This window comes from Chitinimonas viridis (genome assembly GCF_030409555.1).
GTDB lineage: Bacteria > Pseudomonadota > Gammaproteobacteria > Burkholderiales > Chitinimonadaceae > Chitinimonas > Chitinimonas viridis.
On sequence record NZ_JAUFPU010000019.1, the window covers coordinates 1 to 230,686 of the forward strand.

Annotated in this window: 179 protein-coding genes and 1 other RNA gene (1 of these 180 cut by a window edge); 94 read left to right on the top strand and 86 right to left on the bottom strand. The window is 60.9% G+C overall.

Going from position 1 to position 230,686, the window contains the following annotated elements:
* From QWZ03_RS18755 to QWZ03_RS18780, 6 genes are all read right to left on the bottom strand, one after another.
* Positions 1-687 (bottom strand): type VI secretion system Vgr family protein (locus tag QWZ03_RS18755; protein ID WP_290334143.1); only part of this gene is annotated, 687 nt, incomplete at its 3' end.
* A gap of 722 nt (positions 688-1,409) precedes the next feature.
* On the bottom strand, positions 1,410-2,705 hold the full coding sequence (locus QWZ03_RS18760) for a protein kinase domain-containing protein (RefSeq protein WP_290334144.1): 1,296 nt from the start codon (positions 2,703-2,705) through the stop codon (positions 1,410-1,412).
* Between the two features lie 61 nt (positions 2,706-2,766).
* Entirely contained in the window at positions 2,767-3,471 is a 705-nt protein-coding gene (locus QWZ03_RS18765; protein ID WP_290334145.1) for an alpha/beta fold hydrolase, read from the bottom strand.
* A complete protein-coding gene (ubiA, locus tag QWZ03_RS18770) occupies positions 3,465-4,358 on the bottom strand; it encodes a 4-hydroxybenzoate octaprenyltransferase (protein ID WP_290334146.1) in 894 nt (297 codons plus the stop codon). The genes QWZ03_RS18765 and ubiA overlap by 7 nt, the downstream gene beginning before the upstream one ends.
* Positions 4,355-4,957 carry a chorismate--pyruvate lyase family protein gene (locus QWZ03_RS18775; protein ID WP_290334147.1) on the bottom strand — a complete coding sequence of 201 codons (603 nt, stop codon included), beginning with the start codon at positions 4,955-4,957 and terminating at the stop codon, positions 4,355-4,357. Before QWZ03_RS18775 ends, ubiA begins: the two co-directional genes overlap by 4 nt.
* 43 nt (positions 4,958-5,000) lie before the next feature.
* Positions 5,001-5,729, bottom strand: a complete 729-nt coding sequence (locus QWZ03_RS18780) for a substrate-binding periplasmic protein (RefSeq protein WP_290334149.1) — start codon at positions 5,727-5,729, stop codon at positions 5,001-5,003.
* A 68-nt stretch (positions 5,730-5,797) separates the two neighbouring features.
* Between QWZ03_RS18780 and QWZ03_RS18785 the strand changes: the two genes are divergently transcribed.
* The 4 genes from QWZ03_RS18785 to QWZ03_RS18800 all read left to right on the top strand — a co-directional run bounded on the left by QWZ03_RS18785 (position 5,798) and on the right by QWZ03_RS18800 (position 8,687).
* A complete protein-coding gene (locus tag QWZ03_RS18785; RefSeq protein ID WP_290334150.1) occupies positions 5,798-6,634 on the top strand; it encodes a helix-turn-helix transcriptional regulator in 837 nt (278 codons plus the stop codon).
* 72 nt (positions 6,635-6,706) lie between these two features.
* A complete protein-coding gene (locus QWZ03_RS18790; RefSeq protein WP_290334151.1) occupies positions 6,707-7,432 on the top strand; it encodes an AzlC family ABC transporter permease in 726 nt (241 codons plus the stop codon).
* Positions 7,429-7,755 (top strand): AzlD domain-containing protein, encoded by a 327-nt coding sequence (locus QWZ03_RS18795; protein ID WP_290334152.1) that lies wholly within the window; start codon positions 7,429-7,431, stop codon positions 7,753-7,755. The genes QWZ03_RS18790 and QWZ03_RS18795 overlap by 4 nt, the downstream gene beginning before the upstream one ends.
* A gap of 17 nt (positions 7,756-7,772) precedes the next feature.
* Positions 7,773-8,687, top strand: a complete 915-nt coding sequence (locus tag QWZ03_RS18800; RefSeq protein ID WP_290334153.1) for an endonuclease/exonuclease/phosphatase family protein — start codon at positions 7,773-7,775, stop codon at positions 8,685-8,687.
* Positions 8,688-8,700: 13 nt separating this feature from the next.
* On the opposite strand, the gene QWZ03_RS18805 is transcribed toward QWZ03_RS18800, so the two are convergent.
* From QWZ03_RS18805 to katG, 5 genes are all read right to left on the bottom strand, one after another.
* Positions 8,701-9,153: an acyl-CoA thioesterase gene (locus QWZ03_RS18805; RefSeq protein WP_290334154.1), complete on the bottom strand. Its 453-nt coding sequence runs from the start codon at positions 9,151-9,153 to the stop codon at positions 8,701-8,703.
* A 382-nt stretch (positions 9,154-9,535) separates the two neighbouring features.
* On the bottom strand, positions 9,536-9,877 hold the full coding sequence (locus QWZ03_RS18810; protein WP_290334155.1) for a DUF6488 family protein: 342 nt from the start codon (positions 9,875-9,877) through the stop codon (positions 9,536-9,538).
* 59 nt (positions 9,878-9,936) lie between these two features.
* The gene (locus QWZ03_RS18815) at positions 9,937-10,551 is read right to left on the bottom strand and encodes a hypothetical protein (RefSeq protein ID WP_290334156.1); all 615 of its coding nucleotides are present in this window, start codon (positions 10,549-10,551) and stop codon (positions 9,937-9,939) included.
* Positions 10,552-10,555: 4 nt separating this feature from the next.
* Positions 10,556-11,227 carry a HupE/UreJ family protein gene (locus QWZ03_RS18820; RefSeq protein WP_290334157.1) on the bottom strand — a complete coding sequence of 224 codons (672 nt, stop codon included), beginning with the start codon at positions 11,225-11,227 and terminating at the stop codon, positions 10,556-10,558.
* A 336-nt stretch (positions 11,228-11,563) separates the two neighbouring features.
* Positions 11,564-13,765, bottom strand: a complete 2,202-nt coding sequence (gene katG, locus QWZ03_RS18825; protein ID WP_290334158.1) for a catalase/peroxidase HPI — start codon at positions 13,763-13,765, stop codon at positions 11,564-11,566.
* 385 nt (positions 13,766-14,150) lie between these two features.
* On the opposite strand from katG, the gene QWZ03_RS18830 reads away from it, so the two are divergent.
* The 3 genes from QWZ03_RS18830 (at position 14,151) to QWZ03_RS18840 (ending at position 15,472) form a co-directional block, all read left to right on the top strand.
* Entirely contained in the window at positions 14,151-14,459 is a 309-nt protein-coding gene (locus QWZ03_RS18830) for a PadR family transcriptional regulator (RefSeq protein ID WP_290334160.1), read from the top strand.
* A complete protein-coding gene (locus tag QWZ03_RS18835) occupies positions 14,456-15,055 on the top strand; it encodes a DUF1700 domain-containing protein (RefSeq protein WP_284195813.1) in 600 nt (199 codons plus the stop codon). Before QWZ03_RS18830 ends, QWZ03_RS18835 begins: the two co-directional genes overlap by 4 nt.
* A 234-nt stretch (positions 15,056-15,289) precedes the next feature.
* Positions 15,290-15,472: a hypothetical protein gene (locus tag QWZ03_RS18840; protein WP_290334161.1), complete on the top strand. Its 183-nt coding sequence runs from the start codon at positions 15,290-15,292 to the stop codon at positions 15,470-15,472.
* Between the two features lie 281 nt (positions 15,473-15,753).
* Here QWZ03_RS18840 and QWZ03_RS18845 read toward each other — a convergent pair whose 3' ends face one another.
* From QWZ03_RS18845 to QWZ03_RS18920, 16 genes are all read right to left on the bottom strand, one after another.
* Positions 15,754-16,512: a substrate-binding periplasmic protein gene (locus QWZ03_RS18845; RefSeq protein WP_290334162.1), complete on the bottom strand. Its 759-nt coding sequence runs from the start codon at positions 16,510-16,512 to the stop codon at positions 15,754-15,756.
* 128 nt (positions 16,513-16,640) lie between these two features.
* A complete protein-coding gene (gene lysS, locus QWZ03_RS18850) occupies positions 16,641-18,146 on the bottom strand; it encodes a lysine--tRNA ligase (protein WP_284195817.1) in 1,506 nt (501 codons plus the stop codon).
* A gap of 55 nt (positions 18,147-18,201) precedes the next feature.
* Positions 18,202-19,306, bottom strand: a protein-coding gene (prfB, locus tag QWZ03_RS18855) for a peptide chain release factor 2 (protein WP_284195818.1) whose coding sequence is annotated in 2 segments (ribosomal slippage) — positions 18,202-19,224 and positions 19,226-19,306 — 1,104 coding nt in all. Because the reading frame shifts where the segments join, the coding sequence is not laid out codon by codon here.
* A 325-nt stretch (positions 19,307-19,631) separates the two neighbouring features.
* Positions 19,632-20,984, bottom strand: a complete 1,353-nt coding sequence (locus QWZ03_RS18860) for a right-handed parallel beta-helix repeat-containing protein (protein WP_290334163.1) — start codon at positions 20,982-20,984, stop codon at positions 19,632-19,634.
* Positions 20,985-21,091: 107 nt separating this feature from the next.
* Complete coding sequence (locus QWZ03_RS18865; RefSeq protein WP_290334164.1) at positions 21,092-22,210, bottom strand: HD-GYP domain-containing protein; 1,119 nt, start codon at positions 22,208-22,210, stop codon at positions 21,092-21,094.
* A gap of 83 nt (positions 22,211-22,293) precedes the next feature.
* Positions 22,294-25,212 (bottom strand): tetratricopeptide repeat-containing hybrid sensor histidine kinase/response regulator, encoded by a 2,919-nt coding sequence (locus tag QWZ03_RS18870; RefSeq protein ID WP_290334165.1) that lies wholly within the window; start codon positions 25,210-25,212, stop codon positions 22,294-22,296.
* Positions 25,209-29,579: a response regulator gene (locus QWZ03_RS18875; protein ID WP_290334166.1), complete on the bottom strand. Its 4,371-nt coding sequence runs from the start codon at positions 29,577-29,579 to the stop codon at positions 25,209-25,211. The genes QWZ03_RS18870 and QWZ03_RS18875 overlap by 4 nt, the downstream gene beginning before the upstream one ends.
* 3 nt (positions 29,580-29,582) lie before the next feature.
* Entirely contained in the window at positions 29,583-31,160 is a 1,578-nt protein-coding gene (locus QWZ03_RS18880; RefSeq protein ID WP_290334167.1) for a response regulator, read from the bottom strand.
* 110 nt (positions 31,161-31,270) lie between these two features.
* Positions 31,271-32,788, bottom strand: a complete 1,518-nt coding sequence (locus QWZ03_RS18885) for an ATP-binding protein (RefSeq protein WP_290334168.1) — start codon at positions 32,786-32,788, stop codon at positions 31,271-31,273.
* Positions 32,785-34,350 carry a response regulator gene (locus QWZ03_RS18890; RefSeq protein WP_290334169.1) on the bottom strand — a complete coding sequence of 522 codons (1,566 nt, stop codon included), beginning with the start codon at positions 34,348-34,350 and terminating at the stop codon, positions 32,785-32,787. Before QWZ03_RS18890 ends, QWZ03_RS18885 begins: the two co-directional genes overlap by 4 nt.
* Positions 34,351-34,472: 122 nt before the next feature.
* Positions 34,473-35,420, bottom strand: a complete 948-nt coding sequence (locus tag QWZ03_RS18895; protein WP_290334170.1) for a DegV family protein — start codon at positions 35,418-35,420, stop codon at positions 34,473-34,475.
* Positions 35,421-35,606: 186 nt separating this feature from the next.
* Positions 35,607-37,337 carry an ABC transporter transmembrane domain-containing protein gene (locus tag QWZ03_RS18900; RefSeq protein ID WP_290334171.1) on the bottom strand — a complete coding sequence of 577 codons (1,731 nt, stop codon included), beginning with the start codon at positions 37,335-37,337 and terminating at the stop codon, positions 35,607-35,609.
* Between the two features lie 95 nt (positions 37,338-37,432).
* Complete coding sequence (locus tag QWZ03_RS18905; RefSeq protein ID WP_290334172.1) at positions 37,433-39,325, bottom strand: MFS transporter; 1,893 nt, start codon at positions 39,323-39,325, stop codon at positions 37,433-37,435.
* A gap of 40 nt (positions 39,326-39,365) precedes the next feature.
* The gene (locus QWZ03_RS18910) at positions 39,366-40,166 is read right to left on the bottom strand and encodes a DUF2145 domain-containing protein (protein ID WP_290334173.1); all 801 of its coding nucleotides are present in this window, start codon (positions 40,164-40,166) and stop codon (positions 39,366-39,368) included.
* 132 nt (positions 40,167-40,298) lie between these two features.
* Complete coding sequence (locus QWZ03_RS18915) at positions 40,299-40,700, bottom strand: hypothetical protein (protein WP_290334174.1); 402 nt, start codon at positions 40,698-40,700, stop codon at positions 40,299-40,301.
* A 355-nt stretch (positions 40,701-41,055) separates the two neighbouring features.
* Positions 41,056-43,056, bottom strand: coding sequence for a methyl-accepting chemotaxis protein (locus tag QWZ03_RS18920; protein WP_290334175.1), 2,001 nt, complete (start codon positions 43,054-43,056; stop codon positions 41,056-41,058).
* A 245-nt stretch (positions 43,057-43,301) separates the two neighbouring features.
* Here QWZ03_RS18920 and QWZ03_RS18925 point away from each other — a divergent pair, with 245 nt between their 5' ends.
* From QWZ03_RS18925 to QWZ03_RS18935, 3 genes are all read left to right on the top strand, one after another.
* The gene (locus tag QWZ03_RS18925) at positions 43,302-44,498 is read left to right on the top strand and encodes a glycine C-acetyltransferase (protein ID WP_290334176.1); all 1,197 of its coding nucleotides are present in this window, start codon (positions 43,302-43,304) and stop codon (positions 44,496-44,498) included.
* 110 nt (positions 44,499-44,608) lie between these two features.
* The gene (tdh, locus tag QWZ03_RS18930) at positions 44,609-45,646 is read left to right on the top strand and encodes an L-threonine 3-dehydrogenase (RefSeq protein ID WP_290334177.1); all 1,038 of its coding nucleotides are present in this window, start codon (positions 44,609-44,611) and stop codon (positions 45,644-45,646) included.
* A gap of 451 nt (positions 45,647-46,097) precedes the next feature.
* On the top strand, positions 46,098-46,319 hold the full coding sequence (locus QWZ03_RS18935; protein WP_290334178.1) for a hypothetical protein: 222 nt from the start codon (positions 46,098-46,100) through the stop codon (positions 46,317-46,319).
* Between the two features lie 70 nt (positions 46,320-46,389).
* Here QWZ03_RS18935 and mog read toward each other — a convergent pair whose 3' ends face one another.
* The gene (gene mog, locus QWZ03_RS18940; RefSeq protein ID WP_290334179.1) at positions 46,390-46,959 is read right to left on the bottom strand and encodes a molybdopterin adenylyltransferase; all 570 of its coding nucleotides are present in this window, start codon (positions 46,957-46,959) and stop codon (positions 46,390-46,392) included.
* Positions 46,952-47,560: a ribosome biogenesis factor YjgA gene (yjgA, locus tag QWZ03_RS18945; protein WP_290334181.1), complete on the bottom strand. Its 609-nt coding sequence runs from the start codon at positions 47,558-47,560 to the stop codon at positions 46,952-46,954. The genes mog and yjgA overlap by 8 nt, the downstream gene beginning before the upstream one ends.
* Before the next feature lie 130 nt (positions 47,561-47,690).
* Here yjgA and pmbA point away from each other — a divergent pair, with 130 nt between their 5' ends.
* From pmbA to QWZ03_RS18965, 4 genes are all read left to right on the top strand, one after another.
* The gene (gene pmbA, locus QWZ03_RS18950) at positions 47,691-49,040 is read left to right on the top strand and encodes a metalloprotease PmbA (RefSeq protein WP_290334182.1); all 1,350 of its coding nucleotides are present in this window, start codon (positions 47,691-47,693) and stop codon (positions 49,038-49,040) included.
* A gap of 100 nt (positions 49,041-49,140) precedes the next feature.
* Positions 49,141-49,893 (top strand): substrate-binding periplasmic protein, encoded by a 753-nt coding sequence (locus tag QWZ03_RS18955; protein ID WP_290334183.1) that lies wholly within the window; start codon positions 49,141-49,143, stop codon positions 49,891-49,893.
* A 42-nt stretch (positions 49,894-49,935) separates the two neighbouring features.
* Positions 49,936-50,520 carry a PH domain-containing protein gene (locus QWZ03_RS18960; RefSeq protein WP_290334184.1) on the top strand — a complete coding sequence of 195 codons (585 nt, stop codon included), beginning with the start codon at positions 49,936-49,938 and terminating at the stop codon, positions 50,518-50,520.
* Positions 50,521-50,691: 171 nt separating this feature from the next.
* Positions 50,692-52,389 (top strand): methyl-accepting chemotaxis protein, encoded by a 1,698-nt coding sequence (locus tag QWZ03_RS18965; protein WP_290334185.1) that lies wholly within the window; start codon positions 50,692-50,694, stop codon positions 52,387-52,389.
* A 157-nt stretch (positions 52,390-52,546) separates the two neighbouring features.
* On the opposite strand, the gene QWZ03_RS18970 is transcribed toward QWZ03_RS18965, so the two are convergent.
* Genes QWZ03_RS18970 through QWZ03_RS18980 form a run of 3 tightly spaced genes read right to left on the bottom strand, consistent with a single transcriptional unit; the run spans position 52,547 to position 58,364 of the window.
* Positions 52,547-53,956 (bottom strand): efflux transporter outer membrane subunit, encoded by a 1,410-nt coding sequence (locus tag QWZ03_RS18970; RefSeq protein ID WP_290334186.1) that lies wholly within the window; start codon positions 53,954-53,956, stop codon positions 52,547-52,549.
* Positions 53,946-57,119: an efflux RND transporter permease subunit gene (locus tag QWZ03_RS18975; RefSeq protein WP_290334188.1), complete on the bottom strand. Its 3,174-nt coding sequence runs from the start codon at positions 57,117-57,119 to the stop codon at positions 53,946-53,948. Before QWZ03_RS18975 ends, QWZ03_RS18970 begins: the two co-directional genes overlap by 11 nt.
* A gap of 12 nt (positions 57,120-57,131) precedes the next feature.
* Entirely contained in the window at positions 57,132-58,364 is a 1,233-nt protein-coding gene (locus QWZ03_RS18980; protein WP_290334189.1) for an efflux RND transporter periplasmic adaptor subunit, read from the bottom strand.
* A 270-nt stretch (positions 58,365-58,634) separates the two neighbouring features.
* Here QWZ03_RS18980 and QWZ03_RS18985 point away from each other — a divergent pair, with 270 nt between their 5' ends.
* From QWZ03_RS18985 to QWZ03_RS19000, 4 genes are all read left to right on the top strand, one after another.
* Positions 58,635-59,273 (top strand): TetR family transcriptional regulator, encoded by a 639-nt coding sequence (locus QWZ03_RS18985; RefSeq protein ID WP_290334191.1) that lies wholly within the window; start codon positions 58,635-58,637, stop codon positions 59,271-59,273.
* A gap of 577 nt (positions 59,274-59,850) precedes the next feature.
* A complete protein-coding gene (locus QWZ03_RS18990; protein WP_290334193.1) occupies positions 59,851-60,303 on the top strand; it encodes an Hsp20 family protein in 453 nt (150 codons plus the stop codon).
* 227 nt (positions 60,304-60,530) lie between these two features.
* The gene (locus QWZ03_RS18995) at positions 60,531-62,114 is read left to right on the top strand and encodes a methyl-accepting chemotaxis protein (RefSeq protein WP_290334195.1); all 1,584 of its coding nucleotides are present in this window, start codon (positions 60,531-60,533) and stop codon (positions 62,112-62,114) included.
* Positions 62,115-62,141: 27 nt separating this feature from the next.
* Positions 62,142-62,426, top strand: coding sequence for a DUF1294 domain-containing protein (locus QWZ03_RS19000; protein WP_290334196.1), 285 nt, complete (start codon positions 62,142-62,144; stop codon positions 62,424-62,426).
* A gap of 90 nt (positions 62,427-62,516) precedes the next feature.
* Here the strand turns inward: QWZ03_RS19000 and QWZ03_RS19005 are convergent, their stop codons facing one another.
* On the bottom strand, positions 62,517-63,296 hold the full coding sequence (locus tag QWZ03_RS19005; protein ID WP_290334197.1) for a TOBE domain-containing protein: 780 nt from the start codon (positions 63,294-63,296) through the stop codon (positions 62,517-62,519).
* Positions 63,297-63,417: 121 nt separating this feature from the next.
* Here QWZ03_RS19005 and modA point away from each other — a divergent pair, with 121 nt between their 5' ends.
* Genes modA through modC form a run of 3 tightly spaced genes read left to right on the top strand, consistent with a single transcriptional unit; the run spans position 63,418 to position 65,930 of the window.
* Entirely contained in the window at positions 63,418-64,167 is a 750-nt protein-coding gene (gene modA, locus QWZ03_RS19010) for a molybdate ABC transporter substrate-binding protein (protein ID WP_290334198.1), read from the top strand.
* A gap of 24 nt (positions 64,168-64,191) precedes the next feature.
* Positions 64,192-64,860, top strand: a complete 669-nt coding sequence (modB, locus tag QWZ03_RS19015; RefSeq protein ID WP_290334199.1) for a molybdate ABC transporter permease subunit — start codon at positions 64,192-64,194, stop codon at positions 64,858-64,860.
* Positions 64,857-65,930: a molybdenum ABC transporter ATP-binding protein gene (gene modC, locus QWZ03_RS19020; protein ID WP_290334200.1), complete on the top strand. Its 1,074-nt coding sequence runs from the start codon at positions 64,857-64,859 to the stop codon at positions 65,928-65,930. The genes modB and modC overlap by 4 nt, the downstream gene beginning before the upstream one ends.
* Positions 65,931-65,971: 41 nt before the next feature.
* Here the strand turns inward: modC and QWZ03_RS19025 are convergent, their stop codons facing one another.
* The 4 genes from QWZ03_RS19025 to QWZ03_RS19040 all read right to left on the bottom strand — a co-directional run bounded on the left by QWZ03_RS19025 (position 65,972) and on the right by QWZ03_RS19040 (position 70,387).
* Positions 65,972-66,913 (bottom strand): D-2-hydroxyacid dehydrogenase, encoded by a 942-nt coding sequence (locus QWZ03_RS19025; protein ID WP_290334201.1) that lies wholly within the window; start codon positions 66,911-66,913, stop codon positions 65,972-65,974.
* A gap of 124 nt (positions 66,914-67,037) precedes the next feature.
* The gene (locus QWZ03_RS19030; RefSeq protein ID WP_290334202.1) at positions 67,038-67,814 is read right to left on the bottom strand and encodes a DUF2189 domain-containing protein; all 777 of its coding nucleotides are present in this window, start codon (positions 67,812-67,814) and stop codon (positions 67,038-67,040) included.
* A gap of 105 nt (positions 67,815-67,919) precedes the next feature.
* The gene (locus QWZ03_RS19035) at positions 67,920-68,249 is read right to left on the bottom strand and encodes an FKBP-type peptidyl-prolyl cis-trans isomerase (RefSeq protein ID WP_284195853.1); all 330 of its coding nucleotides are present in this window, start codon (positions 68,247-68,249) and stop codon (positions 67,920-67,922) included.
* A gap of 110 nt (positions 68,250-68,359) precedes the next feature.
* Positions 68,360-70,387, bottom strand: coding sequence for a PhoX family protein (locus QWZ03_RS19040; RefSeq protein ID WP_290334203.1), 2,028 nt, complete (start codon positions 70,385-70,387; stop codon positions 68,360-68,362).
* Positions 70,388-70,949: 562 nt separating this feature from the next.
* On the opposite strand from QWZ03_RS19040, the gene QWZ03_RS19045 reads away from it, so the two are divergent.
* Positions 70,950-72,569 (top strand): RCC1 domain-containing protein, encoded by a 1,620-nt coding sequence (locus QWZ03_RS19045; RefSeq protein ID WP_290334204.1) that lies wholly within the window; start codon positions 70,950-70,952, stop codon positions 72,567-72,569.
* Positions 72,570-72,583: 14 nt separating this feature from the next.
* Positions 72,584-74,038, top strand: a complete 1,455-nt coding sequence (locus tag QWZ03_RS19050) for a S8 family peptidase (RefSeq protein ID WP_290334205.1) — start codon at positions 72,584-72,586, stop codon at positions 74,036-74,038.
* A 77-nt stretch (positions 74,039-74,115) separates the two neighbouring features.
* Here the strand turns inward: QWZ03_RS19050 and QWZ03_RS19055 are convergent, their stop codons facing one another.
* The 3 genes from QWZ03_RS19055 to QWZ03_RS19065 all read right to left on the bottom strand — a co-directional run bounded on the left by QWZ03_RS19055 (position 74,116) and on the right by QWZ03_RS19065 (position 78,045).
* Positions 74,116-76,722 (bottom strand): M1 family metallopeptidase, encoded by a 2,607-nt coding sequence (locus QWZ03_RS19055; RefSeq protein ID WP_290334206.1) that lies wholly within the window; start codon positions 76,720-76,722, stop codon positions 74,116-74,118.
* Positions 76,723-76,888: 166 nt separating this feature from the next.
* Entirely contained in the window at positions 76,889-77,569 is a 681-nt protein-coding gene (locus QWZ03_RS19060) for a DUF4197 domain-containing protein (protein ID WP_290334207.1), read from the bottom strand.
* 14 nt (positions 77,570-77,583) lie between these two features.
* On the bottom strand, positions 77,584-78,045 hold the full coding sequence (locus QWZ03_RS19065; RefSeq protein WP_290334208.1) for a methylglyoxal synthase: 462 nt from the start codon (positions 78,043-78,045) through the stop codon (positions 77,584-77,586).
* A 184-nt stretch (positions 78,046-78,229) separates the two neighbouring features.
* On the opposite strand from QWZ03_RS19065, the gene corA reads away from it, so the two are divergent.
* Positions 78,230-79,201: a magnesium/cobalt transporter CorA gene (corA, locus tag QWZ03_RS19070; RefSeq protein ID WP_290334209.1), complete on the top strand. Its 972-nt coding sequence runs from the start codon at positions 78,230-78,232 to the stop codon at positions 79,199-79,201.
* Positions 79,202-79,583: 382 nt separating this feature from the next.
* On the opposite strand, the gene QWZ03_RS19075 is transcribed toward corA, so the two are convergent.
* The 4 genes from QWZ03_RS19075 to QWZ03_RS19090 are packed head-to-tail and all read right to left on the bottom strand — an operon-like array spanning position 79,584 to position 85,808.
* Positions 79,584-81,080 (bottom strand): ATP-binding response regulator, encoded by a 1,497-nt coding sequence (locus tag QWZ03_RS19075; RefSeq protein WP_290334210.1) that lies wholly within the window; start codon positions 81,078-81,080, stop codon positions 79,584-79,586.
* 2 nt (positions 81,081-81,082) lie between these two features.
* Positions 81,083-82,258, bottom strand: coding sequence for a response regulator (locus QWZ03_RS19080; protein WP_290334211.1), 1,176 nt, complete (start codon positions 82,256-82,258; stop codon positions 81,083-81,085).
* Complete coding sequence (locus tag QWZ03_RS19085; RefSeq protein ID WP_290334212.1) at positions 82,255-85,284, bottom strand: response regulator; 3,030 nt, start codon at positions 85,282-85,284, stop codon at positions 82,255-82,257. The genes QWZ03_RS19080 and QWZ03_RS19085 overlap by 4 nt, the downstream gene beginning before the upstream one ends.
* 14 nt (positions 85,285-85,298) lie before the next feature.
* Entirely contained in the window at positions 85,299-85,808 is a 510-nt protein-coding gene (locus tag QWZ03_RS19090; protein WP_290334213.1) for a putative pterin-binding protein, read from the bottom strand.
* A gap of 317 nt (positions 85,809-86,125) precedes the next feature.
* Between QWZ03_RS19090 and QWZ03_RS19095 the strand changes: the two genes are divergently transcribed.
* The 10 genes from QWZ03_RS19095 to msrA all read left to right on the top strand — a co-directional run bounded on the left by QWZ03_RS19095 (position 86,126) and on the right by msrA (position 98,416).
* Positions 86,126-86,965, top strand: a complete 840-nt coding sequence (locus QWZ03_RS19095; RefSeq protein ID WP_290334214.1) for a tryptophan 2,3-dioxygenase — start codon at positions 86,126-86,128, stop codon at positions 86,963-86,965.
* Between the two features lie 340 nt (positions 86,966-87,305).
* Positions 87,306-88,487, top strand: a complete 1,182-nt coding sequence (locus QWZ03_RS19100) for an HD-GYP domain-containing protein (protein WP_290334215.1) — start codon at positions 87,306-87,308, stop codon at positions 88,485-88,487.
* Positions 88,488-88,567: 80 nt separating this feature from the next.
* On the top strand, positions 88,568-89,683 hold the full coding sequence (locus QWZ03_RS19105; RefSeq protein WP_290334216.1) for a hypothetical protein: 1,116 nt from the start codon (positions 88,568-88,570) through the stop codon (positions 89,681-89,683).
* Positions 89,684-90,007: 324 nt separating this feature from the next.
* Positions 90,008-91,219: an aminotransferase class V-fold PLP-dependent enzyme gene (locus QWZ03_RS19110; RefSeq protein ID WP_290334217.1), complete on the top strand. Its 1,212-nt coding sequence runs from the start codon at positions 90,008-90,010 to the stop codon at positions 91,217-91,219.
* Between the two features lie 139 nt (positions 91,220-91,358).
* A complete protein-coding gene (locus tag QWZ03_RS19115; RefSeq protein ID WP_290334218.1) occupies positions 91,359-92,678 on the top strand; it encodes an MFS transporter in 1,320 nt (439 codons plus the stop codon).
* Positions 92,679-92,746: 68 nt separating this feature from the next.
* Positions 92,747-94,030 carry an MFS transporter gene (locus tag QWZ03_RS19120; RefSeq protein ID WP_290334219.1) on the top strand — a complete coding sequence of 428 codons (1,284 nt, stop codon included), beginning with the start codon at positions 92,747-92,749 and terminating at the stop codon, positions 94,028-94,030.
* A gap of 67 nt (positions 94,031-94,097) precedes the next feature.
* The gene (locus tag QWZ03_RS19125) at positions 94,098-94,949 is read left to right on the top strand and encodes a DMT family transporter (protein ID WP_290334220.1); all 852 of its coding nucleotides are present in this window, start codon (positions 94,098-94,100) and stop codon (positions 94,947-94,949) included.
* Between the two features lie 82 nt (positions 94,950-95,031).
* Positions 95,032-96,492, top strand: a complete 1,461-nt coding sequence (locus tag QWZ03_RS19130; protein ID WP_290334221.1) for a TldD/PmbA family protein — start codon at positions 95,032-95,034, stop codon at positions 96,490-96,492.
* Positions 96,492-97,811: a TldD/PmbA family protein gene (locus QWZ03_RS19135; protein WP_290334222.1), complete on the top strand. Its 1,320-nt coding sequence runs from the start codon at positions 96,492-96,494 to the stop codon at positions 97,809-97,811. Before QWZ03_RS19130 ends, QWZ03_RS19135 begins: the two co-directional genes overlap by 1 nt.
* Positions 97,812-97,882: 71 nt before the next feature.
* Entirely contained in the window at positions 97,883-98,416 is a 534-nt protein-coding gene (gene msrA, locus QWZ03_RS19140) for a peptide-methionine (S)-S-oxide reductase MsrA (protein ID WP_290334223.1), read from the top strand.
* A 143-nt stretch (positions 98,417-98,559) separates the two neighbouring features.
* On the opposite strand, the gene QWZ03_RS19145 is transcribed toward msrA, so the two are convergent.
* Together QWZ03_RS19145 and QWZ03_RS19150 are read right to left on the bottom strand one after the other, a co-directional pair.
* A complete protein-coding gene (locus QWZ03_RS19145; protein ID WP_284195873.1) occupies positions 98,560-99,051 on the bottom strand; it encodes a hypothetical protein in 492 nt (163 codons plus the stop codon).
* A gap of 211 nt (positions 99,052-99,262) precedes the next feature.
* Positions 99,263-102,157, bottom strand: a complete 2,895-nt coding sequence (locus QWZ03_RS19150) for a DUF2135 domain-containing protein (RefSeq protein ID WP_290334225.1) — start codon at positions 102,155-102,157, stop codon at positions 99,263-99,265.
* Positions 102,158-102,479: 322 nt separating this feature from the next.
* Between QWZ03_RS19150 and QWZ03_RS19155 the strand changes: the two genes are divergently transcribed.
* The 3 genes from QWZ03_RS19155 (at position 102,480) to QWZ03_RS19165 (ending at position 105,919) form a co-directional block, all read left to right on the top strand.
* Entirely contained in the window at positions 102,480-103,448 is a 969-nt protein-coding gene (locus tag QWZ03_RS19155; protein WP_290334227.1) for a flagellar filament capping protein FliD, read from the top strand.
* Between the two features lie 136 nt (positions 103,449-103,584).
* Positions 103,585-105,240, top strand: a complete 1,656-nt coding sequence (locus tag QWZ03_RS19160; RefSeq protein WP_290334228.1) for an AAA family ATPase — start codon at positions 103,585-103,587, stop codon at positions 105,238-105,240.
* Between the two features lies 1 nt (position 105,241).
* Entirely contained in the window at positions 105,242-105,919 is a 678-nt protein-coding gene (locus tag QWZ03_RS19165; protein WP_290334229.1) for a general secretion pathway protein GspB, read from the top strand.
* A gap of 198 nt (positions 105,920-106,117) precedes the next feature.
* Here the strand turns inward: QWZ03_RS19165 and QWZ03_RS19170 are convergent, their stop codons facing one another.
* The 5 genes from QWZ03_RS19170 to pap form a co-directional block, all read right to left on the bottom strand.
* Positions 106,118-107,443 (bottom strand): cytochrome-c peroxidase, encoded by a 1,326-nt coding sequence (locus QWZ03_RS19170; protein ID WP_290334230.1) that lies wholly within the window; start codon positions 107,441-107,443, stop codon positions 106,118-106,120.
* A 269-nt stretch (positions 107,444-107,712) separates the two neighbouring features.
* The gene (locus QWZ03_RS19175; RefSeq protein WP_290334231.1) at positions 107,713-108,381 is read right to left on the bottom strand and encodes a response regulator; all 669 of its coding nucleotides are present in this window, start codon (positions 108,379-108,381) and stop codon (positions 107,713-107,715) included.
* Positions 108,378-109,790, bottom strand: a complete 1,413-nt coding sequence (locus QWZ03_RS19180; protein WP_290334232.1) for an ATP-binding protein — start codon at positions 109,788-109,790, stop codon at positions 108,378-108,380. The genes QWZ03_RS19175 and QWZ03_RS19180 overlap by 4 nt, the downstream gene beginning before the upstream one ends.
* 125 nt (positions 109,791-109,915) lie before the next feature.
* On the bottom strand, positions 109,916-110,209 hold the full coding sequence (locus tag QWZ03_RS19185) for a hypothetical protein (RefSeq protein WP_290334233.1): 294 nt from the start codon (positions 110,207-110,209) through the stop codon (positions 109,916-109,918).
* Between the two features lie 97 nt (positions 110,210-110,306).
* The gene (gene pap, locus QWZ03_RS19190) at positions 110,307-111,788 is read right to left on the bottom strand and encodes a polyphosphate:AMP phosphotransferase (protein WP_290334234.1); all 1,482 of its coding nucleotides are present in this window, start codon (positions 111,786-111,788) and stop codon (positions 110,307-110,309) included.
* A gap of 276 nt (positions 111,789-112,064) precedes the next feature.
* Between pap and QWZ03_RS19195 the strand changes: the two genes are divergently transcribed.
* The 10 genes from QWZ03_RS19195 (at position 112,065) to QWZ03_RS19240 (ending at position 123,557) form a co-directional block, all read left to right on the top strand.
* A complete protein-coding gene (locus QWZ03_RS19195; protein ID WP_290334235.1) occupies positions 112,065-112,799 on the top strand; it encodes a substrate-binding periplasmic protein in 735 nt (244 codons plus the stop codon).
* Positions 112,800-113,204: 405 nt separating this feature from the next.
* Positions 113,205-114,521 (top strand): 30S ribosomal protein S12 methylthiotransferase RimO, encoded by a 1,317-nt coding sequence (rimO, locus tag QWZ03_RS19200; RefSeq protein WP_290334236.1) that lies wholly within the window; start codon positions 113,205-113,207, stop codon positions 114,519-114,521.
* 46 nt (positions 114,522-114,567) lie between these two features.
* Entirely contained in the window at positions 114,568-115,506 is a 939-nt protein-coding gene (locus tag QWZ03_RS19205) for a hydrogen peroxide-inducible genes activator (RefSeq protein ID WP_290334238.1), read from the top strand.
* Positions 115,507-115,637: 131 nt separating this feature from the next.
* The gene (locus tag QWZ03_RS19210; RefSeq protein WP_290334239.1) at positions 115,638-116,114 is read left to right on the top strand and encodes a rubrerythrin family protein; all 477 of its coding nucleotides are present in this window, start codon (positions 115,638-115,640) and stop codon (positions 116,112-116,114) included.
* Positions 116,115-116,155: 41 nt separating this feature from the next.
* On the top strand, positions 116,156-116,323 hold the full coding sequence (locus QWZ03_RS19215; RefSeq protein ID WP_284195887.1) for a rubredoxin: 168 nt from the start codon (positions 116,156-116,158) through the stop codon (positions 116,321-116,323).
* Between the two features lie 115 nt (positions 116,324-116,438).
* Positions 116,439-117,587: an FAD-dependent oxidoreductase gene (locus QWZ03_RS19220; protein ID WP_290334240.1), complete on the top strand. Its 1,149-nt coding sequence runs from the start codon at positions 116,439-116,441 to the stop codon at positions 117,585-117,587.
* A gap of 12 nt (positions 117,588-117,599) precedes the next feature.
* Positions 117,600-118,727: a GNAT family N-acetyltransferase gene (locus QWZ03_RS19225; RefSeq protein WP_290334241.1), complete on the top strand. Its 1,128-nt coding sequence runs from the start codon at positions 117,600-117,602 to the stop codon at positions 118,725-118,727.
* 56 nt (positions 118,728-118,783) lie between these two features.
* Complete coding sequence (locus QWZ03_RS19230; protein ID WP_290334242.1) at positions 118,784-119,701, top strand: alpha/beta fold hydrolase; 918 nt, start codon at positions 118,784-118,786, stop codon at positions 119,699-119,701.
* Positions 119,702-120,097: 396 nt separating this feature from the next.
* Positions 120,098-122,509, top strand: a complete 2,412-nt coding sequence (locus QWZ03_RS19235; RefSeq protein WP_290334243.1) for a DUF1631 domain-containing protein — start codon at positions 120,098-120,100, stop codon at positions 122,507-122,509.
* A gap of 163 nt (positions 122,510-122,672) precedes the next feature.
* Positions 122,673-123,557 carry an alpha/beta fold hydrolase gene (locus QWZ03_RS19240; RefSeq protein ID WP_290334244.1) on the top strand — a complete coding sequence of 295 codons (885 nt, stop codon included), beginning with the start codon at positions 122,673-122,675 and terminating at the stop codon, positions 123,555-123,557.
* On the opposite strand, the gene QWZ03_RS19245 is transcribed toward QWZ03_RS19240, so the two are convergent.
* From QWZ03_RS19245 to QWZ03_RS19260, 4 genes are all read right to left on the bottom strand, one after another.
* Positions 123,551-123,745, bottom strand: coding sequence for a hypothetical protein (locus QWZ03_RS19245; protein ID WP_290334245.1), 195 nt, complete (start codon positions 123,743-123,745; stop codon positions 123,551-123,553). The two genes, QWZ03_RS19240 and QWZ03_RS19245, sit on opposite strands and share 7 nt — an antisense overlap.
* Positions 123,746-124,163: 418 nt before the next feature.
* Entirely contained in the window at positions 124,164-125,018 is an 855-nt protein-coding gene (gene serB, locus QWZ03_RS19250) for a phosphoserine phosphatase SerB (RefSeq protein WP_290334246.1), read from the bottom strand.
* Between the two features lie 7 nt (positions 125,019-125,025).
* Entirely contained in the window at positions 125,026-125,739 is a 714-nt protein-coding gene (gene lolD, locus QWZ03_RS19255) for a lipoprotein-releasing ABC transporter ATP-binding protein LolD (protein ID WP_290334247.1), read from the bottom strand.
* Positions 125,732-126,973 carry a lipoprotein-releasing ABC transporter permease subunit gene (locus QWZ03_RS19260; protein WP_290334248.1) on the bottom strand — a complete coding sequence of 414 codons (1,242 nt, stop codon included), beginning with the start codon at positions 126,971-126,973 and terminating at the stop codon, positions 125,732-125,734. The genes lolD and QWZ03_RS19260 overlap by 8 nt, the downstream gene beginning before the upstream one ends.
* 822 nt (positions 126,974-127,795) lie before the next feature.
* On the opposite strand from QWZ03_RS19260, the gene QWZ03_RS19265 reads away from it, so the two are divergent.
* The 6 genes from QWZ03_RS19265 to QWZ03_RS19290 all read left to right on the top strand — a co-directional run bounded on the left by QWZ03_RS19265 (position 127,796) and on the right by QWZ03_RS19290 (position 134,162).
* Entirely contained in the window at positions 127,796-129,397 is a 1,602-nt protein-coding gene (locus QWZ03_RS19265; RefSeq protein ID WP_290334249.1) for a cyclic-di-GMP receptor FimW-related protein, read from the top strand.
* Complete coding sequence (locus tag QWZ03_RS19270) at positions 129,397-130,410, top strand: hypothetical protein (protein WP_290334250.1); 1,014 nt, start codon at positions 129,397-129,399, stop codon at positions 130,408-130,410. Before QWZ03_RS19265 ends, QWZ03_RS19270 begins: the two co-directional genes overlap by 1 nt.
* 43 nt (positions 130,411-130,453) lie before the next feature.
* Positions 130,454-132,148 carry a single-stranded-DNA-specific exonuclease RecJ gene (gene recJ / locus QWZ03_RS19275; RefSeq protein ID WP_290334251.1) on the top strand — a complete coding sequence of 565 codons (1,695 nt, stop codon included), beginning with the start codon at positions 130,454-130,456 and terminating at the stop codon, positions 132,146-132,148.
* 2 nt (positions 132,149-132,150) lie between these two features.
* On the top strand, positions 132,151-132,909 hold the full coding sequence (rlmB, locus tag QWZ03_RS19280; protein WP_290334252.1) for a 23S rRNA (guanosine(2251)-2'-O)-methyltransferase RlmB: 759 nt from the start codon (positions 132,151-132,153) through the stop codon (positions 132,907-132,909).
* A 194-nt stretch (positions 132,910-133,103) separates the two neighbouring features.
* Positions 133,104-133,484, top strand: coding sequence for a Rieske (2Fe-2S) protein (locus QWZ03_RS19285; protein ID WP_290334253.1), 381 nt, complete (start codon positions 133,104-133,106; stop codon positions 133,482-133,484).
* Positions 133,485-133,571: 87 nt separating this feature from the next.
* Positions 133,572-134,162, top strand: coding sequence for a hypothetical protein (locus tag QWZ03_RS19290; RefSeq protein ID WP_290334254.1), 591 nt, complete (start codon positions 133,572-133,574; stop codon positions 134,160-134,162).
* A 1,349-nt stretch (positions 134,163-135,511) separates the two neighbouring features.
* Here the strand turns inward: QWZ03_RS19290 and ssrA are convergent.
* From ssrA to mnmC, 8 genes are all read right to left on the bottom strand, one after another.
* Positions 135,512-135,872, bottom strand: a transfer-messenger RNA (tmRNA) gene (gene ssrA, locus QWZ03_RS19295).
* A gap of 55 nt (positions 135,873-135,927) precedes the next feature.
* Positions 135,928-137,355, bottom strand: coding sequence for a glycosyltransferase family protein (locus QWZ03_RS19300; protein ID WP_290334255.1), 1,428 nt, complete (start codon positions 137,353-137,355; stop codon positions 135,928-135,930).
* Entirely contained in the window at positions 137,352-138,068 is a 717-nt protein-coding gene (locus tag QWZ03_RS19305; protein ID WP_290334256.1) for a class I SAM-dependent methyltransferase, read from the bottom strand. The genes QWZ03_RS19300 and QWZ03_RS19305 overlap by 4 nt, the downstream gene beginning before the upstream one ends.
* Complete coding sequence (locus QWZ03_RS19310; protein ID WP_290334257.1) at positions 138,065-139,495, bottom strand: hypothetical protein; 1,431 nt, start codon at positions 139,493-139,495, stop codon at positions 138,065-138,067. The genes QWZ03_RS19305 and QWZ03_RS19310 overlap by 4 nt, the downstream gene beginning before the upstream one ends.
* Before the next feature lie 52 nt (positions 139,496-139,547).
* A complete protein-coding gene (locus tag QWZ03_RS19315) occupies positions 139,548-140,204 on the bottom strand; it encodes an HAD family hydrolase (protein WP_290334258.1) in 657 nt (218 codons plus the stop codon).
* The gene (ubiG, locus tag QWZ03_RS19320) at positions 140,201-140,947 is read right to left on the bottom strand and encodes a bifunctional 2-polyprenyl-6-hydroxyphenol methylase/3-demethylubiquinol 3-O-methyltransferase UbiG (protein ID WP_290334260.1); all 747 of its coding nucleotides are present in this window, start codon (positions 140,945-140,947) and stop codon (positions 140,201-140,203) included. The genes QWZ03_RS19315 and ubiG overlap by 4 nt, the downstream gene beginning before the upstream one ends.
* A 33-nt stretch (positions 140,948-140,980) precedes the next feature.
* Entirely contained in the window at positions 140,981-142,288 is a 1,308-nt protein-coding gene (locus QWZ03_RS19325) for a TRZ/ATZ family hydrolase (protein ID WP_290334261.1), read from the bottom strand.
* Positions 142,289-142,343: 55 nt separating this feature from the next.
* Positions 142,344-144,221: a bifunctional tRNA (5-methylaminomethyl-2-thiouridine)(34)-methyltransferase MnmC2/FAD-dependent 5-carboxymethylaminomethyl-2-thiouridine(34) oxidoreductase MnmC1 gene (mnmC, locus tag QWZ03_RS19330; RefSeq protein ID WP_290334262.1), complete on the bottom strand. Its 1,878-nt coding sequence runs from the start codon at positions 144,219-144,221 to the stop codon at positions 142,344-142,346.
* 286 nt (positions 144,222-144,507) lie between these two features.
* Here mnmC and QWZ03_RS19335 point away from each other — a divergent pair, with 286 nt between their 5' ends.
* The 6 genes from QWZ03_RS19335 to pyk all read left to right on the top strand — a co-directional run bounded on the left by QWZ03_RS19335 (position 144,508) and on the right by pyk (position 152,670).
* A complete protein-coding gene (locus QWZ03_RS19335) occupies positions 144,508-146,424 on the top strand; it encodes a B12-binding domain-containing radical SAM protein (RefSeq protein WP_290334263.1) in 1,917 nt (638 codons plus the stop codon).
* Between the two features lie 209 nt (positions 146,425-146,633).
* Positions 146,634-147,512, top strand: a complete 879-nt coding sequence (locus QWZ03_RS19340; protein ID WP_284195911.1) for an NAD kinase — start codon at positions 146,634-146,636, stop codon at positions 147,510-147,512.
* A 68-nt stretch (positions 147,513-147,580) separates the two neighbouring features.
* Positions 147,581-149,239, top strand: a complete 1,659-nt coding sequence (gene recN, locus QWZ03_RS19345; protein ID WP_290334264.1) for a DNA repair protein RecN — start codon at positions 147,581-147,583, stop codon at positions 149,237-149,239.
* Between the two features lie 206 nt (positions 149,240-149,445).
* Complete coding sequence (locus QWZ03_RS19350) at positions 149,446-150,444, top strand: ABC transporter substrate-binding protein (RefSeq protein ID WP_290334265.1); 999 nt, start codon at positions 149,446-149,448, stop codon at positions 150,442-150,444.
* Between the two features lie 70 nt (positions 150,445-150,514).
* Positions 150,515-151,003: a tRNA adenosine(34) deaminase TadA gene (gene tadA / locus QWZ03_RS19355; RefSeq protein WP_290334266.1), complete on the top strand. Its 489-nt coding sequence runs from the start codon at positions 150,515-150,517 to the stop codon at positions 151,001-151,003.
* 245 nt (positions 151,004-151,248) lie between these two features.
* On the top strand, positions 151,249-152,670 hold the full coding sequence (pyk, locus tag QWZ03_RS19360; RefSeq protein WP_290334267.1) for a pyruvate kinase: 1,422 nt from the start codon (positions 151,249-151,251) through the stop codon (positions 152,668-152,670).
* A gap of 18 nt (positions 152,671-152,688) precedes the next feature.
* Here pyk and QWZ03_RS19365 read toward each other — a convergent pair whose 3' ends face one another.
* The 12 genes from QWZ03_RS19365 to zwf all read right to left on the bottom strand — a co-directional run bounded on the left by QWZ03_RS19365 (position 152,689) and on the right by zwf (position 170,751).
* Entirely contained in the window at positions 152,689-153,732 is a 1,044-nt protein-coding gene (locus QWZ03_RS19365; RefSeq protein ID WP_290334268.1) for a GGDEF domain-containing protein, read from the bottom strand.
* Between the two features lie 146 nt (positions 153,733-153,878).
* Positions 153,879-155,858 carry a methyl-accepting chemotaxis protein gene (locus QWZ03_RS19370; RefSeq protein WP_290334269.1) on the bottom strand — a complete coding sequence of 660 codons (1,980 nt, stop codon included), beginning with the start codon at positions 155,856-155,858 and terminating at the stop codon, positions 153,879-153,881.
* Positions 155,859-155,989: 131 nt separating this feature from the next.
* Positions 155,990-157,021, bottom strand: coding sequence for a sensor domain-containing diguanylate cyclase (locus tag QWZ03_RS19375; protein ID WP_290334270.1), 1,032 nt, complete (start codon positions 157,019-157,021; stop codon positions 155,990-155,992).
* 159 nt (positions 157,022-157,180) lie between these two features.
* Positions 157,181-158,959 (bottom strand): dihydrolipoyl dehydrogenase, encoded by a 1,779-nt coding sequence (lpdA, locus tag QWZ03_RS19380; protein WP_290334272.1) that lies wholly within the window; start codon positions 158,957-158,959, stop codon positions 157,181-157,183.
* A gap of 190 nt (positions 158,960-159,149) precedes the next feature.
* The gene (gene aceF / locus QWZ03_RS19385) at positions 159,150-160,787 is read right to left on the bottom strand and encodes a dihydrolipoyllysine-residue acetyltransferase (RefSeq protein ID WP_290334273.1); all 1,638 of its coding nucleotides are present in this window, start codon (positions 160,785-160,787) and stop codon (positions 159,150-159,152) included.
* Between the two features lie 98 nt (positions 160,788-160,885).
* A complete protein-coding gene (aceE, locus tag QWZ03_RS19390; protein WP_290334446.1) occupies positions 160,886-163,540 on the bottom strand; it encodes a pyruvate dehydrogenase (acetyl-transferring), homodimeric type in 2,655 nt (884 codons plus the stop codon).
* A 389-nt stretch (positions 163,541-163,929) separates the two neighbouring features.
* Positions 163,930-164,808: an SHOCT domain-containing protein gene (locus QWZ03_RS19395; RefSeq protein WP_290334274.1), complete on the bottom strand. Its 879-nt coding sequence runs from the start codon at positions 164,806-164,808 to the stop codon at positions 163,930-163,932.
* A gap of 95 nt (positions 164,809-164,903) precedes the next feature.
* Positions 164,904-166,550, bottom strand: coding sequence for a glucose-6-phosphate isomerase (gene pgi / locus QWZ03_RS19400; protein ID WP_290334275.1), 1,647 nt, complete (start codon positions 166,548-166,550; stop codon positions 164,904-164,906).
* 49 nt (positions 166,551-166,599) lie between these two features.
* Positions 166,600-167,448 carry a transcriptional regulator HexR gene (gene hexR, locus QWZ03_RS19405; protein WP_284195923.1) on the bottom strand — a complete coding sequence of 283 codons (849 nt, stop codon included), beginning with the start codon at positions 167,446-167,448 and terminating at the stop codon, positions 166,600-166,602.
* A gap of 30 nt (positions 167,449-167,478) precedes the next feature.
* Positions 167,479-168,474 (bottom strand): glucokinase, encoded by a 996-nt coding sequence (locus tag QWZ03_RS19410; RefSeq protein WP_290334276.1) that lies wholly within the window; start codon positions 168,472-168,474, stop codon positions 167,479-167,481.
* A 6-nt stretch (positions 168,475-168,480) separates the two neighbouring features.
* On the bottom strand, positions 168,481-169,179 hold the full coding sequence (gene pgl, locus QWZ03_RS19415; protein ID WP_290334277.1) for a 6-phosphogluconolactonase: 699 nt from the start codon (positions 169,177-169,179) through the stop codon (positions 168,481-168,483).
* A gap of 114 nt (positions 169,180-169,293) precedes the next feature.
* On the bottom strand, positions 169,294-170,751 hold the full coding sequence (gene zwf / locus QWZ03_RS19420; protein ID WP_284195926.1) for a glucose-6-phosphate dehydrogenase: 1,458 nt from the start codon (positions 170,749-170,751) through the stop codon (positions 169,294-169,296).
* 384 nt (positions 170,752-171,135) lie between these two features.
* On the opposite strand from zwf, the gene edd reads away from it, so the two are divergent.
* The 13 genes from edd to malE (QWZ03_RS19485) all read left to right on the top strand — a co-directional run bounded on the left by edd (position 171,136) and on the right by malE (QWZ03_RS19485) (position 187,752).
* Positions 171,136-172,959, top strand: a complete 1,824-nt coding sequence (edd, locus tag QWZ03_RS19425) for a phosphogluconate dehydratase (protein ID WP_290334278.1) — start codon at positions 171,136-171,138, stop codon at positions 172,957-172,959.
* 3 nt (positions 172,960-172,962) lie between these two features.
* Positions 172,963-173,589, top strand: coding sequence for a bifunctional 4-hydroxy-2-oxoglutarate aldolase/2-dehydro-3-deoxy-phosphogluconate aldolase (gene eda, locus QWZ03_RS19430; protein WP_308447001.1), 627 nt, complete (start codon positions 172,963-172,965; stop codon positions 173,587-173,589).
* Between the two features lie 222 nt (positions 173,590-173,811).
* Entirely contained in the window at positions 173,812-175,110 is a 1,299-nt protein-coding gene (locus QWZ03_RS19435) for a maltoporin (protein WP_290334279.1), read from the top strand.
* 185 nt (positions 175,111-175,295) lie between these two features.
* The gene (locus QWZ03_RS19440) at positions 175,296-176,945 is read left to right on the top strand and encodes an alpha-glucosidase family protein (protein WP_290334280.1); all 1,650 of its coding nucleotides are present in this window, start codon (positions 175,296-175,298) and stop codon (positions 176,943-176,945) included.
* A gap of 53 nt (positions 176,946-176,998) precedes the next feature.
* Positions 176,999-178,096: an ABC transporter ATP-binding protein gene (locus tag QWZ03_RS19445; RefSeq protein ID WP_290334281.1), complete on the top strand. Its 1,098-nt coding sequence runs from the start codon at positions 176,999-177,001 to the stop codon at positions 178,094-178,096.
* 62 nt (positions 178,097-178,158) lie between these two features.
* Positions 178,159-179,337, top strand: coding sequence for a maltose/maltodextrin ABC transporter substrate-binding protein MalE (malE, locus tag QWZ03_RS19450; RefSeq protein WP_284195932.1), 1,179 nt, complete (start codon positions 178,159-178,161; stop codon positions 179,335-179,337).
* Between the two features lie 152 nt (positions 179,338-179,489).
* The gene (gene malF, locus QWZ03_RS19455) at positions 179,490-181,016 is read left to right on the top strand and encodes a maltose ABC transporter permease MalF (RefSeq protein ID WP_290334282.1); all 1,527 of its coding nucleotides are present in this window, start codon (positions 179,490-179,492) and stop codon (positions 181,014-181,016) included.
* A gap of 12 nt (positions 181,017-181,028) precedes the next feature.
* On the top strand, positions 181,029-181,919 hold the full coding sequence (malG, locus tag QWZ03_RS19460; RefSeq protein ID WP_284195934.1) for a maltose ABC transporter permease MalG: 891 nt from the start codon (positions 181,029-181,031) through the stop codon (positions 181,917-181,919).
* Between the two features lie 112 nt (positions 181,920-182,031).
* Positions 182,032-182,469: a pullulanase-associated domain-containing protein gene (locus QWZ03_RS19465; RefSeq protein ID WP_290334283.1), complete on the top strand. Its 438-nt coding sequence runs from the start codon at positions 182,032-182,034 to the stop codon at positions 182,467-182,469.
* 74 nt (positions 182,470-182,543) lie between these two features.
* Positions 182,544-184,229 carry an alpha-amylase family glycosyl hydrolase gene (locus QWZ03_RS19470; protein ID WP_290334284.1) on the top strand — a complete coding sequence of 562 codons (1,686 nt, stop codon included), beginning with the start codon at positions 182,544-182,546 and terminating at the stop codon, positions 184,227-184,229.
* A gap of 44 nt (positions 184,230-184,273) precedes the next feature.
* Positions 184,274-185,146 (top strand): aldo/keto reductase, encoded by an 873-nt coding sequence (locus QWZ03_RS19475; RefSeq protein WP_290334285.1) that lies wholly within the window; start codon positions 184,274-184,276, stop codon positions 185,144-185,146.
* Positions 185,147-185,367: 221 nt separating this feature from the next.
* Positions 185,368-186,381 (top strand): type I glyceraldehyde-3-phosphate dehydrogenase, encoded by a 1,014-nt coding sequence (gene gap, locus QWZ03_RS19480; protein ID WP_284195938.1) that lies wholly within the window; start codon positions 185,368-185,370, stop codon positions 186,379-186,381.
* Positions 186,382-186,498: 117 nt separating this feature from the next.
* Entirely contained in the window at positions 186,499-187,752 is a 1,254-nt protein-coding gene (gene malE, locus QWZ03_RS19485; RefSeq protein WP_290334286.1) for a maltose/maltodextrin ABC transporter substrate-binding protein MalE, read from the top strand.
* Between the two features lie 38 nt (positions 187,753-187,790).
* Here the strand turns inward: malE (QWZ03_RS19485) and QWZ03_RS19490 are convergent, their stop codons facing one another.
* Positions 187,791-188,975, bottom strand: a complete 1,185-nt coding sequence (locus QWZ03_RS19490; protein WP_290334287.1) for a GGDEF domain-containing protein — start codon at positions 188,973-188,975, stop codon at positions 187,791-187,793.
* A 214-nt stretch (positions 188,976-189,189) separates the two neighbouring features.
* On the opposite strand from QWZ03_RS19490, the gene QWZ03_RS19495 reads away from it, so the two are divergent.
* Positions 189,190-190,980: an O-linked N-acetylglucosamine transferase, SPINDLY family protein gene (locus QWZ03_RS19495; protein ID WP_290334288.1), complete on the top strand. Its 1,791-nt coding sequence runs from the start codon at positions 189,190-189,192 to the stop codon at positions 190,978-190,980.
* Between the two features lie 43 nt (positions 190,981-191,023).
* Here the strand turns inward: QWZ03_RS19495 and QWZ03_RS19500 are convergent, their stop codons facing one another.
* Positions 191,024-191,914, bottom strand: a complete 891-nt coding sequence (locus tag QWZ03_RS19500) for a tetratricopeptide repeat protein (RefSeq protein WP_290334289.1) — start codon at positions 191,912-191,914, stop codon at positions 191,024-191,026.
* Positions 191,915-192,126: 212 nt separating this feature from the next.
* On the opposite strand from QWZ03_RS19500, the gene QWZ03_RS19505 reads away from it, so the two are divergent.
* The 14 genes from QWZ03_RS19505 (at position 192,127) to QWZ03_RS19570 (ending at position 204,100) form a co-directional block, all read left to right on the top strand.
* A complete protein-coding gene (locus tag QWZ03_RS19505) occupies positions 192,127-192,414 on the top strand; it encodes a Flp family type IVb pilin (RefSeq protein ID WP_284195943.1) in 288 nt (95 codons plus the stop codon).
* A 35-nt stretch (positions 192,415-192,449) separates the two neighbouring features.
* Positions 192,450-194,126: a pilus assembly protein TadG-related protein gene (locus QWZ03_RS19510; protein ID WP_290334290.1), complete on the top strand. Its 1,677-nt coding sequence runs from the start codon at positions 192,450-192,452 to the stop codon at positions 194,124-194,126.
* Entirely contained in the window at positions 194,123-195,040 is a 918-nt protein-coding gene (locus QWZ03_RS19515) for a hypothetical protein (RefSeq protein WP_290334291.1), read from the top strand. Before QWZ03_RS19510 ends, QWZ03_RS19515 begins: the two co-directional genes overlap by 4 nt.
* The gene (locus QWZ03_RS19520) at positions 195,037-195,702 is read left to right on the top strand and encodes a hypothetical protein (protein ID WP_290334292.1); all 666 of its coding nucleotides are present in this window, start codon (positions 195,037-195,039) and stop codon (positions 195,700-195,702) included. The genes QWZ03_RS19515 and QWZ03_RS19520 overlap by 4 nt, the downstream gene beginning before the upstream one ends.
* Positions 195,703-195,712: 10 nt before the next feature.
* Positions 195,713-196,021, top strand: a complete 309-nt coding sequence (locus QWZ03_RS19525; protein WP_284195947.1) for a hypothetical protein — start codon at positions 195,713-195,715, stop codon at positions 196,019-196,021.
* Positions 196,022-196,167: 146 nt separating this feature from the next.
* Positions 196,168-197,250, top strand: coding sequence for a Flp pilus assembly protein CpaB (cpaB, locus tag QWZ03_RS19530; RefSeq protein ID WP_290334293.1), 1,083 nt, complete (start codon positions 196,168-196,170; stop codon positions 197,248-197,250).
* 22 nt (positions 197,251-197,272) lie between these two features.
* A complete protein-coding gene (locus QWZ03_RS19535; RefSeq protein ID WP_290334294.1) occupies positions 197,273-198,601 on the top strand; it encodes a type II and III secretion system protein family protein in 1,329 nt (442 codons plus the stop codon).
* Positions 198,602-198,610: 9 nt separating this feature from the next.
* Entirely contained in the window at positions 198,611-200,317 is a 1,707-nt protein-coding gene (locus QWZ03_RS19540; RefSeq protein WP_290334295.1) for a TadA family conjugal transfer-associated ATPase, read from the top strand.
* The gene (locus QWZ03_RS19545) at positions 200,314-201,156 is read left to right on the top strand and encodes a type II secretion system F family protein (protein WP_290334296.1); all 843 of its coding nucleotides are present in this window, start codon (positions 200,314-200,316) and stop codon (positions 201,154-201,156) included. The genes QWZ03_RS19540 and QWZ03_RS19545 overlap by 4 nt, the downstream gene beginning before the upstream one ends.
* Positions 201,153-202,037: a type II secretion system F family protein gene (locus QWZ03_RS19550; protein WP_284195952.1), complete on the top strand. Its 885-nt coding sequence runs from the start codon at positions 201,153-201,155 to the stop codon at positions 202,035-202,037. The genes QWZ03_RS19545 and QWZ03_RS19550 overlap by 4 nt, the downstream gene beginning before the upstream one ends.
* On the top strand, positions 202,034-202,381 hold the full coding sequence (locus QWZ03_RS19555; RefSeq protein WP_290334297.1) for a DUF192 domain-containing protein: 348 nt from the start codon (positions 202,034-202,036) through the stop codon (positions 202,379-202,381). The genes QWZ03_RS19550 and QWZ03_RS19555 overlap by 4 nt, the downstream gene beginning before the upstream one ends.
* Positions 202,378-202,851 carry a tetratricopeptide repeat protein gene (locus QWZ03_RS19560; RefSeq protein ID WP_290334298.1) on the top strand — a complete coding sequence of 158 codons (474 nt, stop codon included), beginning with the start codon at positions 202,378-202,380 and terminating at the stop codon, positions 202,849-202,851. Before QWZ03_RS19555 ends, QWZ03_RS19560 begins: the two co-directional genes overlap by 4 nt.
* A complete protein-coding gene (locus tag QWZ03_RS19565) occupies positions 202,848-203,567 on the top strand; it encodes a TadE/TadG family type IV pilus assembly protein (protein ID WP_284195955.1) in 720 nt (239 codons plus the stop codon). The genes QWZ03_RS19560 and QWZ03_RS19565 overlap by 4 nt, the downstream gene beginning before the upstream one ends.
* On the top strand, positions 203,564-204,100 hold the full coding sequence (locus tag QWZ03_RS19570; protein ID WP_284195956.1) for a DUF805 domain-containing protein: 537 nt from the start codon (positions 203,564-203,566) through the stop codon (positions 204,098-204,100). Before QWZ03_RS19565 ends, QWZ03_RS19570 begins: the two co-directional genes overlap by 4 nt.
* A gap of 429 nt (positions 204,101-204,529) precedes the next feature.
* On the opposite strand, the gene QWZ03_RS19575 is transcribed toward QWZ03_RS19570, so the two are convergent.
* From QWZ03_RS19575 to QWZ03_RS19585, 3 genes are all read right to left on the bottom strand, one after another.
* Positions 204,530-210,694, bottom strand: coding sequence for a two-partner secretion domain-containing protein (locus tag QWZ03_RS19575; RefSeq protein WP_290334299.1), 6,165 nt, complete (start codon positions 210,692-210,694; stop codon positions 204,530-204,532).
* Positions 210,695-210,696: 2 nt separating this feature from the next.
* The gene (locus QWZ03_RS19580; protein ID WP_290334301.1) at positions 210,697-212,388 is read right to left on the bottom strand and encodes a ShlB/FhaC/HecB family hemolysin secretion/activation protein; all 1,692 of its coding nucleotides are present in this window, start codon (positions 212,386-212,388) and stop codon (positions 210,697-210,699) included.
* 90 nt (positions 212,389-212,478) lie between these two features.
* Positions 212,479-214,305, bottom strand: coding sequence for a cache domain-containing protein (locus tag QWZ03_RS19585; RefSeq protein WP_290334302.1), 1,827 nt, complete (start codon positions 214,303-214,305; stop codon positions 212,479-212,481).
* A 166-nt stretch (positions 214,306-214,471) separates the two neighbouring features.
* On the opposite strand from QWZ03_RS19585, the gene QWZ03_RS19590 reads away from it, so the two are divergent.
* Entirely contained in the window at positions 214,472-214,924 is a 453-nt protein-coding gene (locus QWZ03_RS19590) for a Crp/Fnr family transcriptional regulator (RefSeq protein ID WP_284195960.1), read from the top strand.
* Positions 214,925-214,926: 2 nt separating this feature from the next.
* Positions 214,927-215,382: a Crp/Fnr family transcriptional regulator gene (locus QWZ03_RS19595; RefSeq protein WP_290334303.1), complete on the top strand. Its 456-nt coding sequence runs from the start codon at positions 214,927-214,929 to the stop codon at positions 215,380-215,382.
* A gap of 30 nt (positions 215,383-215,412) precedes the next feature.
* Here QWZ03_RS19595 and QWZ03_RS19600 read toward each other — a convergent pair whose 3' ends face one another.
* The 3 genes from QWZ03_RS19600 to QWZ03_RS19610 are packed head-to-tail and all read right to left on the bottom strand — an operon-like array spanning position 215,413 to position 219,175.
* Entirely contained in the window at positions 215,413-216,420 is a 1,008-nt protein-coding gene (locus QWZ03_RS19600; RefSeq protein WP_290334304.1) for an ABC transporter substrate-binding protein, read from the bottom strand.
* Positions 216,417-218,432 (bottom strand): MFS transporter, encoded by a 2,016-nt coding sequence (locus QWZ03_RS19605; RefSeq protein WP_290334305.1) that lies wholly within the window; start codon positions 218,430-218,432, stop codon positions 216,417-216,419. Before QWZ03_RS19605 ends, QWZ03_RS19600 begins: the two co-directional genes overlap by 4 nt.
* A complete protein-coding gene (locus QWZ03_RS19610) occupies positions 218,429-219,175 on the bottom strand; it encodes a hypothetical protein (protein ID WP_290334306.1) in 747 nt (248 codons plus the stop codon). The genes QWZ03_RS19605 and QWZ03_RS19610 overlap by 4 nt, the downstream gene beginning before the upstream one ends.
* Before the next feature lie 203 nt (positions 219,176-219,378).
* Here QWZ03_RS19610 and QWZ03_RS19615 point away from each other — a divergent pair, with 203 nt between their 5' ends.
* Positions 219,379-221,235, top strand: coding sequence for an ABCB family ABC transporter ATP-binding protein/permease (locus QWZ03_RS19615; protein WP_290334307.1), 1,857 nt, complete (start codon positions 219,379-219,381; stop codon positions 221,233-221,235).
* Here the strand turns inward: QWZ03_RS19615 and QWZ03_RS19620 are convergent.
* A complete protein-coding gene (locus QWZ03_RS19620) occupies positions 221,224-223,398 on the bottom strand; it encodes a type IV pilus assembly protein FimV (protein ID WP_290334308.1) in 2,175 nt (724 codons plus the stop codon). The two genes, QWZ03_RS19615 and QWZ03_RS19620, sit on opposite strands and share 12 nt — an antisense overlap.
* 248 nt (positions 223,399-223,646) lie before the next feature.
* Here QWZ03_RS19620 and QWZ03_RS19625 point away from each other — a divergent pair, with 248 nt between their 5' ends.
* Both QWZ03_RS19625 and QWZ03_RS19630 read left to right on the top strand, forming a co-directional pair.
* Positions 223,647-224,258, top strand: coding sequence for a TetR/AcrR family transcriptional regulator (locus QWZ03_RS19625; RefSeq protein WP_290334309.1), 612 nt, complete (start codon positions 223,647-223,649; stop codon positions 224,256-224,258).
* Between the two features lie 102 nt (positions 224,259-224,360).
* On the top strand, positions 224,361-225,185 hold the full coding sequence (locus QWZ03_RS19630) for an alpha/beta hydrolase (protein WP_290334310.1): 825 nt from the start codon (positions 224,361-224,363) through the stop codon (positions 225,183-225,185).
* 7 nt (positions 225,186-225,192) lie between these two features.
* Here the strand turns inward: QWZ03_RS19630 and QWZ03_RS19635 are convergent, their stop codons facing one another.
* Positions 225,193-225,987, bottom strand: a complete 795-nt coding sequence (locus tag QWZ03_RS19635; RefSeq protein ID WP_290334312.1) for a substrate-binding periplasmic protein — start codon at positions 225,985-225,987, stop codon at positions 225,193-225,195.
* Positions 225,988-226,089: 102 nt separating this feature from the next.
* Positions 226,090-226,698: an arylesterase gene (locus tag QWZ03_RS19640; protein ID WP_290334313.1), complete on the bottom strand. Its 609-nt coding sequence runs from the start codon at positions 226,696-226,698 to the stop codon at positions 226,090-226,092.
* A gap of 130 nt (positions 226,699-226,828) precedes the next feature.
* Here QWZ03_RS19640 and smc point away from each other — a divergent pair, with 130 nt between their 5' ends.
* Together smc and QWZ03_RS19650 are read left to right on the top strand one after the other, a co-directional pair.
* Positions 226,829-230,329, top strand: a complete 3,501-nt coding sequence (gene smc, locus QWZ03_RS19645; protein WP_290334315.1) for a chromosome segregation protein SMC — start codon at positions 226,829-226,831, stop codon at positions 230,327-230,329.
* Between the two features lie 110 nt (positions 230,330-230,439).
* Positions 230,440-230,686 carry the start of a substrate-binding periplasmic protein gene (locus QWZ03_RS19650; protein ID WP_290334316.1) on the top strand. The gene runs 473 nt beyond the window's last position, so only the first 247 of its 720 coding nucleotides appear in the window; it begins with the start codon at positions 230,440-230,442; its stop codon lies beyond the right edge, outside the window.

Here is a 230,686-nt window from a genome sequence, read left to right on the forward strand (position 1 = left end):
GAGGACATAGTCCACCGGCTGGACGGACTTGGTGTAGTTCCAGTGTTCGAGGTGTTCGCGGTCCGAGGTCATGCCGCCATCACCACCACCCTGTTCAAAGGGGACGTGGGCATAGCCGGGAGCGGGGGCATGGGCGGAGAGGGCGTCGGCCAGGATCAGGGTGTGCAGGCCGTCCTTGTGCTCGAACCAGAAGTAGATGCCTTCCTGTTCGCACAGGCGGGCGACATAGTTGTAGTCCGACTCACGGTACTGCACGCAGTATTCGCGGGGGACATAGGATTGGGTAAGGCGGAACTCGAACTTGGCCAGGGGGTGGTCGGCGAAGATGGCCTTGATGATGTCGGGGGTGTTCTGTTCCTGGAAGATGCGGCTGTCGGCGGTGCGGGTGAGGAACCAGAGCCAGGGACGGAGGATGGCTTCGTAGACGTAGTAGTCGCCTTCCTTGCCCTTGAGTGACATCTCGCAGACGTAGAGGTTGAGATGGCGTGTGGCCATCAGCATGAGGTCGGAGCTGATGGTGAGTGGCTGTCCGACGAGTTTGTCCAGGGGGAGGTCGGGGCGTTTGGAGAGCGCGGTGAGGCTGTACTGGCCGATCTGTCCGAGCGCTTCGTGGCCGTCCAGGCGGCGGAAGATGAGGGCTTCGGGGCCGAGCGGGGTGGTGAGGCGGACATTGCGATGATCGAACATGACTTATCCCGGTGCGTCTTGAGGGGTGATTGGCTGGTTAGCCGATGGCGCGGGTGTAGGCTAGACCCGGCCAGCAGGGCCGAGTTGGCGGTGCGCTAATGCATCGACATCCAGGTATCTCTATGTGGATGAAAAGACCCAACCTGCCATAGCGACAGGTGTCAGCATGATCAACCGTCTTCGTACTGGCCCAGCAAGGCATTCAGCGTATGGCAGTGGGCGAGGGGGCGATCAGCCAGCCAGAACCGGCCGATTTTGGCGGCGGACACCTGCGGTCCCAGGTCGCGCGGGCATTTGGCGCCCGCTAAGACGCGCCATCGGGCGCAGTGATGGTCGAACATGCATATCCTCCCTACCTATTGCCACTTGTTGCGGCTTATGAGCTGCTAACAAAACCCTTCTGGCGTTGCTGTGCGAGCTTGCCGTACCCATGTACTGTCCGCGCTCGCACGCCTAGCCAGAACCGCTACGCTGGGTTTTGTTAGCCGCTCTTATTGTCAGTACCACTAGCAATACCTTGCAGGGTCTGCTGCATGCAGTGCATGCCTAATGACATATGGGTAAAATTTTATCGTATCCCGCCTACCCGTGGGCGATAGTCTGATGTGAATTAGTTACTTGTGCTGGTGGTCTTGCTAGCCCCTATCCCGGTAAGGATGAAACCAGCCGTAGCGGGACAGGCGGCTTAACTGATGCCCTGCGTTAGCGCCGCTTCAATGCGGCTAGAGATCTGAATCATATTCGGCCAACTGCTGGTTGGTAGCGATCAGCCGTTTGACCAGCAGGGCGATGAAGGCCTTGTCAAAGCGTATCTGTAGCTCGTCCGACGCCTGCTTGAGTGATTCGCTGCGTATCTTGAGCACTACGATGTCGCTTTCGGCTGTGACGGTGGCGGTGCGTACCTTGTTCTCAGGTTGCAGATAGACCATCTCGCCTATGCTTACGCCGGCTTCCAGTGACGATAGCGACCAACCCTTGCGGCTGACTGATACCCGGCCCTGTACCAGCAGGTAAAAGGAGTCGCCAGGGGATCCTTCGCGCATCAGCACCGTGCCACGCGGCAAGCCGTGCCATTGGCCCATTCTCAGGGTTTCCCATAGCGCGACATCGGTGAAATCACGCAGAAAAGGCAAGGCGCGCAGGCGCTCGAAGCGTTCACCGTCTGCAGTCTGGCGGGGCTTCTTGGGCAGTGCCTGGCTGATGGCGACCAGGGCGCTGGCAAAGTCGCCCCAGTTGGCATAGCGGTCCTGCGGCTGCTTGGCCAGAGCCTTGTCGACGACGGCGGCCAGGTCAGCGGGTAGTTCTGGCCGGATGACCGTCAGCGACAACGGTGCTTCATTGCCGATCTTGAAGATGGTGGCATAGTCGCTATCGCCCTCAAATGGACGCCGGCCAGCCAGGAGTTCGAACAGCACCACGCCCAGCGAGAACATGTCGGACTGGTGGGTCAGCGAGGCTTCGCGTATCTGCTCCGGCGACATATAGGCGGGCGAGCCCACCAGGCCCGATAGCTGGGTGCGGTCTGCACTGGTCACCATGGCGGTGCCAAAGTCGGTCAGCTTGATTTCGCCTTCGCGGCTGCGCAGCAGGTTGGCTGGCTTGATATCACGATGCACCAGGCCCAGGCGCTGGGCGTATTCTAGCGCGTGGCAGCATTTGTAGGCGATATCGAGCACTTCGGCCAGGGGCAGCAGATTGTCGGGGGTGGTAAAGGCTTCCAGCGATTCGCCATCAACGTATTCCAGCACCAGATAGGGTGGGTCTGCTGCTTCGTCGGCATCGAGCAAGGCAACAATGTGCGGGTGGCGTAACTGGCCCGCCAGGGTGGCCTCGTTGTGCAGCAGGCGGCGGTAGCGTGTGGCCTGGCGCTCATCCGACAGCAGGTGGGTGTGGGTCTGCTTGATGGCAACCCGGCGGCTGCCAAAACTGTCGTAACCGAGGTAGACCGTGCCGGTGGCGCCTCGGCCCAGTTCACGTTCTATGCGGTACTTGCCTATGCTGGCGGGAATGGCGTTCATGGTTTCATTTTACAGCCACTCCAGCCAGGTTTTGCTTTTGTATGAGCCCCTGCAGTTCAACTCAATCAGCTTGTTGAGATGCCATACTGCGGGCAAATGTGCTGATCAGCCTGGCGGACTCGCTGGGTAGGGTTTGCAGGACAAAATGTGGCGCCGCTAGCGTGGCTAGCTGGCAGTGCGGCGCCTGCCGCTTGATGGCTGAGTAGGAGCCAGCCCGAACCAGCCTGTCATCTACTGCTTGCAGGTAGAGCATGGGTAGCTTGCATGCCCGCAGGGCAGGGCGAGCGTCCACTCGCAGCACGGCAGCTATCCTGCTTCGCAGGGTTGCACTGCTGATCTGCTGCGTGGCGGCCAGCACGGCATCGAGGCAGCTGGCCGTAGCATATCGGCCCAACACATAGCGACATGCCAGTATTTGAAGCCGACGGTTGTGGATGAGGGCAGGTACCAGCGTGCTGATGGCCGGTGGGAGGGGTATAGGGCTATGGGCGAAGGTGGCGCACAGTATCAGGCCCATCAAGCCGCTAGGCTGGCGGGCGGCAATCTGTATGGCGATGGGGCCGGAAAAGGATTCGCCCAGCAGCAGATAAGGCGTATCGGTGGGCAGCTGGGGGACTACCCAGGCTGCAAGCTCGCCGTAGTCCAAGGGCTGATCGGGATAGCGGATGACCTGCGTGGTGAGCTCGCCCCCCAGGGCGGCCAGCAGGGGGGCGAACAAGGTCCCCGTGCCGTCCATGCCGGAGAGAAGAACCAGTCGCTCTACCAAGGCTTCCAGGCTGCGGTAGCCGACCAATAGTCGAGCGCAATGCCGGCAAAGACAGCCATGCCTACCCAGTTGTTGTCCAGGAAGGCCTGGAAGCACTTGGCGCGGTCACGGCCGCGTATCTGGCGATATTGCAGGGCGATCAGCAATGCCGCCACCCCCAGGCCCAGGTACCAGAATGTGGTGCGCTGCAGCAGCCAGCCTATGCCGATCATGCTGAGCAGGAACAGTGCATGGCAGACCATGACGGCTTCGGCATCAAAGCGGCCGAAGGTGATGGCGCTGGTCTTGATGCCGATTTTCAGGTCGTCGGGCTTGTCGACCATGGCGTACTCGGTATCGTAAGCCACCACCCAGAACAGGTTGGCGGCGACCAGGCACCAGGCGATATAGGGCACGGTGCCATGCACGGCCGCAAAGGCCATCGGTATGCCAAAGCTGAATGCCAGCCCCAGGTAGGCCTGGGGGATGGGGAGAAAGCGCTTGGTGTAGGGGTAGCTGGCCGCGAGGATGACGGCGGGTATGGACATCCACAAGGTCAGGCGGTTGAGTGGCAATACCAGCAGAAAGGCGGCCAGGGCCAGTACCGCAGCCAGGATCAGGGCCTCTTTGGTCGATACCCGTCCGGCGGCTAGCGGACGTTCGCGGGTACGGTCTACGTGGCCATCGAAATCCTTGTCGGCGTAGTCGTTGATGACGCAGCCGGCAGAGCGCATCAGCAAGGTGCCCAGGGCGAAGATCCACAGTATCACCGGATTGGGCATGCCCTCGCTGGCCACCCACAGGCCCCACAAGGTGGGCCAGAGCAGCAGCAGGATGCCGATGGGCTTGTCCAGCCGCATCAACTTCTCGTATTGGTTCAGGCGTTGCTTGAAGTGGGTCCAGGTCATGGCGTAACGGCAGGTAGAAAGACTTCGGTGACAAGTATGCGCGCCTGGCCCAGTTCAAAGCGAGAGCGGCGTGCCCAGAGGCGTGCCGGCAGGGGGCCGACTTCGGCCTCGGCGCGGCGGTAGAGTGCATGGCGTTTGTCCAGCCCTCGGAAAGCCAGCGCACTGCGCCTGACTTTGGGGTTGGCGAACAGGGTCGCACCCAGGGGCTTGGTGCCCTGGCGGCGTAGGCGCTGATAGCCATGGAACAAGGCACTGCGGGGCATGACCGAGTGTGCGAACACCAGGGGGGTATTGCCACTCATGAGCAGCACTTCCCGCACGATGGCCAGTTGCGAGCGCTTGAGCCCCAGTGCACGCAGCTCGTCGCGATTGGGCCTGGCCCAATGCTGGCGCAGCAGCTTGACCTTGAAGCCGGGAAACCGGGCAATCAATCGGGCGGTAAGTGAGCCGGGGTGTGTCAGCCAGCGGCGCAGCGCGCGTGGCGCACGGCTGGCGGGATGCTCCCAGCGGTGACTGGCGATATGCGACATGACGGTAGCAAGGCGGCGAAAGCGGCGATTATGCCAGACACGGCTTGCCGGCGCGGTGTTGATGGACAACCAGAGGATGAAACAGCATGTCGCCCGGATGTGGCGGGGCTTGCTAGCGCCAGCGCGCCTCTATGCGTGCATACTCGCCTGTTTGATGCAGTTTCTCCAGGCCTTCGTCAAACAGCCTGATGTAGCGCTCAACCCCTGCCTTCTTCGGGGCAAAAGAGATATAGATGTCCGGCTCTATCAAGGTGCCTACCGATTTGTAGCGGCCTTTGAGCGACGGCTGGGTGCGGCCGATGTGGTTGGCTATCCGGTCATAGACCAAGGCGTAGTCCACCCGTCCGGCGACCAGTTTGCGCAGGGCGAACAGGTCGGAATTGCCGATATCGCGGTGCATGGCCGTATCGCTATCAAAGGGTGTGCCGTAGTCGTAGCCATTGGTAACGGCAATCAGGCGGCCACGCAGGTCTTGCAAGCGGATGACCTTGTCGGGGTGGTCTGCGCGGGCATAGATGTCGATGCGGCCCTTGAACAGCGGCTGTTTGTGCCAGCGGTAGCGCTTCTCCAGCAGGCTGTTGCGCAAAGTGTCGAAACAGCCATCCAGCAGGTTTTCCTCGGTCAGCTTCATGCACCGGGCATAGGGGAGCGCGACCAGTTCGACATCCACGCCCACCTGCTTGTAGGCAGCGCGCACCAGGTCGGCAGCGAACCCCACCGGTTTGCCCTGCAAGGCGCCGGAGTAGGGGTACCAGTCATCTTCCGCGCCTATGCGTACTGTTTCTGCTGCCAGGCAGGGGAGGAGGGTAATCAGCAGAGCAAGTGCAAAGAGTCGTACCATGACTGACATGATAGATCGCGCCACACTGTCTCTTGTGTGCCGCGCAGAATATTTACATGCTCTGTCTCATGGATGCTAACGACCCAACCGCCGAATACGTCCGCTTTCATCGCCCCGCCCAGTTTGATGGGCTGGAACTGCTGACTGCGCACTATTTTGATCACAGCTTTGCGCCACATGTGCATGAGGGCTATTGCATTGCCTTGATCGAACAAGGCGCCGAGCGCTTTCGCTGCCGGGGGACAGAACATTGTGCCGGCGTGGGTACGCTGGCCATCGTCAACCCGGACGAAGTACACACCGGGCGGCGGGCGGGCGAGGAGGGCTGGAGCTACAAGGTGTTCTATCCCGACCCCGACCTGATACGTCGCTTATGCATCGACATGGGAAACTGGCAGGGAGGAACGCCATTCTTCCCAGAGGCGGTGGTGGATGATGCCAGCTTGGTAATGCCCATGCGCCAGTTGCACCAGGCCCTAACGGGCCCGGCCAGCCAGTTGGAGCGGGAGGACCGCTGGCACGAAGCCATGGGTTTGCTGCTGCGGCGGCATGCCAGAGGGCTTGCGCAACCCTTGGGTGGATATGGCGAGCGCGTAGCGGTGAGCCGGGTACAGGCGCTGTTAAGGGAGCGGCATGCCGAGAATCCTGGCCTGCAGGAATTGGCCGATGCTGTGGGCTTGAGTCCATGGCATTTGAATCGCGTGTTCCGGCAACAAGTGGGCTTGCCACCCCACGCCTACCAGACACAGATCAGGCTGGCCCGGGCCAAGACCTTGCTGCGTGGTGGGCAGAGCCTCAGCGATATCTCGCAGGCGCTGGGTTATGCCGATCAGCCGCACTTTGGACGGCAGTTCAAACGGGCGTTTGGTGTGACGCCGGGCCAGTATCGGCAAGCGCAAAGCTGATGGGCATTACGCAAGAATGTTCAATACGGCGCTGGCAGGCACACGTATCGTGTTTGCCAGGAGGTTGTATCCATGACAACAACGTTTCACCCCACTCGCCATGGCGAGTTGCTGCAGGGCGCCCGTGATTCGCTGCCCATGCTGGCAGGCGCAGCGCCCTTCGGTATCATCTTCGGCACCTTGGCCGGCCCCAGCGGCTTATCGCTGCTGGGGGCCATGGGCATGTCGCTGTTCGTGTTTGCCGGCTCATCGCAGTTTATTGCCCTGACCTTGCTCTCGGGCGGGGCGGGGCTGGCGGTCATTGTATTCACCACCTTTGTGGTCAATCTGCGGCATGCGCTGTATTCCGCTACCCTGCTGCCCCATGTGGCGTCCTTGGGGCAGCGCTGGCGCATACCCCTGGCTTTCTGGCTGACGGATGAAACGTTCGCCGTGGTGCAGCATCGCTATGGCGCGGCGGATGCCTCCCCGCTCAAGCATTGGTATCACCTGGGCTCCAGCCTGGCCATGTATGGCAACTGGATAGTCTGGACCTTGGTAGGCGTGCTGCTGGGTAGATCGTTTGAGGGCCTGGACAAGCTGGGGCTGGAGTTTGCGATGGTGGCCACCTTTACCGGCATCGTGGTTTCGCTGCTCAAGACCCGGCCCATGGTGGCGGCGGCCATTGCGGCTGGTGCAGTGGCCCTGCTGGCCAGAGATATGCCCTACAAGCTGGGTCTGTTGCTGGCGGCATTGGCGGGTGTGGTCGTGGGCGTTCTGCTGGAAGGCCGCCAAGCCACCGAGGAGGAGCAGGCATGAGTCAATACGAACTGGCGGTGATACTGGGCATGACGGCGGTGACGTTCCTGATCCGCTACTCCTTCTTTGCCCTGGGCGACAAAGTGCAGTTCCCGCCATTGGTCAAGCGCGCCTTGCGCTACGTGCCGGTGGCTGTGCTGACGGCGATCGTGGTACCCATGGTGCTGTTGCCCGATGGACGGCACTGGCAGCTGGATTGGCGCAATGCCTGGTTGCTGGGCGCATTGGTGAGCGCCTTCATCGCCTGGCGGTTCAATCATTTACTGGCTGCCATGGGCGGCGGCATGGCGGTGTTCTTTCTGTGGCGATGGTTGCTGGCATAAGCCCGCTGCGGGCTGGTATGCGCCGTTTGGCGCTGATCGGGGGGATTGCAGCACTGCTGCCTTTGCTGGCCTATGGGCTGGGTAGCCTGGATTGGCGCTTGGAACTGTTCAGCCACTTTCTGCCGCATGCCAGCGTGCTGCTGGCGCTAGTGGCATGTGTGGTGGGCAAGGGCAGGGCCAGGCAAGGGTTTGCTCTGGCTGGCTGCCTGGGCTTTATGGCGACCATACAGCCGCTTCTGCCCTCCTCGGCCAAGCCGGCAGGGCAGGGCGGGGCCATCAGGCTGCTGAGCTACAACGTGTATCTGCATAATCCAGATATGGTGGATGTGCAGATGCAGATAGCGCGGCACGACCCCGATCTCATCTTGCTGATTGAACTCACCCCGGCGCAATGGCAGCAATTGCATGCCCTGCGCAAGCGCTATCCCCACGGTTGTGCCCATCCACAGGATGACCCGTTTGGCATGGCGGTATTGTCGCGCTTGCCCTTGCGCAGCTGCGTGGTGGAAGGCGAAGACCTGGGTTTGCCGGTGATCGTGGCCAGGCTGGAGCGGGGGCCCTATCTGGTGGGGCTGCATGCGCCACCGCCGCTGAGCCCCTTGTTGGCCAGCCAGCGCCAGGCCATGCTGGGCCATTGGTCGCGGCGCTTGGCCGATCAGCCCGATGCCTTGCTGATGGGCGACCTGAACCTGACGCCCTGGTCACCGATCTATCGCCAGTTGCTGAGCAACTCGGGGCTGCGTGATGCACGAGCAGGGCAGGGTATGCTGGCCAGCTGGCCGGCCAGCCTGGGGGTGTTGGGCCTGCCTCTGGATCAGGCCATGGTTGGCCGTGCCTGGGCGGTTGCCGACCTGCAAGTGGGGAGTGCTGGTATGTCTGATCACCGTCCCTTGATATTGACGGTGGCGCCGCGGGCGCAGGACGCGCCCTGACGCCCGATCGGACTCAGGTGGGCTGCTTGAGTGGAATCTCGGTGAAATCCTCGGTATGGGCCAGTTGGCTGAAGATAGTGTGCAGATCTGCAGGCGGCGGCATCAGCTTGCGCGCTTTCAGGTCCAGCCAGGCGCCGCTGACTTCGTGCCGGGCTGCCAGCTTGCCATCGGCCTTGTAGAGGTCGTGCCGTATGGCAAAGCGACTGCTGTCCTGGCTCAGCCCGGCGATGCGTACCTCTACGGTCAATCGCTCGCTCATCTTCACTTCCTTCAGGTACTCGGTCCATTCCTTGAATATGACCGGGCCGAAGGCATGCTGCTGAAACTGCTCAAAGCCGAAACCGTGCAGTTTCAGCCACTCGATACGGGCGTGGGTACAGAAGTCGGCATAGGCGCTGTGGCGCACATGCTGGTTGGCGTCGCAATCAGACCAGCGCACTTCAACAGTGTGGCGGAAGGTTTCCATGGGTGCATCTCTCGATAGGCTTGATGATGCGATGCTAGTTGGCCCTGATAATTCAAGCAACTGCTTGCTTGAATTATATTCATAGGCTTGGAGTCGCTAACAAAACCCAGCGCAGCGGTTCTGGCTAGGCGTGCAAACGATGGTGCGCGTGGGTATGGCAAGTTTGCACAACAACGCCAGAAGGGTTTTGTTAGCGGTTCTTAGTTGCCCGCCGCAGAGGCGGTTGGCTTGATAAGCGGCCCACGGTGGCGATGCATCAAACAAGCTAATTTGGCTGCGGCGCGACTTTTGTAGCTCACCAAACCCGCGCGGCAAAGCTGGCTGAGCGAGCCGGAGCACGGCTAGCCCACTCAGCGAGGCCACACGGTATTGTCAGCGATGCTTACAGGGTGCCGGTGTGGTTGGCACCCAGATAGTTACCCACATCATCAAGGAAGATATAGAGGGTGCGCTTGGCGGTATCGCTCTCTGCTGGGTTCTGGTAACTGACTACCCATACCGGGCCATTGGGGGTGTCGCGGCTGCTGATCTCCTTGGCCGAGGTCATCTTCCAAGAGAGTTGGAGCTTCTTGCTGTCGACCAGCATTTCGATCACCTTGTTGCCACGTGCCGTTGCACCATCCTTGCTGATGGGTTCCTCATCGCCGTGATTGCCATGTGCGTGGGCGGCCAGGGTGGACAGGGCGAACAGGGTGCCGATCAGGGTTTGTTTCCAGAGTTTCATTGTGGTCCTCGTATCAAGGAAGTGAGATGGCGCCTGCCATCTCCGTGGGTGGTGCCTTTTCAGGGGCGATAGAGCTTCTTGTAATAACCGCTGGTCTGCACGGTGATGGTGACGGGCTTATCGCCGCGATTGCGCCAATACCAGCCGTGGCTACCGTCAAAAGGTGCGACAAAGGCACCATGGCCCTCGGCTTTGTTACGGTCTTTCCAGTAGCTGCTGAACTCGTCGGGGCTGGCGTTGGGTTTTTCGCCATGCATGTCGAAATTGACCAGTCCTCCATTGGTTTTCCAGCTGAACACGAAACGCTCGCCCGCTTGCATGCCTGCCTTAATCTCCGCACCTTCATCTGGTTGTAGCGTTAGTGTCAGGGTATCGCTGCGGAAAGGCGTAGGCGACCGCCACGTGGCCGTCAACGGGGAGCTATCCAGGCTGAAGTTGGGGTCCAGCCCGGTTGCTGCCGGTGCCGTTGGGGGGGCGGGGTTGTTGGCCGGTTTGGCGCTCAGTGCAGTCAGACCTAAGCGCTTGCCCAGGCCGGTGGGGTCGATACCGTACTCAGCGGGTAGTACCACCGTTGTCAGCAAGACAACGGCAACGCTGAGTGCAAGGCCAGTGGCCTTCAGCAGCTGGGAGGTGGTGGGCAGGCGGGTCTGATCGGGGTGCTGGTGTTTGGTCATCGCATCAGTTTACGGCAGGCGTGAAATAGCCGGCCAGCTGGTAGCCGATCAATACAAAGCCCGCGACCATCAGGGCGCTATTGGCGATCAGCACGTGGCGGGGAAAGGATGCCATCTTCCGCCAGAAGCTCATGGCAATCAGGATGGCACTGAGTGCCAGTAGCTGGCCTATTTCTACACCGACATTGAAGGCCAGTATATTGGCGATCAACCCGTCCTGGGCCAGCGTGAATGCCTGTAGTTTGGTAGCAAGGCCGAAGCCGTGAAAGAAGCCGAATATCAGCACCGCAGCCTTGGTGTTGGGCTGGAAACCCAGGGTGCGCTGAAAGCCCCCCAGATTGTCGAAAGCTTTGTACACGACAGAGAGGCCAATGATGGCATCGACGATATAGGCATTGGCATGGGTGTTGCTGAGCACGCCGTAGAGCAGGGTAACGCTATGGCCAATAGCGAACAGCGTGACGTAGGCTGCGATGTCCTTCATCCGGTACAGGAAGAAGATCACCCCAACTAGGAACAATAGATGGTCGTAGCCGGTGACCATGTGCTTGGCGCCGAGGTAGATAAAGGGCAGCAGCTGCATGCCGCTGACGCCTTCAATAAAAGCCTTGTCGTCTTCGGCTACGCCATGGGCAAACACTTCGGCACCAAAACCGATGATCAGCAGGACAGCCATCAGCCCAGCCAGCCATCCACGCCCGAGGCTTGGCCGGGCTTGCCATGATGCTGCGAGCTGCATGCTTGCGGACTCCTGGAATCGCTATACAGGGAGGGTGACGATACGACAGGAACGGCGTGTCTGGATAGTCGTGCAGGCGCATCCTACCGGGGTGAGGTATTGCTTGCAATACAATGGCATAAACGTAGCTTTAAGGGGCCGCCAGGTACTTTGCCCAGGGGGCAGGTTGAGGGCTCTGGCGGTCATCTTACAAGCAGCATAACCAGGCCGGGTCGTAAGCCCGGGCCTGGTCAGGAGACGGCAGCTTGATTCCTTGTTACCTGGTCATGGTCATCAGGCAAGGTCGAAGCGATCCAGGTTCATCACCTTGGTCCAGACTGCCACAAAGTCGCGGACAAACATCTGCTGCGCGTCATCGCTGGCATAGACCTCGGCCAGTGCCCGGAGCTGTGAATTGGAACCGAAGACAAGATCGACGACCGTGGCGGTCCATTTGGCCTCTCCGGTGACGCGGTCACGCCCTTCCAGCACGCCGGCCGTATTGGCTGACTTTTGCCATTTCGTGCCCATGTCGAGCAGGTTCACGAAGAAGTCATTGGTCAAGGTCTCAGGCCGGTGGGTGAAGACACCATGCGGGGATTGAGCTGTGTTGGCATTCAAGACGCGTAGGCCACCGATCAGTACGGTCATCTCGGGCGCGGTCAGCGTCATCAGTTGGGCCTTATCCACCAGCAGTTCTGCCGCGGCGTCTTCAAGTCCTTTGCGGGCATAGTTGCGGAAGCCATCAGCGACTGGTTCCAGCACGGCAAACGATGCTACATCGGTCTGTTCCTGCAAGGCATCCATACGGCCAGGCGAGAACGGCACCTTTACTGCGTGTCCTGCCTTCCTGGCAGCAGCCTCGATGGCGGCACCACCTGCCAGCACAATCAGATCGGCCAACGAGATTTTCTTGCCGCCGGACTGCTCGCCGTTGAATGCCAGCCGGATAGCTTCGAGTCGCTGCAAGACATTCGCCAGTTCAGCAGGCTGGTTGACTGCCCAGTCTCTTTGCGGAGCAAGCCGCAGGCGGGCACCGTTTGCACCGCCGCGCTTGTCGCTGCCACGGAAGGTGGCTGCCGCAGACCAGGCAGTATTGACCAATTGCGCGATGGACAGACCAGAGTCGAGTATTCTGGTCTTCAGGGTGGCAATGTCGTGCTCGTCCACCAGCGGATGATCCACCACCGGGATAGGATCCTGCCATAGCTGGGGCTGACTGGGCACCAAGGAGCCGAGATAGCGCGACAGCGGCCCCATGTCACGGTGTGTCAGCTTGTACCAAGCCTTGGCGAAAGCATCGGCGAATTCCTGTGGATTCGCATGGAAGCGTCGCGAAATCTTTTCGTAGGCTGGGTCCATCCGCAGGGCGAGGTCGGCGGTGGACATCATCGGGGCGTGGCGCCTGGCAGGGTCATGGGCGTCGGGCACTGTGCCGGCAGCGGCGGCATCCTTGGGTGTCCACTGGTGTGCGCCGGCCGGGCTCTTGGTTAATTCCCATTCGTAGCCGAACAGGTTCTCGAAGTAGTTGTTGTCCCACTGGATAGGGTTCTTGGTCCAGGCACCTTCCAGGCCGCTGGTAATCGTGTGGACACCTTTGCCGCTGCCGAAGGTGTTGCTCCAGCCCAGGCCCTGTGCCTCAAGGTCGGCCCCTTCCGGCTCCGGCCCGACATACTGCCCAGGGTCGGCAGCGCCATGGCATTTGCCGAACGTGTGGCCGCCGGCTACCAAGGCGACGGTTTCTTCATCGTCCATGGCCATGCGGGCGAAGGTTTCCCTGATGTCTCGTGCGGAAGCAACCGGGTCTGGCGTGCCATTCGGCCCTTCCGGATTCACATAGATCAGGCCCATCTGCACGGCAGCGAGGGGATTCTCCAGCTGTCGTTCACCGCTGTAGCGCTCATCTGCCAGCCACTTGCCCTCCTGGCCCCAGTAGATATCTTCTTCCGGCTCCCATATGTCTTCGCGGCCGCCGGCAAAGCCAAAGGTCTTGAAGCCCATCGAATCGAGGGCGACGTTGCCGGCCAATATCATCAGGTCGGCCCAAGAGAGCTTGCGGCCATACTTTTGCTTGATCGGCCAGAGCAGCCGCCGTGCCTTGTCGAGGTTGCCGTTGTCGGGCCAGCTGTTGAGTGGGGCAAAACGTTGGGCGCCTGCGCCTGCACCGCCACGGCCATCGGCAATGCGGTAGGTGCCGGCGCTGTGCCAAGCCATGCGGATGAAGAAAGGCCCGTAGTGGCCGTAGTCGGCAGGCCACCATGCTTGCGAATCGGTCATCAGGGCATGCAGGTCACGGCATACGGCATCGAGGTCAAGGCTCTTGAAGGCTTCGGCGTAGTTGAATGCCTCGCCCATGGGGTCGGACTTGGCGGAGTGCTGGTGCAGTATCTTCAGGTTCAACTGATTGGGCCACCAGTCTGCATTCGATGGCGCGCCTCTCGCGACCGTGTGTTTGGCAGCACCGGAAGAGAAGGGGCATTTTGCTTCGTTGGACATGGAGGTCTCCTTTGATCGTGATGCATGCACTGGACTAGGTAAGCCAGTTTGTAACCTGGCTTTAAATAGATCAAATCTATTTTAATTATTATATTGATAGTATTTTTATTTGGCGGCTTGCCGATAGGGCTGCGCGTGGGGGCGGGCGGCGAGCATCACTCAGCATAGGCAATGACGCTTGCTACGCAATGTGCTGCTGATGTGGCGTTGACAGCGCAGGCAGCTCCGCAGCTGATGACGCTGTAGGTGCGTAAGGATGACAATCACTACCTTGCATAACATCTGTAGCGTCTTTAACAAGGTATCTTGCAATAAAAGGTACCTTGCGCTACATTGCAGCCATGTATGAACCAAGTGGCGCCTGTGGGTGCAAAGGGGTGGTTTGATGAAGACACAGCTGAAGAAAGGCGTGCTGGAAATGTGCGTGCTTGCCGTGCTGGAGCGGCATGACAGCTATGCCTACGAGATTGTCTCGACATTGGCCGACAGTGTGGAGATGAGTGAAGGCACCATTTATCCACTGATGCGGCGTTTGCAGAGCGATGGCCTGGTCAGCACCTATCTGGTGGAGTCTGATGCCGGGCCACCTCGCAAGTACTACCGCCTGGAGGTAAAGGGGGCAGAGGTGCTGGGCCAGATGAAGCAGGAGTGGGGCAGCTTTCTGGAAGAAGTGAACAGGATAGTGCAGGGATGATGACCATGAACCGCGAACAGTTTCTGAAAACACTGAAGCAAGAGTTGCGCGCCATGCCCGAACGCGAGCGCAACGAGATCCTGGCCGACTATGAGGAGTATTTCCGTGATGCCCTTGCCGCCGGCAGGACGGAGGAGGATGTCGCGCGTTCTTTGGGGGCACCACGGCAACTGGCGAGGGAGCTACGCGCCGAGGCCAGTATCAAGGGCTGGGAGGAGAAGCGTTCTTTGGGCAACTTTGCCCGGCTGTTCCTTTCTGTGGCCGGCCTGGGTCTCGTTAACCTGATGCTGCTGCTGCCCCTGCTGATCCTGGTAACGATACTGCTGTCGTTCTTTGTGGCCGCCTTCGCGTTGATTGCAGCCGGTGCCGGCTTGGTGCTGGCCAGTATTCCCGGTATGGGACTGGCGGGTTTCATTACCGTCGATGTCGCGGGGGTGGAGCTGGTAGAACCGCTGGCTGTTGCCCTGGCTGGGGTAGGGGTGTTCTGTTCGGGTCTGGTGTGGTTTCTGTTTGACGCCTGGGTAACCAAATGGGTGGCTGTGGGCTTGGTGAAATATGCTCGGCTCAACTTCCGCCTGCTACGCGGTGAAGCCTGACTATCTACGAGGAGCGGCGACCATGTTTGGACTATTTGGTTTGGCAAGATCGGCTAGCGCAAGCGGCTGCGGTACGGGTCATTCATCGCCTATCGCTGCGGCTGAGGCAGCGAAAGCGGCGGTTGATCGCATTTGCGTCGCCGTGGACGTTGGGCTGCGTCAGGATGCAGGCCATGCAAGACCCTCGATAAGTCGTGAACAGCCGCATCCACTTGAGCGCGAAGGAGTAGCCGCATGAAACCGTATGAAGGAAACCACCTTGATGACCTGCTTGAGTCCGCCCTGATACTGAGTGCGGGCTTATTCATGTGTCTGACCTTGGTGATGGACTTCGGTATGGGCGGCAAGGCTGGGCAGGCGGAAGCACAGCGCGCTGATCAGCTGGCGGCTGCCGGACAAAGATCGGGCAAGGCTTGAGGTGCGTGCCATGCCTGATGGAGAGTTGCGAAGCGCATTGCAATTAGGTGCTGCCACCCTGCTGGGTAGTAGCTTGGTGCTGGGCGTAACGGCCATGCTGGTGAACATGGTGCCACAGGCACAGGCTCACCATGGTGAGCCACATGGTGTACCCGTGTTGAGCAAGCCTGCGATGAGAGATGCTGCTGCAGGACGCTTCAGGCAGGCTGGCGGATCTTTGCTGGATGGGCCTGTGGCCAGGGCCGCAGCAACCTGATGCCCGCTTGATTAAGGGGGCCGGGTTACTGCATGTTATGTTGCTCACTCTGCCACTGATCGCGTATCGCCTTATAACGACCACTCTGCCGTAGCAGTGCCATGCCTTGATTGAACTGCTGCATGGCTGCAAAGGCATCCGGGTGGGCCTTGGAGAATACGGTGTAGACGCCTGACTCGGCGACCTGGCCGACGATCTTGAACTTGCCGAAGAACTCGTTGGGGCGGCGATTGATAAGGGCTTTGGTGTTCCATTCCATGGCGACCGTGTATTGCACCCGTCCCGCAATCAGCATGCGGAAATTGTTCTCGTCGCGGGGGGTGAAGATACGCTTGATTTTCTGGTTGGTATCAAACTCAGGACCGTATTCGTAGCCGTTGGTGACGGCGACCTCCTTGCCCTCTAGATCGTGGGGCCGCAGGCCGTGCTCTGTACTGTTGGCCCGGGCATATATCTGGTAATGCACCGTGAACATGGGTTGCTCATGCCATAGGTAGTCCTGCTCTATGCCGGGATGGCGCAAGGTATTGAAGCAACCTATCAATGCACCTGCCTTGGTGAGTGCCATGCAGCGCGCATAGGGCATGACCTTGTATTCCACCTTGACGCCTGCCGCCTTGAAGGCCTCTCGCACAAGATCGACCGTCAGGCCTTTGAGCTGTCCGTTGACGAGACCCGATTGCGGGTACCAGTCGTCTTCTGCGCCTATGGTGATGGTGCTGCCTGCCTTGGCAGGGAGGGAGAGGCAGATGAAGGTGAGTGATAGCCAGCAAAGTCTTTTCATGCCTGATCCCCATGGTGCTTTTATTTAATATAGCAACCCGACGCGGTGCCTGCCTGGGGTGAGCGGTAACGCGGCATGCGTGTCTGTAGAGCATGAAACAAGCCCGGTATGAACCGGGCTTGTTTGTATCAGTCTTCGCGCCGCATTTGCGGGAACAGAATCACATCGCGTATGGAGGGGGCATCGGTCAGCAGCATGACCAGCCTATCTATGCCCACACCAAGGCCACCCGTGGGTGGCAGGCCGTGTTCCAGTGCGCGGATATACTCGGCATCGTAGTGCATGGCCTCTTCGTCGCCGGCATCTTTCTGGCGAACCTGATCCAGGAAGCGCTCGGCCTGTTCTTCAGGGTCGTTCAGCTCGGAGAAGCCGTTGGCCAGTTCGCGGCCCACGGCGAACAGCTCGAAGCGCTCGGTGATACCGGGGCGGGTATCGGAGCCACGGGCCAGCGGGGAGATTTCCACCGGGTAGTCGATGATGTAGGTCGGGTCCCACAGCTTCTGTTCGGTGGTCTCTTCGAACAGGCTGAACTGCAGGCCAGCCACACCATTGGTGGCCACCAGCTTGCCACCCAGCTTTTCGATCTCGGCCTTGAGCCAGACGCGATCGTTCAACTGTGCCTCGTTGTACTGGGGGTTGTACTTGAGGATGGCTTGCACCACGGTCAGGCGCTCGAAAGGCTTGGCCAGGTCGACGATCTTGCCCTGGTAGGTTACGACGGTGTGGCCTATCACTTCACGGGCGGCATGACGGATCATGGCCTCGGTCAGGTCCATCACACGGCGATAGTCGGCATAGGCTTCGTAGCTCTCCAGCATGGTGAACTCGGGGTTGTGCCGGGTGCTCATGCCTTCATTACGGAAGTTGCGATTGATCTCAAACACCCGCTCCATGCCACCTACCACCAGGCGCTTCAGGTAAAGCTCGGGGGCGATACGCAGGTACAGCGGCATGTCCAGCGCATTGTGGTGGGTGACGAAAGGCTTGGCTGCTGCACCGCCGGGTATGGGGTGCATCATGGGGGTTTCGACTTCCAGATAGCCTTGATCGGCCATGAACTCGCGTATCTTCTGCACGATGCGCGAGCGCTTCATGAAGGTATCGCGGCTTTGCTCGTTGGTGATCAGATCCAGGTAGCGCTGGCGGTACTTGGTTTCCTGGTCCGTCATGCCGTGGAACTTCTCCGGCAGGGGGCGCAGGGCCTTGGTCAAGAGGCGTACCTCGGTCACCATCACGCTCAGCTCACCGGTCTTGGTCTTCATCAGGGTGCCTTGCGCGCCGATGATGTCACCCAGATCCCAGGTCTTGAACTGGGCCAGTACGGTTTCACCAACCTGATCCAGCGAAACATACAACTGGATACGGCCGCTACCGTCCTGAATGGTGGCGAAGGCGGCCTTGCCCATCACCCGCTTGAGCATCATGCGGCCTGCAACGGCGACTTCGATCTTGTCGGCGTCCAGGGCTTCCTTTTCGGCGCTGTCATGCTTGGCATGCAGATCGGCCGCCATATGCTTGCGGTCGAAATCGTTCGGGAAGGCGGGGCCATGCTGGCGGATCTCGGCCAGTTTGGCACGGCGCTCAGCCATAAGCTGGTTGTCGTCTTGCGTGATGGGGCTTTGTTCTTCGGCCATGGTCTGCTCTTAACTCTCTGATTTGCTTTGAATCCGGGAAGCGTAGCCTGGGGGCTTAAACACCCTGCTTGAGGCTGGCTTCGATAAAGATATCCAGGTCGCCGTCCATCACGCCCTTGACGTTGCCGACTTCGACGCTGGTACGCAGATCCTTGACGCGGCTCTGATCGAACACATAGGAGCGAATCTGGTGGCCCCAGCCTATGTCGGACTTGCCGGCTTCCAGTGACTGCTGGGCTTCCATGCGCTTGCGCAATTCGGCCTCATACAGCTTGGCGCGCAGCATCTGCATGGCTTCGTCCTTGTTGCGGTGCTGCGAGCGGTCGTTCTGGCACTGCACCACGATACCAGTGGGATTGTGCGTGATACGGACAGCAGAGTCGGTCTTGTTGATGTGCTGACCACCGGCGCCCGAAGCGCGATAGGTGTCGATACGCAAGTCGGCCGGATTGATCTCGATCTCGATAGTGTCGTCGACCTCGGGGTAGACGAAGACGGACGAGAAGGACGTATGGCGGCGGGCATTGGAATCGAAGGGCGAAACCCGCACCAGGCGATGCACGCCGGTTTCGGTACGCATGAAACCGTAGGCGTATTCGCCACTGAGCTTGAGGGTGCAGCTCTGTATGCCGGCCACTTCGCCTTCGGACTCTTCCATCACTTCGACGGTAAAGCCCTTGCGCTCGCCATAGCGCAGATACATGCGCATCAGCATGCCGGCCCAATCCTGTGCTTCGGTGCCACCGGCACCCGACTGGATATCGATGAAGCAGGCGTTGGGGTCCATCGGATTGCTGAACATGCGGCGGAATTCGAGATCAGCGATCTTCTTCTCGGCCGCATCCAGGTCGCTGGCGACGGCTTCTATCGTGTCCCAATCAGATTCTGGCTTGGCCATATCGAACAGATCGCGGCTGTCTGACGTGGTCTGGGCGATTTCGTCCAGCACCAGCACAACGGCCTCCAGCAGTTTTTTCTCCTTGCCTATCTCCTGTGCCCGCTTGGGGTCATTCCACAGTTCTGGGTCTTCGGAGAGACGGCTTACTTCTTCCAGCCGGTCTTTTTTGCCAGGGTAGTCAAAGATACCTCCGAAGCTCGTCGCCACGGGCGGCAAGGTCGGCAATGCTGTTCTCGATCTGATTGAGGCGTTCGGCTTCCATGGCGGGCTCGGCTGTATTGCTTGGGAAACCGACAATTATACCCGAGCTTGGTGGGGTGATGGGGGTAAGGGAGGCTGGCATGTGCCCGCCTGGCTAATCAAACCATACCTGCGTACTGTCGTGGCCGGTTCCGCTGCTTGTGTACGGTCGGCACTGGTTGTATCCGCTCCGCCCCGCCCTGCTCAATAGTGGGCCGGGCTGTGTGTGCGTAAAGCGGCTTGAATTCACTCATCTGGCGCGGTTTCAACCAGCTCTTTCGGTCGCTGTTGCGGGAGGGCGGAGTGGTCCGGCGCCTTGCCGGCGTGCTGGACCACCCGGTTTCACTTCAGGGCTGGCAGGGCAGGGGAGCGCCAGACTCGAAAAAGCTGTCTATGGCGCCCAGTTCCGACGGCGTGCGGCTGCGCTGGCAAAGGTCATACGCTGGCACCGAGCGTGCCGGGGCCTGGCCCAGCAGCGGGGAATCCGGCCTGGGCATGTAGTTGGCTGGCTGATTGCCCGCCGGGTTGTACAGGCGTGGGTCGGCATTGATGTCGCCTGCGTGGTTGCCACCGTGGCCACCTGTGCCGCCGAACCAGTTGTTGTAAGCGAAAGTGGCACCCAGCATGCCGCTGAAGTTGGTCAGCGGTGCTGCGGGGTTGCCTTGGCGGAAGACATTGTGGTGAATATGCAGGCCCTGGTGACCCCCTTCGCTGTCGAGATGGAACAGAGCCTGGCTGGTATGGCAGGCAAAGGTGTTGTGTACGATTTCGGAATCCACCATAGGCCTGCTCGGTTCCTCGCCATTCCAGGCCGAGAGGCAACGGCGCCGTTGCCCGGTGACCAGATTATTGACCAGGCGATTATTGCGGAACTGGATGGGGTCGGTGGCGGTTTCATTCGCCAGGGAAATACCCATGGCAGACATGCCATCGCGGTAGTGCGCAGGGTCGTTCAGGCTGTAGATATGGTTGCCTTCGATCAAGCTGTCGCTGAGGTTGTTGAGGTAGAGATCGACCGAAAAGTTGTCATGCAAGGTATTGCGTATCACTTGATGGAAACGGCCATAGGCACCGATGCCTTCGCCCCAGTTTTGATAGATGTTGTTACCTTGAATCAGATCACCTTCATCGGACATATTGAGCACCGAAGGCCAACCGCCACTGGCATCGACATGCTGGTTTTTGCGCACATTGTGGTACAGGGTATTGTTCAGCACCGTAAAGTGATGAGCGCCATTGAAGGGGTAGATCGCCCCCTTGTAGCAATCATGTATGGTATTGCCCTCAAAGCGTAGATAGCTGCCGCCATCGACACTGATGCAACTGCCTTTGGCCTTGCGCAGGGTGAGGTTGTGAAACTCCAGCCAGGCGCCCTGGATGTACAGCAGCTTGCCGTCGGGTGCGCCTGCGCTGCCATCGATTACCGGGGTCTCACCGGGATAGGCGCGTACCTTGATGGGTTGGCTGGCACTGCCGCTGTAGTAGAAGGCGGCATTCTGGGTAGGATAGTAGTCACCGCCCCGCACCCAGATGGTGTCTCCCATCCTGGCCTTGCTGGCAGCCTTGCGCAGCGTGGCATAGGGTCGCTCCTGCGAGCCGTCGATACTGCTGTCGTTGCCATTGGTGGCAACGTAGTAATCGCGGGCAGCAGCTTGGGTCAGCGCTAGCAACAGAACAGGGTAAAGCAGTGATTTGGACATATGCTTTCCTTTCCAGGTAGGGGGAAAGGTCAGCCTAGTCCTGTCAGCGGACACCGGCTATGTGAGGATTGACACCGTGCGGATGACGGGCTGGCGGGTTTGCTTGTTCAGCCTGTGGTGTCGGGAGTAGTTTCCTCATCGCGGAAGCGATCGGCGATGGTCAGGAATTCCGACTCTATGCTCAGGAAGGTGTCGAGTATGTCGGGGTCGAAATGGGTACCCCGGCCCTCTGTCATCAGGGCCACTGCTTTCTCGTGCGAAAAAGCGGGCTTGTAAACCCGCTTCGAGATCAAGGCATCATAGACATCGGCTACGGCCATCAGCCTGGCGGCAACTGGGATAGCGTCGCCCTTGAGGCCCTCGGGATAGCCGGAGCCATCCCATTTTTCTTGATGGTAATGGGCAATTTCCCGCGCAAAGGTCAGAAAGCTGTTGCTGCCCCCCAGGTGCTTTTCTACCTGCAATATGGCATCGCGGCCATAGACGGTATGCAGCTTCATGATCTCCCATTCTTCTGGGTCCAGCTTGCCGGGCTTGAGCAGGATGCGATCCGGTACCCCGACCTTGCCGATATCATGCAGCGGGGCGGACTTGTAAAGCAGCTCGATATTCTCGTCAGTCAGCACTTCCTTGAAGCGTGACAGCGGTTGAAGGGCGCGAGCCAGCGCTGCGACGTAGTTCTGAGTGCGGCGGATATGGTTGCCTGTCTCGTTGTCACGGGTTTCCGCCAGGCTGGCCATAGCCAGGATGGTGGCGTCCTGCATCTGCACCAGCTGGCGCGTGCGCTCCATCACCAAGTGTTCCAGATAATCGTTCTGGTCACGCAGAAACTGTTGGGCGCTCTTGAGCGAAAGATGGGTCTTGACCCGTGCCAGCACGATGGGCGGGCTGATCGGTTTGACGATGTAATCGACGGCGCCCATGCGCAGGCCCAGTTCCTCGTCCTCCACCTGGCTCTTGGCGGTGAGGAAAATGACCGGGATGTCAGCCGTAACCGGGTTCTGCTTGAGCCGCCGGGTGGTTTCGTATCCATCCATTTCCGGCATCATCACATCCATCAGGATCAGATCGGGCCGGGGGGCGGTGGCGGCGATCTCCAGCGCCTTGAAGCCATTGATGGCGACCTTGGTACGGTATTGGTCGCGCAGCAGGGCAGATAGCAGCTGGATATTGTCAGGCGTGTCGTCAACGATAAGCACGGTCTGCTTGTCTATGGGCTCGATCATTGCCTTGTTTCCTCCCGGCCTAGGCGGCGCTCTACCAGCTCAGGTGGCTGGCTCGGCGCCGGAGACCGTTGCGTTTGTATGCACTATTGCGCTTCCAGCAAGGCCAGTACGGTGTCGTAATCGTACTGGCGTATCTGTCTTTCGACTTTTTGCAGTATGGCATCTGGCAAAGCCTGTACCAGCACATCGCGATGCTGGTCGAAATAATCGAGGGCCTCACCATCCTGGGCGCGCAGCAAGGTGACCAGCCCTGCCAGCGTATCAGCGGTGGTGGCAATGGCAGGTGCCGTTGGGCAGTACTGCACCAGGCCATCGAGCAGCGCAGTCAGTGCCAGTTCCAGCGGTGCCAGCTGGCTGTCAGCCGGCGTGGGGCGACCTTCCTGCAGTTGTTCTTCCAGATCGCCCGCCAACGCTTGTATCTGCACGGCGCCGATCAGGCCGGCCACGCTTTTCAGTGTGTGGGCGAGTCGTCGGGCTGTAGCGCGGTCGTTGCGCAAGGCTGCGCGCATGCGTTCCATGACGCCGGCCTGCTCCTGCGAGAACCGATCCAGCAAGGCCAGGTACAGGGCCTTGTCGCCCAGCGTGCGGGCAAGGCCACTTTCGACGTTGAGTCCATCGAGCTGCGGCAGCTCACTGGTTGATTGAGGGACGGCCGCTTGCGCTGTGCGTGGGCGCAGGCTGGTCCAATGGGTGACCGTGTCGAACAGGCTCTGCGGGGTGATGGGTTTGGCCAGGTGGCCGTTCATGCCCGAATCAAGGCAGCGCTGTTTCTCTTCTTGCATGGCATGGGCTGTCATGGCCACGACAGGCAGGTCGGCAAAACGCGGCTCGGCCCGTATGGCACGGATGGTGGCATAGCCATCCATGATAGGCATCTGCACATCCAAGAGGACCAGATCGTAGAGAGGCCTATCTGTTTGCAGCAACAGGTCCAGTGCCTCGCGGCCGTTGCCAGCCACTTCTACCACTACGCCTGCAGCTTGCAATAGCTCAACGACAATCTGCTGGTTGATTTCGTTATCTTCGACCAGCAGTACCGATACACCATTGAACTTGGGTAGTACGGAGACCGCAGGGCTGGCGTAATCTGACGCCGGTGCGGGTGCTGACGACGGCTTGAGCCTGACCGTGAAGCGAAAACTGGAGCCCTTGCCAGGCGCGCTTTGCACGCCGATTTGCCCCCCCATCATCTCGACTAGCCGGCGGGCGATGCTAAGCCCCAGCCCGGTGCCGCCGAACCTGCGGGTGGTGGAGCCATCGGCCTGGGTAAAGGCCTGGAACAGGCGACCTGCCTGCTCAGAACTCATGCCTATACCGGTATCGGCAACCTCGAATGCCATTACCAGATCTTCGCCCACTGTACGCTCTAGCTTGGCAGACAGTCGGATACTGCCGTGCTCGGTGAATTTGACAGCATTGTTGGTCAGATTGATCAGTACCTGGCCCAGGCGCAGTGGATCGCCGTTGAGATGGCGGGGCAGGTCGGCCGGGATATCCAGCAGGTACTCCAGACCTTTATCCTCGGCACGGCCGCCGGTGACGGCGGCGACATTGGCCAGGACTTCGTCCAGATCGAAATCTACTGACTCGATATCGAGCTTGCCGGCTTCTATTTTGGAGAAGTCGAGTATGTCGTTGATGATGCCCAGAAGCGATACCCCGGCGGTATGGATTTTCTCGACGTAGTCGCGCTGCTTGGGCGAGAGGGGTGTCTTGAGCGCCAGATGCGCCATGCCGATGATGGCATTCATCGGTGTGCGTATTTCATGGCTCATATTGGCCAGGAACATAGATTTGGCGCGGGTGGCTTCCTCGGCATGCCTCAGGCCTGCCTCGGCTTCGCGCAGCTCGCTCTTGATGCTGAGCAGCTTGAGGCGCGTGCGCGTGGCCTGGTCCTGCGCACGCTCGTACAGGCTGTGATGGCGCTTGTAATCGCGCAGGGCGGCTTGCCAGTCGCCGCGTGCGGTATGGATATCCGATAGCTCCAGGCAGGCCCGCATGGGCATGAAGACATAGCCCAGGTCGCCTGTCTCGTCTATGGCCCGATTCAAGTCGATGATGGCCTCATCCTGCCTGCCACGCAGATGGTGTATATGGCCGCTGGCCCACCAGGTATAGGGTCGGAGATGTCTTTCCTCGTACAGCGTCATTTCGTCCAGGGCGCGCTGGCTCAATACCTCGGCCTGATCCAGCAAACCCCGTTCTGCCAGGGTGTAGGCCGCAACCGCATGGAAGAAACCCCGGTTGGACGGCGCAGAGTTGGCAATGTCCGGGTGGTCGTCAAGGAACTCCTCCAGCACGGCATAGGCCGCTTCGCTGTTGTCGCGCGAGAGCTTGCACAGTGCCAGGATCAGGCTGACGAAAGGCCGCAGCCAGCGCTCTTCCGTGTGCATGGCCAATTCCTGGGCCTGCTGCAGCATGGTTTCGCCGTCTTCGGCATTGCCGCAGACATAGAACAGCTCACCGATATTGCAGGTGATCTGCGCTTCACGCGCTTTCAAGCCCAGCGAACGGGCGGCTTCCAGTGCGCTATAGAAATGACGCAGCGCTTCATCGGTCAGGCCGTATTCCTGTGCCAGGATACCCAGGGTGTTCAGCAGCAGTACGCTGCTCATGCTGGGCGTGTTGGGCAGGAAGGGAACGACGTATTCCTGCGCGAAGCGATAGCCTTCCTCAATGCGGCCCTGTACCCGCGCAACGGCCAGCATGCCAAAAGCACTCAGCAGCTGCCCTTCGGGGTCGTTCAGGCTGGTAAACGTGTCATGCAGCTGGCGAAAAACGGCTTCGGTATGCTCGTTGCGATCATCAAAATAGTCGCTGAGCGATTGGATCAGGGCGCCATAGAGGGATTGCAACGGGGGTTGCTCCAGACTGCCGGCCGCTATCATCTGCTGGCCCAGCGCACGTGTCTGCTGGGGCTTGTCTCGCATCAGCCCCAGTGCGTGCTCGAAGTCCTGGCGCCAGTTGCCAGTAGTCCAGGAGAGATCGACTTGGTCGGTCATGAGGAGGACTCTGAAGGTTCGGGCTGGCTCAGGCTGACGCCGGCACGGCTGGCGAGCACACCCAATAGCGCCAGGGCGGCATCGTAATCATATTGACCGATGGCTTGTTCGACTGCGGCAAAGGAATGCCCGAGGCCACCACGTAAGCGCGCACCTTGTTCTTCGATCAGGCTCAGGGCCTCTCCATCGTTGTCCTGCAGCAAGCGGCTCAAACGAGCCAGCAAGGGTTGCAGTGGTATCTCGGGGATCTGCGGTGGCGGGGCTGCCTTGGGCAGGGCTTGCGATAGGTAGCGGCAGAACAGATCGAGATCGACTTCAAGCTTGGCGATGGCCAAGCGTATTTCCGCCACTGACTGCTGCTGGCGTATGGCCTGTTCCACGATGCCGGCCTGCTCTTGCAACCCTTGGGCGCCGATATTGGCGGCAACCCCACGCAGGGAGTGTGCCTCTCGCTCGGCCTCGGCATTGTCCTGCCCCAAAAGCTGGGCGATCTTGCCAGCGCTTGGGCCAAAGCGTTCGGCAAATTGGCCCAGCAACTTGACGTACAGTACCTGGTTGCCGGCCACACGGCGCAGGCCTTCGCGGGTATTGAGGCCTGGCATGACAGGCAGGCCGTCCTCGTCTGCCGTGACCAGGGGCTCGCTGGCCTGTTCGCCGCCCACCCAGCGGCGCACGCAGGCAAATAGGGCCTCGGGTTCTATCGGCTTGCTGATGTGGTCCTGCATGCCTTCGTCGAGGCAGCGCTCGCGCTCTTCGACCATGGCATGTGCCGTCATCGCTACGATGGGCATTTGCCGGAACTGGGCGTCGGCCCGTATGGCCAGCGTGGCCTCGTGGCCATCCATGATGGGCATCTGCAGATCCATGAACACCAGGGAGTAATACTGCGGCCCTACCGCATTCAGCTGATCAAGGGCTTCCTGGCCATTGTTGGCAATGTCGATGCGCAGGCCCATGCTCTCCAGCAGTTCGCGGGCGATCTGCTGATTCACCTCATTGTCTTCCACCAGCAGTATCCTGGCACCATCCAGCGGTCGGCTGCTGTGTACCAGCGGCAGTTCGCCAGCTTCACCGATATCGCTGCCTACCAGGGTCACCAGCGTGTCGACCAGGGTGGAACGGTTGACCGGTTTGAGTAGGAAACCATCCACGGCGGCGTTCTCGGCACGATGGCGTATCTCCTCGCGACCAAAGGCGGTGACCAACACGATGACGGGAACCTGCCGCAAGGCGGGGTCATTCTTGACCTGCCGGGTCAGCTCGATGCCATCGATGCCCTTCATTTGCCAGTCGGTCAGCACCACCCGGTAGGGATCATCGCCATCGGCCGCGCGTATGGCAGCCAGTGCGGCTGCACCGGAATCCACTGCGTCCACACGGAAAGGCATATCACCCAGTGCCCCGACCATGACGTCGCGGGCAACGGGATTGTCGTCCACCACCAGCACACGCATATTGTTGAAGGCGATAGGCAGTACCCGGCATACGGCGGCCTCATTGCGGGCGAGGCCCAGCCGGGCGCAGAATCGGAACTGCGAACCTTCGCCCAGCGTGCTCTCGACGCTGATTTCGCCGCCCATCATCTCCACCAGCCGGCGGGAGATGCTCAGCCCCAGGCCGGTACCGCCAAACTTGCGGGTGGTGGAGCCATCGGCCTGGGTGAAGGCCTTGAACAGCTGGGATGATTGTTCCGGGCTCATGCCTATGCCGGTATCACTGACTTCGAACGCCAGGTGCACGCCTTCGTCGTCCTGCTCCAGTACCTTGGCCGCCAACCGGACTTCGCCGCGCTCGGTGAACTTGACCGCGTTGTTGACCAGGTTGATCAATACCTGGCCCAGCCGCAGGGGGTCGCCATTGAGCCGGCGCGGTACATTGTTGGGCACGTCAAACAGGTATTCCAGGCCTTTGTCCTGCGCCCGCCCGCCAGTGACAGCAGCCACATTGGCCAATACCTCATCCAGGTCGAAATCCACCGACTCGATATCCAGTTTGCCGGCCTCGATCTTGGAAAAATCGAGGATGTCGTTGATGACACCCAGCAAGGAAACGCCAGCGGTGTGGATCTTCTCCACATAGTCGCGCTGCTTTGGTGAGAGCGGGGTCTTGAGCGCCAGGTGGGCCATGCCGATGACGGCATTCATGGGTGTACGTATTTCGTGGCTCATATTAGCCAGGAACATGGACTTGGCCTGGGTTGCCAGTTCGGCTTCCTCCTTGGCCATGCGTATGGCTTCACCCTGCTGGCGGGCTTCGGTGACATCCATCCAGAAACCGTTCCAGACCCAGGAACCATCGGGTTGGGCGCTGCATATGGTGCGTACCTGTACCCAATGCACCATGCCGTCCCGCAATACCCTGTGCTCAAAATCGGTGTTGTGTTTGCCTGCAATGGCCCGCCGGACGATGCCTTGTGCCTGGCTGCGATCCTCGGGCATGACATGGCGCCAGCGGGCGGCCGGGTCCGACTGCAGGTCGGTGTAGTCTATGCCCAGGATATCCTTGACCTTGGCGCTGGCGAAGGGGTAGTGGAGCCGACCATCGGGTTCCAGCCTGAGCTGGAAGATGGCGAGGGGCAGCGCATCAGAGAGGTCGATCAGGCGACGGCGGGAGTCCTGGGCCTGATCGCGCGCGGCGGCCAACTCGGCACGGGCTTCCTGGCTGTCGGTAATGTCCTGCCAGAAGCCATTCCAGATCATTTCGCCGCTGGCCACGATGCTGGGGCGTGCTTCACCCCAGACCCAACGCAACTGGCCATCGCTGCGGCGTATCCGGAAGGCCTGCTCCCATGGGCGGCTCTGTACGACGGCCTCACGGATGGCGGTATGTACGCTCTCCACATCGCGCTCGACGATCAGGCTGAAGGCCTCGTCGGCATCCGACATGATGGCCTCAGGCGAGCGGCCAAACTCCTGCCATTGTGCATTGGCAAAGGTCACCACCGGTTTGCCGTCGACAAAACGGAGCTGGAATACGGCCAGCGGCAGCTTGTCGGTCAGTTCGCGAGCCCGTACCTCGGCGGCCGTCAGCGCCTGTTCATTGCGCTTGCGCTCGCTGATATCGCGGACAAAGGCGGTGGCGTGCCATTCCCGGCCCTCCTGATAGCCGGTCAAGGCCAATTCTATGGGCACCAGATGGCCCTTGGCGTGGCAGCCCTCGACCTCGACAACATGGTCTATCAAGGGGCCCTGGCCGGTTTTATGGAAACGCTCCAGGCCGGCATCAGCCACTGCGCGCAGGGATTGCGGCGGCAGGAAGGTATGTACCTGGCGCCCCAAGGCTTCGTCGCGGGTCCAGCCAAAGATGCGTTCTGCAGCCGGGTTCCAGTAGATCACATGGCCGTTGCCATCAATGCTGATGATGGCTTCCGGCGCGGCTGCCAGCAGGATCTCGGTACGGGCTTGCTCTGCCCTGTGGGCCAGTGATGCGGCCAGCTCCCGCTGCTGCTGTATCACAACCGTGACCAGCAGCGTCAGCATGGAAAGCGACAGCAGGAACAGGAACAGCGAGGCCAGATGAGTAGGGGTGTCGATCAGCAGACCGGCTTGGCCGGTCAGCTGCAGCGAGATGGTGACCAGGCCCGTCACCAGAATGGCCGAATGCACGAAGAGCGGTGGGAACCGCAGGGCGGCCCAGACCAGCAGTGGCAGGGCCATGAAGCCGACTACCTGCACCGGCAGTGCGGCATAGCGGGTGTACCACCAGGCCAAGGCGGCACAGCCCAAGCCTGCCACGATATAGATGATCTGTTGCGAGGTGTGCTTGAGCGGTATGGGGCGATATCGTTCCGGCGCACTCAGCACCTGACGGCTACCAGCATCCAGCCGTAAACCCCAGGAGATCAGGGCGGGTAGGCAGATCCACAGGCCGAACAGGTCGCCCACTCCGAATTGAGCCCAGTGGCCAAACCAGCCATTGTCGGTACAGCGGGCAGTGGCGGCAAAGCCACAATAGCCCACAGTGGCCAGGCTGGCGCTGATGATGGCGTAGAGCAGGGCCATCGCCATCAGCCACAGATTATCCCTGACCTTGCCCAGCGACAGATCGAGACTGGTGCGGCGGGCGATAAAGGCAACGCTGCTGGCGGTGATGGCCATGCAGATGGGCTCTATCAAGCCGTACAGGTAGCGGCTGCTCTTGTAAAAATCGACGGAGACATAGTCGTAGTAGATATAGAGCGCGATACATAGCAGGTAACGCGGGCCATAGAGCAGCGCCACGGCGCAGGCTACCGCTGCCGGTGGCCAGACCGGGGTGAGGAAGGCACTGCCGGCAGACATGAACACCGCACCCAACTGAGCGGCCAGCGCGAAGATGACAACGATGGCAATGCTGCGGATGAGGTAAAGATACTTGGAATCGAGCATGCGCTAGTCTGCGGCTGGGAGATAGACGAAGACCTGGGTGCTGTCCTGGGTATCGTCGCAAATCAGGTCTATATGGCCGCCCTGAGCTTCGGTTAGCAGCTTGGCTGAATAGGTGCCCAGACCAGTACCACCGGACTTGCCATGGGTGACATACTTGTCGAAGAAGCGCGGCCGGATGCTGGTGGGTACGGCGCCCTGATTCATCACTTCAACCAGGCACTCGCCACCGACGCGGGTCAGAACAATGCGCACCACGCTATCGTCTGCAGCGGCTTCCACGGCATTTTTCAGCAGGTTGGCAAAGATGGAGCGGCATAGCGCCGCTTCGGCCACGGCATTTTGTTCCAGTGGCCTGTCCAGCACTATGTCTACTGGCTTCCAGGCAAACTGCACCTTGATCTCCTGTACCACGGTATCCAGCAGCTTGCCCAGTGCCAGCCGGGTGGTTTCGGCCTGGAACTGGCCCTGCTCTATCTTGTACAGGGTCAGTGACAGGGTCACCATGTCCAGCGCATGGCGTGCCGCGCCCTCCAGGAGTTCCAGCCGTTCGCGCTGGGCGTTGGGCCAGTCGCTGTCGAGCAGCAGCAGTTCGGCCGTATGGGCGATGGCGCTGATGGGGTTTTTCAGGTCGTGGTGGGTAATGCGCTCTATATCGTCGCGCAATCGGGCATTGTCGGACAGTACCTGGTTCTGCCTGGTCAGGTCGCGACGGGCCTGGCTCAAGCGCAGATGGGTGCGGATGCGTGCCTTGAGTATGGCGGGTTGCGCCGGCTTGACCACGTAATCAACCGCGCCCAGGTCCAGGCCATCGACCACATCGTCAGCTTGGTCGCGCGCTGTCAGAAAGATCACCGGTATATCACGGGTGGCCGGATTGGCCTTGAGCTGGCGGCACACTTCGTTGCCATCCATCTCGGGCATCATCACATCCAGCAGTATCAGGTCGGGCGGGTTGGGGCCATTGGCTATCTCCAGCGCCTTGCGACCGCTGATGGCCACCTTGATGGCGTATTCGCTCTTGAGTATGCCGGCGATGACTTCGATATTGGTGGCCACGTCATCCACTACCAGTACCGACGCCCGTGAAAGCCGCTCCTCACTGGGGGCATCCAGGCCCAGCACCGGTGTTTCTGCCGGCAAGGGCATAGGCATGGGCAGGGGTTTCAGCGTTGCTTTGGGCAACACCGTCTGCGCCGGTTCTACCGATTTACCCAGCAGCTTGACGATACGGGCGCGCAGGGTGGCGGCCGTGAATGGCTTGACCAGATAGTCGCTGACACCGGCCTCGATGGCCTTACCCAGAAACTCCCTGCCCGATTCGGCGGTGAGCAGGATGAACGGCACGTCGCGATAGTGGCCGTCGTTGCGGCACCAGCACAGTAGTTCGTAGCCCGTCATGCCGGGCATGTTCCAATCCGCAATGACCAGCTGTATGGGAACGGATTCCAGTATGTGCTTGGCCTCCAGTCCCTGGCTGGCTGCGTGCAGGTTGTGCAGTTCCATACCGTTGAGGACATGCTGTACCGCCAGTCGCATCTGGTGGTAATCGTCTGCGATCAGGATATTCGGTGTCTTGTCCATGGCGGCAGGCTGGGCGGAAAGGTGTGATTTCGACCGGGGCTAAGTGAAAGGGCAGTGTATCAGGCAACGCTGTTTGGGCTGATGCCGGCTTCCTTAACAATTTCCTAAAGCTAACCTAAACCAGGTGTATTGGCCCGAATGGCGGTGCGCAAGGCCTCCAGCGCTTGATCGTAGTCGAATTCAGCAAGGGCGTGTCCAACATCCTCGCATGGGCGGCTACCGAAGCTGGTGGCGATATCCGCAGCCAGGCTGGCGAACAGCCGGTTGGCCTCACGGTCACTGTCTTCCATCAACTGTAGCAGGCGATCCAGCTGATCCTGCCATTGCGCCAATGGCCTTGTGCCGGTGTGGGCTGCGGCCATTGATGCAGGTAGCTGTTTTACAGTTTGCGGCGCCGCGTGGCGCCTGGTGGGCAGCGCGCCATCGGCCTGGCCCAGCCAGCAATCAAAGATGAATCGGCTGCCCTGCGCGGGCTTGCTCTCCACCCGGATGTCACCACCCATCAGGGCAATCAATTCCCGGCTGATGGAAAGCCCCAGCCCGGTTCCACCATAGCGGCGGGTGGTAGAGCCATCTGCCTGGGTAAATGCCTTGAAGACCTTGCCTGCCTGTTCGTCCGTCATGCCTATGCCGGTGTCGCTTACCGTGCCCTGTATCTGGATGCGTCCAGGCTGCTGCGCCAATAAATCGAGCGTCAGTGCGACTTCTCCACGCTCGGTAAACTTGATGGCATTGCTGAGCAGATTGATGAGCACCTGGCCCAGGCGCAAAGGGTCGCCCAGCAAATAGTGGGGCAGGGTGTCGGCCACCTGCAGCCGGTAAGTCAATCCCTTGCTCTCGGCCAGGTATTGCGTCACCACGCGCAGATCTTCCAGGACTTCCTGCAATTCGAATGGCACTTGCTCAAGCCGGAGTTGGCCGGATTCGATCTTGGCGGAGTCCAGTATGTCGTTGATCAGGTTCAGCAAGGTATTGCCGGCCTTGTGGATCTTCGCGATATAGGTGCGCTGTGCTGCAGCCAGCTCTCCCTCCAATGCGAGGTAAGACATACCGATGATGGCGTTCAGCGGGGTGCGTATCTCATGGCTCATATTGGCCAGGAACATGGATTTGGCGGCGGTGGCCTGTTCTGCCTGGTTTCGGGCGTCGTGCAGGGCCCAGGTCTGGCGGCGCTGTGCGGTGATGTCCATCCAGTAACCACTCCACACCATACTGCCATCCGCTTGCCTGAATGGGTCGGCATAGGCGCGCACCCAGCGTGCGGCCCCAAACATGTCCAGGCTGTGCTCGTACTCCAGCCCTATGCCCTGTTTGGCGGCGTGCAAGGCCTTCATCTTGCAGTTCCGGGCCTCTTCCGGTGGAACATTGCGCCAGCGGTTTCGGTGATCCGCCAGTATCTCGCGCGCCTCCACGCCCAGTATATCGGCCACCTTGGGGCTGACATACAGATAGCGGCCTTCATCACCGATCAACTGGAACTGGAATACGGCCATGGGTAATACGGCGTGGATGCGCTCCTGTTGTTGCCGCAGCTGCCGTAGCTGTGACTGTTGGCGTTCACGCAGCCTGGCTATCCAGCCCATGGGCCGGCTGCAGGCCGGACTGAGGGCGTGGAGGAGCTTGCTCATGGGGTGCTGTTGCTGCCTGATGGTGCGGCGGGCAGGCTGAGTATCAGCGTGGTGCCGCCAGCATCGTCGCTTTCAAATAGCAGCTCACCGTTCTGTGCCCTGGCGTAAAGCCGGGCTGAGTAGGTGCCTATGCCCGTGCCACCTACCTTGCCAGCTGTGGCGTACTTGTCGAAGAAGCGCTGCCTGAGTTCAGGCGGGATGGCACCGTGGTTGTGCAGGCTGAGCGTCAGCCATTTGTCGTCCAGACCGAAACGCGCGGTGACGACCCCATTGTCGGGCGAGGCCTCGGCGGCATTACGCAGCAGATTGCCTAGCAGGCTGGCGGTCAGGCCACTGTCACCCAGCGCCCAATTGGCGTGGGCCGCATCAGCCAGGTTTTGTATCCGTATGCCTTTGGCCAGAAAGCTGGTCTCGGTTTCCCGCGCGGCACGTACCAGTAAGTCGGCCAGGTCAAATGGCTGTGCCTGCAGCACAAAGGTGCCTGTTTCGATACGGAACAGATCCAGGGTGCGGTTGACCTGCTCTATGGCTTGCCGGGTCGCGTCGGTCGCTAGCCGCGCCAGTTCCCGCTGCCTGGGGCCGAGGCCAGGGTCGTCTAGCAGGCATTCACTGGCCTGCAGCGCGGCAGTGAGCGGGTTTTTCAGATCATGCCTGCCTATGCGTTCCACCTCGTCACGCAAATGGGCGTGCTCTGCCAGGGTGCCGGATTGCTCGGTAAGTTGAACCAGATGCTGCGCCAGCCTAAGATGCGTGCGCACCCTGGCGCGCAGCACAGTGGGGTGCGCTGGCTTGACCACATAGTCGACTGCACCCAACTCCAGCCCCTCGGCCACATCGCTGGGTTGATCACGTGCTGTCATGAAGATGATGGGGATATGCCTGGTGGCTTCATCCTGCTTGAGGCGGCGACAGACTTCGTGGCCATCCATGCCGGGCATCATCACATCCAGCAGTATCAGGTCGGGCGCCTGCTTGGCCACGATGTCCAGGGCTTTCTGGCCGCTGATGGCAACCTTGATGCCGTAGTCTTGCTCCAGCAGGCCGGCGGTCACTTCGATATTGTCCTTGACGTCGTCAACGATCAGGATGGTTTTGCGCTTGCCATCTACATCCCGTGGCGGCAAACCGACCACCTCGGCGCGCTCGACCGGTGCCTGTGGTGCCCGCGCCTCGCCATCGATAAGTCGCTGGAAGCGCTGCCGAAATTGTTGGCTGGTGAAAGGCTTGACCAGATAGTCGCTGACACCTCGATGGAGGGCAGCCTTGATGCGATCACGGGTGGCGTCGGCGGTTAGCAACATGAAGGGTATACCGGCCGAAGATGGATTGGTGCGTACCCATTCCAGCAACTGCAGGCCATCCATGCCTGGCATGTTCCAGTCGCTGACTATGCAGGCAACAGAATGCTGCTGCAGTACAGAGATGGCTTCGCGACCATTGCTGGCCTGTTCCACTGCTTGATAGCCCATTTCCGTCAGGATGCCCTTGATGGATTGCCGCAAGGGGGCATGGTCGTCCACTATCAGGATAAGGTTGTTGTGCGGTGGTTCGTGAGGGGACATGGATCAATCTTGCAGGTAGGCACCATTTACATATAGCCCATATGCGGGCTGTCGCTGCAGGTGATATCCCATGAAAAAAGCCGCGAAATCTCGCGGCTTTCTGCCTTGTACCCGCAAAGGGGCTAGTCGAAGCGCACTTCCTTCTCTGAGGCAAATGCGAGCGACAAGCCGCCCACGCCGATATTGACGCAGGCCGTGCTGCTCATCTCGGACAGATAGACGTTGATGTTGCGGGGGCGGGCATCGGCCAGCAGGGCCACATAGCCCGGCATTTGCTCGACGACGGCAGGGTCGCCGCCGTAGCTGACATTGACGGTGGGGGCCAGCAGACCGCCATCGCGTATCAGCGTGCGGGCGGCCTCGAACAGCTTGTTACAGCCGGCCTCGAAGCCCCGTATCTTGCCGACGGGGTTGGTGTCGCCACGGTAGCCGCGCAATATGGGTTTGATATCCAGCGCCGAGCCCAGTGCATAGGTGAGGAAACCCACGCTCTTGTCGCCGCGACGGCGTGCCTGGCTATGCAATTGGCCCAGTTCGGACGGCACCAGAAAGGCCTGGGTGTGCTGGGTCAGTTTGTCCAGTTGGCGAATGATATCGAGGGTGGAGACATCGGCCGCGATCATGCGGGCGACTTCCGACACCACCAAGCCCTGGCCAGTGGCGACATTGGCACTATCAAACACCCTTAAAGAGAATGGCGCCTTGACGTTGGCTTGTTCGCGGATGGGCCGATAGTCGCTGAGTATGCGGAGCGAGGCATGGGTGGCATTCTCGAAGATCAGGCTACGGGTCTTCATCACCGTGATGCAGAAGACGTAGTCGAACTCCAGTACCAGACGGCTCAGGAACAGGTCGCGGATCTCATCGGGGCTGAAGGGGCGGGTAGCGAACTCCGCGTCACCATTTTCGGCTACCGATTTATAGAAATCCTGGGTTTCCTCTGGCAGGCGGTTGTCAACGAACTCGCCACCGGGGCCCTTGATGGAGACCGGCAGGATGACGATGTGGTGCTTGTCGAGAAAACTACGTGGTAGGTCGCAGGCAGAGTCTGTGGCGATACCAATGCGCATAGGGGAGTGTCTCCGGTAGTTATTGCATCGGGCCATCTCCGTGACCTCGCCGCTAGGCTAGCAGATCGAGCAACTGCTCGAAATATTCAATACCATCTTTTACTGATAAAGGTGGGTAAACGACACACTTATGCGATATTGTCAAGACAATGTCATTTCCTGAGGGCTGGGTTTCCCAGCCGGCGGCTATTGCTGAAACTGCAGGCTGGCCAGCCGCTGATACAGCGGGCTGCTTTGCAGCAAGTCGGCATGGCTGCCTATGGCGCTGATACGGCCGCCGTCCACAACCACGATGCGATCGGCGTGCAGCACGGTCGAGAGACGATGGGCAATGATCAAGGTAGTGCGTCCCTGCATCAGGGTTTCTAGCGCCTGCTGCACCATGCGCTCACTGTGGCTGTCGAGCGCGCTGGTGGCTTCGTCCAGCAGCAATAGGGGCCGATTGGCCAGGATGGCACGGGCAATGGCGATACGCTGGCGTTGCCCCCCCGACAGGCGCACACCGCGCTCACCCAGATTGGTGTGGTAGCCCTCTGGCAACTGCACGATGAATTCGCTGGCAAACGCCGCTTCACAGGCTTGCCGAACCTCGTCCTCACTGGCGTCGGGCCGGCCATAGCGCACATTGTCCAGCACGCTCATGGCAAAGATCACGGCCTCTTGCGATACCAGGGCGATGCGCTGGCGTAGTTCGTGGATCCTAGCATCGCGTAGGTCGACGCCATCTATCCGTATGGCGCCCTGGGCGGGGTCGTAAAAACGCAGCAATAGCTGGAATACCGTGCTCTTGCCCGCGCCGGATGGCCCCACCAGGGCCACTTTCTCGCCAGGCGCTACCTGCAGGCTGAAATCCTGTAGGGCAGGCTGTTGCGACCGGCTCGGGTAGTGGAAGGTGACCGAGCCGAACACCACTTCGCCGGAGGAGGGCTGCGGCAATGGTACAGGCTGGGCCGGTTCGGCGATGTCCGGGCGGGTGGCCAGCAGTTCTACCAGGCGTTCCAGCGCCCCGGCGGCGCGTTGAATGTCGCCGATGACTTCCGAGATGGTGGCTACTGCCCCTGCCACGATGACCGCATAGAAGACAAAGGCGGACAACTGGCCGGCGCTGATCTTGCCTGCCAGCACATCGTGCCCGCCTACCCACAAGATGGCGGCAACGGCGCCGAACACCAGCACCATCACCACCACAATCAGGCTGGCTCGCTGGCGTATGCGCTGCCGGCTGACACCGAAGGTGGCCTCCACCCGGTCGGCAAAGGCCTGCCTGTCGCTACCCTCGTGACCATAGGCCTGCACGGTACGTATCTCATGCACGGTTTCATCAATGACATTGCTGACTTCGGCCACCTTGTCTTGCGCGGCACGGGCCAGTTTACGCACCCGCCGGCCAAACAGCAGGATAGGGGCCACTACCAGTGGCACCCCCACCAGTACCAGCAAGGTCAGCTTGAGGCTAGTGATGGCCAGCATGACCAAGCCACCGACCAGCAGCAAGGCATTGCGCAAGGCCATCGAGGCCGATGAGCCGATAACGGTCTCGATCTGGGTGGTATCGTTGGTAAGGCGCGAGATCACCTCGCCGGTACGGCCCGTCTCGAAGAAAGACGGCGGCAAGGTCAACAGGTGATCGAATACCTTGCGGCGCAGGTCGGCCGTGACACGCTCACCCAGCCAGGAGACAAAGTAGAACCGGGCGTAGGTGGCGGCCGCCATGATGGCGATCAGGCCAAACAGGGCCAGCAATATCTGATCAAGTAGGGCAGGGTTGCTGGCGACGAAGCCCCGGTCTATGACGGCCCGCAGCCCTTGGCCTACCAGCAGCATGCACGCGGCAGCGAGCACCAGCGCCATGGCTGCATAGACGATGCGGGCTTTGTAGGGAGCCAGCAACTGGCGTATCAGGGTGGCAGGTTGCATTGATGATTCCGGTAATGAAACGGCCCGACTGCCTTGGCAGATCGGGCCTGGGATGGAAGGTTCAATCAGCCCGGCTTGGTGGCTGCGGGCTGTGTTTATTTGCTGTTGCCACGCAATGCCAGCACGCGTTGCTGCAGGTCTTCCACATTGACCTCGGCAGCTGGCACGGGCTGGCTTGCGGCCAGGGTGATGCGCGACCAGAAGCGGCGGGGCATCTTGACCATGGCGCTACCGTCCTTGCGGCTGAAGAAGCTACCCCACAGGCCGCGCAAGGCCATGGGCACCACCGGGGCGCCGCTGCGCTGGGCCAGCTCCTGCACCCCTGCCTTGAAGGTATTCAGTTCGCCATCAAAGGTGATCTTACCCTCGGGGAAGATGCAGACCACCTCGCCTTGGGAGAGGTATTCCTGCACCTTCATGAAGGCGCGTTCCTTCATGGCTGGGTCTTCCTTGGCTGGGGCTATGGGTACGGCGCCGGCAGTACGGAAAATGAAGTTGAGTACCGGCACCTTGAAGATGCGATGGTCCATGACAAAGCGTACCGGCCGCCGCACTGCGCCGCCTATGACCAGCGCATCCATGAAGCTCACATGGTTGCAGACCAGGATGGCGGCGCCTTCTTCCGGAATATTGTCCAGCCCCTCGTGCTTGACCCGGTACATGGTGTGGGTGGCTATCCATACCAGAAAGCGCATCAGAAACTCGGGTTGCAGGCCATAGACATATAGCGCGACCGGGATGTTCATGATGGCGACGATCAGCAGCAACTGCGGAATCGTCGCGCCGGCCTCCAGCACCAGTACGCTGACCACGGCCGACACCACCATAAAGCAGGAGTTGAGTATGTTGTTGGCGGCAATGATGCGGGACCGGTATTCCGGCTCGCTGCGCATCTGGATCAAGGCATACAGCGGCACAATGAAGAAGCCGCCAAACACCCCGAGCAAGGTGATATCGGCCAGCAGGCGCCAATGACTTGCATCCTGCAGGAAGGCCAGCCAGCCTACCTGTGCAGCAGGGCTCATAGGGGCGGCGAAGTAGAGGTCGATGCCGAATATGCACATACCTATGGAGCCAAAGGGCACCAGGCCGATTTCCACCTTGCGGCCCGACAAGGCTTCGCACAGGGCTGAACCAGCCCCCACGCCGATGGAAAACAGGGCGACCAGCAAGGTATAGACTTCGGCATTGCCGCCCAGCACATCCTTGGCATAGCTGGGTAGCTGGGTCAGGTAGACGGCACCGAAAAACCAGAACCAGGAAATCCCCATCAGCGAATGGAATACCGTGAGATTGCGGCGGCTCAATCGAATGATGTGCCAGGTCTCGGTGAAGATATTCCAGTTGATCTTCAGGTTCTTGGCTTGCGGCGGTGCCGGTGGCATGGCGCGGCTGCTGAGGTAGCCCAGTACGGCAACGGCAACGCAGGCCGATGCGATGGCGCCAGCCATCAAGGAGGCATTCTCCTTATTGCTCTCGATAATCAGCGTGCCACCGATCTGGCCCAGCAGGATGGCGATGAAGGTCCCCATCTCAATGAGGCCATTCCCACCCAACAATTCACGCTCGTCGAGGTACTGCGGCAGGATGGAATACTTGAGTGGGCCAAACAGGGCTGAATGCACGCCCATCATGAACAGGCACACCATCAGGGTGGCTGCGCTTTGCAGGATAAAGCCGGCAGCGGCTACCGCCATGATGGCGATTTCCATCAGTTTGACAAAGCGTGCCAGATGGGCCTTGTCGTAGCGTTCGGCCAACTGGCCGGCGGTGGCCGAGAACAGGAAGAAGGGCAGGATGAAGATGCCGGCTGCGGCATTGATGAGCGTGGCGGAGTTGATGCCGGCAAAGCCCAGGCCAAAGAAGGCGATCATCACCAGCATGGCGTTCTTGAACAGATTGTCGTTGAACGCGCCAAGGAACTGGGTAATGAACAAGGGCAGGAATCGCCGTGTCTTGAACAGATCAAACTGATTGTTGTTATGCATGGATGCTCCGGTCAAGGTAGGGCACGTGTCTCTTTCCTGATTATTCCAGCCGGATTACCTCACGGCTGATCAAACTCTGCTGGGCCTGCAGGAATTCCGCAATGGATTCCACAGTAACCACGGCAATCTTGCCTGCCAGGCGCTTGTTCGTCGGGTGGTCGTCAAAGGCCACGTTCTCGTTGAACAGGCGTCCACCCAGGCGGCTGAAGGTACGCAGCCGGATGACGCTGGGCTGATAGCCGCGCACTTTGAGCCATTCCTGTGCTGCCTGTCTATTGTTCAGGCGCCCGGTATCATCCAGCGCCCCCGCCAGTGTCTCCAGCAGCCACTGATTGGAGTTCTGGTAGCGGGTGGAAAAAGGGTAGGCCACCACATTGTAGCGGGCTTCATGCATGCGGCCAGGATGGCGCAAGCGCTCTGCCAGCCGGGCTTGCAGCGGTGCAGGCAGGGTCAGCAGCAGGGCCTCGTTCTCCACCACATCCAGAAAAACATTCCCCAGGCCCTCGTTATAGAGGCTGGAGCGGTCGCTATGGCACTCGTTGAGCTCATGCACCACCAGCCACCTACCCTGCGGGTGATCGCGCCAGGCCAGCGCGGCATGGGAGTAACGCAGACCGTACTTGCTCATGTCGCGCCCCACCCGCGCAACGATGGCGACCTGCTGCTGGCTGGTTTCCAGCCGGGTACGTACCTTGAGTGCCAGCGACAGCGCATGCTGCAGCTGGTCGGGCCGGGCAGGCAGCTCGTCGCAACCGCGCCCCGCCTGTGCAGGTAGGGCCATCAGGCAGGTGGCGGTGAACAGGGCAAACGAGGTTGTGCAAGCCTGTTTGGCGAGACGCATGCGGTGCTCCGTGGTTGGCAATACCGTTGAGGTGGATAGCCACCAACAAAACCTGCGCTGCACATTAGTTCTGGCGCCTGCAGCAGGCTCTCAGCGGTACGGCAGTGTCCGATGGGTTTTTACCGGTGATGCTTATTGCACCTTGGATTGATGCAGCAAAGACTTGCCAACCTCGTTGGGGATGAATGCCACGGCTTTGCCAGATGCCACCAGGGCATGGCCGCTGGCATGGCTGGTGACCTTGATCACCTGGCCTACGGCGACTGACGCGCCCCCCATGGCCTGGCCACTGAGTTTGACCACCACGCTGGCACCCTTGCCGGTCTGCCGCAACACCCAGATGACACCGTCACCTACCTTCTCGGCAGACTCCAGCACCAGCTCGGCACCCTCGGATACCACCACGGCGGAACCGCCGACGACGCTGGCTACGCCCAGGGCAGATAAGGCTGAGCCTTCGGAAATATCGGCGGCAGCATGAGCGGGCAGGGTAAGCAGATTGCCAGCAAGCAGCAGGCAAAGCAGAGAGCGCATGGTGGACTCCATCGTGTTTGATGTCGTCTGCATAAGAGCGGCTAACAAAACCCAGCGTAGCGGTTCTGGCTAGGCGTGCGAGCGCAGGCGCGCGCAGCAGACAGTACGTGTGTACGGCAAGCTCGCACAACAACGCCAGAAGGGTTTTGTTAGCGGCTCTAAGGACGACGCGAGCGCAGAGTAGCAGGCATGCCGCGCTTTGCCTATGCGGCGGGAATAGTTGGCAGGCGGTGTTCGGCTGGGTGGATGCCGACTAGAAGCCAGCCAGCTTGGCTGCGTGCAATGCACTCAAGCTGGCGTGCTATTGGGCAACATCGTGAACAGGCTCCCTGGCTGGGGGGGCCTCCACGCCGGGTCAGACGGTAAAGTGCCGGGCTGTCTCGGCCAACTGGCTCGATAGTTTGTGCAACTGCTTGGCCGCCGTTGCACCCTCGCCGGCGGAGTTGGCATTCGACTCACTCATATTGGCGATGGATTCAATATGCTGGGCCAGTTGCTGACTGGCACTGCGTTGTTCCAGCAGGTCTTCGGCTATGGCCTTGATGGCCAATACCATTTCTGCCGTGGTGTGATGGATGCGCTCGATAGCGCCGTTGGCGGCATCGGCATCATGCCGGCCGGCCTCTACCGTTTGCACAGTAACCTGCATGCGGCTTACGGCTTCTTCTGCCGCATGGCGTATCACGCCGGCAAAGTTGGCAATCTCGCTGCTGGCAGTGGCAGAGCGGCCTGCCAGTTTGCGTACTTCATCGGCCACCACGGCGAAGCCGCGTCCGGCCTCGCCTGCCCGGGCGGCCTCGATGGCGGCATTCAAGGCCAGCAGGTTGGTCTGGTCGGCGACATCACGTATGACGCTGACTACCTGGGTAATGGCGGCCGATTGCTGGCCTAGTGACTCGATGGTGCGGGCGGCCAGCCCGACATCCTGCGCAATGGTATTCATATTGCCTATGGACTGGCGTATCACGGTCCTGCCCCCGGTTGCCGCCTCATTGCTGCTGAGCCCTTGCTGGCAAGCCGTATCGGCGTTGCTGGCGCCATGTACGATCGAGGTACTGAGTTGCTCAATCGCTGCGGCGGCCGCAGCTACTGCATCACTCTGGGTGCTGCTGGCATGGGCGACTTGTTCCACGCTTTGTGCAAGCTGCTGGGCGGCCTGGGTCGATTGCTCCGCCAGGCGCAGCATCTCTACCACCAGATCACGCAGTTGGTCGCGCATCTGGGCAATGCTGGCCAGGAGACTGCTCTGGTCACCGGCTTGTAGCGGAATCGTGGTATCCAGGCGGCCTTCGGCAATGCGCTTGACGATGCCCTCTACCTGGAAGGGCTCGCCGCCAAGCTGGCTGGTAATGGAGCGATACAGCGCTACAAACAGCAGGGCTATAGCCAGCAGGGCCAGCACACTGGCACCGACATAGATGTTGCGCTGCGTGGCGATGCGATCCAGTCTGGCCACCAGCAGGCCATCCAGCGACTTGCTGCCAGCCAGTGTCAAGGCCAGTGCCTGGCCTGCACTGCTGTTGCCGCGCTGTTGCACGGCCGTGGTGTCGGCATCAAGCTGATTGCCCAGTACCGCGTCGACATGCTCACTGACCGACAGCATGGCGGCCTTGAGTTTCTCCGGCTGGTCTTGCAACTGAGCGGCGATGGCCTTGTTGTAGCCTATGCTCTTGTCCAGATTGCCGCGCATGCCTGCATGCGCATCAAACACCAAGGGCCGCAGCTCCACCAGCCGGGTACGGGATGCATCGTCCACTGCCTTGTCGTGCAGACTGCGCAGCAGCAGGGCCGTTTGCTCACCCAGCCTGGCCGCCAGTGTCGGCAATTTCACGCAGACGCTGTCCATCAGATAGTAGGAATCGATGTCGGGGTCCAAGGTCAGGTTGGAATTATCGCAGGCGGTCACCATCAGGTTGAGGGTGCGATCTATCGCGGCGCTATGGAGCACCACTCGTTCCGCCGGTGGCTTGGCATCGCCGCTGCGCGCTGCCAGCCAGGCACTTTTCATTTCGCCGTAGGCGCTGGTGGTCACCAGATCGCTGCCCATCTGCTGCTCGCTGGCGGCAATCTTGGCCAGGCCGGTCTCGATCCGGCTGGCGCTGTCCGTCAACTGGGCGGCAGCGTCGGGGCTGGCGGTCAGGTTACGGCGCTGTACCAGTGCCTCCAGCAAGGGTAGGGTGCTTTCCAGATAGGCAACGCCCAGTCGCTCCTTGGCCGAGAAATCGACATTGTCCTGATTGGTGCGGTACAGGCTGTAGCCCAGATAGACCAGGGCAAGTGCGGATACTGCGCCGATAAGGCCAAAGCGGGCCGGATAGCTCATGCGGCGCATGATGGTTGCGACGGAGTTGATCATGTTGCTCTCCTTGCAATCGGCACATCGCGGCGGCCACCTTCGATAGATATGGCCAGAGCGGGTGAAGACTGCGCTATCCCCCATGTAGAGGATATGGTACTGCGGATACCTATTTATATTATAAATCAATGCTGAAATTTTAAGCAGCCATTTGCCAGGAGGCAGGCGGTGGCGGGTCGGTGTAAAATCCTGTTTTCTGCCCACCCGGCTACTATGCGGCCCACTAGGCCCACCCGAGGAGACCCATGAATTCCGCCTTCCTGACCCATCTGGAAACCGAACTGGCTGCCATCAAGGATGCTGGCTTTTTCAAGCCCGAGCGCGTGATAGCCAGCCACCAGCGTGCCGACATACGGCTGCGTGATGGCAGCGAAGTGCTCAACTTCTGCGCCAACAACTACCTGGGGCTGGCGGACGATCCACGCCTGATTGCGGCGGCCAAGAAGGGGGTGGATGACTATGGCTATGGCGTGGCCTCGGTACGCTTTATCTGCGGCACTCAGTCGGTTCACAAGGATCTGGAAGGCGCTATCTCGCGCTTCCTGGGAACGGATGACACGATTCTTTACTCCAGCTGTTTCGACGCTAACGGCGGGGTGTTTGAAACCCTGTTGGGCGAGAGCGATGCAGTGATCTCGGACGAGTTGAACCACGCTTCGATCATCGACGGCGTGCGCCTGTGCAAGGCCCAGCGCTACCGCTACAAGAACAGCGACATGGCCGACCTGGAGGCGCAACTGCAGGCGGCCGATGCGGCAGGCGCGCGCTTCAAGCTGATCGTCACCGATGGCGTTTTTTCGATGGACGGTTATATCGCCGACCTGAAGTCGGTATGCAACCTGGCCGACAAATACCATGCCTTGGTGATGGTGGACGATTCCCACGCCGTCGGGTTTATTGGTGAAAATGGCCGAGGTACACCAGAACACTGTGGCGTGGCCGACCGGGTGGATATCTACACTGGCACGCTGGGCAAGGCCTTGGGTGGCGCATCCGGTGGTTATGTGGCGGCCAGGCAGCAGATTATCGACATGCTGCGCCAGCGTTCGCGCCCCTATCTGTTCTCCAATTCGCTGGCGCCGTCCATTACTGCCGCCAGTCTGGAGGTGTTCCGCATCCTGGAGACCGATGGCGCCCGCCTGCGTGCCAAGGTCAAGGCCAATGCCGAGCTGTTCCGCAGCAAGATGAGCGCCGCTGGCTTCACCCTGCTGCCGGGCGAGCACCCTATCGTCCCGGTGATGCTGGGCGATGCGAGGTTGGCGGGCGAGATGGCGGCCAAACTGCTGGAGCATGGCGTGTACGTGATCGGGTTCAGTTTCCCGGTAGTGCCCAAGGGTAAGGCGCGTATCCGTACCCAGATGAGTGCGGCCCACTCTGCCGAGCATATCGAGCGGGTGGTGGCAGCCTTCACGCTGGTAGGCAAGGAACTGGGCGTGATCTGACCGGCTCAACGGATAGTTTGGGTTTTCCTGGGAGGTCTTTCACGAGAAGGCCTTCTACACTGTCGAGTGACAACACGAGCGGCGGCAAGACTGCCGATGGGAAGCAAGCGATGAAAGCACTGGTTAAAGCCGAGGCCGCCCCTGGCCTTACCCTGCAGCGCGTCAAGAAGCCAGAAGTTGGCCATAACGACCTGCTGATCAAGATACGCAAGACGGCGATCTGCGGAACCGACATCCATATCTGGAAGTGGGACGAGTGGGCGCAGAAGACCATCCCGGTCGGCATGCATGTGGGCCATGAATACGTGGGCGAGGTTGTCGGCATGGGCTCGGAGGTCAAGGGCTACCAGATCGGAGATCGGGTATCGGGCGAAGGCCATATCACTTGCGGCTATTGCCGCAACTGCCGTGCAGGCCGGGTGCATCTGTGCCGCAACACCACGGGTGTGGGGGTGAACCGCGAAGGGGCGTTTGCCGAGTATCTGGTCATTCCAGCGTTCAATGCCTTCAAGATTCCGGACGACATCCCCGACGAGATCGCTTCGATACTGGATCCTTTCGGCAATGCCACCCATACCGCGCTGAGCTTTGACCTGGTTGGTGAGGATGTGCTGATTACCGGTGCCGGCCCTATTGGCATCATGGCTGCGGCCATCGCCCGCCATGTCGGCGCCCGCCATGTGGTGATCACAGACGTAAACGAATACCGGCTGGAGCTGGCACTCAAGATGGGGGCCAGCCGTGCGGTCAATGTGGCCAAGGAAAAACTGCCCGATGTCATGAAGGAACTGGGCATGACCGAGGGCTTTGATGTGGGCCTGGAAATGTCCGGCAACCCGCAAGCCTTCAGCGGCATGCTGGAATCCATGAACCACGGTGGCAAGATCGCCTTGCTGGGCATACCGCCGGGCACCATGGCCATCGACTGGAATCAGGTTATTTTCAAGGGCTTGATCATCAAGGGCATCTATGGCCGTGAAATGTTCGAGACGTGGTACAAAATGGCCGCCATGCTGCAATCAGGGCTGGATCTGAGCCCCATGATCACTCACCGCTTCCCGGTGGAGCAGTATGTAAAGGGGTTTGAAACCATGCTGTCGGGACAATCGGGCAAGGTGATACTGGACTGGGCTGAAGCCACTGCTTGATAATCTGACTTGAGTCGGAAAAAAGCGCAGCCTGTGCTGCGCTTTTTGCTTTTTGGCCGATTCAGCCTTGATTCACTCACTACCCATTATAAGAGCCTGTTCAAAGTCTTTTCGCCGTGCGCCGGCCCGCTGGGCTGAGCTGGAAAATGGCCAGGCACAAGGCGTGGTGCGCAGGCAATAACAAGTTATTGCCAAGCGCTACAACGCAGTGAATGGCCGTTTTCCAGCTCAGCCCTTCGGGTTCGCAGCCTTGCCGGCGAACGGCGGCGTTGCAAGCCGCTGACGGTACCCGTACCGCTGCGCGGCTTGCGCCTTGCCCTTCATCCGGCAAGGTTGCGAACGACGAGGCGAAAAGACTTTGAACAGGCTCTAAGTATTGTGGAGCATGCCATGCTTGCTGCTGAGCGGCGTTGGCCTGAAAAAGAAGATTCATGAACAGAGGAGAAAATACATGACCATCCTGCGCGTACTCGCCGTCGTCTTTATTCTGGCTGGTAGCCTGGGTCTGGCCCAGCGCAGCATCGACTACACCAAGGAAACCCACGCCGCCAAGCTGGGACCGATCGAGTTCTCGGTCAAGGAGAAGGAGAGCATTGTGATCCCGCCATGGCTCAGCGGCTCGGCAATTGCGTTGGGTGTGGTGCTGCTATTGGTGGGTGGCAAGAAGCGCTAAGCGCCACTGCGCCCGTTATTGGGTGGAGTTAAGCTTGCCCTGGGCGGGCTGGGGCCACCCGACTGCGCGGCTATTTCTTGGGGCGGAAGGCCTTGACCCGCTCTTCGTGCGTTTCGATAAAGGCTGCGCCGATCAGATCCAGGCAGTAAGGCACGGCGGCAAAGATGCCTGGTACCACGACCTTGCCTTCTGTATCGCGCAGGCCTTCCAACGTTTCCTTGATGGCCTTGGGCTGGCCGGGCAGGTTCAGTATCAGTGCCTGGCCGCGTATCACCCCGGTCTGGCGCGACAGGATGGCGGTCGGCACAAACTGCAGGCTGATCTGCCGCATCTGCTCGCCAAAACCCGGCATGATACGGTCGGCAACCGCCAGCGTGGCCTCTGGAGTGACATCGCGCGGCGCCGGGCCGGTGCCGCCTGTGGTCAATACCAGGCCGCAGGCCTCGGTATCCACCAGGGCGACCAGGGTGGATTCGATCAAGCCCTGTTCGTCCGGTATCAGTCGCTCTACCAGCTCTATGGGTGTGCTGATGGTGGCATGCAACCACTCACGCAGGCTGGGTAGCCCCTTGTCTTCGTAGACACCGCTGCTGGCGCGATCGCTGATGGAGACAAGGCCGATACGTAGTGGCTTACTCATCGTCTTCCTCGTCGTCCTCATCATCACTCGAAGCCAGCAGGGCAGGCTCGGGGTAGAGTTCCTTGAGGAACTGGAACAAAGAGCGGAAGTGCTTGGGCGGCTTTTGTGCCGCACGTTCTGCCCTGGCGTTGCGCACCATAGTCCGTAGCTGCTGGATGTCGATCTGCGGATGTTCCTCGATCAGCTTGGCAACAGCCTTGTCATCCGCGACCAGTTCGTCGCGCGTACGCTCCAGTTGATGCAACCAGGCATTCTGCTTGTCGTTGTCGCCCCGCAGGCTATCGAGCAGAGCCTGGATGGGTGCCGGATCGATATCGCGCATCAGACGGCCTATATACTGGCGCTGGCGCTTGATGGCGCCATTGGCTGTGATCTTCTGGGCATCCTTGATGGCTACCAGCAAGGCGTCTGGCAGATCCAGCTTCTTCAGTTGCAGCTTGGACAGGCCTATCAGCTCCACCCCCAGATCCTGCAGCGCCTCCACGTCGCGCTTCATCTGTGACTTGCTGACGTATTCGATTTCATCGTCAGCTTGAATATCTTGGGCTTGATCGGGTGCGGAACGGGACTTGCGGGACATGGTGGCCAGCTTGGTTATCATACGGGCTGATATGATACCGGACGTGAGCCACTAAGGCGCAGTTCCGATGCCGGACGGCGGGCATACGCCCATCCGTGCACGCTGCTGCGAGCTACAGTGCTAATCCGCCCATTCCAACAACGAGATACCTGTGACGACCTCTACCGAATCCGGTTTTTCCTATAGCCAGGCTGCCTTGCGCGAGCTGGTCGAGAATGTACTGGCAGATGCCAAGCGCCAGGGCGCGACCAGTTGCGATGTGGATGTATCAGAAGGCGTAGGCCAGAACGTCAGTGTCCGCCTGGGTGAGGTAGAGACCATAGAGTACAACCGCGACAAAGGTGTGGGTGTCACGGTCTACCTGGGCCAGCGCAAGGGCCACGCCAGCACCTCGGACTTTTCTCCCCAGGCGTTGAGCCAGACGGTAAGCGCGGCGCTGGCCATTGCCCGTTATACGGCGGAAGACGATTGTGCCGGCCTGGCTGACCCCGATATGCTGGCCACCCAGTTTCCCGATCTGGATCTATACCACCCCTGGGATTGTTCGGTAGAGGAGGCCATTGCGCTGGCACAGCGCTGTGAGGCTGCCGCCAGGGCAGTTGACAGCCGCATCAGCAATTCCGAGGGGGCGACGGTATCGAGCCATGTGGGGCAGTCGGTCTATGCCAACTCGCATGGCTTTATCGGCCCGGGTATCAGCTCGCGCCATTCGATTTCTGCTGCCGTCATCGCCCAGGAAGGCGACGCCATGCAGCGCGACTATTGGTATAGCGTCGCCCGTGCCGCCAGTGATCTGGAGGATGCCGTGGCAATCGGTCGGCAGGCTGGCGAACGGGCCATTGCACGTCTGGGGGCTCGCCGTATCAAGACCGGTGATTACCGTGTTTTGTACGACCCCAGCCTGGCTGGCGGCCTGATTGGCCACATGATATCGGCAGCATCGGGCGGCAGCTTGTACCGCAAGGCCAGCTTCCTGCTCGATAGCCTGGGCAAGCCGGTGTTTTCTTCCATCGTCAATATCACTGAAGACCCATTCCTGCCGCGCGGCATGGCGAGCTCGGCCTTTGATGCCGAGGGAGTAGCCTGCGTGCAGCGTGAGCTGGTCAGTGACGGTGTGCTCAATGGCTGGCTGCTGGGCAGCTACTCAGCCCGCAAGCTGGGCATGCGCAGTACCGGTAATGCCGGGGGCGCTCATAATCTGCTGGTCAGGCCCACTGCCGGTGATTTTGGCGACATGCTCAAGCAGCTGGGCACGGGCTTGTATGTGACCGAGTTGCTGGGACAGGGCGTAAACGGCATTACCGGTGACTATTCGCGCGGTGCAGCCGGTTTCTGGGTGGAGAACGGCCAGATAGTCCATCCGGTGGAGGAGGTCACCATCGCCGGCAATCTGAAGGACATCTTCATGGGTATCGTAGCCATAGGCTCGGATATCGAGATGCGTGGCAGCAAGCGGGTGGGATCGATACTGGTGGAGAAGATGATGGTGGCAGGTGCCTGAACTGCCGTCTATGCGTCGAGCTTGGCGCTGAGTCCCATGGCCTACCCGCTCGTGTAGCGGACTTGCTGCCCTGTAGTTGGTCGGCTAAAACGGGTAGGACATGATAAAAATATTCTCCAGGTGGAAGCCCGGCAGCGCCCTGTTGCTGCTGTTATCGGTTGGTGCCCAGGCGGGACCGCCACTGCCTTTGGTCACGGGTACGGATTACCCGCCATTTGCCGATACGGCCATGCCCGGCGGCGGTATCGCCGTGCGGGTGGTGCGCGCGGCATTCGAGCGGATGGGCGAGACACCCAGGATAGATGTACTGCCCTGGAAGCGCGGCTTTGTCATGGTGCTGGGTGGTCAGTACCTGGCTACTTTCCCCTATATCCATACGCCCGAGCGTGAGCTGGAATTCCACTACTCCGAGCCCATTTTCAAAGGTGGGAGCTATCTGTATACCTTGCCGGGCAAGCAGTTTGACCTGGGCAATCCCGACGCCCTCAAGGGACGTTCGCTCTGCGTGCCTCATGGCTGGGGGTCGCCAGCGCAAAGCAGTGTGACCGCTGCCGTCAACCGGGGCGAGTTCCGACTGGAGCGGCCGGCAGACCTGGCCGGGTGCATGCGTATGGTGGCTGCGGGGCGGGTGGATGGGTTTACCGCGCTGGAGGCATTGATGAGCAAGGTCAGCGAGGAGGTCGCATTGGCTGGGCGTTTCGAGCGGGCCGCCGAGCCGGTGCAGGTTGTTGAGCTGGCGCTGATCGCCCCGCGCAACAATCCGGGCTCCGCGGCCTTGCTGGCGCGCTTTAATCAAGGTCTGAAACTGCTCAAGGCTGACGGTAGTTACAAGCGCCTGCTGGAAGGCGGCTGATCGGCTATGCTCCTGCAGTTCTAACCTGGAGCATTCCAACTTATGTCCTCAACTCAAGCTGTCCCTGCCTCGGTCAATCCGGCTGAGGTGCCGGTGCGTGCCGTATTCAATACCTTGATCCGTCCCTATCTGGTTTGCTATGTGGGTTTTCTGCTGCTGATCACCGTGGTGGGCATCCCGTTGGCCGTTATTTGGTTCTGTGGCGTGGGCCAGTGGTGGGCGCGCCATTACTACGACAAGCTGGACTGCGAACTGGATAGCCGTACCTTGCGTTTCCGCAAGGGCATATTGTTCCAGGTGGAGAAGACCATACCGCTGGAAAACATCCAGGATGTGACCTTTATCGAAGGTCCGATACTGCGGCAGTTCAATCTGTCCTTGCTCCGCTTCGAGACTGCAGGGCAGAGCACGAACGCCAATGGTGAAATGCAGTTGATCGGTATCATCGGTGCGCATCAGTTCCGCACGCAGATACTGGCTACGCGCGATGCCTTGCGACGTAGCCGCGATCAGCCAAAAGCAACAACCACAGACGAGCAACTGATATTGCTGAGGCAGATTGCCGCCAACCTGGACCGGTTGGTACAGCATCTGGACCCCAAGCCAGAAGCAGAGACCCCTGGCTAGCCGGTTGCGCCTGGGCGTGATCTAAGAGCCACTGGGTTCGTCTGCCAGCCTCTATACAGATGCAGGGGAATCGGAAGTTGCCGATTGACGGGACTGTGAAGGTTCGGAATATGGTCTAAACATGGAATATATTATATTGCAATAGCAGCCCGACATACAAAGGGGGCCTCCATGTTTGCCTTCAGCAAAGGTAGTTTGGCCAGGCAATTGCTGATACCTGTGGTATTGGCGGGTATTGCCGTACTGTTGCTGGTCATGGCCATACTTAGCCATGTCCGCGAGCGCACGGTAGAGGCGGCCGGCATACGTACCGCCCAGGCGGTAGCCAGCCAGACGACAACGCTAAGGGCCTTCTATACCAAGGAGATTGCATCGCGCGCCAAGAAGGCAGGGATGCAGTTAAACTTTGATTTTGCCACCTCCGAGGGGACGTTACCTCTGCCGGCAACCCTGGTAAAAACCTTGGGGGAGAGCATAGAGAAGGACCATCCTGGCATGTCGATACGGCTGTACAGCCGTTTTCCCTTCCCGAATCGGGCACCCACCGAGAAGTACGATGCGTTTGAGCTGAAGTCGCTGGATGCGTTGGAAAAGGCCCCGGATGTACCGCAGGCCATCATAGAAAAGCGGGATGGCAAGACCTATGCGCGATATGCCGTCGCCGACAGGATGCAGGAGGGGTGTGTGGCTTGCCATAACGCCCGGCCCGACTCACCCAAGAAGGATTGGAAAGTGGGGGATGTACGCGGGGTGGTCCAAGTCACTGTGCCGGTAGATGAGCTGGCAGGAAAAATAGACCAGGGCATAGGTAGTGTCGGTCTGGCGGTGCTGGCGGGCTTCTTTGCCATCGGTAGCGTGGCGGCTTTGGTGGCACGGCGTATTTCGCTTACTGCCCAGGAGCTGGCCAGGCGTGCCGACCAGGTCGTGGTGACGGGAGATTTCACCGTCGCCATGCCGGTCAATGGCGATGGCGAGATTGCCATGGTGGCGCGCTCGTTCAATACCTTGCTGGAGCATTTTCGCCACGTGGTGGTCGATATGCATGGTGAAGCCAGTGAGGTGCTGCGCGAATCGATGCAACTGGCCAATGCAGCCACCGAAGCCAGGGCGGCTGCCATGCAGCAAAGCCAGCTGGCCGAAGCTGTCAGCGCGGCGGTGGAGCAGATGGGTACCAGCATAGGCCATGTCGCTGGTGAGGCGCGGGAAGCAGCAGGGCAATCGCGGACAACGTGCGAGCTGGCTACGGGCGGCGGTTCGGTTGCCAGCGAGGCGGCTGGCGAGATGGACAGGCTGGCCGAGGCCACCGGCACCATGGCGAAGGTGGTAGGGCAGCTGGGACAGCGCTCGGCCGAGATAGGCAAGATTGCCGGCACCATCCGCGAGATCGCCGACCAGACCAATCTGCTGGCCCTGAATGCAGCCATCGAGGCGGCAAGGGCAGGGGAGCAGGGCCGAGGCTTTGCTGTGGTGGCTGATGAGGTCCGCAAGCTGGCGGAGCGTACCACGCTGGCTACCCAGGAAATCACCGCAACTATAGCGGCCATAGAAAGCGAAACCCGCAATGCCACCGATACCATGGCGCACCATGGGGATTTGACGGGACGGTGTTCCGATTACACCCGGAGAGCCGCCAGTTCACTGGGCGAGATCAATTCTGCCGCGCTGACCGCAGGCAGGCATATCAGCGAAATTGCCACGGCTACTAACGAGCAGAGCACGGCCAGTCAGACCATAGCGCAGAACATGGAGCAGATGGCGCGCATGGCTGAGCTGAGCATGCGGTTGGTGGGGGTGGCAGCCGAGTCGGCGGAGAAGCTCAAGGCCTTGGCCAGTAGCCAGGAGGCGGCCATGGACCGGTTCAAGGTCTGAGAGCCTGTTCACGATTTTTCACCTCTGCGAAAAGATCGTGAACAGCACTCTGAGCGCTGCAAGGCTAGTCAGCGGCCAGAGTTGGCCGCCTGCTGTAGTGCCAAAAAAAGCCGCCCGAATCGCAAGATTGGGCGGCTTTTCGTACTGCGACGCGATATTACTGGGATTGGGCCAGTGTTTCGCTACTCCAACCACCGCCCAGGGCCTGGTAAACCGTGACCAGCGAGTTGACTCGGTTTTGCAGGGCCGTGACGCGATCGCGCTCGGCGGCCAAGCGGTCGCGTTCGGCATTGAGCTGATCGAGATAGCTGCTGACACCAGCTTTGTAGCGTTTGTCAGTCAATTCCTTGACCTTGTTCTGGCTATCGGCGCGTTGCTGTGTGGCGGCCAGGGCTTCGCGTGCCGAACGGTGGCCCACCAGTGCGGCACGGGCATCGCCATAGGCTGCGCGGGCTGCCTGGGCATAGGCTATCTCAGCGGTATTGCGGCTGGCCTTGGCAGCGGCTACCTGGGCGTCTATGCGGGCCATGCCTACCAATGGCTGCAGCAGGGCGCCGGCTGCATTCCAGGTGCGGGCCGGGCTATCGAACAGATTGCTCAGCTCCAGGCTTTCGCCGCCAAAGAAACCGCTTAGGCTAAGGCTGGGGAAGTAACGGCGACGTGCTTCACCCAGACTGGCCTCTGCTACAGCCAGCTGTGCCTCGGCACGGCGTACATCAGGCCGGCGAGTCAGTAGGTCAGCCGGCAAGCCAGCCGGAATCTCGGGTGCCTGGCTGAGTGCTTCCAGACCTGCACCGCGTGCTACCCGACCTTCCACCACCTCCTTAGGGCTACGGCCCAGCAATACCGCGAGCGAGGCTTCGGCTTGCTCCCTGGCTGCAATGGCCTGGGGTAGGGCCGCTGCGACTGCAGCGCGTTCCGACTCCGTCAGCTTCAGCTCGTAATCGCTGGCCGCGCCTGCGGTAACCCGCTTTTGCTGCAGTTTCATGGCTTCGTCACGCGTGGCCAGGGTCTGCGTCAGCAGGGCGACATCGGCATCAAGCGCCAGCAGGGCAAAGTAGCTCCTGGCCGTCTGAGCTGCCACGGCGGCACGCGTCGCTTCGCGGGCGTACTGGCTGGCCAGCACATTGGCAAGCGCTGCGTCCTTGGCTTTCCATACGCGTCCCCAAAGGTCGATCTCATACGATATCGAGACGCCGCCGTTGTACACCGTCGAGGTGCCGTTCTGCCCCGGTTGGGCGGTCTCATCGCTGGGGTTGCGGCGGGTGGCGTTGAGGCCCAGGTTGACGTCAGGCAGCAAGGCCACACGGGCTTGGCTCAGCATTGCCTTGGATTGATCCACCCCTTGCAGGGCAGTCAGTACATCGGCGTTGTGGGCCAGTGCCTCGGTAACCAGTGCGTTCAGCGTCGGGTCATTGAACTGCGTCCACCAGGCAGACAGCTCAGACGGGGCCGTTTCGGTCTGATGTTGCGGCAGCTCGAATACCGGAGGCGGGGTGGTGGCACAACCGGCCAGGCCGGCTGCCACCACCAGCGCGACCAGCGCAGGTTTCAGCTTACTTTTCATCGCGATGATCTCCTTCAACGATGCCATATTCGCTCTCGGACTTGGGCGGGATCAACTCGTCTGCTGTGGTTCGGATGCGCAGGTCGGTAATCAGCTTGTAGAACAGCGGCACAAAGAAGATGGCCAGGAAGGTGGCCGCTATCATGCCACCCACCACGCCTGTACCTACCGAGGTACGTGCGCCGGCGCCCGCGCCGCTGCTGATGGCCAGCGGCAGCACGCCCAGGATGAAGGCCATGGAGGTCATGATGATGGGGCGGAAGCGCAGCCGGGCGGCCTCAATGGCGGCAGCCGCCACAGGGTAGCCCTCGTGATGCTTCATCACCGCAAACTCCACGATCAGGATGGCGTTTTTGGCTGCCAGGCCTATCAGGGTAAACAGGCCGATCTGGAAGTACACGTCATTGGTGTAGCCGCGCAGCTTCACCGCCACCAGGGCGCCGAAGATGCCGAACGGCACGGCCAGCAACACGGACAAGGGCAGGGACCATTTCTCATACTGCGCTGCCAGGATGAGGAACACCATGATGACGGCCAAGCCCAGTGCCAGCAGGGCTGCACTGGAGACCTTCTTCTCCTGGTAGGCGGCGCCGGTCCATTCATAGCTCACATCGGCCGGCAACATCTTCTTGGCCAGGGTCTCGAACTCCGCAATGGCCTGACCAGACGAATACCCAGGGCCAGCATTCCCCATCAGCTTGACGGCCGGCAGGTTGTTGTAGCGATCCACGGTATCGGGGCCGGAGGTGTATTCCACCTTGGCAAAGGCCGATAGCGGCACCATTTCGCCACGCTGGTTCTTCACATACATGCGGCCTATGTCTTCGGGACGCTTGCGATACTGGTTGTCGGCACTCATCAGCACCTGCCATGCGCGACCATACTTGTTGAAGTCGTTCACGTAATAGGTACCCAAGGTGCCGGCCAGGGTATTGAAGGCATCATTGAGCGATACCCCCAGTGCCTTGGCACGGTCGCGATCCACATCCACATACAACTGCGGCGCATTTGGCTTCCACAGGGTTTGCAGGCCGCCGCCGCCAGCGAGCACCGTGCTCTGGTGGGATGCACCCATCAGCGGGCCCATGGCTTCGACCAGCTTCTTGCTGCCGCCTTCACCACGGTTCTGCAGATAGACTTCAAAGCCACCCGTATTGCCCAGGCCGAAGATGGCGGGCGGGTTGAAGGCCAGCACCAGCGCCTCCTTGATGCCACCGGTCTTCATGAACAGCTCGCCGACCAGCTCCTGGGTGCTGACGTTACGCTCGTCCCAGTGCTTCTGGCTGACAAAGATGGTTGCCGCGTTGTTCTTGAAGCCGCCGCCGATGAAGTCCATGCCGCTGAAGGCCATGACGTGTTCGTTGGCGGGGTTGGACTGGATCGCGGCGATGACTTCCTTCACCACCTTGTCGGTGCGCTCCAGCGAGGCGCCATCGGGCAGGAACACCGCACCGATGTAATAGCCCTGGTCTTCATCCGGCACCAAGGAGCCAGGGGTGAGCTTGAACATGCCCACGGTGATGGCCACCATGCCCAGGAACAGGAAGATACCCAGCAGCGAACGCTTCATGAAGAATGTCACACCACCGATGTAGTGACCGGTCATGCGATGGAACCAGTCGTTGAACCAGAGGAAGAAGCGTGCAGTTTGCTTGTGCTCGCGCTTGAGCATCAGCACGCACAGGGCAGGGGTCATGGTCAGCGCGACGATGCCTGATAGCACCACGGCAATGGAGATGGTGACGGCAAACTGGCGGTACAACTCACCGGTCAGGCCACCCAGGAAGGCAATCGGCACAAACACGGCGCATAGCACCAGCACGATGGCGATCACCGGCCCGGTCACTTCCTTCATGGCCAGGATGGCTGCTTCACGGGCAGGCAGATGCTGCTCATGCATGATGCGTTCGACGTTCTCCAGCACCACGATGGCATCATCCACCACAATACCGATGGCCAGTACCATGCCGAACAGCGTCAGCGTGTTGATGGAATACCCCAGCATATGCAGGCCGGCGAAGGTACCGATCAGGGATACCGGTACTGCCAGGGTCGGTATCAAGGTGGCGCGCCAGTTCTGCAGGAACAGGAATACCACTAGGAACACCAGCACCATGGCTTCTGCCAGCGTCTTCACTACTTCCTTGATCGACACTTCCACAAAGCGCGTGGTGTCGTAAGGAATGGCATAGGTCATGCCCTGAGGAAAGCTTTCGGCTGCCTTGGCAATGGCGGCCTTGACTTCATCACCTACTTGCAGGGCGTTGGAGCCAGGTTGCAGGAACACACCCATCAGCACGGCAGGTTTGCCGTTATAGGTACCGTTGAAGTCGTTATCCTTGGAACCCAGCTCGATGCGGGCAATATCCTTCAGGCGCAGCTGGCTACCGTCGCTATTGGAGCGAACGATGACATTCTCGAACTCGGCCTCGCTCGCCAGGCGACCCTTGGCGGTCACGGTGTAAACCATTTCCTGCCCACCACCGGTAGGCGACTGACCAATCTTGCCTGCTGCGAACTGGGCATTCTGTTCGGCCAGCGCGGCAGCGACTTCAGGTACGGTGACCTTGAGCTGGGTCATGCGGTCTGGCTTGAGCCAGATACGCATGGCGTAGTCCTTGGCGCCGAAGATCTGCACGCTGGTGGTACCTGGTATCTTCTTGATCGAATCCAGCACGTTTAGCGTGATGTAGTTCGACGTATAAAGATCGGTGTAGCGGCCATCAGGCGAGTAGAAAGCCAGCACCTGCAGGAAGGCGGACGAGCCCTTCTCGACGGATACGCCCTGGCGGCGGACTTCCTCCGGCAGGCGGGCATCGGCCTGCTTTACCCGGTTGTTGACGTTTACCGCAGCGGTATCAGGGTTGGTGCCGATTTCGAAGGTGACGGTGATCTCCACTGCACCATTCGAGGTGGAGGTGGACGACATATACATCATGCCCTCCACCCCGGTTACTGCGTTCTCGATGGGGGCGGCCACCGTTTCGGCGATGGTTTCTGCTGAAGCACCCGGATAGAAGGCGCGAATGGTGACCACCGGCGGGGCAATCTCGGGGTACTGCGCGATGGGCAGGGCGCGCATCGCCGCCAGACCCGCGAGCACCATGAAAATGGAGATCACGAAGGCGAAGATGGGCCTGTCGATAAAGAAGCGTGAAAACATGGGTCAGATCCCTTATTGCTTGGCAGCTGGCGCGTGTTGGGCTGCGGCTGCCTTGGCGGCTTCTTCGGCGGTTTGCGGCACGATGGGGGCGAAGGGGAAGAAGATGCGGGCCATGCCATCCACTATGATCTTGTCGCCGGCCTTCAGGCCTTGCTTGATCACCCAGCCATTCGGTTCCTTGCCATCCAGCCTTACCCAGTCGCCGACGACGACGGGAGCGGGCACGGCAGCGGGCTTGCCATCCTTGCCTGCGCCTACGGTGTAGACAAACTTGCCCTGCGGGCCATCCAGCACGGCGCGCTGGGGTACGGCAATGGCATTGGGGCGGGTGGCGCCGCTGAGCAGCACACGTACAAACTGGCCGGGGCTCAGTTCATTCTTGGGGTTGGCCAGTTCAGCACGGCTGGAATAGGCGCCGGTATTGTTGTCGGCCTTGTAATCGCTGAAATCCAGTTTGCCGGTTTGTTTCAGCCACTGGCCGCCGGCCGTCTTCAGCTTCACTACGTAGCCGCCCTCAGGCAGCTTCAGGCTACCGGCTTCCAGTTCGGCAGCCACCCGGCTGTGATCGGCTTCCGAGATGGCGAAGTTCACATGGATGGGATCGGTCTGGGCCATGGTGGCCAGTAGGCTGTCACCCTGGGCATTGGCCAAGGCACCTTCAACCTTCAGCGCACGACCGATGGCACCGGTAATGGGAGCACGCACATCGGTGTAGCCCAGATCGATATTGCTGGCCCGTGCCTGGGCTTGGGCCGCTTTCAGGCTAGCGCGGGCAATATCCAGGGCGGATGCCGCGTTGTCGTATTCCTGCTGGCTGACGGCCTTGGCCTCGATCAGCGGCTTGAGCCGGTTGTAATCGCGCTCAGCCTGCTTGAGTCGGGCTTCTGCTGTGGTCACATTGGCGTCTGCCGCAGCGGCGGCAGCGGCAAACGGGGCAGGGTCGATACGGAACAAGGGCTGGCCGGCCTTGACCTGGCTGCCTTCAGTGTACAGGCGCTTGTCAACGATACCGCTGACCCGGGCGCGGATCTCGACTTCACGCGAGCCAGCAGTCTGGCCGGGATACTCAAAATCAACCGGGACATCGCCTGCCACCAGGGTCTGGTAGGTGACCATGGGCGGCGGAAAGCCGCCTCCGCCTTGCTGGGGGGCCTGGCCGCAGGCAGCCAGCAGGCCGCTGAGTATCAGTACCGGCGCCAGGCGCTTGGCATGGGGTAAGGAGGGGATGGTGCGTGAGGCGTGCATGGGTAAGTCCTCGCGATACTAAGAAATAGAAAGTGCTGGGGCTGGCGGGCCCGGATGCAATGGCGGTAGATAGGCAGCATAGGTAGCACTGCCCGCTACCGCCAAGCGACAGTGTGTATTTCCCCCACGATACAGTTGGCACTGCACCGTGTGGCCCGCCTGCCGGATTTGACGTAGGAGCGGATTTTAGATACATACACGTATGTTTGTAAACACTGCTGACGCCAGGGTTATTAATTTCTTTGGCGGCACGGCAATATATAATTGGCTATGGCTAGACGAACCAAGGAACAGGCGGCGGAAACGCGCGAGCAGCTGCTGGATGCAGCTGAGCGGGTTTTCCATGCAAAAGGGGTGAGCCGCGCCACCCTCGACGATATCGCCCGCGATGCAGGACTGACTCGGGGGGCGGTGTATTGGCACTTCGATAACAAGACGGCCATCTTCACTGCCATGTGTGACAGGGTGTCGCTGCCCATGCAGGCCATGCTGGACGCACAGGTGGCTGATCCAGGCCCCGACCCGCTGGGACAGCTGACACGCGACGGTGCCCGCATACTCTGCCTGGTGGCCAATGACAGCCGCACCACGCGGGTATTCGAGATCATTCTGTTCAAGACAGAGTTGTGCGACGTGGTGGCTGAGGTCATGGCCGAAGAAGCTGAACGCGCTGCCCGGTGCCGACGCCAATTGAGCACGGTGCTGCAGGCCGCACAGCGCCTGGGGCAGATTCCTGCCCATGTGAATTGCGATCTGGCTGCCTTTGCCTTGAACAGCTACCTGATAGGCTGCATACGCGAGTGGCTGGAGCTGCGCGAGTTCAATCTTGCCGACCAGGCCGAATGGTTGATGCAAACCTTTTACGCCGGCTTGCAACACGCACCGCCACCGCCTGCCAAAGTCGAGTAAGCCTACGGCCATATGCGTTTCCCCCCGGTCTGTTTGGCTGCAGTCTGCACAGGGGCTACTGACAACGTGTTGTCAGTAGCTTGCAGGAACACCGGGTGGGCAAGGGCCTGCCTCACCACGTACTGAGGTAGAAATAGTGCGTGTTTTCCCCCAAACGGAGGATTCGCAAAAGATCACGCCAGGATATATTCCATCTTGTAGTGACATGTCAGTAGATGAAATCATCACGGCAGCGCTAAGGAACACCAAGAGGAGGAGGACCTCGCATCCGTTGCAGCAAGGCCTGGCCAATTTGGCGCCGATGGCGACGGTAGGTGGTGCATAGATGGGTATAGATTCTGATACGTGAAACCGGCCCGATACGCGGGCTGGATAGTTGAAAAAAGGCGGTGATCGGCGACGGTTATCGCCTTTTTATATGGCTGTAGCGGCAAGGTGCTGGTAGCTGCTCAGTGCTGCCAGGATTTTTGAAAAGATCACGCTTGAAATCCGAAAACACGTTCATATCTTCCTCTTGCGGGTGCTCAACGGAGGCCCGCCAACAACCGATATCGCTTGCTATCAGAGGATATGAACCATGCAAAACTTCGACTTCTCCCCCCTGTATCGTTCCGCCATAGGTTATGACCGCCTGGCCCACATGATGGATGAGGCGCTGCGCAATGATGCACAGCCCAGCTATCCACCCTACAACATCGAGTTGCTGGGCGACGACCAGTACCGTATCTCTATGGCGGTTGCCGGCTTTGACCGTAGCGAACTGGATATCGAGATAGAGCGCGACACGCTCAAGGTGGTCGGCCGCAAGCAACGCGCCGATGCCAAGCCCACCTTTCTGCACAGAGGCATTGCCACCCGCGACTTCGAGCACCGCTTCCGCCTGGCCGATCATGTAAAGGTCGTCAGCGCCGCTCTCGAGAATGGCCTGCTCAATATCGAGCTGGTGCGAGAGATCCCCGAGGTGCTGAAACCGCGAAAGATCGCCATTGATGGCGACAATGTGCATATGCTGGAGCGCAGGGTTGCATAAGACCTAGCACATTGATGGATAACACTATGGCCGGGATATCCCCGGCCATAGTCATTTTGGCCGGTTGTAGCGGTTGATGCGATTCTCATGTGGGCAGGGTTGCTGAGGGCGGTACCCACTAGAGTGTGTAGATAAGCCTTGTATATATCCCCACTGCCTGTAGGCTTATTAAGCTATGGCATGCTGGAGGAAGCACGCCGGGCTTAACCTCAACCGGAACTGGCTAAATGAGAAAAAACTTGCCTGTCACCGAGGTGGAGCATCATCTCGACCCTAAGCGCCCCGTGGTCACCAAGACCGATCTGAAGGGCATTATTCGTTATGCCAACCCGGCATTCATCGAGATCAGTGGTTTCCAGAAAGATGAACTGCTTGGGAGCTCACATAATCTCGTCCGTCATCCAGACATGCCACCTGAAGCCTTCGCCGACATGTGGCGTACTCTTCAGTCGGATTTGCCCTGGCGAGGACTCGTTAAGAACCGCTGCAAGAATGGTGATTACTATTGGGTAGAGGCCTATGCCACCCCACTCTATGAGCAGGGGCAGAAAGTGGGCTATATGTCGGTCCGCAACCGGCCTGATGCCGCCGAGGTCAGGCGCACCGATGCACTTTATCGCGCCATAAACCAGAAGCAGCAGGCTTTTCCTGCTACGCGTGCGGCACGGCGGATACCCATGGCGGCCCGCATGCTGGCACTGGCGCTTGTACCGGTACTGCTGATGGATGGCTTGCCTCTGTTGGGTAGCCCGTTCTGGCTGACCGCCTTTACCGGACTCGTTGTCGCGGGCGGTTTGGGTGTCTGGACATGGCTGGGCATGCAAGTGCCGTTGCAGCGGGCCGACTTGGCCTTGCGCAAACTGTCTGAGGGCGACTTTCGTTTTGAACTGGATACCGATGCCGCGCGTGAATATGCGCAGCTGCTGAACGGCCTCAAGTCCATGCAGATCAATTTGCGCGCCGTCATGTCCGATGTGGTCTCCGCGGCAGACAGCGTCAGCGACCAGTCCCGCTCGGTAAACCAGGAGGTGGCGGATGTGGTGCATCGGGGCAACCAGCAGTCTGATGGTATTGCCAGTGTGGCGGCGGCATTGGAGCAGTTGTCGGTCTCGGTGAATGAAATATCCGAGGCAACCACGCGTAGCTCACACCACGCGCAGACCACCATGACGCTGGTGGGGGAGGGGGTGGGTGCCATGCATTCTACCCTTTCGGTCAGTCATGAGCTGGTGGAGCGGGTACACGGTGCGCAGGACGTCATCGATCAATTGAGCCACGAGGTTCTGGCCATCAACAAAGTGACCCTGACTATCAAGGAAATCGCCGATCAGACCAATCTGTTGGCCCTCAATGCCGCCATCGAAGCGGCAAGGGCAGGTGAAACCGGGCGCGGTTTTGCGGTAGTGGCCGACGAGGTGCGCAAGTTGGCAGAGCGCACCACGCAAAGCACCACCGAAATCGCCACAACCATAGGCCGCATAGTAGGCCAGACCAATACTGCGCTATCGGCCATGCAACTTGCGACAGGCAAGGTGGAGGAGAGCACCCGCTATATTCATCAGAGCCATGCTGCGCTGGATGCGATCAAGATTTCCAGTGAAGAGGTGTCAGCGTCGGCCCAGGATATTGCCAATATGCTGAGCCAGCAAAGCCAGGCCTCGGGTGAGGTTGCCCGTAGCATGGAGCGCATGAGTGCCCTGACCGAAGAGAACAGCAATAGCATGGGGGCGGCTGGCGGTTCGGTGGAGCAGTTGTCGGAAACTGCCGGAGAGCTGCACCTGCTGGTCAAGCATTTCGAGCGTGGCTTGTAGCGGTACCTTGGTCGGTGCATTGCTATCATGGTGGGGATAACTCTGGCGTATCTATTCCTGCTTTCTGTACTGCTAAGCGCGGCCACCCTGGTGGCCTATGCCTGGGACAAGGCCATGGCGGTACGGGCTGGGCGTCGTATTCCGGAGCGCCAGCTGCACCTGTTGGCAGCGTTAGGCGGCTGGCCTGGTGCGCTACTGGCGCAGCGATGGCTACGCCATAAAAACCGTAAGGCCGGGTTTCAGCTTGTTTTCTGGTTGTCGGTCCTGCTCAACCTGTCTGGCTGGGCGGGCTATTACTGGCTAGCAAGCTGAACGCCCCTTTGTGCGCCGACCCATGGGACGCTTCCTGATGCCGAGGTTCAGGCGAGGTTTGGAGAAGCGCCCCATGAGCAACCGCTACGCTCAATAACCCACGCCCAGAATGATGTTGCCTGCGGCGATATGCGCTGTGACAGGTTGGTGCGTTGGCCAAGCCTTCACTTTGTCTACCTGGGCTACCAGGCTGAGACCATTGCTCAGCAAGACGGCGACTTCTGCCTGCCCTGACTCACGCAACAAGGGGCTGATATGGCCGTGCAGGGTATTGTCACTCGGAACCTCTGACCGATTGTGCCCGGCAGTCAGGCGTACCCAGGAGGCTTTGACCAGGGCCGCAACAGCGCTGCCGGGCTTTAGCTCCAGCAATTCGGTGCTCTCGCGGGTGATAGTGGCAAGTAGGGTGAGATCGCCTGGCAGGGTAAGCGTGATCTGATCATTGCTACGTCCCGGCGCAATATGGCTGACCGTGCCATAGAGCTGATTGCGGGCGCTGGTTTTAAGCATGAGCTTACGCAGCGTTTGCAGGCTGCTCGCGGCGTCGGGCAGGGCAGCCAGATCGCGCAGCAGGCTACGTTGCAATTGCTCCATGGCGCGATAGACGCTGATCAGATGTCGCCCGGCAGGAGTTAACTGGGCGCCGCCGCCCCCTTTGCCACCGATATTGGTACTGACTAACGGGGTTTCGCTCAATCCATTCAAATCATCCAGCGCATTCCAGGCGCCGCGATAGCTGAGCCCTGCCGCCTTGGCGGCCTGGCTGATGGAACCGCTCTCGGCGATGGCTTCCAATAGCAGTATGCGGTTGGCAGGTATGGGCGAGCCGCCTTCGGTGCCCAGTGCAGGGATCAGCGGCAGGGTAGCCATGGGGCTTGGGGTAGACTGTAGATGGGCATGACATCATTGTAGGGCACTTGGTCATTCAGTATCGCTATGTAGTAAGCTGCATAGCGATACTGAATGACAGCCCATCTTTGGAGTGGTGTGCATGAAGAACCTGACCCTGTTGGCGATGCCCTTGCTTATGACGCTCGCGCCAAACGTACATGCGGCCGAGGTGCAGTTGGCGGTGGCAGCGAATTTTGCCGTGCCCATGCAGAAGATAGTGGCGGCATTTGAGCAGTCGACCGGGCACAAGGTGCTGCTAAGCAGCGGGGCGACAGGCAAGTTCTATGCGCAGATCAGCCAGGGCGCGCCGTTCGAGGTCTTGCTGGCCGCTGACGATGAAACGCCGAGACGGCTGGTGCAGGATGGCAAGGCTGTTGCCGCAAGCCAATTCACCTATGCCCAGGGAAGATTGGCACTGTGGAGCGCCAAGCAGGGCGTGGTGGACAATGCGGGTGCGGTATTGAAAACGGCCAGCTTCAAACACCTGGCCATCGCTAATCCCAAGGTGGCTCCTTATGGTGTGGCGGCCACGGAGGCGATGATTGCGATGGGCGTCTACAGCAGCATGTTGCCCAAGCTGGTACAGGGCGAGAGCATTGCCCAGGCATATCAGTTTGTCTCGACCGGCAATGCCGAGTTGGGCTTTGTGGCCTTGTCGCAAGTCTATGAGCATGGCCGGATGCGTAGTGGTTCTGGCTGGGTTGTTCCGGCACAGCTGCATACGCCCATCAAGCAGGATGCGGTCTTGTTGGTTCGTGGCCGCGACAACCCGGCGGCCAGCGCCTTGCTCGGTTATCTGAAAACGGATGCAGCCAGAGCCGTGATGGCGAGCTACGGCTATGTCCACTAATGGCCATCGGGGCGGCCTTACATCATGACTGCCGATGACTGGGCCGCTATCTGGCTCACCGCCAAACTGGCGACCTTGACCACCGTGTTGCTGCTGGGTCTGGGCACACCACTGGCCTGGTGGCTGGCGCGTACCGATAGTCTCTGGTCGCGTTGTGTCGGGGCATTGGTGACCATGCCGCTGGTACTGCCGCCTACCGTGCTGGGCTTCTACCTGCTGTTGCTGATGGGCAGCCAGGGGCCGGTTGGGCAGTTCACTACCTGGCTGGGGCTGGGGCTGCTGCCTTTTACCTTCACAGGCTTGCTTATTGCCTCTGTTATCTACTCGCTGCCGTTTACCGTGCAACCCTTGCAGCAGGCTTTCCGAGCTATAGGTGCGAGGCCGTTGGAGGTGGCAGCCACCTTGCGCGCCTCGCCTTACGACACCTTTTTCAGCGTGGTGCTACCCCTGGCGCGGCCAGGATTGATTACAGCGGCCGTCATGAGTTTTGCCCACACCGTGGGAGAGTTTGGCGTGGTACTGATGATAGGGGGCAATATCCCCGGCCAGACTCGGGTGATCTCGGTGCTGCTCTATGACCGTGTCGAGGCGCTGGAATACACGCAGGCGCATTATCTGGCGGCAGGCATGCTGGTATTCAGCTTTGTGGTCTTGCTGGGGCTACATCTGCTAAACCGGGAGCGGCGGGTATGAGAGTACGGGCTAATTTGACATGCGGGCTGGGGGCTTTCCGGCTGGCTGCCGAACTGAGCCTGCCCGGCAGTGGGGTGACTGCCCTGTTTGGCGCATCGGGTTCGGGCAAGACCAGTCTGCTGCGTTGCCTGGCGGGTCTGGAGCCTACGGCGCGCGGCTATCTGGAGGTATCGGGCGAGGTCTGGCTCGACAGTGAGCGCGGGATTGCGCGATCTACCCACTTGCGTGGCGTGGGCTTGGTGTTTCAGGAGGCCAGTCTGTTTGCGCATCTGGACGTACGCCGCAACCTGGAATTTGGCTTGCAGCGTACCCCCGTGGCGCAGCGGCGACTGCACTGGGAGGGTGCGCTGGAACTGCTGGGCATAGCTCATCTGCTGGAACGCTTGCCGATGCGGCTCTCTGGTGGCGAGCGCCAACGGGTGGCTATCGCCCGCGCCTTGCTGGCGTCGCCACGGATGCTGCTGCTGGATGAGCCGCTGGCTGCGCTGGATCAGCCGCGTAAAGACGAGATATTGCCTTACCTGGATAGGCTGCATCGTGAGCTTGCCATCCCCATGGTCTATGTGACCCATGCCATGGAAGAAGTCAGCCGCCTGGCTGACCATCTGGTTTTGCTGGAAGCTGGCAGGGTGGTCGCTGCCGGCCCGTTGTCCAGCACCTTGGCCCGCCCGGATCTGCCTGCCAGTTTTGAGGACGAGATCGGGGTGATCGTGCAGGCCGTGGTGGCCCATGTGGACAGCCAGTACCAGTTGGCGCACCTGAGCTGCGCCGGTGGAGAGCTGCGCGTACCCCAGCAGGGCCTGAAGCCCGCCGATGGCTGCAGGGTGCGCATACGGGCCCGAGATGTCAGCCTGACGTTGCACGAAGAAACGGACACCAGCATCCTCAATCGCTTGCCGGGCGTAGTGGCGGCCATCCACCCATCATCCCATCCCGCGCAAGTGCTGGTCAGCCTGCTGGTGGGGGAGTTGCCGCTGGTGGCACGCATTACCCGCCTGTCTTGCGACAAGCTGCAGTTGCAGGTGGGCAGCAAGGTGTGGGCGCAGATCAAGTCAGCTGCGCTGCTTTAGAGCGGCTGGCCAGGGCTGCTTACGGCCCAGGCTCGCGGCATTTAAACCAGATTACGGGGTGTGCCGGCAGCCCAAAGCTCGATGTTCTCTATCAATTGCTCGGCCAGCCGGCTCATGGCCTCGAAACTGGCCCAGCCTATGTGGGGTGTCACTATCAGGTTGGGTAGCCCTGCATCCAACAGCGGGTTGCCATGGCGGGGAGGCTCTTCGTGCAGCACGTCTACGCCGGCCCCACCCAGGTGTCCGCGACGCAGTGCCTCCAGCAAAGCGACTTCGTCGACGATGCCGCCGCGTGCCGTGTTGATCAGTACTGCACCGGGCTTCATAGCGGCCAGGGCGGTGGCATCTATCAAGCCACGGGTGGTGTCGTTGAGTGGGCAGTGCAGGCTGATGATGTCAGCCACACGCAGGCCCTGCTCGAAGTCGATATGGCCTGGCCGTACCTCAGTAGCTCCCTTGCGCTCTGCAAATACGACATGCATGCCAAAGGCACGGGCCAGCTTGGCCGTGCCCTGGCCCAGGGAGCCGCTGCCAACGACCAGCAGGGTGCGCCCGTTCAGGTCGCGAACGGTGGCACCAAAGTGGCAGAAATAGGGGGACTGCGCCCAGGCTCCCTTGGCCAGATCTTGCTGATAGGCAGGCAGGTTGCGCATCAGCGCCAGCATCAGCATCAAGGCGTGCTCGGGTACGGTTGCGTCGGCATAGCCACGGATATTGCTTACCGCTATGCCACGCTGGCGGGCCACAGCCAGGTCGACATTATTGACGCCTGTCGCCGCCACGGCGATAAGCTTGAGCCGGGGCAAGGCAGCCAGGGTGGTGGCATCAAGCATCACCTTGTTGCTGATGACCACATCGGCATCCTGGCATCGGGTAATGATTTCTGCGTTAGCAGTGGCATCGAACGCTTGCCAGTGGTGTGGCAGCCTGGGAGTGCGCAGTGGGGCGGGTAGGCTGGCGCGATCAAGGAAGACGATATTCATGGCGGTGACTTGCGGTGGGCTGTCGAGATGGCAATGCTAACGCATCGCCATCCGGGCGGCCCATCTGTCGTTGAACAGGCTCTGACTGCCCGGAACGCCGGGGCGAAAAAACGTGAACAGGCGCTTACTCGATCAGGGCGCGATAGGCATGCCAGGTGGCATGGCCTACCAATGGCACCGCCAGCGCCACGCCTACACCCCACAAGGCAAAGCCTGCCAGCACGATCAGCACGATGATGGCACCCCAGGTCAGCATGCAGACCGGATTGGCCAGGCATACCCGTACGCTGGCAAACAGGGCATTGAAGGTATCCGCGTCGCGATCCAGCATGATGGGAATGGATACAACCGACAGGGCAAAGGTCAGCAGGGCAAACAGGGCACCCGAGCCCAGCCAGATGATCATGAAGGTCATATTGTCTGGCTGTAGCAGGAACTTGGGGGTCAGCATCACCGCGACGGACGGGATGTCGTCGGTAAAGAACAGGGCGAATACCACTACCGAGACGCGCATCCAGCCGGCCACCAGCAAGGCCAGGATGATGGCAAACAGGCTGATGCCCGAGGCATTGATGCGCAAGGCAGTCAACGTGGGCAGCAGCTTTACCTTGTCGACCGTCTCATGTCGGCGGCTGATCTCGTATAGGCCCAGGCAGATGAAGGGACCGGCCAGCAGAAAGGCCGTAACCAGGGTCATGGTGTGTTCCGGCGCGTAGCCAAACAGGCCGCGTATGGCCCAGCCCATGGCTACAAAGGCGCTGCCATAGAACAGCAGGCCGGTTGGTGTGGCGCGGATATCGCCTAGTGCCAACTTGAGCCATTTGAACGGCGTGTGCCAGGGCAGATCGCGCACACGGGTATGCAGCACCACGGGAGGTGCATCGTCGAGCAATTCCGCCATAAGGTGTCTCCTCGTTATTGTGGGCGGTGATTGATTCGAACTGGTCAAGGCGACACCAGGCCGCCTTGACGATGCGTAGTGAACTACGCTGCCGCGAGGCGGCGCTTATTCCAGGCCCAGCAGCTCCACCTCGAACACTAGTACGGCATTGGGGGGAATCACGCCACCTGCGCCCCGCGCACCATAGCCCATGGCCGGTGGAATAGTCAGCTTGCGCACGCCGCCTATCTTCATACCTTGCACGCCCTGGTCCCAGCCCTTGATGACATGGCCTGCACCCAGGGGGAAGGAAAAGGGAATGCCGCGATCCTTGCTGGAATCGAACTTGGTGCCATCGGTCAGCCAGCCTGTGTAATGCACGGTGACTTCCTGGCCTGCCTTGGCTTCGGCACCGTCGCCGGTCTTGATATCGTCAATGATCAGGGTATCGGTCATGGTATTGCCTTCTTTGTATACGAGAGTGAAAACGGCAGGATGATACGCCCAGCGGCAAAAAAATAGGGCCGACGTGTGCCGGCCCTACGGTAGTGTTGCGTGTTGCCCGACTAGCTGCCGATTTTCCCGCCATCGGCCTTGGTAATGATGACGGTGGCAGAACGGGGACGCCCGCCATTTGCATCCGGCCATTTGCTGAACACCAGCGGGTTCTGCAGGGTGTAGACATCTGCAGAGGTGCCCGTGGGGATGGTAGGACGATTGGGGTGGCTGCCCAGCTCGCCGGGGTGCTGCACATTGATGAACAGCGTCTTCATGTCAGGCGTGAAGGTGATGCCGGTGATTTCACAGCCCGAGGGACCGACCAGGAAGCGGCGGATTTCACGGGTCTTGGGGTCGGCAACCAGCATCTGGTTATTGCCCTGACCGGCGTAGTTGCCAGTATTGGCGGCGCTGCCGTCGGTTTGTATCCACAGCCGGCCATCATGGTCAAACGCCAGGCCATCGGGGCTGTTGAAGGTGTTGCCTGCATTGATGTTGCTGGAGCCGGCCGATTTCAGCGGTGTGGCCGAGGGGTTGCCGGCCAGTACGAAATGATCCCATTCGAACGTCAAGGCGGCGGCATCGCCCCCGGTTTCACGCCAGCGGATGATCTGGCCATAGACGTTGCTGGTGCGGGGGTTGGCGTCATCTGTGGTGCTACGGCCCGAATTGTTGGTCAGGGTCAGGTAAACCTCCTTGGTGGTGGGGTGTACCGAAACCCATTCCGGCCTGTCCATCGGGGTGGCGCCGGCCACGGTGCCTGCCTGGCGGGCATTGATCAGCACGCTGGCCTGGTCAGGCAGGGTGGAATCGGCCTTCAGGCTGGCATTGGCTTCCTTGTCCAGCAGCAGCCACTCGCCCGTACCCATGGAGTCACCCTTGGTGGTGCCATCGCTGAATCGAGCCACATACAGTTTGCCGCTCTCCAACAGGTTGCGGTTGGTCGGCGCGGTGGGGTTGGCAGCATCGTACTTGCCGTCCGAGACGAACTTGTAGACGAACTCGCCCGCCTGGTCATCGCCCATATAGACCACCACGCGGCCATCGGCGGCGATGGCATAGGCGGCGTTTTCGTGCTTGAAACGCCCCAGTGCAGTGCGCTTCTTGGGGGTGGAGGTCGGGTCGAAGGGGTCGATTTCAACGATCCAGCCAAAGCGGTTCGATTCGTTCGGCTCCTTGGACCAGTCGAAGCGGTTGTCGAAATCCTCCCAGCGATAGCCCGAGCGGCCAGAGGACAAGCCGTAGCGCTTCATCAGCGCGGTCTGGCTGGCACCACTCACTGTCGTGCCAAAGTAGCCGTTGAAGTTCTCTTCACAGGTGATATAGCTGCCCCATGGGGTATAGCCATTGCCGCAGTTGTTGAGGGTGCCGAAGGCATAGCTGCCGAACGGATCGGCGCTGGTCTTGAGCAGGGCGTGCCCTGCCGCAGGGCCGGTCATCAGCATGGGAGTGTTGCCGTGTATGCGGCGGTTGTAGGCTGAGCCGACCACCAGCTGCCATTTGCCGGCCGCATCCTTCTTGATATGGACCACCGAGACGCCATGGGCGTGCTGGGCCTTGCGTACCTTGTCCAGTGTCCAGGTGCCGAAAACATCGGTCTGGCCAGGTTCATAGGCGAAGAAGTACTCCGGGTTGATGTACTCGTGGTTCATCACCAGCAGGCCTTCGCTGCTGTTGGTGCCACCGATGGGGAAGTAATGCATGCCATCGTGGTTGTCGCCCATCTGCAAGGCTTGGTCTGCACCCGTGTTGGAACCATCCGGTTTCCAGGCGGGCGCACCCTTGACCAGGGGCGTACCCCAGGGAACGAAAGCTTCGGCCACATAGCCCTCGGGCACCACGATGGCATCACCGCTGCTAACGCTGACCTGCTTGAAATTCAGCATGGGGGCTTGTGGCGGCACGGGCGCCACGGGCTCGGTACCACCATCGCTGCTGCAGGCGGCCAGATTGCCGCCCAGGAAAGCCACGGCGCCCAGGCCGAGTCCGCTTTTCAGTATTCCACGACGCGAGACGACACGGTCGACCAGTTGGTTGAAGTGCTCTGCCCGGCTGGGGTTGATCGAAATGTTCTCGTTGTCGTCGAACTGACTCATGGTGCGCTCCAGGGGGAGGGGAGTGGGAAGGAGCGCGGATTATTAGGGGGCTGTATTACGTCGCGTTGAAGGATTTGTTGCGGTCATAAAACCCGGTATGAATAACAATCTGCGGGGTGATGGCGACAGCAGTGTTGTAAAAAAGGCGTGGTCGCGTGATTTGTCGCTTTTTTGCTGGCACTGCATGCGTGCAGGCTCGACTATCCCAAGCTTGCCGCGAGCTGCGCCGCAAGCAGAGCTGCTTAGAGCCTGTTCAATGTCTTTTCACATCGTCGTTCGCAGCCTTGCCGGATGAAAGGCAAGGCGCAAGACGCGCAGCGGTACGGGTACCGTAAGCGGCTTGCAACGCTGCCACTCGTCGGCAAGGTTGCGTACCCGCAGGGCTGATCTGGAAAACGGCCACTCACTACGTTGTGGTGCGCAGGCAATAACTTGTTATTGCCTGCGCACCACGCCTTGTGCCTGGCCATTTTCCAGATCAGCCCAGCGGGCCGGCACGATGCGAAAAGACATTGAACAGGCTCTTGGCAGCCAGCTGAATTAGATGCGAAGGAGTATTCCCTTGAAACACGCCCCCTCGGCTAACTGGGCCCTGTTGCCCCTCGTCGCTGCGCTTACTGCCTGTATGGGCAATAGCGACGCACCGCCTACCCCGGTACCGCCACCCACTGTCAAACTCGATGTGTTCGGCGCCCGTGGCGATGTGCTGATCGCCGTCCCTACCGTGGCTAACTGCAGTCCGACGGCAACCCAATATAGCTGGAAAGATGCCCAAGGCCGCACCCTGGGCCAGGCGGATCGCCTGACCGATACCGTGCCGGAAGAGCCGGTGACCATCACTGCCACCTGCGGTACTGCAAGCGATACACGCACCCTGGATCGCCGCCGGGTATTTGCCAGTGCAGCAGCCTTCGCCGTGCTCAAGGCAGACGGCACGGTTGAAGCCTGGGGCCACCCGATCTGGGGTGGCGATGCCAGCAATGTCGCCAGCAAGCTGATTGGCGTAAGGCAGATCGCGGGCAGCGAACGCGCATTTGCTGCCGTACTGGCAGACGACACGGTGGTGACCTGGGGCTCCAGCCTGGCCGGCGGGCGCTCCGACACGCCGACGGCGCCCTTGACCGGTGTGGCCGATGTCTTGCCCGGCGAGCTGGCCTTCCTGGCGCGCAAGAAGGATGGCACCGTGGCCAGCTGGGGTTCGGGCCGGATACTGTTCGATGGCGAAGGTGCAACCTTTTCGGTGCCTACGGTGTTGACCGAGGACGTGGCGGCGCAGCTGACCAATGTGAGCAGCTGGGCCAGCAATGACAGTGCTTTTGCCGCACTGAAGCAGGATGGCAGCGTGGTGGCATGGGGCGACCCGGATGTCATCTTTGATGCCGATCCGGCACAGCTGCATGACGTGGTTCAGTTGCAAGCCAACCGCACTGACTTTGCCGTGCTGCGCAAGGATGGTTCGGTGTTTACCTGGGGTGCAGGCTTTGGTGGCTATCCTGGCGAAGACACTGCCAAGTTGTTGCAAAGCGGGGTCAAGACCCTCTATAGCAGTGGTCTGGCTTTTGCTGCACTCAAGACCGACGGCAGTGTGGTGGCCTGGGGCGGCGATGGCTTCTCTGACTACGGCAACAATGCCAGCGCTGTGGCGGCCGAGTTGAGCAAGGTCAGCCGTGTCTACGGTAACCATGTGGCCTTTGCTGCCCATAAGGCCGACGGCAGCGTCGTGAGCTGGGGCGAGCCTTATCGCGGTATTGCCGGCTACACCGCCATCAAGAGCAAGCTGGTTCAGGTTCGCGATGTCGTGGCGACAGAAACCGCCTTTGCTGCCTTGCGCCGTGACGGCACGGTGGTGGCCTGGGGCGACCCGGAGAACGGGGGCGATGCCAGTGCGATAGCCAATAGCAATTTCGGTGTTCTGGCGGTGTATGCCAACCACCGGGCCTTTGCCGCCTTGCGCCTGGATGGCAGCGTCCTGACCTGGGGTGCCGCCGCCGATGGTGGCGATAGCAGCAGTGTGGCCAGCCAGCTCAAGGGTGTGCGCGCTATTTATCGCAGCGCCTTTGGCGGCTTCCTGGCACAGCGCCAGGATGGCAGCTTCGTGACCTGGGGTGGCAAGCATGCCGGCGGCGATAGCAGTGCCGTTGCTGCACGTCTTACCCGTATTCCGTATTTCAAGACGAACTGAGGAGTCAGCCGCACATGTTTCGTCAAAACAAACTTTCATCGCTGAGCCTGGCCGTGGTGCTGGGCGCCGCCTTGGCCGCGCCGGCCCACGCCGGTACCAAGCAACCCACGGCATCGGCGGAGCAGCCGCACTCGCAGCCTCGCCTGCAGGCTAGGTCTGCAGCCACGCGTGTCCAGCCAGCCAATGACATGGTCAGTTCGCTGATCGTGAAATTCAAGCGCAATGCCGCAGGCGCCAGCCTGAGCCGCGCCCAGGCCATGCAGCAAGGGGCCGAGCGTGCCCAGAGGCTGGCCCCTATCGCTGCCAAGAGTGGGCTGAGCATCAGCCACACCCGGCAGTTGAGTATCGGTGCCGATGTCTTCAAGCTGGGTCGTTCCATCAGTGTCGCAGCTGCTTTCCGCCTGGCGCGTGAAATGCAACGCAACAACCCGGACATCGCCTACGCCGAGCCGGACGTGATCAACCGCATCATGGCCGTGCCCACCGACCCCTACTACAGTATGCAGTGGGATATGTACGAGCCTGCTGGCGGCATGAATGTCGAGCGCGCCTGGAACATTACCCGTGGCGAAGGTGCCGTGGTGGCTGTGCTGGATACCGGGGTGAGAGCCCATCCGGACCTGGTGGCCAACCTGTTGCCGGGCTATGACTTCATCAGCAATGACGCGGCTGGTAATGATGGTGATGGCCGTGATGCGGACCCCACCGACCCAGGTGATGATTGTGGCCAGGGTAGCAGCTGGCACGGCACCCATGTGGCCGGCACAGTCGCTGCCGTGGCCGACAATGGCATAGGTGTGGCTGGCGTAGCGCCGGCAGCCAAAGTGGTACCGGTGCGCGTGCTGGGCAAGTGTGGTGGCAGCAGTGGCGACATCATTGACGCCATGGTATGGGCATCGGGCGGCACCGTGACCGGTGTTCCCGATAATGCCAACCCAGCCCGTGTGCTGAATCTGTCGCTCGGTAGCGCCATTCCCTGCCTGAACAGCTATCGCGAAGCCGTAGCGCATGTCAGCAAGCTGGGTGCCCTGGTGGTGGCGGCAGCCGGCAATGAATCGCAGAACGTGCGTAGTGCCCAGCCGGCCAGTTGCCCTGGTGTACTGGCGGTATCCGCTACTACCCGTGCCGGCGGCCGGGCGTACTACTCCAACTACGGTTCGCTGGTGTCGTTGGCAGGCCCCGGTGGTGAGACCTTCGAGGCAAGTGATGGCATCTTGTCGACCTTCAACGAGGGTCTGAGCGAGCCGGGTGCCGACAGCTATTACTTCTATCAAGGTACGTCCATGGCGGCACCGCATATTGCCGGCTTGGCAGCGCTGATGCTGTCGGTCAACCCCAGGCTGACCTCCGCCCAGTTGCGGGCCCTCATGCAGCAGACAGCAAGGCCATTCCCATCGGCCTGTGCCGGTTGCGGTGCGGGTATAGCTGATGCAGAGGCTGCAGTGAAAGCAGCGCAAGCGGCAAAGTAAGCGCGCTAATTGTGGTATGAAAAAAGCCGGGTCTCCAACCCGGCTTTTTTTTGTTTCCAACACCTGTCCTTGAGCGCCTATGAACTGAAGGTCGCGAGATAAGCAGCCAGGCTTTGTTGCTGGGTATCGCGATACACCGCGCACAGGCGTATGGCTTCCAGCGACTGTCTTAGGGTGTTGGGGCCACCGTTGTAGCGCGTGGCCAGCGGGCCGAAGAAGGTTTCCACCGCGCGGGCCTCGTCCTGCCCACAGAACTGGTTGAAATCCCGTGGCAGATTGCCTGGGCCGTCCTTGGACAAACGCTGTGTCAGCGGTTTGTACGCCTGCATGACAAAGCGCAGTGCACCTTTGCGCAGCTCGGGATTGTCATTCTGCGTACGCAGCATGCGTCTTGCCTCGCGGATGTCGTGCTGCTTGTTCAGCAGCAATCCCCGCGCTGCTTCAGCCAGGGAGGGCTCGCGCAGGTTGCCCAGCGCCGAGTAGATTTCCTCCCGTTCATTGCGATCGACAGCCTGCAGCACACGTGCTTGCAAGGCATCAAACAGAGGGCGGTCACCTTCCAGGGCGGCGGTCTTGAGGATGCTGCCACGCACCGATACATCGAGGGTGGCCTTGCCAGCAAGCCATTGCCGTGTGAGCAGCCCGGCCTCCTGGCGCAGCGGCGCATCCTGCCCATAGTCGGCCAATTGCGTTAGCAGGCTGGCGCGCAACAGGTTGTCGGCATCACTCTCGCCTGCCTTGACCAGCCAGCCCAGTTGCCGTGCACGCTCGCCAAAGGCTTGCTGCCATAACGCGGCGTAGGCACGTTGTTGATCCGGAGACACCAACGGTGCCGCACTCTTGAGCAGGGTAGCCGCAGCCTCGACAACTTCGCGGCGCGGGTGTTTGGCCGCATAGGCCGCCAATGACAAGGCATCGGCCAGGGGCAGGTCACCTGATTCCGTCAGCGCCTGGGCGTCATCAAGGTCGGCCAGCATTTCGTTGTCGCTGGGCTTGCCCTGGGTCATCAGCTTGTGCAGCAGACCAGGCGCGTAGGCAACCCGGTAGTAGCCGGTGCCGCCGGCATTGGCCTGTACCCAGCCTGGGCAGCGGGAGTCCGGCAGCCTGACGCTGTCCTGGCCCTGCTTGAGCAGTAAGCGGGTCTGGCCAGCTGGTGTGCGGATATTCAGCGGTATATGCCATAGCGCATCCTGCGTGCCCATAGAGCCCTTGGGCAGGAAGCGCTGCTGGCTGACCTTGAGCGTGGGCGCAGCGCTGCAGTCCAGGCTGACGCTGACCTTGGGAATGCCAGGCTGGGAGATAAAGCTACGGAACGCCGCAGCGACCTCGGGCTGATCGCCCGCCATGGCCTGGATAAAGTCGCTGCCCTTGGCGTTGCTCCAGGCATGACGCTTCATGTAACGACCGACACCGGCCTGGAATTGCGCATCGCCCAGCCAGGTCTCGAACATAGCCAATATGGTCTGGCCCTTGTCATAGGTAATGCTGTCGAATGCACCTCCCATATCCTGATTGGTGAGTATGGGCTGGTGTACCCGGCGGGCACTGGCCAGGCGGTCAGTTCGCATGGCCTTGGCGCGCGAGTATTGCAAGCTGCTGTCCCATTGCCACTGGGGCATGACTTCGGCGGTGATCTTGTCACCCATCCAGGAGGCGAACGCTTCGTTCAGCCACAGATCATCCCACCAGGCCATAGTGACGTAATTGCCAAACCACTGATGGGCCAGTTCGTGGGCGGCCACCGCCACATAGTCGCGCTGGAAGCTGGTGGTTTCCTCATAGGGCTTGGCTAGTAAGAGGCCGGATTGATAGGTAATCAGGCCGGCATTTTCCATGGCGCCAAATCCCTCGGTCAGCGGCAGTACCAGGCTGTCCAGCTTCTCGTAGGGGTAAGGCATGCCAAAATAGGCCTCCAGCTTGGCCACAATGCCGGGTGTAACCTTGGCCGCAAAGCGGGCGTCGGCGGCGCGACCGCGCGGGGTGATATAGCGCAGTGCCGTGTTGCCTACCTTGCCACCATCCAGCACGTCGAACGGGCCGACACCAAATGCCACCAGATAGCTGGGCATGGGTTTGCTGGTCTGAAAGTCCACCCGTTTCCAGCCGGGCTTGACCGGGCTCTCCTTGATGGCGGGTGTGTTGGCCACCGCCATCAGTTTGTCGGGTACGGTCAGCGACAGGGTCCAGGGCACTTTCCAGCCAGGTTCATCAAAGCTGGGGAAGGCCATGCGTGCGCCGGTGGATTCAAACTGAGTGAAGGCATACCAATCACCGGCCTCATGCTGGCGGAACAGGCCGTAGACGTCCTTGTCCTGGATATGCCCGTCGAATGCCAGCTTGAGCTGGCCTATGCCGGCTGGTACAGGCTGGCTGAAACGCAGGTCCATCAGGTCGTCGTCCAGCACGCGGGCGCTGGCGCGGTAGGTCTTGCCGCCCAGCTCCAGCAGGGCAGAGCGTACGGCAATGCCGGTTGCATTGAGCCGCAGTGTCTTGCTGGGATGCAGCACGTCCACCTCTATGGTGACGGTGCCGCTATGCCGGGGCTGTGCTGGATCCAGGGTGAGCGCGACATCGTAGGCCAGCGGGCGTACATTGTCGGGCAAACGCATGGGCAGGGGTTCCTGGCCTGCCAGTGCCTGGGTGGCAAGCAGGCTGAGTAGTACCAGGCGGGTGAGCCGCTTCATCTTATCGTCCTCTTGATGCCCGGCCAGGCCGGGTAAGGGGGCGACTATAGCAAAATGACATCAGCAAACCGCTTAAACCGCGACGAGCTGCCATAGGCGCGGATAAATGGCGGGCAATACCCAACAGGGGCAAGGACATCCCTTGGCGGGTAGTCTGCAGCGCTGGTTACAGAACACCAAAAACCTTGCGCAGCAATTTGCTGGCCTGGCCCATCGGATCGGCCCGGATGGCTTTTTCTTCCTTGGCTATCATCAGGAAGAGTCCGTCCAGCGTACGCTGGGTGACATAGTTGTCGAGGTTGGCGTCCTCACGCTTGATCAGGCCTAACTGGGCCGCCTGGCCGGCGTAGGCATTGTATTTTTCGGCCAGTTTCACCTTGGCGGTGGCCTTTTCCACGATAGGTTTGAAACGCGCACTGATCGCTTCGCTGGTCGTGCGCCGGAAGTAGTCGGTCGCCGCTGTGTCGCCTCCCGTCAGAATACCCTTGGCGTCCTGCCAGCTCATTTTCTTGATGCTGTCGACCAGCACCGGCTTGGCCTCCTGTACGGCTTTTTCGGCAGCGCGATTCATGCTGGTGACCAGCTCGTCAGCACGCTCGCCTTGGCCCAGGGTACGTAACAGTTTTTCTGCCTTGCGCAAGCCGTCCGGTAGGGGAATCTTCACTTCGCTGTTGCCCAGAAAACCATCCGCCTTGCCGAGCTGCCCTACCGCCACGGTGGCAGCCTGGGTCAGTGCTTCCTTGAGCCCGCTGGCGGCATCCTTGTTGTTGAGCTTATCCAGCCCCTCCGCCTGGGCGAACAGGCCAGCGGTGAGCAGCAGGGTAAGCAGGTAGCGGCGAGTGCGCATGGTTTTCTCCAGTCTCAATTGGGGATGGTACGGGCCTGGTGGGCACTGTAATCGGGGACACTGCGGCGATAAGCGGCCGAGATCAACGGCGAGCTGATGATGAAGTCTGCGGTGGCACGGTTGCAAGCCATGGGTATGTTCCAGACCACGGCCATGCGCAGCAAGGCCTTGACGTCAGGGTCATGGGGCTGGGGTTCGAGCGGATCCCAGAAGAAGATCAGGCAATCAATCTGGCGCGAGACAATGGCGGCACCAATCTGCTGGTCGCCGCCCAGTGGTCCGCTCTGGAAGCGGGCTACCGGCAGATCCAGCTCAGCCTCCAGCAAACCACCGGTCGTACCCGTGGCGTACAGGGTATGGCTTGCCAGTTCTGCCTTGTGGGTACGTGCCCAATCCAGCAGGTTGGCTTTCATATTGTCGTGCGCTACCAGGGCAATCTGCTTTTGTGCCGCCAGCGCGATTTCGATGTATTGCATAGGCCGGTCCTTGCTATGCCTGCCGAGGCAGGCTTTCATGATTGATAAGCAGCTGACAAAACCTGCTGCCGTTGCTGCACAAGCTTGCTGTATCCGCGTACAGCCCACGCTTGTGCGTCTGGCTGAAATCGCCACACTGGGATGGCTCAGAGCCTGTTCAAAGTGGGTAATAGCGGAGAACAATATGCTGATCAACTGCGCGGCCTACCAGGCTGGTCATAAGCTTGCTGATTTGCCGGTGGCCGCTATCAGCGAATACGTGGGTAAGCCTGATTGCTTTGTCTGGGTAGCACTGAAGGATGCCACAGCAGAAGAGCTGACTGAAATGCAGGTGGAGTTCGGCCTGCACGAACTGGCGGTGGAGGACGCCCGCAATGGTCATCAGCGGCCCAAGGTTGAGGAGTATGGCAACACGCTGTTCTGTGTGCTGCATGTGCTGGACATGGATGAAGCCGGCTTGTTGGAGAAGGGGGAGGTAGCCATCTTTGTCGGGCCTAACTTCGTCTTGTCCATCCGCAATCGTTCACGCATTGGTTTCCTCAATGTGCGCGAACGTACCGAACGGGAGCCACACCTGCTGCAGCATGGCGCAGGCTATGTACTGTATGCCCTGATCGATACCGTGGTAGATCGTTACTTTGGCATTATCCACCGCCTGCAGGGCGAGCTGGAAACCATAGAAGATCGTATGTTTGCCGAGGATAATCCGGCACGCGCCAATATCGAAGCGCTATACACGCTCAAACGCAAGCTGGTGACGGTGAACCACGCCGTAGTGCCTTTGCTTGACGCCATCGCCCATTTGTACGGCGGGCGGGTGCCTGGGGTATGCATGGGCATGCATGAATACTATCGCGATGTCTATGACCACCTGGAACGCATCGTCAAATCGGTCGAGTCGCTGCGCGATATGTCCAGTACGGCGGTGCAGGTCAACCTGGCCATGATCTCGCTGGATGAATCTGCCGTGAGCAAGAAGCTGGCGGGCTATGCCGCCCTGTTTGCGGTGCCCACCATGCTCGCCGGCATCTATGGCATGAACTTCGAGCATATGCCTGAGTTGAAGTGGAACCTGGGCTACCCGCTTACCCTGATGGCCATGCTGGTGGTGGACGTAGTGCTGTGGTGGCGATTCAAACGGGCAGGGTGGTTGTGAGAGCCTGTTCAAAGCCTTTTCGCCGCGCGCCGGCCCGCTGGGCTGATCTGGAAAATGGCCAGACACAAGGCGTGGTGCGCAGGCAATAACAAGTTATTGCCAAGCGCCACAACGCAGTGAATGGCCGTTTTCCAGATCAGCCCTTCGGGTTCGCAGCCTTGCCGGCGAGTGGCGGCGTTGCAAGCCGCTGACGGTACCCGTACCGCTGCGCGGCTTGGGCCTTGCCCTTCATCCGGCAAGGTTGCGAGCCCAGCGGGCCGCGACGCGGCGAAAAGACTTTGAACAGGCTCTGAGAACCCACCGTAGCAGGCTGCGCCGTCCTCTGGCGCCAGGGCATCCCTGGTGGCTGCTCAGCCCGTCACCGCCCAGCGATGACTGGCGTTCATGACTGGTTCTCAGTGGCCGGTAGCGATATGACCAGCAAAGTCGGGGGAGCGCTGGGCTCGCTTAGCAGGCGCGCATCACCACCCTGTGCCTGTGCCAGGGTGCGGATGGCATAGCCATTGCTGCCCAGGCTACCAGTGGGACGCTTGAAGAACTGGGCCTGCTCAGCTGGTGTGAGTGCATGAGGCATGCTCAGGGTGATTTCAACCGGACCGTGGTGGCCCAGGTTGATTTCGACCTCGCCGGCTGCTGGGGCTGCATCGCAGGCATATTTGAAGAGGCTGTAGAACAGCGAATGGCAGAGCGTGGCATCGGCCTTCACTTCCAGCGGTGCGCTACCAGTGGTCTCGGTGGCTACTGCCAGCAGCACCGGCTTGTCGGCATATCGCTGCCGGAATAGCGTGGCGAGATCACGCAGCAACTGCCCTATGGGGATGGCCTGTATGCTGGGTTGCATCTGGCCTGCTTCGATCTGCAGCAGCTCGCTGGAGAGATCGAGCAGCTCTATGGTCTGGCTGGTGGCCTGTTCGGCAGCGCTGGCCATGGCTTGCTGCTCGGGGTTCAGCGCAGTTGCGCTTGCCAGGCTACGCAGGCCTGGGAGTATGGCTTGCAGGGGCTGTTTCAGGTCCTGCTGCATCAGCCTGTCCATCTCGCTACGCAGATGGGCGAGCTCGCGCAGGCGGTCGAAATCAGTCTGCAACTGGCGTTGGTACTCAACATGGCGCATCAGGTTGCGCACCCGGAGCTTCATCAGTACCGGGTCTACAGGCTTGAAGACATAGTCCACAGCACCCATCGAGAGCCCCTTCTCGCGGGAGGCATCGTCGGTCAATCCGGTCACGAAAATGATGGGCATGTGTTCCGATGCTGGATGCTCGCGCAGCTTGGCGGCTACTTCAAAGCCGTCCATGCCGGGCATCATCACATCCAGCAGCATCAGGTCGGGCGGGGAGTCCGACTGGCAGATGGCGATTGCTTTTTCACCGTTATGGGCCAGTTTGACCTTGTACTGGTCGCGGAAGAGACTGGCCACCAGTTGCAGGTTCTCTGGGGCGTCGTCCACCACCAAGATGGTGCCCCGTTCGGGGTGTTCGTGCTCAAGCACCACGCCGACATCGCGCTGCAAGACCTTGAGTATGCGCTCCAGCAAGCGCTTGCCGGTAAAGGGCTTGATCACCAGATCACCGATGCCCAGCCGTATTGCCTGCTCGGCTGAGCGCCGGTCCAGCCCGCCCGACATCAAGACAAAAGGCAGGTCTGCCAGGGCCGGCTCGCCGCGCATGGCCTCCAGCAGCGCCAGGCCGGTCATGTCCGGCATATTGAGCTCGCTGACCACGATATGGACGCGCTCTGCATGCATCTGCTTCAGTGCCGTGGCGCCGCTGTCTGCCTGCAGCACCCTGCCAAAGCCACAACCTTGCAGTTGTGCCGTCAGCGCGGCACGCATGGGTGGATCATCTTCAGCAATCAGTATGCTCAAGCCACTCAGGTTCATGTTCAGCCTTTGATTTCGACATGGTCGGTGGGGTAGTCGCTGGCCAGCCGTTCAGTTTCTGCAATCAGCGCTTCCTCGCCATCGCTATAGCGTGCGGCAATCTGCCGAAAGGTCTCGTGTATGCTCAGAAAGGCGTCCACCACATCAGGATCAAAGTGACTGCCACGTCCCTCGCGAATGATGTCGCTGGCCTTGTCGTGAGAGAACGCGGGTTTGTAGACACGCTTGGAGATCAGGGCGTCATAGACATCGGCTACCGCCATCAAGCGGGCTGACATCGGTATGTCGTCACCCACCAGGCCTTCCGGATAGCCTGAACCATCCCATTTTTCCTGGTGGGCATAGGCAATCTCCTTGGCGTAGCGCAGGAAGGGAATGGTGCGCCCCAGCTCGGCTTCGGCCCGGGCAATGGCATCACGCCCCAGGGTAGTGTGGGTTTTCATGATTTCGAACTCGTCGGGATCAAGCCGCCCGGGTTTGAGCAGGATGCGGTCGGGTATGCCCACCTTGCCGATATCGTGCAATGGGGCGGATTTGAACAAGGACTCTATGGCTGACTCGGTCAGCTCGCTGGCAAAGCGAGGGTGAGGCTGCAGGTGCAGCGCCAAGGCCTTGACGTAGAACTGGGTGCGGCGGATATGGTTGCCGGTCTCGTTGTCGCGGGTTTCTGCCAGCGAAGCCATGGCCCGGATGGTGACATCCTGTATGGCGATGACTTCCTCGGTACGCTTGGCGACCTCGGCCTCGAGATAGGTGTTCTGGTCACGCAGGAAGTCACGCGCCACCTTGAGTTGCAAGTGGTTATGCACCCGCGCCAGGACAATGGCTGGGTTGATGGGCTTGGTGATGTAGTCCACTGCGCCCAGGTCCAGGCCAATCTTTTCGTCTTCGCTTGCGCTCATGGCGGTCAGGAAGATCACCGGGATATCGCGGGTAGCACCGTCGGCTTGCAGGCGGCGCAAGACTTCGTAGCCGTCCATCTCCGGCATCATGATATCGAGAAGTATCAGGTCCGGTCTGCCTTCACCCGCTGCAATCTGCAAGGCCCGTTCGCCATTAGGTGCCAATTTGACCTTGTAGGCGGCCCGTAGCAACCCGCTCATCAGCGAGAGGTTGTCTGGTGTGTCGTCCACCACCAGTACCGTATGTTTTTCCGTGAAATCCAAAGGGTTGCTCATGCTGCGGTTTCCTCGCTCAATGCGGCCGTCTGCGCCTTGGCGGCGCGCAGGGCCGCCAGGGCATCGACCAGGATGTAGCTGCTGATGGCGCGTTCTATCGTGTTGTAGTGTGGGCCTAGGGCCGCCTTGAGCAGGCTGGCGTGGTTTTCGAACAGTTCGATGGCATCGGAGTCATCGTCGGCCAGCAACTGGTCCAGCTGCGCAATCAAGCGTCGGGCCTCGATCCAGTCCACATCGGCGGCCTCCATCGTCTCGACCTGCTCCGGCATGGCTTGGGCGAGGGCGGCAATCAGTGCCAGGCAGTCGGCCTCAACTTTGGGCAGCATGGTTTCAATCTCGCCAGCCGCGACACCTTCCATCAAGGCCTGTTCAACCTCTCCGGCCAGAGCAGACAGGGCCGGAGCGCCTATAGTGGCGGCTGTCCCTTTTAGGGTATGCATGATCCGCCGGGCGTCATCGCGCTGATCGGTTGCCAGGTACTCGCGCGTTTGCGCTACCGCTAGCCCTTGCCCACTGATGAATTTGCGTAGCATGCCCTCGTAGGCTGGGCGCTTGTTCAGCACCCGTTTCATGCCCGCCACGACATCCAGCCCAGGAATACCCGCCAGGGGGTCGGGGCTGGCTGGCCCGGACACCGGCGTACTCGCGGCAGGCACCGGGGCGGGGATGGGCGCTACCAGCGGCGCGGCGCGCGCCGGTATCCATTGCAGCAACATGTCGAACAGCTCATCCGGGTCGATGGGCTTGGCGATATGGCCATTCATGCCGGCTTCCAGGCAGCGATCCCTGTCACTGCTCATGGCATTGGCTGTCATGGCCAGTATGGGCAGCTTGGCCAGTTCGGGGCGCTCGCGCAGCAAGCGGGTGGCAGTCAGGCCATCCATGACAGGCATCTGCATGTCCATCAGTACTATGTCGTAGCTGGCCTTCTCCAGCATGTCGAGCGATACCTGGCCATTCTCGGCGACCTCGACCACCAGGCCTGCACCCTCTAGCAGATCGCGGCCCACCTGCTGGTTCAGATCATTGTCATCGACCAGCAGCACCCGTGCCCCGCGTAGGGTGGATAGGTCGGTATGGCCTACATTGGTGCTGCTTCGCGGTGCCTCATCTATTGCCTCGCCTCCCAGGGCACGCATGGCGGCATCAAAGAGCAGCGAGGGGTTGACTGGTTTGACCAGTAGCAGGCGTATGCCAGCCCGTTCAGCTTCGTGGAAGACCTCTTCACGGCCATAGGCGGTCACCATGACGGGGTAGGGGGGCTGGGGTTGGAGTGCCAGGTGCTGATAGGTCTCCAAGCCGTTCATGCCCGGCATCTTCCAATCCAGAAAGGCAATTTCATACGGCTGGCCTGCTGTCTGCGCTGTCTGGCTCATGCTCAGTGCCTGTGCGCCCGATTCTGCCTCGCCTACTTCAAACGTCATGCTACGCAGCATCTCTGCAATGATGTGGCGTGCCTGCGGGTTGTCGTCCACTACCAGTACATGGCGGCCACGCAAGTCGGGGGCAGGCAGCAAGGTCCGCACCTTGGCAACACCTACGCCCAGCCGCGCAGTAAACCAGAAGGTGCTGCCGTGCCCCAGTTCGCTCTCCACGCCGACCTGGCCGCCCATCAGCTCCGCCAGCTTGAGCGAGATAGCCAGACCCAGACCGGTGCCGCCGTACTTGCGGGTGGTCGAGCTGTCTGCCTGCTGGAAGGACTGGAACAGACGGGATTGCTGCTCGGGGCTAAGCCCGATGCCGGTATCCTGCACCTCGAACCTGGCCAGCACCGTGCCGTCTTCCAGGGCCAATTTGCGCGCCCGCACCACAATTTCGCCGCTATCGGTGAACTTGACTGCATTGTTGGCGTAGTTGATCAGTATCTGCCCCAGCCGCAAGGGGTCACCCAGCAGGTCATTCGGTAGCGCCGGGTCGATATCGAAGATCAGTTCCAGCCCTTTGGCGGCGCATTTTTCGCCTATCAGGTTGGCTACGTTCTCCAGCACTTCGTGTAGTTCGAACTCAATGTTCTCGACATGCAGCTTGCCTGCCTCGATCTTGCTGAAATCGAGAATGTCATTGATCAGACCCAGCAGGTGCTGGCCTGAGCGCTGGATTTTCTCCACGTAGTCCCGCTGCTTGCTGGTCAGCTCACTCCCCAGCACTAGGTGACTCATGCCGATGACGGCGTTCATCGGGGTGCGGATCTCATGGCTCATATTGGCCAGGAAATCCGATTTCATCTGTGAGGCATCCTCGGCACGGGCACGGGCCGCTTCCAGCTCAACCTCATGCGCCTGTAGTGCTGCGTTCGCGAGTGCCAGTTCGCCAGTGCGCTGGGCTACCCTGACCTCCAGCACCTCTTCATTGCGCTTTAGGGTTTCGACCAGCTCTGCCTGGGCTGCCAGAGCAATGGCCTTGGCTTTTTCGCGCTTGCGGAACTGCCGGGCCATGGCGATGGCCAGCAGAAAGGTCAGCACGCACTGAAAAGCGGTCAGGGCTGTGGTTTGTATGGCCTGGTTGCGGACTTCGGTGTTGCGCTCATCTACCACCTGGGCCGATACGCGGGATGCGGTATAGGCCAGTTCCTGCACTGTCTCTCGCAGCGTACCCAACTTTTCACGCAGGGCCTGCATACCGGATGGGTCTATCGGCAGGTCGGCGCTCATGCCCAGGTAGCGATCGCCAACTTCTACAAATGCGGCCAGTTCGGACACGGCCTTGCTGTAGATGGGCTGGTCGGTCAGCAGTGTCCTGGCGGTGCCGGTTTCGATGGCGCCCAGGCGACTGACCAGGATGTCGTAACGCAGCTGCAGATCCTCCACCGGCATACCGGCAGGGTCGAACAGACGCTGGTGCAGCGCATGGTCAAAGCGCTGGTATTCCACATTGAGCTGAAGAAAGGCCCACAGTGCGTTGTCATCACCCCGCCGCATCACCTGGCCCATGTTCTGGAACTGGTGGTACTGGATGACGCCGATGGCGATATAGACCAGCATCAGGCTGGCCACGATAAGGCGTAGCAGGTATTTGCCGCGGAACATGCTGGCGATGGCGGCTATTGCACCTGCAGGGCGTTGAGCTGCCAGGCAGAGCGGTTGTAGTAAATCTCGGCGCGCAGCTCGGTCTTGGTATCGAAGGGGTAAACGATGAACAAGGGGCCTTTTTCACGCACTGGCATGGGCTTGTCGTTCATCAATCGCGCCACGATCACGTCATGCTGCTGGGCGTCTGCAAAGGGGATCTCGGTCTTGTAGTCGTTGAGGGCAACCGCCACGATCTTGCTGCCAGTGGCACCAGCTGCTGCCAGTACATCGCGCAGCAGGGGGCCGGTGAATTTGACCGGTTGTGGGTACCAGGGCGTCTTGGTGGTGAAGGTCTGTTGTGGCAGCTTGGCCAGCATGGCCATGTCAAACACCGCACGGGGTCCATCGTTGGGCTTGCCGACCTTGCCGCTGATGGTGAGCGCGGTGCGCCCAACCGGTTTGTCCAGCGCCAGGCTGGGTTGCGTGCTTACCAGCGCAGCGCCAAGCAGCAGACTGCGGATCAACATGGAACGGTAAATCATGAGTACCTCCCCAATGGCAGAATGGCTTGTGGCACCGCCAGCAACCCCCTGGGCTTGCGTAGAAGCAAGGCGTTGGGGTCGTCGTTGACGGCTATATATTTCTGTTGCCAAGCAGCACTATAGACAGCGCAATGCGCCTTTGCAGGCGGCTTGCGTCAGAACGCCCAGCAGGCCAGGCGGGATGGCGCCTGACTGGTTAGCGTCTGGCATTTTGTCGGGCTGGTATCCATGCCAGTTGTCGCCCATGTCGCAGCGCAGCTTGAGTGCAAGCCTGGTCCGGCGCATCATCGCGGCCTTTCAATCAGGGGCCTTACGCCATGCAAAACCAACGCGATCTGGAAGCCGGCATACAGACCGATTTCACCGACAGGCTCAGTTACGGCGGCTACCTGCGGCTGGACCAATTGCTGGCGGCACAGCAGCCACTCTCCAACCCGCCCCACCATGACGAAATGCTGTTCATCGTGCAGCATCAGGTGTCGGAGCTATGGCTCAAGCAACTGATACATGAACTGCGGGCGGCGGTAGGCCATGTAGCGCGCGACGAGCTGGAACCCTGCTTCAAGATATTGTCGCGGGCCAAGCTGATACAGCAGCAACTATTCAATATGTGGGCCGTGCTGGAAACCATGACACCCTCGGAATACGCTGAATTCCGTCCGGTGCTGGGCCAGTCGTCGGGGTTTCAGTCCTATCAGTACCGTACCCTGGAGTTCTTGCTGGGCAACAAGCATGCAGGCCAGGCCGAGGTGTTCAAGTACGATTCGGCGCTCTATGCCCAGATTCAGCACGACCTGCATGCGCCCAGCCTGTGGGATGCCTTCCTGCAGCATCTGGCCAGGCAAGGCTTTGCCGTCCCCGCCGACCGGCTGACGCGTGACTTCAGCCAGCCTTATGTGGCAAGCGAAGGGGTGGTGGCAGTGATGAAGACCATCTATCAGAAGCCACACGATCACTGGGCTGCCTATGAGATGGCAGAGAAGCTGGTGGATGTGGAGGAAGCCTTTCAGCTGTGGCGCTTCCGCCATATGAAAACGGTGGAGCGCATCATCGGCTTCAAGCAAGGCACCGGTGGATCAAGTGGCGTCGCTTTCCTCAAGCGGGCGCTGGAGCTGACCTTTTTCCCAGAATTGTTCCAGGTCCGTTCGGTGCTATGACCGACTTGTTGTAACTGCTGGCTGCGCGTTGAGCGGGGGCATGCTGCGGCCCTATGCTCGGCGCAGCCGCCGGGAACCTTGCTGCCATTGCCCTGGTCTGCAAGAAAAGAGACGTCTGGGTTATCTGTTGCGTTTGCAATACCGTTAATATTCACCGGGATAACCGTTCGTAAGAAAATTAGCATGTTATGACCATGTTCTATAGCGAACGAGCTAGCATCAAAAAGCGGCCTCATACCGGCGTGCGGTAAAGCACATAGCGCTACCCGTACAAACTATAAATCGGCCGCGGGTGAGGGTGGTGACGCGCTTGGCGCACTGCCCCTGCTGGAGAGAGGAAATGATCCAGCGCCGTATCCGACATGGCGATATCAGCGTAGGACAGCCGCTGCAATGGAATGTCTACAACGACAAAGGCATCCTGTTGCTTGCCGAAGGCGGGCATATACAGACTCAGGCGCAACTGGATCGGCTGCTTGAGCTCGGCATTTACATCGAATCTACCCAGACTTGGCATCAGCCACCGGAGTCCGCCATGCAGCAGGTGCTGCATGCGTACTACCTGCTGGCCGTGCTGCTGAGGCAACCCCAACCACCAGCCGATTTTGCCGCGCAGGTGCTCAATATCGCCCGCCAGATAGATAGCGCCTGGGAGCAGGGGGCCGGTGTCGTCATGGCAACCGTGGTGTTGCGCCATGGCGGTCGCTACGCGGTGCGACATGCTGTCAACACTGCCTGCGTGGCGGCCGGTGTATTGCGTGCCATGGGGCCGCAGGCACCGGAGCGCTTGCCGGTGCTGGCGGCGGCACTGACCATGAACATCGGCATGCTGGATTTGCAGGACATGCTGGCGAGGCAAACCGAGGCATTGACGCCATCGCAGCAGGTGCGGGTGAGTTGCCACCCCCTGGCCGGTGCGGAGCGCTTGCGCAACGCGGGTGTAGACGACGAAGTCTGGTTGCGCGCGGTGGCCGAGCATCACGAAGCCATAGATGGCAGCGGCTACCCACACCATCTGCAGGGCAAGCAGATATCGCCGGCTGCACAGATAGTCGGGTTGGCGGATCTTTTCTGTGCCCGGGTAAGCGAGCGCGGCTATCGCCGTGCCGATAGCACCAAGATTGTCTTGCGGGATGTCCTTATAGAGCGCGGGCGGCACTTTGACGTGACCCTAGCGGCCTACTTCATCAAGGCATTGGGGGTCTACCCCATCGGTACCCTAGTCAGGCTGGCCAATGGCGAGATAGGCGTGGTCAGCGGTCGTACCGAGCGGGTAGATGCACCCTGGGTGCATGCCTTGCTGGCCGTCGATGGCTCCGCACACTCGCCGCCACTGCGGCGAGATACCCATCAGCCCGGCTTGGCCATACAGGATGCCTTGAGCAGCATGGATGTGGATATCGCGATCGACATGGAAGCCATCTGGGGCGGTGAAGCCAGAGACTTCCGTCTGGCTTCGCAATCATTGGGCAGGCCGGAGGCGACCAGTAGCCCCATTGATTACTCGAACTACTCGATTTGAACGAGGCATCACCAAAAGAAAGCCGCAAAGGCCGTGTGCCTTGATCGTTAATCTGCGGCGACTAGAGCGGAGGATGGATCATGCGCAGGATACGCCCTGATGAGCTGGATGCGAGCTTGCCTTTGGGTTGTGACGTATTGGATCACACCGGGCACCGCATCCTGGCGATGGGGAGCGTGCCGCAAGCACAGCCTGCCTGGGCTCGCTGGCTAGCCGCCGGACTGTATGTGGACGAACTCCTGCTGTGGCAGCAGCCACCCAGAACTGCAAGACAACTGATATACCATGCGATTGCCACCTTGGCGCCGGTGCTGGCAAACCCTGCCGCCTGCCGTGATTTTTCGGCCGAGATACTAGCGGTTGTAGATATGGTACAAGAGGCCTGGCAGCGTGATCGCGATGTGACGACTGCTATGGTGATGTTGTGCCGTGATGGCCCGCATGCTGCCCGGCAGGCCATTTACACCGCTTGCGTGGTGCTACGAGTATGGCGTGGCATGGGTGGGCTGGAGGAAACTGAAGCGCCTTTGCTGGCGGCGGCCTTGAGCTTGCAACTCGACGTACAGGCGGCACCGCGCACGTTGTCATCTGTACTTGCCTTGCGTCAGCCTGATCTGGGTGATCTGCTGCCACGCCTGGGCGTGCATGATCAGCGCTGGCTGGAAAGCGCGCGCCAGGCCGATATTCTGCGTGAAGGAGGTGATCCGGCCCATCGTTTGCGTGAGCGTGGGGTATCGGACGCGGCGCAATTGATCGCACTGGCGGATCTGTTCTGTTTTCACGCCGATCATCCAGAGACGAGGCAGGGCGGCCAATCCAGGGCAGTGCTGCGGGATCTGCTGATCAGCCATGGCGAGTACTACGATGTGCAGATTGCCTCCTACTTCATTCGCGCCATGGGCTTGTATCCCTTGGGTACGGTCGTGCAACTGGCGAGTGGCGAGATAGGGGTGGTATGCGACCAGGGCGAGCAATTGGATACGCCCTGGATATGCAGCCTGTTCACGCCGGCAGGTACACCCTTGCCTGAACCGGCCTTGCGCGATACCAGTATCGCCGGCAATGCGATACAGCAATCGCTCAGTGCCGCAGCCTTGCCCGGTGATGTCAGCCTGGTAGGCATTTGGGGGGAAGAGGCGCGCGACTATGGCATGCCCCACGCACTCCCCGTGCATAGTCTGCATCATTCCGTATAGCATGGCGGCTATGAGCCTGTTCAATGTCTTTTCGCCGCGTCGCTGATCTGGAAAACGCCCATTTACTGCGTTGTGGCGCTTGGCAATAACTTGTTATTGCCTGCGCACCACGCCTTGTGTCTGGCCATTTTCCAGATCAGCCCAGCGGGGCGGCGCGCGGCGAAAAGACATTGAACAGGCTCTTACACGTAGCCGCCAGCGCTGTCTTGTATTCGTGCCATCCCTAAGGTGGGATGACGAACAGTTGATCTTGGCTGGCGGCTGTTGCGATGCCGGCATGGTGTATCCCTGCTTTGCCGGTATTGGTTCTATATCGGAGCCCGAATGACTGCCACTCACACCCACATTGCCCATGCTGTCGCCGCATTGGGCGATGGCCCATTGTCTGAACCGGCACTGACCGCGCATATCCACCCCTTGTTCAAGCAGGTGCTGGCTCGAGACAGCCACGAGATCTACCTGGCCAATCACTCACTGGGCAGGCCACTGGATGCTACTGCGGCGGACATGGCGGAAGGCAGTGCTACCTGGTTTGAACAGCTGGATGATGCCTGGGGGCCATGGTGGTCAGAGATGGAAGCCTGGCGGGCGGCGACGGCCAATTTGCTGGGGGTGGCGCGTGGCGATTGCATCGTGCCCAAGACCAGCGCGGGCCAGGGTTTGCGGGCTGTGCTCAATAGCTACGCCGGCACCCCGCGCGTACTCAGCACCGAGGCCGAATTCGATTCCATAGACCATATCCTGAAACAGTATGCCGCCCAGGGGCGTGCCGAACTGCACTGGGTGGCACCGGATGCGCAAGGCCTGATACAGGTGGATGAGCTGATCGCCAGGCTCGATGGCATGGATCTGGTGGTGGTGTCGCAGGTGTTCTTTGCCAGTGGGCAGGTCCTGCAGGATATTCCCCGCCTGATTGCTGCAGCCCATGCACGTGGCGTGCGGGTACTGCTTGATGTGTATCACGGCTATGGTGTGCTGCCGCTAGACCTGGCCTCGCTGGGCGTGGACTATGCGATCGCTGGCAGCTACAAGTATTTGCGTGGCGGGCCAGGCGTGTGCTGGCTGTATGTGTCGCCAACCATGCTGGATGCGGGCCACACCACACTGGATACTGGCTGGTTTGCCAAACGTGAGCCCTTTGCCTATCGGCGGCCCATGCCGCCAGAATTCGCTGCTGGTGGAGATGCCTGGCTGGAATCGACTTTCAATCCGCTAGGCTTTTATCAGGCCCGCGCAGGTCTGGCCTTGGTGACGGCAATGGGCGTGGCTAGGTTGAGGGCTTACTCCTTGCAGCAAAAGGGCTACCTGTCGGACCTGCTGAGCACCCATGGCATCCACCATTTTGGTGTGGGGGAGGAGGCTGGCGCCTTCATTACGATTCCTCATGCAGACCCGATGGCCTTGGCGAGCCAGCTCAAAACTGCCGGTATCAATGGCGATGCCCGCGCTGCTGGCTTGCGCCTGTGCCCGGATCTGCTGAATACCGAGGCGCAGATGCGACAGGCGGTGGAAGTGCTGGCGGCGATGGTGGGCTAACGCCAACCTGGGCTGCCGTGTGCCAGTTCATGCTGGGCAGGTAGCTGTCGAGGATGTGAAGGGAGGGCGATTCGGTGTACAGTCGCCGACCCACATTTCGCATTGCCTGCCAGGGCGATGCCGCCTGGATTAAACCCCTATGCTGGATGGATTGCGGCAGCGCCTGGATGCGGTAGGCCTGCCATTTCGAGCATTGCTGCTCAGCGATGCACTGATGCTACTGGCCATGATGGTGGCCCGCGTGGCGGTGCCCTGGTGGATAGTCCACGAGGGTGGCGCCGGCCATCTGGCTTTGTATGCGGTGGTGCAGGCGGTTGTCGCCTTTGTGTCCATGCCTTTGCTGTCGCCCTTGGGCGACCGCTACAGCAAGCGCCTGCTGATTACCCTGGGTTTGTTGATCTTCGCGGCCGAAGGCGCGGTCCTGGCTACCCTGGCTACGCTGGGCATCTACCATCTCTGGCTGGTTATTGCGCTGGAAGCACTGCCGGTGATCGCCATGTCGCTGATACTGCCGGCATCGCTCAGTATCGCGGCCGACTTGGTGCCGGCCGAACGCTTTGCCGACGCCTTGGCATTGCAGAAAAGTGCCCAGGCCTTTGGCCGTTTGATCGGGCCGGTGCTAGGGGGCACCGCGCTGGCGGTGTCTGGCACGGCTGCTGCATTGTGGCTGCACTGGGTGATGGTGCTGGCTGCTGCCATGCTGGCCTGGCGTATTCCCAGCATTGCCAGACACCCTGGCGAAGGGGGCGCCAAGCGCTGGTGGCGGGACTTGCGGGCTGGCCTGCGCGCTACCTGGAGCATACCCATAGAGCGTGGGCGTATTGCGATTTCCTTTCTGGTCATGGTCTGCTTTACGCCTGCAGTGGGCATGCTGGTGCCCCTCAAGGTCCAGTCACTGGGCTTGTCGGGAGCCTGGCTGGGGGCCTGTGAGGCGGCTTTGTCGCTAGGTATGCTGGCAGGGGCGCTGGGTATTGCTGCCCGGCTGGCCGATTACCTGGGGCGCTATCGCGCTGCCATAGGCGGCATCATGCTGGAGGGGCTGGCACTGGCTTTGGCCGGATTTACCAGCAACCCCTACCTGCTGGTGATCTGCTATGCCGTAACCGGTGTCGGCCTGGCCATGGTCATGCTGGTGGGCCAGACGCATCGCATGCTGGCCATACCCGAGGATTTCCGTGCCCGCATCGTGGCCGTCAGCATGATGGTCATGCAGATCGCCGGTACCCTGGGGCCCGGTCTGGCCGGCATTGCGCTGACATCCATACCGGTGCGCGAGGTCTATGTGGTGTTCGGCCTGGCTGAATTTGTCTTCGCCTTTGGTTATTTCCTGGTGCCGCGTTACCGCGAGTTCCTGGCGCTGGGCCATGAAGAGGTACGTGGCTGGTATGGGCGGCAGTTTCCCGGTGCTTTTCGGCGGGCCGAATCCGACGACGGATCACCCATGAGTGGCAAGCCCTAACACCCGAGTCTGCGCTTGTGCAAGCCCTGGGCCAGAGTGCGATGCTGGCGGGTATCAGGAGGTTGGGTATGCTGGCGGCAAACAGACAACGCATGGCGGCATTGGGGAAACCGTTCCGGCTACTGCTGGTGAGCGAGGTATTGACGGTGCTCTCCATGCTAGTGGGCCATATCGCCGTGATGTGGTGGGTGGCAGAGCAAGGCGGCGCCAAGGACCTAGCCATCTATGGGGTGATGATGTCGGTCACCATCTTTGTTGCCATGCCGCTGCTGTCGCCGTTGAGCGATCGTCATCCCAAGCGCACCCTGTTGGGAAGCGGATTGATCGTGCTGACGGTCGAGACCCTGCTGCTGTCGCTTCTGGCGCAGTTCTGGCCCTATCAGCTCTGGGTTCTGATACCGCTGGAGATGGTTGCCGTGGTGGCCATCGCGGTCATGCAGCCCGCTGCGATGACCATCACCGCCGAGCTGGTAGGCAGTGAGCAGCTCGCAGATGCCCTCAGTCTGCAGAAGAGCGCCCAATCCCTGGGTCGCATGCTGGGGCCGGCACTATCAGGCCTGGTGCTGGCTTGGTCTGGTGTACAGGCGGCATTGTGGCTGCATGTGGTGATGTTTGCCGTGGCTACCTGGGCGGCTTTCCGCATTCCAACCGGCAGCTACCAGGCAACAATACGGCAGCGCCATTGGGGGCGGGAGCTGCTTGCCGGCCTGCGGGCCAAGTGGGTGATACCGGTAGAACGCTATTGGACTGGGATGGCTTTCCTGACCATGCTGTTCTTTGGCCCGGCCATAGGCATATTGATTCCGCTGCGGGTGCAGTCGTTGTCGCTTTCGCCGGCCTGGTTGGGCGCCTGCGAGGCGGCGCTTTCTGCAGGCATGCTGCTGGGGGCCCTAGTGGCGGCACGTTGGGCTACCCAACGCTTTGGCCGCTATCGGGCCGCCGTGGGCGCGTTGATGGGGGAGGGCATGGCCCTGGGCCTGGTGGGTGTGCTGGATGTGCGCATAGCCTTGCCACTCTGCTTCTTTGCGACTGGCCTGTGCTTGTCGGTGGTGCAATTGGTGGGTCAGACCCACCGCCTGTTGGCCGTGCCCGAAGATTTTCGCGGGCGCTTCAGTTCCAGCAACCTGATGGTCATGCATCTGGCCGGCACCCTGGGCCCGGCTATGTCGGGTTTGCTGCTGCTGCAGCATGGGGTGGCGGAAATCTATCTGGTATTCGGTGCCGGCCTGCTGCTGCTGGCAGCCTGCTATCCCTTGCTGCCGGGCTATCGCGCCTTTCTGTCGCTGGATCATGATACGGCGCGCAACTGGTATGGCCGCCAATACCCACAGGCCTTCGAGGCCGGCAAATAGCCATGCGCGCTGCCTGGCCGAAGCCATTGCAGGATAGTGCAAGACCGCCAGCGCCAAGTCGGCAATCATGATGAGCATGCCTACCCTGTCTACCTCCACACTCTGCGCGCTTGCGGCCATCCTGCTCTGGGGTTCGCTTGCCTTGATCTCCGTTCGCCTCTCGAGCGTCCCGCCTTTTCTGCTGGTGGGAGTGGCGCTGTGCATAGGGGGCTTGTGCGGCCTGCCGCGCTGGCGCGACTGGCGCATACCCGGCAAGACCTTGTTGCTGGGCTGCTATGGCCTGTTCGGTTACCACTTCTGCCTGTTTCTGGCGCTACGCCATGCCCCAGCACTGGAGGCCAATCTCATCAACTATCTGTGGCCCTTGCTGATCGTACTGCTCTCGCCGCTGATATTGCCCAATATGCGGCTGACTGGTCGGCATGTGCTGGGTGGGCTGCTGGGTTTGTCGGGCTGTGTGCTGATCGTGCTTGGCAAAGGCGTGGTATCGCTTGGCAGCCAGCACCTACTTGGCTATGTGCTGGCTGCCATTGCAGCGGTCATGTGGGCAACCTACTCCTTGCTGACACAGCGCGTACCGCCATTTCCTACCGGGGCGGTGGGGGGCTTTTGCATGGCATCGGGCTTGCTGTCATTGCTGGCGCATGCGGCACTGGAGCCGGCTTACCGGATAGGGGCGACAGAATGGGCCTGGCTGGGTCTGCTGGGCCTGGGCCCCATGGGAGCGGCATTCTTTCTGTGGGATGCCGCACTGAAGCGGGGCGATGCCCGCGCAATCGGTACACTGGCCTATTTGACGCCACTCTTGTCCACCGGTCTGCTGGCGGCATTCGGCGGCGGCCAATTTGGCTGGCAGGCCGCTGTGGCCCTGTGTCTGATACTCGCCGGTGCCTGGCTGGGGAATCGCACTGCGGCATGACTTGGGCGCCCGGTGCCCGGTATGATCTGTCCATTGTTCAACCGTGGGCACCGCTGGTGTCCCGCCTACCGGAACCCTCCTTATGTTCGACACCATGGAACAGCGCTTCCGGGCGCTGAAAACGCGCGCTGATTTTTGCGCCCTGCGCTATGTGGAGGAAGACGGCGAAACGCTGGCCGTGCGCCAGGGCGTGGCTGAGCCACTGCGCCGCAGGCTGGATCGGGGCGCCATGATCACCGTGCTGCACAAGGGTGGTTACGGCTATGCCGCGACGGCCGATTGTTCCAGTGCCGGCTTGCAGGCTGCATTGGACAGGGCAACTGCCTGGGCGGAGGCCACGGCAGGCCATGCCGTGTACGACTACAGCCAGATACGCCTGCCCAAGCCCGAAGGGCGTTACCTGGGGCCGGGTGCCGAACAGGCACTGGACTGGAATCGCAAGGCTTTGCTGGATCTGCTGCTGGATGAATCTGCCGCTGCCAAGGCTGGCGATGAGCGTATTGTGGATTGGTCTGCCGAACTCTCCAGGCTGGCCGTACGGCAGCGCTATGTGACCATGGGGGGTGGTGCGGTGGAGCAGGCCTTCCAGATGCTGATACCTGGCCTCTCGGTCACTGCCTTTGCCGATGGTGAGTCGCAGACCCGTAGCCTGGGTGGTCAGTATGGCGGTATCTGCCGCCAGGGCGGCATGGAGATCGTGTCCGAGGCTGGCCTGCTGGGCGCTGGGCGCCGGGTGGCGGATGAGGCGCTGGAACTGCTGGCAGCACCTAACTGCCCCAGCGGCACCATGGATCTGCTGCTGATGCCCGAGCAGATGATGCTGCAGATACACGAGAGCATAGGCCATCCGCTGGAACTGGATCGCATACTGGGTGACGAGCGGAATTACGCCGGCACCAGCTTTGTGACCCTCGATATGTTCGGTCACTACCAGTACGGCTCCCCCTTGCTCAACGTCACCTACGACCCACGCCAGCGCAATGAGTTTGCCGCCTATGGCTGGGACGACGATGGTGCGGTGGCTGACAAGGTCTGGCTGATCGCCGATGGTGTGTTGCAGAAACCGCTGGGGGGCGAGATATCGCAAGCACGCGCCCGCGCTGCTGGTTTTGATATCGGCGGTGTGGCCAATAGCCGCGCCTGCAACTGGAACCGTCCGCCCATAGACCGCATGGCCAATCTCAATATCGAGCCGGGCGACAAGCGCATGGATGAACTGGTGGCGGGCATAGAGCGTGGCGTGCTGATGAACACCAATGTGAGCTGGTCCATCGACGACTCGCGCAACAAGTTCCAGTTCAGCTGCGAGTACGGCAGGCTGATAGAGAACGGTGAACTCAAGGGCGTGGTGAAGAACCCAGGCTATCGCGGGATATCGGCCACCTTCTGGCGATCGCTCAAGGCTGTCGGCAATGCCGCGACCCTTGATGTGATGGGCACGCCTAGTTGCGGCAAGGGCGAACCCAACCAGGCCGTGCGTGTGGGCCATGCCTCGCCCGCCTGTGTCTTTGCCGATGTGGATGTATTTGGAGGAGAAGCCTGATGCGGGCGCATTTTTCCCGGTTGGCAGAGCATCTGCGCAGCCAGTTGCAGGCCGGTGAGGCCTTTACCTTGTGGCTGTCGGCTGAACGTACCGATTTTGTTCGCTTCAACCACGGCAAGGTAAGGCAGGCCGGCCAGGTCGCGCAATCCTACCTCGATATCAAGCTGGTACAGGGCGAGAAGCACGTCAGCCAGAATCTGTCGCTGGCTGGCAATGACGATGATCTGCCCCTGATCGACCGCATTCTGATAGAACTACGCGCAGCCCTGCAGGATGTGGCAGACGACCCTTATATGCTGCTCAACGCGGTGCCACAGAGTAGTGAACGGCTGGATGCCACGGCACTGCCGCCTAGCGAAACCATGGTGGCGGATATACTGGCCGCTGCGGCGGGCGTGGATCTGGTCGGCATATTGGCCGCAGGCCCGGTGCAATATGGCTTTGCCAATAGCCAGGGCCAGCTCAATTGGCAGGAGACCGTCAGCTGGAACTTCGACTGGAGCCTGTACGCCCATGGCGACAAGGCGGTAAAGCGGGGCTCGGCCGGCAAGGTGTGGTCCAGTGAGCAGCTGCGGACTGAAATTGCCGAGGCGCGTGAGCAGCTGGCGCTGCTGAAGCGCCCGGTCAAGACTTTGGCCCCAGGCAGCTACCGCGCCTACTTTACCCCAGCCGCGTTGGCTGAGCTGATGTCCATGCTGAACTGGGGTGGGTATTCCGAGAAGCAGCTACGCGCCAAGCGCAGCCCCTTGCTCAAGCTGGCCGATGGCGAACTCAGCTTCTCGCCCATGCTGACGGTAACCGAAGATACCTTGCAGGGATTGGCGCCAGCATTCCAGGCCGAAGGCTTTATCAAGCCCGACAGCGTGCCGTTGATCAGCGCAGGCAAGTACGCCGGCAGCCTGGTCAGCCCGCGCACCGCCAAGGAATACGGTATCGCCGGCAACGGTGCAGGCGCGTGGGAGAGCAGTGAATCGCTGGACGTGGCGGCCGGCAGCCTGCCCCATCGGGACGTGCTGAAGGCGCTGGGGACGGGGCTGTATGTCTCCAACCTGTGGTACCTGAACTTCTCGGATCGCATGGCCGGCCGTGTCACAGGCATGACACGTTTTGCCACTTTCTGGGTGGAGAATGGCGAAATCGTGGCGCCGCTCAATGTCATGCGCTTTGATGATTCGATTTACCGCCTGCTGGGCAGCGAACTGGAAGCATTGACGTTAGAGCGTGAGCTGCTGGCCGACCCAGGCAGCTATGGTGCGCGTTCCAGCGCCAGTGCCCGTTTGCCTGGTGCCTTGGTACGGGCGGTAAATCTGGTGCTGTAAGGCTCTGGTACTGTAAGGCCGATCAACACAGTACGACCAACTTGCGTCAACCCATTGTCCGGGAGCACAGCATGACACAGCAAATCGCCACACTGGCCGGAGGGTGCTTCTGGTGCCTGGACGGGGTATACAGCCGCTTGCGCGGGGTGTTGCGCGTGGTGTCGGGCTATATGGGTGGGCATACCGACAATCCCAGCTACAAGCAGATCTGCAATGGCGGCACCGGCCACGCCGAAGTCGTGCAAGTGCATTACGATCCATCGCTTATTAGCTATGCCGACCTGCTTGAGGTCTTCTTTGTCATCCACGATCCGACAACCTTGAACCGGCAGGGCAATGACGTGGGAACGCAGTATCGGTCGGCGATTTTTTACCATGATGCCGAGCAGGAGCAGCAAGCCAGGGCGGCCATTGCAGCCTTGGCACGCGATGGCGATCTGGCCGGGCCTATCGTTACAGAGCTGGTTCCTGTCACCACCCTGTGGCCGGCCGAGGCCTACCATCAAGGGTATTTTGACGCCAACCCCTATCAGCCCTACTGCATGGCGGTGGTGGCACCTAAGGTGCGCAAGGCGATGGAAAAATTCAAACCACTTACGAAATGAGTAGGGTAAGGTGAATTTTCGGTGTGCCATGGCATCACTGTATTTCGACCACGACAGGGGCGCAGATTGGCGGGTGCTGGCTAGCCCGCAGGCCGTGAACTGCCGCTGTAGCTGAAACAAAGGGCGCTTCGGGCGCCCTTTGTTTATTGCTGGATGGGCGGTGGGGCGATCATTGGCCGGGTAGAGAGTGCAGAGTACATGCGGCCTAGGGCATAGGGGCGGGCCATGGCGTGGTTGCCGCTGAGTACTCGCAGCAGCAGGCCTTCCTTGGCATCTTGGGCGACGACCACGGGCTGGCTGATGGTGCGGGTGTCCTTGGCCCAGACGACCGGGCCGGTGGTAAGGAGTACGCCATCGATATACAGGCCGAAACAGCGGTTTATCATTTCCTTGTCGGCCTTGCTGGCCTTGAAGCGCTTGGGGTCGATGACCATTTGCAGCGTTTCGGTTGACCAGGTCAGTACATCAGATTCGCCCAGCACCAGCTTGGGTGGCTTCTGGCCCATTAGCAGCGGATCTTGCTGGCAATTGAGGGCTTCCTTGGGCAGTGGGCTGCCGAAGCGCAGTTGCAGGCGATCGGCCTGGGCCTGGCTAGCCAGGACGAGCAGCAAGCAGAGTGGGGCAAGGTGTTTCATGTGGATGGGCTTGTCTGTATTGGTTGTGTTGTCTTGGGCATTACGCTCGAACAGGCTGCTTCAGCAGCCTTGTGCGATCACAATGCGGTGTTGCATCTATCGGCTAGCACTTGGCGGCCACGTACTGGCTACGCTGACAGCGACCTTATGAGACCAAGTGCCGCTGAATCCGGCTAGTTGCGACTCTACCCGGATTCAGCTTGATTGTGGCCTATTTGCCGGGTTTTGCGGTGACTTCGAATTCGCCCACAAACACGGTTTCGCTTTCTCCCTTGAGCCTTAGGGTAATCATCTGCTCTTTGGCGGTAGCCTTGCCAAAGCCCGTGGTGAGCTTGAGCTGCAGGGTGGTTTCGCCGCTCACTACCTGTTGCCGCTGGCCATAGAAATTGGCTTCAATCTTGTACTTGCCCGGCTTCGCTTGCTTAAGCGAGAACTCCTCTGGCCCATAGCCGCCGGTAAAGTCGCGTGACATGCGCCCGCCCTGGTAGGTCAATCGGTGGGCGTAATAGCATTTCTCGCCATTGGGGTCGGTGACCCACAGATCCATATCGCTGTTGTCCGCATCCCAGGTCAGCACGGCACGGATGTCGAGAGGCAGGTTGCGTAGCAGCCGGCCATCTATCTGGCGGGTGTCGAGCTTGGTGGGCGCATGGGCCGCGATGGCGTTGAGTTCGGCCAGGGCGATCAGTTCCACCTCGGCAAAACGATCGTCCCAGGGACGGGTAATCACTTCATAGAGGGTATCGATGGCGTCCTGGTGGCGCTGCTGTGCGGCGTAGGCCAGCCCCAGGTCGCGGAAAGACTGCGGTTCCTCCTCGGCCATCTGGCGTACGCGCTCGAACACCGGTACGGCGAGCTCCGGCGAGCCGGCTTGCAGCAGGCGGTAGCCCAGTATGCGCAGCACTTGCCGGTTCTCCAGGTCCATTTCAGCGAGGTTGGAGAGTATGCGCAGCGCCAAGTCGCGCTGGCCTTTGTCCAGAAAGATATCGGCGGCATCCAGGTAGAAGGCGCTGCTATTGAGATAGCTGGGCTTTTCGTCCAGGTAGATCTGGTAACGCTGCTCGCTGGTGGCGGCGCGTAACCGGCGGGCATAGGGGGCATTGGCCTGCCAGGGTTTGAGCGCAATGCTGATATCGGCCGGCGGCGCGCCGTTGTCATCGGCTACAGCGCTCACGGCTTTGCTGCGAACTGCACTGGCGGGTGCGGGGGCGGGCATAGGGGCTGCGGCTGCCATGGGCGGCGCACCGGCCATCTCGGCGGCCATGCCGGCCGTGCCTATTTCTGCTTCTGCCTGGCGCTTTGCTGGCTTTGGCCGTGGTGGGTTGCCTTTGGGCCAGGTTTGTTCCCACCAACTGATTTTCTCCTGGAATTCCCGCACTACGTCTTCCAACTGCTTGGTGCGGGCTTGCACGCGCATGCGCACTAGGCCTGCCCGGATTTTCTCGAAGCGGGGCAGGTAGTCGGCCGGCGGCGTGATGTCGTAGCGGGCATAGTCGTCCACGTTATCCAGCACCAGCAAGGAGGTTTCGCCGGTGACCAGGCTGAAGCGCTTACCCAGGCGGGTGATTTCGCTCTGATTCAGTTGTGGCTCGGCACCCAATTGGGCAATGCGGTAACGCGCCCACAGGCTGGCAGCGTGGGGGTGCTCGGGGGCATCGGTACGCAGGGCGATGCGTTGCTCGCTTGCCTGGCCGTTGAGCAGGAGCTTGATGCGCAAGGTGTCATTGGCGCTGCGCAGGCGGCCGGCGATGCGCAGCAGGCCATCCTCGGCATAGGGCGAGGCGGCCACCAATTGCTCGGCGCTGTCGGCGGCCAGGCCGACGATGCGGGCTTCGTCATTCAGCAGTTTTTTTGCGGCCAGCGGCACGTCCTGCGCGCTGCCAAGCTGGATGGCACGGCCGCCATACAGGCTGGCCAGGGCGCCAAGGCGGGTGCTGTCGCCGCCGTTGCTGCTGTCTATGGCATAGAGCCGCTGGTGGCTGGCCAGCTTGGGAAAGCTGCCGCTGCCATAGTTGGCCAGACCGTCGGAGAACAGCAGGTATTCGGCGGTGCCGGGGTGGGGCTGCCAGCCGTCCAGGGCGGTTGCACCGTCATATTGGGTGGCCTGCAGCGCGCTGCGCAAGGCCTCCCAGTTACCGTTGACGATGCGGAAATGCTGCGCAGCTTCGGCCCGGTCACGCAGGCGCACCAGGCGCACCTCGCCATTGCCCATGGCGGAAAAGTAGCGGTCCAGCAGGGCAAGTTCAGCCGCATGCTGCCGGCGGGTGCCAGAGCTGGAGCTATCCCACAGTAGGCCTATCTGCCGGGGTAGTGTGCGCGGTGTGGCGGTATCGGCAACAGGCAGTTCGGCCACAAAGAAGTGTTCGCCATCGAAGGGCTGGCGGTAGACGGTAGGCGCTGCAGCTGTCGGCCATTGCAGCTGCAACTGACCACGCGGGGTAAAGTTGTCACGGCTGAGTACGGCGCTATAGCCCTGCGCACTGGGCTTGAACTGTAATTGGGTCAGCGCGCCTTGCAGCTTGGGAGCATGGCTGCTGGGCAGATCGACGGCAAGGCGGAAATCGGCTACCGCGTTGAAATGGTCCAGCGGCAGGCGGTAGCTGTATTGCTGACCGTCGCGGGGGATGGATTCGCTGACGCGTATCTGCACCCGCCGCTCGCCTTGGGCGGGGATGGGGTAGATGCGCAGGCGGAAGAAGTGCCCGGCGGTGGATTCCAGCAGGGCAGGATCGACCTGGCGGCGCTCTATGGACTCGAAGACCTCGCGCCCTTTGGCTTTTTCTACCGGTACGGCTGGCCTCATGGCGCCGTCTATGTCCAGTGCGAAGCCGGCAACTTGCTGGTGCGGTAGCAACGGGAACTGCAGATTGCCCTCCAACTGCCTGCCATTGGGGTTGTGAAAGGTCATGTCCAGGGTGGTCTCGGCTTGGCTGCCGGCCACGCGGACGCGGACGTCGAGTTGCTGTAGCTGTATGGGCACCTCATTACCACGGGTGCCGCTGATGATGGGCTGCGGTATGGGCAGATTGATCACCGGCGGCGAGGCGGCCAGCAGCAGGGGGGTGGCCAGACTGGCCAGGCAAGCGCGCCAGAGTGCGTGTGACATGTTGCTTCCTTAGGGTGAGCGGCATTGCTGGGTTAAACGGTGCTGCTGCGGTAAATGGGTTAACTGGTGGTGACGAAAAGTGGGGGGTATTTTCTTGCTTTGAAAGCAAGCCAGTATTGGGAGGTAGGCAGTGGCGCCAAACACGGGCGGCATACGGCTTGCTCAAGTTATGGCACAAATGGTCGATGGTAGACCTTGCAGCTATCTGAGGAAGGTAGACGCGCCACACTGTTGGGCTGGTGATGATTGGGTTAACTTACTGTTTTGGCTCGATTATTGCTTAGGTTTTTGCGGGGGCGTGCAAGTTGACGCAGGAGGCAATATGGCGATCAAAGGTATAGAAGCGGGCGGTTTCAACTACGCCCAGTTGAACAAGGCTGTGGCCGATAGCAAGACGGCGGATACGGCCCATGAGGATTTTGCGGTCAAGCTGGCCAGCTTCAAGGCACAGGCCATGGGGGCGCTGCTGGGGTCGGTTGGCGGCAATGGTGAGCAGGGTGGGGGGCTGGATGGCGTATTCGGCACCCAGAGTAGCAACAGCACAGGCCTGGATGCCATTCTGTCGCCCAGCCACCTTACGGCGAAATCACAGGTAGGTGGCCTGAACCCGGCTGGGTACAACATGGCCCTGTTTGACCCGCAGGCTGGCTACAACATGATGAGCCTGATCAACAACCGCGAAGTGAGCTACAAGGCACAGTATGAGGGGCTAAGCCGTCTGCAGCCTGCCGTAACACGGATGCAGCAGCTGGGCACCAGCCTGGGTGGAATGACAGCCGAGATGGCGCCAGCTGACGTCAAGGCCCAAGTGCAGGGCTTTGTGGCACAGTACAACAGCTGGATCAAGGACTTTGAGGTAGACATGCAGCCCGGTGGTGCCCTGGCCGACAGCAGTGCGGCCAAGGTGACGCGGCATGAGCTGGAGCAGAACCTGACCAGCCCTTTCAATGGCGCGGTTCACGGTGTGCAGGGCATGCGCGCGCTAGGGGTGACCATAGACCCGGTCACGCATATGGCTAGCCTGGATGCTGCCACGCTGGATGCTGTGCTGGCTGAAAAGCCGCTAGGCGTGGTGGCGACGGTGCGTGAGTTTGCTGGCAACTTTGCCAAATCGGCCGAACTGCTCAACCAAGCGGATAACTTTATCCCACGACAGTTGGACAACCTGGGTCGGGCCCTGGCCTATATCGGTGCCAACAAGAGTGCCTGGCAAGCCGAGTTTGGTATGGGCGATGCTGCTCAACCGCTGACCAAGCAGGTGGCCCAGGCCTTGGCGGCGTATAAGGCATAGTGCAGCGGGCCCGGCTGCCGTGGCTGTTTTGCCAGCTACGGCAGTTATTGCCGCCTGTTTGCCACGGGTGGGTCGGCCGTGCTTGCATAAGACAGCGGCGCGGCGCTGATTCGGCGATAATGCGGGCCTTCTGTTGATGGCCCTGTCCCGCATGTACCTGCGTCACTTTGCCCTGAACGAGGCGCCGTTTTCCATCGCGCCGGATCCCCGTTACCTGTATATGAGCCAGCGCCACCAGGAAGCCTTGGCGCATCTGCTCTATGGCTTGAGCGGCGATGGCGGCTTTGTGGTGCTTAGCGGCGAGGTGGGGGCGGGCAAGACCACGGTATGCCGCTGCCTGCTGGAGCAGATACCGGCCAGCTGTGATCTGGCCTATGTATTCAACCCCAAGCTCACTGCAGAAGAGCTGCTGGCTACGCTCTGCAGCGAGTTTGGCATTGTGCCGCCTGCGCCGGACCACAGCATCAAGGCCCTGGTCGATGCGCTCAACAGTTTTTTGCTGGCAGGTCACGCACAGGGTCGCCATGCGGTAGTGATCATCGACGAGGCGCAGAATCTCTCGGCCGAGGTGCTGGAACAGATGCGCCTGTTGACCAATCTGGAGACCAACGAGCGCAAGCTGTTGCAGATCATCCTGGTAGGACAGCCTGAGCTTGACGAAATGCTGGCGCGGCCCTCATTGCGCCAGTTGGCCCAACGTGTGGTGGCCCGGTACCACCTGGCGGCGCTAAGCCGGGCCGAGGTTGCCGCCTATGTACGGCATCGTTTGCAGGTGGCGGGCTGCAATCGACCGTTGTTTGCGGATTCCCTGATGGCCACGCTCTATCGCCTGAGCGGTGGCGTGCCACGGCTGGTCAACCTGCTGTGCGACCGCGCACTGCTGGGTGCTTACACCGAGGGTAAGCAGACGGTGAGTCGACGCATTCTGGTACGCGCTGCCAGCGAGGTATTGCCGCTGGCCCACAAGCGTGCCGGCCCGCGTTGGTGGCCTTGGGCGGGCGTGGCAACGCTAGGCCTGGCAGGCTTGGGACTGAAACTGTTGTTTACTGCGCAGCAAGCTGCCTTGCCCGCAGGGCCCGTGCCGGCACCTGTACCTGTGGCCGCACCTGCGGCAGCGCCGGTCAGCAAGAAGGCACCGTTGGTTGTTGCCACGCCACCCGTGGCAAAGCCCAGTCCCCCACCTGCCAGGGTACTGCCCGATTTGAGCTGGCCAGACGAGGCGGCGCGCCCGCAGGCGCTAGACACAGCCTTTGCCGGCCTCTACCAAGCCTGGGGGCTGGATTACGACCCGACCGAGCGCTGCCCCAAGGTGGCTGCATTGCGCTGCCGCAATGCGCGGGGCGGGCTGGAGGAGTTGCGCCAGTTTGATAGACCCGCTGTACTGTATCTGGTGGACGCGACCGAGCGGGAGGTGCCGGCCTTGCTGCAGAGCCTTGATGCACAATCGGTCGGTCTGCTGATAGCAGGACAGCCGCAGCGCATCAGTCCTGCCGAGCTGGCGCGGTATTGGTCTGGCCGATATACCTTGCTGTGGCGTGCGCCAGATGCGCCACCGGGAGCCGTACGGTTGGGCGATGGTGGCACGCTGGTAGCCTGGCTGGCCAGGCAACTGGATGCCCTGGAGCATCGCTCGGGCACACCCCCTGTGTTTGACGAAGCCCTGCGCGCACGAGTAAAGCAGTTTCAGCTGGCGCAAGGCCTGGCACCGGATGGCCAGGTAGGTGCGCAGACGCTGGTCAGGCTCAGCCTGGTGGGCGATGTGGCGGCGCCCAGCCTGAGTGGGAGGAACTGAGATGTCTTATATATTGGACGCACTGCAAAAAGCAGAGCGCGAGCGCAAGATGGGGGCGGTGCCAACGCTCCATACCACCCTGGCAGCACCCATGCCGGAGGTGCGTCCCACCCAATGGTTCTATCTGATTTTGGCGCTGATACTGGTGGCCTGCGGCGTCTTGATAGGCTGGCTGCAACCCTGGCGCAAGGCGGATGCCGCGGTACCCGCTTCTGCACCGGTAGTGCAACGCATCGAACCCGCCCAGCCGGTTGAGGCGGCTGCGCCGCTGCCCACTGCATCGGCGGCACCACCCGTAGCGGTCAATGTGCCACCAGCAGTGCCGGTAGACCCTGCGCCTACTCCCTCGCCGATAGCGCAACCAGTACCTGCTGCCGCTGTTACCACAAGGCCTGCGCCGCCTGTTGCTGCGCCAGCACCCACTGCGTCAGCCCCGCAGCCGCTTGGCGAACCACCGTTGCTGGATACCTTGCCAGCGGGGCTACGCCAGGGCATACCTGCCATGACGGTGCTGGTGCATTCGTATTCCAGCCAGCGTAAGGACAGGGTGGTGATGATCAACAACAAGCCCCTGCACGAAGGCGACTACCTGACACCAGAGGTCAGGCTGGAAGAGATCACCCCCGAGGGGATGATCTTCATCTACAAGGGGGTGAGGTTCAGGACGGGCGTGCGTTAGTGGGCGTGCGAGTGGAAATACGAAAAAGGGGCTTTTAGCCCCTTTTCTCACATCTTCTGCAGATCAGACGCTCGCTGACAGCATCTCAGCCTTCAGTGTCTTGACACATTTATCTGCTGTAACGCCAAGTTCCTTCTTCAAAGACTTGGCGTAGCGCGCCAGCTCTGAGCGCTGGTGGTGGTCAGATCGCGCCCCTGCCTAGTTCGCCGCAGCCACACACTGGGCCGGCTGCCGGTAGGCAGCAGGGTTTTGTGGGTCGTAGCCGTCAGTCAACGTACACAGGAAAGCTGTCATGTCACGAATCTCGGCTTCGTTCAACGCGGGCGGGCCGTTGCGGCGGAACGGAGGGCCTTGGGTGATATTGCCGGTCAGCGCGGTTGGCAAATCGTTGTAGCGGATATCTGCCGAGCCATCGGCCTTGGTGTACCAGCGTGCCGGCGTGAGTTCACGGCTGGTGTAGAAGCTGATGACTTGGTTGAGCGTGCTGAATATGCCGTTATGAAAGTAAGCCTGTTTCACCGCCACGTTGCGCAAGGTCGGCACCCTGAACATGCCGCAGAGCGCGCGATTGCCGGCAAGGTCGGTGCGGACGGGGCCGCATAGCCCCATATCGTAGTACAGGTGATTGGGCGCACCCAGATTGGCTCCGTTGGCGGTGATGAAACCGGGCAGGGCGGTATCGTCGCGGTTGTAAGGGATGGCCCAGTTGCGGGGTATGCCCAGGTTACGGTAGCTATGGTCGGTAAACAGGGCAGGCACGCCGCCTGTTGGGCGTGCTGTGTGGCAGCTGGCGCAGTTGCCGCGATTGGGGTCATTGAACAGGCGCTGGCCATTCGCTTCTCTTGGGCTGAAGCGGGCGCGGCCATTGGTGACGGCGTCGAACTTGCTGTTGAATAGCCTGAAACTGGGCTCCTCTTGCTCGTAGGCTGCGATGGCACGGCCCATGGCGGCTAGCGTTGCGTCCGGGTTATTGAGCGTGGCGGCACCAAATACCGTACGGAACTGCGTCAGGTAGGGACGTGTGCGCAGGCGCTGCAGTACCTCGGCCGCGCTGCGGTTGCCCATTTCAAAGGCGGTCAGGAAAGGGCCTTGGGCCTGTATCGCCAAGGTATTGGCGCGGCCGTCGTGCAGCAGCCCGCCGCGGGCTGGGCTGGGGCGGGGCTGGCCAGGGGGCGGTGGTGGGTTCAGGGTGAAAGTGGGCACGAAACGGGTATAGCTTGCCGTAGGCGTATTGCGCAGCCCCTGCAGATCAAGCGCGGCACCACCCAATTGCACAGCCAGATTGTTAGGGGCCGAGAAGCTGTTGCCCGGATGATGGCAACTGGCGCAGGACTGTCGCCCTGATGCAGAGAGGTTGGGGTCGAAGAACAGGCTGCGGCCTATGCTGGCCGTGGCGGAGAGACCCGTGGCCGGTATGGGGAGGGGCTGGGGTGGTTCTGCTGCTGCAGCAAGGCCAGCCAGCAATATGCTGGCGATCTGGCCCAGCAAACGGCCTGGCTGTGGATAGGACTTGGCTGTTGTCATGATGGTCTCCCCGCAGTCGGCGGTATGGGTGGTGGCACAGTTGATACTGTGCGGGGAGACTGTGGAGCAATCGTGGAGACGCGAAGCGGCAATGCAGTGAATGGCCGTTTTCCAGATCAACCTTGCGGGTTTGCTGCCACCCCAAAAGACGGTGGTGTGGCAAGCCACTCATGGCGCCTGTATTGCTGGGCTGCTTGTGCCTTGCCTGGCATCCGGCAAGACATTGCACGGGCGCTTGGCGATGCTAGGCTGGGTTTTGTTAGCAGCGCTTATTCGTAGCGGTAACCTACACCGTAGACGGAGTGTATGACTTCGCGCTCGCCCAGAACGGCGGCAATCTTCTTGCGCAGGTTCTTGATATGGCTATCCACGGCGCGATCAAACACTTCTGCGCCTTCGCTGTGGGCCAGCTCCAGCAATTGGGTGCGTGAATAGATGCGCCCCGGCGCCGCCAACAGCACGCCCAATAGCCGGTACTCCTGCGGTGTGAGGCTCAGCAACTGGCCCTGGCAGCGTATGCGCTGGCTGGCGATATCGTTGTCGAACAATGGCGGCAGTACCGGCGCTGTGGGCTGGCTGCGCCGCATCAGGGCTTGTACCCGGGCGACCAGTTCGCGGGGGCTGAAAGGTTTGCACAGGTAATCATCAGCACCAACTTCAAACCCCAGCAAGCGGTCGATCTCTTCCACCCGGGCGGTCACCATGATGATGGGTAAGGCGCTCGTTAACCGTATCTGCTGGCATAGGCTGATACCGTCGATGCCTGGCAGCATCAGATCCAGTACCAACAGGGCAGGCGCTTGCCGGGCGATATGGGCGAGTACCTGGTCGCCCCGTTCCAGATGATCAACTGTGTATCCGGCCTGGGCCAGATAGGCCACCATGACTTCGGCGATGCGGGGTTCGTCTTCTACCAGCAGGATGCGTGGTGGATTCATTGTGTAGTGGCTCCTGGCGCGCGGGGCAGTTGTATCTGGATGCGCAGGCCACCCAAGGGGGAGTGCTGTGCATTGATCTGGCCACCATGGCCTTCGACGATGGTGAGGCAGATGGCAAGGCCAAGGCCGGAGCCACCGTATTGGCGGCTACGCGAGGCATCGACCCGATAGAAGCGCTCGAACAAGCGTGGCAGCGCGGCATCGGGCACGCCTGGCGCGCTATCGTCCAGGATAATCTCCACCGAGGCACCCTGGGCGCTGGCGCTCAGACGTATTTCGCCGCCAGTGTCGGTGTAGCGCAGGGTGTTGCTGAGCAGATTCCCGAACAGTTGCTGGATCTTGGCCGGATCGGCCTGCACGGCCAGTTCGGCAGGGACATGCAGGCTGAGCCTGAGGCCTGCCTGCCGTAGCGGATGGGCCAGCCTGTCGGCAAGCTCCTCAAACAGGCTGGCGAGTACGATGGGCTCGGGCTTGTATTCATAGAGGCCCACATCGGCGCGTGCCAGTTGATAGAGGTCGGCCACCAGGCCGTCAAGCTCGCCCACGGCGCCTTGCAAGCGCGTCAGCCCACGTTGGTCCATGGGCATCACGCCATCATTCATGGCTTCGATATGGGCGCGCAGGATGGTGAGCGGCGTACGCAGCTCGTGCGAGGTATCGGCCATCCATTGGCGGCGCGATTGCTCGAACTGCTGTAACTGCTCGGCCATGCGGTTGAAGTCGCGGGCGAGCTGGCCCAACTCGTCAGCACGTTCCAGCGCTACCCGGGTTTGTAGCTGGCCCGCTGCCAGCTGCTTGGCAGACTGGGCCAGCGCTGCAATCGGGGCTCGGAAGTGCCGGGCCAGCCACGCGGCGGCCAGGGCAGATAGGATAAAGGCAGCCAACACGCTCCACAGCATGTTACGGGTCTGGCTGGCCAGGAACTGCCGGGTGAGGATATCGCCGCCGCCAGCAGGTGCCAGGGCCATATAGCCTATGGGCTGCTCACCGCCTTCCAGTTTGATAGGTCGGCGGGGGCGTCCCTGGGCCTCGGGCGGCCCCATCAGCAACTGCCCCTGAGCGTCGAACAGGGCCAGGCGCGGCCCGAGGCCGAGCCGATCTTCCCGGCGAGGTGGCAGGCGGCCCGGGCCTGCGTCGGCACCTCGCGGTGGTGGAGGGCGATTGAAATCGGGGCCGGGCAGCAGGTCTTGCTGGCTATGGATGAAGCGCCAGTCGCCATGGCGCTGATAGCGCTCGGTCAGCACCTGCTCCACCACGTCGAGCCGGGTTAGTTCCAGCTTGGCGACGTAGTCGTCAAACCCTTTACCCAGGCTGAGTCGAAACAGGCCGGCCAATACCAGTACTACCATCAGTACGGTCAAGGAGATGGCAATAAACAGGGTAAGGCCGATGGAGCGCATACGTGGCATGGCGGGCAGCTAAGCAGGAATCTGCAGCAGTGTAGCGAAAGGGGCGGCTGCGTGCTTTTGGCTTATACGGTCACCCCTAGCGGGCTGTCTACAGCAACCCCATGGCTGAGGCACCTGTATCCCCATCACTTGGCAGCGCCGGGTCCACCTGGCCTCTGCCGGGGTGGATGATCCGGTATGGCAGCCAACCGTGCAGCGATTATCTTGCAGGTGCCGCTGACGGTATCGCCATGTGGGGTGGTGAAGCTGACCTTGACTCCTTCCTGCTTGCCGTCGCAAGCGGCGAAGGCTTCAGTGGGCGGTACCCGGCGCTGACCTGGTGCTTGCCCCGGTGCAGCAGGGTTGGCGGCGGCCAGGCTGGTCAGGGATAGGGCAAGGGCGATCATGGGGGCAATACGCTTGAGCAATGGCTTGTGCATGGCAGACTCCTGGATGGCAGGCCGGGGTGGTGGCCGATGTCTGCAGATTGCCCCACAACTGTGGAGCAATTGCGGAGGTGCCCGTCACTGCAAATGATCAATCGAGTTTCGCCGCCATGGCTTCGCACAAGGTCCTGAGTATCTTGATGCGGGCGTGATACTTGTTATTGGCTTCCACCAGTGTCCAGGGTGCTTCGCTGGTGCTGGTGCGCTCCACCATATCGTGTACCGCTTCTCGGTAGGCGTCCCATTTCTCGCGGTTGCGCCAGTCATCCGGCGTGATCTTGAAGCGCTTGAAACCAGTCTGTTCTCGCGCCTCAAAGCGTTTGAGCTGTTCATCGGCATCGATGGCCAGCCAGAACTTGACCACCACGACCCCGGCATCGCTCAACTGTCGCTCAAAGTCATTGATCTCGCCGTAGGCCCGCATCCAGTCTGCATCGCTGGCATAGCCTTCCACCCGTTCAACCAGTACGCGGCCATACCAGGAGCGATCGAACAAGGTGAACTTGCCGTGCTTGGGCAGATGTCGCCAGAAGCGCCAGAGATAGGGCTGCGCACGCTCCTCCTCGCTGGGTGATGCGATAGGGATGACATGGTATTGGCGGGCATCCAACGCCGCAGTGATACGGCGTATGGCGCCACCCTTGCCGGCAGCATCGTTCCCTTCGAATACAGCAACCACGGCATGCGCGCGAAACCGGGGATGGCGGCTGAGCTGGTTGAGCCTGCCCTGCCATTTTTCGAGCTCGACCAGGTAATCGGCCTTGCTCATAGGTTGATCCAGTGCCAGTTTATCGAGCACCCTCACGCCATCCAGCGGCGCCAGCAAAGGCGGTGCATTGGATCGGGGATTATCCGGCAAAGTCTGCTCCAGGCGGCTGCGCAAGGCCTGTAGCAGCAATTTGCCTACGGTGAGGCTGCGGTAGCGCTCATCCTCGCCGTCTACCACCACCCAGGGCGCGTGGCCGGTGCTGGTGCGCAGCAATACCTGCTCGGAGACATCCCGCAATTCGTCGTATTGCTTGAAGTGCTCCCAGTCTTCTTCGCGTACACGCCATTGCGTCAGTGGGTCGGCCTCAAGGGCCTTGAGGCGGGATTTTTGCTGCTTCTTGCCCAGATGGAACCAAAACTTCAGCAGCAGGGCGCCTTCGTGGCACAGCATGTCTTCAAAGCGGACGATGTCGTCCACAGCGCCGCGTAGATCGGACTTATCGAGCTTGCCCGCCACCCGATTCAGGATAGGCAAGGTATACCAGGAGCCAAACAGTATGCCGATACGACCACGGGCGGGCAGGGCACGCCAGAAGCGCCACATGGCTGGCTGGGCGTACTCTTCCAGGCCAGTATCGCCAAAGGCATGGGTATCGATCAGCCTGGGGTCCATCCACTCATTGAGCAGGTTAACCGTCTCACCCTTGCCTGCGCCGTCTACCCCATTGATGAGGATGATGACGGGGAAACTGCCCCGTTCGCGCAACTCGTACTGCGCGTCCAGCAGGGCCTCCCGCAGGGCGGGTAGCTGCGCCTTGTAACTCTCCTTGTCGACCTTGTGACCGAGTTCTGCGGCTTCGAACATGGTGATGCTTTCGCTGGGCTATGGGTGCAATTCTAAAGGTAGTGCAGAACGGATTTTATAAAGTCTGAACGTCATGTTTCGTTGCTATGCTGGTTTAAGGCTACCAACGAACACCGCCTGAGTATGCGAGCCAGCTGTGCGACAGACAGCGTATGCAGCGAGGCAGGCTTGCATGTCAACACTAGGTGGCCTTGGTGAGTAGTGCCATACAAGGATTGCGGCATGATCGTGATCCACCACGGAAGGAGCCTAGTGCAATGCAACGAGGCTGGTATCGTGTACAGGTTGATCGCAGCGATTCTGTGGTTGTTACTACCCGTGGCTCAGGCCGCAGAGGTCCGGCTGACCTCGCTGTTCTGGCCGCCCTACTCGGGTGAGAAGCTGGCGGGGCAGGGCATTTCGGTCGAGGTTGCCCGTGCCGCATTCCAAGCGGCGGACAGTAAACTGAAGGTGGATTTCTATCCATGGGCACGGGCAGTCGCTATGGGGATGGGGACGCCGGGTTATGCAGGCTACTTCCCTGAATACGATACGCCGGAAGTGCGCAGCCGCTGCCATCTTAGCGCCCCCATAGGCAATTCACCGCTAGGCCTGGCGTACCGCACAGGCAGCCCCTTTGATTGGCAGCAGCCAACTGATCTCAGGCGCTATGTCATAGGCGTGGTGCAGGACTATGTGAACACCACCAGCTTTGATGCCGATGTGGCGGCAGGCCAGCAGCGTGTGGATAAATCAGTAGACGACACCCGCGTGCTGGTAAAGCTGGCCGCAGGCCGATTTGATGCAGGGGTCATGGACAAACATGTCTACGACTATCTGTTACGGACAGACAAGGCTTTGGCCGGCAAGCGCACGCAGTTGCTGTTTCACCCCAGGCTGCTGGAGGACAAGCAGCTCTATATCTGCTTTCGTCCCACCGCCGAGGGCAGGGCCTTGGCGCAGCGCTTTAACGCGGCCTTGGCAGGAGTGGATGTAATGGCAATCTATGCCCGCCATCTGGCGGTGCAGTAGGGCTTGGGCTGCCACTCAAGCCGCTTCAGTGATGTCCTTTTTCTTGCGGCAAGATGTGGCTGGAGAGAAATTTCCATTTGCCTATCAAATACATGTGGCGCCTTGTGGGTGGCTTTTCCTTGGTTGGCTGGGCGGCACTCCAGTAGTTCCCTATCATGCCTTGTTCTGCCTGCAGCCCTGGGGTTTGACGGCTGACGCCCCTAGCCTGGGCGCTTGGCGCTACCGATTATTCGATTGGGGTAAGGCGGCATTCTTTCGTTTGCGCGGGGTGGGTGGCGGGCAGTGTCAGGCAGGTTTTGTGCCTGTTGTTAGCGACAAGAACTAGCGTACTGATTTAAAATGGCTTTTATTCAAGCGGGCGTGTCGCGTGGCACGCCCGTTATGCTTTTGTACTGAGGAATTGCTATGCACGCCCCAAAAGTCGGTTTCGTTTCACTCGGTTGCCCTAAGGCGTTGGTCGACTCTGAGCAGATTTTGACCCAGCTTCGTGCCGAGGGTTACACCATTTCGCCCAGCTATCAGGATGCTGATTTGGTAGTGGTCAATACCTGTGGCTTTATTGATAGTGCGGTGGCCGAGTCGCTGGATGCCATCGGCGAGGCACTGAACGAGAACGGCAAGGTCATCGTGACCGGCTGCCTGGGCGCCAAGGATGGCGGCAATCAGATACGTGATGTGCATCCCTCTGTGCTGGCGGTAACAGGCCCGCATGCGACCCAAGAAGTGATGGCAGCGGTGCACGAGCATCTGCCCAAGCCACATGACCCATTTATCGACCTGGTGCCGCCGCAAGGGGTGAAGCTCACCCCCAAGCATTATGCCTATCTGAAGATATCGGAAGGCTGTAACCACCGATGTTCTTTCTGCATCATCCCGTCCATGCGTGGCGATCTGGATTCGCGGCCCATTCATGAGGTATTGAAAGAGGCGGAGAATCTGGTGAAGGCGGGGGTGAAGGAGCTGCTGGTGATTTCACAGGACACCTCGGCCTATGGGGTGGATGTGAAGTACAAGACCGGCTTCCATAACGGCCGCCCGGTCAAGACACGCATGACCGAGCTGGTGCGTGAGTTGGGTGATATGGGTGCCTGGGTGCGCCTGCACTATGTCTACCCTTATCCGCATGTGGATGAAGTAATCGAGTTGATGGCGGCCGGCAAGGTGCTGCCATATCTGGATATCCCGTTCCAGCATGCCAGCCCCACCGTGCTCAAGGCCATGAAACGGCCAGCCAATGCCGAGAATGTGCTGAAGCGCCTGGCTCGTTGGCGCGAGGTTTGCCCTGATATCGCCATCCGTTCGACCTTTATCACGGGCTTCCCTGGCGAGACTGAGGCGGATTTCCAGATGCTGCTGGATTTCCTCGATGAAGCCCAGCTGGATCGGGTGGGCTGCTTTACCTATTCGTCGGTTGATGGGGCAACGGCCAATGATTTGCCCAATCATGTCGACCCCGAGGTGGCGGAAGAGCGCAAGGCACGCTTTATGGAAAAGCAGGCCGCTATCAGTGCCGCCAAGCTACAGGCCAAGATAGGCCGCAAGCTCACCGTCCTGGTGGACGAGATAGATGAGCAGGGTGTGGTGGCCCGCAGTTACGCTGATGCCCCGGAAATCGATGGTCTGGTCTACATTGAAGAGACAGAGGGTGTCCGCGTTGGTGACTTCCTGGAAGTGGAAGTGACTGATGCCGACGAATATGACTTGTGGGCGCAGCGAGTGTAAGATTTCACTAATGTTGCACCTACGTACCAACTCTTGACCGGCACCCATGACGCTCACCGAACTGAAGTACATTGTCGCTGTCGCCCGTGAACGCCATTTTGGCCGGGCTGCGGGTGCCTGCTTTGTCAGCCAGCCCACACTCAGTGTGGCGGTCAAGAAGCTGGAGGATGAACTCGGGGTGACCTTGTTTGAGCGCTCGGCCGGTGATGTCTCGGTGACACCCATAGGCGAGCGCATTGTGTCGGAAGCGCAGCGGGTGCTGGAGCAGGTGCAGACCATCAAGCAGTTGGCAGAGCAGGGCAAGGATCCCTTGTCTGGCCCCTTGCGCCTGGGTGCCATCTACACCATCAGCCCCTATCTGCTGCCATTCCTGATCCCCCGCTTGCGCCTGGCTGCACCGCAGATGCAGTTGCTGCTGGAAGAGAACTACACCGCACGCCTGGCCGAGATGCTCAAGCAGGGCGATATCGATGTGGCCATTCTGTCTGAGCCTTTCCGTGAAAGCGGTATCGCCACGCAAGCAGTGTATGACGAGCCCTTTGTGGTGGCCACTCCCAAGGGCCACCCATGGGAAAAGCTCAAGTCGGTGGATTCAGCCCAGCTGGAAGAAGAGAACGTCTTGCTGCTTTCGCCCGGCAACTGCTTCCGCGATCAGGTGTTGCAGACCTGCCCCGAGCTGAATCGAGAGGCCGTGCATGCGGGTAGCAGCCTGCAGCGTACCTTGCAGGGATCGTCGCTGACGACCATACGCCATATGGTGGCGGGTGGTATCGGGGTGACGGTACTGCCGGTTACTTCCATTACAGCGGCCGATGAGCAGTTGCTGACCATCCGCCCGTTCAAGGGTCATCCGCCCATACGCAGGGTGGTGCTGGCCTGGCGGCGCAATTTCCCCCGGCGTGAGGCCATAGAGGCGGTACGCCAAGCCATACTGGGTAGTGCCATGTCGGGCGTCACCATGCTGCCCGACTCACCCATCGAGTAATCCCCAATTACCATTTTGTTGGTAATAGCAAAAAGCTATTGATTGCTTTTTGATATTCAATTTCTATTATTGATAGCTTATCTCTATCATGTGCTCATCCGATCGCAACCGAGCATGTAAGGAGAAGTGACATGGCTGCCAATACCCCGTCTGCCACCATAAAGAATCTCGAGTCAGCCTTTGCTGGCGAGTCGATGGCGCACATCAAGTACCGCTATTTTGCCAAGCTGGCCCGCGAGGCTGGTGACCTGGAAACCGCCAAGGCTTTCGAGGAAACCGCCGAACAGGAGGTGATGCACGCCTTCGGCCACCTGGACCTGTTGTTTCCAAAAGACACCATGACGCCTGCCAAGGCTTTGCAGTACGCCATTGATGGCGAGACGTACGAATACACCGAGATGTATCCGACTTTCCGCCACGAGGCCTTGAAAGAAGGCAATGACGCGGCCGTACGCGAAATCGACGAGCAGATCGCCGAGTCGAAAGAGCATGCCGAGCGCTTTAAGCAGACCCTGGAAAAAGCCGCCAAGCGATTTGCCGCACTCGCCAAGGTTGAAGAGCGACACGCCAACCATTACCGTGCGGTTCTCGCGAGTCTGTCCGCCTGATTGGGCGGATCGCGGATAAAGCTAAAAATAGGAGCATCGTCATGCGTCAATTTCAATGTATTGTTTGTGGTTTCATCTACGACGAATCAGTAGGCTTGCCTGAAGATGGCATTGCCGCTGGTACCGCGTGGGATGCGATTCCGGAAGACTGGTCCTGCCCTGACTGCGGCGTGGCCAAGGCTGATTTCGAGATGGTGCAGATCGCTTGATTGCGGCTTACGCATCGTTGATCCGTGCTGCCCGGTTCGGTATGGCTAGCCTTGGTGGCTGCCATCCCGGCCGGGCAATTTAGTCTTAGTTTTTACCTTTTGTTGTGGAGCATGCATGACTGCCCCGATTACCTTGGTCGGCTCTGGCCTGGCTGGTTACAACCTGGCGCGCGAACTGCGCAAACTCCTGCCTGATGCGCCCTTGCGTGTTGTGACAGCAGATGCGGGCGACTTTTATTCCAAGCCCATGCTTTCGAATGCGCTGACCGCCAACAAGACAGCGGCTCAACTGGCCATGAAGCCGGTGGCCAAGATGGTGGAAGAACTCAAGGCCGAGGTGTTGAGCCATACCCGGGTAACCGCCATAGACCGTACCGCCAAGGTATTGCACACCGCTGCGGGCGAGCTGCCGTACAGCAAGCTGGTACTGGCGCTGGGGGCTGATCAATTGCAGCCCGGCTTGGCGGGTAGTGCTGCAGCGGCAGTGGTCAGTGTCAATGACCTGGCTGAGTACGCTCATTTCCGTGAGTTGTTGGAAGGCAAGCAGCGTATTGTCCTGCTGGGGGCGGGCCTGATTGGTTGTGAGTTTGCCAATGACCTGGCAGCCAGCGGTAGGCAGGTCGATGTGGTGGACTTGGCCAACTGGCCCCTATCACGCTTGCTGCCTGAGACGGCGGGGCAATACCTGCACGACAAGCTGGCTGGCCTGGGGGTGCGCTTTCACCTGGGTACCAGTGTGCAGGCAGTAGAGGGGGAAGCCGGGGCCTACCGTGTGAGCCTGGCGAATGGCAAGGCGCTGGAGGCCGAGCTGGTGCTCTCGGCCATCGGCCTGCGGCCACGCCTGCAACTGGCCAGTGCTGCTGGGCTGGCAGTAAATCGCGGCATCGTGGTGAATCGATTGCTGCAGACGAGCGACCCGGATATCTACGCGCTGGGTGACTGCGCTGAGGTGGATGGCCAGGTGCTACCCTTTGTGCTGCCTATCATGCAGGCTGCCCGTGCGCTGGCGCCGACACTGGCAGGCACACCGACTCCGGTGGTGTACCCAGCCATGCCGGTGGTGGTGAAGACACCCGTGTGCCCAACCGTGGTGGCGCCGCCTGCCATGGGTAGCGTGGGTGCCTGGCAGGTGGAACGCAGCGAAACTGGCATCAAGGCGCTGTTCAAGGGCGAGCAGGATCAGTTGCTGGGCTTTGCCTTGCTGGGCGCGGCGACCTCAGAACGCCAAGCGTTGGCGCCGCAACTGCCTGCTGTGCTGGCCTGATAGCCAGACGCCATGCAACTACGCCTGCTGGAAGGGATGCATGCCATACCGGCAGCCTCGTGGAATGCGCTGGCCGGTAAGCAGCCTTTTCTGCAGCACGCCTTTCTGGCGGCACTGGAAGATACCGGCTGCGTAGGCGGGCAAACCGGCTGGCAGCCTATGCACGCTGTACTGGAGGATGGACACGGCCTGCAGGCGGCCATGCCGCTCTATGCCAAGACCCATTCCTGGGGCGAGTATGTGTTTGACTGGGCCTGGGCGGATGCCAGCGAGCGCGCAGGCCTGCCTTACTATCCCAAGTTGCTGTCGGCCGTCCCTTTTACACCGGTACCCGGCAAGCGGGTGATGGCGCGAGACGACCAGAGTCGAGGCCTGTTGCTGCAAGGGGTGTTGGCCATGGCGGGGCAGGCTGGCTTTTCTGGCGTGCACTGCCTGTTTCCGGCCGAGGCAGAGGAACCCAGCCTGGCGGAAGCAGGTTTGCTGTGCCGCAGAGGCTTGCAGTTCCATTGGCTGAATCGGGGCTATGGCGATTACGAGGACTTCCTGGCTGCATTGACGCGCGATAAGCGCAAGAAGTTGCGGCAGGAGCGACGTAAGGTGCTGGATGCGGGTATCACGGTCATACGGAAGACAGCCGGTGATATCACGCCGGCCGATTGGGCCTTTTTTGCACGCTGCTATCAACAGACCTATCTTGAGCATCGCTCCACGCCATACCTGAATCTGGACTTCTTTGAGCGTTTGGGCGGTGTCATGGGCCAGCACTGTTTGCTGGTATTGGCCTACCAGCATGGCAAGCCCATAGCGGCGGCGCTCAATCTGTTCGATGAGCAGCGCCTGTTTGGCCGCTATTGGGGGGCGACATGCTTCGTGCCCAGTCTCCATTTTGAGCTTTGCTACCACCAGGGGATCGAGTTCGCCATCGAGCAGGGCCTGGCGGTATTCGAAGGGGGTGCCCAGGGTGAGCACAAGCTGGCGCGCGGTTTCGAGGCGGTAGAGACCCGATCCTGGCATTGGCTGGCGCAGCCGGGCCTGGCCCAGGCCGTGGAACGTTTTCTGCTGCGTGAGGGGCAGGGCGTGCAACATTATCTCGGTGAGCTGGATGAGCGGGCGCCGTTTCGGGCAATGCCCGGCGCTTGAGTTCCACCGGGGGGCTGCGTAGCATGGATGAATCAAGCGCTCGTTAGAATTGATTCATGACTGCCTCTCACCTACCCGTTACCCCACAGCAGGATTCATTGTTTGTTGCCACGCCCGATGGGGCGCGGTTGCACCTGCGCCATATCCACGCCCCGGGGGCTGGGCCTGCCGTGCTGATGGTGCATGGTGCCGTTGCCAATGCGCGTACTTTTTATAGCGATCGCGGCAAGGGCCTTGGCCCCTGGCTGGCGGCGCGTGGTTACGATGTCTATGTGCTGGATCTGCGCGGACGTGGCTTGTCCACGCCCAAGATCGGCCACGGCCATGCCCATGGACAAACCGAGAGCATCTGTGAGGATATCCCGCTGGCGCTAGAGGAAATCGTGCGCCGGCGCGGTGAATCGGTAGAGATCGCGTTGGTGGCGCACTCCTGGGGTGGGGTGTTGCTGTCGGCGTTTCTGGCCAGACAGCCCGTCTGGGCTGCCAGGATAAAAGCCAGTGTCTATCTGGGCAGCAAGCGCAGCATAAGGGTGTGGAACTGGCATCGTTGTTATGAAATCGAGTTCTTCTGGAAGCGGGCAGGGCGCTTGCTGGCTTGGTGGCAGGGCTACCTGCCTGCAGCGCGTCTGGGCATGGGGTCGGACGATGAGACCCGCAAAAGTCTGCGGCAAAGTGCTGAGTGGGTTGCAGCGGGTGTCTGGCGCGATAGCGACGACGGTTTTGACTATGCGGCTGCCTTAGCCAAAGGCGGATTGCCACCTACCCTTTACCTGATAGGCGGGAATGACCCGGTACGCGGACATGAGCGTGATGTGCGGCGTTTTGCTGCCGAATCCGGGCCGCATGAACATGCTTTTGGCGTGCTGGCACGCACTGCTGGTATGACCCGTGATTATGGTCATATTGACATGCTGACTCACCCCCAGGCTGAGCAGGAGGTCTACCCACAGGTGCTGGCTTGGTTGGGAAAATAATGATTTCCTGTTATCCACAGGGCAATCTTGGTTTAGAATGCCTGTGGCATCGTCAAGGGCGTGTTGTTGAATTCAAGTTTAATCAATAGTTTACGATTAATACTTGAGGTTTTTTCTACTTAGGTTGACGCGCTCTGGCTTGAAAATTAACATGCACTTATATTCCAATGAAATGCTTATCGCATAAGGCGTGAGTGTTTTGGTGGTTGGCTGAGACAGCATGTGTAAAAATTTGGCGGTGCTACCATGGATAGGCACCGCCCATGCGCATGGGGACAAGCGATGAGTGCGGCCGGATTGTATTTTTCACCCGAAACCAAGCAGGGTACGACCGATGGTCGTCCCGCCGGTGCGACGCGCCCGAGCACAATGACACCTAAGCCAGAATCTCTAAGCATGCTGAACTCCTGTCGCGATCTCGCAGCTGATCTGCTGTCGAAGTCGCTGACCACCATGCTCGACAAGATCGAGGAGTCGCTGTTCGAGCTGGCCGACAAGGCGCTGGATCGCGATAGCTACAACCTCTACATGGAAGCGCGCGGGCAGGCTCAATCCAAGCGCTCCGAGATTGAGGCGGAGTTTCGCCGGCGTTTTGTTGAAGGCTTCAATCGCACGCTGACTGGCAAGCAGGAGAACGCCAGCTTCGACAAGGTCGACTTCGACAACCTGGAACTCTCGCTGGTTGGTCATGACGACTACGAAGAGGATCTGGCTGCCACCAATATCGCTAGCAAGCTCAAGTCCAAGCTGGGCGATGAGCTCAATGCCCTGAATTTCCGCATGGGCCACCTCATGCAGCTGCCCGAGGCCAGCCGCGACGATCACCCCATGAGCCCGCAGGCGGTGGTGGATGCATTCCGCAGCGCCTGCATGAAAATCGAATCCGACCTCAATGTACGCCTGCTGGTGCTCAAACAGTTCGAGCAGATGGCGGCCGAGAATGTGCCGAATGTCTACCAGAACCTGAATCGCTTCCTGGTAGACCGCAATATCCTGCCAGTCCTACCCAAGGCAGGCTTCCGCCGCCGCGCCGGTGGCGCACCGCGCCGCCCAGCTACGCAGGTAGAGCAGGGCGGCCACGGCATGGAGGCAGGCATGATGCAGGGCGATGCCGGTATGGGCGGCTATGCCTCGCAGATGGGTTTTGGTACGGGCGGCTTTGCCCCGGCACAGGCTGCGGGCGGCATGGACCTGCCGGCCTACGCGGTTGGCAACGAGCATGAGCTGATTTCCTCGCTGCAGCAGCTGCTTGCCTTCAATCAGGCCATGCAGGGCTTGCCCCAGGTGGCTGCGCCGGCCATGGGCATGGCTCTGCCGGCAGCTGGTATGCCAGAGCAGCAGATGCTGCCGGCTGCACCCATGTTCATGAGCAGTGTGGGCCAGAGCTTTCTGGATGCGCTGAACCTGCTGCAACAAGGCCGGGTAGATGGCACCCTGGCGGATACCGGCGACCTGGATGCCCAGGCCCTGACAGCCGGTACTGCCAATGTGCTGCACCAGATCAAGACTACCAGCCTGGCTTCCTCGCTGGGGCATGTCGACGCCATGACTATCGATATCGTGGCCATGCTGTTCGACAATCTGTTTGATGACCGCAATATCCCCGCGCCGATGAAGGCGCTGATTGGCCGCCTGCAGATACCGGTACTCAAGGTGGCCATGCTGGACACCAAGTTCTTTGCCCGCAAGCAGCATCCTACCCGCAAGCTGCTGGATGCCTTGGCGCAAGCCGCGTTGGGATGGGAAGAGAGCGACGGTCTGGATGACCGGCTGTACAAGAAGTTGTCCGATATCGTCGAGCGCATCGTGCAGGAGTTCGACGAGAACATCTCGCTGTTTGATGAGGCGCTGACCGAGCTGGAAGGATTCCTGGCCGAGGAAGAAGTGCTGGCAGAATCCAGCGCCGAGGCGGCCACCGCGCAACTGATAGAGGCTGAAAAGGCAGAACTGGCCAGCAAGCAGGCCGAAGTGGCCATTAGCCAGCTGCTGGCAAGTTCCGTCGACATGCCGGAGCTGCTGCGTAATTTCGCCGACCAGCAATGGCGCGAGGTGCTGCGCTATGCTGCGCTGAACAACGAGACTCAGCCCGAAGCCTGGCCTGATGCCATCAAGGCCATGGAAGACCTGATCTGGAGCATACAGCCGAAGATCGGCGTCGAAGAGCGTTTGCGCCTCGTGAACCTGCTGCCCAAGCTGCTCAAGCGTCTGGAGCGCGGCACGGAAGAAGCCGGTGTGGACCGTGCCAAGCGTGAGGCATTCTTTGCCGAACTGGTGCATTGCCACGCTCATGCCATCAAATCTGGTCTCAAGCAGGCTGAGCCCGTGCCTATGCCTGTGCCAGACGTAGCAGGTGTTGCCCCTGCGCCAGCACCAGTGTTGGCCCCGCTGGAGATCGCAGCACCGGCGCCAGCAGTTGCCGTCAACCTGAGTGATCTGGCCGATCTGCCCGTACTGGATATCGGCCCGGCTGATGGCGGCTTCCAGATTACCGATGCGAACTGGGATAGCGGGCTGGATAAATACCGTGATTACGATGACGTGGTGGCCAACCAGCTCAAGCGTGGCGCCTGGGTGGAGTTCCGCCAGGATGACGGCAGCCTGAGCCGCGCCAAGCTGGCCTGGGTAAGCCCGCGCAAGAGCCGCTACCTGTTTACCAACCGCCAGGGCGAGAATGGTCTGGAGTTCACGCTGATGGAATTGATAGCCTTGTTCAAGCGCGGCGATGCCAGCCTGATCGAGAGCGGCCCATCGGTGGAGCGTGCTGTCAGCGACATGATCGACATGCTGCAGACCCAGCAAGCAGCTTGAACCAGCAGACCCTCCGCCGACTGCCCGCCTTATGGCGGGCATTTTTTTGCGGGTGCTTCCCGAAACCGCACTTTCATCGCAGTATGGTCGTGCTTCCTGACAAGCCGTGGCTTGTAGACGCGTCCTTTGAACGGGCTTTTACGACCTGACTGGAGACGAATTCATGTACCAGCCTTTGTATCCTGCCCGGCAGCAGTATCAGCGTTTGCGAGGCGTGGACTATCGCTTGCTGCGCTGGGGGCAAGCCGGTGCGCAGCCTTTGTTATTGCTGCACGGCTGGATGGATAGTGCCGAGACTTTTCAGTTCATGCTGGACGCGGCACCCGCTACCCTGCGCAACTACGATGTGATTGCACCGGATTGGCGAGGGTTTGGGCTAAGCAGCTGGGCCAGCGAGGGATATTACTTTCCGGACTACCTGGCCGATCTGGATACCTTGCTGGGATGGCTGGCGCCAGCTGGGCCAGTTGCCCTGCTGGGCCACAGCATGGGCGGTATCGTGGCGGGGTTGTACGCGGGCATACGGCCAGAGCGGGTAGGCAAGCTGATATCGCTGGAAGGGTTTGGCCTGCCAGCTACCCAGCCCGAGCAGGCGCCAGCACGTTATCGGCGCTGGCTAGATGAGCAGGCAGCGGGAGCGAGCTGGGGTAGCTTGGCTGGCATGGAAGAGATGGCTGCGCGCCTGCAGAAGACCCATGCCAAGCTGGATGGCGACCAGGCTGCCTGGCTTGCGGCGGCACTCACGGCCAGGAGCGATGAGGGTTGGCGCTATCGGGCCGATCCCAGGCATCGCTGGGTCAACCCGGTGCTGTACCGGCTGGAGGAGGCCATGGCCTGCTGGCGCGAGGTGAGCGCTGACACTTTGTGGTTGGCCGGCGACGAAGCCAAGCTGCTCTCGTGGCTGGGAGAGACGACCGAGCAGTTTGCGTTGCGGCGAGCCTGTATCGCTCGCCTGCAATACCAGGTGTTGCCCGGCTGTGGCCACAACCTGCATCATGACGCACCGGCCCTGGTGGCACAGCGCGTGGCAGACTTCCTGGCTCAGTGATACTTGGCCGGGAGATAGACTGGCGAGCCGGGCTGCAACTGATGGTACTGGGGCAAGCTGATGCCGGCATCATGCGTGATCTCAGCATGCCGTTCGGCACGTAGGCTGACCGTCGGTGCATCGGTATCGCGGAACAGCGCTTCCAACTGATGCACCAGCGATTGGAACAGGGCGGGAGTGGGTATCATGACAACGCTCCTTTCAAGCAATGTACGTCTTGTGAACGTAAAGTCATGATGGCGTGTAGTTTGCTGCGGTGCAACAACAAAACGCAGACTGAGCAATAATCCCATCACGCCTGAAAGAATCGGAATAAATGCTCTAGGCTTTGGCTTGCAGGGGTTTTGTCTGGGAATTGAAAAGCAGCCGGTTCTAGTGGCTGTCTCTGTGCATATTGCGATGCAGCATGATGCGCAATTGAGATGCTGGCGAGTGCCAGCAAGGCGCCCTCCACGCACCGTGCAACCTGAGCTTCCGTTGCAGCGGTGAGGGGGAATCAATCAGCGGAGAGCCTACACTTCGGGCTGCTGATGTTTAGCGCCAGGGGCCCACTGGTGCCCACTCAGGCGTCACCGCCCATCAATGGCTGGAGTTCATACCCGGTGCTCAGTCGAAATAGGCCAGCATGCCATCCAGGCCGGTATGGTCGAGCGCGTAGTTTGCCTGGGCTTTTACCAGGGGCTTGGCGTGGCAGGCGATGCCATAGCCCGCCACGGCCAGCATTTTCAGATCATTGGCGCCATCGCCCATGGCCACAACCTGATCGGGTCGCAAGCCCAGTTCCTCACGCATCCTGATCAGTTCATCGGCCTTGGACTGGGCATCGATGATGTCGCCAACGATACGCCCGGTCAGCTTGCCATCGTCTACTTCCAGCACGTTGGCGATGGTGCGCGTCAGGTTCAGCCGGGGCTTGAGCTTGTCGGTAAAGAAGGTAAAACCGCCGGATATCAGCAGCGTCTTGCCGCCTGCGGCCTGCACCGCCCGCAACATGGTCTCTGCACCAGGCATCAACTGCAGGCGCTGCTCGTAAACCGCATCCAGTGCTGTCTGGGGCAGGCCAGCCAGCAGGGCTACACGCTCGGTCAGGCTTTGCCGAAAATCCAGTTCTCCACGCATGGATCGTTCGGTAATGGCCGCAACCTGGGGCTTGATGCCCTGCATGTCGGCAATCTCGTCTATGCACTCGATGGTGATCAGGGTCGAATCCATGTCCATGACCACCAGGCCGATATCCGCCAGGCGGGCCGAGGCCGGTATGAAGGCATGGTCGTAACCGGCCTCGGCACAGAAGGCTGCCACGTAGTCCTGGCTGGCGATGTCGGCGCGAGCGAGTTTGAAAGCCTGATGACCTAGGGCGCCAGGACGGACCGCGCTGATCTGATCGGCGCTAGCCAGCTGTGCCAGTCGCTTGAGGTTCTGGGTGGCGATTTCCGGGGCCTGGATGATGAGCTTGTGCATGGCAGGTTCAGGTGGTCTTGAGCAGGCGTGATCTGTCGGAGGCGGCATCGGCCCTGGCCAGTTTGCCGTCGTTCAAGGTAAGTACCCGGCCGGTGCGGGCAGCCAATTCCATGTCATGGGTGACGATGACAAGGGCCGTGCCCAGCCTGTCGTTGAGGCTAAGCATCAACTCATACACGGCGTTGGCCGTGTGTCGGTCGAGATTGCCCGTGGGCTCATCGGCCAGCAGGCATAGCGGGTCGGTCACCAGGGCGCGTGCGATGGCGGCACGCTGGCGCTCTCCACCCGATAGCTCGCCCGGCTTGTGTTTGAGTCTGTGGCCCAGGCCTACTTGTTCCAGCATGGTCGCCGCTTTGGCTTCTGCATCCTTGTGTGGCATGCGTCGTATCAGCAGGGGCATGGCGACATTTTCCAGCGCGCTGAACTCGGGCAGCAGGTGGTGGAACTGGTAGACAAAGCCCAGCAAGCGATTGCGCAAGGCACTGCGTGCCGATTCACCCAGGCTGAACGGGTCTTGCCCATCGACATTGAGCGTGCCTGTAGAAGGGGTATCCAGCGTGCCTAGCAGATGCAACAAGGTACTCTTGCCCGAGCCGGAGCTCCCTACAATGGCCAGCTTCTCGCCACGCTCTACCTGCAGATCAATGCCGTTGAGTACGGGCACTTCCAGGTCGGGATAGGTCTTGCCCAGGCCTTGGGCCAGCAATATGGGACTATTCATAGCGCAAGGCCTCCGCCGGGTTGATGCGGGCAGCACGCCAGCTGGGGTAGAGCGTTGCCAGGAAGGCCAGTACCAGCGATACCGTACCGACAAACACGACGTCTCCGACCAGCACTTCGCTGGGGACTGACGAGATCAGATATACCTGCGGCGAGAGTATCTTGAAGTTCAGCAGGCCCTCAAAGAAGCTGACCACAGCGCCAACGTTATAGGCCAGCAGCGTACCGCACAATACGCCTACCAGCGTACCGACTATGCCTATGGTGGCACCCTGGATCACGAATATCTTGAGTATGCTGCCAGGCGATGCACCCAGGGTGCGCAGAATGGCAATGTCGGCCTGTTTGTCTGTGACTGTCATGACCAGGCTGGATACCAGGTTGAAGGCAGCGATACCGACGATCAGCGTCAGTATCAGCGACATCATGCGTTTCTCGATCTGTACCGCGCGGAAGTAGTTGCTGTTTTCCATGGTCCAGTCGCTGATCCATAGCGACTGGTGGCTGGCTTGCAGGGTCTCGCGCACCGTTGGGGCAGCAAGCGGGTCGGTGATCTTCAGCCGTATGCCGCTGATGTCCTCACCCAGCCGGTAGAGTTTTTGTGCATCGGCCAAGTCCACCAGTGCCAAACCAGCATCGTATTGGTACATATCGATACGAAATAGGCCGACCACGGTAAAGCTGCGAAAGCGCGGCATCATGCCCGCTGGGGTGATGTTGCCCTGCGGGATGGCTAGTGTGACCTTGTCACCAAGGCCGACGCCCAAGGCACGAGCCAGTTCCTGGCCCAACACCACGTTGAACTCGCCCGTCTTGAGTGCGTCCAGGCTGCCACCCACCATGTGGCTGCCCAGGCCGGCGACCTGTTCTTCCAGCTTGGGAACGATACCGCGCACCATAGCGCCCTGAGTGGCACCCTCGTGCCAGAGCAGGCCCTGGCCTTGGACATAGGGTGCGCTGGCGACGACGTCCGGATGCTGTTTCAGCGTGGCATCGGCTTCCTGCCAGCGCGCCAGTCTGCCACCTTCACCGCCGGCCTGTACATGGGAGGCCACTTCCAGGATGCGGCCACGGATTTCGCGCTGGAAACCATTCATGACGGACAGCACCGTGATGAGTGCAATGACCCCCAGGGCGATCCCGCCCATGGAGGCAGCCGAGATAAATGAGATAAAGCCGTTGCGGCGCTTGGCGCGGGTGTAGCGCAGGCCGATCAGCCATTCAAATGAATTCACGCGATACCACGTTTGTAAGGGAGAGTAAGGGGCGAAGTGTGCCACAGCAGGGGCTGCCCGCCCACATCGGAGCCAAGTCGATTCCGGTGCGGGAGGGAAGTTCCTGGGAGTGAACCAGATACCGCCTCAGTGCGTCCTAACTAGGTAGCCAGTTGTGCAGGGGAGGGCTGGCCGGTGCTGATTGCCTTAGTTTCGTGCGGCTGGCGGTGGCGGGGTAGAATGCGGCCAGCTTTTGGCGGGTGAGCTTGCCATGTCCGGTTCCCATTGCCGCACCAAACCATAAGAGCCTGTTCAAAGTCTTTTCGCCGCGTCGTTCGCAACCTTGCCGGATGAAGGGCAAGGCGCAAGCCGCGCAGCGGTACGGGTACCGTCAGCGGCTTGCAACGCCGCCGTTCGCCGGCAAGGCTGCGAACCCGAAGGGCTGAGCTGGAAAACGGCCATTCACTGCGTTGTAGCGCTTGGCAATAACTTGTTATTGCCTGCGCACCACGCCTTGTGCCTGGCCATTTTCCAGATCAGCGACACGACGAAAAGACTTTGAACAGGCTCTAAGCAGGACGGCGTGCTGCCGGAGCCGGTAAAATCTACTGCCTACGGCTGATCGTGTCTGCGCTACAGCGAGTGGTGCGGTGGGCGGACGGCTTGCCCGCACCCCATCATCGGCATCCCGTATGGCTGCCTAGTGGGCGCGAGAACGTGGATTTTTTTGAGGTTCCTGAAGGCAACACCGATACGCCCATGGATTATTGCGCCGCAGTGCCGATATGATGGGATGACATACTGGATGGCCCCCGCGGGGATAACACTGGGTACTGCTGCTAGATGATAGACACCTTCAAGAAGCTATTCGTATTCGGCCGGGAATCCCGCTTGGACAAGGCGGTGGCAACCGTGCAGAGCTCGGCTACGCTGGCACCTGTCCAGGCCATGCAATCGGCAGGTGACTGGCTGGCACAGGAGCTTCGCCGCGCCGAACATCGCCGCGATGGCTTGGCCATCATGCGGGCGATCGATAACGACCTGCGCAGCATCCTGGAGGGTGCCATGGCAGGCATGCTTGAGGCCAAGACCAACCACGCCAGGCTGAATCTGCTGCTGCAGACCACCGTACCCTTCTGCGCCGTGATACTCGAGGCCTATACCGAGGCTTTGCGCCGCGACATGGTCGAGCTGGCGCGCAAGCCGGCCAATGCCCCGCTGGTGCAGGCATCGGTGGCCAACTGGCTGTACTGGATAGGCCGCGACCACGTAGTGCGTTTTGTGCGCGAGCCCAAGATGGACCGCCTGCCCTGGCACGAAATCGGCCCGGCGGCGGAGTTTGCCCTGAGCCTGGGCGGCACATTTGCCTCCAAGATAGCCCGACCCGATGGCGAGGCTGGGCGCCTGCAGAAACAACTGTCGCATCTGGTGTTGCTGTCGCGTACCTTGACGCCAGACTTGCAGGGGCGGCAACTGCTGATAGCCGACAGGGTGGCCGATACGTTAGCAAGCTTTATCAAGGTCAGCGACAAGCACTCGAGCCAGACGCCGTTCGGCCAAGCCAATAGCGATGACAACCCGCCCACCATGCTGACCCGCATGCCTACTCAGGCGCTGGTGCAGGGCCGTGGTTTGTTCTATGGCCTTGAAAAGACCCTGATGGAGCTGGTGGCGCTGGAAAACATCATTACCAGCCAGGGTAAGGTGCCGCAGAAGATGAATGCGGACGAGTACCTGGAGGTGGCCGAGACCCTGGTGGTGATCAAGCACCTGAAGAATCGCTGGAGCGGCCGCGAAGTCAAGCGGCAGGCCGAGCGCAAGGCCATCAGCGGCTCGCTGACCATCTGCTACGACTTCGGCGCCATACGCCGCATGGTGGTGCAAGCCACCCAAGAAACCAAGACCCGCACCAACGAGACCACCATAGAGCGTGCCATGGTGGAGGATGTCAGTGCCACCGGTGTGGGTCTGCAGCTCAACAAGCATACAGGCTGGCTCAAGGTGGGTATGCTGATGGGGGTCAAGACCGACAAGGACGTGAATTGGCGCATTGGTATTGTCCGTCGCGCCATTGCCCGTGGTCAGGGGCAGATGGTAGCGGGTGTGCAGCTACTGGCTCGCGATCCGGAATCGGTGCGCCTGACGCGTCGTGCCAATGTGTCGCAATGGGATATGGTGTCTGACCACCAATCCTGGGACAACCTGCTGGGACTCTACCTGCGGCCCGATCCGCTGAATGAGAACAGCCATCTGCTGATACTGGCCAAAGCCGATCTGGTTGCTGGCAAGACCTATGGGGCGCCGGCAACACGCGAGGGGGACCTGGCTTTCCGGGTGGTCAGCCAGCAGGAGATAGGCGCTGATTGCGTGATCTACCGGGTAGAGCGGCTAGCCACGGTCGCCGGCGACACCCAAACCAGCGCAAAGCGCGATTCGAGCAGCTGATGAAACTGACTTTGCTGGTACCCGACCTGCGTTTTGCCAGGCAGGCGGGGTTTGACCCTGTGGTGGAAATGCCTTTGCCTGGCCTGAGCAGCCTGCTGGGCCGAGCTGGTCGGCAGCCGCAGCCTGCCACCACCATGGAAGACTGGTTGCGGCAGCAGTTTGAGGGTGAGGGTTGCGGTGCGGCCGCACTCACCTTACCGCTAGACCTACCAGGCGCGGCGGCGGGCCACTGGCTGCGCGCCGACCCGGTACACCTGCGGGCAGATCGCGATAGGGCTTTGCTGTTTGATGCCAGCCTGCTGGCCATCAACCAGGCCGAGGCGGATGCCCTGGTGGCCGCCTTGAACAACCTGTATGCCGACGATGGCTACCAGTTTGCGGCCGCCACACCAAACCGCTGGTACCTGCGCCTGCCCGAGGCACCTGATTTCACCACCACGCCCTTGGCACGGGTGGTGGGGCAAGACGTGCATGCGCACCTACCCAAAGGCCCTACGGCACTGCGCTGGCATCGCTTGCTCAACGAGCTGCAGATGCTGCTCTATACCCAGCCCGTCAATGATGCACGTGAGCTGGCGGGTAGGCCCACCATCAATTCGATCTGGCTGTGGGGTGAGGGCATTGCCCCCCATGGGCTGGCCAAACCCTGCGACAGGCTGATCGGCAACGATGCGCTGGCATGTGGCCTCGCGCAGGCTGCCGGGGTGGGCTATCAGGCCCTGCCGGCAGACTGGAAGGCAGCTGGTACCGGACACACCCTGGTCTGCCTGGATCAGCTCGTGGCAAGCGCCCGGCAGGGTGATATCCACGCCTGGCGAGAGGCCTTGCAGCAGCTGGAGCGTGATTGGTTCCAACCCCTGCTGGCAGCCTGGCAGGCGGGTGAGGTGGACGCCATCGATATGGTGCTACCCGGGGCACAGCAGACCCTGCAGGCGAGTTTGCGCCGTGGCGATCGCTGGAAGCTCTGGCGGCGACCGGTATTGCTGCGTGATTGCCTGGCCGAAGCTGTGTGACCATGGCGGCCTTTGTAACTTCTGTAGTGCCACGATTCCTTACATGCAAATACTGACCCGTACGATTCCACCCGAAGCAGAGCACAGCCTGCTTGCCGCTGGCCTGCATCCGGTGGAGGCCCGCGTTTACGCTGCCCGGGGCATATGCAGCGCCACTGAGCTGGAAACCGAGCTGAAGCATTTGCTGCCGCCCAGCGGACTCAAGGGTCTGGTGCAAGCCGCCGCCAGGCTGGCGGATGCCGTCGCAGCACAGGAGCGCATCCTGATCGTGGCTGATTACGATGCCGATGGCGCCACCGCTTGTGCGGTGGGTTTGCGTGGTCTCTCCATGCTAGGCGGCAAGGTAGAGTTTCTGGTGCCCAACCGTTTTGAATACGGTTATGGCCTGACGCCGGAGATCGTCGAGCTGGCAGCAAGCCGCCAACCGCAGCTGATCGTGACGGTGGACAATGGCATCGCCAGTGCCGCCGGGGTGCAGCGTGCGCGGCAACTGGGCATGGATGTATTGATCACCGACCACCACCTGCCCGGCGAGATACTGCCCGAGGCCGTGATCGTGAACCCCAATCAACCCGGCTGCGAGTTTGCCAGCAAGCACCTGGCAGGTGTGGGCGTGATGTTCTACGTGCTGTTGGGCTTGCGCGCCGAACTGCGACAGCGCGGCGCCTTTGGCGACGGCACAGGCCCCAACCTGGCAGAGCTGCTGGACCTGGTGGCGCTGGGTACGGTGGCCGATGTGGTCAAGCTGGATGTCAACAACCGCATTCTGGTGGAACAAGGCCTCAAGCGCATGCGTGCTGGCCGTGCCTGTCCCGGCATCCTGGCCTTGTACCAGGCGGCTGGCCGCGAGGCGCGCCGGGCGAGCGCCTTCGACCTGGGGTTCATGCTGGGGCCGCGTCTGAACGCCGCAGGGCGGCTGGACGATATGAGCTTGGGCATTGCCTGCCTGACGGCGGACAACACCGAGGCGGCGCTGGCCATGGCGCGCGAGCTGGATCAGCTCAATCGCGAGCGGCGCCATATCGAAGCCGAGATGCAGGATATCGCCCAGGCCAAGCTCGATCAGATCGATGTTGGGGATCGCTACAGCCTGACCGTATTCGACCCGGATTTCCACCAGGGCGTAGTAGGCTTGGTCGCCAGCCGGCTCAAGGACAAACACCATCGTCCTACCATCGTGTTTGCGCAAGGCCTCGAAGGCGAGATCAAGGGCTCGGGCCGCTCTATCCCCGGCTTGCATCTGCGCGATGCGTTGGACTTGGTCTCCAAGCGTGAACCCAGCCTGATCGCCAAATTTGGCGGCCACGCCATGGCCGCTGGCCTGACCCTGGCCGATCCTGATGGCGTAGGGTCGTTCAGGCAGTGCTTCGAGACAGTATGCCGCGAGCTGCTGGACGCCCAAGCCCTGACACGCACGGTGGAAACCGACGGGGAACTGGATGCCGCCGCCATGAGTATGGAGCTGGCCGAGCGCCTCGACTGCCGGGTATGGGGCCAGGGTTTTCCGGCACCAAGGTTTATCGGCCGCTTTCGCGTGCGCAGCCAGCGTGTGGTGGGCGAGAAGCACCTGAAACTACAACTGGAAGGCCAGGGCGGCCAAACCTTTGACGCCATGTACTTCCAGCATGCCGAACCGCTACCCGACCGGGTAGAGGCGGTCTACCAACTTTGCGTGAATGAGTGGCAAGGCAGGCGTAGCCTGCAACTGCTGCTGGATCATGCCCACCAGGAACCATGACTATGGCCAATACCCGCGTACTGCACGGCTTCCATGCCGTGACCGCCCGCCTCAGCCGCCTGCCCGAAAGCGTGCTGGAACTCTATGTGGCCCGCGAGCGGCACGACCCACGCATGCACGAGCTGCTGAAGCTGGCGGAACACTCCGGCGTGCGGCTGATACATGCCGATGCAGCCCGGCTGGACGGCCTGACGGGTCATCACAGGCACCAGGGGGTAGCGGCCGTCATCGATGCCAACAAGACCTTTGTTGCGCTGGAAGACGTGCTGGAAGACCTGACCGAACCGCCCTTGCTGCTGGTACTGGACGGCATCACCGATCCCCACAACCTGGGCGCCTGCCTGCGGGTGGCAGACGCCATGGGGGTGCACGCAGTGCTGGCGCCCAAGGATAAATCGGTCGGCATCAATGCGACTGTCTCCAAGGTGGCCTGCGGCGCCGCCGAAGTGGTGCCCTATATCGTGGTGACCAATCTGGCCCGCAGCCTGCGGGAGTTGAAAGACGCCGGGGTCTGGATAGCGGGTACGGATATGGATGCCGACACCGACCTGTTCCACTTTGATCAATCCGGCCCGCTGGCCTGGGTAATGGGTGCGGAAGGGCAGGGCATGCGCAGACTGACGCGCGAACACTGCGACGTGCTGGTCAATATCCCCATGTTCGGTACGGTAGAAAGCCTGAATGTCTCGGTCGCGACCGGCATGTGCGTGGCAGAAAGCCGCCGCCAGCGCGTGATGGCCGCGGAGGCCGCCAAGCGCTGAGCGGTACCTTAGGCGTTGTCGTGCTGGCTGGCCACGTGGGTTCGCTGGCGACGGCGCTGAGTTTTGCTGGCGGTACATTGAGGTGGCGTTTGGCAGGCGGGTGATGCGCCTGCCATCCTACCGGGTGCTGTTACGGTGCGTGGGTGGGTCTAGGGAGTGTGCAAAATGATCTACGGCAAATGGAGTACCTACCCATGAGCGCAGCCGAGCCGCAACACTGGACCCAAGTGCCCCATGCCCCCGCGCCGGGCAGCCATGTGTGTGCGCTGGCGGCCTTGCCGGATGGGGTGGCGACCATGCAGACATTGGGTGTAGCGGCCATGCCGTTCCACCTGCTGCTGTTGCGTAGCGGCGAGGTGGTCTACGGCTATGTCAATCGCTGCGCCCACTTTGGTGCGCCGCTGGCCAAGCAGCAGGAACAACTGATCTTCAAGCCACACGAGAGCGTGAGCTGCAACGTGCATTACGCCCGGTATCGCTGGCAGGACGGCGTGTGCGTGGCGGGTGAATGCGCAGGCGCGGCCCTGCTGGCGGTGCCGCTGTGTGTGCAGGATGGTGTGGTGTTGGTGGGGTGAGGCTTGCGAGAGTGTTTGCCCAGTAATTTGAACGAACAAATTGCCTCTTGGGGCCGTTTGTGTAGACGCCTTGCTTAGGGGGATTTTATGACTATGAAACTGGTTTGCATACTGCTTACTCTGTTTTTTTCGAGTTGTGCATGGGCAGAAAAACCGGCTTTTGAGTACGCTGGTTTGAACATTGATACGACTGAACACGATCTCCGTAAACGCTACGCTAAATCAAATTTTCAAATTTCATCAGAAACAAAATCATATTATGTATGGGTCGATAAGTCCGAAGTTAATAGTGGCATCTATGCCATTAAAATTTACCGGGGTCAAGCGTACTGGTCTAATGGGGTGAAGGGTGTTCAGCCTGTGCTTGCCGAATTTAAGTGGTTGAATTTAAATCTTGAAAAGCCGTATGAATTATTGGGTGTTAAGCCCAAAACTTGGGAGGCTGAACATTACGCTAGGCATCCCAATTGCATGTCGGTTCTGATGGACTTATCGAAGAAATATGGTAGCCCATCCGTTGGTGATAAAAGCTCGGAAGAAAGTCTTGAGGTTCAAGGTTACAAATGGACATCAGGCGATGAAGATATGGTGCTTAATTGTTATACGTTAAGGGGTAAGGGGCGCTCACTCGCTGCTGAAATAACGCTATCGAAGCCTGTGCAAGGTGTGAGTAAGTAGCGCGTAGGGCAATAAGCGCTGCTAATAAAACCCCGCGAAGTGGCACCGGCTAGCATGCTGGTAAGAAACGCTTAGCACTGGCTGCAAGGGTCAGCTCACCGGCGGTTGCAGGAACTCCACACCATCTGGCATGTGGCTAGCTAGCGCTTGCTTGGATGTATGGGAAGTGCGGAGCCAGAGTCAGGGAAGGGCGGGAGGCGTGGCTAGTTCTTGACTGGCTGCTGAAGTTCGGTGTCCGTTGACCGGTCACGGATGCAGTCTGTCAGGTTGGAGGGCGAGTTCTCAGTTAGCAAGATTCGATTGATATCTACGCCAACAACCCTGCGTAGGCGGGTCAATGGCTGCATCGCACCTAAGCACAGTGAAATTCCGCTGTTCGACTGAAAACTGGCTACATGTTTGAGACGCAGCGTTGCCAAGCCTTGCATGGGGCACTGGACAACCCCACCGCCCAGCTCAGCGTAGCGGAATCCGCCGGCCCTACCTGTGTCCAGCGTTGAATGCATTTTGTATGCTCGCCTGGAACGCTTGATCCCCGAAAAACCTTGGGATATAACGAACTCGCAGTCACTACAAAGACCAGTAGGAGGAACCCGATGGACCGCTCAAGTGAAGAAAAAAACGCGACGGACTTAAATTTTCGAAAATTGATGGCAGGACTGCAGCCACAGACGAGGCAGGGTTCGTAAAACCAGTACGCAGTCCTGAAGAAGCCGAAAAATTTGGCGGCCCACTTTCGCCGTTTCCCCATTTTAATCCTGAAAAGGGACATCTGACCGACGTTGTTAACATCGGTACAACGCCTAAAGGGTTCCCCATACTGCAACGCGTGTCTTCCGATGGAGGAAAGGGCTCTAAGTTTTCTGCTAATCCCCTCACAGGAGGTATGCTCAAGTATAAGAGTGGTGAAGCGGACACGTCCAAAGAGATGTTTCTACCGCTTTCGCCAAGGACAACGACGAATAAAGCCCCTCGCTTTAAATCCTTTGAAGTGGAGAAGAAGTAACCAGCGAGTCATCAATCCAGCCTTGAAAAACCAGGGTTCGGCGCCCAAACAAAAGCCCCACGATTGTGGGGCTTTTGTTTGGGCTGTATGTTCTTGATTGGCATGTTGATAGGGCGCGGCATCCCCCTCTTTAGCTTCTGCCTCCAACGCGTACAGCTCACCAATCCGACGTAGCGCCTCTTGCGCCGTGCGTGCGCCCAGCAGCCAAGCAGCCAAGCAGCCAAGCAGCCAAGCAGCCAAGCTCAATCACGTCCTGACCGGGCCAAGATGGGCAACAAACAAAGAAAAAACCCGCATTTCTGCGGGTTTCTTGGGTTCCACCGAGCTTCGATGGACTATTTGTTGGTGGAGACGGCGGGAATTGAACCCGCGTCCGAAAGCCCTCTACGGCAAGTTCTACATGCTTAGTCTGGCCAACTGGATTTAACGGGTGACACGCCGACCGACAGGCTTGGCATCCGCGAGCTACCTAGATTTGACAGTACGACAAGTAGCCCGCCGTACTGCGATCTCATGTATATAACGCTGCTGCCGGTTGCCCGGCCTGACCCATGAGCAGATCAGTGCAGCGTCCGGCTGGGATTAAGCAGCCAGAGCGTAGGATTCGTCGTTTGCGACTAAATCGATTCAGCGTTTAACGGGGTGCTGAGATCCCGGCATGCCCTCATCCGCTTCGCAACCCCCGTCGAAGCCATGTCGTCCCCGGTTGTGCTTTGCGTCTTAAGCGAGGTCATTATACCCACAACGCGGGCGGGGCAACTAGTTTATTGCGGCTAGCCAGCGGCGGCGCAGGGTGACTTCCAGCCTGTCCACCGCGCGCGGTGTGCGCAGCAGGGCGTCGTCAGGCTGGCCGGCGTGTTGTAGTTGCTGGCCCAGGGGGCTGAGGGTGATGCGGCATTCGGCCAGGTCCAGGGCCACATCGCCCCAGCCCAGGGTGGCATGGGCGTCGTGCCAGATACCCCAGTTCTGCTCGTTGAAACTACGGCGGGTGCGAGGATGGCGCCAGGCGGAGCCGGAGAGCTCGTGCGGCAGGTTGAGGCGGAATTCGCCGTCGGCCGCCAGCAGCCGGGCGCAGGCGGCCATGAAGTCGGGCAGGTCATCGCACAGCATGGCGTAGTCGGCGGTGTCTATCTGCTGGAACAGGCCCGGCGCCAGGGTGACAGGCCCGTAGCGGTTGGTCTGAAAGGTTTGCCCCAGGGGCAGGGGTTGGCAGGGGTCGTGCCGGATATCGGCAGCAGGGCTGTCGGCTATGGTCAGCCAGCCTGGGTGGGCAGCCAGGTTCAGGCCCAGCTTGATACGGTTGGGGCAGGCGCTGGTGGCGGCGGGTTGCCAGTCGGCGGCCAGGCGCTGCAATGCAGGTAGCAGTTGGGGCAGCGGAGGATGGTCTGCCAGCCATGCCTGGCCCTGCTGGGCCAGCCGCAGGCGGGCGGCGGGGTCGGCGACCAGCTGGATGCAGCTTGCTACCAATTGCTCGTACGGCACGATGCAGATGGCTTGGTCTATGCCGGGGTAGTCGGCCTGGTCGCTGCTGGTTTCGCTGACGACGGCCGCACCCATGGCGAGCAGATGGGCTACCCGGACGATCTCGAACAGTTTGGCATCGTAGCTGTGCAGGTTGAGTACCAGCTTGGCGCGGGCGATGAGGGCGTCGCGCTCGGGGCCGTAGATATTGCAGTATTGCCGCGCTACCAGGCCTTGCTGCTGCAAGGCCTGGATGATGGCGTCCCGGCGGGGCATGGGGGAGCCGTAGAACAGTACATCGATATCCTGTTCCACGGCCGGCGTAGATGCGCGCTGTGGCTGGCCGCCCAGTGGCATGTGCAGGTAGCGCTTTGCCTGCTCTAGCTGGGGGGCTAGTGCTTGCAGATTGCGGCTGCTGTAGTCCCATATCTCGAAGTGCCTGATAAGGTGGGGCAGGGTCTGCTGATACCAGGGGGAGTTGGCGTCTATCTGTTCCAGCTGAAAGAAGACGGTGCCGGGTGGGACGGCGGGCAGGTCATTGGGCTTGAGCAGGTGGGGGCCGTACACCAGGTTGATGGCATCGTGCCGCAGCTGGTTGTAGGCGATGTCTGCCTGGTAGCCGGCATCGGTGATGGCTTGCCGCAGTATCTGCGCCAGCTCTGCAAAGGCGGCGGGATGGCGATAGCCCGCGGGCGAGATCAGGACGATGTTGAACGTGGCTGTCATGGTGTGGGCGCGCGCTTGACCAGCACGGCCAAGGCATCGGCTGTCTGGGTGATGGGGTAGTTGCTGGTGAGGCTGTCAAAGAAGCCTAGTTTGGCCGTGTGTTCCAGCAGGTAGTCGAATTCCGGCTGGCTGATGGCGGCCTGGAGTGTGCCTTGCCTATGCCGTAGGTATTGCAATAGCGCCCGTGTCTTGGTGATGCCGGGGCGTTCCAGTTCGGCGGGCTGGTAGTGCAGGTCTTCAATGATGTAAAGCCCGCCTGGCTTGAGCAGGGGGAAGAGGGTGGCCAGGCTGATCTGCTGATGGTGCGAGGCGTGGCTGCCGTCGTCGATGATGACATCGAAACCGTCGCCGCCATGGCGCGCCAGCACCTCGCTCAGCTTGGCGAGATCGCCACGCTGGCCTTGATCGCCCTGGATGATCTCGGTGCCGGGCAGTTGCACGGCTGAGAAATCGGCGATGTCCAGGCCATAGAGGGTGGCTTGCGGGAAATAATCGCGCCACATGCGCAGGCTAGGGCAATCGCTGAACTGGCTCACCCCGCTGCGGGTTTGTACCAGCCCGTGCAGCAGGCCGATTTCCAGCAGGTGTATCGGGGTGTGGCGCAAGGGGGCGAACAGAGCGTCGTAGACGCGGGTGTAGCCATGGGCATCGAGAAAGGCCGTGCCCTTATCCGAATGGTAGTGGTTGGCGAGTTGGGTCAGTGGGCCGTTCATGCTTGCAGGCTGGCTATATAGCGGGCGTCGTGCTGGCGCTGGCTTTGATACAGGCCAGCGAGACCCAGGTCGGCATTGATGGCGCGCAGCAGCGTGGGTATCAGATCGCCAGCCTGTTTTGCCATCGGGTCCGCGAGTTCGGGGTAGTGCGGCAGGGCTGCCAGGCCGGCGGCAAAGCCCTGGGCCGCAGTCTGGGCGTAGACCGCGGGGTATTCCAGCGCATCGACCAGCTGCGCTTGCCATTGGCCATCGTGGGTTTGCACCACATCCTGCACGCGGGCATGCGGGGCGAAATTGAGCTGCTCAAGGGCATTGGAGTAGGGCGGGCCGATTTCGCTGGCACGACTGAGTGCGTGCAGGGTTAGTCTGTCGCTGGCGGGTGGGGCATGTTGCAGGTACTGGTAGTTGTCCACCAGCTGCAGCAGGAATAGTTGGGCGGTTAGTTGCTGCTCTGCCAGGAATTGCTGCCAGGAGGTGCCGGTGCCGGCCAGGTCCACCAGCAGGGCATGGGGGTGCAGCATGGCTTGGGCATACTGGACATAGCTGGCGCTGGGTTTGAGCAAGCAGGCGCGCGAACTGAGGAAGTAATGGCAGCGCCGCTGCGGGAACAAGGCTTGGTACAGCTTCTGCCATAGCCAGGCATCGCGGCTGATGAACAGTAGGTCGGTGATACCGTGCTGGCGGCAATGCGCCTCCAGCGCGAGGCTGGCGCTGTAGAGCAGGGGTAGATTGAATTGGGTGGCCAGCAGCCACAGGTGCGCCAGGGCTGGCCTACCGGGCTGGTCTGAATAGGGGTTGGCCAACCTGGCTTCGCGCAGCCACCTTGCCAGGTTGGCGTGGCCTTGGTCGCTTAGCCATTGCTCGGTCTGGGTCAGGCTGGCACCGGTGTAATGCTGGCTGGGAATGCCGGCGGACTGCGGGCTGGCGACATCGCTGTGGGGGTGGTCACCCAGGTGGCTGGCGATGTTGCACTCGGCCAGCAGGGCAGGCCAGATATGGCCACGGTGCTTGCCATCGTTGCTGACGACGATGCCGACCTTGCGGCGCAACCCTGCCTGTGCCAGCAAGGCTTCAATGATGGGCACGCTGAGGTACATATCCGACACCAGCAGGTCGCCATCCTGCACCTGTTGCAGATTAGCCTGGATGGGAATGAGTTCTGCCCGCTCGAGCTGGAGTTCCAATTGCTGGCAATGCTGGCGGGTGTGGTCGTCCAGCCCCAGTAGCTGCGCTGTCGCGCACCAGATGTCGTCCAGGCCATAGGGCTGGCCTGCCAGGTAGAGTTGGCAATCGGCCTGGCGCCTGGCATCGGCCAGACCGACCAGGCCGGTGCGGCGCTCCAGCTCATGCTGTACCCACTGCGGCAGCACATGACGGCGTGTAATCAGGGTGTCGAAGATATCGAAGCTGTGCCGCGTGGGTTTCATGCCAACCGGAAAAATATAGTCTCAGCCCCCATCATAGCCGAGCCTGCCGGTGTCAACGCGTCGGCAGCAGCGTGAGTAGTTCCATCGGGGTAGCGATGCGCAGATCAGCACCCCATTCGTCAGGTTTTTCTTCTGCGGCGATATAGCCGTAATCCGCCAGCACGGTAGTCATGCCTACAGCCCGGCCGGCGGCGATATCGCGCTCGGCATCGCCCACGTACCAGCAGTGTGTGCTGGACACGCCCATGGCTTCGCAGGCGTAGCGCATGGGGCGGGGGTCGGGCTTGGCCACGCCTACCGTGTCGCCCGATACCACCACACAGGGCGGCACGCTAAAGCCCAGGCTGGGTACCAGCCGGTCGGTGAAGCGCATGGGCTTGTTGGTGACGATGCCCCATTGCAGGCCCAGCCCGTCCAGGGCTTCCAACAGCGGGTTGATGCCATCAAACAGTACGGTCTGGTCGCAGAAGCCGGCTTCGTAGTGGTCCAGAAAGCGCAAACGCAGGGCGTCGAAACCGGGCTCGTCGCGCTTCATGCCAAAACCCAGCTCAACCAGGCCACGGGCACCGTGGCTGGCGATGGGGCGTATCCGTTCGTGCGCTACCGGTGGCCGGCCTTCCTCGGCCAGCAACCGGTTCAGCGCGCCGCCCAGGTCCAGTGCGGTATCGGCCAGCGTGCCGTCCAGGTCGAACAGAATGGCAGAGATCATGCTGCAGCTTTCCGGCAGGCCAGCAGGTAGTTGACGCTGGCATCGTCGTTCAGGTGGTAGCTCTTGGCTATCAGGTCGTAGCCCATGCCCTTGAGTTCGACCAGGTCGAGGCCGTTGTTGCGGGCCATGCGGGCCAGTTCGGAAGGCTTGAGGAACTTGGCGTAATCGTGCGTGCCTCGTGGCAGCAGGCCCAGCACATACTCAGCACCCACGACCGCTTGTAAATAGGCCTTGGGGTTGCGCGCTATGGTAGAGAAGAACACCCAGCCACCCGGTTTGACCAGGCGGGAGACGGCGGCCACCACGCTGCTGGGTTCTGGCACGTGTTCCAGCATCTCCATGCAGGTCACCACATCGAAGGCGGTGGGCATGCTCTCCGCCAGTTGCTCTACCGGCAGGCAGCGATAATCGACCTTGATGCCGGATTCCAGGCCATGCAGCCGGGCTACCTTGAGCGATTTCTCGGCCAGGTCCAGCCCGGTGACAGTTGCGCCGCTACGGGCCATGGCTTCTGCCAGGATGCCGCCACCGCAACCCACGTCCAGAACGGTTTTGCCATCCAACCCGGCGTGGCCGTCGATAAAGCCCAGCCTCAGGGGGTTGATCTCGTGCAGGGGCTTGAATTCGCTCTCCATATCCCACCATTTGTGGGCCAGGTCGGCAAATTTGGCCAGTTCGGCATCGTCGGCGTTGCGTACGGTGTCGTTGGCCGGCTGGCCTAGGTTGTGTGTGGATTCCGTCATATGTGGTGTCCTGGCGTGATGGGCGGGCGGCGTTCAGGCGCTGATGCGTGCTTGCCAATAATGGGCACGTGCAAGCAACTGGCCGGGGTTGAGCGTGCTCAGTTCGCCTTCTTGGAGCAAGGCACGGCCGGCGACCCAGACGTGGGATACCTGCTCGCGGCCTGCCGCGTAGACGATTTGCGAGATGGGATCGTACAGCGGCTGTGAGCCGATATCGGCCAGGTTGATGGCAATGATGTCGGCCTGCTTGCCGGCGACCAGGCTGCCTATCTGCTCGGCCATGCCCAGTGCACGGGCGCCGGCCAACGTGGCCATTTCCAGTGCAGCGGCGGCATGCAATGCCGTGGGGTTGGCCGATTGCGCCTTGGCGATCAGGGCGGCCAGGCGCAGGTCGCCCAGCATGTCCAGCTTGTTGTTGCTGGCGGCGCCGTCTGTGCCCAGGCCTACGTTGACACCGGCTGCCTGCAAGGCATGGATGCGTGCAAAGCCAGATGCCAACTTGAGGTTGCTGGCCGGGTTGTGTGCCACATGCACGCCATAGCGGGCCAGCAGCTCGATTTCTGCATCGTTGGCGTGAACCACGTGGGCGGCCACCAGGCCTGGGCCGAGCACGCCCAGGGCGCGTAGCCGCTCCAGCGGGCGCACGCCGTACTGGGTGATGCTACCGGCGATCTCGTCTTCAGTTTCATGGATATGGCAGTGGATGCCCATCTCCAGTTGCTCGGCCAAGGTGACAACCTTGCTGAAGGTTTCGTCCGATACCGTATAGGGGGCGTGGGGCGCCAGGCTGAAGCCCACCAGCGGTTCGCCACGGAAGGCTTCGCGCGCGGCTATGGCCTTGCTGATGTAGTCGTCTGCGTTTTGTCCGTAGCCGGTAGGGAACTCCAGTATGGAGCAGCCGACGACGGTGCGCATGCCGGCGGTAATGGCGGCTCGGGCCACGGCCTCGTGGTGGAAATACATGTCGTTAACGGTGGTGGTGCCGCCACGCAGCATTTCTGCCATGGCGTGGAGGGTACCGTCATAGACGAAAGCATCGGATACGTGCTTGCCCTCGGCCGGCCAGATATGGTTGTTGAGCCAGTCCATCAGGGCCAGGTCGTCGGCCAGGCCGCGTAGCAGGCTCATGGCCGAGTGTGCGTGCAGATTGACCAGGCCGGGCAGCAGGGCGTGATCGGCAAGCTCGATATGGCGGGCTTGCGGGTAGCGTTCGCGGGCTTGCTCGCTGGGCAGCAGGGCAGCGATGCGCTCGGCATCGATGACCAGGGCGTGCTGTTGCAGCACCAGGCCTTGCGGCTCGACGGGGATAAGCCAGCGTGGGTGTAATACGGTGAGTGTCATAGGCTTGGATAGTCTGATCTAGCCCGCCATTTTAACCTGCCTGCGCAACCAGGGCTTATTTGTTGCGGCGCGCCAGGAAGCGGGCTGGGTCCAGGGCCTGCACCAGCTCGCGCTCCAGTGGCAAGGGCTCGCCACAGATCTGTGATGCCAGCAGCTCGGCACAGAGCTGCGACCAGACCAGGCCACGGGCGCCCAAGCCGGTAAAGGCGTACAGCCCAAGTCGGCGCGGGGCCAGGTGCAGGCTGCCGGCATGCTTGGGCTGGAAGGCCTCTGCCGCGACCAGCGGGCCGACCAGGGGCAGGCGATCGGGGGTGCCGGGACGATGGCAGCGCCGGCCACCCAGCTGGCTGGCATCCAGGCCTTGGGCAGCATCGGGCAGCATGGCCGCGAGCAGGGCCAGGTTGTCGCCGGCTGCGCTGGCGCCGGCTGGGCTGGAACCTATGCAGGCCAGGCCGCCATGGGCGGGCGTGAGATAGCCGCCACGGCAAACCACGGTATGGAGTGCCGGCACTTGCGCCTGCGGCAGGTGGCTGACCAGACGTCCATCCTGGCCGACCTCCAGCTCTGGGGCGAAGCGGGCGGCGTCCGCTGCATTGGCCAAAACGACCACTGGCGCGCTTGCAAGCAACTGCCCGGCGGCATCCCATGCCTGCCACCCGTCCGGCCCTGGCTGCAACTGGGCCACTGTCTTACCAAAGTGGGCATCCAGTTGATCGCCCGCTGCAGCCAGCAGGGCCTGCACCAGGCTGGGCGGGTTGATCCAGCCGGCCTGTGGGAACCACAAGCCACCTGCTGTCAGCTCATGCCCGGCCAGCGCACTGGCTGCTTGCCGGGTAACGGCCTGGGCATATTCTGGTGGCAAGCCCAGCCTATCGGGTAATTGCTCGAAGCGTTCGGCCTCGGTGGTATCGCGTGCCAGTTGCAGTGCACCGCAGGGGGCCCAGATAACATTGGGTAGTTTGCGCAGGCCCCTTAGACCATAGAGAAAGGCTGCCCGGACCAGGCGAGCCTGCAGATTGTCGTCGCCTGAAAGAACAGGGCGATAGGCGCCCGCATGGTTGCCAGATGCCCATTGGGCCGGTGCCCGGGCTTGATCCAACAGGGTAATGCGCCAGCCACGCGCTGCCAGCCGCGCGGCGATGGCGCTGCCAGCCACGCCCGCACCGATCACAATGGCGTGCTGTGTAGTGGGGGCTGCGTGCCGGTGGCGCTTTCCGCGAAACTGGCCTGTCAGCATCTGCCGTTTGCTGCCAAAGCCCGGTTGGCGGGCCACATTGAAGCCGGCAGCCTCCAGGCCGCGACGGACAGCGCCCGCCACCGTGTAGGTGGCCAGCGTGGCGCCATTGGCCGCCAGGCGGGTGAATTGCTGGTAGAGCGCCGCCTGCCATAGTTCCGGGTTCTTGCTGGGTGCAAAACCATCCAGGAAAAAGGCGTCGATCTGAGCGGATAGTCTGGGGAGCCATTCGAGTGCATCGCCCAGCAGCAGGGTCAACACCACGCCGTCGGCCAGTTCCAGTCTGTGCAGGCCGGGCACCAAGGTGGGCCATTGCTCGATCAGCGCTTGCCCCAGTGCGTGCAGATCGGCATCGTCGGTAAACAGATGCTGGTACAGGCTGGCGAGATCGGCCGCGCTGAAGGGGTGTAGCTCGCAGGAGATGAAGTGCAGCCGGGTGCCGCGTGCCGGGTCGGTGCGCCAGGCCTGCCAGGTAGCCAGAAAGCTCAAGCCCAGGCCGAAGCCGGTTTCGCATATGGCAAAGTGCTGAGTACCCTGCCAGCGCTGCGGCAGCTGATTGCCGGCCAGGAACACATTGCGCGCTTGGGCCAGGCCGCCATCCTGGGTGTGGTAGATATCGTCGAACGCAGCGGAATAGGGGATACCTTGCTCGGTGAGATGCAGGGTGGCAGGCGTAAGGTGCAGCGGGGCGGGGGGCATGCGAAGAATGAGGCGGGAGAGCGCGGGGTGCCGAAAGAGCGTATTCAATCATGGCTGGGGCGCTTTTGCAGTGATTTGGAGCCTGTGCGGGGTAGGGGGCTGGGCGCGATGGCCTTGCACCATCGCCACCTGGACGCGCTGATCAGGCAAAATGACGGGTGGGCAGCCCGGTCTGGGGCGGCAGTTCTGTTAGGTAGTCGGTGATGAAGATGCAGCAAGTGTGCCGTTTAGAGGGCAGCAGGGCGGCCAGTATGTGGGCTTTGGGGGGCGCGGCATGAGCGCCGAGATGCAATCCCCGCGCGTGCTGTCGCTTATTCCGCCGATGACGCAGCTGAATACGCCATATCCGTCTACGGCCTACCTGACCGGTTTCCTGCGCTCGCAGGGGGTGGATGCAGTACAGCAGGATCTGGCCTTGGCCCTGGTACTGCGCCTATTTTCTGCCGAGGGTCTGGCGCGGGTGCGTGAGCATATTGCAACGCTGTCGCCGTCGGCGCGTACTCCCCTGGTCGAGGGCTTTGATACCCACTTCGACTTGTACCAGGGTACGGTAGGCCCGGTTATCGCCTTCCTGCAGGGGCGGGATTCCACCGTCGCCCATCGCATATGCAGCCGGCGCTTTCTGCCGGAAGGGCCGCGATTCGACGCGCTGGATGTCTATGTAGACCCGGATGACCCTGAGGGTGGTGACCCCCTGGCCTGGGCTTTTGGTGCCCTGGGCATGCAGGATCGTGCCCGCCATCTGGCTACGCTCTATCTGAATGACCTGGCCGATGTGCTGCGCGACGCAGTGGATGAGCGCTTCGAGTTTGTCCGATATGCTGAATCGCTGGCGCAGGCGCAGCCCACCTTCGAGCCCCTGGCCCAGGCGCTGGCTGCGCCGCATAACCTGGTCGATGACCTGCTGGCCGAATTGACGCTGGCCGCCATCGAGCGCGAGGCGCCGCAGGTGGTATTGCTGTCGGTGCCGTTTCCTGGCGCCGTGTATGCGGCTTTCCGTATTGCCCAGACCATCAAGTCCCGCCATCCGCAGATCGTCACCTTGCTGGGTGGTGGCTTCGTCAACACCGAGCTGCGCGAGCTGACCGAGGCGCGGGTGTTTGATTACTTTGATTATGTGATGCTGGATGCAGGCGAGCGGCCTCTGCTGGCCTTGCTGGAGCACCTCAAGGGCAGGCGCTCGCAGCAACGCCTGGTGCGTACCTATGTGCGCGATGGTGAATCGGGCAAGGTGCGCTATATCAACTTCATGGAAGCGGATGTCCCATTCGACCAGATAGGCACGCCGACCTGGGACGGCCTGCCACTGGATCACTATCTCTCCCTGCTCGACATGCTTAATCCCATGCACCGGCTTTGGTCGGACGGGCGTTGGAACAAGCTGACGGTAGCCCATGGCTGCTACTGGAAGAAGTGCAGTTTCTGCGATGTGAGCCTGGATTACATCTCACGCTACGAGACGGCCTCAGCCGCCACTCTCGTAGACAGGATAGAGGCCATCATTGCCGAGACAGGCCAGACCGGCTTTCATTTTGTCGACGAGGCAGCCCCCCCAAAGATGCTGCGTGCCCTGGCGGAAGAGCTGCTGCGACGCAACGTTGCCATCTCCTGGTGGGGCAATATCCGGTTCGAGAAGTCGTTTACGCCGGATCTGTGCCAGCTGCTGGCCGATAGTGGCTGTATCGCTATTTCAGGCGGCCTGGAAGTCGCGTCGGATCGTTTGCTCAAGTTGATGAAGAAAGGTGTGTCGGTAGACCAGGTAGCGCGGGTAACCCATGGCTTTACCGAGGCGGGCATCCTGGTACATGCCTATCTGATGTATGGTTTTCCTACCCAGACAGTGCACGATACAGTCGATGCCCTGGAGTATGTGCGGCAGCTGTTTGCGGCAGGTTGCATCCAGTCTGGCTTCTTCCATCGCTTTGTCTGCACCGTGCATTCGCCGGTAGGCAAGAACCCTGAAGAATACGGGGTGACGCTGCTGCCTTTGCCCGAGATCAGCTTTGCCAAGAACGATGTGGGCTTCCACGACCCTACCGGGGTGGACCATAACAGCCTGGGCGAGGCCTTGAACAAGGCCCTGTATAACTATATGCACGGCATAGGGCTGGAAGACGATGTGCGGCGCTGGTTTGCCGGCAGGGTGCCACGCACCAGCGTACCGCGTGATTTCATTGCCCTGGCGCTGGCTGCAGGCCGGTAAGAGCGGCAAACAATACCCAGCGCAGCGGTTCTGGCTAGGCGTGCGAGCGTAGGCGCGCGCAGCAGACAGTACGTGGGTACGGCAAGCTCGCACAACAACGCCAGAAGGGTTTTGTTAGCGGCTCTAAATAGGTGTACTGGCCTGTTGTCAGAAAAATGCTAACAAGCGGCGCTAACCCAAGGCGCTGGCCTTATGGTTAAATCCTTCCCATGAGTACGCTCTTCAAGAAGATCGCCCTGGTGGCGAGGCGCAACAGCCCCAATATCGGCGAGCCCTTGCGCCGCCTCGCTGCCCTGCTGCGCCAGCACGACTGTGCCAGCATCGTGCTGGATGCCGATACGGCGGCCGAGCATCCCATTCCCGATACCCTGGTGGTGCCACCCGAGCAGATAGGCAAGGTGGCTGATCTGGTCATCGTGCTGGGTGGGGACGGCACCATGCTGTCGATTGCCCGCCTGGTGGCGCCTTATCGCATTCCTCTGGTCGGCATCAACCAGGGACGCTTGGGCTTTATGACCGATGTGGGCGTGGATGACATCGAAACCATCATCCCCCGCATACTGGACGGCGACTTTGTGCCGGAAGAGCGCATGCTGCTCTCGGCCAAGGTGATACGCGACGAGCGCGAGGTGCATGCCGCCTTGGCCTTCAATGACGTGGTGTTCAGCCGAGGTTCGCTGGGTGCCATGATCGAGTTCGAGATTTTTATCGACGACCAGTTCGTCTACAGTCAGCGCTCGGATGGCCTGATTGTCAGTACACCGACAGGTTCCACGGCTTATGCCTTGGCGTCAGGCGGCCCCATATTGCATCCCACGGTGCCGGCCATTGCCCTGGTGCCTATCTGCCCGCAGACCATGACAGCACGGCCTATTGCGGTCAACGATGCGTCTACCGTGGAGTTCATGCTGACGCGTGGGTCCGAGGTGAAGGTGCACTTTGATGGACATTCGCATTTTGACCTGCGCGAAATGGACAGGGTGACCATCAAGCGCTACCGCAACTCGCTCCGCATCCTGCACCCTGTGGGGTACAACTACTACGACATGCTGCGCCACAAGTTGCACTGGGGCGAGCGCCTGTTCTGATTCGCCATTCTGCCCGCCCGCGCTGCGGTTAGCTGCGGTGCCGGGCCCTATATTTGTGTGCCAAAACCATGCTGCTGACACTGCACCTACGCGATTTCGTGATCGTTGATGAACTCGAGCTGACCTTCAGCAATGGCTTTACGGTGCTGACGGGTGAGACTGGGGCCGGTAAATCCATCCTGATCGATGCCTTGTCGCTGTTGCTGGGTGCGCGGGCGGATACCGGCGTGGTCAGGCATGGTACGGACAAGGCAGATCTATCGGCCCAGTTTGATATCCACGGGCATGATGAACTGGCCCAGATACTCAAGGACTACGAGCTGGAAGGCGATGAGAACAGCCTGCTGTTGCGCCGTACCATAGACGCGACTGGCCGTTCGCGTGCCTTTATCAATGGTCAGCCAGCGACCTTGGCCCAGCTCAAGGAGGTGGGGGAGTTTCTGGTGGATATCCACGGCCAGCATGCGCATCAGTCGCTGATGCGGGCAGAATCGCAACGTGGGTTGCTGGATGCCTTTGCCGGCCAGACAGAGCTGGCACGTAGCGTGCGGCAGGCGTTCGTGGCCTGGAAGAAGGCCGAGGAAAAGCTCAATGAGGCCAGCAAGCATGCTGGGGAATACGCTGCCGAGCGCGAGCGTTTGCAGTGGCAGATTGAGGAGATCGCCACCCTGAACATGACGGCTGGCGAGTGGCAGGAGCTGCAGAGCGAGCATAGCCGGCTGAGCCATGCGGCCAGCCTGATCGAAGGTGGCCAGAGTGCGCTGGAGACGCTGGCGGATGGAGAGGTCAATGCGCAGTCATTGCTGGCAGGTGTGCAGTCGCGCCTGGCCGATCTGGCCAGCCTGGACCCCGGCCTGAATGAGGCGGTGGAGTTGCTGGCGACGGCCGATGCCAATCTGTCTGAGGCAGTACATGCCTTGCGGCACTACGCCGACAAGGTGGAGTTGGATCCAGGCAGACTGGCCCAAGTGGAAAGGCGCATGGACGATATCTACCGCCTGGCGCGCAAGTACCGTATCGAGCCTGAGCAACTAGCGGGCAAGCTGGCCGGCTGGCGTGCGCGCCTGGCCGAACTGGGCGGCGATGAGGGGATGGAGGCATTGACGGCGGCGGTACAGAAGGCCGAAGCAGCCTACCGCAAGCCCGCAGCACAGCTGAGCAAGGCGCGCGGCGCCACTGCCGAGAAACTGGGCAAGGCTGTCAGTGCCGAGATGCAGACCATGGCCATGGCCGGTAGCCGGTTCGAGATTGCCCTGATACCCGGTGAAATTGCTGCGGCCTATGGCCTGGAACAAGTGGAGTTCCAGGTGGCGCCGCATGCCAGTGCGCCTGCACGTTCGCTGGCCAAGGTGGCGTCGGGTGGTGAGCTGTCACGTATTAGCCTGGCGTTGCAGGTGGTGACCAGCCAGGTGGCCGAGGTGCCGACCTTGATATTCGACGAAGTGGATGTGGGTATAGGCGGGCGTGTGGCGGAGATCGTGGGTAAGCTGCTCAAGACGCTGGGCAAGCGTCACCAGGTGCTGTGCATTACCCACCTGCCGCAGGTGGCCGCCAGCGGCGACCAGCAGTTGCAGGTCAGCAAGGTGCAGACTGCCGAGACGGTGCTCAGTCGCATTGCCAGGCTGGACGATGCTGGGCGGATCGAAGAGATCGCCCGCATGCTGGGTGGGGTGGACATTACCGATACCACCCGCAAGCATGCCGCAGAGTTGCTGGGTATAGCCTGATTGCATATTCAGTTAGGGTGTTTGTCCTGCATTTGGCATGAAAGTGTTGCCAACTAAGCGCTTGCTGTAGGGATAAATGTCACATCGCCGTAATCCCGCATCTACAACATCACCAGTTTGGTTATGCTTAATGCCGTCAGCATCGGCTGTTGACTGCAATTAGAACAAAGCTCCGACCACGGGGTGTGCCAGAGGGATGCAAACGTATGTGGGCTAATATCAAGCGCGGGGCGTTCGCCGCCGTTCTTTCCTCGCTGACGCTGTTGGCGCACGCTGCACCGATCAAGGTAGGCTATCTGCCCAACCTGGGCTTCGCCCCGCTCAATGTGGCGGAGGAAAAAGGCTATTGGAAAGAATTGGGGGTGCAGGTGCAACTGGTGCCCTTCAGCGAGAGCCGTACGCTGTTAAAGGCGCTGGGGGACGGCGAGGTGGATATCGCCGGAGACCTGACGGCGAATTTTGTGGGTGCCCAGATGGAAGGCGCGCCGATCAAGCTGACGGCAGAAACCCATACCTCCAACGGCAGTGTCAAGATACTGCTGAAGGCTGGCGCCGATGTCACCAAACTCAATGGCCAGATAGTGGGCGTAGGCGACAAGCAGGTTGGACAGCTGTTCCTGCTGGCGCGCTATCTCAGCGCCAATGGTCGGCAACTGAGCGACTACAAATTGATGGAGGCCAGTCCCGAGAAATTGGCTGCCGCCTTTGCCAAGGGCCAGATATCGCTCAGCGTGTTGCCCGACCCACAGGCCATGTTTATCTACCGTACCGTGGGGGCATCGATACCCGCCGATAGCGCAACTTATGCCGGCATCGTGACCGAGGGATTTGCCGCCAACAAGCAAGCCATCGCCAGCATACCGGACGAGCAATGGGTAAGGTTCTACCGGGGATGGCTCAAGGGGGTGAGCTGGGTACGCAGTGGCGGCACCCGCTTTGCCGATTTCAAGGCATCCTTGAATGCTGGCCTGTTCAAGGGCTTTGTCGCCGAAGGCGATACCAGCATGATGGCGGGCCTGGCCAGTATCAAGTTCCCCAATGCGGCAGAAGCTGCCAAGCGCCATGGCGACCTGGGTGGGCTGGAATACCATGTGCGTGCCGTGCTGCGCTTCATGCGCGAGGCGAGGTTGATACAAACCGAGCCGGAAGCCCGCAGCCTGATACAGTCCACCGCATTTGAACGGGCCCTGGCAGCCAACAAATAGCTGGCGGGCAGCGTGCGAATCGGGTTAACTTCGCCGCCTCTTTTGCTGCCCACACGAACTCTTGCAAGCCATGAGCGATGCCCAACACTTTATGCGACTGGCCCTGCAGGAGGCCGAGTTGGCCCGTGTGGCCGGCGAGGTGCCCGTAGGGGCGGTGCTGGTGAAAGACGGCGTGGTCATTGCCCGGGGCAGCAATGCGCCCATAGGCCTGCACGATCCCTCTGCTCATGCCGAAATGCGCGCTTTGCGTGCTGCCGCCGCCCTGCTGGGCAACTACCGCCTACCGGGCTGTGAACTCTATGTGACACTGGAGCCCTGCGCCATGTGCGCCGGCGCCATGATGCACGCCCGCCTTGCGCGGGTAGTCTATGCGGCGCCCGACCCCAAGACCGGGGCGGCTGGCAGCGTGCTGGACCTGTTTGCCTACGCCCAGTTGAATCACCACACCGTGGTGGAGGGGGGGGTCATGGCGGAGGAAGCCGGGCAATTGCTCAAGGACTTCTTTGCCGAGCGGCGGGCTGCCGCCAAGGCACGCAAGCAAGGGCTTGGCGAGGTGTAAGAGCAGATTGTGTTGATGCGAGTGCTTGTGCTTACCCCCATGCACGGGTTTGCCAGCGGTAGCTGCTGTGGGCGAAAAGCGATAAAGATGTCGTGATAGCTAGGGCGTAGTCAGATAGTCGGGATTACATCGCAATCGGCTTGTAGAATTACTACATAAGAGACCGGTATCAGCCGGTTGCCGGAATGCCGCCGAAAACCCTGGCGGTGTACGGAACACCCACCCAAGCCGAGGAGTGCTCCCGCATGCAGCGCAGTACCAAGATAGTTGCCACGCTAGGCCCCGCCACCAGCGACCCAGAGGTGCTTACCCGCTTGATCGCAGCGGGTGTCAATGTCGTACGTTTGAATTTTTCGCATGGTAAGCCTGAGGACCATATCGGTCGTGCCGAGATGGTGCGGGCGGCGGCTGAGAAGCTGAATCTACCGGTCGCCATCATGGTGGATCTGCAAGGCCCCAAGATACGGGTAGGCAAATTCGAGAAGAACAAGGTCACACTGGAGCCGGGCCAGGTGTTCATCCTCGATTCGGCATGCGAGCTGGGCAATAACGAGCGGGTCGGGCTGGATTACAAGGAGCTGCCACGCGATGTCAGCCCCGGCAATGTGCTGCTGCTTGATGATGGCCGCCTGGTGCTGGATGTGGAAAGCGTGCAGGGTAGCGCCATTCATACCCGCGTGAGGGTAGGGGGCGTGCTGAGCAACAACAAGGGTATCAACCGGCAAGGCGGTGGGCTTTCTGCGCCGGCCCTGACCGCCAAGGATATGGAGGACATCAAGGTCGCCGCCAAGCTGGAGGCCGACTATGTGGCCGTGTCCTTCCCCAAGAGTAGCGCGGACATGTATATGGCCCGTACCCTGATACAGGCTGCAGGCAGCCGTGCTCAGGTGGTGGCCAAGATTGAGCGTACCGAGGCCATTGCCAATCTCGACGAGCTGGTCGAAAGCTCGGATGCCATCATGGTGGCCCGCGGTGACTTGGCGGTGGAAGTAGGCGATGCAGCTGTACCTGCCCTGCAAAAACGCATGATTCGTCTGGCGCGGGAAAAGAACAAGCTGACCATCACCGCGACACAGATGATGGAGTCGATGATCTCCAGCCCGGTGCCGACCCGTGCTGAGGTGAGTGACGTGGCCAATGCGGTGCTGGATGGTACCGACGCCGTGATGCTGTCTGCCGAAACGGCGGCAGGCAAATACCCTATCGAGACGGTGGAGGCGATGGCGCGGGTTTGCCTGGAGGCAGAGAAGTCCTCGGACTACCAGTTGGACCGCGACTTCCTGAATCGTGAATTCATCCGGGTCGATCAGTCCATCGCCATGGCGGCCCTGTTTACCGCTACCCACCTCAAGGTCAAGGCCATCGTGGCGTTGACGCAGACAGGGGCTACGGCACTGTGGACCAGCCGGGTGAACTGCGGTGTGCCTATCTATGCCATGACGCCAGAAATCGCCACCTATCGGCGCCTGAGTCTGTTCCGCGATGTCTATCCCATGATGCTGGCGCACGATTGCGACCAGAAGTCGCTGCTGGTGTCGGCCGAACTCAAGCTGCTGGAGCAAGGTCTGGTTCAGCCTGGCGACTTGATCGTGGTAACAGTGGGCGATACGGTGGGTTTGATGGGTAGTACCAATACCATGAAGATAGTCAGGGTGGCGCAGCGCTGATCTGAGCGGTAGCGGCGCTTAGCCCAAATCAGGCGGTGTGCTGAGGGCTACCGCCACGCGGTTGCACCCATCGATTCTTGCCTGGTCCAGCGCCGCACCAGCGGCAGCCAACAGGCTGTGCGCGCCGTATATGCCGTGTTCGGCCGCACAGGCCACACCAAAGCTGGCGGTCATGGCCAGGGCGGGTTCCAGTGGATTGGGTTTGGACTCGATCCGTCCACGCAGCATCTCGGCCAGGGTGGCAGCGCCATCGGCCGAGGTGTTGGGCAGTACGATGCAGAAGCGGTCGCCAGACAGGCGGCCTGCGGTATCGGTGTTGCGCAGTGATTGGCGCAGCAGCCTGCCCACCCGCCCCAGCGCGGCGTCGCCGCAGTCGCGGCCCATCTGCTCGTTCATTTCGCCCAGCTTGTCCAGATCGAACAGGATCAGGGAGAAGGGGTGGCCAAACCGATGGGCGCGATTGCATTCCTCTTCGATGCGCGCCAGCAACCACGGCCGGTTGGGCAGGCCGGTGAGATGGTCCATCCGGGTAGCGCGCTCCTGCTCCAGCAGGGCCCCCTCCAGCTCCTTGCGCACCCGCCGCCACTCCACCAGAGCCGACGCTTGCCGACCCAGTTGCAGCAGCCATTCACGTTGCTCTGCATCCAGCAGGCGTGGGCGGTTGTCCAACAGGCTCAGCACCCCTATGGCATGCCCATTCGGGGCACAAATGGGTGTGGCTGCATACATGCAAAAACCGAATCCGCTTTGGGTCAGCGGGTGGCTGGCCGTACGCGGGTCGGTATGCAGGTCGGGGATATTGATAAAGGCATCGCCAGTCAGTGCCAGGTCGGCAAAAGTGGCGCCGCGCGGCAACTGGCGAAAGGGCAGGTAGTCCACCGAGGCGCTGATCCAGACGATGCCGCGATCGACAAAGGCGACGAAGGCCTGGGGGACATCACACAGCCTGGCGGCAGCCTGCACAATGAAATCGAAATCCTCGTGCTTCTGGTTGTCCAGCAAGCCGCTTTGGTACAGCGCCTTGAGCCTTTGCTCTTCGTCGTAGTGTGCCGCGCCTGACATGAAAACTCCCCTTTACCTGTTTCAGCATAGGGGAGTTTTATGACAAAGCAATCAGCCTTTGGGCGGATATTCTACGCCATAACCGCCGTATATCGCCATTTCATGGCTTTGGTCAGCAAAGGGTCAGTTTTCCAAATGCAAGTTATTCACAGCTTGAACTTGGCGAACATGGTGCGGATGCCGCTGGCCAGTTGATCCAGCTCGCCCAGGGTGCCGGTCATGGCCTGCAAGGCTTCGTCGCTTTGCTGGATCTGGGCCGTCACGCGCTCGGCATTCTGTGCCATCAGGGTGGCGGCTTGCCGCTGCTCACTGGTGGAATGGGCGATTTCACGCATATTGCTGACGACTTCCGACATGCGTTGCTGTATCTGGGCGATGTTGCTGGCAGTCTCACGTATCAGCCCGGCGCCGGCCTCTACCGAGCTGAGCGTACGTTGCATATTGCCCGTGGCGCCCTGCGTGGCATCGCGCATGCTGCCTATCATGGTGGAGATTTCCTGGGTGGCCTGGCCGGTGCGCTCGGCCAGCTTGCGGACTTCGTCGGCCACCACCGCAAAACCACGGCCCTGCTCGCCGGCGCGTGCCGCTTCGATGGCTGCGTTGAGCGCCAGCAGGTTGGTCTGGTCGGCAATCTCCTTGATCACCTGCACGATGCCACCGATATCGTCGGCACGGCGATTGACCTCGGTAAACAGCGAGGACAGTTCGCGCACAGCGCTGGCCGAGTTGTCGATTTCGCCGGATACCTGGGCAATGCTGTTGGAACCCTCAGCCGACAGTTTGCCGGTGGCGTCGACCAGGGTGTTGGCGTCGCCGGCATAGTCCGCGATATGCGAAATACTGACGGTCAGCTCCTCTATGGTGGCGGCGTTGGCCGCCCCGTGGTCGGCCAGCTGGCGCGAGTCCTCCGCCATGCGGCGGGTCAGGGTGGCGATGTTGTTGACGCCGTCGGTGAGGTGGCTGGCCTCGCCCTGCAGTTCCACAAACATCTGGCGCAGTTGTTCCTGAAACTGGTTGAAGGCCAGGGCCGTCTGGGCAATCTCATCATTACCGCTGACCGGGATGCGGCGGGTAAGGTCGCCGCCACCGGTCGCGATGGCACGCATGGCATCACGCACCCGCATCAGGCCTGCCAGCATCTTGCTGATGGTGGCCGTCAGCAGGGCCATGGATATCACCAGCAGCACGACCACCAGCACGACCGAGAAGACCAGCAGCTTGCCGAGCGGCGCCAGGGCATCGGATTTGTCTATGGCCACTGCCAGATACCAGCCGGTGCTGGGGATGGGGCGTACCTGGACAAACTTTTCCTGCCCATCAATGGTGATCTGCTCCATCTGGCCGCCTTCGGCCATGGCTTTGAGCTTGCTGGCATCCAGCCCTGGCGCCATCTCTATGGCCGGCTTCATGCGCTTGGCTTCTTCGGAGTGGATCAGCACCACCCCCTTGGCATCGAGCGCAAAGGCGTAGCCCTGGTGGGCCAGCTTGACCCCCAGTACACCGCTGACCAAGCCATCCATGAACACATCACCGGCTGCCACACCGGCCGTGGCGCCGCTGACTGGGCTGGCCATGGAAATCACCAGTTTCTTGGTAGCGGCATCCAGATAGGGTTCGGTGATGATGGTCTTGCCCGCCGACTTGGCTTGCTGGTACCACGGCCGGCCTGTCGGGTCGTAACCCTCGGGCAGGTTCTGTGGTTTGGAGAAAACGATCTGCTTGTCGTCATAGCCCACATAGGTGGTATCAAACTGGCCGGACTTCTCGCTCAACTGCAAAAAGGGGAGCACGGGCGGGGCAGCTGGTGTCGCCGGAGCGGCTGGTGCGGCGGCTTCTGCCGTGGCTGCAGCGGGTGCGGCATCTGCTGCGGGTTCTGGGGCTGCTGCCGGCGCAGCGGTGGTAAGTTGGCCTGCCGTACCCGCCAGGGCGGTGATGATGGAGGATTTGGCGTTCAGCCATTCGTCCGCCGATCGCGCGGCTGCCTGGGCGGCCTCGCTGGACTGGGACTGCAATGCCGCCATCAACTCATCGCGCATGCGAGTGTAGGAGGCAATGGTAAGGATCAAGGCGACTATGCTGACCAGAATGGCCATGGCAATAATGAGTTTGCTGCGTAGTGATTGCATGCGTCTGCTCGCTTGGAGGGAGTAGGGTCAGTAGCAACGGGACAACATCGTGACAACCAGCTGAGCCGGCTTACGCTCTAATCATTGGCAAGCTTGGGTTGCGAATCAAGTTGCTGCAGCTTCAGCCTAGACTAGGCCAGCGCCTCTTGCGCGACCACAACGCAGTTGCGGCCGTTGTCCTTGGCGCGATACAGAGCGGCATCCGCCTGGGCCAGCAGTGTGGCTGGGTGGCATTGCTCCAGGTGGCTGCTGGCGGCCACCCCCAGGCTGGCAGTGACATACTCCGGCGCACCGGCAGTACGATGCGAGCGGGTAGCCAGCCGGCCGCATAGGGTATCGGCCACGGTGGCGGCACCGTCCAGCTCGGTATGCGGCAGCAGCAGGCACAGTTCCTCGCCGCCGTAACGGCCGGCGCTGTCCGTCTCGCGCAGGGTCTCGCGTATCAGTCTGCCTGTATTGGCCAGTACGATATCGCCAGTGGCGTGGCCCCACTGGTCGTTCACCTGCTTGAAATGGTCCAGGTCCAGCAGCACCAGCGCCATGGGCTCCTTGAACCGGCGCGCCCTGGCACACTCCTCGCTCAGGCGCTCCATCAGGCGGCGGCGGTTCATCAGCCCGGTCAGCTCGTCGGTCGTGGCCAGGCGTTCCAGCAGATGCACATTGGCTTCCAGCTCACGCTTGTGCTGGCGCAGCTCCACCAGGGCCATGACCTGGCGGGCCAGGGACTGTAGCAGTTCTAGCTGGTGATCGTTGGGGCTGCCCGCCCGCTTGTCGAGCACGCAGAGCGTACCGATAGCCTGCTGATCGGCAGTCAGCAGGGGAACACCGGCATACCTGCGAAAACCGTCCAGGGTCGGTGGCATGCTAGCTGTGCGCGGGTCGCTGCAAAGGTCGTGCACGACCAGAGGCTGGCCGCTGCGGATGACAAAATCACAATAGTCGTCGCAGCGGGCCGCCGGGGCGATCTTTTCCACGCCATGCCAGGCCTTGGCCCAGACATAGTCCTGATCCACGAATGTGACAAATGCATAGGGCACCTGGCATATCTCAGCCGCCAGGCGGGTCAGAAAATCGAAATCCTGCTCGGCAGGGGTCTGGAATATACCGCAGCGATGCAGCGCTGCCAGGCGGGCGGCTTCCGGGTCGGCATTCTGACGGTTCATGGTGTCCTCCGCAGTTGCTTCAGCATAGGCCATAGCCGGCGCAGTCAAGGTGACCGATGGTCGGTAGCCTTGATGCTCAAATACTTGCAGATGTCACGCCGGCATGACTACGCCGGCTAGCCGACATGGGGCTAGGCCGGCGTCGCGCTTGCAGCCGGATTACTTCTTGCGTACAGGCGGCAGGTCGGTACAGCTGCCTTCGGCCACTTCGGCTGCCAAGCCTATGGACTCGCCCAGAGTCGGGTGAGCATGGATGGTCTTGCCGATATCGGTAGGATCACAACCCATCTCTATCGCCAGGCCTATCTCGCCCAGCATATCGCCGGCATGGGTGCCCACGATGGCACCACCGATCAGCCGGTGGGTCTCCGCGTCGAAAATCAGCTTGGTGAATCCTTCGTCGCGGCCATTGGCGATGGCGCGGCCAGAAGCGGCCCAGGGGAAGACCGATTTTTCGATCTTGATGCCGTTCTTCTTGGCTTCGTCCTCGGTCACCCCCACCCACGCCACTTCCGGGTCGGTATAGGCCACGCCAGGGATGGCGCGGGCATCGAAGTAGGCTTTGTGGCCGGCAGCCACTTCGGCGGCCACGTGGCCCTCGTGCACGGCCTTGTGCGCCAGCATGGGCTGGCCGACGATATCGCCGATGGCAAAGATATGCGGCACATTGGTGCGCATCTGCTTGTCCACCTCGATGAAGCCCCGGTCGGTCACGGCCACGCCAGCCTGCTCGGCGCCTATCAGTTTGCCATTGGGTGCACGGCCGGCGGCGACCAGCACCATATCGTAGCGCTGTGCCTCCTTGGGCGCCGCATCACCCTCGAAGGTGACATAGATGCCGTCAGGCTTGGCTTCGACCGCGACTGTCTTGGTCTTGAGCATGATGTTGTCGAAACGGTGGGCATTCATCTTCTGCCATACCCGCACCAGATCGCGATCTGCGCCCTGCATCAGGCCGTCCATCATTTCGACCACATCCAGGCGGGCACCCAGCGTGGAGTAGACCGTGCCCATTTCCAGACCAATGATGCCACCACCTATCACCAGCATTTTCTTGGGGACAGCTTGCAGTCCGAGTGCACCCGTGCTGTCGACGATGCGTGGGTCCTCAGGGATGAAGGGCAGCTTCACCACGCGGGAACCGGCTGCGATGATGGCCTGCTTGAACTTGATCACCTGCTTCTGGCCGGTTTTTTCCTGGCCGGTGCCGGTCGTGAGCTCAACCTCGACATGGTAGGGGTCAAGAAAGCGTCCCAGGCCACGTATCACCTCGACCTTGCGGGCCTTGGCCATGCCGGTCAGCCCAGTAGTAAGCTTGCCGATCACTTTGTTCTTGTAGCCACGCAGGGCGTCCAGATCAATCTCCGGCTCGGGATACTTGATGCCGTTGGTGGCCAGATGGCGCACCTCGTCGATGACAGCGGCGTTATGCAGCAAGGCTTTCGAGGGGATGCAGCCCACGTTCAGGCAAACGCCACCCAGCGTCGCGTAACGTTCGACCATGGCTACCTTCAGGCCCAGGTCTGCGGCGCGGAAGGCGGCAGAATAGCCGCCAGGACCGCCACCCAGAACCAGGACATCGTATTCAGCATCAGCCGCGCCGCCATGGCTGGCAGGCTGCGCTGCTGCAACAGGGGCGGCAGCTGGCGCAGCGGGTGCGGCGGCGAGTGGGGCAGCGGGGCTGGCAGCAGCGGCATCCCGGGCCTCCAGCAGCAGCATCACGCTGCCTTCACTGACCTTGTCACCGACCTTGATCCGGATTTCCTTGACCACGCCGGCTGCACTGGCCGGGACTTCCATGCTGGCCTTGTCGGTTTCCAGGGTGATCAGTGAGTCTTCTTTGGCGATGCTGTCGCCCACCTTGACGAAGACTTCGATCACTTCCACGTTCTTGGCATCGCCAATGTCGGGGACCTTCAGTTCAATCACATTGCTCATGGGGTTTCCTCCGTGAAACGTGATACCGCCGGGCGGCGATGGAAAGCGAGAGGGCCTGGCGGCCGCCCCACTTCCCGGACACTCCCTCAACCCCACGCTCGCTGCCGCTTGCGCATCGCTACCTTGCCTGGGCTTGCTGGGCAGTGGGGTTGGCAGGCTGGTCCTTCACGGTTCCATAGTTCACTTGGGGTTAAAGCATCAGGCGGCGGATGTCGCCCAGTACCTGTGACAGATAGGTAGTGAATCGGGCTGCCGAAGCGCCGTCGATCACACGATGGTCATAGCTCAGCGAGAGCGGCAGGATCAGCCGCGGCGCAAACTCGCTGCCGTTCCAGACTGGCTTGATGCTGGACTTGGAAACACCGAGGATGGCAACTTCCGGTGCATTGACAATGGGTGTGAAGGCCGTTCCCCCGACCCCGCCGAGCGAGGAGATGGAAAAGCAACCGCCCTGCATCTCGGCCGGCAGCAGCTTGCCGTCGCGTGCTTTGGCTGCCAAGGCGCCGGTTTCGGTGGCTAACTCGATCAGCGACTTCTTGTTGGCATCGCGTATTACCGGCACCACCAGGCCATTGGGGGTGTCGGCGGCGAAGCCGATATGGAAATACTGCTTCAGCACCAGGTTTTCACCGTCGAGGCTGCTGTTGAAGTCGGGGAACTTCTTCAGCGCCGCGACCACGGCTTTGATGATGAAGGCCAAGGGGGTGATCTTGAGGTTCTGTTTTTTCAGTTCCTCGCTCATTTCCTTGCGGAAGGCTTCCATGTCGGTGATGTCGGCTTCGTCGAACTGGGTGACGTGAGGAATCATGACCCAGTTGCGCGCCAGGTTGGCACCCGAAATCTTCTTGATACGCGAGAGCGGCTTGGCCTCGACCGGGCCGTACTTGGCGAAGTCGACCTTGGGCCAGGGCAGCAGGTCCAGTACGCTGCCGCTGCCATTGGTGGGCGTGGCGGTATTGGCCACGGCGCCACTGAGCACGTTCTTGACGTAGGCCTGGATGTCGCTGGCAACAATGCGCCCCTTGGGGCCGCTACCCTTGACACGACCCAGGTCCACGCCCAGCTCGCGGGCAAACTTGCGTACCGACGGGCTGGCATGGGCGGTCCTGAAGCCGGCTTCTTCAACCTTGGCTGGGGGCGCTGTGCTAACGGCGGCAACTGCGGGTGCAGGGGGCGTCGCAGCAACGGCAGGTGGCGCGGCAGTCGGGGCGGGTGTACTGGCTGTGGGGGCGGGTGTCGCGGCGGCACCAGCTTGCGTGGACAGGGTCAGGATCAGCGAGCCTTCCGATGCCTTGTCGCCTACCTTGATGGCCAGGCTTTCTACAACACCGGCAGCAGGGGAGGGCACTTCCATGCTGGCCTTGTCGGTTTCCAGCGTGATCAGGGAGTCGTCCTTCTTCACGCTGTCGCCGATTTTGACGAAGACTTCGATGACGTCGACATTGCTGGCGTCGCCAATATCGGGCACCTTGACCTCGATAGAGGTGCTGGCAGCAGCTTGTGCGGCAGCTGGCGCGGCTACTGGGGGGGCTGCGACTTCAGGCGCGGGGGTGGCCGCAGGCGCTGCAGCGGGCGCAGCGGCAGCAGCACCCGCCTCTATCACGACCACCACGCTGCCTTCAGAGGCCTTGTCGCCCACCTTGAGGCGGACTTCCTTGACCACCCCGGCGGCGCTGGCCGGGACTTCCATGCTGGCCTTGTCGGTTTCCAGGGTGATCAGCGAATCGTCCTTCTTGATCACATCGCCTGGTTTGACAAAGACTTCAATCACGTCGACATCCTTGGCATCGCCAATGTCGGGCACTTTCAGTTCAATCAGATTGCTCATTTTCATCCTCCGTGAAACGTGAAGCCGTCATGCGGCGGTGAAATGTGAAACGTGGTGTTACACCACATTTCACCTTTCACGTTCCACTTTTCACGTGGTTAAACGGTCCAAGGGGCGGGCTTGGTGCTATCGATGCCGTACTTGGCCAGGGCTTCTGCCACCTTGGCGCGCGGCAGCTTGCCATCGTCGGCCAGCGATTTCAGCGCAGCTACCGTCACATAGTGGCGGTTGACTTCGAAGAATTGCCGCAGCTGTTCGCGGGTGTCCGAGCGGCCGAAGCCATCGGTGCCGAGCACCACGTAACGGCGTGGCACATGGGCACGTATCTGCTCGGCGTAGAGGCGCATATAGTCTGTTGCCACCACCACCGGGCCTTGCGTGTCCTTCAGGCATTGGGTCACATAGGGCAGCTTGGGTTCGGCCAGCGGGTTGAGCAGATTTTCCCGCTCCACCGCCATACCGTCGCGGGCCAGTTCGGTAAAGCTTGGGCAGCTCCACAGATCGGCTTCCACGCCCCAGTCATCGCGCAGCAACTGCGCAGCGGCAATCACTTCGTTGAAGATGGTGCCGGACCCCAGCAACTGTACGCGCAGATCGCCCGCACCGCCTTGCTTGAGCAGGTACATACCCTTGACGATGCCTGCTTCCGCATCGGCTGGCATGGCAGGGTGCTCGTAGTTCTCGTTCATCAGGGTGATGTAGTAATACACGTCCTGCTGCTCGGCATACATGCGGCGCATGCCGTCCTGCACGATGACCGCCACTTCAAAGCCGAAAGTCGGGTCATAGGAGATGCAATTGGGGATGGTGGCCGAGATCAGGTGCGAATGGCCGTCTTCGTGCTGCAGGCCCTCACCGTTGAGCGTGGTGCGGCCCGCGGTGCCGCCCAGCAGAAAGCCCCGGGTGCGCATGTCGCCAGCCAGCCAGGCCAGATCACCTACGCGCTGGAAACCGAACATCGAGTAATAGATGTAGAACGGGATCATGGGCACGCCATGAGTGCTGTAGGACGTACCTGCAGCGATCCAGTCACACATGCCGCCTGCTTCGTTGATGCCTTCCTGCAGGATCTGGCCGTCCTTGGATTCCTTGTAGAACATCAGCTGGTCAGCATCCTGCGGCACATATTTCTGGCCTTCCTGATTCCATATGCCTACCTGGCGGAACAGGCCTTCCATGCCGAAAGTGCGCGATTCATCCGGCACGATGGGCACGATGTGCTTGCCGATGTTCTTGTCCTTCAGCAACTGGGTCAGCATGCGGACAAAAGCCATGGTGGTGGAGTATTCCTTGCCGGCGCCCGAACCCTTCAGCAGGGTATCGAAGCTGGACAGCGGCGGTACTTCCAGTGCGTAGGCCTTGGCGCGACGTTGCGGCAGGTAGCCGCCGAGCGCATTTCTGTGGCCTCGCATGTATTCCAGCTCAGGCGAGCCTTCCTCGAACTTGACGAAGGGCACCTTCTCCAGCTGGTCATCGGCCACCGGTATGCCAAAGCGGTCGCGGAACTGCTTGATCGAGTCGATATCCAGCTTTTTCTGCTGGTGGGTGATGTTCATGGCCTCGCCAGCCGAGCCCATGCCATAGCCCTTGACGGTCTTGGCCAGGATAACGGTGGGCATGCCCTTGGTATCGGTTGCAGCCTTGAAGGCGGCGTAGATCTTGGCAGGGTCGTGACCACCCCGATTCAGGTCCCAGATGTCCTTGTCGGACCAGTCCTGCACCAGCGCCTTCAGTTCGGGCGTGTTGAAGAAATGCTCGCGGACATAAGCGCCGTCCTTGGCCTTCATGGTCTGGTACTCGCCGTCGACGATGGCCATCATGCGCTTGGCCAGGATGCCCTTCTTGTCGCGCGCGAACAGGGCATCCCACTTGGTGCCCCACACCAGCTTGATCACATTCCAGCCCGAGCCGCGGAATTCGCTCTCCAGTTCCTGGATGATCTTGCCATTACCACGCACCGGGCCATCGAGGCGCTGCAGGTTGCAGTTGATCACGAACACCAGGTTGTCCAGGCGCTCGCGGCCGGCCATGCCGATGGCGCCCAGCGATTCTGGCTCGTCCATCTCGCCATCGCCACAGAAGGCCCAGACCTTGCGGCCCTCGGTCTGTACCATGCCGCGATCCTGCATGTATTTCATGAAGCGGGCCTGGTAGATGGCCAGTAGCGGGCCCAGGCCCATCGATACGGTGGGGAACTGCCAGAAGTCCGGCATCAGCCAGGGGTGGGGGTAGCTGGACAAGCCTTTGCCACCGACCTCCTGGCGGAAGTTGTTCATCTGGTCTTCGCTCAGGCGGCCCAACAGGTAAGCGCGCGAGTAGACACCAGTCGCCACATGGCCCTGGACAAACACCAGGTCGCCGCCGTGGTTCTCGCTGGGTGCATGCCAGAAGTGGTTGTAGCCCACGTCATACAGGGTGGCTGCGGACGCAAACGAGGCGATATGGCCGCCAACATTGGTGTGCTTGTTGGCGCGCACCACCATGGCCATGGCGTTCCAGCGCGTGTAGGCGCGGATCTTGTGTTCTTTGGTGGTGTCGCCAGGAAAGGGCGGCTCCATCTCCACCGGGATGGTATTGATGTACTGGGTATTGGCACTGTAGGGGATATTGGCGCCGCGCTCGGTGGCTTCTTCTATCAGCTTCTCGATGATGAAGTGGGCGCGCTCAGGGCCCTCGCTCTCGATCACGCCGTCCAGGGCTTCAAGCCACTCGCGTGTTTCTACCGGATCGAGATCGTCGTTGTGCTCTGCCATCTTGGGTACCTTGTGGGTTTCGTTATAGGAATAGGGATGCAAGCGCACACCACCCCGCAGGGTGTGCAGGGGCGTGATGTAGATCGCTTGGGGGTACGGCGGCGCGTGCGGCCAGGTTCTGGCAGCACGGCAGAATGGGTGGCTGGCGCTCAGACAAGGCCAGCGAAGCGTGAATTGTGCGCTTCAATGTTGTCTCTACTGCTTGGGTTGCGAACTGGCAATTGCCGGCTCATCGGGCCTTATGGCCTCTTTGTCACTGCTGGCCCGGTATACGTGACGGTGGTGCAGGTCACGCTCCGCACCCGCCGGACGGGCGCCGGATGATCGGGTGGGTATCAGTCATTGCTACCGCAGGAATGCGGCGGGCCGCCATTATGGCAGCCCGGTTGTTACAGCTCTTTCAGGATGGCGGCACGCTTTTGCGCGTACTCGGCATCATCGATCAGGCCGTTGTCCTTGAGCCGCTTCAGCAGGATCAAGCGTTCTTCCACCTTGCTTGTCGGTGCGGCAGGCAATATGGCTTGCGGCGCTGCTGTGGCTGCCGGTGCCGATTGCGGCGCGGCTTGTGCCGGGGCGGGACTCACCGGCGCTGGAGCAGTAACCGTATCGGCTGGCTTGAATGTGGTGGCTGCAGGTACCTTGGCAGTGCCAAAGGTGGTCGTCGGCTTGGTCGCAAGGGCAGTCGGGATATCCAGGCTGACCCAGTCTGGACGGTTGCCGACCCGCTGCACCACGTTGCTGGCCTGCAGCTCGCAGCCTAGATCGGCCTGAGATTTGATACGGCTACCGTGTATCAGGGTACGGGCACTGCCACTGGGCCGCTGGAACAAGACTTCCTGAGTGCTGCCGCACATGCCTACCAGCAGGTTGAGCCTGCCATTCTCGACAAACAAGCGGCCTGCATTCAGGGAGCGTGGCAGCAGCGGGATACTGCCTGGGCGATAGGAGGTGCCGAACAGCAGGTCGTCCTCTGTCTTGGCCTTGGCGAATTGCGCGATCAAGGACTTGGACAGCCGCTCGATCTCGTCTTCGCTGAAATAGGGTACGGATTCCCTGCTGGCATCCAGCTTGTAGAAGTGCGCCAGCAAGGCTCGCAACTGTTCGCTGCTGAAGCTGACCGGATGCTGATTGCCCGCATTCACGGCTTCCAGTTTCACATAGTCATCGGTCTCAGACCAACGCTGGCTTGAGTCCATGGCGCTGGCGCTGCTCACCATCAGTGCGACGAGTGCCAGGCGCCCCAGGCGCGACGCAAAGGCTTGCTGCATGCGATTCTCCGTTCTTCTAGCTGCGGGGCAAGACCGCCTTTATAACGCAATCCCCCGCCGCGTGCATCGTGGCTGACCGCGATTGCGGTCAAAAATTATGGATTCAGTGCACGTCGCACGTAATCGATCAAGCGGTTGGTGGAGGCATCATGTGCCAGCGCTGGCGCGCCGGACTTCAGCTCTGCCTCTACCGTTCTGGCCAACTGCTTACCCAGCTCCACCCCCCATTGGTCGTAGGAGTTGATACCCCAGACCACGCCTTGCACGAACACCTTGTGCTCGTACAGGGCAACCAGGCTACCCAGGCTGGCTGGGTCCAGCCTGTCCAGCAACAAGGTATTGGTCGGCCGGTTGCCGCTGAACACCTTATGCGGCACCAGTGCCTCCAGTGCATCACCTGCCAGCCCCTGGGCAAGCAGCTCTGCCCTGACCTCGGCCTCGCTCTTGCCGCGCATCAATGCCTCTGTCTGGGCCAGGAAATTGGCCAGCAGTATCAGGTTGTGCTCGGGTGAACTGGCGGGATTCTCCAGGCTGGCGATGAAGTCGGCAGGGATCAGTTCGGTACCCTGATGCAGCAACTGGTAATAGGCATGCTGGCCGTTGATGCCAGGCTCGCCCCAGATGACTGCACCAGTATGGTAATCCACTTTGCCGCCATCCAGACGCACGGCCTTGCCGTTGGACTCCATGTCCAGCTGCTGCAGATAGGCGGGCAATCGATGCAGTGGCTGGTTGTAGGGAGAGACCAGCTGGGTGCTGGCGCCCATGCCATTGATATAGAACACGCCCAGCAGCGCCAGTATGGCTGGCAGGTTCTGTTCCAGCGGCGCATTGGCAAAGTGCTGATCCATGGCATGCGCGCCCGCCAGCAGTGCGCGGAAATGCTCGGGGCCGATGAACAGTAGGATGGGTAGGCCTATGGCCGACCAGAGTGAGTAGCGCCCGCCTACCCAATCCCAGAAGCCGAACATATTGTCGGTATCGATGCCGAACTGGCGGACTGCATCGGCATTGGTGGAGACGGCAACAAAATGCCTTGCCACCGCCGCTTCGGTACCCAGGGCGGTCACCAGCCAGGCGCGAGCGGCGCGTGCGTTGGTCAGTGTCTCCTGGGTGGTGAAAGTCTTGGACGCAACGATGAACAAGGTGGTGGCAGGATTGAGCCGACCCAGTACATGGTTGAGCTGCCAGCCATCGACGGTAGAGACAAAGTGCAGCCTGAGGTGGGCGGTGCCATAGTCCTTGAGCGCTTCGCAGGCCATGTAAGGTCCGAGGTCAGAGCCGCCTATGCCGATATTGACGATATCGGTGATCGCTTGCCCATCATGGCCTCGCCAGGCACCGCTGCGCACACGCTCGGCAAAATCGCTCATCCTGTCCAGCACGGCATGCACGGCCGGTACGATGTTCTCGCCCTCCAGCTCGATATGCGCATGGCGGGGCGCGCGTAGCGCGGTGTGCAGGACCGCACGGCCTTCGGTGGCATTGATGCGCCCTCCGGCCAACATGGCAGCCCGCTTCTGCTCCACGCCTGTTGTCCTTGCCAGTTCGAACAAGCTGACCAGGGCGGCATCGTCGATGCGGTTCTTGGCGTAGTCCAGCAGGATGCCGCATTGCTTGATGCTGTAGCGCTCGGCACGCGCAGGATCCTGTGCCAGGGCATGGCGCAGATCCATTGCTTTCAGCCGTTGGGCGTGGGCCAGCATATGCTGCCAGGCGGGTAGAGTGGTGAGAGCGGTCATGGTGACGGGTCGGGTAGCGTTAGGTGGAGGCTGGTCTTACCGGTCCTCATTACCGGTCCTCATAGCCGCGCACGCGGCGTTCCTTGAGGTTGCGCTTGATTTTTTCCAGCTGGTCTATCAACTCCGGGCCGCGCCGTAGTGCGACACCGACGGCCAGGATATCGATGATGACCAGATGCACGATGCGGGTAATCATCGGTGAATACAGGTCGGGATCTTCCGGGGTATCGGCATACAGCGTCACATTGCAGCGCTTGGCCAGCGGCGAGTTGGAATGGGTGATGCCGATGACCTGCGCGCCAGCCTCGCGCGCCAGCTCCACTGACCGGATCAGGTCTATGGTGCGGCCCGAGTTGGAAATGGCCACGACGGCGTCGCCTGCTTTGAGCAGGGAGGCCGACATGCCATGGATGTGCGGGTCGGAATAGGAAATACAGGGCACGCCCAGGCGGAAAAACTTGTGCTGCGCGTCTTGCGCCATGATGCCGCTGTTGCCCAGGCCGTAGAATTCTATCTTGCGTGCCTTGGCCAGGATGTCGACCGCTTGCTCGATGGCATCCGGGTTCAACTCGTTGCGCGTGCGCATCAGGCTGGAAATGGTGTTATCGAACAGCTTGGCGGCCAGGTCGTGGGCGGTATCGCTCATCTCGACTGCGCTGTGCACATAGGGCACGCCGGAGACCAGACTGCGTGTCAGGCGCAGCTTGAAATCCTGCAGGCCGGTGCAATCGACCGAACGGCAGAAACGAATCACGGTGGGCTGTGACACATTGGCCATATCGGCAATCTGGGCAATGGGCGCATGGGCGACGAAGTTGGGCTGCGCCAGCACCAGTTCGGCCACCTTGCGTTCCGATTTCGACAGTTCCTGCAGCAGCGATTTGATCTTTTCCAGCATATTGTATGCGTCTCCCCGCGTGTCTTTAGGTCAGTAGCCCTTGCGGGCTGCCAGGGCGTTCAGCGCGGCAGCGGTGCCGCGCAGGGCCGGATTGTTGGCCACGATCACGTAGCTGGGCACGGCTGCCAGGTAGTTGGAGAAACGCCCTTTCTGTTCGAAGCGCTTGCGGAAAGGCGAGGCGGCAAAGTAGCCGCCCAGCTTGGGTACGACACCGCCACCGATATACAGGCCGCCATGGGCACCCAGGGTGACAGCCAGATTGGCCGCGGCCGTACCCAGCATGCCGCAGAATACGTCTACCGTTTCGCGGCAAAGCGGGCAGTCGTTGGCCACGCCACGCTGGGTGATGTCGGCTGCGCTGAGGCCCTCATTGGCAACCTGGTTCAATTCGCTGAGGGCACGATACAGGTTGACCACGCCGGGGCCGGATATCAGCCGCTCGGCCGATACATGGCCAAACTCCTGCCGCAGGATGCGCAGGATTTCGTCTTCCTTGTGATTGAAGGGAGAGAACGAGACATGACCACCTTCACCCTGGATGGGAATCCAGCGTGGCATCTCGCCTGGCAGGTGGGCGGGCATCAGGCCCGAGACACCCAGGCCGGTACCCGCGCCCAGCAGGGCAATGGGCCTATCACTGTCGCGCTCGCCGCCCCCCACCTTGACCAGTTCCTCGTCGGTCAGCAGTGGCAGGCTCAATGCCAGTGCGGTGAAGTCATTGATGACAGTCAGTTCGTCGAGCTGCAACTGGGCTTGCAATGCCGCCTGCGAGAAAGCCCAGTGGTTGTTGGTCATCTTGACGGCATCGCCGGAGAGCGGTGTGGCAATGCCTATCGCGGCCCAGCGCGGTGCGACTGCCAAGGGGTCCAGATACGCCCGTGCCGCTTCGTATGGGCCCGGGTAGTCGGCGCAGACAAGGTTGCGCTCGTCGCTGATGGGAGCGCCTGCCGCACGTATCAGGGCAAACCGGACATTGGTGCCGCCAACATCGGCCAGCAGCCTGGGGTAGCTTTGTTCGAGGCTCATGGTGCGCTATTCGGCCCAGTAAACATGTTTGGGGCCACGTGCTGCATCCAGCACGCGGGCTATTGGTAACCGTTGGCTGGTATTGGCCAGGGCTTGCTCGAAAATCTGCCGTTTCTTGGTGCCGGTCAGGTGTACTACCAGCTTGCGCGCCTGGGCAATGGCCGCCAGGGTGAGGCTGATACGGGCATAGGGTGCCGTGCTAGGGTTGACGGCAACCACGCTTTGCGTGCTATCCGGTGCCGCAGCAATTTCCAGCTCGCTGGCGCAGGGAAACAGGCTGGCGGTATGGCCATCTTCGCCCATACCCAATATCAGTACGTCAAAAGGCTGCGGAATCGCCTGCAGCCGTGCTTCTATCTCAGCCACGGCGGCTTCGGCGCTAGCGGCGCCGGTATGCAGGCTGACGAAGTGGGCGGCCTCCACGTGGTATTTGAGCAGATGCTCGCGCACCAGTAGCTCATTGCTGTCAGTGTGGCTGGGTGGTACCCAGCGATCATCGACCAGGGTGATCCAGACCTTGTCCCATTGCAGCCGCATCTGGCGTAGCTGCTGGAACATGCCTACGGGTGTCCTGCCGCCCGATACCGCCAGGCTGGCATGGCCACGCTCGGCAATGGCGATTTCCAGTGCGGCGCCGACTTCGCGGGCCAGGCAGATATCCAGGTCTACCCTGGAGTCGTATTCGTGGAAGTTCACTTCAGCCATGCTGTCTCATTCTTGTCGGGTATTCGTCGGCCATGCTGTACATGTCCGTGCCACCAAATGGCACATCGGGCCGGCTGGGCCCGATGTCCTTGCTACTAGGCTGTGGTTTATCGCTCAGCCTTCCTCGTGCCAGCAAAAGCCGTCGCGCGACAGCAGGGCGGAGCTGGCGGCCGGGCCCCAGGTGCCGGCGGTGTATTGCTTGGGGGCATCATCGCTTTGCTCCCAGCCATCCAGTATCGGCTCAACCCAGCGCCATGCTTCATCAAGCTCGTCGCGGCGCATGAACAGGGTCAGGCGGCCCCGTATCACATCGGTCAACAGGCGCTCATAGGCGTCGGGGCGACGGGTCTTGAAGGTCTCGTCAAAGTCCAGGTCCAGGTGCACCTGCTTGAGTTTCATCTGGTCGCCAGGCTGCTTGGCCAGCAGGTACATCTTGACGCTTTCCTCCGGTTGCAGCTGTATCACCAGGCGATTGCTGGTGGTGGAGGCTGGCAACTGGAAGATGGAGTGCGGTACCTGGCGGAAATTGATGACGATCTCGGCCAGACGTTCCTGCATGCGCTTGCCGGTACGCAGGTAGAAGGGCACGCCGGCCCAGCGCCAGGTATCGATCTCGGCCTTGAGCGCCACAAAGGTCTCGGTCTTGCTTTCGGCGGAAATACCGGGTTCGTCGAGATACCCGACGGCAGGCTTGCCTGCGCTGGCGCCAGCCTTGTATTGACCGCGCACCGATTTCTGGGCGACTTCCTGCGGCCCGAAGCGACGCAGGGCGCGCAGTATTTTCAGCTTCTCGTCACGCACGGCGTCGGGGTCGACACTGGCGGGAGGCTCCATGGCAATAAAGCACAGCAGCTGCAGCAGGTGGTTCTGGATCATGTCGCGCAGGGCGCCGGCCTTGTCGTAGAAGTCGCCGCGACCTTCCACGCCGACCTGCTCGGTGACGGTAATCTGGACGTCACGTACCCACTCACGCCGCCACAGGGGCTCGAAGAAGGTATTGCCAAAACGCAGGGCCAGCAGGTTCTGTACTGCTTCCTTGCCCAGATAATGATCTATCCGGTAAATCTGGCTTTCCTTGAAGAACTTGCCGACCTGGGCATTGATGGCCTGCGATGAAGCGAGGTCATGCCCCAGCGGTTTCTCCAGCACAACACGCGCACCACCCTTGTTCAGGGCAACGGAAGCCAGGTTTTCGCATATGCCGGCGAACAGATTGGGGGCGGTGGCGAGATAGAACACCCGTACATGCTCGGGAAACTCATTCAGTCGTTCGGCCAGAACACTGTAAGCAGCCTTGTCGCCTGCATCTAGCTTGAGATAGATAAGGCGACTGGAAAAACTGGCCCAATCCTTCTCATTGAAATAATCACCAAGGTATTTTCGGGCGGCTTTCTCGGCGGTGCCGAGGTAGGCCGCCTGGTCAGGCTGGCTGCGTCCCAGGCAGAGGATGCGGCCCTGCTCGGGCAGGCTGGCATCCTGATGCTGATGGTAGAGCGCAGGCAATAGCTTGCGCATGACCAGATCACCGGTGCCACCGAACAACACCATGTCAAAGGGTTGAATCGTGCTCATCCCTTAATTCCCCAGTTTGTATTGGATGGATAATCCGGCCGAAGCCGATTTTCTGAAACAATACTACTTTCAAACCTGCTTCGCAATGTAGTTTTGTTAGATGTATTAAAGCGTCATTGCGGTGTTGCAATGCAACATTGCAGTGCATGGCGGCGCGACATGATGGGTATTTTGACCTGCTCAGCACCTTGATGGTGCGGCTTATGTGCAACAGCTTGTCAGCTTAGTGTAAAAATTCAAACCCGCTCCTTGCCTTTTGATTGTAGTAAAACTACCATCTGCAGCAACAAGGGCTTGTTGAGTTGAACATAAAAAGAACAAGTCTTGCATATCAAACCCATAGCGTAGCCAGTGAAGCCCGGACGGGTGACACGGGGAGTTTCGATGAGTCTGCATCCGCGCCTGGTCGAGGTGACCGAGCGAATCCGAGAGAAAAGCCGCCCCGCGCGCGCCAGCTATCTCGCCCATGTTGCCGCTTGGGCGGCTAAGGAGCCGGTGCGCAAGGGGCTCTCCTGCACCAACTTGGCTCATGCCTTTGCAGCTTCGCCTGCGGGCGACAAGATACTGCTTCGTGAGCAGCGTCAGCCCAATCTGGCCATCGTGTCGGCATATAACGACATGTTGTCGGCCCACCAGCCACTTGAGCATTACCCAACCATCATCAAGGAGGCCGCCCGCCAAGCGGGTGCCACGGCACAGTTTGCCGGCGGCGTGCCAGCCATGTGCGATGGCGTGACGCAGGGTCAGGCCGGCATGGAGCTCAGCCTGTTCTCGCGCGATGTTATTGCCATGAGCACGGCGGTGGCCTTGAGTCACCAGATGTTCGACGGTGTGCTGGCGCTCGGTGTGTGCGACAAGATCGTCCCGGGTTTGCTGATCGGTGCATTGCAGTTCGGCCATCTGCCTACCTTGTTTGTGCCCGCAGGCCCCATGACCTCGGGCATGGAGAACAAGGAAAAAGCACGCATCCGCCAACTGTATGCCGAGGGCAAGATAGACCGGCATGGCCTGCTGGAGGCAGAGGAGCAGTCTTACCACGGCCCTGGCACCTGTACTTTCTACGGCACTGCCAATTCCAATCAGATGCTGATGGAGATCATGGGTCTGCATCTGCCAGGCACGGCTTTCGTCAATCCTGGCACCCCATTGCGTGAAGCATTGACGGCCGAATCGGCCCGTCGGGTGGCTGCGATCACGGCGCTGGGCAGCGAATACATATCCTTGGCCCAGATTGTGGACGAGCGGGCTATCGTCAATGGCCTGGTCGGCCTGATGGCGACGGGTGGCTCGACCAACCACGCCATACACCTGATCGCCATTGCCCGTGCTGCCGGCATCCTTATCGACTGGACCGATTTTGACGATATCTCGGCAGTGGTGCCTTTGCTGGCCAAGGTCTACCCCAACGGTGCCGCCGATGTGAATCATTTCCATGCCGCAGGCGGTATGGGCTGCCTGATCGGGCAGTTGCTGGATGCGGGCCTGCTGCACGAGGACGTGCATACCGTCATGGGTCAAGGCTTGCGTCGCTATGCCAAGGAACCCTGGCTGGATGGCGGCAAGCTGGCATGGCGTGATTCGCCCCGCCAGAGCCATGATGAGAGCGTGCTGGGCTCGATGGCCAAACCTTTCCAGCATGATGGTGGTTTGCGCCTGCTGGCCGGCAATCTCGGCCGCGCCGTGATCAAGGTGTCTGCCGTACAGCCAGCGCATCGCATCGTCGAGGCGCCTGCCGTGGTTTTTGACTCCCAGGACGATCTGATCGCTGCCTTCAAGCGCGGTGAGCTGGAGAAGGATTTTGTTGCGGTCATCCGCTTCCAGGGGCCGCGCGCCAATGGCATGCCAGAACTGCACAAGCTCACGCCCTCGTTGGGCGTGCTGCAGGATCGCGGCTTCAAGGTGGCCATGGTGACCGATGGCCGCATGTCGGGCGCGTCCGGCAAGGTGCCTGCCGCCATCCATGTGACACCCGAGTGTCTGGCCAATGGTCCGCTGGGCAAGGTCCGCACTGGCGACATGATACGGCTGGACGCCGAATCCGGCGTGCTGGAAGCCTTGGTGGATGCCGATGTCTGGGCGGTGCGCGAGCAGGCAGTGGTTGATCTGTCTGCCAATGAACATGGCTATGGTCGTGAGCTTTTTGCCGTCTTCCGCCATGCCGCCAGCGGTGCGGAGCAGGGCGCAATGAGCTTTATGCTGCCGCAGTAAGGAATGGACAAGATGAATATTCGCGACATAATGCGCGCCTCAAAAGTCATGCCGGTCATTGTGATCGAGCGCATCGAAGATGCCGTGCCCCTGGCGCAAGCCCTGGTGGCGGGCGGTATCCGCGTGCTGGAGGTCACCTTGCGCACACCGGTTGCGCTGGCTGCCGTTCGCGCCATTGCGGCCGCAGTGCCTGATGCCATTGTCGGCGTGGGTACGGTGACCCGGCCTGAGCAGTTTGCCGAGGCCAAGGCTGCAGGCGCCGTATTTGCGGTAACGCCTGGCCTGACTGAAGCGTTGGCGCAAGCCGCCAAGGCAGCAGATATTGCCCTGCTGCCTGGTGTCATGACGCCTTCGGAAGTGATTGCCGCCCTGGGTTGGGGCTTTGATGCCATGAAACTGTTCCCCGCCGAGCAAGCGGGCGGCCTGGGCATGCTCAAAGCCATGGCAGGGCCGTTTGCCGATGTGTTGTTCTGCCCGACCGGTGGGGTAACGGTCGAAAGTGCCCCCCGTTTTCTTGCGCTGCCCAATGTGGGGTGCGTAGGCGGTTCTTGGCTGGTTCCCAAGGACAGGATTGCAGCAGGCGACTGGCGCGCTGTCACCCAACTGGCACGCGAAGCCGCCGCTTTGTAAGACCCTAAGCAGTAGCAGTTGTCGAGACGCCCACAAAGAGGGGCGCCAGTTTTACCCGGTAACGGCAGCAATGTCCGGGATCGGTTCAGGCGTAGCAATGCGGCCCATCTCTCCGTCGGGCACGCGGCGCACGCCCCCCTAATTTCAGGGGTCATGGTGTGTAGCACCAGGCTGGGCGCGCGAGCACCTGGTTTATCCAACCAAACGGAGAGGAGTGATCCGATGAATCGCAAGAGCAAGCTGTTTGCTGCCCTGGTGGCAGCGTTCGCGGCGCAGGCTTCCATGGCTGCCACGGTTGACTACCACGGCTACATCCGTAGCGGCGCCGGTTCCAGCACCGATGGCGGCAAGGAAGTCTGCTATCGCCTGCCGGGCAACACCTTTGGCGTAGGCTACCGCCTTGGCAACGAGTGCGACACTTATGGCGAATTGTCGTTCGATGCCGCCATGGGCGAAGCCAGCGGCATCAACTTCAAGCTGCATACCATGGTGGCTTTCGGTACCCAGCAACTGAACGACTGGGAGCAAAGCACCCCGTCGTGGCGCCAGGCCTGGGTTGAGGCCAACAACATCGGCAGCGGCGCGCTCGAAAATGCCACCATCTGGGCGGGTAAGCGCTACTACAAGCGCCATGACGTCCATATGCTGGACTTCTTCTACTGGAACAGCAGTGCCCCTGGCGCTGGTATCGAAGGTATCGATGTCGGCTTCGGCAAGCTGTCCTACGCTTACCTGCGCAATGGCGAAATGGATTGGAGCAACACCGCTCAAGGTGGCTACAACCCGGATGTTCCTAACGGCGGCAGAAAGTCCATCACCAACCATGACTTCCGCATCGAAGGCATAGGCACCAACCCAGGCGGTTCGCTGGAACTGGGCGTGAACATGATCCGCCGTAACAACCTCGATGGCGTCAGCGGCAAGAACGGTTACGCACTGACCGCCAGCCATAACCAGGGCAATCTGTTCGGCCTCGGTGGCTTCAACAACCTGGTGGTGCAGTACGCCCGTGATGCCGCCAACCTGGATGGCAGCGGTAAGTGGTGGGCTGATAGCAACTACACCTTCCGTGGCTGGCGCGTGTTCAACCACACGGTGTTCGAGCCCAAGGGCAGCAACCTCAATGGTTCGTTGTTCGTCGGTTACGAGAAATCGGGTGAGCAGCCAGGTCAGAACGGTGATTCCGACAAGATCTGGACCATCGGCGCCCGCCCTGTGTACCACTTCACCGATGCTTACAGCATTGCTGCTGAAGTCGGCCACACCGAAGTCGATCCGGCGGGCAATGGCGCCAAGCGCAAGCTGACCAAGATGACCATTGCACCGCAACTGAGCATGGGCAAGGGTTTCTGGGCTCGTCCGGCTATCCGTGCCTACTACACCTATGCCAAGTGGAATGATGCAGCCAAGGCTGCAGGCAGCGTGGTGTGTACCGGTCGTGACTGCGGCAAGGCCGGTAGCGCCTTTGCCAATGAAACCAGCGGTGGCACCTACGGCGTGCAGTTTGAAACCTGGTGGTAAGTCGACACAAGTTCGGTTGATCCAGACTGTTGTGCGGGGCAAGGCCCGCACAACGGCCTGAACTTGGACAGGCGGGTACGCCCGCCTGTCGACTGCTGCGTATCTGTTCGCTGCGAACCCGGTCGCCTCGACGTCCTGCGTCGAGACGAGCGGCTTTGTCGCGTACCTGCACCCTGGTGAATGGCATGACTAGCAAGAAGAAAACGCAAGACTGGTGGCGCGGTGGCGTCATCTATCAGATCTATCCGCGCAGCTTTGCGGACAGCAATGGCGATGGCGTAGGCGATCTGGCGGGGATTACCGAAAAACTGCCTTATGTCGCCAGCCTGGGCGTGGACGCCATCTGGATATCGCCGATATTCAAGTCGCCGATGAAGGATTTTGGCTACGACGTCAGTGACTACTGCGATGTCGATCCCCTGTTTGGGGACCTGGCTGGATTTGACCAGCTGGTGAGTACGGCCCATCAATTGGGCTTGAAAGTCATGATAGACCAGGTGCTGAGCCATTGCTCCGACCAGCATGCCTGGTTCAAGGAGAGTCGGCAGAGCCGTGATAATGCCAAGGCCGATTGGTTTGTCTGGGCAGATCCGCAAGCCGATGGTACCCCTCCGAACAACTGGCTGTCGGTGTTCGGCGGCTCTGCTTGGCAGTGGGAGTCACGCCGCAGGCAGTATTTTCTGCACAATTTTCTCAGCAGCCAGCCCGACCTCAATTTCCACCATTCTGAAGTCCAGGCCGCCATGCTGGACAGCATCCGCTTCTGGTTGGAGCGGGGCGTGGATGGCTTTCGCTTTGACGCCTGCAACTTTCATTTCCACGACCGCAAGCTGCGCAACAATCCGCCAGCCGAAGTGCGTGACAGCAAGACGGTCAGCGCGGACAACCCCTATGGCCTGCAGGCACACAAGCACGACAAGTCGCAGCCGGAGAACCTGGCCTTCCTGCAACGTGTACGGACCCTGCTGGACGAGTACGGTGCCGCTTCGGTAGGGGAGGTGGGTGATGACCATTCGCTCAAGCTGATGGCCCGCTACACCTCGGGCAGTGACAAGCTGCATATGGCCTACAGCTTCAATCTGCTGACGCCGGATGGCTCGGCTGGCCATATACGCCAGCAGGTGGAGGAACTGGAAGCGCAGTTGGTCAAGACGGGCAAGAAAGAGGGCGGTGCCGGCTGGGGTTGCTGGAGCATAGGCAATCATGATGTGGCCCGGGTGCTGACTCGCTGGGGCAAGGGCGAGACCAGCCCGTCCCTGGCCAAGGTGCTGCTGGCCATGTCGGCCAGCCTCAAGGGCAGCCTCTGCATCTACCAGGGTGAAGAACTGGCGCTGACCGAGGCGGATATCCCATTTGAGCTGTTGCAGGACCCCTACGGCATTACCTTCTGGCCGGAGTTCAAGGGCCGTGACGGTTGCCGCACCCCCATGCCCTGGGAGGCCAAACGCAAGCATGGCGGTTTCTCCTCTGCCAAGCCCTGGTTGCCGGTGCCCAAGGATCATCTGAGCCGGGCGGTAGACGTGCAAGATGGCGATACGGGTTCTACGCTGAATTTCTACCGTGGCTTCCTGGCCTGGCGCAAACAGCAAGCCGTGCTCAAGGCCGGTGATATCGCCTTTATCAAGACCGACGAGCCTATCCTGGCCTTTACTCGTACCTTGGGCAAGCAGACCTGGCTATGTGCCTTCAACCTGGGCAGTACGCCAGTGGCATTCAAGCTGCCCAAATCGTTGCGTACGGCCAAGCCCCTGGCGGGTCATGGCCTTGCGGGTGGCTGCATCAACGGCGAGCGGGTTGAGCTGGCTTGCTTTGGCGGGCTGTACGCCACAATTTGAACGAGACCTTCCCGTCGAAAGGGAAGGGGAAACCAACAACGGAGCAGGCATCCATGTCCGACGTCGTATTGCGCGGCATACGCAAATCATTCGGTGATATCGAAACGCTGCATGGCATAGACCTTGATATCAAGGATGGGGAGTTCGTCGTTTTCGTGGGCCCGTCGGGCTGCGGCAAGTCGACTTTGTTGCGCACCATCGCCGGTCTGGAAGACATCACTTCGGGCGATCTGCATATCGGCGGCGAGCGTTGCAACGATACCCCGCCAGCCAAGCGCGGCGTGGCCATGGTGTTTCAGTCCTATGCGCTCTATCCGCATATGACGGTGGCCGAGAACATGGCTTTCGGTCTCAAGCTGGCCGGAGTGAGCAAGGAGGAGATGAAGCAGGCGGTGGATCGTGCTGCCCGGATACTGCAGATCGAACATCTGCTGGAGCGCAAGCCCAAGGCGCTGTCGGGCGGCCAGCGCCAACGCGTGGCCATAGGCCGGGCCATCGTACGCAAGCCCAATGTCTTCCTGTTCGACGAGCCGCTCTCGAACCTGGATGCCGCCTTGCGCGTACAGATGCGTATCGAGATCACCAAGCTGCATCGCGAATTGAATACCACCATGGTCTACGTGACGCACGACCAGGTCGAGGCGATGACGCTGGCTGACCGCATCGTGGTGCTCAATGCCGGCAATGTCGAGCAGGTGGGCTCGCCGCTGGAGCTTTACCACCATCCGCGCAATCTCTTTGTGGCGGGCTTCATCGGCTCGCCCAAGATGAACTTTGTCGAAGGCAAGCTGGCCGCCATCGGCGCCAACCACGCCACGGTGCAACTGGCCGATGGCAGCATGGTGACGGCGGCGGTGGACGCCAGTGCAGGCCAGGTCGGTGGCAAGGTGACCTTGGGCATACGTCCGGAGCATTTCGAATTTTCTGCCAGTGGCAACACCATCAGCGGCCAATTGATCGCGGTGGAGCACTTGGGCGAGGCCACCATTTGCTATCTGCAGGTGCCTGGCGCCAGCGAACACCTGGTGGTGCGTGCTGATGCCGAGCATGAGGCCAAACCGGGCGAAACCCTCAGCGTGCGCTTGCCAGAGACACGCTGCTACCTGTTTAACGAAGCTGGATTGGCTTTCCAGCGGGTAAAGAACTCGTAGAAAACGAGCTTGATGCATACAGCCGCGTAGCACCACCAAACCACAATACGTATGGAGTGATCATGACCCTGAATAAAACACTCATCGCTGCCCTGGTAGTGTCCTGCTTCGGTGCCGCCCAGGCAGCCGAGTCCGGCAAGCTGCTACTGTGGATCAACGGCGACAAAGGCTACAAAGGCATCCAGCAGATAGGCGATGATTTTGCCAAGAAGGCTGGCGTGCCAGTGGCTGTTGAGCATCCCGAGGATGCACCGGGCAAGTTCCAGCAGGCTGCCGCCGCTGGCAAAGGCCCCGATATCTGGTGCTGGCCGCACGACCGGGCTGGTGAATGGGTGGGCGCTGGCCTCCTGAGCCCTGTTACGCCGTCCAAGAAGATACGCGACGAGATCGACCCGCTGGCCTGGAAGGCCTTCACCATCGGTGGCAAGACCTGGGGTTACCCCATCTCCATCGAGGCTGTGGCTCTGGTCTACAACAAGGACCTGGTACCCACGCCACCCAAGAGCTTCGAGGAAATCGCCGCACTCGACAAGAAGCTGTCGGCCAAGGGCAAGAAGGCCATTCTTTGGGACTACACCAATACCTACTTCACCTGGCCGCTGCTGGCAGCTGGTGGTGGCTACCCCTTCAAGATGAAGGCCGATGGCACCTATGACGCCACCGATACCGGCGTGAACAACGCCGGTGCTTTGAAGGGCGCCGAGACGCTGAAGAAGCTGATCGATGGTGGCGTGATGCCCAAGGGCGCCGGCTACGCCGAGATGGAAGCAGGCATGGCCAAGGGCAATGTCGCCATGATGATCAACGGCCCCTGGTCGTGGGACAACCTGAAGAACGCCAAGATCAACTTTGGCGTGGCGCCTATCCCCACCGTGGCCGGCAAGAAGGCAGCACCGTTCGTGGGCGTGCTGGGCTGCATGGTCAACCGCGCTTCGCCCAACAAGGAAGTGGCGGTCGATTTCATCGAGAACCATCTGCTGTCGCTCAATGGCCTGAAGACCATCAACGCAGACGTGCCGCTGGGTACCCCTGCCAACAAGAACCTGTTCAAGGAGCTGGCTGGCGACCCCAATATCAAGGCCACCATGGCTTCGGCGCAGGCTGGCAACCCCATGCCCAACAATGCCGAGATGGGCCGCTTCTGGTCGTCCATGGCATCGGCACTGCAGAACATCACCGGTGGCCGTCAGTCGCCCAAGGATGGCCTGGATGCTGCCGCCAAGCGCATCAAGGGTGAGTAAGCAGAACGCCTGGCTCTTCCGCAAGGGAGAGTAGGGTGCAGTCAGGGCGGCATTCGGCATGCCGCCGCCCTGCCGGCCTTCCGCAAGGGAGGCCTTTGCTGAGCGGGCTGTTACCAGCACGTTCAGCAAAGACAAAGGGAGTGACAACAAGCATGGCGCGCAAGCTGGAACACTGGATATTGCTCTTGGCCGCAGGCCTGACCCTGCTGGCGGGGCTGTTCCTCACCTTCAAGATGTACGCTGCAGGGCAACCCCTGCTGGCAACGGTTTGCCTGGCCACCCTGGGCCTGGCCACTTATATCTACAGCACCGGCAGGGCCTATGCCTTCCGTTATCTGTTCCCTGGCTTGCTGGCCGTGGTGGTGTTTGTACTGTTCCCACTGGCCTACACCTTTACCATCGGCTTTACCAATTACAGCTCCAAGAACCTGCTGAGCCCTGAGCGCGCCAAGCAGTACTTCCTGGATGAAACCTATGTGGTGGATGGAGAAAGCTATGCCTTTACCCTGCATAGCGACGGTGCAGCCTACCGCATACGCCTGGAGAACGAGAACGGCGATGTCTTTGTCACCGATGCCCTGGCGCTGAAGCAGGCGACGCCATTGAGCGTGCCGGCGCATAGGTTGGAAGCAGCCGAGGCACCGTTGAGCGAGCCGGCTGATACCAAGACGCTGATCCAGAATCTCAAGGTACTCAAGCTGGTATCCGTCACCTTGCCCAGTGGTTTGGTGGCCAGTGCGTCGGGCCTGCGCGAGTTCGCGCCAGTGCGCAAGCTCTATCAGCCGCAAGCCAATGGCGAGCTGAAGAACCAGCAGGACGGCAGCATCATCAAGCCCAATTTCGAGACAGGCTTCTATGAGACAGCAGCGGGCGAGCCGCTACAGCCCGGCTTCAAGGTCGGCATAGGCTGGGCCAATTTCAAACGCATCTTCACCGATAGTTCCTTCAGCGAACCCTTCCTGCGCATCTTTGGCTGGACGGTGGTGTTTGCCGGCCTGACAGTGCTGTTTGCCTTCTCGGTGGGGATTGTGCTGGCCGTGCTGATGAGCTGGGAGGCGCTGCGTTTCCGCAAGCTGTACAGCATCTTTTTGTTCCTGCCCTATGCCGTGCCAGCGTTTATCTCCATCCTGGTATTTAAAGGTCTGTTCAGCGAGAACGCGGGGGAGATCAACCTGATCCTGCAGTCCTTGTTCGGCATCAAGCCCAACTGGTTTACCGATCCCTTCCTCGCCAAGGTCATGATCCTGATCGTCAATACCTGGCTGGGCTTTCCCTACATGATGTTGCTGAGCATGGGCCTGATCAAGGCAATTCCGGCCGATCTGTATGAGGCATCGGCGATCGCCGGGGCCGGGCCGTTCACCAACTTTTTCAAGATCACGCTGCCCTTGATCGTGAAACCGATCACCCCCTTGCTGATTGCCGCTTTTGCCTTCAATTTCAACAACTTTGTCTTGATTGCATTGCTGACCAATGGCCGCCCGGATTTCCTGGATACGGCTGTACCAGCGGGCACCACCGACTTGCTGGTGTCTTACACCTATCGCATCGCCTTTCAGGATTCTGGCCAGGACTTTGGCCTGGCTGCGGCTATCTCGACCGTGGTGTTCCTGATGGTTGCCTTCCTGTCCATCATCAATCTGCGGCTCACCAAGGTGAACCAGACCGAAAACCGCTGAGGATTACGCATCGTGGCCGTCGTTCTTGATAAATCGCATCGCTGGCGGGTTGTCGCCGCCCACCTGGGGTTGATCTGCTTTATCGCGCTGATCATGTTCCCCTTTCTCATGATCCTGCTGATCAGCCTGCGTCCGGGTAATTTCTCGACCGGCGATCTGATCCCCAGCCAGATCAGCCTGGAGCATTGGAAGCTGGTGTTGGGCATTCCCTATCAGGCGGCCGATGGCCGGCTGGTGGAGCCGGAGTTCCCGGTACTGCTATGGCTATGGAACTCCATCAAGGTGGCCGCCTTGTCTGGCCTGATCGGCCTTCTGCTGTCGACCACCTGCGCCTATGCGTTTGCCCGCATGCGCTTTGCCTTTAAGGCCCAGTTGATCAACAGCCTGATGCTGGTGCAGATGTTTCCCACCGTGCTGGCCTTGGTGGCGATCTATGCCATCTTCGACCAGATAGGTGGCTATGTGCCCTGGCTGGGGCTGGATACCCACGGCGGCCTGATTCTGGCCTATACCGGGGGCATTGCCCTGCACATCTGGACCATCAAGGGCTACTTCGACACCATCCCGGTCGAAATAGAGGAAGCTGCCAAAGTCGACGGTGCGACACCATTTCAGGCCTTCCGCTATGTGTTGCTGCCCATGGCGGTTCCCATCCTGATGGTGGTGTTCCTGCTGGCCTTTATCCAGGGGGTCAACGAGTACCCCATCGCCTCGGTGCTGCTCAAGCAGCAGGATCAACTCACCATCGCCGTGGGTATCAAGATGTTCCTGTACGAACAGAAGTACTTCTGGGGTGACTTTGCCGCTGCAGCCATCCTGTCGGGCCTGCCTATCTCCATCGTCTTCCTGCTGGCGCAGCGCTGGATGACGTCGGGGCTCACTGCTGGCGGTGTCAAGGGGTAAGGAAGGCCGGCACGCTCAGCGTCCAAGCAGGGCGATGTTAAGACTGCTGCGGATGGCCGCAGGGCATGACAAGAAATCAGTACCAAACCAAGACCAATACGGAGTGATGACCATGCTGAACAAACGTAAATTGATCAAGACCTTGCTGGCAACATTGATGCTGGCAGCTTTGCCTGCTGCGGCCGACAACCCGCCGGAAGGCATGGTGGATATTCATTACCATCGCCCCGATGGCAAGTATGAAAATTGGGGCCTGCATGCCTGGAAGCGCGCACCGGGCGCCAGCGACCAACCCCTGGAGGGCGTGAGCTGGTTCAGCCCCCTGACACCAACCGGCAAGGATGAGTTCGGCGTGTACTGGCGCCTGGCCATCAAGGATTTCGGCAGCACCGGCAAGGTGCATTACATCATCCACAAAGGTGATGTGAAGGAGCAGAAGGGCAAGGACATGAGTTTCGATACCAAGGAGATCAAGGATGCCTATGTGGTTTCGGGCAACCCAGCCATCTTCAAGAGCAAGGTCGAGGCGCAAGCTGCCGTAGGCAAGTAAGCCACCCTATCTAGGATGGGCGGGCGCCGGTTGGCCCGCCTTTTTTAGCCCCAGCCCTGCCTGATAAAGCCGCCATGACACGTACCTTGCTTGCCACATCGCTCTCGCTGATCTGCCTGTTTTCCCAGGCCACCGAATCTGTCGCCACCCCCATCGCCGCTGCAGGGGTGTCCAAGAGCAGCTTTGCTACCAATCCCATCGTCTATTTCGCCATTACCGACCGCTTCTACAATGGCAACCCCGCCAATGACCAGAGCTATGGACGCAAGCCCGATGGCGCCAAGGAGATCGGCACTTTCCACGGTGGCGATCTGGCGGGGTTGACGGTCAAGCTCAAGGAGGGCTATTTCCGGAACCTGGGGGTCAATGCGATCTGGATCACAGCGCCCTATGAGCAGATACGGGGCTGGGTACAGGGCGGCAAGGAAGAGTTCAAGCACTATGCCTACCACGGCTACTTTGCCCTGGATTACACGGTGCTCGACAAGAACATGGGCACGCCCGATGAGTTGCGGGAGTTCGTTGATACAGCCCATGCCCAGGGCGTCAGGGTGCTGTTCGATATTGTGATGAACCACCCTGGCTATCTGGATATTGAGACGGCCCACCAATTGAATATCCCTGTGCTGTGGAAGGGGGCCTATGAGCAATACACGCTTAAGGACTATCACGGCTGGATAGACTACAACGCCGACCGCAAGCAATGGGCCGAATGGTGGGGCGGCGACTGGGTTCGTGCTGGTCTCAACGGCTATACCGCTGCCGGTAGCAGCGACCTGACCATGCAACTGGCTTACCTGCCGGACTTCAAGACCGAACAGGCCAAGGCGGTAGGGTTGCCGGCTTTCCTGAAAAAGAAGGCCGATACCCGCGCGGTAGCTTTACCCAACGCGACAGTGCGCGATTACCTGGTGACCTGGTTGACCAACTGGGTGCGCGATTATGGTGTGGACGGCTTTCGGGTTGATACGGCCAAGCATGTGGAAATGGCATCCTGGCAGGCGTTGAAGCAGGCAGGGAATGCGGCCCTGACCGAATGGAAGGCCAAGAACCCGCAGAAGAAGATAGACGATGCACCATTCTGGATGGTGGGTGAGGTATTTCCGCACGCTGTTGAGCGCACGGCCTACTTCGACAACGGTTTTGACAGCCTGATCAATTTCGACTTGCAGGATCGCAAGCTGGACGACCCGCTGGAACTGGACCGGCTGTATGGCGACTACGCCCGCAAGCTGGCAGCCGGCAGCAGCGAGGGCAAGGCCTTCGATGTCCTGTCCTATCTGTCGTCGCACGATACCCGCTTGTACAAGCGTGATCAGCTGATTACCGCAGGCACTGCCCTGTTGCTGGCACCCGGTGGCGTGCAGATATTCTACGGGGATGAAACGGCCAGGCCAGATGGCCCGGCCAGCTCTGGCGACCCACAGCAATCCACCCGTTCCAGTATGAACTGGGCGTCGCCCAATACGACTGTATTGGCCCATTGGCAGAAGCTGGGCCAGTTCCGCGCTCGCCACCCGGCGCTGGCACGCGGTGTGCATCGCAAACTGGGCGATGAGCCCTATGCCTTCAGCCGTATCTATGGCGATGACAGGGTCGTCGCAGCGCCATTTGCCAAGGGTGAGGTCAGCATACCGGTAGCGCATGTCTACAAGGATGGCCAGATGGTCCGCGATGCCTATAGCGGCACCACCGCCAAGGTAGAGGGTGGCATGGTGAAGCTGCTCGCACAGGGCTCGGTGCTGCTGGAAGCACAATAAGGTGGGGCGACACACCACAATATGATCAACGAGGACAGAACATCGTGAGTACCGCAAACTCCCGACTCATACTGGGTGTCTGGCGCATCGCCGATTGGCAGATGCACCCCAGCCAGGTGGCCGATCTGGTGGAGGGCTGCCTGGATATGGGCATGAATACCTTCGATTTGGCCGATATCTATGCTGGCTACCGTTGCGAGGCCTTGTTCGGTGAAGCCTTGGCCAGCCGGCCTGCGCTCAAGTCGCGCATCAAGCTGATCTCCAAGTGCGGCATCGCACTGGTAACCCCAAACCGACCGCAGCACCGAGTCAAGCACTACAACACCAGCAGCGCGCATATCGTGGCGTCGGCCGAGAATTCGCTGGCACAGATGGGGGTGGAGCAGCTAGAGATGCTGTTGATCCACAGGCCTGACCCCTTGATGGATGCCGACGAGATCGCCGAGGCGTTCTTTCAGCTCAAGCAGGCGGGCAAGGTCGCACAATTTGGTGTCTCCAACTTCCTGCCGCACCAGCTGGAACTGCTGCAAAGCCGCCTGGATGAACCGCTGGCCGCCAACCAGGTGGAAGTTTCGCTGCTGCATACCGATGCCTTGTTCGACGGTACGCTGGACCAATGCCAGCGCCTGCGTATCAAGCCGCAAGCCTGGTCACCATTGGGGGGAGGCAGACTGTCGGCCGAGCCGGCAGAGACACCCTTGGGGCAGGTGCTGGCGCGGCTGGGGGCGGAACTGGGCGTCAGCCGTGAGCAACTCGCCATTGCCTGGCTGCTGCGCCATCCGGCCGGCATACAGCCGGTGCTGGGCAGCGGCAAGCTGGAGCGCTTGCAACAGTTGGTGGCTGCGCAGGAGATTATGCTGGACAGGCAGCAGTGGTTTGAACTGCTCGAGGCTGCCATGGGCCGCCCCATGCCTTGATGGCGATCGCTCAAGCCATGGTGGCCAAACCTACGCATCCCGTCGCCGGCCATCCATGACTTGAGTACATAACAGGCTCTCAGATAGCTTCGCGCAGCCTTGGTGGCTGTGCGAAATACGGAGTGAAACGGTCGCTACGGCCGGTCCGTCAACAGAAGCAGAGCGCCCAAGACGGCGCCGCACTATCCAAGTCCATAGGTACAACAGTCTGGAGCAATACAATGACCATCCGCATCGCCATCAACGGCTACGGCCGCATAGGCCGCAATGTCTTACGTGGCCTCTATGAACACAACCGCCGCGACGAATTCGAGATCGTCGCCATCAACAACCTCGGAGAGATCGAGGTCAACGCCCACCTGACTGAATACGACACCGTCCATGGTCGTTTCCAGGCTGAGGTGGGCTATGAAGGGGATTACCTGCTGGTCAACGGTGACCGCATACGCTACCTGAGCGTGCGCGATCCGGCCCAGCTGCCCTGGAAGGATCTTGATGTCGATGTAGTGTTCGAGTGTACCGGCCTGTTCACCAGCAAGGCCAAGGCCAGTGCGCACCTGGCTGCCGGTGCCAAGAAGGTGGTGATCTCCGCACCGGGCGGTGATGATGTCGATGCCACCATCGTGTTCGGGGTGAACGAGCAGGTGCTGAAGGCCGAGCACACGGTGATCTCCAATGCCAGTTGCACCACCAATTGCCTGGCACCGCTGGTGGCACCGCTCCATGCAGCGCTGGGGGTGGAGATGGGGCTGATGACCACGGTGCACAGCTACACCAATGATCAGGTGCTGACCGACCTCTACCACAGCGATCTGCGCCGTGCCCGTTCGGCGACCATGTCCATGATACCTACCAAGACGGGTGCAGCGGCCGCCATCGGCCTGGTGATACCGGAGCTGGCAGGCAAGCTGGACGGCCTGGCGGTACGCGTGCCGACCATCAATGTCTCGTTGGTCGACTTTGTCTTTACTGCCAGCCGCGATACCAGCGTGAGCGAAGTCAACGAGATACTCAAGCAAGCCGCCGCAGTGAGCCGCGATGGCATTCTGACTTATGTGACCAAGCCCCTTGTGTCTGTCGATTTCAACCATAACCGCGCTTCGTCGAATTTCGATTCGTCGCAGACCAAGGTGAGCAACAAGCGCCTGGTCAAGGTCATGGCCTGGTACGACAACGAATGGGGCTACTCCAACCGCATGCTGGATACCTGCAAGGCGCTGATGCAAGCACGCTGAGCGGTAGCCGCAACCTCACATGACCGCGCGGGCTATGACCTGCGCGGCATGTCGGCACCCTGGGTGCCGAAGCGCCGTTAGAGCGCCATCCCCAACCATCACCGGAGTGATACCCCAATGACTATCCGTTCCAACGGTGTAGCGGGCATTCTTGCGCCCCAAGAATGCCCTGTTGCCGTTTCTCCCCGTCGCATCGTGCTGAAAACCTTGCTGGGCATTGCTGCCAGCGCCTGTCTGCTGAGCCCGGCCATGGCGGCTGGTAAGCAGCTGACGGTCTGGATCAATGGCGACAAAGGCTACGAAGGCATAGAGAAGATCGGCAAGCTGTATACCAAGCAGACAGGCATCACCGTCAAGGTCGAGCATCCCGATGATGCACCGACTCGGTTTCAGCAGGAGGCGCTGGCCGGCAATGGCCCTGATATCTGGATCTGGCCGCACGACCGCATTGGTGAGTGGATCAAGCTGGGGTTGCTGACACCCATCAATCCGACCGAGGAGGCGCGCCGCAATATTGTTTCGGTGGCTTGGGATGCGTTTACCGTAGGCGGCAAGACCTGGGGTTATCCCTTGTCGGTGGAGACGGTCAGCCTGATCTACAACAAGGCCCTGATCAAGAACCCGCCCAAGAGCTTCGAGGAAATACCGGCACTGGATGCCCAGCTACAGAAACGCGGGGCCAGGGCCATCTTGTGGGACTACAACAACACCTACTTTACCTGGCCCTTGATGGCGGCGAACGGCGGCTATCCGTTCTTCCGCGATATCAAGGGCAACTATGACGCCCGCGATACCGGTGTCGCCAAGCCCGGCGCGGTGGCAGGCCTGGAAACGCTTGCCATGCTGATCAACAAGGGTGTCATGCCCAAGGGCGCTAGCTACGGCCAGATGGAAGAGGCCATGCGCAACGGCAAGCTGGGTATGATGATCAGCGGTCCGTGGGCCTGGGAGGGATTGCGGGAGGCCAAGATCAATTTCGGCGTGGCACCCATACCCAGCGTGAAGGGTAAGCCTTCGCGGCCCTTTGTGGGTGTGCTGGGCGCCATGATCAATGCCAAGAGCCGCAACAAGAAGGAGGCCCTGGCTTTCCTGGAGCAGCACCTGCTCAAGCTCGTTGGCCTGAAAGCCATGAACGAGGCGGTGCCGCTGGGCGTACCGGCAGATATCACGCTGTTCTGGCAACTCTACAACGACGAAAACATCCGTAACTCCATGGATAACATCCATCTGGGCAAGCCTATGCCGTCCAATCCGGAGATGGGCAAGTTCTGGGCTGCCATGGCGACAGCGCTACCACAGGTGACTGATGGCAACGTCAAGCCACAAGAGGCCATGGTGACGGCCGCCAAGCAGATCGCTGCGCCCATGTAGGCCATATCTGCATCCAGCGCTACATGCCGCGCTAGGCGTCAGGGGGTGTGACCGGGTATGTCGACGACTACCCGGTTACGCCCCGCCTGCTTGGCCCGGTAAAGTGCTTCATCTGCCGCTTTGAGCAGATCATCAGCCGTCAGTCCAGACCCGGGAGCACGCTGAGCGAGACCCAGGCTGATGGTGAGATGCCCCAATTCGCTACCCATGTGGGGCAGGGCCTGCACGGCGATGGCGTTGCGCAGCTGCTCGCCCATATGGGGCAGTTCCTGGCTGGCAGGGTTGAACCACAGCAGTACGAATTCTTCCCCGCCGTAGCGGGCGGCGATGTCCAACGGTCGCCTGGCGTGCCGGTTGATGGTGTCGGCAACCAGTTGCAGCACCTTGTCCCCTCCAGCATGCCCGTAGTAGTCGTTGTAACGCTTGAAGTAGTCCACGTCGATCATGGCGAGCACCAATGATCGCTGCTCACGCTGTGCCTGGCGCCAGGCGCGCTCCAGGTGGGTGTTGAAGGCACGCCGGTTGTAGAGCCCGGTCAGGCCATCGTGCTCGGCCAGTTCATGCAGCAAGGCATTGACCAGGAAGGTCGTGCGGGTGCTGTACTCAAGAAAGTAGCTGCCGGTCGCACCTACGATATTGGCGGTCAGCATAAAGGCACCGTGATACAGCTGTAGCGTTGTATCGGGCTGCAGGGCGGACTCCATGATCAGAAAACTGGCCAGGATGAGGGCATTGATCAGCAGGGCATGCCACCACTGCAGGCTGGCGATAAAGTAGATGAACAAGGCCACCAGCAATATGCCCTCATACGGCAGGGGATAGTCACGTGCCAGCGCAACGCCAATAACACCAACCGTTCCCAGGCCTGTCAGCAGGGCTGACAAGCAGACTGCCCACTGCAGGTAAGCGCGCCACCGTTGTTGGTAGCTGAGCCAGAGGGTAATGGCAAAGGCTGGGATGATCAGCCCCAGCCTGATGGGTACGGTGCGCTCCCAGACGGTGGAGGGCAGGGTGGTGAGGTCGATCAGCACGAACAGGGCAAACAGCGTGATGGCCATGCCGCCTGCCCAACGCAGGCGTGACATATGGGTATCCACATGAAACTGGCGGAAGGCCTGCTCGAGCTGCGGGGTAAACCGTAGCCAACGGTAGCCGTGCAGCATCGCGTCCCGGTAGGGCGAGGGGCTGGTTTTGTCGAGTAGGTCTGGGTCGATCTGCAGCATCGTGGGGCTTTACTCGTGTCTATCGGCTGGGCCACGAAACCTACCCCGATATCTTGCACCCCTGCCTTGCCAGTCTGCCTGGGCCGGCCCGGAGGTACTTGCCTGGGGTGTACGGTCTGCCGTATGCGTCCTGCATCACTCTGGGGTGATGGCGTTACCAAGCTTCAGTGTAGTGCGTTAAAGTGCCGACCCAACATCAAAACTCGGGGCGAGCATGAACCAGGCGTGGGCGGCGATATTGCGTAAGCTCGGTGTGCACAGCGGTGTGCTGGCGGCTGGGCGTCGATTGCTGGCTGCAGAGCGCTACGAGGCGGCGGAAATCTATTTGCAGCTGGCCAGCAGGATGGCCCCCAAGCATGCCGCCACCTGGCTGGCGCTGGGTACATGCCTGCAATGCAGGCATTGCAATGTGGCCGCCATGGCTGCGCTGGAAACAGCCCTGGAACTGGCACCTGACCTGGAAGAAGCTGAGCAGCGCTTGGGGCACGCAGCCATCGAGGCCGCGCGCTGGCCGGAGGCAATAGCCCGCTTTACCGCCTTGCTGGCTCGCCACCCAGGCTCGGCCGAATATCATTACCATCTGGGCAATGCCCATGCCGGTGCTGGGCAGTTGCATGAGGCGGTGGAACATTACCGGTCTGCGCTGGCTATCGAGGAGGTGGCCTCCAGCCATAACGGCTTGGGCCTGGTGTTGTCCGAACTGGGCAGGCAGGCCGAAAGCCTGCCGCATTTCCGGCGCGCGGCAGAGTTGTCGGACAAGCCGACTTACCTCTCCAACTTGCTGTTTACCTTGTGCTACGACGACACGCTCAATCCCGGCGCGCTCTACCAGGCCCATTTGCAACAGGCTGCCCGCTTGCCTGCCGAGCAGGTACGGCGCTGGAAGCAGGATTGGCGCCCAGAACGCAAGCTACGCGTAGGCTATGTATCACCGGACATGCGGCATCACCCGGTTGCCTATTTTGTGGAGCCGGTTTTCCGCGAGCATGATCGCAAGCAGTTCGATGTCTATGTCTATTCCACCCAGCGACAGCTGGCCAGCGACACGACCACGCGCCTGTCAGGCCTGGCTGACTACTGGCGGGAATTCGATGACGCCGAAGCCGAGGCCGTGGCAGAGGCCATCTTGGCGGACCGGATCGATATCCTGGTCGACTTGGCCGGGCATACCGGCAACAACAGCTTGGTGTTGATGGCCCGCCGCCTGGCCCCTGTGCAGGTTACCTGGCTGGGGTACCTCAACACGACGGGCCTAGCCACCATGGATTACCGCCTGACCGACGCCGTGGCCTGCCCGCCACAATACGCCCAGGCCCTGCATAGCGAGCAACTGGCGTATCTGCCTGATTCGCAATGGTGCTATCAACCACCCGCCGATGCACCCGAAGTGGTCACCATGCCTTGTCTGGTGGGGCAGGGTATTACTTTTGGCGCCCTGCACAATCCCGCCAAGATAGGCCCGGCAGTCATTCGCCTATGGGCCGATCTGCTATTGGCCGTGCCGGACTCTCGCCTGCTGATCGCGGCAAGGGGTTTTGCCCGCATTGCGGATGAGACGCGCGCCCGCTTTGCCGCATTGGGCGTGGCGCCAGAGCGCATCGTGATACGTGACCGTGCACCTTTTCACGATTATCTGGCCATGCATGGCCAGATTGACATCAACCTGGATACCTTTCCCTATACCGGCGGCACAACCACCTGCCATTCGCTTTGGATGGGTGTGCCGGTGCTGACGCTGGCATGCGATACGGTGATGGGACGTGGCGGTGCCAGTGCCTTGAACGCCGTGGGCTTGAGCGACTGGATCGCTGACAGTGGCGACGCTTTCGTGCAGCGTGCATTGGCTCAGTTGCAGGACCGAGCGGCGCTCAACCAGCTACGCCTGGGGCTCAGGGAGCGCATGGCGCGCTCGCCCTTGATGGATGGCCCCCGGTTTACCCGCGCGCTGGAGCAGCAATATCGGGCGATGTGGCAACGGCGCTGTGAGCAGGAACAAGCGATATGAAAAGACCGCCGGTCGGCGGTCTTTCTGCTAAGTGACTGTTATATCAAGTAAGTTTATTTTCCCAGTCGGCTGCTGCTGCCTCGTCCTGCTTTTCACCCCATAGTCCTTGCCGATAGATCTTGATCAGGCGTTGTATGGCTGGGCGATACCCCAGGTTGCCAGCACGGGTCAGCCAGTCTATGGCGCGGGCGCTATCTTGCTTGACCCCCTTGCCGTTCTGGTACATCAACGCCAGGTTCAGCATGGCCTGGCCGTTGCCTTCCTTGGCGGCTTTTTCGTACCAGCTACGTGCCGCATCGAAATCCTGCTTCAGCCCGCGGCCACTCGCATACATGTAACCGAGGTTGTTCTGGCCCTGTGGAAAGCCGGCATCGGCCGCCTTGCGGTATAGAAGGACAGCTTGGTTGTCGTCCTTGGGCACACCACGACCCTCGGCATACAGGAAGCCCAGGTTGGTCTGCGCCAGGGGCAGGTTCTGATCTACCCCCTTGCGATACCACTCCACGGCCTTGCCGAAGTCCTGCTTGACCCCCCAGCCATTCTCGAACAGCACGCCAACATTATTTTGCGCCAGGGCATAGCCCTTGTCGGCGGCCTTGCGATACCACTGCATGGCCTGCGAATAATCACGCGGTAGACCCAGGCCGCGCTCGTACAGATAACCCAGCGATGTCTGGGCAGGCATGTAGCCTTTGTCGGCCGCCTTCTTGTACCAGAACTGGGCGCGGGCGTAGTCGGCGGTGACGCCTTCGCCGCGCTCATACATGGCGCCCAGCTCGGTCTGGGACCGGACGTCGCCCTGATTGGCGGATTCCGTGTATTCCTTGGCGGCACGGGCAAAGTCACCGCCTTGCTGGGCATCCTTCCCAGCCTGGTAGTCGGCCTGGGCGGAGAGGCAGAGCAGCAATGTAAATAGTGGGGTAATACGCATCATGTTGATCCTGTCAGCGAGCATGTTGTTTCAATCTATATAGGCTAGGCTGGATACCGCGCCTGTCAAGGCTTACACGGGGTTTGACTTTCATCTCGCCGAGGACTAATTTCATTGTCGAGGTGGAAGCAAGTTGCCAGGGTCGGGTGCAGACCCGCTTCTCGCCTTGGTTCCACCACCCGTACCGCTTTATTCAGCTATCGAGGAGCACGACCATGAAAAAAATCGACAACCTGCGCCAGTCCATGCGCAACCTGCCCAAGCGCCAGACTGGCCAGGGCATGACTGAATACATCATTATCGTCGCGCTGATTGCCGTGGCGGCTATCGGTGTCTACAGCTTCTTCGGTCAAACCATCCGCGCCCAGGTATCTGGTCTCGCCAGCGAAGTGGCTGGTGATACCGCTGGTGCATCGTCCGCACGGGGTACAGCCAGTTCTGCAGCTGGTAGCGCCCGTAGCCAAGGTACAGCACAAAAGGGTATGGGTAGCTACGGCAACTAAGCCGCAGCCATCCTATCCTGATGCGGGGCGTCATCATGTCCAGTACAGTGCGCTCCGCTGTGCAGCTTAAGGGCCAGCGCGGTCAGGCGCTGGTCTTTTCGCTTATCGTGTTGGTTGTTGTCATTCTGGCCATGTTGGCCACCTTCAATGTGGGCCAGCAGACGCTGGGCAAGATGCGCTTGCAAAATGCCGCCGATGCGGCTGTCTATAGCGCGGCGCAGGCGCAGGCGCGCGATTACAACTTTTCGGCCTATACCAACCGCGCCATGGTGGCCAATCAGGTGGCTGTCGCGCAAGTTGTCGGGCTCACCTCCTGGGCGCGCAATTTCAACAAGACCTACACCAGCGAATTTGCCTGGGTTCCCAAGATGCTCACCGCCTTGGGTGGGCCCTTGGCGGCCTGGATGTGGACGACCCCCTACAACATCAACAAGAGCATATCCAACGGCTTCCAGACGGTGATGAACACCACTGGGCCGATATTGGCCAAACTGCTGGATGGCATCAATGCGGCCTTGAATCTGGCGCAGATGGTCTACCACTACGGCACTGCCCTGACGATGGCGCAGACCTTGGGGATGGATCTGATCAACTCCTCCGGGGACGGCTTACTCAATAAGCTGGGCTTGAATACCAGCGGCATGTCTGATGCGGTACAGGATATGCTGAGCCTGGATCCCAAACACAATGTGCTGAAGATGAATGACCCGGAGGCCAGCCTGACCAAGGGTGGCTGGGCGACGGCTGCGGTGTCGCTGTATAACTGGCTACGCTTTACCGAGCGCAAGGATCCGAATACCAAACCTGCCGCCGGCAAACAGGGCGATGGTGCGGAGGCTGACCGGTTTGCCAGCGTCACCATCAATTCTCTGGATGGTTTCTCGCGTGATCGCAGCACCAAGGACGGCTGGTTTGATGGCGCACCCGAGTTTTACTACCTGACGCCCAACCCCTTCGTATTCGATCCCACGCGGTTTATTCCCTACCAGAATGGTGCGGTGTTCATGGCGCTATGGCACCGGGGGGGGACTGAACTCAAATCCGTCACTGCGGGCGGCAGCGCCACGGGGTATTCCAAGAAGACCTGGACAGCGCTGGATGCAACTGGCTTTACCGGCGCAGCCATATTCTGGATATCGATACTGGGCATCCCCATCCCCATACCCATCGTGATACCGACTATGCCCATGGGCTGGGGCTCGGCCCAGGCAGGGGTGCAGATCAGTGGTGCGGGTGCCTTGGGGACCAACAACAACTTCTCCACACCGGCGGGCGATGCCTATGGCGGTGCCTACAACCACACCATGACCACCATGCCGGCCTTGCGTCAGCGCCCGCAGGGCGCCGGCAATACGCTGGGTGGTGAGGGTCTGCGTCCGTATTTTGATGTGCGCGACCTGACCAAGGACAATCTGGAAGGCGCCAGCCTGCTGATTGAAGTAGAACGCAAGTCCAGCACCTTGCCGAACTCCGGCAGCTACAGCAAGGGCCGGTTTGGCATGGAGAATGGCCAGCCGGGCGGGGATGACAGTATGCGTGCCCTGTCTCGCGCGCAAGTCTATTTCTCCCGGCCATCCAAGCTGGGGGAGGGCTGGGAGCGTGAGGACGGCAAGCAGGAGCTGGGTAACCTCTACAACCCCTACTGGCAGGCCAGGCTGACGCCTAACAGCTTCCTTGAGAAGTATGCCTCCATGATGTTCCAGCACCTATGAGCTACTCACGCGCACGCCGTCAAGCCGGCCAGGCCATGGTGGAAACCATGATCGTCTGCAGCACGATACTGGTGCCGCTGTTCCTGGCTGTGCCGGTACTGGCCAAGTATCTGGATATACGTAGCCATGTGGTGCAGGCGGCACGCTATGCAGCCTGGGAGCGTACGGTATTCTTTGGCGGTGACTCAGCCAGTGAGATAGGCTGGTTCGGGTTTACCAATGCCTGGATAGCCAATGAAAAGACCGACGCCCAGATCAAGGCTGAGATAGGTAGTCGATTGCTGTCGCGTACCTCGGCCACCAGCACCTTCAGCAGTTCCGATAGTGGTAGCAGCGATTTCCGTAGTGGTCAGCGCAAGGCGCTATGGCAGGACCGCAATGGTCAGAGCATGCTCAACTATGCCCAGATATCGGGCGAGGTTGGCCAGAAATGCGATCCGGCTGGTGGCATGGTGGCGGCCATGACGGGTTACGATTGCGCGCCCGGCACCATTAATCGGGTGCTGACGCCGATTGCCAGTTTGGCTGCCACATTAGGGCCATTCACCCTGGAAATGGGGGGCAAGTACACGGCCACGGTCACGGTCAGCCCGGAAAGCTACAATCCCAATACCTATCTGATGAGCACGGCCTTGGCCCGCAAGCCCATGGTGGAAACCGCCATCGTGCTGGGTAATGGCTGGACGGCCGATGGCGCCAGCGCCGATGACAAGACCAGCGTGGTACAGCAGGTAAAGGGCCTGACGCCGCTTTCACTGCTGGCCGCGACGGTCAATATTCCCACCATAGGCGATATCTCATTGCTCAACGTGGTGCAGACCGTGTTCTCCATCTGGGCGCCTGAGCTGTCTACCCGCAAGCTAGAAATTGGCAAGATCGCACCTGATGAAGTCCCGGAAGACCGAGTGAAATGATCAAGTATTTGTTTATCGTGCTGGGTAGCGCCGCATTGCTTGCACAGGCTGCCGAATGCCCGGAGTTTGAGGCACCCAAGGCAAGGCTGAACTGGATAGCCAAGGATATGCTGGTCAGCGGTGTGCCCATGGCCATCCTGCAGGTGGATAGCGACCAGTCGCCGCTGAGCATGATTGCCCACTACAAGCGTGTCTGGTCGGCAGGCGGGGGCGAAGTGACCGAGTATCCTGTTGCCGGCTGGCAAGCAGTTGCGACGGCACGGGGGCAGTGCTTCTATACCTTCCAGGTCAAGCCAGCGGGCATGGGGTCTACCGGCTTGCTCAGCGTCAGCCAAGCCAATACCGGCCCCTTGCGCAAACCCGAACGTTTTCCCATGCCATCGGGTAGTCAGGTGGTGAATGATATCGAGCACCGGGATGGCATCAAGAATGGCCGCACCGTGTTTCTGCGTAATGCGCTGACCATGGAAAGCAATGCCATTTACTATCGCAACAACCTGCCCAGCCAGGGTTGGAAGATCAGCATGGAGCGCCGCATCAACACCAAGAACGGCCCTGGCATTGTTTTTGACATGAAGCGCGACAAGAATCTGGCCATGTTGACCATAAGCCGCAGCGAGGGGCAGACCAATGTGCTATTCAACTATATGGATAGACCGTAAGGGGCCGAAGATGTCTGCACTACCCCGACCAATACGGACGGCGCAAGCAGGCCAGTCCAGCATCGAATACATTGTGGTGATTGCCGCTTGCATGGGTGGCGTGTTGTTGACTGCCAATGTGGATGGCCTGATGCGCAATATCCGCGATTATTTTACTGACTACAGCTATGCCATGTCGGTCGCTCAGGTGCCCGACTGCATGAATGTCTACGGTGGGTCGGTAGGGCCGGTCAGCGGGTCTGCCACCTTGGATAAATGCCCGGACCTGACCAACCCGACCTGGCCTATCAGTGAAGTATCAGTCAGTTGGGACCAATAGAAGAACAGCGGCGAGGCTGATGTCGGGATCCTGCCCCACAACAGCAAGCTGAGCAGCACCCTGCAGCATCGTAGTCACAACCATAACAAGCGGCGATCACCCGGTTGCCATCCATACGAATAGCCCAGACAGGACGCCCGCCCGTCATGAAGCTCAATTTTGCCAAGGTCAATCGAACCTGGGTGATGCTGGTCGCAGCGATATTGCTCGGCCTGCTCGCCATGTTTCTCACCGTGCAGTATCTGCGGCTGCAGGAGCGTACGCTCCAGAGCGAGATAGAAGCCAAGGTTCGAGGTAAGGGACCTACGGTTGCCGTAGTGGTTCCCACCAGCGATCTGCCGGCGGGTTCGCCTATAGACCTCAGTGTCGTTGCCTCGCGAGAGATAGCTGGCGATCTGGTCTACGACGATACCGTCACCGTTGAACAGTTCGAGAACTACAAAGGCCTGGCATTGATTCGGCCGGTCAAGCAGGGCCGGCCGTTGTTGCGGGCAGATCTGCGCGAGATTTATGCCGACTTCGCCGGCTCGCTCAAGACCGGCACGCGCGCCATGACCATAGAGACCGACGAACTCAATTCGATCTCGCATATGGTGCAGCCCGGCAACCTGATTGATCTGATGCTGATCATGGAGCAGAGCGCCAACGCAGCCCCCAATAATCCGTCGGGCGGCAAGAGCAGCAGCATGGTGGTGCCCTTCATGCTGAGCGTCAAAGTGCTGGCAACCGGCCAGAAGGTTGTCAGGGATGATCCTGCCAACGGCCAGGAGCGTCGCTCGACCTATGGTACCTATACCCTTGAGGTCAATCCCAGCCAGGCGATGAGCCTGGTGATGGCGCAAGAGATGGGCAAGTTGCGGGCGGTGTTGCGCAACGAGAAGGATGCGATCAAGAGCAGCGACCCTGCCAGCGAATACGACTCATCCAGCGCGGGCGACCTGATGCGCAATATTGCGGCGCGGACCCAGGCCGTGGCCAAGGCGACCGCGGCAGCACGCATAGAGATGCCGGTGACCGGTGATGTGGATGCCTATATCGAATACATCATCGGCGGCAAGGGTGGCTCCGAGGGCGTGACACCCAGCTTGAACATTCCCGTGTCGGGCGGCATGGGCAGTATCTCGATGGCACCCCCTGCAGGTGCGCCCAATCCTGTCGGGATGCCAGCCAGCTTGCCATTAAACATCATGCCTACGGCGCCGGCAGCCAACACCAACACGCAAAAATAACGAGCGACGGGATACCTACAACATGCGCAAACCCATCTGCACCCTTGCCTTGCTGTCTGTTGTCGGTCTGGCGCCTGTGGCACTGGCCGCTACCGTCAAGACACAGGCGCCGGCACCTGTTGCCGAGGCGCCTCAGGGCGTTACCGAAATCAAGATGTTCATCGGCGAACTGAAGACCATTCCCGCCGGCAAGCTGGACAGAGTCGCCATTGGCAACGGCGCCATAGTCTCTACCCGTGCGCTGGAAACAGGCGAATTGCTGTTGCTGGCCGAAAAGGAGGGCGATACCTCCATGATGCTTTGGTCGGGCAAGGGGCCACGGCGGCAGTACATAGTCCGCGTCGTGACCCGTGACAGCCAGGGGGCGTACCAGGCTGCGGCCAGCATGCTCAAGGATGTACCCGGCCTGAAGCTCAGCCAGATCGGTGGCAATGTGGTTATCAGCGGCACGGCCAGCAAGACGGATCTGGAGCGCATCGCCCTGGTAGCCAAGCTCTATCCGCAGGTGGTGAGCCTGGTGTCTGCTGAAGATGTCTCGATGAAGAAAATGATCTACTTCAAGGTGCAGGTGGTGGAGATGAAGCGCTCCCTGCTAGAGAACCTTGGGGTGCAATGGCCGGGCTCAATGGCCGGGCCGTCGGTGGGCTTTCTGGGCAATTGGGGTTCTGAGAACCGCACGGGCATACAGGCACCGATACAGGGGATATTACCCATCCAGACCGGCAACCGGGGCTTGCGCACCTACCTGGGTATTTCGTCCTTGCTCAACACCACCATCAATATCGCCAAGAACAATGGTGATGCCTATATCCTGGCAGAGCCCGAGTTGTCTGCTCGTTCGGGCGGTGAGGCGCGCTTCCTTGCAGGCGGGCAGTTCCCCATACGCGTTGCCGGCGCATTGGGTTCGACTTCCATCGAATACAAGGACTACGGCATCAAGCTCACCATCAAGCCTGTGGCCGATGACCAAGGGAATGTCTCTGCAGCGGTGGATACCGAGGTCAGTTCCATCGACAGTTCGGTATCGGTAGATGGCGCACCGGGTCTGCTGTCGCGCAAGACCAGCACCGATATCAATGTACGCAACGGACAGACCATCGCCCTGTCTGGCCTGATCAATAGCGAGATGTCCAAGGATATCTCGCGGGTGCCCGGCCTGGGTTCCATACCCGTGATAGGTCAGCTGTTCCGATCGGACAACTTCCGCAATAGCCGCACCGACCTGGTCATACTGGTCACGCCTACAGTGATAGATCCGGCTTCTACCCTCAATCGTGAACGTATTGAGAAGAGCGACGGCATGCGGGAGCGCTTTGAGCGCAGCGTGGGCAAGTCAGAGATACTGGATTGAGGGTGCACCATGCTGAACGTATTGGTAACTACACCGCGCGGTGCCGAGAATGTGTTTGAGTGCACCATCGATAGCTGTGCCATAGGCAAGAGCGACGAGAACCTGATCATCCTGCAGGGCTGGTCGGTGGCCAAGCGCCATGCTGCCATCCATCGCCGGGCAGACGGCGTGTACGTGGAGAATCTGGACCCCAAGGGCAATACCGAGGTGAATGGCAAGCAAGCCAGCCTGTATGGCCCGCTCAAGCCTGGTGACGTGATACATATCTGCGGCTATGAGTTGCGGGTGATGGATCTGGACGAGCCGGCACCACCACCCGTGACAGCAACGGTCGCACCCGTGGCCAGCGCCATTGCCCAGCCGGCAGCCGTTGCGGCGCCGGCCATGGTGCCGACGGTGACCGAAGAAGTTGAAGCAGTGCGTGATCCTGGCCATCACCAGATCTGGATAGGTCTGCTCAAGCGCATCCATACCGAGCTGATCAAGCAGATGGATTTGCGTCGCATCGATATTGCCAGCCAGAGTGAAGAAGAGCTGCGCCGCAATACGGGGCTGATGCTGGTGGAGATCGTTCGCAACGACAAGACCATACCCGAAGGTTTTGATCGTGATCTGTTGGTCAAGCAGGTACAGGACGAAGTCGTGGGCCTGGGGCCGTTGGAGGACTTGCTGGCGGACGATGCAGTCACCGAAATCATGGTGAATCGCTTTGATGAAATCTTTGTTGAGCGCAAGGGACGCCTGACCAAGTCGGATATCACCTTTACCTCGGATCAGGCTGTGGTCAGTGCCATTGAGCGCATCGTGACCCCCTTGGGACGCCGCATTGACGAATCCTCGCCCATGGTGGATGCCCGCCTGAAGGACGGTTCGCGGGTGAATGCGGTGATTCCGCCGCTGGCGCTCAAGGGTGCCAATATCACCATACGGAAGTTTGCCAAGAGCAAGCTGCATGGCGAGGACCTGATCAAGTTCGGATCCATGACGCCAACCATGCTGGCGTTCCTGCGCACCATCGTGGAGCAGAAGGCCAATATCATCATCTCGGGGGGGACGGGCTCGGGCAAGACGACCTTGCTCAATGTGCTGTCCAACTACATTCCCGATGATGAGCGCATCGTGACAGTGGAGGATGCAGCCGAACTCAAGCTGAGCCAGCCCAACCTGGTGGGGCTGGAATCCCGTCCGCCCAATGCCGAGGGCAAGGGCGCCGTGCTGATACGCGATCTGGTGAAGAACTGCCTGCGGATGCGGCCCGACCGTATTGTGGTGGGGGAGTGCCGGGGCGGGGAGGCGCTGGATATGCTGACGGCCATGAATACCGGCCATGATGGCTCGCTTACCACAGCCCACGCCAACACCCCGCGAGATTGCCTGGCGCGGGTGGAGGTGATGGTGATGATGGCGGGACTGGACCTGCCAATCCGCGCCATACGCGAGCAGATATCGTCGGCCGTGCGCTTTATCGTGCAGCAGAACCGTTTTTCCTGCGGTTCGCGCAAAGTGACGCACGTGACCGAGATCACCGGCATGGAAGGCGACATGATACAGATGCAGGATATCTTCCTGTTCAAGCAGGAGGGCTTTGGTGCTGACGGCAAGGTGAAGGGACGGCATATCTCGACGGGGGCCGTGCCGGACTTCTACCAGGATCTGGCTGCGCGCGGGATGGATGTCGACATGAGCATCTTCCAGGGCGGGGAGATACGGCGATGACACTGCTGCTCGGGTTGATTTTCCTGGTGACCCTGATCACCGCCTGGCTGGTATACAAGGCGGTACAGGGCTATCTGGACAAGCAACGCGCCAGCATAGAGCTGACCACGGCCACCACCTTGGCCGACATGTTCATCTTCCTCGACCCACAGAAGATGTTCCGCTACAACGTGGCGCTGACCTGCATCCTGCCGCCCATAGTCTGGGTGCTGACCGGCAACCCGGTCTTTGCCTTTGGCGCCCTGATTGCGACGGTATTCCTGCCCAAGTGGTATGTGGGTTTCCTGGGGCGCCGTCGGCTCAAGCGGCTGGAGCAGCAATTGCCTGATGCACTGCTGATGGTGTCGGGCGCCATGCGGGCTGGTGCCAGCCTCAATGTGTCGCTGGAATCCATGGTCAAGGAATCCAAGCCACCGGTCAGCCAGGAATTCGAGCTGATGCTGCGCGAACAGCGCCTGGGCGTGGATTTCGATACTGCCCTGCAGAATATGGAGCGGCGTAACCCGCAGCAGGATTTTCAGCTGGTGATTTCGGCCATGCGGATTTCCAAGGAGGTGGGTGGGAATCTGGCTGAGATACTGGAATCGCTGGCTGGGGTATTGCGCGATAAAGCCATCATGGAAGGCAAGATACGCAGCCTGACCGCACAGGGTAAGGCGCAGGGCGTGATCATGACGGGCCTGCCCATATTGATGATGCTGGCCTTGCGCGCAATCGAGCCCAAGGCCATGGAGCCGTTGTTCAACACCTGGATAGGCTATGGGACACTCACCGTCATCATCGTGATGGAACTGGTGGGCTACTGGTTTATCCGCAAGATCACGACAATAGACGTATGACCACGACCTTTATCGGATTGCTGATCGGTGCGCTTATCGGTGTGAGCGTGTTGCTGATGTTCTATAGCATGAGCCAGCTCAAGCGCGAGGTGCCGAGCGAGGATCGTGCCTATATGGACGAGCTACCCCCTATGCTGCGGCTGATCTGGCCGGGGGTGAACTTCTTGGAGTACCACTTCACTTCGCGCTTTCCTCCTGATTTGCTGGAGCGGGCACACAAATCATTGCGCGAAACCGGTGTGGGGTATCTGATGAGTGCCGAGCAATACTACGCCCTGCGCCTGCTGTCTGCGATTATTGCTGGCGCGTTGACCTTGTTTTGTATCTCGGCCTTGCATTCACAGGCTTACCATTGGGCTGCCGTCGTGGCTTTCCTGGGCTATTTCTACCCCCTGATCTGGCTGTCAGATGTGCGCAAGAAGCGCCGCAAGGAAGTACTGAAGTCCTTGCCGGTCTACTTGGATTTCATCACCTTGGGTGTAGAGGCGGGTTTGAACCTGACGGGCGCCATCAAGCAGTCGATGGAAAAAGGCCCAGCAGGGGCACTGCGGCACGAGTTCTATATGGTGGTACGTGATCTGCGTGCGGGTGTTCCTCGCGCCGACGCGCTGCGCCGGATGGAGGCAAGGCTGGATATGCAAGAGATAACTGCCTTTGTGGGTGCGGTGATTCAGGCCGAAAAGATGGGTGCCCGTCTGGGCCAGGTTTTGCGCATGCAAGCCGAGCAGCGCCGTATCGAGCGTTTTCAACGCGCCGAGAAGCTGGCCATGGAGGCACCGGTCAAGCTGATACTGCCGCTGATCATGTTTATCTTCCCGGTGACGTTTATCGTGCTGGCCTTCCCCATAGTCATGAAGTTCATGCAGGAAGGTATGCTTTGAAGCAGTTGGCCGCCTGGCGCGGCGATACACTGCTGCTGGGCAAGGTGTGGCTGGCGGAGAGTGCGACCGAACGCATGCAGGGATTGTTGGGCAGACCGCCTTTGGCCGCAGATGAAGCCATGTTGATACAACCATGCAGACTGATACATACCGTGGGGATGGCCTATCCGCTGGACTTGGCCTTTGTGGACAAACAGGGCAGGGTGCGCAAGCTGGTCAGCCAGTTGCGCCCGGCTCGCATGGCGGGCTGCCTCAGTGCTACGGCCACCCTGGAAATGGCACCGGGCACTATAGCCCGCGTGGGTTTGGTGGCGGGCGAGCAACTGCATTGGCGACCGGCATGAAGCGCCTGATAGCCCGGCTGTGGCTGCCCACTCTGCTACACGCCCTGCTGGCGGGCTGTTCGGCCATGCCAGCCGCCATTACCGGCGATGCTGCCGATGCCTATGCCATGCACAGGGAGGCAGAGGCAGCCCATCAGGAGGGGGATGACGTAAAGTCGGAAAGGCTATTGCAGGGGCTGTTGCGGGTAGCACCCAATGATGCGGAAACCTGGTTTCGCCTGGCCAATCTCTATGCCCGATCAGACCGTCCAGAACAGGCTGCCGAGGCCTACCAGCGCAGCCTGATGATCAAGCCGCATGATGCCCGCGCCTGGCATAACCTGGGCGTGATACGGCAGCGTCAAGCTGCGGCAGCCATGATGCAGGCTCACAGCCTGGCTGCCGATGATGAGGCCTTGCGCAGCAAGGCGGCGCAGGTGCTTCAACTGCTGGAGCAGGCACAGGGCACGCAGGGGAGTGCCAAGCCATGATGCGGCGACGCCTGCATGGGCAGGCCATGCCCGAATTCCTCTATGCCCTGCCTATCTTGCTGTTGTTGACCCTGGGTGCCATACAGATGGGATTTATCTACCAGGCCAAGCTGACCCTGAACTACGCGGCCACGGTAGCGGTGCGCGAGGGGGCATTACGCAATGGCAAGATGGACGCCATACTGGATGGCATGGAGGCAGGACTGACGCCCATGTTTGCTCACAGCCTCGGTAGCCGCGACATGGCCATGATCAAGAAAGCCCGGCTCAGCGCACATAATCTGGTGTCCAATACCAAACTGACCCGCATCACCATCGTGAACCCTACATCGGCCTTGCTGACGGCCCACCAGGGCGATTCTGAATCCGGCAGCGAGATACCTAACGATAACCTGATGTATCGGGATGCCACGGCAATCAAGGGTGGCTTGAACGTGCAGGATGCCAACATCTTGAAGATACACGTGCGGATTTGCTACCGCATGTTCGTGCCCATCATCAACAAGCTGATCTACAACCTGGCGGTGGACCCGCCGGGCACGCCGGCCGCCGTCAGCAGGGATGCCCCAGGGATGCTGCGCAGCTACGGTGCTAGCTCGACCACGCGTACCTGCACCGATAGGCCAGACAGCGACTACTACCTGCCTATCGAAGCCGAAGCCGTCATGCGCATGCAATCGCCATTCCAAAACCCAGGCAAGTGGGTGGCACCATGAGCGAGGTGGACTATCAACCGATTGCACCTTCTCGCAAACCACCGGAAGGTCGCCGCCGCTTACCCTGGCCCAGTGGCCGCATGGGACGTATCCGCTACATTGCCTGTGTGCTGGGCCTGGCGATTCTTTACACCCTTAGCCTGTCCTTGATCATCACCGTCCTGACCATGGTGCTACCGCCGGAGTCGGTGGCGGGCGCCTTTCAGATCTGGAGCGCTGGCTTGTTCCTGCTGTTGATGGCTGGCTTGCTGTTCTGGTCGGTGGAAAGAGCCCATGATGCCAACCTGCCGGGCTGGGTCGCCCTGCTGGTGTTGGTGCCTGGGGTCAACCTGCTATTCTGGTTATGGCCTGGCAAGCATGGCGAGAACCGCTATGGCCCGCCGCCCGCGCCGGCCAATCTGCTGACCAAGATAGGGGTATGCCTGACCGTGGGCTTGTTGGTGTTGAGCTACCTCTACACCAAGACCTATGGCCCCATGGTGTCGGAGCCGCCTCCCAAGCCTGTGCCGCAACTGCCGGCCTATCAGGAGTAGCGGGTGCATCCTGCTGTCTGCCCCACATGATGGCCCCCCAGGCTCTCAACCAGTGGTGAGGTAGGAACCTGCTTGATACGACTACCTGAAATACCATAGGGGAGGGCTCGCCAGGCGGCATTCGCAAAACCACCCCTGTTGTCCGGGAGGGAGCGCGGTGACGGGTGGGGTGAACCGTTACTGCCAGCAAAGGGTTTAAACAGAAACAGGGCACCTGAGTTGTGCCCTGTTTCTGTTTTCCGACGATGTCTGCTTTGGTACTACTTGTCGGGCGCGATTGCTCTACTAGTCACCCATGGTGCCCTTGGCTGGAGCCCGTTCAACGCTTTTCGGCTTGCCGGAACGAGGCGAAAAGACCAAAGAGCCTGTTCGCGATCTTTTCGCTCCAGCGACGGGATGAAAAAACGCGAACAGGCTCTAAACAGGTACTCAGCGAGCTGCCGTCTTGATCGGTGCAGCTTGATCCTTGGCGGGCTTGCGCTCGCAGTCCTTGCGCACGTTGACGCCCTCGCCACGTAGCTTGACCAATCCACGGCCGCCGCTCAGGTCAATTTCACCGGCCGTCTTTTCATCGACAGGGCGCTTGTTGAGCGGCATCTCGGTACAGGGTATGCCGTTATCGGCCAGGCTACGGTCTGCCTGCCCATTCCCCTCTCCATCGTCGCCATCTCCACCGCCGTCACGGCTACCATCGTCCCCGCCCTGGCCATCGCCCTGGCCGTTGCCATCACCTTTGGTGCCTTTGCCGCTGCCGCCTGATCCGGCGCCGTTCTCGTCATCGCTGCCGCCACCGCCGCCGCTGCCTTCGTCATCGCCGCCGCCACCCGTGCCCTTGGAGCCGCCCGACCCGGCACCGCCTTCGCCGTCATCGTCGTTGCCCGAGCCGCCACTACCGCCACCATCACCGTCGTCGCCGCCCTTGCCGCTGCCACCCGAACCGGAGCCATCGTCGCCGCCGTCTTCGCCGTCACTGCCGCCCGCGCCATCACCGTCGCCATCGTCGCCGTTACCGGAACCCCCACTGCCTGCGCCGCCGTCTCCGTCGTCATCCTTGCCCGACCCGCCGCCGCCGCTGCCCTCTCCGTCACCGTCTCCCTTACCGCTGCCACCCGAGCCGGAACCGTCATCGCCACCGTCGTCGCCGTCACTGCCACCAGCGCCATCACCACTGCCGTCATCGCCGCTACCCGAGCCACCGCTGCCGGCGCCGCCGCCATCGTCGTCGCCACCACCACTGCCGCTACCAGAGCCGCCGCCGTCACCATCGCCGTCGCCACTGCCACCAGAGCCCGAACCGTCGTCGCCGCCGCTATCGCCATCGCTGCCGCCTGCGCCATCACCAGAGCCGTCGTCACCACTGCCCGATCCGCCGCTACCGGCACCGCCGTCGCTATCTCCATCATCGCCGCCGCTACCACCGCCGGAGCCACTGCCGTCGCCATCGCCGCTACCGGAGCCACCACTGCCGCTGCCATCGCCGCCATCGCCATCATTACCGGAGCCACTGCCACCGGCGCCACCACCGTCTCCACCGTCGTCGTCACCACTGCCACTACCAGCACTGCCGCCGCCGTCTGCATCGCCACCCGAGCCACTGCCCGAACCGCCGCTACCACTACCGCTGCCTCCGTTACCACTGCCGGAACCGCCGCCACCTGCACCAGCGCCGTCACCATCGCCATCATCGCCGCTACCGGAGCCTGATCCGCCACTACCACTGCCGCCAGCGCCGCCCGAGCCCCCACTGCCGCTACCGCCCGAGCCACTGCCATCACCACCACCTGAGCCGGAGCCAGAACCGCCGCTACCGGTGCCTGCGCCGCTGCCTGCGCCACCCGAGCCACCGCCGCTGGCTGTGCCGCCACCGGTGCCATCGGAACCCCCGCCGCTGCCACTACTACCACTGCCTGAGCCGCTACCGGAGCCGCTACCGCCGGAGCCCGCACCGGCGCCACCGCCGTCGTCGTCTCCGCCGCCACCGCCAGAACCGCTGCCTGCGCCACCACCGCCGCCGCTACCCGAACCGCTACCTGAGCCGCTGCCACCGCCGGAGCCCGATCCGCCACCTGAGCCCGAGCCGGACCCGGAGCCGCTACCTGAGCCACCACCGCCGCCAGAGCCGCTGCCAGAGCCTGATCCACTACCGGAGCCGGAGCCACTGCCGCCGCCACCGCCGCCGGAACCGCTCCCGCTGCCGCCACCCGAGCCACCGCCCGAGCCGCTGCCTGAGCCACCACCGCCGGTACCACCGGAACCACCGCCGGTGCCGCCGGTGCCATTTCCGCTGCCGGTCGAACCTCCACCCGAACCGCTGCCCGGCCCGGCTGTTGGGCCTGTGCTGCCGCCACTGCCGCCGCCACCTGTACCACTACCGTCGCCGGAGTCGCCACCATCCGGGGTGCTGTCCGGCTCGGGATTGGTGGCCCCACAGCTGGCTACCCCGGCGTTGCAGCCGGTCCAGGTAGCGCCCCGCTGGCCGCTATTGCCTTTGTAGGCAATGGTGGGGGGGGTGTTGTGGACAACGATGCTCTTGGGGGTGTCGAGCTCCAGGGTACGGGTGCCCAGGTTGAAACCACTGCCATCGGCGACGTGGATATCGGTGTAGACCGGGTTGTACTTGGTGGGCGAACTGCCAAAGGGCATGTCTGGCGTGCCGCTGATGATGATGGTGCCCTTGGCATTGAACTTGTTCAGCAGATCGGCCTTGTACTCGGTTTCGTTGCTGAAAGCGGCACTAGCGGGGCGGTTGCCCACCCAGATGGTCTGGTCCCCCAGGTTGCGCAACACGATCTTGACGTTATCGGCACTGATGTACTGGCTGCTGTCGCCATTCATGACCAGGGTGTCGGAGATCAGATGTATCTGGTCGCCAAAGGTCTCGAAACCGTTGACCAGCAGGTTGCGCCCCAACAGGCGCAGGTTGTAGAGGCGGCCTATCTGGTCGACCTGGATATCGCCGCTGGTCTGGGCCGAGATGCTGCGATAGGAAAGATTGGCCTTGCCGTTGTCGCCTATGCGGATAAAGCCGCTGTAAGCCCCAATTTGACCGGCCGCGATTGGATCGGTCAGCGAATAGGGGCGGGCGCCAAAGTAGAAGGTAGAGGTCAGGTTGGTGAACTTGAGCAGGGTTTCCCAGGTATAGGTGGTGTCGGTGGTGACCCCGGCAACATAGGGATTGGAGGGATCGTCCGCCCTGACCCGAATGGTGCGGTTCAACCCAAAGGGCTGCAGGATGATACGGGCGCCATTCTTGGTGGCGGCATCCAGTACCACGTCCATATTGTTGGAGCGCAGGAACAGCGTGTCACCACTGCTGTTGAGCTTGATGATGCGCAGGTCGTCACCAGTGGTCAGGTAGAAATTGCCAACGGGTTTGTTGACGGCATCCAGCGAAACCTCGGTAGTCGTGGTGGTGCCCCCACTGGCGCTGCTGGTACCGCCTGCGCCTGGCGAGCCGGGTACGGTACTGCTGCTGTTCGAGCTGGTGCCGGTAGGTACTTTCAGATCGATGGCATCACTGACGGCGCCGATGGCGGCGGCGGCCAGCAGGCCGGTATAGCTGCTATTGTCGACGATGGTATCCTTGCCACCGCCGGCAACCAGGGTTTCAACCTCGCTCTTGATATTGAAGGTGCCCTGGCCAACCTCGCCCAATAGCCCCAGCGAGTTGCCATAGATCATGGCGCCGTTGATGGTGCGCGCCAGGAAGTCTCCACCTATGCCTATGGTGACCGAGCCACGCTGTTTGGTGGTGACTACATTGCTGGTATCGGTCCAGGTGCCGGGCGTCGTGATGTTTTGACTGATATTAAGGTTGCCGCCGATGGAGAGCGAGACGTTGTTGGTGTTGTAGGTAGGCGGCTTGGGCGGCGTGGTGGTGCTATCGGCCGGTGCGACGATGGTATTGGACGTGGTACGTATGCCATTGATGCCGCCCACCGTGCCGATGGTGACGGTATTGCCTGTACGTGGCGCGCCGGTATAGAAGAACGAACCATTGAGCGAAGCTGCCAGGACATCAATCTGGTTGTTGGCGTTGCTGAGGCTGACGGTATTGACCTTGCTGCTGCTGCCCTGGTCTTTTACCACCAGCGAGCCGGCGACGATGGAGCCGGCTGTTTCGCCGGCGACATTGCGCTGTAGCACACCGCCTTGATCCAGTTCCAGCGTCAGCTGCCCGCCGCCGAGGTTGACGTTGTTGTCTATCTTCAGGCTGGCCGGGTTGGCGGCATCGCCAAATGGCTTGCTGTAGTCGGGCGTGGCTGTGGGCGAACCGGTGCGCAGGCTGAGGTTGCCACCCTGGGTGGATATCCCTATGACCCAGTTCCAGACGTTGCCTACCGCCAGCTCGTCCTTGTCACGGAAGGTGATGGAACCGTTGCTGGTGTCGGCTGCCAATACATTCACATCATTGCCGGCAGAAGCCAGATTGAAATTGCCGGTGCCTTTCAGCATCAGGCCATCGGCAATGATGCTGCCGCCAGACTGATTTAGTCCGGCATTGGCACCCGCCAGGAAAAAGCCGGTGCCGGAGCCCAGGTTGACATCCTGGGCAAAGGTAATGCCGTTGTTGTTGTAGACCTGTAGCGAGCCATTGCCGCTGGTATAGCCGTTCACGCCGGCCACCGAACCCAGGCTGATGGCCGAGTTGCCCGAGTACTGCACACTGCCGCCAGTCAGGCTGGCGGCCAAGGTGCCGATCTGGTTGGTCGAGGTATAGAAGCCAGAGCCGCCATAGCTCAGCAGCCGGAAATAGCCGCTGCCCTTGAGCAGCAGACCGCTGGCAAACAGGCCGGTGCTGGTCGTGGTCTGCAGGGCGCCGTTGGCCATATCCAGGGTGATGGTAGCCGATCCGGCGCGGATGTCATGACCCAGCGAGGCCGACGCGGAAGACTTGAGGGTGATGTTGCCGTTGCCAGAGTTCAGCTTGCCGATATTGAGCGCGCCGCTGCCCAGAGCCTGCAGCGTAATGCTGCCACCTGCCGTGCGTATCTCGTCATTGACGTCTTCGTATCGTATGCCGCCCGACTGGGTGGAGGTGATGCGCAGGCTGCCTGCGCTGGTCTGCTTCATATTGAGCAGGTTGTCGGTCAGATCCTTCAGGAGAATCTCGCCGGTGGCCTCGATGACCACATTGGTATTGGCGGCCAGGCCTTCCAGCGTCTGTTCGGCCAGGGTGTTGGGATTGGTATCGGGATCGGCAGCAAACAGGGTGCCGTCGGCCACGCTGCCGGCCTGGTCGCCGGTTGCGGCTGCGCCATTGGTAATGGTCAGGCTGCTTGGGTCCAGCAATAGTGCGCCGGTGTTGCCGTTGGCTGCGCTGGTATTCACCGTGCCATTAAAGGCCAGCTTGTCCTTGCCAGAGACCTCGACCGCGCCACCATTACCCGCCAGCGCGCCACCCTGGGCGCTGATATGGCCAGCAAAGCGGGTATCGCCATCGGCCCATACTACGACCTTGCCACCGTTGCCCTGCTGGGTCGCATCGGCAAGCAGCTGTGCGCCTGCCTGAACCAGCGTCCGCTGCGCGTTGGCAACCGCGCCCTTACCTTGCCAGTCGCCGCCTACCAGTATCTGGCCACCGCCGTGCTGGCCACTGGCATCAAGCCGGGCGGTATCAGTCAACGCAACCTGCCGGCCCAATACGGCTATCCTGCCGCCGACGTCGGCACTGCCGCTGGCAGCAACCGTACCTGTCAGTACCGTGGTGGCATCCGATTCCAGCCTAACCTGACCACCGCTGGCACCGCTGACATCCAGTTGGCCGCTCATGCTCACATTGCCGCCGCTGCCTAGCAGTTCTATCTCGCCGTCCTGCCCGGCAACGCCCTGCGCCCGTATCAGTCCCGCCTGGTTCACTGCACTGCCCGCCAGGGAACGTGCCGTGCGTGCCGCCATGATGACGCGCCCGCCATCGGCCAGTATCTGGCCCGAGTTGGCGGCACCAGCCAGCTCACCCAGCGCCTCTTGGCTGAGCGCGTAGCTGATCAGGCCGTCGCCGGCCAGATCCAGCTGCAGTGCATGGCCTGCACCCATGAACACACTGCCCAGGCGTGCCTCGATCAAGCCACGGTTGATGACGCGGTCGCCTGCCAGGGCGATAAAGCCACCATCGGTCGCCCGCAGGCTGCCGTCGTTGATGACGGTGGCGGCGTTGCCCTTGCCATGAAAGGCATAGCGCCCAGCCAGGAAGTCCTCATTGCGGATGTCCATGGTGGTGGCCAGCAGGCCGCCGACATCTACCCGCGCGCCGGCGCCAAAGTACACGCCGTTGGGGTTGACCAGGAATACGCGCCCGTTGGCCTGCATTTGACCCAGTATCTGGGAGGGATCATTGCCTATGACGCGGTTGAGCATGACCGACTGGTTGCCAGGCTGCAGGAAACGCATCAACTGGTCGGCGCTGATGCTGAAACTGCCCCAATTGACGATGGCACGATCACTGGCCTGAGTGACTACCGACCCATTCGGACTGAAAGTCACATCGCCAGAGACAACGGTGGGTGTGGAGGGTAGTTCGGCCCGGACGGACAGTGCCGCCAGGCAAGCCAGCGCAAGCAGGGTGGGCCGGAAGGGCAGGGCTCGTATAGGCATGATCAGAAGCTCGCACTCAGGTTGAACCACAGGCGGCCTTGCTTGCCGTCGTCAGCCCGATAGTTGTTCATTGCGGCGTGGGCGTATTCCACTTTAACCGTGCTATTGCTGGTGGGGTACACCGTCAGTCCGACACCTACGGCACCCAGCTCGTCGCTGCCATTGCGAAAGCCGCGCTGCTTGTAGATGACCCGGCCGTAATCGGCGAACACGCTGGCCTGCGCAGCACGACCGAATAGGGCGATCTGGCGCCTGGCTTCCAGTGTCAGGGCTTCACCGCTGTCGCCACGCATCTCGGATGGCCTGTAGGCCCGTACGCTATCCGGGCCACCGATATCAAACTTATCGCTATCTGGCAGGGTATTGCGGCTGTAGACCCACTGGGCTTTGACGAATACATCCCACTGCTTGCTCAGCGCCGCCGTGGCATCGGCATACGCCTCCAAACGCAGGCGCTCGGCATTCTGCTGCCCAGGCTTGGGAGGGACGATGACCAGCGGGGGATCGTTGGGGTTGACCGGGGGGATGGTGATGCCTGGGTCGGCTGGTTCGTAGCGACGGCCATTGCTGGAGGCGGTCAGGCGCCAATTCCAGGCGGTACCATCCTGGTCGAACCAGCGTTCCCGCCAGGTCAGGCTGGCCAGAGCCAGGTATTTGCGCGAGACGGTGACACCCAGTGCATTCTGCTGCAGCTCGCGGTAGTTGTAGCCCAGGCCCAGGCTGCGATCCCGCTCGCGCGAGCGTAGCAGGGGATAGCTGTAGAGCAGCTCGGAGGTTTCGACCTCTCCCTGCAGCGCCAGGGGCGCCAGGGCACCGCCCACGTCATAGTTTACTCGGGAATGATTCAGGCTGAGGCGTGCGCCTTGATCGCCAATGGGCAGGCTGTAAGACAGCTTGCCGTATTTGAGCAGATCGCGCTCGCTGAGGATGGCACGCAGGCTTAACTGGTCGCCATAACCCAATGGATTGTTGAAGTTGGCGGTCATGTCCAGCCGTGTCTGGCCGATTTCCTTGCGGGCGCCGTTGGTGAGGGCTGCATCGAAGCTGAAACGCTTTTCCTCCACCTGTATCAGCAGGTCGCTGCTACCGTACTGCTTGCCCGGTACCAAGGTGGCGCGGGCGCGCAGTCCAGGCTGGTCGTTCAGCAGCAGCAGCTTGTTTTCCAGTGGAGCCTGGGCAATGGCTTGGCCTGCTGGTAGTTCGCCACCGAATTCCAACAGGAACTGTGCACCGTAGCTGCTATTGCCGGCGACCTTGACCTCTCCCAGCACCCCTTCGACCACGTCTATGCGCACCAGGCCATCTGTTACCCGCTGGGCCGGCACCAGTGCGCGTGCCAGCGGGTAGCCCGCCTGCTGGTAGTGTTCGCTGACAGCGTCGGCGGCGCGGCCCAGATCGTAGAGATTGAGTTCACGGTCCAGAAAACGCTCTAATACACGCTTCAGACGGAATTCCGATATCACCTTGTTGCCACGGAAATCGAAACCATTGACGCGAAAGCGCCGGCCCTTGGGATCGTGCTCGCTGGCGCCGTCGTCACGCCGGAACAGTACCTCGGCCGGTGGCCTGGGTGCGGCTTCCGGCCGCTTGAGCGACCGTTCCACGCTACCTGGCGAGGGCAGGGCAACTGGATCTGCTGCCAGGGCGGGAATGCTGGCAAGCAGGACGATGCTGGGCAGGTGTCGTGGGTTCAAGATGGCGGCTATCCAGAAAGCAGGTTCAACGTAGCATGATAGGCGACAGAGTCGCCTGGCCCATGGTGAATCGTACCCGTCCGCCGTGTTTCAACTAGCCCGCGACACTGAGTACACCTCGATGGCCTCGCGCCGCCCTTTGAGCTTGTGCTGCCCCATGCCTTCAACCTGTGCCTCGGGCCGGTAGCGTATGCCTTCAAAAGTGCTGGGGTTGATCAGGATGTCGCGGCGCAGCTCCTTGGTCAGTGCCTCCAGCCGTGCGGCCACATTCACGGCATCGCCAATCACCGTATAGAGGAAACGGTCCATGGAGCCGACCTGGCCGGCGATCACCTCGCCGGTGCTGATACCTATGCCGCTCTCCAGGCGTATTTCACCGCGCATCTCGCGCAGGTCGTTGAGCTTGCCCAGGCGATCCCGCATGTCAAAGGCGGCGGCGACAGCCGCCCATTCGCGGCCCGGTGCTGCGATCGGCGCGCCGAAGATCACCACGATGGCGTCGCCTATGAAGTTATTGATGTAGCCACCCCAGGGTTTGACTGCTTCTGCCATCTCCGACAGGTATTCGTTCAGGAAGCTGACCACCTGCTCGGGCGTCATCTGCTCCGATAACGTGGAGAAATCGCGGATGTCGGAGAACAGCACGGTGACCTTGAGGCTTTCGCCACCCAGCTTGACCTCGCCGGACAGCAGTTTCTCCCGCACCTCGGGCGACACCACCCGGCCAAAGATATCGCGCTCCCGTTCCCGCTCCTGCACGCTGCGCACCATGTCGTTGAAGGTATTGGCCAGCGAGCCCATTTCATCCTGCCAGTAGGGTAAGGCCTTGGCCTGCTCGTAATCTCCCGCCCGCATGGCCTCTGCCGCATGGGCCAGGGAGTGCACCGGGCGCATCAACAGGCGGGACAGCCCGAAAGCCGCCAGGATGCAGAGGGCGCCTATGCCCAGCACACCCAGGACCACATGCCAGGAGAGTCGGTTAAGCGGGGCTGCAAACACGGCCTGCGGCTCATTTACACCGACTACCCAGCGATGCCGTGCTGGGGCATAGCCGGCAATTTCAGGCTGGCCGCTATAGGGCGAAAAATAGGCGACGCTGCCGGGTTGCGAAGCAGGCACCATCGCACGGGCCAGGTCGGTCAGGTTGAGCGATTCGATGCGGTCCAGCATAAACTGCCGTTCCTTGACGATACGCTGCTCCACCGGCGGCGGCAGCTTGGTCAGGCTGCGGTACAACAGCTTGTCGTCCGGGTGGTAAACCAGCATGCCTTCACGATTGGTGAGGAAGGCATAACGGCTGCTGCTGGAGCGGGCTGACTGCAGAATGCCGGTCACTGCCTCACCACGCAGCTTCAGCACGGCCACGCCAGCCGTCCTGCCCTCGGGGTTGGGTATGGGGGCGGAGAAGAACACGCCGGGTTGGCGGGTGACAGCGCCGACTTCGATATCGGAGATATACAGACTGCCGCCTATGGCCTGCTTGAAGTAATCACGGAAGTGAAAGTCCCGTCCCAGGAACTGGGGATGGCTGGCGACGATGACATTGCCCTTGTCGTTAAGCACCATCAGCAACTCGATGTCGCTGTTGGAGTTGGCAATTTTGCCTAGCTCTGTCTCTACTGCCAGGCGGTTAGCTGGGTTAGCATCGACAATCAACTTGGTCACGGCCTCATGCACAGCCATGTAAACCAAGAAGTGCTGGCTATCAAGTATCAGTTGATCGAGCCTACCGGCGAGACTGGCCGCCAGTTGTTGCAGATTCCGATGTTCGGTTGCTTCCAGGCTGGCAAGGCTACCCTTGAGGGTATAGCTTGAAGCCACCAACATGGGCAACAGGCTGAATAACAGCAGCAAGGCCGCCAGTTTGGCGGCTATGGGCCAGGTGGTCGGGTGGAATGCGCGGGTGGGCGTCTTCATCTTCGCTTTCGGCGGGGCAGACCGGCTTCGGGATCATCAGTTACGCATCACTCATTGAACCTTGTAGCGCATAAATTGCGGTTCTGCTTGCTGGCGTAGTCTAACGGCGCGGGCTATACATTATCGGGCTGTCTGGGAACATATACTCGAAGAAAGTGGTATCCCCATGAAACAACTCTTTGTACGCACCTTCCCTGCACTGGCGGCAGAGTTGGGCGACAACAATATAGACAGCCTGCTGGCGGCGTGTCGACTGGTTGAGTTGGCGCCAGACCGAAAACTGTTTCGTGACCGAATGCCGGTGGAGTCGCTCTATCTGATACTGGAGGGCGAGCTGTCGGTATCGCTGGAAGAAGGCGACAAGGCCTTCTCGCTGGGCACGGCGGGGCCGGGACAATGGCTGGGGGAAGTATCGGTGCTGTCCGGCAGCATGCTGGGTAGTGCGACGGTGACGACCTTGACCCCAGTCAGCGCGCTCAAGCTGCATTTTCAGGACTTTGACCGTTTGATACGCGACAACGACCATATAGCCAATGCCTTGTTGTCCGATCTGATCGGCCTGCTGGCTGCGCGCTTGCGCATCTCGGCGGCTGCCATCGGTAAGCTGGCGGGGAAATAAAGATGGAACTGAAACCATTTCTACGTAACCTGCCGGCCTTTGAGGCCTACAACGATCAGTACACCGATGCCTTGGTAGCGGCCCTGGAGGTGGAGGACTGTCCCGATGGCTTTGTCTTTGTCCATCAAGGCGGATACGGCGGGGCCATGTTCATCATCCTGGAAGGCTCGGTCGGCATCATCCGCCGTGACAGGCCCAACGAGACCGACTACGACGTGCGCGACCTGCGTGAAGGGGAAATCTTCGGCCTGTTGTCGTTGGTGGACGATATGCCGGCTGCCGCCACCTGCGTAGCCCACGGCCCGGTCAAGATCGCTGCCCTGACCCAGGATGGCTTTCATGGCCTGTTCCAATCAGCCCCACCCATCTGCCATCAGCTGCAATTCATGATCGCGGTGCAACTAGCGCGAGATTTGCAGGAACAGAATGAGTTCCTGCGTCGGCATATGGCGCAATGATCAGGCGCGCCCGGGCTTTACCGGGTGGGCTTAGGACGGCGCTGCACCCACGATCTCGGCGTAGCGCAATAGTGCGAGCGGCGGGTAACGGCGTAGCTGGCGGGCGCTCTGGATGTTGACCAGATAGGTAAAGCGGGCGAGCGTGTCGAGTGGCAGCTCGCTCGCCTTGCGTTTACCGCTCAGTATCTGCTCGGCCTTGAAGCCGGCAAATTGCCCTGCCGCATAGTATGGGCTGACCAGCCCAGCCAGGGCGCCGCCTTGGCGCACCGGCTCTTCGGTCGCAGCAAACACTGGCACGCCAGCGACCTGAGCCTGCGTCACTGCGGCAGCAGCATGGGCGATCAGGAAGGAATCCGAAGGTAGGTAGAGCCAATCTGGCTTGTCCGCCAGCAGCTCAGTCAAGGTACTGGCGAGCCCCTGGACGGTGGGTTTGCCATCGGCATCGGTCTTGATGCCTTCGACCTTGACTGTGGCGCCAGCCTGTTGCGCCAGCTTGGTCAGCCTGGCCGATGCCAATACCGAATTCTTCTCGTTCTGGCTGTAAACAATGGCGATGCGCTTGGCCGTGCCAAACCGCAGCATGGCTTGCCACTGCGCCTCGGGTGGGGCCAGATGGCTAACCCCGGTGAGATTGCGCAGGCTGGAGCGGGTATCCGGCGCCAGGCCGGCACCAACCGGGTCGGCCACGATATTGAAGACGACGGGGATGTCGGTGATATGCCGGCTGGGGTCGCGCTGGGCAAAGCTGCCTACCGTTTCGGCCGTGACCGTCGTGCCGAATGTGTAGATCAGGTCTGGCTTAAGTGCTTTGGCCTCAGCCACCATGGCGGGCAGCTTGGCCTTGTCGCTGCCGGCATCGCGGATGATGAAATCGACCGGCAGCTGGCGTTGCAGGTAGTCCATGAAGCCGCGCTCTGCTGCGGTCACGCCACGGTAGAGCAGCAGCATGACCTTATGCCGCCGATCTGCCGCCAAGGCGGGCAGCAGGGGGGCCAGGCCTAGACTCAGGCCGGCTTGTAGCAAGATGCGGCGATTCATGGCCTGCCCTCCGCCAGTTCGGCATCGTTACCATGCAACCACCAGAAGGCCAGGGTAAAGACCGTACTGGTCACCAAGGTCAGTATGCCTATGCCGTAGAAGGCACCCTTGAAGTCGTAGGTGGCAATCAGGGCGCCGGCGATAATGGGGCCAAGCACATTACCCAGGCGCTCTATCAGTCGGAATATACCGGTCGCAGTAGCTTGGCCAACCTCTGCGACGGCGTCTTTGCAGTAGTCCGAGATCAGCGCCAACTGGGGTGAAACACCGATGGCGTGGGCGACGCCCAGCAACAGGATGGCCAGCGCTACGCCCAGCGTGCCGTCCAGGAAATAGATCGCGAACATGGCAGCGGCTGCGGCAAAGCCGCCTATGCTGACAAACCATCGGTGCCGGCCCAGTTTGTCGGCCATCTGAGCGACCAGGGGCGAAAAGGCAATGATGGCGAGGCCATAGGCCATCATGACCCGGCCAACCGCAGACTGGCTGTTACCCAAGGCCTGCAGGTAGAGCGGGGCAGTGTAGTAGAGGAAACCGGTGAGGGCCACCTTGGAGGGGATGGCGGCCAGCACCGTGATGACAAGGAAGGGTCGGTGTGCCAGCAGCAGCTTGATATCGTGCCAGCTGAGCGATTTGCGTACGGCTGCGCCCATGCGGCGACGCGCCAGGAAGCGCAGCACGAAGAGCGCCGCAGCCAGGCTCAGGCCGGCAGACAGCATGAAGGTGGGGCGGTGGCCCAGGCGGTCGGCCAGGATGCCGCCTATGGCAGCACCTGACAGAGAGCCGGCAAAGAAGGTGGCCAGGAACATGGCCATGCCCTTGGTACGCCGCTCTGGTGGTGTATGGTTGGCGATATAGGTCTGGGCGGTCACAAAGACCAGGCCATAGCCGACGGCGGTAAGCGAGCGCCATAGCACCAGATCGATCAAGGTCTGCGAGACGGCCGTGAGCAGCAGGCCCACGGTGGTGATGCCGGCGCCAATGGCGAAGGCGCGGCGATAACCGAGTCTGTCGCACCATAGCCCGGCCCAAGGCATGGCCATGGCCCAGGCAAACATAAAGATGGAGATAGGCAGACCCAGCGCCACTTGGCGTGAGATGCCATAGGCTGGGGAATAAAAACCTTCGACATAGAGCGGGAAAAAGCTCAGCGACAAGGAATCTGAGAAGATCAGCAGGAAAAATGGCCAGCGTACGAAATCGACGGCGCCCGAAAACAGAGTAGGGCGTTCTCCCTCGGCGTGAAAGCGTAGCCCACTGGTACAGGGCTCGAAAGCGTCGCCCAGCTGCACCCGCAGTGCAACGGCGCGTTGATTGAGGCTTTCGGTCAGGGCGTTGTAGCGGGCGTTGAGCCGGCCTATGCCACCAAAGTAGTCACTGGGCAGATAGCGCGAGAAATCACCCTGGCGCACGGCGCGCCAGCCCTCGGCCAGCGCGGCGGAGGGGGCTGCCACCATGGCTGCCATCACAAAACGCATCAGCTCCAGCGCCGTCAGCACCGCCACGATCAGCACGGTAACCAGGTCAAAGAGCAGCTCTCGCAATTGCGCCTCTACCGTGGCGGCCTGCTGCCCCAGGTGCAGTGTGCCCAACTGACCCTGGCTGCCCATGATGGGGAGTGCGGTATCGAGCCAGGGGCCTATGGTGGCGCTGTCGCGGGCAGACCCCGTCCAGCGCTGCTTCAATGGCTCATGCTGGGGGAGGCCGCTGGCATAGAGCCGGCGCCCATGGCGATCGACCACCAACAGGTAACTGATGTCAGGATTGTCGCGCCTGACCTCGTCCAACAGGTTATCCACCCCGATAAGCTGGTCGAAGGGTAGCGCCAGCCTGTCTGCCCGGCTGAGCAACTGCGACACCGAGTCGCCCACCACCAGCACACTGCGGGCCATTTCGGGTTCGATGGCGGTGGCGAATGGGCGGGCCGCCAGCAAGGTAAGGGCCAGTGCGGCGGCAAACAAGAGTGCGGTGGCCAGGATGGCCAGGCGTTTTTGCAGGTGTTCGGTACTCATTGCGCCGCCCCCGCCATTCTTTGCTCGGCTTGCTGCACCGCAGCGACAAAGGCTTGGGTTTCGGCGACCAGGGGGCGTTCATCGGGAGGGAGAGGGTGGCCATCCAGCACCGCCTCGGCAGCGTCGAGCTCGGCCGCCAGGGCGCGGGTAAGCCACCAGGCGCCCAGCCATGCCAGCACCGACGCCGCGAGCATCACCCCCAGCGCGCGCCACATTAACTGGGTAGCCATCGTGCTGGCCGCTGCGGCGACTTCGCGGTCATCATAGACAATGACAACGGCACCGGCCTTGCCGCCAAAATTGTCGGCTATGGTCAGGCCGACTGCAGACTCGTGGTCTGCCCGCCAGTGCCAGATGCCATCGGGCGTACCTGCCTGTATACGCTCATGCCAGCTGGCGCGGCCCTCTTTGGCGGCTTGACCGGCGCCCAGTATGGGCTGGGCGGCGGTGTTCACCACGCCGGCGTAGCGTATGGCGGGCCAGGCCGATTGCAATTCCTTGAACAACAGGGGCAGCCTGGCGTTCTGCTCGGGCGTCAGGCCCAGCGATAGCCCGGCCTCCACCGTCTGTCGTATATCCTTGCCCAATACCAGATAACGGGTCTCGTGCAGGCCCTGTACGGTCTTGCGAAAGTTGGCGTAGTTCAGGAATGACAGCAGGGCGACCACGAAGGCGATCACCAGCGCGAGCAGGCCACCTATGCGGAACCACAGCGGCAAACGTGAGGAAGAGCTTGGCGTCATGCGTATCCGCAGCGATAGTGTCTTCAGGAAGGATCTCGGTCGCGGTCATTGCGCTTCTTCTTGGGCAATGTCCACCACACGATCAGTACCAGCAATAGGCCGGCAATACCTGCTTCCAACAAGAACCATTCCATGATTTGCGCTTGTAATTCATGATCAAGCCACCATCATAGCGGGATACGCCCACCGCCAGAATGCCCTCGATGCAAGCACCTTCCTCCTCAACTACCGCTCTCAAGGCGGATACCCGTCAGCCGCGCAGCGACTGGCAGACACTTAGAACCTTATTCCCTTATTTGTGGCGCTACAAGGGGAGAGTGCTGTTGGCCTTGAGTTGCCTGGCAATAGCCAAGCTGGCCAATGTGTCGGTACCGCTGTTGCTGAAGAGCATCGTCGATCAACTGAGCCAGGGTGGCAATGCCATGCTGGCGGTGCCGGTCGCCATGATACTGGGCTATGGCCTGTTGCGTTTAGGCTCAACGGCGTTTGGCGAACTGCGTGATGCGGTGTTCTCCAAGGTGGCGCAGGGCGCCATACGGCAGGTGGCGCTGGAGACCTTCCAGCATCTACACCGGCTCAGCCTGCGTTTTCACCTGAATCGGCAGACCGGCGGGGTTACCCGGGATATCGAGCGCGGCACGCGGGGTATCGGGTCGCTGTTGAGCTTCATGTTGTTCAACATCCTGCCCACATTGCTGGAAATCGGCATGGTCACGGTCATCCTCATCACTTTGTACGATTGGCGTTTTGCGGCGGCGACCCTGGTGACCATTGCGGTCTACGCCGGTTTTACCATTGCGGTGACCGAGTGGCGCACCAAGACCCGGCGCACCATGAATGAGCTGGACTCCAAGGCCAATATCAAGGCGGTGGATTCACTGCTCAACTACGAGACGGTGAAGTATTTCGGCAACGAGAAGTTCGAGTCCGGCCGCTACGATGAATCACTGCAGCGCTGGGAAAAGGCGGCCATACGCAACGAGGTCTCCATCGGCATACTCAATAGCGGCCAAAGCGGCATCATCGCCGTGGGTGTGACCGGCCTGGTCTGGCTGGCTGCCGATGGTGTGGCGCGCGGCACCATGACGCTGGGCGATCTGGTTGCCGTGAATGCCTTTCTGATACAGCTTTATGCCCCGCTCAACTTCCTGGGCATGGCCTACCGCGAAATCAAGCAGTCGCTGACCGATATGGAGAAGATGTTCAGCCTGCTGCATGAAAACGCCGAAGTACGTGATGCACCCGATGCGATTGCCCTGGATACGCGAGAAGCCAGCGTGCATTTCGAGGGGGTGAATTTTGGCTACGACCCCAAGCGGCAGATACTGCATGAGGTGGATTTCACCATACCGGCAGGCCATACCGTGGCCGTGGTGGGTAGCTCGGGCGCGGGCAAAAGCACGCTTTCGCGGCTGCTGTTCCGTTTTTATGATGTCAACCAGGGTGCCATACGCATCAATGGGCACGACCTGCGTGGTGTGACGCAGGCCAGCCTGCGGGCCATGGTGGGCATCGTGCCGCAGGATACGGTGCTGTTCAATGACACTATCTACTACAACATCGCCTATGGCCGACCTGGTGCCAGCCACGAGGAGATAGTCGAGGCTGCCCGGTCTGCCCATATTCTCGAGTTTATCGAGCGATTGCCGGAGGGCTGGGAAACCACGGTCGGAGAGCGTGGGCTCAAGCTATCCGGCGGCGAGAAGCAACGTGTCGCCATTGCCCGCACGCTGCTGAAGAACCCGCCCATACTGATCTTCGACGAGGCGACGTCGGCGCTGGATTCACGCACCGAACGAGCGATACAGGCGGAGCTGGCCGCCATCTCGGTAAACCGCACCACGCTGGTGATTGCGCATAGGCTATCGACGGTGGTGGATGCCAACGAGATACTGGTGATGGAGCAGGGCCGTATCATAGAGCGCGGTAGCCACCGTGATCTCTTGGCCCAGAGCGGGGCCTATGCCCGCATGTGGGCCTTGCAGCAGAGCGAATCAGAACGCGAGCAGGAACAGGCAGCAGAGGAATCGACGCCGCTGGTGCTGGCTTCAGGACGGTGATGTCAGCTTGACCAGCAGCTCGGCGGCGGCGAGTTTTTCATCCTGCGTGCCGTGGGTCAGCACATGTTCCAGCAAGGCGGCACCGGCTTCCCGCTCGCCTGCACCTATCAACAGCCGCGCCTGCTCCAGCGGCGAGTCGGGGTCGGCGTCGGGGCTGCCTCCCAAGGGGGGGACGTTGATCAGGTGGAGCGGTTCGGGTGGGCGGGTATCGGCTTCGGGCTGGTCCAGCTCGAACACCAGGTCGGGCAGTGGCTGGGGCCGGGGATCCGGTTTGGGCGGCGGCAGGGTACCGGGTGGGGCATCGGCATCCAGCACCTGGTGGAGCATATCGGTGGCGGCTTCGCTGTTGGCGCTGAACAAGGCTTCTTCCGGCATCAGTTCGGCACCCATGATGCGTACCTTGCTCCAGAGTGCCTCGCTGGCAAAGCGCTGGCGAAACTGGCGTGCAAGCACCACAAACTTGTCGGCCAGCCTATGGCCATGCAGTATTTCGAGCAGCTGCATCCAGTTCACCAAGCTGGTGGGATGGGCCGTAATGGCCTCCTCCAGCAAGCTGATTGCCTGGTCCAGTTGGCCATGTGCGGCCAGAACGGCAGCCTCACTGGCCGTACTGTTCAAGACGAAGACGTCCACGTCGAGGCTGGTATGGTTGCCTGGTGAGTGCTCGTACTCCGATGCCCCCCGCGCAGTCTGCATGCCTGGGCGGGCCGTTTCGTCATCCAGGCCATCGCCAAAGTCGAAATTGCGTTCGCCGGCGGCCTGATTGCGTACGCCCGCAGACATGGGTCTGCCAGCGTTGCGGGAGGGTGGTTCCGTACCGTTGATGGCAGCGGCCAATCGTTCGGCTTCACCGCTGCTGTTGGGCTTGCGGCGTGACATCCACATCAGGCCCAAGGCCAGCAGGCCCGATATCGACACCCCCAGCAGGCCTGCGCCCGCCAACTGACGCCACTCGCCCTTGCGCTGTTCAGCCAATGCGGCGGCATGGGCTCGGTCACGTTCATCCAGTTCATCTACCAGCCAGGCTAGCCGCTTATCGAGCTTGTCTATGCGGTCCTGGGCTTCGCGCAACCGGGCTACTTGCTCGGCCGATTGCTCTAATAACTCGTTCTCGCGGGCCAGCATGGCGGTTTGTTCCGGGGTTTGGCCAGGAACGGGGCGAGTGGGGGCGCCAGATATCACGAATCGGTCGTTGTTGATGGGGCTGGCCGTGGCCGCTGGCGTCGCAGAGGGGGCAGGCACGGTCTGTTGTGCGGTAGCCGGGAGGGCAGCCAGTGCTTCCGGCAGCTTGAGCTGCATCCCCGCCGGCAAGGGCTTTTCACCATCGCGCGGTAGCTGGGGATTGAGCTTGCGCATGGCGGCGACCAAGGCTTTCTTCTCGGCCGGTTGGTCGGGGTAGAGGCGCCGGACGATATTGAAGAAGGACTCCCCTGGCTGCACGGTCCAGGCGCCTTGCGCTTCCGCCAAGGGGTTCGCCTGCGGTTGCAGTGGGGGCGGTGGCTTGAAGTCGAAATCGGGGGGGAGGGCTGCCTCACCATTGGCTGGCAGATCGGGGTTCAGGGCACGGGCAGCGGCAATGAAATAGCGCCTGGCATCGGGTTGCCTGGGGTAGCGCTGGCGCGCCATGCCGTAGAGGCTGTTGGCAGGCGTCGCTGCGGTGGCTGCCGCAAATCTGGCCTGTCCTGCCAAGGGCAGGATGGCGGGGGGCGAGGTGGGCTGGATGGAAGACGGTGTAGGCTGGGGGAGGCTGGGCGTGCTGGTCTCGCGTGAGGGCGGGTCCAGCAGCAAGGTGTAATCACGTTTTATCTGGGGGCCGGTACTGCAGCGCAAGCGCAGGCTTAGCCATACCAGCGGCTCATTGAGTGCGCCTGTGCTGGTGATGACTATCCAACCACCGCCTTGCCTGTCCGGCACAAAGTCCAGCAGGGTGCGATGTGCGGGGCCGGTTTCGCCACCTTCGCGCAGGGCGGCATCGATGCAATCGAGGCCCACATGTTCTTCGGACAGGGCCTGCACCCGTACACGGGCATCAAGTAATTGTCCCAGCTGCGAACCGAGCTGCAATTCCCCCAGGCTGGCTGCATGCGCAGGTAAGGCCAATAGCAGTGCCAGACACAGCCGGTTAGGCCGGGTTCGCACAAGCTTGGGCAACAATGCCTGCATGCAGATACTCCCGTTGAATCCGAGCGACTAGCAGTTTATGCGGCCGTGGCTACGCCCCACCAAGCCTGTCTTTCCTGTATAGGCTATCGAACCCCATGTGTGTATAGCGGAGCTCTTTATATTCGGGGTTCGACATGCATATCGGCACAAACCGGGAAAAATACATGCTTTGCAACAAGTACTTGCAATAAAACGAACGGTCGTGCTATAAATCGAAGCGTATTTTACAGACAAGTCAACTCACCACCATGTCTCGCACTGCCAACAAGGGCCACACCACCCGAGAAGCCATACTCGATACCGGCATTGCGCTGGCACGCGAGGTGGGGCTGGGCGCCTTGACCATAGGTGAGCTGGCAGAGCGGGTAGGTATGTCCAAGAGTGGGCTGTTTGCCCATTTTGGTGCCAAGGAGGAGTTGCAACTGGCCGTGTTGCGTGCGGCCCAGGCACGCTTTGACGAGAATGTCTCGCGCCAAGCTTTTCTGGCGCCCAGGGGCTTGGCCAGACTGCGCGAGCTGTACAAGCGCTGGTTGGGCTGGGCGGCATCGAACCGCCAGCCAGGCGGTTGCCTGATGCTGGCGGCTGCCAGTGAGTTCGACGACAGGCCTGGCCCAGTCCGTGACTACCTTGCCCGGCAACAGGAAGGCTGGCTGGCTGGCTTGTCGCGCACGGTCGGTTTCGCGGTGGAGGCAGGCGAGTTGCCTGAGAACACCGATACCGAACAATTTGCGTTTGAATTGTTCGGCCTGATTCTTTCTACCCACCATCACGTCCGGTTGCTGCAGGACGAACGATACTTTGCGCTGGCCCAGGCTGGGTTGGAGCGGCTGATCAATGCCGCTCCCTTGCGCAAGGACTGAACCACCACCCTGAGTACGGAGCCCATCATGCACACTGCCAGCTTGTCTTTTAATAGCACGAACGTTCGTAATTTAATTGCATTGGGGTCGCTGCGTACCGGGTTGAATACCCTGTCGCGGCTGGCACCCAGGCTGGCCATGGCCTGGGCCGAGCGTTTGTTCCTGAGCCCACCCCGCCATGCCTGGCCTGCTGCCGAACAAGGCTGGTTGGCATTGGCAGAGCAAGGCGAACTGCATACGGTGGGTTTGCCCGTGGCCGAATGGGATGGCAAACCCATGCGTACCTACCGCTGGGGTGAGGCGCGCAAGGGCAAGATTGCCCTGATGCATGGCTGGGGTGGCCGGGCTACGCAGTTGCATGCTTTCATTGCGCCACTGACGGCTGCGGGCTACCAAGTAGTGGCCATCGACGCACCTGGCCACGGCGCCAGCCCAGGCAAGCAGGCATCGGTGCTGCACTTTGCCCATGCCCTGGAGCGGCTGGTACGCAATGAAGGTGGCGTGGACGGCTTGATTGCGCACTCACTGGGTGGGGCGGCATCGGTATTCGCTTTGTCCAGCCAGCACCTGCCGGTGGGCCGTGTGGCCCTGGTGTCGCCCAGTGCGGACGTCGCCGCTTACGCACGCCATGTGGGCCGACTGCTCAAACTGGATAACGACATACTGGCCGGCTTGCAGCATCGCATGGAAACCCGCCTGGGCATACGCTGGCAGGACCTGAACGCCGTATCGCTGGCAACCACGCTGGCGCAACCCGCCTTGGTAGTGCATGACCAGGGCGACCGGGAAGTTCCCAGTAGCACCGGTAGTGCGCTGGCATCGGCCTGGCCGGGCGCGCGCTTCACACTGACCAACGGACTGGGGCACAGGCGCATACTGCGTGACCAAGCCGTGGTCGATCAGGTTGTGGCTTTCCTGGCGCACTGAGCGGCTATCAGGGCGCACCGCCTGGTTCTACATATTTGTTCAACAACAGCGGTGTTTGCTTGTCCCGCAACTGGCCCAGGCGCTGCCACAGCTGTTCAGCTTGTTGCGGATGCTTGGTCATGAAGGATTTGCCAAACATCAGGTAGTAGTCGCGCGAGGTAATGGGTGGGTTCATTTTGACCACTCGCGTCTCTTGCCTGCGGGCCAGATAGCTGTCACCGCTGTCTTCCAGGGTGGCGTAGGCATCAATCCGGCCTGTCAGCAGCTTGGTCATGTTCTGGGTGGTGGATTTGGCTGTGTCATCAATAGCGATGCCGAGCTTCTTGAGGTCGTCACCCACTGAAAAGGTGTAGTTGATGCCAACAGGCATGCTGCTGCCGCTCAGTTTGCTGCCATCCCATGCCAGCTTGGCATCCGCACGTTGGTACAGTACGTAGTTGATGGTAGTGATACGACGACTGGAGTCGGGCTTGTCACCACGCATGGGGTAATGACCAAAGGCCAGCCTGTCGTCCTTGAAAGAGAAGATGAAGGCACCGTCGATGAGCCCCGCACCCATATCCTGTAAAAGCCGACGGGCCGGCATGCGGATGAACTCGACCTTGATGCCGATGTCCTGCGCCGCCAGGTCAATCAGATCCACCGCCAAACCTGGGGGGGCTGCTGGCCGCTCGCCGTTACCCATCTGATAAGGGAAGTTTTCGACATCGGAGTAGCCTAGCTTGAGCGTCGTTGCCAGGGCTGGGCCGCCAAGGCAAAGCATCATGGCGACTGCAACACCGCCCAGTTTGTTCCTGATCATGGTGTCCACCCATTGGAGTTCGCCGGCTTGGCCGGTCTGTCGCTTTACTTTAGTCCAACTGGCGGAATAGGGCTCGATTGGCGACTGGGCGGCATAAGCACCTCAGATGGCGCCAGCATCCTTCAACAAGGCCGCCACGGCCTCGGCCATCTGCTGATAGCCCTCAGCATTCGGGTGTATCGCGTCGCTCTTGAGGGCGCCCTGAGTCAGGATATCTTCCAGGGCTTCGGCTTCGAGTGGCACACTGTATTCCTTGGCCAGCTCGGCATAAAAATCCGGCACATCCACCCCGAAACCCGGCTTGGGTGTGGCGATCAGTACCACGGGCAGTTTGCGGCTACGTGCTTCATCCAGCATCTTGCGCAGGTTGCCTACCGTCTCTGCTTCGTCCAGCCGGCGCAGGAAATCATTGCCGCCCAGGCACAGTATCACCAGGCCCGGCTGGGTTTCGTCCAGCACCGTGGCAAATCGGGCCACGCCATCGGCCGTGGTGTTGCCCGGTATGCCGGCGTTTTCCACCTTGCGGCCTATCAGCCCTGCCAGCACGGCAGGGTAGCTGGTTTCAGGTGTGGCGCCGGTGCCAAAGGTGAGGCTGTCGCCGAAGGCCAGTACCGTGGCGGTGCTGGGTAGGCGGGGAAGTTCGGCTTGTTTGCCACAGCTCATTAACAGGGCGAGCAACAGCAAGGCGGCAAGACGGGTGATGAAGGTCATGGTGGGCTCCTTGCTCATCATGTTAGAGCCTGTTGTTTGCGCTGTCTCTCCCACTGAAATCATGCATGGAGGGCTCGGTCGGCCTGCGCATCGTTTACAATCCGCCGACCCCATCCCCTACCCACAGCCTGTGCGCCTTACCCACGTCAAACTTGCCGGTTTCAAGAGCTTTGTCGACCCCACCGCGATACCGGTGCCGGGCCAGCTCGTAGCCGTGGTTGGCCCCAATGGTTGCGGCAAGTCCAATGTGATCGACGCCGTGCGCTGGGTGCTGGGCGAGTCCTCGGCCAAGCAACTGCGTGGCGAATCCATGCAGGATGTGATTTTCAACGGATCGACCAGCCGCAAACCGGTCAGCCGTGCCTCGGTCGAGCTGGTGTTCGACAACAGCGAGGGCAGGGCGGCGGGGGCCTGGTCGCAGTACGCCGAGATCAGCATCAAGCGGGTGCTGACACGGCAGGGCGAATCGTCCTACCACATCAATAATATCCAGTGCCGGCGCAAGGACATTGCCGACCTGTTTCTGGGTACGGGCGTAGGTACGCGTGGCTATGCGGTGATTGAGCAGGGCATGATCTCGCGCATCATCGAAGCCAGGCCAGAGGAGTTGCGTGCATTTCTGGAGGAAGCCGCCGGGGTATCCAAGTATAAGGAGCGGCGCAAGGAGACGGAAAGCCGCATTGCCGATACGCGTGAAAACCTCTCACGGGTGGACGACATAAGGCAGGAACTGGCTGGCCAGCTGGAGAAACTGGAAACCCAGGCTGGCGTGGCTGCCCAATACAACGATTATCGTCACCGGCTGACCGAGCGGCAGAACCTGCTGGCCTTGCAACGCAAGCTCGATGCTGAGCGCGACGAGGCACGTTGCCGCAGCGAAATTGCGGCCGCTCAGACAGCGTTGGAATCGCAGACCGGCAGACTGCGCGATACAGAAGCAGCTATCGAGCTGCTGCGCGAAGCGCACTATGATGCCAATGACCGCGTCAGCGAGGCGCAAACCATACTGGCAGACGCCAGTGCCACGGTGGCGCGCATGGAGCAGAAGCTGCTGCATCTGCGCGAAACCCGGCAGCGCCTGACCCAGCAACAGAACCAAGCCAAACAACGGCTGGATGAGTTGGGCCGGCAAGCTCAGGGGCTGGAGGCCGAGCGCGAGGAGTGGCGGTTCAAGCGCGACGAAGCAGTTATGGCGCAGGAAGACGTGCAGCTCAACCTGCTGGCCGAGCAAGAGGCACTGCCCAGGCTGGAGGAAGCCTACAAGACCCATGAAGCCGAACTGGCCGAGGCGCAGCTCGCCTATTCACATGCACGCCAGACCAAGCAATTGGCTGAGCAGCAGCTACAACACCTGGACCGTAGCCTGGCACAACTGCAGCAACGGCGAGACAAGCAGGAAGGCGAACTGCGCAACCTGCCCGAGCCCGATACCGAGCTGCTGGCCGAAAAACGCATGGTGCTGGAAGAGCTGGGACTGAGCCTGGAGGATGCACAGGCACGTCTGCTTGAGCTGGATACGACGCTGCACGGCGCCGAGGAGGCCCGTGGCAGTCACCGCCGCGAAGTGGAGCGACTGCGTACCGAGCGGGCGGAACTGAGTGCCCGCCATGATGCACTGGCCAAGCTGCAGGCGCAGGCGGGTGCGGACAAGGCGCTGGATGGCTGGCTGACACGGCTGGGGCTGGCCGATGCCCCCAGGGTGTTCCGCCATCTCAAAATCAGCCCAGGCTGGGAGCTGGCAGTGGAGGCAGCCCTGCGCGAGCGCATGAATGCGGTGGTCAGGGCCGGGGCCAGCATGGCGGACCGTGCGCCGGCGCGGCTGAGCTGGGTGGAGCCTGCCGGCACGATGCCTGCCGCGCCAAGCGCACTGGCAGGCGCCAACCCCCTGCTGAATCACGTCAGTACCGATCTGGCTGGGTTGCAACCAGCGTTGACTGATTGGCTGGCACAGGTATGGTGCGTGGCCAGTGATGCTGACCTGGCAACCATGCAGGCGCAACTGCCGCCAGGTGGCCTACTGATCGCGCCATCCGGCCATGCCGCCAGCCGCCATGCCATTCATTTCTACGCACCGGACAACGCCCTGGCTGGCATGCTGCAACGCGAACGGGAACTGGCTGAACTGGCTAGCAAGCTGACCCTGGCAGGCCCGGCTCTTGAGGCTGAGACGGCGGCCCTGCATGCCACCGAGCAAAAGCTGGGCGAGTTGCACGGCGAGCTCAAGCACGCCCGGACCAAGCTTGACGCGTTACGTCAGCAGCGGGGCGAGCGGCAGGTCGAGGTTGCACGGCTTAGCCAGGCGGCCGAGCAAGCGCAGAGCCGCCGTACTGCCTTGCAGGCGGAAATCGCCGAGATAGGCGAGGAAGCAGCGGAACTGGCCTTGGAGCGCGAGGAGGTCAAGCTGGAAGCGGAAACGGCCGCCAGCGAGTTGCCCGAGCATGAGCGGTCGGTGGAGCGCAGCAAGCTGGCCAGGGTGGAATCCGAAACCGCACTGGATATACAACGTGGCCGCCTGCGCCAGGCCGAGCGCCAGGCACAGGAAACCGGCTTTGCACGGCAATCGTCAGAAGCCCGGCTGGGCGAGCTGGAGCGCCGCCACGGCGACCTGGCGCGGCAGATGGAGGAAGCCAGACTAAGGCTGGAGGAAGCCAGCTTTGATCTGGAAGGTATAGACGAAGGCGAGTTCGATATTGGCTTTCAGGACGCGGTCAACCAGCGGGCCGACAAGGAGCGGACGCTGGCAGGCTTGCGCGACGCTGCCAATGCCGCCACCAATGCGCTCAAGGAAAAAGAGCTGGAAAAGCACCAGGTAGAGCAAGGCTTTGACCCGCTGCGCGACAAGGTGGGCGAGCTGCGGCTGAAGGAGCAGGAGGCGCGGCTGGCGCTGGAGCGCTTTACCCAGGAACTGGATGAGGCGGGCGCGGATGTGGCGGCCTTGCTGCCCCTGATTGGCGATGGGCTCAAGATCAATTCGCTGGTCAGTGAAATCGGCAAGCTGACCCAGGCCATCAGCGCCCTGGGTAACGTCAACCTGGCGGCACTGGACGAGCTGAACGCTGCACGCGAACGCAAGACCTATCTGGATAGCCAGGCGGCCGACCTGATAGAAGCCATGGAGACGCTGGAATCGGCCATACGCAAGATAGACCGCGAAACCCGGACCATGCTGCAAACCACCTATGACACGGTGAACAGCAACCTGCAGGAGCTCTTCCCCCTGCTGTTCGGTGGTGGTCATGCCGAGTTGATACTGACGGGCGACGAGATACTGGATGCGGGCATCCAGATCATGGCGCAACCACCCGGCAAGAAGAACGCTACCATCCACCTGCTATCGGGGGGCGAAAAGGCACTGACGGCTCTCTCGCTGGTGTTTTCGCTGTTCCGCCTCAATCCTGCCCCCTTCTGCTTGCTGGATGAGGTGGATGCACCACTGGACGATGCCAACACCGGCCGTTTCTGCCAGATGGTGAAGCGCATGGCCGAGAAAACCCAGTTCCTCTATATCAGCCATAACAGGATCACCATGGAAATGGCCGATCAACTGGTGGGCATCACCATGCAGGAGCAGGGGGTGAGCCGGGTGGTGGCGGTGGATATTCAGCAGGCGCTGGAGATGGCCACGCCTTAGATGACGGGTTTTCGCCAGTAAGCCATTGAATATATGGTTGATACGCCCCGGCATTTTCCTGTTGCGTTCACCTTGGGCCAACTACACTGGTAGTCCGACGGGAGCGCATCGTGCCTGGCATTCGATACCTTGTGTTGTTTTGCCTCTGGCCTGCCTATACACAGGCAAGCGGCCTGCTGCTGACCACCGAGGATTCACCCCCTGCGCAGATGATGCGTGAAGGGGTGTTGGCAGGGCGCTCGGTCGACAAGGTGCGCGAGATCATGCGGCGTACCGGCACCCAATACGATATGCAACTACTGCCTTGGGCCAGGGCCTACGAGTTGGCCCTGCGGCCAGGGGCGCAGGCCTGTGTGT

Bases quoted from the DNA above. Each gene is read 5' to 3' on its own strand.
- QWZ03_RS19590 (WP_284195960.1), top strand. From the start codon at position 214,472: ATGAAACAACTCTTTGTACGCACCTTCCCTGCACTGGCGGCAGAGTTG.
- cpaB (WP_290334293.1), top strand. From the start codon at position 196,168: ATGAAGCTCAATTTTGCCAAGGTCAATCGAACCTGGGTGATGCTGGTC.
- QWZ03_RS19375 (WP_290334270.1), bottom strand. From the start codon at position 157,021: ATGAACCGTCAGAATGCCGACCCGGAAGCCGCCCGCCTGGCAGCGCTG.
- pgl (WP_290334277.1), bottom strand. From the start codon at position 169,179: ATGGCTGAAGTGAACTTCCACGAATACGACTCCAGGGTAGACCTGGAT.
- QWZ03_RS19410 (WP_290334276.1), bottom strand. From the start codon at position 168,474: ATGAGCCTCGAACAAAGCTACCCCAGGCTGCTGGCCGATGTTGGCGGC.
- QWZ03_RS19125 (WP_290334220.1), top strand. From the start codon at position 94,098: ATGATGAGCATGCCTACCCTGTCTACCTCCACACTCTGCGCGCTTGCG.
- QWZ03_RS19235 (WP_290334243.1), top strand. From the start codon at position 120,098: ATGCTGAACTCCTGTCGCGATCTCGCAGCTGATCTGCTGTCGAAGTCG.
- QWZ03_RS18915 (WP_290334174.1), bottom strand. From the start codon at position 40,700: ATGCGCTCTCTGCTTTGCCTGCTGCTTGCTGGCAATCTGCTTACCCTG.
- QWZ03_RS18885 (WP_290334168.1), bottom strand. From the start codon at position 32,788: ATGAGCAAGCTCCTCCACGCCCTCAGTCCGGCCTGCAGCCGGCCCATG.
- QWZ03_RS19610 (WP_290334306.1), bottom strand. From the start codon at position 219,175: ATGACGCCAAGCTCTTCCTCACGTTTGCCGCTGTGGTTCCGCATAGGT.
- corA (WP_290334209.1), top strand. From the start codon at position 78,230: ATGCTGATCAACTGCGCGGCCTACCAGGCTGGTCATAAGCTTGCTGAT.
- QWZ03_RS19305 (WP_290334256.1), bottom strand. From the start codon at position 138,068: ATGAACGGCCCACTGACCCAACTCGCCAACCACTACCATTCGGATAAG.
- QWZ03_RS19000 (WP_290334196.1), top strand. From the start codon at position 62,142: ATGGTGGGGATAACTCTGGCGTATCTATTCCTGCTTTCTGTACTGCTA.
- edd (WP_290334278.1), top strand. From the start codon at position 171,136: ATGAGTCTGCATCCGCGCCTGGTCGAGGTGACCGAGCGAATCCGAGAG.
- modB (WP_290334199.1), top strand. From the start codon at position 64,192: ATGACTGCCGATGACTGGGCCGCTATCTGGCTCACCGCCAAACTGGCG.
- QWZ03_RS19540 (WP_290334295.1), top strand. From the start codon at position 198,611: ATGCTGAACGTATTGGTAACTACACCGCGCGGTGCCGAGAATGTGTTT.
- QWZ03_RS19290 (WP_290334254.1), top strand. From the start codon at position 133,572: ATGACTATGAAACTGGTTTGCATACTGCTTACTCTGTTTTTTTCGAGT.
- QWZ03_RS18800 (WP_290334153.1), top strand. From the start codon at position 7,773: ATGCGCCGTTTGGCGCTGATCGGGGGGATTGCAGCACTGCTGCCTTTG.
- QWZ03_RS19600 (WP_290334304.1), bottom strand. From the start codon at position 216,420: ATGAATCGCCGCATCTTGCTACAAGCCGGCCTGAGTCTAGGCCTGGCC.
- yjgA (WP_290334181.1), bottom strand. From the start codon at position 47,560: ATGATAACCAAGCTGGCCACCATGTCCCGCAAGTCCCGTTCCGCACCC.
- QWZ03_RS18955 (WP_290334183.1), top strand. From the start codon at position 49,141: ATGATAAAAATATTCTCCAGGTGGAAGCCCGGCAGCGCCCTGTTGCTG.
- QWZ03_RS19495 (WP_290334288.1), top strand. From the start codon at position 189,190: ATGAACCAGGCGTGGGCGGCGATATTGCGTAAGCTCGGTGTGCACAGC.
- QWZ03_RS19310 (WP_290334257.1), bottom strand. From the start codon at position 139,495: ATGAAACCCACGCGGCACAGCTTCGATATCTTCGACACCCTGATTACA.
- QWZ03_RS19465 (WP_290334283.1), top strand. From the start codon at position 182,032: ATGCTGAACAAACGTAAATTGATCAAGACCTTGCTGGCAACATTGATG.
- QWZ03_RS19155 (WP_290334227.1), top strand. From the start codon at position 102,480: ATGGCGATCAAAGGTATAGAAGCGGGCGGTTTCAACTACGCCCAGTTG.
- QWZ03_RS18925 (WP_290334176.1), top strand. From the start codon at position 43,302: ATGAATTCCGCCTTCCTGACCCATCTGGAAACCGAACTGGCTGCCATC.
- QWZ03_RS19170 (WP_290334230.1), bottom strand. From the start codon at position 107,443: ATGACAACAGCCAAGTCCTATCCACAGCCAGGCCGTTTGCTGGGCCAG.
- QWZ03_RS18840 (WP_290334161.1), top strand. From the start codon at position 15,290: ATGAAACCGTATGAAGGAAACCACCTTGATGACCTGCTTGAGTCCGCC.
- QWZ03_RS19080 (WP_290334211.1), bottom strand. From the start codon at position 82,258: ATGAGCAACCCTTTGGATTTCACGGAAAAACATACGGTACTGGTGGTG.
- QWZ03_RS19545 (WP_290334296.1), top strand. From the start codon at position 200,314: ATGACACTGCTGCTCGGGTTGATTTTCCTGGTGACCCTGATCACCGCC.
- QWZ03_RS18795 (WP_290334152.1), top strand. From the start codon at position 7,429: ATGAGTCAATACGAACTGGCGGTGATACTGGGCATGACGGCGGTGACG.
- QWZ03_RS18835 (WP_284195813.1), top strand. From the start codon at position 14,456: ATGATGACCATGAACCGCGAACAGTTTCTGAAAACACTGAAGCAAGAG.
- QWZ03_RS19025 (WP_290334201.1), bottom strand. From the start codon at position 66,913: ATGAATATCGTCTTCCTTGATCGCGCCAGCCTACCCGCCCCACTGCGC.
- QWZ03_RS18990 (WP_290334193.1), top strand. From the start codon at position 59,851: ATGCAAAACTTCGACTTCTCCCCCCTGTATCGTTCCGCCATAGGTTAT.
- QWZ03_RS18895 (WP_290334170.1), bottom strand. From the start codon at position 35,420: ATGCGCATTGGTATCGCCACAGACTCTGCCTGCGACCTACCACGTAGT.
- QWZ03_RS19050 (WP_290334205.1), top strand. From the start codon at position 72,584: ATGTTTCGTCAAAACAAACTTTCATCGCTGAGCCTGGCCGTGGTGCTG.
- QWZ03_RS19180 (WP_290334232.1), bottom strand. From the start codon at position 109,790: ATGCCACGTATGCGCTCCATCGGCCTTACCCTGTTTATTGCCATCTCC.
- hexR (WP_284195923.1), bottom strand. From the start codon at position 167,448: ATGCTGGAAAAGATCAAATCGCTGCTGCAGGAACTGTCGAAATCGGAA.
- QWZ03_RS19525 (WP_284195947.1), top strand. From the start codon at position 195,713: ATGTCTGCACTACCCCGACCAATACGGACGGCGCAAGCAGGCCAGTCC.
- QWZ03_RS19560 (WP_290334298.1), top strand. From the start codon at position 202,378: ATGAAGCGCCTGATAGCCCGGCTGTGGCTGCCCACTCTGCTACACGCC.
- QWZ03_RS19395 (WP_290334274.1), bottom strand. From the start codon at position 164,808: ATGCAGCAAGCCTTTGCGTCGCGCCTGGGGCGCCTGGCACTCGTCGCA.
- QWZ03_RS19270 (WP_290334250.1), top strand. From the start codon at position 129,397: ATGAAACTGACTTTGCTGGTACCCGACCTGCGTTTTGCCAGGCAGGCG.
- QWZ03_RS19095 (WP_290334214.1), top strand. From the start codon at position 86,126: ATGCAAAACCAACGCGATCTGGAAGCCGGCATACAGACCGATTTCACC.
- QWZ03_RS18985 (WP_290334191.1), top strand. From the start codon at position 58,635: ATGGCTAGACGAACCAAGGAACAGGCGGCGGAAACGCGCGAGCAGCTG.
- QWZ03_RS19105 (WP_290334216.1), top strand. From the start codon at position 88,568: ATGCGCAGGATACGCCCTGATGAGCTGGATGCGAGCTTGCCTTTGGGT.
- aceE (WP_290334446.1), bottom strand. From the start codon at position 163,540: ATGGCAGAGCACAACGACGATCTCGATCCGGTAGAAACACGCGAGTGG.
- lpdA (WP_290334272.1), bottom strand. From the start codon at position 158,959: ATGAGCAATGTGATTGAACTGAAGGTCCCCGACATTGGCGATGCCAAG.
- recJ (WP_290334251.1), top strand. From the start codon at position 130,454: ATGCAAATACTGACCCGTACGATTCCACCCGAAGCAGAGCACAGCCTG.
- QWZ03_RS18935 (WP_290334178.1), top strand. From the start codon at position 46,098: ATGACCATCCTGCGCGTACTCGCCGTCGTCTTTATTCTGGCTGGTAGC.
- QWZ03_RS19365 (WP_290334268.1), bottom strand. From the start codon at position 153,732: ATGTCAGGCGCGGCACACTACGACGAAGAGCAAAGGCTCAAGGCGCTG.
- QWZ03_RS18910 (WP_290334173.1), bottom strand. From the start codon at position 40,166: ATGCGTCTCGCCAAACAGGCTTGCACAACCTCGTTTGCCCTGTTCACC.
- QWZ03_RS18970 (WP_290334186.1), bottom strand. From the start codon at position 53,956: ATGAAAAGTAAGCTGAAACCTGCGCTGGTCGCGCTGGTGGTGGCAGCC.
- QWZ03_RS19640 (WP_290334313.1), bottom strand. From the start codon at position 226,698: ATGACCTTCATCACCCGTCTTGCCGCCTTGCTGTTGCTCGCCCTGTTA.
- modC (WP_290334200.1), top strand. From the start codon at position 64,857: ATGAGAGTACGGGCTAATTTGACATGCGGGCTGGGGGCTTTCCGGCTG.
- QWZ03_RS19205 (WP_290334238.1), top strand. From the start codon at position 114,568: ATGACGCTCACCGAACTGAAGTACATTGTCGCTGTCGCCCGTGAACGC.
- malE (WP_290334286.1), top strand. From the start codon at position 186,499: ATGACTATCCGTTCCAACGGTGTAGCGGGCATTCTTGCGCCCCAAGAA.
- QWZ03_RS19115 (WP_290334218.1), top strand. From the start codon at position 91,359: ATGCTGGATGGATTGCGGCAGCGCCTGGATGCGGTAGGCCTGCCATTT.
- QWZ03_RS19030 (WP_290334202.1), bottom strand. From the start codon at position 67,814: ATGGCGGAATTGCTCGACGATGCACCTCCCGTGGTGCTGCATACCCGT.
- rlmB (WP_290334252.1), top strand. From the start codon at position 132,151: ATGGCCAATACCCGCGTACTGCACGGCTTCCATGCCGTGACCGCCCGC.
- QWZ03_RS18785 (WP_290334150.1), top strand. From the start codon at position 5,798: ATGGATGCTAACGACCCAACCGCCGAATACGTCCGCTTTCATCGCCCC.
- QWZ03_RS19075 (WP_290334210.1), bottom strand. From the start codon at position 81,080: ATGAACCTGAGTGGCTTGAGCATACTGATTGCTGAAGATGATCCACCC.
- QWZ03_RS19575 (WP_290334299.1), bottom strand. From the start codon at position 210,694: ATGCCTATACGAGCCCTGCCCTTCCGGCCCACCCTGCTTGCGCTGGCT.
- QWZ03_RS19085 (WP_290334212.1), bottom strand. From the start codon at position 85,284: ATGTTCCGCGGCAAATACCTGCTACGCCTTATCGTGGCCAGCCTGATG.
- QWZ03_RS19435 (WP_290334279.1), top strand. From the start codon at position 173,812: ATGAATCGCAAGAGCAAGCTGTTTGCTGCCCTGGTGGCAGCGTTCGCG.
- QWZ03_RS19300 (WP_290334255.1), bottom strand. From the start codon at position 137,355: ATGACAGCCACGTTCAACATCGTCCTGATCTCGCCCGCGGGCTATCGC.
- QWZ03_RS19130 (WP_290334221.1), top strand. From the start codon at position 95,032: ATGTTCGACACCATGGAACAGCGCTTCCGGGCGCTGAAAACGCGCGCT.
- QWZ03_RS19625 (WP_290334309.1), top strand. From the start codon at position 223,647: ATGTCTCGCACTGCCAACAAGGGCCACACCACCCGAGAAGCCATACTC.
- QWZ03_RS18790 (WP_290334151.1), top strand. From the start codon at position 6,707: ATGACAACAACGTTTCACCCCACTCGCCATGGCGAGTTGCTGCAGGGC.
- mog (WP_290334179.1), bottom strand. From the start codon at position 46,959: ATGAGTAAGCCACTACGTATCGGCCTTGTCTCCATCAGCGATCGCGCC.
- pyk (WP_290334267.1), top strand. From the start codon at position 151,249: ATGCAGCGCAGTACCAAGATAGTTGCCACGCTAGGCCCCGCCACCAGC.
- malE (WP_284195932.1), top strand. From the start codon at position 178,159: ATGACCCTGAATAAAACACTCATCGCTGCCCTGGTAGTGTCCTGCTTC.
- QWZ03_RS19150 (WP_290334225.1), bottom strand. From the start codon at position 102,157: ATGTCACACGCACTCTGGCGCGCTTGCCTGGCCAGTCTGGCCACCCCC.
- QWZ03_RS19520 (WP_290334292.1), top strand. From the start codon at position 195,037: ATGATCAAGTATTTGTTTATCGTGCTGGGTAGCGCCGCATTGCTTGCA.
- QWZ03_RS18890 (WP_290334169.1), bottom strand. From the start codon at position 34,350: ATGTCCCCTCACGAACCACCGCACAACAACCTTATCCTGATAGTGGAC.
- QWZ03_RS19210 (WP_290334239.1), top strand. From the start codon at position 115,638: ATGGCTGCCAATACCCCGTCTGCCACCATAAAGAATCTCGAGTCAGCC.
- QWZ03_RS19040 (WP_290334203.1), bottom strand. From the start codon at position 70,387: ATGAGTCAGTTCGACGACAACGAGAACATTTCGATCAACCCCAGCCGG.
- QWZ03_RS19605 (WP_290334305.1), bottom strand. From the start codon at position 218,432: ATGAGTACCGAACACCTGCAAAAACGCCTGGCCATCCTGGCCACCGCA.
- QWZ03_RS18965 (WP_290334185.1), top strand. From the start codon at position 50,692: ATGTTTGCCTTCAGCAAAGGTAGTTTGGCCAGGCAATTGCTGATACCT.
- pap (WP_290334234.1), bottom strand. From the start codon at position 111,788: ATGTTCGAAGCCGCAGAACTCGGTCACAAGGTCGACAAGGAGAGTTAC.
- pgi (WP_290334275.1), bottom strand. From the start codon at position 166,550: ATGACCGCTCTCACCACTCTACCCGCCTGGCAGCATATGCTGGCCCAC.
- QWZ03_RS19570 (WP_284195956.1), top strand. From the start codon at position 203,564: ATGAGCGAGGTGGACTATCAACCGATTGCACCTTCTCGCAAACCACCG.
- QWZ03_RS19240 (WP_290334244.1), top strand. From the start codon at position 122,673: ATGTACCAGCCTTTGTATCCTGCCCGGCAGCAGTATCAGCGTTTGCGA.
- QWZ03_RS19065 (WP_290334208.1), bottom strand. From the start codon at position 78,045: ATGCAATACATCGAAATCGCGCTGGCGGCACAAAAGCAGATTGCCCTG.
- QWZ03_RS19550 (WP_284195952.1), top strand. From the start codon at position 201,153: ATGACCACGACCTTTATCGGATTGCTGATCGGTGCGCTTATCGGTGTG.
- QWZ03_RS19340 (WP_284195911.1), top strand. From the start codon at position 146,634: ATGAGTACGCTCTTCAAGAAGATCGCCCTGGTGGCGAGGCGCAACAGC.
- QWZ03_RS18960 (WP_290334184.1), top strand. From the start codon at position 49,936: ATGTCCTCAACTCAAGCTGTCCCTGCCTCGGTCAATCCGGCTGAGGTG.
- QWZ03_RS19120 (WP_290334219.1), top strand. From the start codon at position 92,747: ATGCTGGCGGCAAACAGACAACGCATGGCGGCATTGGGGAAACCGTTC.
- modA (WP_290334198.1), top strand. From the start codon at position 63,418: ATGAAGAACCTGACCCTGTTGGCGATGCCCTTGCTTATGACGCTCGCG.
- QWZ03_RS19090 (WP_290334213.1), bottom strand. From the start codon at position 85,808: ATGATTTACCGTTCCATGTTGATCCGCAGTCTGCTGCTTGGCGCTGCG.
- QWZ03_RS19515 (WP_290334291.1), top strand. From the start codon at position 194,123: ATGAGCTACTCACGCGCACGCCGTCAAGCCGGCCAGGCCATGGTGGAA.
- ubiA (WP_290334146.1), bottom strand. From the start codon at position 4,358: ATGACCTGGACCCACTTCAAGCAACGCCTGAACCAATACGAGAAGTTG.
- QWZ03_RS19445 (WP_290334281.1), top strand. From the start codon at position 176,999: ATGTCCGACGTCGTATTGCGCGGCATACGCAAATCATTCGGTGATATC.
- gap (WP_284195938.1), top strand. From the start codon at position 185,368: ATGACCATCCGCATCGCCATCAACGGCTACGGCCGCATAGGCCGCAAT.
- tdh (WP_290334177.1), top strand. From the start codon at position 44,609: ATGAAAGCACTGGTTAAAGCCGAGGCCGCCCCTGGCCTTACCCTGCAG.
- QWZ03_RS19325 (WP_290334261.1), bottom strand. From the start codon at position 142,288: ATGACACTCACCGTATTACACCCACGCTGGCTTATCCCCGTCGAGCCG.
- QWZ03_RS19635 (WP_290334312.1), bottom strand. From the start codon at position 225,987: ATGATCAGGAACAAACTGGGCGGTGTTGCAGTCGCCATGATGCTTTGC.
- QWZ03_RS19565 (WP_284195955.1), top strand. From the start codon at position 202,848: ATGATGCGGCGACGCCTGCATGGGCAGGCCATGCCCGAATTCCTCTAT.
- QWZ03_RS19175 (WP_290334231.1), bottom strand. From the start codon at position 108,381: ATGAATCCACCACGCATCCTGCTGGTAGAAGACGAACCCCGCATCGCC.
- QWZ03_RS18980 (WP_290334189.1), bottom strand. From the start codon at position 58,364: ATGCACGCCTCACGCACCATCCCCTCCTTACCCCATGCCAAGCGCCTG.
- katG (WP_290334158.1), bottom strand. From the start codon at position 13,765: ATGTCCAACGAAGCAAAATGCCCCTTCTCTTCCGGTGCTGCCAAACAC.
- QWZ03_RS18920 (WP_290334175.1), bottom strand. From the start codon at position 43,056: ATGATCAACTCCGTCGCAACCATCATGCGCCGCATGAGCTATCCGGCC.
- QWZ03_RS19060 (WP_290334207.1), bottom strand. From the start codon at position 77,569: ATGCGCACTCGCCGCTACCTGCTTACCCTGCTGCTCACCGCTGGCCTG.
- QWZ03_RS18975 (WP_290334188.1), bottom strand. From the start codon at position 57,119: ATGTTTTCACGCTTCTTTATCGACAGGCCCATCTTCGCCTTCGTGATC.
- QWZ03_RS19265 (WP_290334249.1), top strand. From the start codon at position 127,796: ATGATAGACACCTTCAAGAAGCTATTCGTATTCGGCCGGGAATCCCGC.
- zwf (WP_284195926.1), bottom strand. From the start codon at position 170,751: ATGAGCACGATTCAACCCTTTGACATGGTGTTGTTCGGTGGCACCGGT.
- rimO (WP_290334236.1), top strand. From the start codon at position 113,205: ATGCACGCCCCAAAAGTCGGTTTCGTTTCACTCGGTTGCCCTAAGGCG.
- QWZ03_RS18870 (WP_290334165.1), bottom strand. From the start codon at position 25,212: ATGACCGACCAAGTCGATCTCTCCTGGACTACTGGCAACTGGCGCCAG.
- QWZ03_RS19100 (WP_290334215.1), top strand. From the start codon at position 87,306: ATGATCCAGCGCCGTATCCGACATGGCGATATCAGCGTAGGACAGCCG.
- QWZ03_RS19535 (WP_290334294.1), top strand. From the start codon at position 197,273: ATGCGCAAACCCATCTGCACCCTTGCCTTGCTGTCTGTTGTCGGTCTG.
- QWZ03_RS19160 (WP_290334228.1), top strand. From the start codon at position 103,585: ATGGCCCTGTCCCGCATGTACCTGCGTCACTTTGCCCTGAACGAGGCG.
- QWZ03_RS19215 (WP_284195887.1), top strand. From the start codon at position 116,156: ATGCGTCAATTTCAATGTATTGTTTGTGGTTTCATCTACGACGAATCA.
- QWZ03_RS19285 (WP_290334253.1), top strand. From the start codon at position 133,104: ATGAGCGCAGCCGAGCCGCAACACTGGACCCAAGTGCCCCATGCCCCC.
- msrA (WP_290334223.1), top strand. From the start codon at position 97,883: ATGACACAGCAAATCGCCACACTGGCCGGAGGGTGCTTCTGGTGCCTG.
- QWZ03_RS19055 (WP_290334206.1), bottom strand. From the start codon at position 76,722: ATGAAGCGGCTCACCCGCCTGGTACTACTCAGCCTGCTTGCCACCCAG.
- malF (WP_290334282.1), top strand. From the start codon at position 179,490: ATGGCGCGCAAGCTGGAACACTGGATATTGCTCTTGGCCGCAGGCCTG.
- QWZ03_RS19185 (WP_290334233.1), bottom strand. From the start codon at position 110,209: ATGCACAAGCCATTGCTCAAGCGTATTGCCCCCATGATCGCCCTTGCC.
- QWZ03_RS18805 (WP_290334154.1), bottom strand. From the start codon at position 9,153: ATGGAAACCTTCCGCCACACTGTTGAAGTGCGCTGGTCTGATTGCGAC.
- QWZ03_RS19145 (WP_284195873.1), bottom strand. From the start codon at position 99,051: ATGAAACACCTTGCCCCACTCTGCTTGCTGCTCGTCCTGGCTAGCCAG.
- QWZ03_RS19470 (WP_290334284.1), top strand. From the start codon at position 182,544: ATGACACGTACCTTGCTTGCCACATCGCTCTCGCTGATCTGCCTGTTT.
- QWZ03_RS19335 (WP_290334263.1), top strand. From the start codon at position 144,508: ATGCAATCCCCGCGCGTGCTGTCGCTTATTCCGCCGATGACGCAGCTG.
- QWZ03_RS18900 (WP_290334171.1), bottom strand. From the start codon at position 37,337: ATGCAACCTGCCACCCTGATACGCCAGTTGCTGGCTCCCTACAAAGCC.
- QWZ03_RS19005 (WP_290334197.1), bottom strand. From the start codon at position 63,296: ATGGCTACCCTGCCGCTGATCCCTGCACTGGGCACCGAAGGCGGCTCG.
- QWZ03_RS19490 (WP_290334287.1), bottom strand. From the start codon at position 188,975: ATGCTGCAGATCGACCCAGACCTACTCGACAAAACCAGCCCCTCGCCC.
- QWZ03_RS19230 (WP_290334242.1), top strand. From the start codon at position 118,784: ATGACTGCCTCTCACCTACCCGTTACCCCACAGCAGGATTCATTGTTT.
- QWZ03_RS18865 (WP_290334164.1), bottom strand. From the start codon at position 22,210: ATGATCGAGCCCATAGACAAGCAGACCGTGCTTATCGTTGACGACACG.
- QWZ03_RS18815 (WP_290334156.1), bottom strand. From the start codon at position 10,551: ATGACCAAACACCAGCACCCCGATCAGACCCGCCTGCCCACCACCTCC.
- QWZ03_RS18820 (WP_290334157.1), bottom strand. From the start codon at position 11,227: ATGGCTGTCCTGCTGATCATCGGTTTTGGTGCCGAAGTGTTTGCCCAT.
- QWZ03_RS19315 (WP_290334258.1), bottom strand. From the start codon at position 140,204: ATGATCTCTGCCATTCTGTTCGACCTGGACGGCACGCTGGCCGATACC.
- QWZ03_RS19615 (WP_290334307.1), top strand. From the start codon at position 219,379: ATGCAAGCACCTTCCTCCTCAACTACCGCTCTCAAGGCGGATACCCGT.
- QWZ03_RS19350 (WP_290334265.1), top strand. From the start codon at position 149,446: ATGTGGGCTAATATCAAGCGCGGGGCGTTCGCCGCCGTTCTTTCCTCG.
- lolD (WP_290334247.1), bottom strand. From the start codon at position 125,739: ATGAATAGTCCCATATTGCTGGCCCAAGGCCTGGGCAAGACCTATCCC.
- lysS (WP_284195817.1), bottom strand. From the start codon at position 18,146: ATGGCCGAAGAACAAAGCCCCATCACGCAAGACGACAACCAGCTTATG.
- QWZ03_RS18780 (WP_290334149.1), bottom strand. From the start codon at position 5,729: ATGGTACGACTCTTTGCACTTGCTCTGCTGATTACCCTCCTCCCCTGC.
- eda (WP_308447001.1), top strand. From the start codon at position 172,963: ATGGACAAGATGAATATTCGCGACATAATGCGCGCCTCAAAAGTCATG.
- QWZ03_RS19135 (WP_290334222.1), top strand. From the start codon at position 96,492: ATGCGGGCGCATTTTTCCCGGTTGGCAGAGCATCTGCGCAGCCAGTTG.
- QWZ03_RS19620 (WP_290334308.1), bottom strand. From the start codon at position 223,398: ATGCAGGCATTGTTGCCCAAGCTTGTGCGAACCCGGCCTAACCGGCTG.
- QWZ03_RS19225 (WP_290334241.1), top strand. From the start codon at position 117,600: ATGCAACTACGCCTGCTGGAAGGGATGCATGCCATACCGGCAGCCTCG.
- QWZ03_RS18845 (WP_290334162.1), bottom strand. From the start codon at position 16,512: ATGAAAAGACTTTGCTGGCTATCACTCACCTTCATCTGCCTCTCCCTC.
- QWZ03_RS19505 (WP_284195943.1), top strand. From the start codon at position 192,127: ATGAAAAAAATCGACAACCTGCGCCAGTCCATGCGCAACCTGCCCAAG.
- QWZ03_RS19510 (WP_290334290.1), top strand. From the start codon at position 192,450: ATGTCCAGTACAGTGCGCTCCGCTGTGCAGCTTAAGGGCCAGCGCGGT.
- recN (WP_290334264.1), top strand. From the start codon at position 147,581: ATGCTGCTGACACTGCACCTACGCGATTTCGTGATCGTTGATGAACTC.
- QWZ03_RS19370 (WP_290334269.1), bottom strand. From the start codon at position 155,858: ATGCAATCACTACGCAGCAAACTCATTATTGCCATGGCCATTCTGGTC.
- ubiG (WP_290334260.1), bottom strand. From the start codon at position 140,947: ATGACGGAATCCACACACAACCTAGGCCAGCCGGCCAACGACACCGTA.
- QWZ03_RS19035 (WP_284195853.1), bottom strand. From the start codon at position 68,249: ATGACCGATACCCTGATCATTGACGATATCAAGACCGGCGACGGTGCC.
- QWZ03_RS19500 (WP_290334289.1), bottom strand. From the start codon at position 191,914: ATGATGCGTATTACCCCACTATTTACATTGCTGCTCTGCCTCTCCGCC.
- aceF (WP_290334273.1), bottom strand. From the start codon at position 160,787: ATGAGCAATCTGATTGAACTGAAAGTGCCCGACATTGGCGATGCCAAG.
- QWZ03_RS18760 (WP_290334144.1), bottom strand. From the start codon at position 2,705: ATGAACGCCATTCCCGCCAGCATAGGCAAGTACCGCATAGAACGTGAA.
- QWZ03_RS19110 (WP_290334217.1), top strand. From the start codon at position 90,008: ATGACTGCCACTCACACCCACATTGCCCATGCTGTCGCCGCATTGGGC.
- tadA (WP_290334266.1), top strand. From the start codon at position 150,515: ATGAGCGATGCCCAACACTTTATGCGACTGGCCCTGCAGGAGGCCGAG.
- QWZ03_RS18810 (WP_290334155.1), bottom strand. From the start codon at position 9,877: ATGAAACTCTGGAAACAAACCCTGATCGGCACCCTGTTCGCCCTGTCC.
- QWZ03_RS18875 (WP_290334166.1), bottom strand. From the start codon at position 29,579: ATGCTCGATTCCAAGTATCTTTACCTCATCCGCAGCATTGCCATCGTT.
- QWZ03_RS18830 (WP_290334160.1), top strand. From the start codon at position 14,151: ATGAAGACACAGCTGAAGAAAGGCGTGCTGGAAATGTGCGTGCTTGCC.
- QWZ03_RS19585 (WP_290334302.1), bottom strand. From the start codon at position 214,305: ATGAAGACGCCCACCCGCGCATTCCACCCGACCACCTGGCCCATAGCC.
- QWZ03_RS19220 (WP_290334240.1), top strand. From the start codon at position 116,439: ATGACTGCCCCGATTACCTTGGTCGGCTCTGGCCTGGCTGGTTACAAC.
- QWZ03_RS19245 (WP_290334245.1), bottom strand. From the start codon at position 123,745: ATGATACCCACTCCCGCCCTGTTCCAATCGCTGGTGCATCAGTTGGAA.
- QWZ03_RS18880 (WP_290334167.1), bottom strand. From the start codon at position 31,160: ATGGACAAGACACCGAATATCCTGATCGCAGACGATTACCACCAGATG.
- QWZ03_RS19440 (WP_290334280.1), top strand. From the start codon at position 175,296: ATGACTAGCAAGAAGAAAACGCAAGACTGGTGGCGCGGTGGCGTCATC.
- QWZ03_RS19595 (WP_290334303.1), top strand. From the start codon at position 214,927: ATGGAACTGAAACCATTTCTACGTAACCTGCCGGCCTTTGAGGCCTAC.
- QWZ03_RS18905 (WP_290334172.1), bottom strand. From the start codon at position 39,325: ATGCATAACAACAATCAGTTTGATCTGTTCAAGACACGGCGATTCCTG.
- QWZ03_RS18995 (WP_290334195.1), top strand. From the start codon at position 60,531: ATGAGAAAAAACTTGCCTGTCACCGAGGTGGAGCATCATCTCGACCCT.
- mnmC (WP_290334262.1), bottom strand. From the start codon at position 144,221: ATGCCCCCCGCCCCGCTGCACCTTACGCCTGCCACCCTGCATCTCACC.
- serB (WP_290334246.1), bottom strand. From the start codon at position 125,018: ATGCACAAGCTCATCATCCAGGCCCCGGAAATCGCCACCCAGAACCTC.
- QWZ03_RS19165 (WP_290334229.1), top strand. From the start codon at position 105,242: ATGTCTTATATATTGGACGCACTGCAAAAAGCAGAGCGCGAGCGCAAG.
- QWZ03_RS18860 (WP_290334163.1), bottom strand. From the start codon at position 20,984: ATGTCCAAATCACTGCTTTACCCTGTTCTGTTGCTAGCGCTGACCCAA.